This is a genomic window from Nitrospira marina, assembly GCF_059568365.1.
Window position 1 is genome coordinate 2,998,916 of record NZ_JCANTH010000001.1, and the last position, 230,686, is coordinate 3,229,601.

The 230,686-nt window shown below is 50.8% G+C and carries 220 protein-coding genes, 1 tRNA gene and 4 pseudogenes (1 of these 225 only partly in view); 92 read left to right on the top strand and 133 right to left on the bottom strand.

The window, feature by feature from the left end; translation table 11 throughout:
- On the top strand, positions 1–26 hold the end of the coding sequence (locus LX98_RS12630) for a hypothetical protein (protein ID WP_496429240.1). Its footprint begins 304 nt before the window's first position; the window shows 26 of its 330 coding nt (coding positions 305–330); its start codon lies beyond the left edge, outside the window; its stop codon occupies positions 24–26.
- 61 nt (positions 27–87) lie between these two features.
- Here the strand turns inward: LX98_RS12630 and LX98_RS12635 are convergent, their stop codons facing one another.
- Positions 88–480 (bottom strand): hypothetical protein, encoded by a 393-nt coding sequence (locus tag LX98_RS12635; protein ID WP_496429241.1) that lies wholly within the window; start codon positions 478–480, stop codon positions 88–90.
- 303 nt (positions 481–783) lie between these two features.
- Here LX98_RS12635 and LX98_RS12640 point away from each other — a divergent pair, with 303 nt between their 5' ends.
- The 9 genes from LX98_RS12640 to LX98_RS12680 all read left to right on the top strand — a co-directional run bounded on the left by LX98_RS12640 (position 784) and on the right by LX98_RS12680 (position 7,021).
- Positions 784–1,137: a YajD family HNH nuclease gene (locus LX98_RS12640; protein WP_496429242.1), complete on the top strand. Its 354-nt coding sequence runs from the start codon at positions 784–786 to the stop codon at positions 1,135–1,137.
- A gap of 81 nt (positions 1,138–1,218) precedes the next feature.
- On the top strand, positions 1,219–1,635 hold the full coding sequence (locus LX98_RS12645; protein ID WP_342349618.1) for a hypothetical protein: 417 nt from the start codon (positions 1,219–1,221) through the stop codon (positions 1,633–1,635).
- 275 nt (positions 1,636–1,910) lie between these two features.
- Complete coding sequence (locus LX98_RS12650) at positions 1,911–2,192, top strand: peptidylprolyl isomerase (RefSeq protein WP_312745986.1); 282 nt, start codon at positions 1,911–1,913, stop codon at positions 2,190–2,192.
- A gap of 250 nt (positions 2,193–2,442) precedes the next feature.
- On the top strand, positions 2,443–4,077 hold the full coding sequence (gene aepX / locus LX98_RS12655) for a phosphoenolpyruvate mutase (protein WP_496429243.1): 1,635 nt from the start codon (positions 2,443–2,445) through the stop codon (positions 4,075–4,077).
- A 213-nt stretch (positions 4,078–4,290) separates the two neighbouring features.
- Positions 4,291–4,494, top strand: coding sequence for a hypothetical protein (locus LX98_RS12660; RefSeq protein WP_312640062.1), 204 nt, complete (start codon positions 4,291–4,293; stop codon positions 4,492–4,494).
- 6 nt (positions 4,495–4,500) lie between these two features.
- Complete coding sequence (locus LX98_RS12665; RefSeq protein ID WP_496429244.1) at positions 4,501–4,788, top strand: type II toxin-antitoxin system mRNA interferase toxin, RelE/StbE family; 288 nt, start codon at positions 4,501–4,503, stop codon at positions 4,786–4,788.
- Complete coding sequence (locus tag LX98_RS12670) at positions 4,785–5,114, top strand: hypothetical protein (RefSeq protein WP_496429245.1); 330 nt, start codon at positions 4,785–4,787, stop codon at positions 5,112–5,114. Before LX98_RS12665 ends, LX98_RS12670 begins: the two co-directional genes overlap by 4 nt.
- A gap of 172 nt (positions 5,115–5,286) precedes the next feature.
- Positions 5,287–6,129 carry a peptidase MA family metallohydrolase gene (locus tag LX98_RS12675; protein WP_496429246.1) on the top strand — a complete coding sequence of 281 codons (843 nt, stop codon included), beginning with the start codon at positions 5,287–5,289 and terminating at the stop codon, positions 6,127–6,129.
- 139 nt (positions 6,130–6,268) lie between these two features.
- Positions 6,269–7,021 (top strand): SDR family oxidoreductase, encoded by a 753-nt coding sequence (locus tag LX98_RS12680; protein WP_496429247.1) that lies wholly within the window; start codon positions 6,269–6,271, stop codon positions 7,019–7,021.
- 93 nt (positions 7,022–7,114) lie between these two features.
- On the opposite strand, the gene LX98_RS12685 is transcribed toward LX98_RS12680, so the two are convergent.
- The 11 genes from LX98_RS12685 to LX98_RS12735 form a co-directional block, all read right to left on the bottom strand.
- Positions 7,115–8,266, bottom strand: coding sequence for a JmjC domain-containing protein (locus LX98_RS12685; protein WP_496429248.1), 1,152 nt, complete (start codon positions 8,264–8,266; stop codon positions 7,115–7,117).
- On the bottom strand, positions 8,263–8,724 hold the full coding sequence (locus LX98_RS12690) for a GNAT family N-acetyltransferase (protein WP_496430605.1): 462 nt from the start codon (positions 8,722–8,724) through the stop codon (positions 8,263–8,265). The genes LX98_RS12685 and LX98_RS12690 overlap by 4 nt, the downstream gene beginning before the upstream one ends.
- 475 nt (positions 8,725–9,199) lie before the next feature.
- A complete protein-coding gene (locus tag LX98_RS12695; RefSeq protein WP_496429249.1) occupies positions 9,200–9,577 on the bottom strand; it encodes a PIN domain-containing protein in 378 nt (125 codons plus the stop codon).
- Entirely contained in the window at positions 9,574–9,813 is a 240-nt protein-coding gene (locus tag LX98_RS12700) for a type II toxin-antitoxin system prevent-host-death family antitoxin (protein WP_496429250.1), read from the bottom strand. Before LX98_RS12700 ends, LX98_RS12695 begins: the two co-directional genes overlap by 4 nt.
- A gap of 81 nt (positions 9,814–9,894) precedes the next feature.
- Positions 9,895–11,139, bottom strand: coding sequence for a DUF1015 family protein (locus LX98_RS12705; protein WP_496429251.1), 1,245 nt, complete (start codon positions 11,137–11,139; stop codon positions 9,895–9,897).
- Positions 11,140–11,315: 176 nt separating this feature from the next.
- Positions 11,316–12,068 (bottom strand): cytochrome c biogenesis protein CcdA, encoded by a 753-nt coding sequence (locus LX98_RS12710; RefSeq protein WP_496429252.1) that lies wholly within the window; start codon positions 12,066–12,068, stop codon positions 11,316–11,318.
- A gap of 46 nt (positions 12,069–12,114) precedes the next feature.
- Positions 12,115–12,708: a redoxin domain-containing protein gene (locus tag LX98_RS12715; RefSeq protein ID WP_496429253.1), complete on the bottom strand. Its 594-nt coding sequence runs from the start codon at positions 12,706–12,708 to the stop codon at positions 12,115–12,117.
- Between the two features lie 9 nt (positions 12,709–12,717).
- Complete coding sequence (locus LX98_RS12720) at positions 12,718–13,194, bottom strand: DsrE family protein (protein ID WP_496429254.1); 477 nt, start codon at positions 13,192–13,194, stop codon at positions 12,718–12,720.
- 411 nt (positions 13,195–13,605) lie between these two features.
- Positions 13,606–14,265, bottom strand: coding sequence for a response regulator (locus LX98_RS12725; RefSeq protein ID WP_496429255.1), 660 nt, complete (start codon positions 14,263–14,265; stop codon positions 13,606–13,608).
- The gene (locus LX98_RS12730; protein WP_496429256.1) at positions 14,252–15,694 is read right to left on the bottom strand and encodes an ATP-binding protein; all 1,443 of its coding nucleotides are present in this window, start codon (positions 15,692–15,694) and stop codon (positions 14,252–14,254) included. Before LX98_RS12730 ends, LX98_RS12725 begins: the two co-directional genes overlap by 14 nt.
- Before the next feature lie 349 nt (positions 15,695–16,043).
- Positions 16,044–17,870, bottom strand: a complete 1,827-nt coding sequence (locus LX98_RS12735; protein ID WP_496429257.1) for a sigma 54-interacting transcriptional regulator — start codon at positions 17,868–17,870, stop codon at positions 16,044–16,046.
- 299 nt (positions 17,871–18,169) lie between these two features.
- Between LX98_RS12735 and LX98_RS12740 the strand changes: the two genes are divergently transcribed.
- Positions 18,170–19,147 carry a multicopper oxidase domain-containing protein gene (locus LX98_RS12740; protein WP_496429258.1) on the top strand — a complete coding sequence of 326 codons (978 nt, stop codon included), beginning with the start codon at positions 18,170–18,172 and terminating at the stop codon, positions 19,145–19,147.
- Positions 19,148–19,372: 225 nt separating this feature from the next.
- Here the strand turns inward: LX98_RS12740 and LX98_RS12745 are convergent, their stop codons facing one another.
- Entirely contained in the window at positions 19,373–19,732 is a 360-nt protein-coding gene (locus tag LX98_RS12745; RefSeq protein ID WP_312640047.1) for a hypothetical protein, read from the bottom strand.
- 225 nt (positions 19,733–19,957) lie between these two features.
- On the opposite strand from LX98_RS12745, the gene LX98_RS12750 reads away from it, so the two are divergent.
- Positions 19,958–20,395, top strand: a complete 438-nt coding sequence (locus tag LX98_RS12750; RefSeq protein ID WP_496429259.1) for a DUF454 family protein — start codon at positions 19,958–19,960, stop codon at positions 20,393–20,395.
- On the opposite strand, the gene elbB is transcribed toward LX98_RS12750, so the two are convergent.
- A complete protein-coding gene (gene elbB, locus LX98_RS12755) occupies positions 20,327–20,983 on the bottom strand; it encodes an isoprenoid biosynthesis glyoxalase ElbB (protein ID WP_496429260.1) in 657 nt (218 codons plus the stop codon). The genes LX98_RS12750 and elbB overlap by 69 nt on opposite strands.
- Before the next feature lie 497 nt (positions 20,984–21,480).
- Here elbB and LX98_RS12760 point away from each other — a divergent pair, with 497 nt between their 5' ends.
- From LX98_RS12760 to LX98_RS12770, 3 genes are all read left to right on the top strand, one after another.
- Positions 21,481–21,807: a DUF898 family protein gene (locus LX98_RS12760; RefSeq protein WP_496429261.1), complete on the top strand. Its 327-nt coding sequence runs from the start codon at positions 21,481–21,483 to the stop codon at positions 21,805–21,807.
- Between the two features lie 16 nt (positions 21,808–21,823).
- The gene (locus LX98_RS12765) at positions 21,824–23,077 is read left to right on the top strand and encodes a nucleotide disphospho-sugar-binding domain-containing protein (protein WP_496429262.1); all 1,254 of its coding nucleotides are present in this window, start codon (positions 21,824–21,826) and stop codon (positions 23,075–23,077) included.
- Positions 23,078–23,209: 132 nt separating this feature from the next.
- The gene (locus tag LX98_RS12770) at positions 23,210–23,743 is read left to right on the top strand and encodes a peptidylprolyl isomerase (RefSeq protein ID WP_496429263.1); all 534 of its coding nucleotides are present in this window, start codon (positions 23,210–23,212) and stop codon (positions 23,741–23,743) included.
- A gap of 224 nt (positions 23,744–23,967) precedes the next feature.
- Here LX98_RS12770 and amrB read toward each other — a convergent pair whose 3' ends face one another.
- The gene (gene amrB, locus LX98_RS12775; protein ID WP_496429264.1) at positions 23,968–25,236 is read right to left on the bottom strand and encodes an AmmeMemoRadiSam system protein B; all 1,269 of its coding nucleotides are present in this window, start codon (positions 25,234–25,236) and stop codon (positions 23,968–23,970) included.
- A gap of 349 nt (positions 25,237–25,585) precedes the next feature.
- Here amrB and LX98_RS12780 point away from each other — a divergent pair, with 349 nt between their 5' ends.
- Entirely contained in the window at positions 25,586–25,786 is a 201-nt protein-coding gene (locus tag LX98_RS12780; RefSeq protein WP_496429265.1) for a hypothetical protein, read from the top strand.
- Positions 25,787–26,302: 516 nt separating this feature from the next.
- Here the strand turns inward: LX98_RS12780 and LX98_RS12785 are convergent.
- The 11 genes from LX98_RS12785 to LX98_RS12835 all read right to left on the bottom strand — a co-directional run bounded on the left by LX98_RS12785 (position 26,303) and on the right by LX98_RS12835 (position 39,581).
- Positions 26,303–27,961: a thiamine pyrophosphate-binding protein gene (locus tag LX98_RS12785; protein ID WP_496429266.1), complete on the bottom strand. Its 1,659-nt coding sequence runs from the start codon at positions 27,959–27,961 to the stop codon at positions 26,303–26,305.
- Between the two features lie 287 nt (positions 27,962–28,248).
- Positions 28,249–29,307 carry a hypothetical protein gene (locus tag LX98_RS12790; protein WP_496429267.1) on the bottom strand — a complete coding sequence of 353 codons (1,059 nt, stop codon included), beginning with the start codon at positions 29,305–29,307 and terminating at the stop codon, positions 28,249–28,251.
- 421 nt (positions 29,308–29,728) lie between these two features.
- On the bottom strand, positions 29,729–30,715 hold the full coding sequence (locus LX98_RS12795; RefSeq protein ID WP_496429268.1) for a dipeptide ABC transporter ATP-binding protein: 987 nt from the start codon (positions 30,713–30,715) through the stop codon (positions 29,729–29,731).
- Between the two features lie 72 nt (positions 30,716–30,787).
- The gene (locus LX98_RS12800; protein ID WP_496429269.1) at positions 30,788–31,774 is read right to left on the bottom strand and encodes an oligopeptide/dipeptide ABC transporter ATP-binding protein; all 987 of its coding nucleotides are present in this window, start codon (positions 31,772–31,774) and stop codon (positions 30,788–30,790) included.
- The gene (locus LX98_RS12805; RefSeq protein WP_496429270.1) at positions 31,775–32,767 is read right to left on the bottom strand and encodes an ABC transporter permease subunit; all 993 of its coding nucleotides are present in this window, start codon (positions 32,765–32,767) and stop codon (positions 31,775–31,777) included.
- 28 nt (positions 32,768–32,795) lie between these two features.
- Entirely contained in the window at positions 32,796–33,758 is a 963-nt protein-coding gene (locus tag LX98_RS12810) for an ABC transporter permease subunit (RefSeq protein ID WP_496429271.1), read from the bottom strand.
- 42 nt (positions 33,759–33,800) lie between these two features.
- Entirely contained in the window at positions 33,801–35,933 is a 2,133-nt protein-coding gene (locus LX98_RS12815) for an ABC transporter substrate-binding protein (RefSeq protein ID WP_496429272.1), read from the bottom strand.
- Positions 35,934–36,293: 360 nt separating this feature from the next.
- Positions 36,294–36,602: a Rieske 2Fe-2S domain-containing protein gene (locus LX98_RS12820; protein WP_496429273.1), complete on the bottom strand. Its 309-nt coding sequence runs from the start codon at positions 36,600–36,602 to the stop codon at positions 36,294–36,296.
- 30 nt (positions 36,603–36,632) lie between these two features.
- Positions 36,633–37,529, bottom strand: a complete 897-nt coding sequence (locus LX98_RS12825; RefSeq protein WP_496429274.1) for a P-loop NTPase — start codon at positions 37,527–37,529, stop codon at positions 36,633–36,635.
- Positions 37,530–37,733: 204 nt separating this feature from the next.
- Positions 37,734–37,937, bottom strand: coding sequence for a hypothetical protein (locus LX98_RS12830; RefSeq protein WP_312640032.1), 204 nt, complete (start codon positions 37,935–37,937; stop codon positions 37,734–37,736).
- 264 nt (positions 37,938–38,201) lie between these two features.
- Complete coding sequence (locus tag LX98_RS12835; protein ID WP_496429275.1) at positions 38,202–39,581, bottom strand: sigma 54-interacting transcriptional regulator; 1,380 nt, start codon at positions 39,579–39,581, stop codon at positions 38,202–38,204.
- 340 nt (positions 39,582–39,921) lie between these two features.
- Here LX98_RS12835 and lgt point away from each other — a divergent pair, with 340 nt between their 5' ends.
- Positions 39,922–40,737: a prolipoprotein diacylglyceryl transferase gene (gene lgt / locus LX98_RS12840; protein ID WP_496430606.1), complete on the top strand. Its 816-nt coding sequence runs from the start codon at positions 39,922–39,924 to the stop codon at positions 40,735–40,737.
- 55 nt (positions 40,738–40,792) lie between these two features.
- Here the strand turns inward: lgt and LX98_RS12845 are convergent, their stop codons facing one another.
- The 9 genes from LX98_RS12845 to rplI form a co-directional block, all read right to left on the bottom strand.
- Positions 40,793–41,242, bottom strand: a complete 450-nt coding sequence (locus tag LX98_RS12845) for a tetratricopeptide repeat protein (protein WP_496429276.1) — start codon at positions 41,240–41,242, stop codon at positions 40,793–40,795.
- 35 nt (positions 41,243–41,277) lie between these two features.
- Complete coding sequence (locus tag LX98_RS12850; protein WP_496429277.1) at positions 41,278–44,703, bottom strand: UvrD-helicase domain-containing protein; 3,426 nt, start codon at positions 44,701–44,703, stop codon at positions 41,278–41,280.
- Positions 44,696–47,947: a PD-(D/E)XK nuclease family protein gene (locus LX98_RS12855; protein ID WP_496429278.1), complete on the bottom strand. Its 3,252-nt coding sequence runs from the start codon at positions 47,945–47,947 to the stop codon at positions 44,696–44,698. The genes LX98_RS12850 and LX98_RS12855 overlap by 8 nt, the downstream gene beginning before the upstream one ends.
- A 313-nt stretch (positions 47,948–48,260) precedes the next feature.
- Positions 48,261–48,545, bottom strand: a complete 285-nt coding sequence (locus LX98_RS12860; protein WP_312640026.1) for a glutaredoxin family protein — start codon at positions 48,543–48,545, stop codon at positions 48,261–48,263.
- Between the two features lie 148 nt (positions 48,546–48,693).
- Positions 48,694–49,371, bottom strand: a complete 678-nt coding sequence (locus tag LX98_RS12865; protein WP_312640025.1) for a response regulator transcription factor — start codon at positions 49,369–49,371, stop codon at positions 48,694–48,696.
- Positions 49,355–50,491 (bottom strand): histidine kinase, encoded by a 1,137-nt coding sequence (locus tag LX98_RS12870; RefSeq protein ID WP_496429279.1) that lies wholly within the window; start codon positions 50,489–50,491, stop codon positions 49,355–49,357. The genes LX98_RS12865 and LX98_RS12870 overlap by 17 nt, the downstream gene beginning before the upstream one ends.
- A gap of 126 nt (positions 50,492–50,617) precedes the next feature.
- Entirely contained in the window at positions 50,618–51,082 is a 465-nt protein-coding gene (nrdR, locus tag LX98_RS12875) for a transcriptional regulator NrdR (protein WP_312745877.1), read from the bottom strand.
- 45 nt (positions 51,083–51,127) lie between these two features.
- The gene (glyA, locus tag LX98_RS12880; RefSeq protein WP_496429280.1) at positions 51,128–52,390 is read right to left on the bottom strand and encodes a serine hydroxymethyltransferase; all 1,263 of its coding nucleotides are present in this window, start codon (positions 52,388–52,390) and stop codon (positions 51,128–51,130) included.
- A 3-nt stretch (positions 52,391–52,393) separates the two neighbouring features.
- Complete coding sequence (rplI, locus tag LX98_RS12885) at positions 52,394–52,903, bottom strand: 50S ribosomal protein L9 (RefSeq protein WP_496429281.1); 510 nt, start codon at positions 52,901–52,903, stop codon at positions 52,394–52,396.
- 342 nt (positions 52,904–53,245) lie between these two features.
- Here rplI and LX98_RS12890 point away from each other — a divergent pair, with 342 nt between their 5' ends.
- From LX98_RS12890 to LX98_RS12900, 3 genes are all read left to right on the top strand, one after another.
- Entirely contained in the window at positions 53,246–53,755 is a 510-nt protein-coding gene (locus tag LX98_RS12890; RefSeq protein WP_496429282.1) for a hypothetical protein, read from the top strand.
- Complete coding sequence (locus LX98_RS12895) at positions 53,701–55,272, top strand: coiled-coil domain-containing protein (RefSeq protein ID WP_496429283.1); 1,572 nt, start codon at positions 53,701–53,703, stop codon at positions 55,270–55,272. The genes LX98_RS12890 and LX98_RS12895 overlap by 55 nt, the downstream gene beginning before the upstream one ends.
- Before the next feature lie 145 nt (positions 55,273–55,417).
- Positions 55,418–55,504, top strand: a tRNA-Leu gene (locus LX98_RS12900).
- 46 nt (positions 55,505–55,550) lie between these two features.
- On the opposite strand, the gene LX98_RS12905 is transcribed toward LX98_RS12900, so the two are convergent.
- Together LX98_RS12905 and LX98_RS12910 are read right to left on the bottom strand one after the other, a co-directional pair.
- Positions 55,551–56,621: a phage integrase gene (locus LX98_RS12905; RefSeq protein WP_496429284.1), complete on the bottom strand. Its 1,071-nt coding sequence runs from the start codon at positions 56,619–56,621 to the stop codon at positions 55,551–55,553.
- A 3-nt stretch (positions 56,622–56,624) separates the two neighbouring features.
- Entirely contained in the window at positions 56,625–56,777 is a 153-nt protein-coding gene (locus LX98_RS12910; protein ID WP_496429285.1) for a YlcI/YnfO family protein, read from the bottom strand.
- Positions 56,778–56,874: 97 nt separating this feature from the next.
- On the opposite strand from LX98_RS12910, the gene LX98_RS12915 reads away from it, so the two are divergent.
- Positions 56,875–57,063, top strand: coding sequence for a hypothetical protein (locus LX98_RS12915; RefSeq protein WP_496429286.1), 189 nt, complete (start codon positions 56,875–56,877; stop codon positions 57,061–57,063).
- A 460-nt stretch (positions 57,064–57,523) separates the two neighbouring features.
- On the opposite strand, the gene LX98_RS12920 is transcribed toward LX98_RS12915, so the two are convergent.
- The 7 genes from LX98_RS12920 to LX98_RS12950 form a co-directional block, all read right to left on the bottom strand.
- The gene (locus LX98_RS12920) at positions 57,524–59,944 is read right to left on the bottom strand and encodes a DUF3987 domain-containing protein (RefSeq protein WP_496429287.1); all 2,421 of its coding nucleotides are present in this window, start codon (positions 59,942–59,944) and stop codon (positions 57,524–57,526) included.
- Between the two features lie 238 nt (positions 59,945–60,182).
- Complete coding sequence (locus LX98_RS12925; RefSeq protein WP_496429288.1) at positions 60,183–60,401, bottom strand: excisionase family DNA-binding protein; 219 nt, start codon at positions 60,399–60,401, stop codon at positions 60,183–60,185.
- A gap of 162 nt (positions 60,402–60,563) precedes the next feature.
- A complete protein-coding gene (locus LX98_RS12930) occupies positions 60,564–61,481 on the bottom strand; it encodes a hypothetical protein (RefSeq protein WP_496429289.1) in 918 nt (305 codons plus the stop codon).
- 287 nt (positions 61,482–61,768) lie between these two features.
- Complete coding sequence (locus LX98_RS12935; protein ID WP_496429290.1) at positions 61,769–62,086, bottom strand: helix-turn-helix domain-containing protein; 318 nt, start codon at positions 62,084–62,086, stop codon at positions 61,769–61,771.
- A 764-nt stretch (positions 62,087–62,850) separates the two neighbouring features.
- A complete protein-coding gene (locus LX98_RS12940; RefSeq protein WP_496429291.1) occupies positions 62,851–63,648 on the bottom strand; it encodes a thermonuclease family protein in 798 nt (265 codons plus the stop codon).
- A complete protein-coding gene (locus tag LX98_RS12945) occupies positions 63,645–64,562 on the bottom strand; it encodes a tetratricopeptide repeat protein (RefSeq protein WP_496429292.1) in 918 nt (305 codons plus the stop codon). Before LX98_RS12945 ends, LX98_RS12940 begins: the two co-directional genes overlap by 4 nt.
- A gap of 262 nt (positions 64,563–64,824) precedes the next feature.
- Positions 64,825–65,592 (bottom strand): tetratricopeptide repeat protein, encoded by a 768-nt coding sequence (locus LX98_RS12950; protein ID WP_496429293.1) that lies wholly within the window; start codon positions 65,590–65,592, stop codon positions 64,825–64,827.
- An 850-nt stretch (positions 65,593–66,442) separates the two neighbouring features.
- Between LX98_RS12950 and LX98_RS12955 the strand changes: the two genes are divergently transcribed.
- Positions 66,443–66,727, top strand: coding sequence for a hypothetical protein (locus tag LX98_RS12955; protein ID WP_496429294.1), 285 nt, complete (start codon positions 66,443–66,445; stop codon positions 66,725–66,727).
- 302 nt (positions 66,728–67,029) lie between these two features.
- Positions 67,030–67,209 carry a hypothetical protein gene (locus LX98_RS12960; protein WP_496429295.1) on the top strand — a complete coding sequence of 60 codons (180 nt, stop codon included), beginning with the start codon at positions 67,030–67,032 and terminating at the stop codon, positions 67,207–67,209.
- 196 nt (positions 67,210–67,405) lie between these two features.
- On the opposite strand, the gene LX98_RS12965 is transcribed toward LX98_RS12960, so the two are convergent.
- From LX98_RS12965 to LX98_RS12985, 5 genes are all read right to left on the bottom strand, one after another.
- Positions 67,406–69,328 carry a sodium:solute symporter family transporter gene (locus LX98_RS12965; RefSeq protein ID WP_496429296.1) on the bottom strand — a complete coding sequence of 641 codons (1,923 nt, stop codon included), beginning with the start codon at positions 69,326–69,328 and terminating at the stop codon, positions 67,406–67,408.
- Between the two features lie 53 nt (positions 69,329–69,381).
- A complete protein-coding gene (locus LX98_RS12970; RefSeq protein ID WP_496429297.1) occupies positions 69,382–69,792 on the bottom strand; it encodes a hypothetical protein in 411 nt (136 codons plus the stop codon).
- Entirely contained in the window at positions 69,789–70,283 is a 495-nt protein-coding gene (locus LX98_RS12975; RefSeq protein ID WP_496429298.1) for a gamma-glutamylcyclotransferase, read from the bottom strand. Before LX98_RS12975 ends, LX98_RS12970 begins: the two co-directional genes overlap by 4 nt.
- 104 nt (positions 70,284–70,387) lie before the next feature.
- Positions 70,388–71,692, bottom strand: a complete 1,305-nt coding sequence (locus tag LX98_RS12980) for an Npt1/Npt2 family nucleotide transporter (RefSeq protein ID WP_496429299.1) — start codon at positions 71,690–71,692, stop codon at positions 70,388–70,390.
- 303 nt (positions 71,693–71,995) lie between these two features.
- The gene (locus LX98_RS12985) at positions 71,996–72,601 is read right to left on the bottom strand and encodes a hypothetical protein (protein WP_496429300.1); all 606 of its coding nucleotides are present in this window, start codon (positions 72,599–72,601) and stop codon (positions 71,996–71,998) included.
- A 600-nt stretch (positions 72,602–73,201) separates the two neighbouring features.
- On the opposite strand from LX98_RS12985, the gene LX98_RS12990 reads away from it, so the two are divergent.
- The 3 genes from LX98_RS12990 to LX98_RS13000 all read left to right on the top strand — a co-directional run bounded on the left by LX98_RS12990 (position 73,202) and on the right by LX98_RS13000 (position 75,293).
- Complete coding sequence (locus LX98_RS12990) at positions 73,202–73,798, top strand: hypothetical protein (protein WP_496429301.1); 597 nt, start codon at positions 73,202–73,204, stop codon at positions 73,796–73,798.
- Positions 73,785–74,744, top strand: coding sequence for an HTTM domain-containing protein (locus LX98_RS12995; protein WP_496429302.1), 960 nt, complete (start codon positions 73,785–73,787; stop codon positions 74,742–74,744). The genes LX98_RS12990 and LX98_RS12995 overlap by 14 nt, the downstream gene beginning before the upstream one ends.
- Positions 74,745–74,858: 114 nt before the next feature.
- On the top strand, positions 74,859–75,293 hold the full coding sequence (locus LX98_RS13000) for a DCC1-like thiol-disulfide oxidoreductase family protein (protein WP_496429303.1): 435 nt from the start codon (positions 74,859–74,861) through the stop codon (positions 75,291–75,293).
- Between the two features lie 57 nt (positions 75,294–75,350).
- Here LX98_RS13000 and LX98_RS13005 read toward each other — a convergent pair whose 3' ends face one another.
- Positions 75,351–76,184: a metallophosphoesterase gene (locus tag LX98_RS13005; RefSeq protein WP_496429304.1), complete on the bottom strand. Its 834-nt coding sequence runs from the start codon at positions 76,182–76,184 to the stop codon at positions 75,351–75,353.
- A 223-nt stretch (positions 76,185–76,407) separates the two neighbouring features.
- Here LX98_RS13005 and msrA point away from each other — a divergent pair, with 223 nt between their 5' ends.
- On the top strand, positions 76,408–76,974 hold the full coding sequence (gene msrA, locus LX98_RS13010; RefSeq protein ID WP_496429305.1) for a peptide-methionine (S)-S-oxide reductase MsrA: 567 nt from the start codon (positions 76,408–76,410) through the stop codon (positions 76,972–76,974).
- 35 nt (positions 76,975–77,009) lie between these two features.
- Here msrA and LX98_RS13015 read toward each other — a convergent pair whose 3' ends face one another.
- The gene (locus LX98_RS13015) at positions 77,010–77,444 is read right to left on the bottom strand and encodes a hypothetical protein (RefSeq protein ID WP_496429306.1); all 435 of its coding nucleotides are present in this window, start codon (positions 77,442–77,444) and stop codon (positions 77,010–77,012) included.
- 172 nt (positions 77,445–77,616) lie between these two features.
- On the opposite strand from LX98_RS13015, the gene LX98_RS13020 reads away from it, so the two are divergent.
- The gene (locus LX98_RS13020; RefSeq protein WP_496429307.1) at positions 77,617–77,934 is read left to right on the top strand and encodes a hypothetical protein; all 318 of its coding nucleotides are present in this window, start codon (positions 77,617–77,619) and stop codon (positions 77,932–77,934) included.
- Between the two features lie 22 nt (positions 77,935–77,956).
- Here the strand turns inward: LX98_RS13020 and LX98_RS13025 are convergent, their stop codons facing one another.
- The 3 genes from LX98_RS13025 to LX98_RS13035 all read right to left on the bottom strand — a co-directional run bounded on the left by LX98_RS13025 (position 77,957) and on the right by LX98_RS13035 (position 80,167).
- Positions 77,957–78,490: a CDP-archaeol synthase gene (locus LX98_RS13025; protein ID WP_496429308.1), complete on the bottom strand. Its 534-nt coding sequence runs from the start codon at positions 78,488–78,490 to the stop codon at positions 77,957–77,959.
- Positions 78,491–78,546: 56 nt separating this feature from the next.
- Entirely contained in the window at positions 78,547–79,368 is an 822-nt protein-coding gene (gene ttcA, locus LX98_RS13030; protein WP_496429309.1) for a tRNA 2-thiocytidine(32) synthetase TtcA, read from the bottom strand.
- Positions 79,369–79,609: 241 nt separating this feature from the next.
- Positions 79,610–80,167 (bottom strand): hypothetical protein, encoded by a 558-nt coding sequence (locus tag LX98_RS13035; RefSeq protein WP_496429310.1) that lies wholly within the window; start codon positions 80,165–80,167, stop codon positions 79,610–79,612.
- 348 nt (positions 80,168–80,515) lie between these two features.
- Here LX98_RS13035 and LX98_RS13040 point away from each other — a divergent pair, with 348 nt between their 5' ends.
- Complete coding sequence (locus LX98_RS13040; RefSeq protein WP_496429311.1) at positions 80,516–80,746, top strand: YgaP-like transmembrane domain; 231 nt, start codon at positions 80,516–80,518, stop codon at positions 80,744–80,746.
- 108 nt (positions 80,747–80,854) lie between these two features.
- On the opposite strand, the gene LX98_RS13045 is transcribed toward LX98_RS13040, so the two are convergent.
- The 4 genes from LX98_RS13045 to LX98_RS13060 all read right to left on the bottom strand — a co-directional run bounded on the left by LX98_RS13045 (position 80,855) and on the right by LX98_RS13060 (position 87,533).
- On the bottom strand, positions 80,855–82,672 hold the full coding sequence (locus tag LX98_RS13045) for an OPT/YSL family transporter (RefSeq protein WP_496429312.1): 1,818 nt from the start codon (positions 82,670–82,672) through the stop codon (positions 80,855–80,857).
- 81 nt (positions 82,673–82,753) lie between these two features.
- Positions 82,754–83,962 (bottom strand): osmoprotectant NAGGN system M42 family peptidase, encoded by a 1,209-nt coding sequence (locus LX98_RS13050; RefSeq protein ID WP_496429313.1) that lies wholly within the window; start codon positions 83,960–83,962, stop codon positions 82,754–82,756.
- A 24-nt stretch (positions 83,963–83,986) separates the two neighbouring features.
- The gene (ngg, locus tag LX98_RS13055; RefSeq protein ID WP_496429314.1) at positions 83,987–85,771 is read right to left on the bottom strand and encodes an N-acetylglutaminylglutamine synthetase; all 1,785 of its coding nucleotides are present in this window, start codon (positions 85,769–85,771) and stop codon (positions 83,987–83,989) included.
- Complete coding sequence (locus LX98_RS13060) at positions 85,761–87,533, bottom strand: N-acetylglutaminylglutamine amidotransferase (protein ID WP_496429315.1); 1,773 nt, start codon at positions 87,531–87,533, stop codon at positions 85,761–85,763. The genes ngg and LX98_RS13060 overlap by 11 nt, the downstream gene beginning before the upstream one ends.
- Positions 87,534–88,180: 647 nt before the next feature.
- Between LX98_RS13060 and LX98_RS13065 the strand changes: the two genes are divergently transcribed.
- The 10 genes from LX98_RS13065 (at position 88,181) to LX98_RS13110 (ending at position 95,465) form a co-directional block, all read left to right on the top strand.
- The gene (locus LX98_RS13065; RefSeq protein ID WP_496429316.1) at positions 88,181–88,585 is read left to right on the top strand and encodes a Rid family hydrolase; all 405 of its coding nucleotides are present in this window, start codon (positions 88,181–88,183) and stop codon (positions 88,583–88,585) included.
- Between the two features lie 421 nt (positions 88,586–89,006).
- Positions 89,007–89,456 carry an OsmC family protein gene (locus LX98_RS13070; RefSeq protein ID WP_496429317.1) on the top strand — a complete coding sequence of 150 codons (450 nt, stop codon included), beginning with the start codon at positions 89,007–89,009 and terminating at the stop codon, positions 89,454–89,456.
- Positions 89,457–89,566: 110 nt separating this feature from the next.
- Positions 89,567–90,826: a sigma-70 family RNA polymerase sigma factor gene (locus LX98_RS13075; RefSeq protein ID WP_496429318.1), complete on the top strand. Its 1,260-nt coding sequence runs from the start codon at positions 89,567–89,569 to the stop codon at positions 90,824–90,826.
- 250 nt (positions 90,827–91,076) lie between these two features.
- The gene (locus tag LX98_RS13080; protein ID WP_496430607.1) at positions 91,077–91,439 is read left to right on the top strand and encodes a YciI family protein; all 363 of its coding nucleotides are present in this window, start codon (positions 91,077–91,079) and stop codon (positions 91,437–91,439) included.
- 77 nt (positions 91,440–91,516) lie between these two features.
- Positions 91,517–91,888 (top strand): YciI family protein, encoded by a 372-nt coding sequence (locus LX98_RS13085; RefSeq protein ID WP_496429319.1) that lies wholly within the window; start codon positions 91,517–91,519, stop codon positions 91,886–91,888.
- Positions 91,889–92,087: 199 nt separating this feature from the next.
- The gene (locus LX98_RS13090; RefSeq protein ID WP_496429320.1) at positions 92,088–92,513 is read left to right on the top strand and encodes a YciI family protein; all 426 of its coding nucleotides are present in this window, start codon (positions 92,088–92,090) and stop codon (positions 92,511–92,513) included.
- Between the two features lie 79 nt (positions 92,514–92,592).
- A complete protein-coding gene (locus LX98_RS13095) occupies positions 92,593–93,192 on the top strand; it encodes a DUF1579 family protein (RefSeq protein WP_496429321.1) in 600 nt (199 codons plus the stop codon).
- A gap of 124 nt (positions 93,193–93,316) precedes the next feature.
- The gene (locus LX98_RS13100) at positions 93,317–93,673 is read left to right on the top strand and encodes a YciI family protein (RefSeq protein ID WP_312639989.1); all 357 of its coding nucleotides are present in this window, start codon (positions 93,317–93,319) and stop codon (positions 93,671–93,673) included.
- A 305-nt stretch (positions 93,674–93,978) separates the two neighbouring features.
- Positions 93,979–95,166: a WD40/YVTN/BNR-like repeat-containing protein gene (locus LX98_RS13105; RefSeq protein ID WP_496429322.1), complete on the top strand. Its 1,188-nt coding sequence runs from the start codon at positions 93,979–93,981 to the stop codon at positions 95,164–95,166.
- A complete protein-coding gene (locus tag LX98_RS13110) occupies positions 95,163–95,465 on the top strand; it encodes a MoaD/ThiS family protein (RefSeq protein ID WP_496429323.1) in 303 nt (100 codons plus the stop codon). The genes LX98_RS13105 and LX98_RS13110 overlap by 4 nt, the downstream gene beginning before the upstream one ends.
- A 65-nt stretch (positions 95,466–95,530) precedes the next feature.
- Here LX98_RS13110 and LX98_RS13115 read toward each other — a convergent pair whose 3' ends face one another.
- Together LX98_RS13115 and ada are read right to left on the bottom strand one after the other, a co-directional pair.
- On the bottom strand, positions 95,531–96,280 hold the full coding sequence (locus LX98_RS13115; protein WP_496429324.1) for a 2OG-Fe(II) oxygenase: 750 nt from the start codon (positions 96,278–96,280) through the stop codon (positions 95,531–95,533).
- A complete protein-coding gene (gene ada, locus LX98_RS13120; protein ID WP_496430608.1) occupies positions 96,277–97,356 on the bottom strand; it encodes a bifunctional DNA-binding transcriptional regulator/O6-methylguanine-DNA methyltransferase Ada in 1,080 nt (359 codons plus the stop codon). The genes LX98_RS13115 and ada overlap by 4 nt, the downstream gene beginning before the upstream one ends.
- 274 nt (positions 97,357–97,630) lie before the next feature.
- Between ada and LX98_RS13125 the strand changes: the two genes are divergently transcribed.
- Positions 97,631–98,074, top strand: coding sequence for a hemerythrin domain-containing protein (locus tag LX98_RS13125; protein WP_496429325.1), 444 nt, complete (start codon positions 97,631–97,633; stop codon positions 98,072–98,074).
- A gap of 101 nt (positions 98,075–98,175) precedes the next feature.
- Here LX98_RS13125 and LX98_RS13130 read toward each other — a convergent pair whose 3' ends face one another.
- Positions 98,176–99,201, bottom strand: a complete 1,026-nt coding sequence (locus LX98_RS13130; RefSeq protein WP_496429326.1) for an SDR family oxidoreductase — start codon at positions 99,199–99,201, stop codon at positions 98,176–98,178.
- Between the two features lie 104 nt (positions 99,202–99,305).
- Positions 99,306–100,682: a BON domain-containing protein gene (locus LX98_RS13135; protein ID WP_496429327.1), complete on the bottom strand. Its 1,377-nt coding sequence runs from the start codon at positions 100,680–100,682 to the stop codon at positions 99,306–99,308.
- A 679-nt stretch (positions 100,683–101,361) separates the two neighbouring features.
- Between LX98_RS13135 and LX98_RS13140 the strand changes: the two genes are divergently transcribed.
- Positions 101,362–102,483, top strand: a complete 1,122-nt coding sequence (locus tag LX98_RS13140; protein WP_496429328.1) for an AI-2E family transporter — start codon at positions 101,362–101,364, stop codon at positions 102,481–102,483.
- A gap of 12 nt (positions 102,484–102,495) precedes the next feature.
- Complete coding sequence (locus tag LX98_RS13145; RefSeq protein ID WP_496429329.1) at positions 102,496–102,750, top strand: GlsB/YeaQ/YmgE family stress response membrane protein; 255 nt, start codon at positions 102,496–102,498, stop codon at positions 102,748–102,750.
- Between the two features lie 151 nt (positions 102,751–102,901).
- On the opposite strand, the gene LX98_RS13150 is transcribed toward LX98_RS13145, so the two are convergent.
- The 5 genes from LX98_RS13150 to LX98_RS13170 all read right to left on the bottom strand — a co-directional run bounded on the left by LX98_RS13150 (position 102,902) and on the right by LX98_RS13170 (position 107,880).
- Entirely contained in the window at positions 102,902–103,558 is a 657-nt protein-coding gene (locus LX98_RS13150) for an HAD-IA family hydrolase (protein WP_496429330.1), read from the bottom strand.
- A 97-nt stretch (positions 103,559–103,655) separates the two neighbouring features.
- Positions 103,656–104,771 carry a DNA topoisomerase IB-related protein gene (locus LX98_RS13155; RefSeq protein ID WP_496429331.1) on the bottom strand — a complete coding sequence of 372 codons (1,116 nt, stop codon included), beginning with the start codon at positions 104,769–104,771 and terminating at the stop codon, positions 103,656–103,658.
- Between the two features lie 504 nt (positions 104,772–105,275).
- A complete protein-coding gene (locus LX98_RS13160; protein WP_496429332.1) occupies positions 105,276–105,785 on the bottom strand; it encodes a secondary thiamine-phosphate synthase enzyme YjbQ in 510 nt (169 codons plus the stop codon).
- A gap of 177 nt (positions 105,786–105,962) precedes the next feature.
- Positions 105,963–106,973 (bottom strand): mechanosensitive ion channel domain-containing protein, encoded by a 1,011-nt coding sequence (locus LX98_RS13165; RefSeq protein ID WP_496429333.1) that lies wholly within the window; start codon positions 106,971–106,973, stop codon positions 105,963–105,965.
- Positions 106,974–107,475: 502 nt separating this feature from the next.
- On the bottom strand, positions 107,476–107,880 hold the full coding sequence (locus LX98_RS13170) for a DUF3597 family protein (protein ID WP_496429334.1): 405 nt from the start codon (positions 107,878–107,880) through the stop codon (positions 107,476–107,478).
- 479 nt (positions 107,881–108,359) lie between these two features.
- On the opposite strand from LX98_RS13170, the gene LX98_RS13175 reads away from it, so the two are divergent.
- Together LX98_RS13175 and LX98_RS13180 are read left to right on the top strand one after the other, a co-directional pair.
- Positions 108,360–109,361, top strand: coding sequence for a hypothetical protein (locus LX98_RS13175; protein WP_496429335.1), 1,002 nt, complete (start codon positions 108,360–108,362; stop codon positions 109,359–109,361).
- Positions 109,361–111,394 (top strand): CocE/NonD family hydrolase, encoded by a 2,034-nt coding sequence (locus LX98_RS13180; RefSeq protein WP_496429336.1) that lies wholly within the window; start codon positions 109,361–109,363, stop codon positions 111,392–111,394. The genes LX98_RS13175 and LX98_RS13180 overlap by 1 nt, the downstream gene beginning before the upstream one ends.
- Here the strand turns inward: LX98_RS13180 and LX98_RS13185 are convergent.
- From LX98_RS13185 to LX98_RS13220, 8 genes are all read right to left on the bottom strand, one after another.
- Positions 111,391–112,419, bottom strand: coding sequence for a D-alanine--D-alanine ligase family protein (locus LX98_RS13185; protein ID WP_496429337.1), 1,029 nt, complete (start codon positions 112,417–112,419; stop codon positions 111,391–111,393). The genes LX98_RS13180 and LX98_RS13185 overlap by 4 nt on opposite strands.
- Before the next feature lie 95 nt (positions 112,420–112,514).
- Positions 112,515–113,945 carry a histone H3 family protein gene (locus LX98_RS13190; RefSeq protein WP_496429338.1) on the bottom strand — a complete coding sequence of 477 codons (1,431 nt, stop codon included), beginning with the start codon at positions 113,943–113,945 and terminating at the stop codon, positions 112,515–112,517.
- Between the two features lie 150 nt (positions 113,946–114,095).
- Positions 114,096–115,094, bottom strand: a complete 999-nt coding sequence (locus LX98_RS13195) for a zinc-binding dehydrogenase (protein WP_496429339.1) — start codon at positions 115,092–115,094, stop codon at positions 114,096–114,098.
- A gap of 312 nt (positions 115,095–115,406) precedes the next feature.
- Positions 115,407–115,751, bottom strand: a complete 345-nt coding sequence (locus LX98_RS13200; protein WP_496429340.1) for a HepT-like ribonuclease domain-containing protein — start codon at positions 115,749–115,751, stop codon at positions 115,407–115,409.
- The gene (locus LX98_RS13205) at positions 115,738–116,043 is read right to left on the bottom strand and encodes a nucleotidyltransferase domain-containing protein (protein ID WP_496429341.1); all 306 of its coding nucleotides are present in this window, start codon (positions 116,041–116,043) and stop codon (positions 115,738–115,740) included. Before LX98_RS13205 ends, LX98_RS13200 begins: the two co-directional genes overlap by 14 nt.
- Positions 116,044–116,441: 398 nt before the next feature.
- The gene (locus LX98_RS13210; RefSeq protein ID WP_496429342.1) at positions 116,442–116,885 is read right to left on the bottom strand and encodes a cupin domain-containing protein; all 444 of its coding nucleotides are present in this window, start codon (positions 116,883–116,885) and stop codon (positions 116,442–116,444) included.
- Positions 116,886–117,275: 390 nt separating this feature from the next.
- Complete coding sequence (locus LX98_RS13215; RefSeq protein ID WP_496429343.1) at positions 117,276–118,739, bottom strand: ATP-binding protein; 1,464 nt, start codon at positions 118,737–118,739, stop codon at positions 117,276–117,278.
- Complete coding sequence (locus LX98_RS13220) at positions 118,736–119,455, bottom strand: response regulator (protein WP_496429344.1); 720 nt, start codon at positions 119,453–119,455, stop codon at positions 118,736–118,738. The genes LX98_RS13215 and LX98_RS13220 overlap by 4 nt, the downstream gene beginning before the upstream one ends.
- Before the next feature lie 313 nt (positions 119,456–119,768).
- On the opposite strand from LX98_RS13220, the gene LX98_RS13225 reads away from it, so the two are divergent.
- The 4 genes from LX98_RS13225 to LX98_RS13240 all read left to right on the top strand — a co-directional run bounded on the left by LX98_RS13225 (position 119,769) and on the right by LX98_RS13240 (position 127,565).
- On the top strand, positions 119,769–121,199 hold the full coding sequence (locus LX98_RS13225; protein WP_496429345.1) for an efflux transporter outer membrane subunit: 1,431 nt from the start codon (positions 119,769–119,771) through the stop codon (positions 121,197–121,199).
- 27 nt (positions 121,200–121,226) lie between these two features.
- Positions 121,227–122,450 (top strand): efflux RND transporter periplasmic adaptor subunit, encoded by a 1,224-nt coding sequence (locus LX98_RS13230; RefSeq protein WP_496429346.1) that lies wholly within the window; start codon positions 121,227–121,229, stop codon positions 122,448–122,450.
- Positions 122,440–125,601 (top strand): efflux RND transporter permease subunit, encoded by a 3,162-nt coding sequence (locus tag LX98_RS13235; RefSeq protein ID WP_496429347.1) that lies wholly within the window; start codon positions 122,440–122,442, stop codon positions 125,599–125,601. The genes LX98_RS13230 and LX98_RS13235 overlap by 11 nt, the downstream gene beginning before the upstream one ends.
- A gap of 698 nt (positions 125,602–126,299) precedes the next feature.
- Complete coding sequence (locus LX98_RS13240) at positions 126,300–127,565, top strand: DEAD/DEAH box helicase (protein WP_496429348.1); 1,266 nt, start codon at positions 126,300–126,302, stop codon at positions 127,563–127,565.
- Between the two features lie 99 nt (positions 127,566–127,664).
- On the opposite strand, the pseudogene LX98_RS13245 reads toward LX98_RS13240, so the two are convergent.
- Positions 127,665–127,760: pseudogene (locus LX98_RS13245) on the bottom strand (phosphotyrosine protein phosphatase); the annotation flags it as partial.
- 742 nt (positions 127,761–128,502) lie between these two features.
- Between LX98_RS13245 and LX98_RS13250 the strand changes: the two are divergent.
- From LX98_RS13250 to LX98_RS13260, 3 genes and pseudogenes are all read left to right on the top strand, one after another.
- Positions 128,503–130,233: a hemopexin repeat-containing protein gene (locus LX98_RS13250; protein WP_496429349.1), complete on the top strand. Its 1,731-nt coding sequence runs from the start codon at positions 128,503–128,505 to the stop codon at positions 130,231–130,233.
- A gap of 416 nt (positions 130,234–130,649) precedes the next feature.
- Positions 130,650–130,901 carry a type II toxin-antitoxin system prevent-host-death family antitoxin gene (locus LX98_RS13255; RefSeq protein ID WP_496429350.1) on the top strand — a complete coding sequence of 84 codons (252 nt, stop codon included), beginning with the start codon at positions 130,650–130,652 and terminating at the stop codon, positions 130,899–130,901.
- Positions 130,898–131,152 (top strand): annotated as a pseudogene (locus LX98_RS13260) (Txe/YoeB family addiction module toxin). The gene LX98_RS13255 and the pseudogene LX98_RS13260 overlap by 4 nt, the downstream one beginning before the upstream one ends.
- 336 nt (positions 131,153–131,488) lie before the next feature.
- On the opposite strand, the gene mtgA reads toward LX98_RS13260, so the two are convergent.
- The gene (gene mtgA, locus LX98_RS13265) at positions 131,489–132,271 is read right to left on the bottom strand and encodes a monofunctional biosynthetic peptidoglycan transglycosylase (protein WP_496429351.1); all 783 of its coding nucleotides are present in this window, start codon (positions 132,269–132,271) and stop codon (positions 131,489–131,491) included.
- Positions 132,272–132,695: 424 nt separating this feature from the next.
- Between mtgA and LX98_RS13270 the strand changes: the two genes are divergently transcribed.
- The gene (locus tag LX98_RS13270; protein ID WP_496429352.1) at positions 132,696–133,700 is read left to right on the top strand and encodes a zinc-binding alcohol dehydrogenase family protein; all 1,005 of its coding nucleotides are present in this window, start codon (positions 132,696–132,698) and stop codon (positions 133,698–133,700) included.
- 133 nt (positions 133,701–133,833) lie between these two features.
- Here the strand turns inward: LX98_RS13270 and LX98_RS13275 are convergent, their stop codons facing one another.
- Together LX98_RS13275 and ggt are read right to left on the bottom strand one after the other, a co-directional pair.
- Positions 133,834–134,280 (bottom strand): CBS domain-containing protein, encoded by a 447-nt coding sequence (locus tag LX98_RS13275; protein ID WP_496429353.1) that lies wholly within the window; start codon positions 134,278–134,280, stop codon positions 133,834–133,836.
- A 67-nt stretch (positions 134,281–134,347) separates the two neighbouring features.
- Positions 134,348–136,105 (bottom strand): gamma-glutamyltransferase, encoded by a 1,758-nt coding sequence (gene ggt / locus LX98_RS13280; protein WP_496429354.1) that lies wholly within the window; start codon positions 136,103–136,105, stop codon positions 134,348–134,350.
- Positions 136,106–136,434: 329 nt separating this feature from the next.
- Here ggt and LX98_RS13285 point away from each other — a divergent pair, with 329 nt between their 5' ends.
- Positions 136,435–136,674, top strand: a complete 240-nt coding sequence (locus tag LX98_RS13285; RefSeq protein ID WP_496429355.1) for a hypothetical protein — start codon at positions 136,435–136,437, stop codon at positions 136,672–136,674.
- An 81-nt stretch (positions 136,675–136,755) separates the two neighbouring features.
- Positions 136,756–137,436, top strand: coding sequence for a DNA polymerase beta superfamily protein (locus LX98_RS13290; RefSeq protein ID WP_496429356.1), 681 nt, complete (start codon positions 136,756–136,758; stop codon positions 137,434–137,436).
- 159 nt (positions 137,437–137,595) lie between these two features.
- On the opposite strand, the gene LX98_RS13295 is transcribed toward LX98_RS13290, so the two are convergent.
- On the bottom strand, positions 137,596–137,913 hold the full coding sequence (locus LX98_RS13295; RefSeq protein ID WP_496429357.1) for a hypothetical protein: 318 nt from the start codon (positions 137,911–137,913) through the stop codon (positions 137,596–137,598).
- Between the two features lie 97 nt (positions 137,914–138,010).
- Positions 138,011–138,178: a hypothetical protein gene (locus LX98_RS13300; RefSeq protein WP_442431762.1), complete on the bottom strand. Its 168-nt coding sequence runs from the start codon at positions 138,176–138,178 to the stop codon at positions 138,011–138,013.
- 339 nt (positions 138,179–138,517) lie between these two features.
- Here LX98_RS13300 and LX98_RS13305 point away from each other — a divergent pair, with 339 nt between their 5' ends.
- From LX98_RS13305 to LX98_RS13340, 8 genes are all read left to right on the top strand, one after another.
- Positions 138,518–139,054 (top strand): Hsp20 family protein, encoded by a 537-nt coding sequence (locus LX98_RS13305; protein ID WP_496429358.1) that lies wholly within the window; start codon positions 138,518–138,520, stop codon positions 139,052–139,054.
- Between the two features lie 888 nt (positions 139,055–139,942).
- Complete coding sequence (locus LX98_RS13310; protein ID WP_496429359.1) at positions 139,943–140,902, top strand: DnaJ C-terminal domain-containing protein; 960 nt, start codon at positions 139,943–139,945, stop codon at positions 140,900–140,902.
- The gene (locus LX98_RS13315; RefSeq protein WP_496429360.1) at positions 140,895–141,221 is read left to right on the top strand and encodes a chaperone modulator CbpM; all 327 of its coding nucleotides are present in this window, start codon (positions 140,895–140,897) and stop codon (positions 141,219–141,221) included. The genes LX98_RS13310 and LX98_RS13315 overlap by 8 nt, the downstream gene beginning before the upstream one ends.
- 513 nt (positions 141,222–141,734) lie before the next feature.
- Positions 141,735–141,863 (top strand): hypothetical protein, encoded by a 129-nt coding sequence (locus tag LX98_RS13320; RefSeq protein ID WP_496429361.1) that lies wholly within the window; start codon positions 141,735–141,737, stop codon positions 141,861–141,863.
- A 467-nt stretch (positions 141,864–142,330) separates the two neighbouring features.
- Positions 142,331–142,933, top strand: a complete 603-nt coding sequence (locus LX98_RS13325) for a BCAM0308 family protein (RefSeq protein ID WP_496429362.1) — start codon at positions 142,331–142,333, stop codon at positions 142,931–142,933.
- Between the two features lie 71 nt (positions 142,934–143,004).
- The gene (locus LX98_RS13330; RefSeq protein ID WP_496429363.1) at positions 143,005–143,370 is read left to right on the top strand and encodes a c-type cytochrome; all 366 of its coding nucleotides are present in this window, start codon (positions 143,005–143,007) and stop codon (positions 143,368–143,370) included.
- 132 nt (positions 143,371–143,502) lie between these two features.
- Positions 143,503–143,943: a hypothetical protein gene (locus tag LX98_RS13335; protein ID WP_496429364.1), complete on the top strand. Its 441-nt coding sequence runs from the start codon at positions 143,503–143,505 to the stop codon at positions 143,941–143,943.
- A 154-nt stretch (positions 143,944–144,097) separates the two neighbouring features.
- On the top strand, positions 144,098–144,448 hold the full coding sequence (locus LX98_RS13340; RefSeq protein WP_496429365.1) for a c-type cytochrome: 351 nt from the start codon (positions 144,098–144,100) through the stop codon (positions 144,446–144,448).
- A 221-nt stretch (positions 144,449–144,669) separates the two neighbouring features.
- Here LX98_RS13340 and LX98_RS13345 read toward each other — a convergent pair whose 3' ends face one another.
- The 3 genes from LX98_RS13345 to LX98_RS13355 form a co-directional block, all read right to left on the bottom strand.
- Complete coding sequence (locus tag LX98_RS13345) at positions 144,670–145,887, bottom strand: lipase/acyltransferase domain-containing protein (RefSeq protein ID WP_496429366.1); 1,218 nt, start codon at positions 145,885–145,887, stop codon at positions 144,670–144,672.
- A gap of 219 nt (positions 145,888–146,106) precedes the next feature.
- Positions 146,107–148,983, bottom strand: a complete 2,877-nt coding sequence (locus LX98_RS13350) for a PAS domain S-box protein (protein ID WP_496429367.1) — start codon at positions 148,981–148,983, stop codon at positions 146,107–146,109.
- A 506-nt stretch (positions 148,984–149,489) separates the two neighbouring features.
- On the bottom strand, positions 149,490–149,657 hold the full coding sequence (locus LX98_RS13355; RefSeq protein ID WP_312639925.1) for a hypothetical protein: 168 nt from the start codon (positions 149,655–149,657) through the stop codon (positions 149,490–149,492).
- 941 nt (positions 149,658–150,598) lie between these two features.
- Here LX98_RS13355 and LX98_RS13360 point away from each other — a divergent pair.
- The 3 genes from LX98_RS13360 to ylqF are packed head-to-tail and all read left to right on the top strand — an operon-like array spanning position 150,599 to position 153,320.
- Positions 150,599–150,823, top strand: a complete 225-nt coding sequence (locus LX98_RS13360) for a hypothetical protein (protein WP_496429368.1) — start codon at positions 150,599–150,601, stop codon at positions 150,821–150,823.
- Positions 150,824–150,825: 2 nt separating this feature from the next.
- On the top strand, positions 150,826–152,433 hold the full coding sequence (locus LX98_RS13365) for a DEAD/DEAH box helicase family protein (RefSeq protein ID WP_496429369.1): 1,608 nt from the start codon (positions 150,826–150,828) through the stop codon (positions 152,431–152,433).
- A 29-nt stretch (positions 152,434–152,462) separates the two neighbouring features.
- The gene (ylqF, locus tag LX98_RS13370; RefSeq protein WP_496429370.1) at positions 152,463–153,320 is read left to right on the top strand and encodes a ribosome biogenesis GTPase YlqF; all 858 of its coding nucleotides are present in this window, start codon (positions 152,463–152,465) and stop codon (positions 153,318–153,320) included.
- Positions 153,321–154,261: 941 nt separating this feature from the next.
- On the opposite strand, the gene LX98_RS13375 is transcribed toward ylqF, so the two are convergent.
- The 19 genes from LX98_RS13375 to LX98_RS13465 all read right to left on the bottom strand — a co-directional run bounded on the left by LX98_RS13375 (position 154,262) and on the right by LX98_RS13465 (position 170,994).
- On the bottom strand, positions 154,262–154,621 hold the full coding sequence (locus LX98_RS13375; RefSeq protein ID WP_312639922.1) for a hypothetical protein: 360 nt from the start codon (positions 154,619–154,621) through the stop codon (positions 154,262–154,264).
- A gap of 219 nt (positions 154,622–154,840) precedes the next feature.
- Complete coding sequence (locus LX98_RS13380) at positions 154,841–155,164, bottom strand: GYD domain-containing protein (protein WP_312639921.1); 324 nt, start codon at positions 155,162–155,164, stop codon at positions 154,841–154,843.
- 199 nt (positions 155,165–155,363) lie between these two features.
- A complete protein-coding gene (locus tag LX98_RS13385; RefSeq protein ID WP_496429371.1) occupies positions 155,364–155,735 on the bottom strand; it encodes a DUF427 domain-containing protein in 372 nt (123 codons plus the stop codon).
- Positions 155,736–155,838: 103 nt separating this feature from the next.
- Positions 155,839–156,597: an alpha/beta fold hydrolase gene (locus LX98_RS13390; protein ID WP_496429372.1), complete on the bottom strand. Its 759-nt coding sequence runs from the start codon at positions 156,595–156,597 to the stop codon at positions 155,839–155,841.
- Between the two features lie 84 nt (positions 156,598–156,681).
- On the bottom strand, positions 156,682–157,671 hold the full coding sequence (locus LX98_RS13395; RefSeq protein WP_496429373.1) for a glycerophosphodiester phosphodiesterase family protein: 990 nt from the start codon (positions 157,669–157,671) through the stop codon (positions 156,682–156,684).
- 49 nt (positions 157,672–157,720) lie between these two features.
- A complete protein-coding gene (locus LX98_RS13400; protein ID WP_496429374.1) occupies positions 157,721–158,266 on the bottom strand; it encodes a YIP1 family protein in 546 nt (181 codons plus the stop codon).
- 242 nt (positions 158,267–158,508) lie between these two features.
- Positions 158,509–158,997 (bottom strand): LEA type 2 family protein, encoded by a 489-nt coding sequence (locus tag LX98_RS13405; RefSeq protein WP_496429375.1) that lies wholly within the window; start codon positions 158,995–158,997, stop codon positions 158,509–158,511.
- 274 nt (positions 158,998–159,271) lie between these two features.
- On the bottom strand, positions 159,272–160,978 hold the full coding sequence (locus LX98_RS13410) for a hypothetical protein (RefSeq protein WP_496429376.1): 1,707 nt from the start codon (positions 160,976–160,978) through the stop codon (positions 159,272–159,274).
- 290 nt (positions 160,979–161,268) lie between these two features.
- The gene (locus LX98_RS13415; protein WP_496429377.1) at positions 161,269–162,294 is read right to left on the bottom strand and encodes a virginiamycin B lyase family protein; all 1,026 of its coding nucleotides are present in this window, start codon (positions 162,292–162,294) and stop codon (positions 161,269–161,271) included.
- A 124-nt stretch (positions 162,295–162,418) separates the two neighbouring features.
- The gene (gene arsB / locus LX98_RS13420) at positions 162,419–163,489 is read right to left on the bottom strand and encodes an ACR3 family arsenite efflux transporter (RefSeq protein WP_496429378.1); all 1,071 of its coding nucleotides are present in this window, start codon (positions 163,487–163,489) and stop codon (positions 162,419–162,421) included.
- Positions 163,486–163,908, bottom strand: coding sequence for an arsenate reductase/protein-tyrosine-phosphatase family protein (locus tag LX98_RS13425; RefSeq protein ID WP_496429379.1), 423 nt, complete (start codon positions 163,906–163,908; stop codon positions 163,486–163,488). Before LX98_RS13425 ends, arsB begins: the two co-directional genes overlap by 4 nt.
- Entirely contained in the window at positions 163,908–164,381 is a 474-nt protein-coding gene (locus LX98_RS13430) for an ArsI/CadI family heavy metal resistance metalloenzyme (RefSeq protein ID WP_496429380.1), read from the bottom strand. The genes LX98_RS13425 and LX98_RS13430 overlap by 1 nt, the downstream gene beginning before the upstream one ends.
- A 23-nt stretch (positions 164,382–164,404) precedes the next feature.
- On the bottom strand, positions 164,405–164,755 hold the full coding sequence (locus LX98_RS13435) for a metalloregulator ArsR/SmtB family transcription factor (RefSeq protein ID WP_496429381.1): 351 nt from the start codon (positions 164,753–164,755) through the stop codon (positions 164,405–164,407).
- 71 nt (positions 164,756–164,826) lie between these two features.
- A complete protein-coding gene (locus LX98_RS13440; protein WP_496429382.1) occupies positions 164,827–165,228 on the bottom strand; it encodes a c-type cytochrome in 402 nt (133 codons plus the stop codon).
- Between the two features lie 39 nt (positions 165,229–165,267).
- Complete coding sequence (locus LX98_RS13445; protein WP_496429383.1) at positions 165,268–165,906, bottom strand: ABC-type transport auxiliary lipoprotein family protein; 639 nt, start codon at positions 165,904–165,906, stop codon at positions 165,268–165,270.
- A gap of 4 nt (positions 165,907–165,910) precedes the next feature.
- Positions 165,911–166,876, bottom strand: coding sequence for an MlaD family protein (locus LX98_RS13450; RefSeq protein ID WP_496429384.1), 966 nt, complete (start codon positions 166,874–166,876; stop codon positions 165,911–165,913).
- Positions 166,873–167,667 carry an ATP-binding cassette domain-containing protein gene (locus tag LX98_RS13455; protein WP_496429385.1) on the bottom strand — a complete coding sequence of 265 codons (795 nt, stop codon included), beginning with the start codon at positions 167,665–167,667 and terminating at the stop codon, positions 166,873–166,875. The genes LX98_RS13450 and LX98_RS13455 overlap by 4 nt, the downstream gene beginning before the upstream one ends.
- A 2-nt stretch (positions 167,668–167,669) precedes the next feature.
- On the bottom strand, positions 167,670–168,755 hold the full coding sequence (locus LX98_RS13460; protein ID WP_496429386.1) for an MlaE family lipid ABC transporter permease subunit: 1,086 nt from the start codon (positions 168,753–168,755) through the stop codon (positions 167,670–167,672).
- Between the two features lie 514 nt (positions 168,756–169,269).
- Positions 169,270–170,994, bottom strand: a complete 1,725-nt coding sequence (locus LX98_RS13465; RefSeq protein WP_496429387.1) for a PAS domain S-box protein — start codon at positions 170,992–170,994, stop codon at positions 169,270–169,272.
- Between the two features lie 837 nt (positions 170,995–171,831).
- Here LX98_RS13465 and LX98_RS13470 point away from each other — a divergent pair.
- The 5 genes and pseudogenes from LX98_RS13470 (at position 171,832) to LX98_RS13490 (ending at position 173,383) form a co-directional block, all read left to right on the top strand.
- A complete protein-coding gene (locus LX98_RS13470; protein ID WP_496429388.1) occupies positions 171,832–172,065 on the top strand; it encodes a hypothetical protein in 234 nt (77 codons plus the stop codon).
- Positions 172,062–172,307: a type II toxin-antitoxin system VapC family toxin gene (locus tag LX98_RS13475; protein ID WP_496429389.1), complete on the top strand. Its 246-nt coding sequence runs from the start codon at positions 172,062–172,064 to the stop codon at positions 172,305–172,307. The genes LX98_RS13470 and LX98_RS13475 overlap by 4 nt, the downstream gene beginning before the upstream one ends.
- Before the next feature lie 30 nt (positions 172,308–172,337).
- The gene (locus LX98_RS13480) at positions 172,338–172,493 is read left to right on the top strand and encodes a hypothetical protein (protein ID WP_496429390.1); all 156 of its coding nucleotides are present in this window, start codon (positions 172,338–172,340) and stop codon (positions 172,491–172,493) included.
- A 248-nt stretch (positions 172,494–172,741) separates the two neighbouring features.
- Positions 172,742–172,887 (top strand): annotated as a pseudogene (locus tag LX98_RS13485) (tyrosine-type recombinase/integrase); the annotation flags it as partial.
- Between the two features lie 181 nt (positions 172,888–173,068).
- Positions 173,069–173,383: a hypothetical protein gene (locus LX98_RS13490; protein ID WP_496429391.1), complete on the top strand. Its 315-nt coding sequence runs from the start codon at positions 173,069–173,071 to the stop codon at positions 173,381–173,383.
- Here LX98_RS13490 and LX98_RS13495 read toward each other — a convergent pair.
- Positions 173,380–173,556 carry a hypothetical protein gene (locus LX98_RS13495; RefSeq protein ID WP_496429392.1) on the bottom strand — a complete coding sequence of 59 codons (177 nt, stop codon included), beginning with the start codon at positions 173,554–173,556 and terminating at the stop codon, positions 173,380–173,382. The two genes, LX98_RS13490 and LX98_RS13495, sit on opposite strands and share 4 nt — an antisense overlap.
- A gap of 11 nt (positions 173,557–173,567) precedes the next feature.
- Here LX98_RS13495 and LX98_RS13500 point away from each other — a divergent pair, with 11 nt between their 5' ends.
- The gene (locus LX98_RS13500) at positions 173,568–175,421 is read left to right on the top strand and encodes an alpha-amylase family glycosyl hydrolase (RefSeq protein WP_496429393.1); all 1,854 of its coding nucleotides are present in this window, start codon (positions 173,568–173,570) and stop codon (positions 175,419–175,421) included.
- A 28-nt stretch (positions 175,422–175,449) separates the two neighbouring features.
- Here LX98_RS13500 and LX98_RS13505 read toward each other — a convergent pair whose 3' ends face one another.
- From LX98_RS13505 to LX98_RS13520, 4 genes are all read right to left on the bottom strand, one after another.
- Positions 175,450–176,121 carry a protein-L-isoaspartate(D-aspartate) O-methyltransferase gene (locus LX98_RS13505; RefSeq protein ID WP_496429394.1) on the bottom strand — a complete coding sequence of 224 codons (672 nt, stop codon included), beginning with the start codon at positions 176,119–176,121 and terminating at the stop codon, positions 175,450–175,452.
- A gap of 104 nt (positions 176,122–176,225) precedes the next feature.
- Entirely contained in the window at positions 176,226–177,605 is a 1,380-nt protein-coding gene (locus tag LX98_RS13510; RefSeq protein WP_496429395.1) for an amino acid permease, read from the bottom strand.
- 78 nt (positions 177,606–177,683) lie between these two features.
- A complete protein-coding gene (locus tag LX98_RS13515) occupies positions 177,684–178,898 on the bottom strand; it encodes a methionine adenosyltransferase (RefSeq protein WP_496429396.1) in 1,215 nt (404 codons plus the stop codon).
- Between the two features lie 12 nt (positions 178,899–178,910).
- Positions 178,911–179,480, bottom strand: coding sequence for an ABC transporter substrate-binding protein (locus LX98_RS13520; protein ID WP_496429397.1), 570 nt, complete (start codon positions 179,478–179,480; stop codon positions 178,911–178,913).
- Between the two features lie 798 nt (positions 179,481–180,278).
- Between LX98_RS13520 and LX98_RS13525 the strand changes: the two genes are divergently transcribed.
- Both LX98_RS13525 and LX98_RS13530 read left to right on the top strand, forming a co-directional pair.
- A complete protein-coding gene (locus tag LX98_RS13525; protein ID WP_496429398.1) occupies positions 180,279–180,704 on the top strand; it encodes a CBS domain-containing protein in 426 nt (141 codons plus the stop codon).
- 110 nt (positions 180,705–180,814) lie between these two features.
- On the top strand, positions 180,815–181,195 hold the full coding sequence (locus LX98_RS13530) for a c-type cytochrome (protein ID WP_496429399.1): 381 nt from the start codon (positions 180,815–180,817) through the stop codon (positions 181,193–181,195).
- Positions 181,196–181,794: 599 nt separating this feature from the next.
- Here LX98_RS13530 and LX98_RS13535 read toward each other — a convergent pair.
- The 10 genes and pseudogenes from LX98_RS13535 to LX98_RS13580 form a co-directional block, all read right to left on the bottom strand.
- Positions 181,795–183,333: an alpha-amylase family glycosyl hydrolase gene (locus LX98_RS13535; RefSeq protein WP_496429400.1), complete on the bottom strand. Its 1,539-nt coding sequence runs from the start codon at positions 183,331–183,333 to the stop codon at positions 181,795–181,797.
- 229 nt (positions 183,334–183,562) lie between these two features.
- Positions 183,563–183,985: a nucleoside diphosphate kinase regulator gene (gene rnk, locus LX98_RS13540; RefSeq protein ID WP_496429401.1), complete on the bottom strand. Its 423-nt coding sequence runs from the start codon at positions 183,983–183,985 to the stop codon at positions 183,563–183,565.
- A 152-nt stretch (positions 183,986–184,137) separates the two neighbouring features.
- Entirely contained in the window at positions 184,138–186,519 is a 2,382-nt protein-coding gene (locus LX98_RS13545) for a phosphoketolase (protein WP_496429402.1), read from the bottom strand.
- Between the two features lie 145 nt (positions 186,520–186,664).
- On the bottom strand, positions 186,665–189,391 hold the full coding sequence (locus LX98_RS13550; RefSeq protein ID WP_496429403.1) for an HAD-IC family P-type ATPase: 2,727 nt from the start codon (positions 189,389–189,391) through the stop codon (positions 186,665–186,667).
- Between the two features lie 138 nt (positions 189,392–189,529).
- Positions 189,530–190,480: a universal stress protein gene (locus LX98_RS13555; RefSeq protein ID WP_496429404.1), complete on the bottom strand. Its 951-nt coding sequence runs from the start codon at positions 190,478–190,480 to the stop codon at positions 189,530–189,532.
- Between the two features lie 37 nt (positions 190,481–190,517).
- Entirely contained in the window at positions 190,518–190,805 is a 288-nt protein-coding gene (locus tag LX98_RS13560; protein WP_496430609.1) for a 4-alpha-glucanotransferase, read from the bottom strand.
- 64 nt (positions 190,806–190,869) lie between these two features.
- Positions 190,870–191,013 (bottom strand): annotated as a pseudogene (locus LX98_RS13565) (4-alpha-glucanotransferase); the annotation flags it as partial.
- 168 nt (positions 191,014–191,181) lie between these two features.
- The gene (locus LX98_RS13570; protein ID WP_496429405.1) at positions 191,182–191,745 is read right to left on the bottom strand and encodes a response regulator; all 564 of its coding nucleotides are present in this window, start codon (positions 191,743–191,745) and stop codon (positions 191,182–191,184) included.
- A 336-nt stretch (positions 191,746–192,081) separates the two neighbouring features.
- Positions 192,082–193,632 (bottom strand): SulP family inorganic anion transporter, encoded by a 1,551-nt coding sequence (locus tag LX98_RS13575; RefSeq protein WP_496429406.1) that lies wholly within the window; start codon positions 193,630–193,632, stop codon positions 192,082–192,084.
- 490 nt (positions 193,633–194,122) lie between these two features.
- Complete coding sequence (locus LX98_RS13580) at positions 194,123–194,596, bottom strand: hypothetical protein (RefSeq protein ID WP_496429407.1); 474 nt, start codon at positions 194,594–194,596, stop codon at positions 194,123–194,125.
- Between the two features lie 1,469 nt (positions 194,597–196,065).
- Here LX98_RS13580 and purE point away from each other — a divergent pair.
- The gene (gene purE, locus LX98_RS13585) at positions 196,066–196,566 is read left to right on the top strand and encodes a 5-(carboxyamino)imidazole ribonucleotide mutase (RefSeq protein WP_496429408.1); all 501 of its coding nucleotides are present in this window, start codon (positions 196,066–196,068) and stop codon (positions 196,564–196,566) included.
- Positions 196,563–197,783 carry a 5-(carboxyamino)imidazole ribonucleotide synthase gene (locus LX98_RS13590; RefSeq protein ID WP_496429409.1) on the top strand — a complete coding sequence of 407 codons (1,221 nt, stop codon included), beginning with the start codon at positions 196,563–196,565 and terminating at the stop codon, positions 197,781–197,783. The genes purE and LX98_RS13590 overlap by 4 nt, the downstream gene beginning before the upstream one ends.
- 398 nt (positions 197,784–198,181) lie before the next feature.
- On the opposite strand, the gene LX98_RS13595 is transcribed toward LX98_RS13590, so the two are convergent.
- The gene (locus LX98_RS13595) at positions 198,182–199,108 is read right to left on the bottom strand and encodes a universal stress protein (protein ID WP_496429410.1); all 927 of its coding nucleotides are present in this window, start codon (positions 199,106–199,108) and stop codon (positions 198,182–198,184) included.
- A gap of 370 nt (positions 199,109–199,478) precedes the next feature.
- On the opposite strand from LX98_RS13595, the gene LX98_RS13600 reads away from it, so the two are divergent.
- Positions 199,479–200,114, top strand: a complete 636-nt coding sequence (locus LX98_RS13600) for a YchE family NAAT transporter (protein WP_496429411.1) — start codon at positions 199,479–199,481, stop codon at positions 200,112–200,114.
- Positions 200,115–200,740: 626 nt separating this feature from the next.
- Here LX98_RS13600 and LX98_RS13605 read toward each other — a convergent pair.
- From LX98_RS13605 to LX98_RS13655, 11 genes are all read right to left on the bottom strand, one after another.
- Positions 200,741–201,103, bottom strand: a complete 363-nt coding sequence (locus tag LX98_RS13605; protein ID WP_496429412.1) for a hypothetical protein — start codon at positions 201,101–201,103, stop codon at positions 200,741–200,743.
- A 478-nt stretch (positions 201,104–201,581) separates the two neighbouring features.
- Positions 201,582–202,562, bottom strand: coding sequence for a sugar phosphate nucleotidyltransferase (locus LX98_RS13610; RefSeq protein WP_496429413.1), 981 nt, complete (start codon positions 202,560–202,562; stop codon positions 201,582–201,584).
- A gap of 227 nt (positions 202,563–202,789) precedes the next feature.
- Positions 202,790–203,146, bottom strand: coding sequence for an STAS/SEC14 domain-containing protein (locus tag LX98_RS13615; RefSeq protein ID WP_496429414.1), 357 nt, complete (start codon positions 203,144–203,146; stop codon positions 202,790–202,792).
- A 595-nt stretch (positions 203,147–203,741) separates the two neighbouring features.
- Positions 203,742–203,987, bottom strand: a complete 246-nt coding sequence (locus tag LX98_RS13620; protein WP_496429415.1) for a DUF2934 domain-containing protein — start codon at positions 203,985–203,987, stop codon at positions 203,742–203,744.
- A 76-nt stretch (positions 203,988–204,063) separates the two neighbouring features.
- Positions 204,064–205,041: a sugar phosphate nucleotidyltransferase gene (locus LX98_RS13625; RefSeq protein ID WP_496429416.1), complete on the bottom strand. Its 978-nt coding sequence runs from the start codon at positions 205,039–205,041 to the stop codon at positions 204,064–204,066.
- Between the two features lie 301 nt (positions 205,042–205,342).
- Positions 205,343–205,588 (bottom strand): hypothetical protein, encoded by a 246-nt coding sequence (locus tag LX98_RS13630; protein WP_496429417.1) that lies wholly within the window; start codon positions 205,586–205,588, stop codon positions 205,343–205,345.
- Between the two features lie 285 nt (positions 205,589–205,873).
- Positions 205,874–206,044 carry a hypothetical protein gene (locus LX98_RS13635; protein ID WP_496429418.1) on the bottom strand — a complete coding sequence of 57 codons (171 nt, stop codon included), beginning with the start codon at positions 206,042–206,044 and terminating at the stop codon, positions 205,874–205,876.
- Positions 206,045–206,092: 48 nt separating this feature from the next.
- Positions 206,093–207,136, bottom strand: coding sequence for a response regulator (locus LX98_RS13640; protein ID WP_496429419.1), 1,044 nt, complete (start codon positions 207,134–207,136; stop codon positions 206,093–206,095).
- 177 nt (positions 207,137–207,313) lie between these two features.
- Entirely contained in the window at positions 207,314–207,934 is a 621-nt protein-coding gene (locus LX98_RS13645; protein WP_496429420.1) for a response regulator, read from the bottom strand.
- 202 nt (positions 207,935–208,136) lie between these two features.
- Positions 208,137–208,784, bottom strand: a complete 648-nt coding sequence (locus tag LX98_RS13650; RefSeq protein ID WP_496429421.1) for a response regulator — start codon at positions 208,782–208,784, stop codon at positions 208,137–208,139.
- A gap of 305 nt (positions 208,785–209,089) precedes the next feature.
- Complete coding sequence (locus tag LX98_RS13655; RefSeq protein ID WP_496429422.1) at positions 209,090–211,891, bottom strand: PAS domain S-box protein; 2,802 nt, start codon at positions 211,889–211,891, stop codon at positions 209,090–209,092.
- An 888-nt stretch (positions 211,892–212,779) separates the two neighbouring features.
- Between LX98_RS13655 and LX98_RS13660 the strand changes: the two genes are divergently transcribed.
- The 8 genes from LX98_RS13660 (at position 212,780) to LX98_RS13695 (ending at position 218,890) form a co-directional block, all read left to right on the top strand.
- Positions 212,780–213,028: a hypothetical protein gene (locus LX98_RS13660; protein ID WP_496429423.1), complete on the top strand. Its 249-nt coding sequence runs from the start codon at positions 212,780–212,782 to the stop codon at positions 213,026–213,028.
- 708 nt (positions 213,029–213,736) lie between these two features.
- On the top strand, positions 213,737–214,174 hold the full coding sequence (locus LX98_RS13665) for a c-type cytochrome (RefSeq protein WP_496429424.1): 438 nt from the start codon (positions 213,737–213,739) through the stop codon (positions 214,172–214,174).
- Between the two features lie 73 nt (positions 214,175–214,247).
- The gene (locus LX98_RS13670; protein WP_496429425.1) at positions 214,248–214,649 is read left to right on the top strand and encodes a c-type cytochrome; all 402 of its coding nucleotides are present in this window, start codon (positions 214,248–214,250) and stop codon (positions 214,647–214,649) included.
- Between the two features lie 64 nt (positions 214,650–214,713).
- Entirely contained in the window at positions 214,714–214,917 is a 204-nt protein-coding gene (locus LX98_RS13675; protein WP_312646959.1) for a dodecin family protein, read from the top strand.
- A 186-nt stretch (positions 214,918–215,103) separates the two neighbouring features.
- A complete protein-coding gene (locus LX98_RS13680; protein ID WP_496429426.1) occupies positions 215,104–215,538 on the top strand; it encodes an archease in 435 nt (144 codons plus the stop codon).
- An 85-nt stretch (positions 215,539–215,623) separates the two neighbouring features.
- Positions 215,624–217,054: an RtcB family protein gene (locus LX98_RS13685; RefSeq protein WP_496429427.1), complete on the top strand. Its 1,431-nt coding sequence runs from the start codon at positions 215,624–215,626 to the stop codon at positions 217,052–217,054.
- Between the two features lie 911 nt (positions 217,055–217,965).
- Complete coding sequence (locus tag LX98_RS13690; RefSeq protein ID WP_496429428.1) at positions 217,966–218,124, top strand: hypothetical protein; 159 nt, start codon at positions 217,966–217,968, stop codon at positions 218,122–218,124.
- 292 nt (positions 218,125–218,416) lie between these two features.
- Complete coding sequence (locus LX98_RS13695) at positions 218,417–218,890, top strand: hypothetical protein (RefSeq protein ID WP_496429429.1); 474 nt, start codon at positions 218,417–218,419, stop codon at positions 218,888–218,890.
- Positions 218,891–219,323: 433 nt separating this feature from the next.
- On the opposite strand, the gene LX98_RS13700 is transcribed toward LX98_RS13695, so the two are convergent.
- Entirely contained in the window at positions 219,324–219,755 is a 432-nt protein-coding gene (locus LX98_RS13700; protein ID WP_496429430.1) for a winged helix-turn-helix transcriptional regulator, read from the bottom strand.
- A gap of 104 nt (positions 219,756–219,859) precedes the next feature.
- Between LX98_RS13700 and LX98_RS13705 the strand changes: the two genes are divergently transcribed.
- The 3 genes from LX98_RS13705 to LX98_RS13715 all read left to right on the top strand — a co-directional run bounded on the left by LX98_RS13705 (position 219,860) and on the right by LX98_RS13715 (position 222,467).
- Positions 219,860–220,087 carry an LIM domain-containing protein gene (locus LX98_RS13705; protein WP_496429431.1) on the top strand — a complete coding sequence of 76 codons (228 nt, stop codon included), beginning with the start codon at positions 219,860–219,862 and terminating at the stop codon, positions 220,085–220,087.
- 191 nt (positions 220,088–220,278) lie between these two features.
- Entirely contained in the window at positions 220,279–221,931 is a 1,653-nt protein-coding gene (locus LX98_RS13710) for a sigma-70 family RNA polymerase sigma factor (RefSeq protein ID WP_496429432.1), read from the top strand.
- Between the two features lie 362 nt (positions 221,932–222,293).
- The gene (locus LX98_RS13715; protein WP_496429433.1) at positions 222,294–222,467 is read left to right on the top strand and encodes a hypothetical protein; all 174 of its coding nucleotides are present in this window, start codon (positions 222,294–222,296) and stop codon (positions 222,465–222,467) included.
- 573 nt (positions 222,468–223,040) lie between these two features.
- On the opposite strand, the gene LX98_RS13720 is transcribed toward LX98_RS13715, so the two are convergent.
- Entirely contained in the window at positions 223,041–223,451 is a 411-nt protein-coding gene (locus LX98_RS13720; RefSeq protein ID WP_496429434.1) for a beta/gamma crystallin domain-containing protein, read from the bottom strand.
- Positions 223,452–223,674: 223 nt separating this feature from the next.
- Between LX98_RS13720 and LX98_RS13725 the strand changes: the two genes are divergently transcribed.
- Entirely contained in the window at positions 223,675–225,063 is a 1,389-nt protein-coding gene (locus LX98_RS13725; RefSeq protein ID WP_496429435.1) for an NfeD family protein, read from the top strand.
- A 164-nt stretch (positions 225,064–225,227) separates the two neighbouring features.
- Here LX98_RS13725 and LX98_RS13730 read toward each other — a convergent pair whose 3' ends face one another.
- Entirely contained in the window at positions 225,228–226,688 is a 1,461-nt protein-coding gene (locus tag LX98_RS13730) for a hypothetical protein (protein WP_496429436.1), read from the bottom strand.
- A gap of 333 nt (positions 226,689–227,021) precedes the next feature.
- Here LX98_RS13730 and floA point away from each other — a divergent pair, with 333 nt between their 5' ends.
- The 4 genes from floA to LX98_RS13750 all read left to right on the top strand — a co-directional run bounded on the left by floA (position 227,022) and on the right by LX98_RS13750 (position 229,897).
- Positions 227,022–227,999, top strand: a complete 978-nt coding sequence (gene floA, locus LX98_RS13735; protein ID WP_496429437.1) for a flotillin-like protein FloA — start codon at positions 227,022–227,024, stop codon at positions 227,997–227,999.
- Between the two features lie 7 nt (positions 228,000–228,006).
- Positions 228,007–228,360 (top strand): hypothetical protein, encoded by a 354-nt coding sequence (locus LX98_RS13740; protein WP_496429438.1) that lies wholly within the window; start codon positions 228,007–228,009, stop codon positions 228,358–228,360.
- A 383-nt stretch (positions 228,361–228,743) separates the two neighbouring features.
- Complete coding sequence (locus tag LX98_RS13745; protein ID WP_496429439.1) at positions 228,744–229,496, top strand: DUF72 domain-containing protein; 753 nt, start codon at positions 228,744–228,746, stop codon at positions 229,494–229,496.
- 239 nt (positions 229,497–229,735) lie between these two features.
- Positions 229,736–229,897 (top strand): CBS domain-containing protein, encoded by a 162-nt coding sequence (locus LX98_RS13750; protein WP_496429440.1) that lies wholly within the window; start codon positions 229,736–229,738, stop codon positions 229,895–229,897.
- Positions 229,898–230,686: the final 789 nt, after the last annotated feature.

Sequence of the window (230,686 nt, forward strand, 5' to 3'; positions counted from 1 at the left end):
CCGTCCTTATCCTTCATTCGACCTAAGAAAATGCCCATTTAATGTATTAAAGGAGTGGTGACGCTACTCACCTGACTGATATTCCCGTTATCCCGTCTTCCCCGCCCCCTGCCATAGCATATCGTAGCCAAGTTCTTTTGTCTCAGAACACATCGTAGCCAAAACGGCGAAAGTTTTATTGAAAAGTTCATCGGCATGAGATTTTTCATGATCCTCAAATGAACTCCAATATGTCACAATCGCGTAATGGTCATCTGCGGTTTTTGATTCACTGAGGGACCCTTGGTCAGAAACAAAACCTGAAAATTTGAACACCTGCCCGGCGATGAAGCCCCCTTTGTCACCGCCATATGTTTCCTTGACGACCATGCACATCTCTCCAACGGCCACCTCCACCTGCTCGAAGGTAATGCCGGGCTTCAATTTGACCGTGTTAAACAACATTTTCGCCCCAAATGGAAGAGTAATAGGACCAAACATGGCACCCTCCTGGTATCGGCACCCCTACAACGCGGGTGCCTATTAAAAGAATGATCGGAGCAACCCTATCGGCAGAACTCAACCTCATAGTAGCACCAACCCACAGGGCTCGCAGGCCTCATCCCACACATGTCGCAATTCTCATTCAACGATTGACAACACATCGGCCATGCTCAACGCAGTGCCCTTACAAACCGGATTGACAAAGACCAGGAAAACTTTGAGAATCCTGACATTGAATGCACGCGGCTATTCATCGCTGGCGACAGACCACCCATGCCATCACGTGAAAGGACTCACATCATGGGGAATGCTTACCGGGGTCGGCACAAACTGCGACGACTCCAAAAACCCGCAGTGGACAAACCCATTGACGAACTACTCAAAGGATTGAGACCCAAGCCTTCAGCCTCGAGCAACAGCTCCTATCGGGAACAGTCACTCAAGATTCACGGGCTCATTTGTGCCAAATGCGCCAGAGAATTCGACCTCAAGAACAGACATCTCCTCACGGTGCACCATAAGGACGGCAATCACCACAACAATCCACCGGACGGATCGAACTGGGAGAACCTCTGCGTATACTGCCACGATGATGAACACAGCCGGGGAATCCTTGGTGATTATTTGCGAAAGGCAAAAGAGGACAAGCCTTAGGGAATAAGTCTACACTCCCTGAGTGAACGCAGCACACTTGTTATTGGCTTGAACGAATTGACGGAGAGGGTTGGTCATCCTATGCTGAGGAAAGAATCACTAAAGGGGATACATGGCATCTATGTGGTCGTAGAGGACTTGGGACCAGAACTGAGAGGCGTATTAAACCGAAGTGAGGTGCGCAAACGAGTGGAGGCACAATTGCAAACGGCGGGGATTCGCCTGGTCAAAGAACTCGAAGCTGCCAAATTGCCCGGAGAGCCTTATTTATATGTCAATATGGCGGCTCTTCCCTTGGGCCCAAAGCGTTACGCCTGTCGGATCGACCTTGAAGTCCACCAACTGGTCGCCCTTGTTCATAACTCCTCCACAGGACACGCCATCACTTGGGAACAAGGCGTCGTGACGGCGGGTGGGGTCAAAACCATTTTCAACAATTTTGACGAATTGGTTTTGGATTTTATTTGTGATTACCTGGCGATGAATCCCGACAACTAATTTATCAACTCCATTACCGCCTCTCGTTCTTGCGAATCTCGCGCTCTTCTACCGGGACTCGTTCCCCCTTTCACCGGCATCCCGTCTCACACGATGACCGGGCCTCTTCCATCAAACCCGTTCCTGATTCCCAGGACATTCGCCCGTCCACCATACATTATCAACAAGAGGATTTCACGGGTTGCGCCGGCTGATTCTCCTGAAATTTGACCTTGACTGGTCAATCATGAGAAAAGGACCATTGTCCAATTTTCTAGCTTAGAAGGAGAATGCTCATGGCGAAAGCGCGCGCCCGTCACATTTTGGTTTCAACAGAAGAAGCATGCAAAAACTTAAAAACACAAATTGAGGGTGGTGGAGATTTTGCTGCCGCTGCGAAGGAACATTCCACCTGTCCATCAGGCAAACAAGGTGGCGATCTGGGCGAGTTCGGCCCGGGTCAAATGGTCAAAGAATTTGATGAGGTTGTGTTTAGCGGAGAACTCGGCAAGGTCCACGGCCCGGTCAAAACCCAGTTTGGGTACCATCTTCTTGAGATCACCAGCCGCACTCCATAAATTGTTCACTGTTCATATGGACAAGGGCATGGTTTCGTGGCTATGCCCTTTTCCTGACCCCTTCATTTCCAAAATCTGTCACAAGCCTTGGCGTCAATCATTCTTCCCACTCGTTCATCCGACAGATTCAGGGACCAAACGTCTTCCCGGCTTCCCAATCAGACACGGAAAGGTTTGGCAGCAGTAATCCCCTTGATGTAGACTTCAGTACTTCATTGAACGATCTGAAACACTGTCACATTTACTGATTATGCCAAGCGAACCCCAGCCGCCAAAATCAACGCAATTCAAAAAGCTCCTCTTGTCCCCCCAGCTTGAATTTATCTGCGAGGCTCACAATGGGCTTAGCGCCAAGATCGTGGAAGAAGCAGGATTCCATGGCATCTGGGCCAGCGGGCTCTCGATCTCGGCTCAATTCGGCGTGCGGGATAACAACGAGGCCAGTTGGACACAGGTCCTGGACAATCTGGAATTTATGTCTGACGCGGCCCGCATTCCGATTCTCCTCGATGGAGATACAGGATACGGCAACTTCAATAATATGCAGCGTCTCATTCGCAAACTAGAACAACGTCATATCGCGGCCGTGTGCATTGAAGACAAGTTGTTTCCGAAGACGAATAGCTTTCTTAAGGGTGACACACAGCCCATGGCCGACATGGAAGAATTTTGCGGAAAAATTAAAGCCGGTAAAGATGCGCAATCCGATCCGGATTTCTGCATCATCGCCCGGGTGGAAGCGTTCATCTGCGGATGGGGACTGACGGAAGCCTTGAGACGGGCAGAGGCGTATCGCCAGGCCGGGGCGGATGGCATTCTGATTCACAGTGCGCTGGCGGTGCCGGATGAGATTCTGGCGTTCAAGCGGGAATGGAGCAATCGCTCACCGGTGGTGATTGTGCCCACAAAATATTACTCCACTCCCACCGATGTGTTCCGGCAGCATGGCTTTTCCATGGTGATTTGGGCGAATCACATGCTCCGCGCCGCAGTCGCCACCATGCAAACGACCGCCCGCGTTCTGAAGGAACAGGAAAATCTTTTATTCATTGAGGATAACATTGTGCCCGTCTCTGAGGTTTTTCGTCTGCAAGGTGCAGATGAACTCATGGAAGCCGAGCAACGCTACCTTCCTAAAAGTGCCGACCGCGCATCGGCTATTGTCCTCGCCGCTTCCCGTGGGGATGAGTTAGGGGACCTCACCGAAGACAAACCAAAAACCATGGTGAATATTCGTGGCGTCCCGCTCCTTGCTCATATCGTTGACGCCTACAACAGTGTGGGCATCAAGGACATTCTTGTGGTCCGGGGGTATAAGAAAGAAGCCGTCAATCTTCCCAATTTGACCTATGTTGATAACGATGCCTTCGCGGAAACGGGAGAATTGGATTCCTTATTGAAAGCGCTTCAATCAAAAGAAGCCCGATTCCACGACACCATCGTGTCCTATGGCGATGTCTTGTTTAACACGTACATCCCTCAGGCATTGCTGCAAACCAAAGATGACTTTGTCATTTTTGTGGATAGCCACTGGCAGGAAAAAACGAGTTACACGAGGCTTGGTGGATTTGCTGAATGTACCGCTCCAAATTCCCGAAAGGCCTTTAACGTCCAGATTCATCTCAAGCAATTAGGCAGGGCAGTGCCTTCGGACATGATTCATGGCGTATGGATGGGATTTTTTAAAGTCTCGGCTCAAGGTGTCACACAATTGCATGAGGTCCTTACCGAACTTCTTGCCGACCCGAATCACAGGAAAGCAGGAATGGCCATTCTATTTCAGGAGTTATTACGAAGAAACTATTCAATCAGGGTGCTTTACACAGTCGGACATTGGCTGGACATTAACAGCCTCGATGATGTCGTCGAAGCTGGAAGTTTCTAAACTTCGTTCTCTGAATTTTTCTTGAATGGACGAGAAATCCCGGGCTTCAGTCCGGAAGTTGAAAAGTTGCCTGATGCGTCTCGAAGAGCACGACCTTTGTTGTGGAGGCAAAAGGACCAACATCCCATTATATCCCGTTCAGCCTCATCAAATGAGGTAGAAGAACTATCAATCATTACAGGATCAGGTACTTATCCGAATGGAGGCTTCACAATGAAAATCTCCGATCTCTCTCAGAAAGAATTTAAAGAACTGGTTAATAGCATGGTGGATGACCGGTTGTGTGAACTGCTGGGCGATCCCGATCTTGGCCTGGCTCTGGATGACAAGGTGCGGGCGCAATTAAAACAAGTATTGAATTCCCCGGAGCGGGTAACGGGAGAAACCGTCGCTGAACGACTGGGTCTCAAGTGGTGAGATGACATGGCCTGGTATCGCGTCACCTATCAACCTTCAATCCTGGACGACCTTCAATCAACCGACCAGGGTATGGCCCAGCGCCTATTGAATAAGACCAAGTGGTTGGCCTCGAATGTCGCCAACCTTCGGCATGAACCCCTGCACGAGGATCTTCCCGGTCTCGTCCAATACGCCGTGGGAGACTGGCGCATTCTCTACTCCATCGACCCGGACGAACGTGTCGTCCACATCCATCGAATTGCGACCAGGCGAGAACTATACGCCAATCGCACCGCATATCAGGATTCATGAGTCGGTCCGAACAGATCGAACAGGAACTCATCAAGGCCGCCAGGGGACTCCAGGATGGGAACGATGGGTTGGCCAGAGTGTGCGCACGACGAGCCGTCGCACTGGCCGCCCAGCAGTGGGCCGAGCAACAGAATCTGGCAACCTGGAAGGGAGATGCCATGCATCACCTTCGGCAGATTCAAGCAGAAACCACGTTTCCACCACCGGTGAGAGCGGCCGCGCAACGACTGCTGACCAAAGTGACGGAACAGACACAATTGCCCATGACCACGGATCCCGTCACCGACGCCCGCATTATCCTTGATCACCTGCATGCAGAGATCTGAAGCCAGGCATTTGGAAATCCATCCAGGCCTTCAAGCCTTCCTCAGAGAACCTTCACTCCTTGGCTAGCCAATGCGTTTTTGCAGAATCCAACAAAGATTTCGCAAATCCAAGTGTCATTTTACAAAGCTTGCAAAGATTGGACTCCAACTCCTGCTACTGACAATCATTGTGATGATGGCTCACCCCGGACTAGTGATGGGAGCCGCCTCCCCCCAATTCATCATTGAAGCCCCGGAATCCTTGGAACCCTTAGCTGCCCACTTGAAGGACAGCAACCCACAAGCCCTTCAGCGAATGATGGACTTTATGGGACTTGAACATCCCGGACTTCCCATTCGAGTCATCCTGGCGCCAAAGGAATCGCCCCTTGCACAGGAAGCGCCGGAATGGATATCTGGTTACGCAGTCAGTCAGACTTCCACAATTGTGCTCCTCACTGACCGGAGTTTGACCTATCCGAATGATTCACTCAATGAAGTCTTCCTGCACGAAATCAGCCATATCCTGGCCCATCGGGCGGCAGGAGAACAGCCTTTGCCCCGATGGTTTGATGAGGGATTAGCGATGATGGCCGCCCGAAGGTGGGATTTGGAAGACCGAGCCCGATTAGTCTGGGCAATGGTCTCAGACACGCAAGTCTCCCTGAATGAACTCAATACTCTCTTCAGCAAGGACGAGACCTCTGTCCGACGGGCTTATGTGCTGGCTTACGCCTTTACGCGAGACCTCCTGGAACACACAGGACAGGATACCCCCAAACGTATTCTGGCAAGAATCCAACAAGGCATGTCCTTTCCTGAAGCCTTTGCACAAACCACCTCCATGACACTCACAGAAGCAGAAGAGCAGTTCTGGGGTCGGCAAACCCTTTGGAATCGCTGGATCCCTGTGGCCACCAGCTCAGGAATGGTTTGGCTCGCGATCACTCTCCTGGCCTTTTGGGCATTTACCAGACAGCGGAAGCGAGCCGCAGCCATCAAGAGAGAATGGGAAGAAGATGACAATGATCTCTGATGGGTTGTCTCATGACAAACACCTCAGAACCATTCAGCAATGTGTTGTTGGAAGAGAGATGAAAATTTCATTCTAAAATGTTTTACTGGAGTGACATGCGATTGCAATGTTCTCTATCTACCTTGAAAGGAAAATTTCTATGTCTCAAAGACTCAAAGACAAAATTGCCGTCATTACGGGTGGCAATAGCGGGATTGGTTTGGCCGCAGCTAAATTATTTCAGGCTGAAGGGGCCAGGGTGATCATTACGGGAAGAAGGAAGGAGGCGGTGGAAGCGGCAGTAAAAGAAATCGGAGGAGCAAGTGCCGGTTTCGTATCAGATACCGGGAATCTCAATGACATCGCGGATTTGTATCAACAAATACACAAGACTGCGGGAAGGATCGATATTCTCTTCCTCAATGCAGGCATTGCGATCTTTGGCCCATTTGACACCGTAGACGAAGCCACATTCGATAAGATGGTCAATGTCAATTTTAAAGGCCTGTTTTTCAATATTCAAAAAGCCTCGCCGCTTCTGAATGAAGGAGCGTCGATCATTATCAATTCGTCCATCGCGGACCAGAAAGGATTTCCCAATTCCAGTGTCTATGGCGCAACCAAAGCGGCCGTTCGGAATCTGGCCAGAACCCTGTCGACTGAATTTCTTGAGAGAAAAATCCGGGTGAACGCTCTGGCCCCTGGACCAATTGATACACCTATTTTTGAGAAAGTGGGTGTTCCTGCAGAAGAAGTTCCAGGCATGAAAGCAAGCTTTGGTGACCAAAATCCCATGAAACGAATGGGAAGCTCACATGAAGTTGCCACAGCCGCGCTATTTCTCGCATCAGATGATTCATCTTACATTACAGGGATTGACCTCACCGTCGATGGAGGCGCCACACAACTCTAATTTTTCACAGATGATGGCAGCCAACCAGGGGGCCGATCAGTTGCTTTGGCCTGAAAGGGATCCTCTCCTTCCAGGAAAGGCGGAAAAATATTTTTAGGCCGAAAGATAGAGACTGCCGTGTCTCAGTAAATCGAGGAGTAAAGAATCATGACCTTCCGACGAGACGTAGTGCTCCGAACTGATTTGGCGTTCGGCGCACAACGTTTTCACCAGATCGGTCATGAGCGCAGTGCAGGTGTACTGACGTCCATCAACAAATAGCCAGAGATTCTGTCCATGTTCATGAAACGCAAAACGTGAGCCTTCATTTCTGACAAGTTTTCCTCCCTCCGAAAGATGGGTACGAACATCTTCCAGACGGTGTTTCTCCGGCGTCGTCTCCTCATCCTGATATTTCGGAGAAGTCATATAACAACCAAACCATTGAGCCAGTTTCGCATCATCCTCGACATACCGGGTAAAGATCTTCTGAACTTTTCTAACCGCCTCGGATGTAATCTGGCCGGGATTGGCTTGCGGAACCAGATCCGAATCCGCATAGCGAACCTCTTCGCTCAGCGCTTCTCCAACAGACTCGGAATAGTCGAGCAAGATATCCCGATGAGACGGAGCGCGAAATCCCACCGAACAGGTCATGCAATCCTCACCCACGGCTATCCCGTTATGTCCGACACGCGGGGGGATATAAAGCAGATCGCCCGACTCCAATATCCACCGTTGCTCCGGATTCCATTTGGACAAAATCTTGACCGGAACATCGGAGCGACGAGGAGACGTTTCATCATAGATCCCCCCGACTTCCCATTGGCGGCAGCCACTAACCTGCACCAGAAACACATCATAGTTATCATAATGCGGTCCGACACCACCCTTGTCGCCGGAATAGCTGATCATCAAATCATCAACCCGCCAACTGGGGATAAAATAAAATTGCGCAAGAAAGTCAGCGGCGGCCGGCACCCAATGATCGACAGCCTGAACCAACAAAGTCCAATGGGCGGATGGCAGGGCGGAAAAGGTCGCATCAGTAAACGGACCATGAGAAAGCTCCCATTGGTCGCTTACGGGATCTTGTATGATCAGCCTCGATTCGACTTGTTCTTCGCACGCGAGACCGGCCAATTCATCAGCCGCAATCGGCGGCTTGATCCCGTGCAAGGCCTGCCGAATCAACAACGGCTTCTTCTGCCAATATTCTTTGAGAAAGGTCTCAAGTGAAAAATCCCCCAGAGGATTAGTTTTCATACTGACGCATCTTTCACCATGTCAACATGAGGAATGCCATCTTCGAGATAACCATCCGACACTTGGATAAACCCATACTGCGCATAAAATCGGTGAAGGTGGCTTTGTGCAGATATTTTCATAGGGATCTCTGGCCAACAACCGGATATTTCCTGCAAGGCTGTCTGTAACAGTTGATGCCCAATCCCCTGCTTACGGAAATCAGCCTTCACCACAAACCGCCCCAGATTCACCTCAGGATGACAGAGTCCAGGGGGGAGAATCCGTGCATAAGCAATCAGTTCTCCACCCTCATTGCGGCAAGAAAGATGTTTCGTCTCCGGATGTCGATCATACTCATCCATTTCCCGATAGGCACATTGTTGCTCCACCACAAACACATCAACCCGCAACTGCAAAATTTCAAACAATTGCTCAACAGTCAATTGCTGAAAGGTTTTCACTTTCCACTGAACAATGTTCTTATTGTTTGCCAAAATTTCAGGGTCTCTAATCAGTATCAAACGAATCTGTTTTCTAATGAATGAGCCATGTAGAGAATGTATTGAAGGTCTTTCGTCTTCCGCTATAACTTGCTCAAATTGTCTTTTTTTTATATTTATTTTTAATACTACCCTTCACAAGGAGGTACCTATGAAGAAGCTTTCTAAGCTTCTGATGTGGACTTCTCTTCATGGCGCACCGGCTAGAACCGGAGGTTGCTAACCCAAAGGGGAGTCATAGGGCGTTAAAGAGCTAAACGGACTCTCTGCTTATACGAGTAGACCCTTCCATCCTTTTTTCTAGAATTGGGTGGACTCGAATTTGAGATATGCTTGGAGGTGCGGGTTAGGTTTGCTCTTCCCCCAGCTCTCCGAGAGATCTGGCTATGAGTGAATGCTTGTGGCACCTCCAATGCCCGTTTTTCCCCATTAAGCCCTGCACCAGAATGCCTCACGTCAAGAGGATGGAGACTCCATACTGCTCCATTCGAGTATCATGTGTGATAATCGTTAATTGTTCCGTTTGAGCTTGGGCAATGAGCATGCGATCAAACGGGTCATCATGATGACGGGGTAGATTTCCGGCAACAAGTCCATGCCGGATTGAAATTTGAAGGTGTTGAAAACTATTCGACTCCAGGACTTCTTCCAGTTCATCCGGGGCCTGGAGCTTACCCAGTGCCCGCTTGATGGAAATTTCCCATGCGGTGACGGCACTCACAAATATCGTGTTTTCTCCATTTTTTATCGCAACAGCAGCTTTGGTTGCGAGTGATTTATGATCACTCAGCCACCAGAGCAAGACATGGGTATCTAATAAGAATTTCACCCAGCCTCACCTCTGAATGCCCGGGAGAGATCTTCGGGAAGTTCATCAAAATCCTTGGAGATTTTGACTTTGCCCTTCCAGGACCCTGGCTTTCTCGACTGTTGTTTAACTTGATAGGGAATGAGCTTAGCCATTGGTCTTCCCGCTCGAGCAATAATAATTTCCTCCCCGGATGCCGCTAAATCGAGCAGTTGCGAAAGGTGAGTCTTGGCTTCATAGACATTAACCGTTTTCATGAGATTCCTCCACGCCTTGGTCTAGCTTGACCAACTCATCATACACCGGCCGACTTCACCCTACAAGAGTGCCATTTTTCTTTAGTCGCGTAACATGTGGATGAAGAGGCCATCGCGGAGCTTGGGTTCAAACCATGTGCTTTTGGGGGGCATGACGCGATCCGCATCCGCCACCGCCATCAATTCCTCAACCGTCGTCGGATACAACCAGAAGGCGACAGCCCAGTCCCCACTGTCCACCAACGCTGCAAGTTGTTGGGTGCCGCGAATACCGCCTACGAAATCTATGCGTGGATCTGACCGTTGGTCTTTGATGCCTAACAACGGATCCAAGACCCGTTCTGTCAGTTCTGAAACGGCTAGCGCACGCACCGGATCCTGCTGACTGTTCAACGACGGATCCTTTTTGGGTTTCGCGCGATGCCATTGCCGTCCCAGATACATATCGAAACCGGCAGCAGGTGGATCCCCTGGTCGGGCGGTCACCTGCAATTCAAAGTGCGGAGCTAATTTCTCGAGTAACTCTTTTGGGGTGAGTCCATTCAAATCCCGAACAACCCGATTGTAGGGAAGGATTTGTAATTGATCATGTGGAAAGATAACTGCCAAAAAGCCTTCTTCGTGTTTTCCAGCGGGCAATGCGCTAGGGTTGCCGCGAGAAGCACGAACCCGACTTGCCGCAGCCGATCGATGATGCCCATCGGCGATATATAATGCTGGAAGATCTTGAAAGTTCTTCATAACTTCTTGAATGGCGGATGGATCTCGCACACTCCAGACCGTATGTTCAATTTTGTCCTCAGCGACAAAATATACATCCGGCTTCGTACTTGTCACCTGTTTCAACCACTGATCAATTTTGGCTGTCTGGCGAAAGAAAAGCAGAACCGGACCCGATTGGGATTCATGGGTTTCAATAATCCGCACCCGATCGGCTTCCTTGACCGGCCTCGTATATTCGTGCTTCTTGATGATGCCCCGGTCATATTCGTCGACGGATGCCAATGCCACAATGCCGGTTTGCTCATGCTGGCCCCACTTTTGCCGGTAGACCCCGAAGAGTGGTTGTGATTCTTGAGCCAAGACGCCATCGTTGATGAGCTTCCGGAGATTGTCAGCCCCTCTTTGATAGACCTCAGCCGAATACGGGTCGACGCCCTCACCAAACTCAAGTTCTGCCCGACCAATGCGAAGGAAGCAATAGGGATTTCCATCCGCTAAATCACGCGCCTCTTGCAAGGAGACCACATCATAGGGAGGGGCCGCCACTTGACTGGCTATTTCAGATTTGGGCCTCACGGCTCGAAACGGCGCAATTATCGCCATACGATTCTTCTCCTTTTTAAATGGATGCTCGAAAGTTGAACCACTGCTAATGTCCGCGGAGCCGGACCTCGCGTTCATCTGTCGCAAGGGTAAACGATATTATTGTGGCCAGGCAACGTATTTACGTAAATTGGCAGGAAAGGAATTGAAAACGAGAGACGGCAGCCAAGGAGAATCTATTGGCCGATGTACCATCCAATACGCGAGCGTTCCAAATAGCTCGTCAGGAGAAAGAATGAATTGGTATAGAGGAGACCGCCGACTGCCACCAGTAACAATCCACTCAGGATGGAGAGCGGTCTAATATAGTTCCGGATCTGTCGGAAATGGGTTAAGAACCGATCGAGCCATACAGCAGTGACAAGCAGGGGAAGTCCAAGCCCAATTGAGTAGAACACGAGGAGGGCCAGTCCATCAGCAGCGGTATCCCTGGTGCCGGCATACAAAAAGATAGCCGCGAGTATCGGACCCACGCAGGGGGTCCAGCCTGCGGCAAAGGTGGCCCCGATGAGAAACGAGCCCAGATAGCCTACCGGGCGATTCTGGAAATGGAGCCGGCGTTCTTGAGACAAGAAACTAAAATTGGACAGCCCCAACACATACAGACCAAACAGGACAATCAGCCCTCCTCCGATCTTTCGCAGATGGTCCTGATAATTCATCAGCCATTGGCCGAACAAACCGGCTGAGAAGCCAAACGCGATGAAGACGACGGAAAAGCCCCCGATCAACCATAACGAATTGAACATAATCGTTTTGCGAATCCTGTGGGGTGCCGATGAATCGCGAAGTTGGTCAATGGAAAGTCCCGTGATATAGGAGAGGTAGGACGGCACCAGAGGAAGCACACAAGGGGAAACCACTGACAAGAGCCCGGCTCCAAACGCCCCCGACAAGGTCACCTGAGAAATGTATATGCCGGACTCCATCGTACGTGTTCTATACCTGGCGAATCGATTCGTCCCGGCTTAACATTTATGGATTCAAACTCTCAAGAAACTTCTGGTACTGAGGATTCTGGTTGATCCCTGCACCACGGTGGGCAAGGATCATTTCCCCTTCTGCGTTCATCACCACGAATGTCGGGGTGACATTAACACCGAAACCCTGCGCCACCTCATTTTCCTGATCATAGGCGGTGGGAAAGATAAAGGTGTCCGTATTGGCTGAGACATACTCCTCCACATGGGCCAGACTGTCCGAGAAGGCCACCGTCAAAACCTGGAGTTGGTCCGGTTTGTTTCCCTGATAAAATTTCGCGAGAATCGGCAATTCCATTTGGCAATACCGACACCATGGCGCCCAAAAAACAATGAGGGTGGGCCGACCCTTTAAAGAAGCTTTGCTGTAGGTGTGCCCGTCTAATGCCTGGAGCTGAAATTCCGGAGCCGGCACGGATGAAGCGGCGGTAGCTGCCAGGGCTCCAAAAAGCAGACTCAAACCAACCATCACAAACCCGGCCACCCCGCCTCTGATTGTCCCGAACCACCGTCCCCGGTGGGAGCCTGGAAGGCTCCCACTGGAGGCGGCATTTTCTTCTCTCATCAAGATATAGAATCTCATCCGCATATTTTCTCCTTACGGTTTGATATACACATATCCTGCGCGTTGAAGATCGGCAATCCGCTTGACGGCTACCGGATGCTCGGTGGGTATGAACCCCGCTACTAATTTCTCCAGCGGTGTCCCATACAGTTTCATTGAGACCTGACACATTTCAGCCTTGATCCCTTTGTCAATCACCGCCTTCAATTTATCTTTCAACTCCTGATCGACCGTATCGCTTTCAAATAACTTCAAGGCCGGACCATGCACAACCAGCACCAGGTCAATCTTATCCGGTCCGCCTTCGGCTTCGATGTGTTTGTTAATTAAGGCCATCGTGTATTTGGCAAGAGCCGGGTCGTTACTATTTAGGTGATACACCACTTTCACTGTGTCCTGGCCCGATGTCTTATCTGCCTGAACCAAACCGGGACTCAGAATAAGTCCGTACACACAAGCAAACACCAGTGCCGAGAGCGTCAGGAATGGTTTAGAAATGCAATTGAGCATCACAGCCTCCTTGGATTGAACAGTGGATGAGAACAGGCTCCGTTTGGGAGTCTTCATCGTCTGAGGCTATTGTGTATGAATTGAGAGGAAAGCGGTAGGTGCGGACACCAGAAGTCGGGCAACTATTATTCCCGTATGCGAATAGGGGTAAATGCCCCCTAATGAGAGTATTGAAAAATCATGCCCTGAGTCCCACCGAAGGGACCCCTCTATGGGACTGTTGAATATTGTAAAAATTTTGCCGTTTCATCAACTTAGGAGTCACCGAGGATCACCAAAACAAATAGTGGAGTGTTCAAAAAGGCGCGTCCAGCAAGGCCCCAGCCGCTTGGACGAGCGGAGCGTACCGAGGAGTACGTGAGCACGGTCAAGGGGCGAGAACGCCGCTGGCGGCATTTTTCAACACTCCCTCTATGGGGTGAATCTGCGGACGAACTCTGCCGCAGCTTGAGAGCGGCGGGTCACCTGAAGTTTCTGGAAAATATTTTCAAGGTAATGGCCGACAGTTTTATCGCTCAGGTTGAGTGCTACGGCAATTTCCTTATTGGTTTTTCCTTCGGCCACCAGTGTTAACACCTTCATTTCCTGAGGAGCCAAGGATTCTTTCTTGCCGTCAGGGGAAGGGATGGAGAAATGCTGCAACTTGGTGAGCACCCGTTCTGTGGTGGCAGGATCGAGGATGGATTGCCCCTCAGCTACTGTTTGTACCGCTCGGACTAATTCTTCTCCGCTGATTTCTTTCAACAGAAAGCCTTTCGCCCCTGCCATGATGGTAGCCATCACCGCTTGGTCGTCGGCAAAGGGCGTCAAGAACAACACCCGGGTTTCAGGAGAGGCATTCCGAATCTCACGACAGGCGTCGATACCGCTCCCGTCCGGCAGACGGACATCCATGAGTACCACATCGGGATGAAGCCGGTCGGCTTCTGAGACCGCCGCAGCTTTGGTCCCTGCTTCACCAACGACCTGAATGCTCTCTGTTTCGGTAAAGAGGGTTTTCAGGCCTAGGCGAAGCACCTCATGATCATCGACCAGTAAGAGACGGATGGTGTTTGTCTTACGCCTGGGCATGGCTTCCTTTCTTGGCAATCTCAAAAATAACTCGAGTCCCACGGTGAGGTTTCGACCACACCTGAAAATGCGCTCCCAGGCGCTTCGCGCGTGCGGCCATATTTTTTAATCCGTGAACCCCCTCATACGTATTCTCAGGGTCAAAGCCCAGACCATTGTCCGTCACTTCAAGACACACGGTCCCTTCCCGCGCCTGAAGGGACACCGTGCCTGACGTGGCGTGTGAATGCCGCACGCTGTTGCTAATGGATTCTTTCACCACAAACAGCAGGTGGGTGGCTTCCTCCGGCGTGAGCAAATCGGCCGCCTCCTGATCAATCTGCAGATGGAAGGCCAGGTTCTGGGCTTTTTGCACCGTATGCACAAGCGTGCGCATCTCTTCTACCCATTGCTGTCCATTCAGGCATTCTGGTTCAAGACCATTAATATGTCGGCGCAGGTCTTGAATTACAAACTTGAGTTCCATCAAGACATCACTGATCCCGGTGAGGGCTTCTTTGGGATGCTGTGGAATGAGCCGTTGACACCGTTCCAAATTCAGCCTCAGCGCAAATGTCGATTGAATGACGCCGTCATGTAGATCCTGGGCCATACGTTCCCGGTCTTCCAAGACTGCCCGGAGCTGTTGTTCACTGCGACGACTGGCCTGTTCAGCATGTTTGGTCTGGATCAATGATGTCCGTAAATCAGAGATCGTGGCCAGATACCCTCTCCCGACATACCCCAGGACTAAAAAATACGCCATCAACCGCAGGAAATGCCAAAACCACCATCGACTGTCCCAGATCACGGAATAGGTAAACATCAATTCCGCAAACCCGAACATAAGGGCCAATGAGGCAAACAGGATATCTTCCGATCGACCCGAGGTTCGATAATCCAAAAAGAACCGAAGCGATCCGGCAAAAAACAACATACTCGCAAAACTTTTGGGAGCAACGGCGGTTGGCGTGAATGCCCCTTCACGAACCATTGCCGGTAAATATTGCGGAAATCCAATCGTCCATAAGCCAAGGGCAAGGGCTCCACCGGTCATCACCCACGGCATCCATTTAATCGTAGTATGATGTTTTCCCGTTGCAGAGAGCCACATCAGCCCGAATCCCAAACCTCCCAACAAGCTCGCAAGGCTCCGCAATAATACGAATCCATTCCCTGGTACTGATATCGCATGAAAGATTTCAAGAATACCCATCCCGAGAAAGCCACCGGCGAGGGGAAAGAATTTCTGCTTGGTATGGTCAGTGGTTCTTTGAAGTAGGACAATTCCCATGGAAATGGCGGCCAATCCACCGACAGTTTCCAATGTGGAATGGAGGGGCTCATGGGCCCAACGCCACCCAGGCAACACCTCCGGAAGGACGACGCCCATTATCAACGCGGCCATACCGTATCCACCAATGACCAGATAAATCGAGTATGGTTTCATATGTCCGGTTTCCGGATGTATCTTCCCAGCCACCGTTAAGCTTTGTCTAGCCGAGACAACACAGGCCAATCATCGTCTGTTGGATGTGCGGTCAGAGATCAGACACGCGACTCCACTTCTCAAATGTGAAGATTGACCATCGACGTGAGGTAGAGGAATTTTACGATCTTGATGCGTAGGGACTCGAAGACTGGTGTCTATTCCTGAGATTACCAGCGCCTTGGGGAGAACATGCCGTTCTGAACGAATTCCTTATACTCTCTGTGGGTCCAGTGAAGACTACTCAGAGATGTGAGGGGTAAGGCGGGGCCATCTGCAGCAACGACGTTCCGACATTCACCTTGCGTGTTCACCTTCCCTTCACAATTCCCATTTTTTTGATGCGGGCAACCAACGTCGTGGGTTTAATACCAAGTCGTTCTGCCGCGCCGCCTTTTCCATAAATTCTCCATCCTGCCTGTTCAAGTGCCGCCACGATATTTTCCCGTTCCCGAAGACGCATTTCCCGTTCCGTCATCACACTCCGTGCCATGAGGGAAGCATGTGACTCCTGAGGCTGCAAAGAAGCTCGTCCTCCTCCCGGCTGAGGGATATCGAATGCTAATCCCTGTCGTTCGGAAAGAATCAGACCCCGCTCAATGACGTTTTGCAACTCCCGAACATTTCCCGGCCAGTTATAACGCTGCAATTGACCCAGCAGGGCTTTCGTCAGTTTCGGTTGCGCACAGTGAAGCTTCTTTGATGTAACCCCGAGAAGATACTCGGCTAAGAGCGGAATATCTTCTTTCCGTTCACGAAGCGGGGCCATTTCAAGCGGGAAAACATTGAGGCGATAATACAGATCCTGCCGGAAGCGACCGTTTTCCACTTCCTGTTTTAAGTCCTTGTTGGTCGCGGCGATCACTCTGACGTCCACATGACGAGTGCGTTCCTCGCCCACGCGTTCAAATTGCTGCTCCTGCAGGACTCGTAGGAATTTGCTTTGGAGGTCCAGGGGAATTTCGCCGACCTCATCCAGAAACAAGGTTCCCCCATCCGCCGCGCCAAATCGCCCGGCCCGATCTTTGACCGCGCCGGTAAAGGCCCCTTTCACGTGACCAAAAAACTCACTTTCAAACAGGTCCCGAGGAATGGAGGCACAATTCACGCGGATTAACGGCCGGTCTTTCCGTTGACTGCGTTTATGAATTTCCCTGGCAACCAATTCTTTCCCGGTTCCGGATTCACCGAGAATCAGCACAGTGGCCTCCGTGGGTGCCACGAGAGCGATTTGACGGATCACGTTGTGTAGGGCTGGACTCTGGCCTACGAGATCCCCGAAGGCTCCGGCTTCGAGGACTTCTTCCTGTAGGTACCGGTTTTCCGCTTGCAAGCGGTTTTGTCGTTCCAGGAGGGCTTCGGCCTGTTTACGCCCGCTAATATCGACCAGAAATCCTTGATACCACTGCACCGCTCCTTCCGCGTTGCGAATCACACGGGCATTTTCTGAAATCCAAATTGGTGTTCCGTCCGCCCGATAGACCTGCGACTCAAAATCCGTGATGACATCCTGGTGCTCCAGCAACCGGCAAAACTCCTCCCGCTTCGTTGGCTCGACATAGAGTTGGGAACCGATATCCTGGACGGTTTCCATCAGGGCTTGAGGGGAGTCGTACCCCAACAAATGACTTAGAGCCGTGTTGGCATTGAGGAAGGCACCGGCAGGTGTCGCCTGGTAGATCCCTTCCACAGCCTGATTAAAGATGGCGCGATACTTTTCTTCCGATCGCTGAAGGGCTTCTTCGGCTTCTTTTCGTTGAGAAATATCTCGAATGATTCCGCTGAAAAAGAGGCGCTCTTCTTCTTTCCAGGCCGAAAGCGTGAGTTCGAGGGGGAATTCTTCTCCGTTTCTTCGCAAACCACTCAGTTCCACGGTCTCTCCGAGAATTCGCGTTTCTCCCCTGGTGCTGTATCGTTCAAGCCCGGCTTGATGCGCCTGTCGGTAGCGATCAGGCATAAGCATGATGAGCGGCTGGCCGACGGTCTCCTCGCTTTCATAGCCGAAGATGTCTTTGGCCCCCTTATTCCAAAACAGGATGGTCCCTGATTGATCTGCGATAATGATGGCATCGTGCGATGACTGGGCTACGGCCCGAAATCGCATCTCCGCCAGATAACTGCCATTGGTATTGCTCATCAGGTCTATTGTCCCTCTAGGAGTGTTGAAAAGGGAAAAACAGGCAGAATTTGGTGTTCCTCTCACATTAAACAATATATTGCTGCCATACAGCAAAATATTGGTGTTAAACAAAATATTGTTGCAAACTCATTGAAATACATGCAATTAATTACTTAAAAATCAATATCTTATACTTTACTGACGTTTGGCACAGTATCTGCTTGAAACATCAAGAAGGACATGTTGCATCTGTTGGCAAATATAGCCAGCCATCTCTCGCATTAATTACATTTATGTTTGTTGGAAAGGATGGAAGAATGAAGAATCGACATTCAGGCCGGATAGGGTTGGGAATTGCGCTAGTAGCAATGACCGGAAGTCTTTTCACATTTGCCTCACAAGTCGAGGCTAAAAAGGTGAAGGTGGAACTCACCGCCGTAGAAACGGAAGTCATCATTGACGGTAAAGGCACCACTTATAAAGCATGGACCTTTAACGGTCAGATTCCGGGTCCCGTCGTCCGCGTGACCGAGGGTGACCAGGTGCATTTCATCCTCAAAAACCACGAGAACAATAGTCGCCCACATTCCATGGACTTTCATGCAGCGGAAACGGATTTCCTCGCGAATTATCGTGACGTAAACCCCGGAGAGTCTCTGGAATATGTCTGGGAAGCGAAACGGCCAGGAGTCTTTGCCTATCACTGCGGCGCATTTCCGATGATTCAACATATTGCCCGCGGCATGTTCGGGGCCGTCATTGTGGATCCCAAAGATGCGAGTGCGATGCCAAAGGCTGACCGGGAATATGTGCTGGTGCAATCGGAGTTATTCACAAAAGATCCTGATGACGTCGCGGCGATGATGGACGCGAAAAATGACCATGTCGTCTTCAACGGCGGGGTATTTAAGTATGATCCCGTTCATGCAGCAAAGGGAGGAGAGTTCCTCACCGCCAAGCCGGGTGACCGGGTACGATTTTACTTCGTCAACATCGGGCCGAATAATTTTTCCTCACTTCATCCGATTGCAGAAATTTGGGACGATGTCTGGCCCAGCGGAAACCCCGCCAACCGCATGCAAGGGATCCAAACCCAGGTGATCGGCGCGGCGGATGGAGCGATTCTGGATGTCGTCGTGGAACAAAAAGGGGTCTATCCGATCGTAACCCACTCTCTGAAAGATGCGCTCACGGGAGCCATTGCTCTTCTTGAAGTAAGCGATGAAGCCAAGGATCTGGCTCTGATGCCTTCGGTGGGTCCCCGAGCCACGGAAAAAATTGCCCAAAATAAGTAAAAGGCATCTTTCTTGACCCGCCTATCGCTTCGTGGGAGGCATGCTTATCGCCTCCCACGAAGAACCGTGTTCTCCCCCACCCTCCATTCACGATCCTCGAGTATTTCCGCCAGAATGCCCGTGACCTTTTAAGCGATCCTCAAGAACGCTACTCCAAAATGACCCGTACGTTTTCTTTCCAGCTGCCTTTTGGCCTCTAGACCCGGAGAGAACTTCTTGCATTTTTCAGTTCTCCATCATCTCGAGCCTGGTATCGAACTCATGCCCGCATTGGACACATCGGATACAATCGGATTCCACCAACGGTTCGTCATCCCGGATACCCATTCCCCCACAATCAGGGCATCGGGCTAAATGGACCTTTTGATCGTCGACGGTTTCGAATTGCGTTCCGTGGAGACAATACACCGGTTGCCCATCAAGAGCCCATGGCTTCCCCGCCTTATCAATAACCGGCAGGACCAGATAATGTTGCGCCACATAGGCCTCCTGCTCGGTTCGTGTCGGAAGACCGTCTTGAACAAGTTTGCCGGTCTTGACCTCGTAAAGTGCACCGTCTTTGGGAATGACTTTTGTAGGTCCCATCTTCACCTCCTTTACATGTGAACACACCGTTTTGAAATCAGGTTGCCACTTGCGACGACAACTCGTGTTGTAGTCATACAAGCGCAGCAAAGTCATCGTTGACAGACCATCACGTTCATCCCAAATGCATCTGTCAATTTTTCGCGTAATGAGGCCGATAACATTCACAATGAATCACAAGAAATTTTCGCCAGTCATGACTCATTCCCATTAGGGTTCATAAGCATGCCAGCCTGGCCCGTACGACTTATTCTGCTGGTTATAGGGTGGGCCAGTCTTGCTCTCGGGATTTTGGGGTTATTTTTTCCACTCCTGCCCACCATGCCATTTGTCCTGCTTGCCGCCTCGTGCTTCTCCAAAAGTTCTCCTCGCATCAATTCATGGCTGCTCAGTCAACCCCTGTTGGGCCCGATGATACAAAATTGGCACCATGAAGGCAGTATCAATCAGAACACGAAAGTCACGGCAACGGTTTTCATGCTTGGACTTTTCGGATGCTCCCTCCTGATTTTTCCTTTTTCGGCTTTCTTGACAATTTTTCTGGTCTGCATTGGGAGCGGAGTTTTACTGTTTATCTGGACTCGACCCCTGCCGTCAGGCCATCTTAATCAATTCCGCAATCGCCCCACTGACACCGGCAAAAATCTGGTGGGGCCTGGCTGATCCATACATATAGGCAGGCGTGGTGATGACTTTATTACTGTGATCCACGACATATTGTTCCACCGCGCAATTCTGATGTTTGGCACCGGTTTTTTCTAACTCAGACGCGGTTCCGGCGTCTTCTCCAATGGTCACATTGACGCCTTTTGTTCCCAAAGCCAATGCCATGATAGCCGGCGCGATACAAATGGCCGCGATAGGTTTATGGCTCTCACTAAATTCTTTCACGATTCTGGCCACCTGTGGATCAATGTTCCCACCGCTTCCCTTTTCTCCAAAATCACAGAGATGCAACGCGGCTCCAAAACCTCCAGGAAAGGCCAAAGCATCGAAATCCTTCGCCTTGAGTTGTTCTAATGGCTGAATCTCGCCGCGAGCAATACGAGCGGCCTCCTGCAAGACATTTCGTTTCTGTCCGGTGGGTTTTTGAGTGAGGTGATTCGTTTCCGCAACCTCTTTATTCGGGGCAAACACCTCATATGTTGCTCCGTTTTGGCCGATGGCAATGAGCGTGCTAATGGCTTCGGTAATTTCAGCTCCATCTAAAAACCCACAACCTGAAAGAATCACAGCTACTTTTTTCATCATTTCCTCCTTTTCCCTGAAGACCAAAGAAAGGACAGCCCTCCCAAACCCGTCTGTCCCGGTATTTCGTCATAAGTGTTACGCTAGTATGACTCCGGGATGAAGGTCAATCTCTAGATTTTCTGAAATGCTCTTCCGGTTCCGTGGCCTCCCCTTTTTGGGATGCTCTCACAGCAAATACCGCTTCCTCTCAGCTCTCAGCCCGCCCGCAGAAAAATCTTAAGTGGGAGTGTTGAAAAATGCCGCCACCGGCGTTCTCGCCCCTTGGCCGTGCTCACGTACTCCTCCGTACGCTCCGCTCGTCCAAGCGGCTGCGGCCTTGCTGGACGCGCCTTTTTGAACACTCCACTATTTTTCTCTGGTGAGCCTCGTTGACTCCTAAGCTGATGAAGCGGCGAACTTTTTACAATATTCAACAGTCCCTATGTATATATTTATTCACCAACAAACCTTCCCATGGTAGGCTGTGGGGAATTCTCCACATTTTTATGAGGGAGCCTATGAATCATCAGCATTTTGATTTTCGCGGCACGGGATTCAGTTGTTTATGGTTATTTATCTGGACGTGGGTGTTGACCGTGATCACCTTTGGCTTATTTTTTCCGTGGGCCTATTCCGCTCAGCAGCGCTGGATTTCAGAACACACCTTCATCGGGAATCGCCAACTCGTCTTTCACGGAACGGGATTAGGCTTTTTTGGGACCTGGCTCCTGATCATGGTGCTCACGATTATCACCTTCGGACTCTATATGCCTTGGGGCTTTTGCCGGTTGAAACGGTGGCAGACGAATAACCTCGCATTTGCAGGCGAGAAATTCCAAGGGTAACTCCAGGTCAACCTCAATGACGATTCTTATTCTGGCTGTGGGGAGTTACGGGGATGTCCTGCCCCTGGTGGGGATGGCCAGAGAACTCCAGCAACGCGGGCATAGAGTCACAATCTTCACCAGTGCCCATTTCCAAGAACTGGTTCACAAAGCGGGAGTCGCGTTTATCGCGTTGGGAACGGCCGATGACTATGAGGCGATAGCCAACAATCCTGATTTGTGGCATCCCCACAAAGGCTGGCGGCTCCTCATGAAACAGATCGTCTCGAGCGCCTTGGAAGAAACCTATTCGCTCCTCAAGTCAAAAATCATTCAGGGAAACACCCTGCTGATTAGTTCCACTCTGGGGTTTGCCGCTCGCCTTCTTCAAGAAACCCACCACATTCCTCACGCCACCGTCCATTTTTCACCAGGTGTCTTCCACTCGGCCCACCAAGCTCCCAAAATCCCCGGCCTGACTCTTCCGGATTGGTTGCCCGTTGCATTCAAAGACGGCATGTGGAAATTTCTCGATCACACGTTCATCGATCCTATCGTGAAACCCCAACTCAATGATTTTCGCCGTCAGCTCGGCCTGCCACCAGTTTCTCGGATCTTCCACAACTGGCTGCATTCACCCGATCTGGTCCTGGGTCTGTTTCCTGAGTGGTTTGCTTCCCCTCAACCTGACTGGCCTCCGAAAACCCATGTCACCGGCTTTCCCCTCTATGATGAAGCTCCGGACAGTGTCCTTCCCGCAACCGTACAGGATTTTTTGGATGCACACCCGGAGCCCCTCATCTATACCGTTGGCTCGGCCAATAAACATGGCCGATCTTTTTTCAAGGAGGCGGCCGAAGCCAGCCAGGAACTGGGACGGCCGGCGATTTTTCTGACCCGATACCCCGAACAACTTCCTCCGTATCTCCCGAAGGGGATCACGCACTTTTCCTATGTGCCCCTCAGCCAACTCCTCCTGCATGGGGCGGCCCTCATCCACCATGGAGGCATCGGCACCTGTTCCCAGGCCTTACGAGCAGGCACCCCACAAGTGATTCAACCCCTGGCGTTTGACCAATTTGATAATGCCGCTCGGGTTGAAAAATTAGGGGTGGGCAGGATCATTCGTAAACGAAGGTTCAAAGCTTCCACCATTGCCACGGGGATCCGGACCCTGCTCAGTTCTTCTGATGTGAAAAGGCAGTGCCAGAGCTTACAGCACTCTTTTCCGGGAGAAGACCACCTTGGAAAAAGTTGCGATCTGCTCGAAACGACATTCCAAATGATGTGACGTTTTCAGAGCCATACCATGCCTGAGGTGCTGACATTGTCTCTTGTCAACACATATTTCTGTGTGTCCCCTCAACGCAAATGTCCGTGATGCTTGATGAACTTTGCGATCCCTTGGTAGAGTGCCAGAACTGTGACGACACCATCTCCCTTACAATTCAAAAAGAAAAATCCCAAGGCCATTATCTCCACAAAATTCGGGGATATAGAAATCCGCTTTTTTACGGACGACGCGCCCCGACATGTGGAAAGTTTCCTCAATCTCGTCAGGCTGAAATTCTACGATGACACGACATTTCACCGGGTCGTGCCGAAATTTCTGATCCAGGGTGGAGACCCATTGAGCAAACATCCTGACCGGGAACTCCATGGCACCGGGGGACCGGGGTTTAGCCTCCCGTCCGAACCGAGTGATCGACCTCACCGTCGCGGGACGGTTGCCATGGCCAAAGTTCCACGAAATCCCGATGCCACCAGGGATATCTCCGATAGCGGATCGCAGTTCTATATCATCGTTGAAGACACCAGCAGTCTTGATCGCATGTACACGGTATTTGGCAGGGTGGTGAAAGGTATGGAGGTGGTGGATCAGATTGCCGCCTTGCCATGCGACAGCCGGGACAATCCGTTGGAACCGGTAACAATGAAGATCAGAGCAGAAGAATAGCCCTTAAGCGGAGTGTTGAATAATACTAATCTCCGAGGGCAAAACATGCACAGTCATACGGCCCCTTGGAAGATTCGGGTCTGTTCCAAAAAGCATGCCCTGAGTCTTCCCGAAGGGTCCGTCCAGCAAAGGCCACAGCCATTTTTTCGCGCGGAGCGTATGTGCAATACGTGAGCACGGAAAAATGGGGAGAACGCCGCTGGCGGCTTTTTTCAACAGACCCGTTAGACAAACACGATACTGGCGTAAGTCACCGTCGAATTGAACTGATCGGTAATACCCCGATCATAGCGTAGCACCTGCCCTTTAAAATCCTCCTCATCACGCTTGAGCAGTTTCATCAGGGAAAAAATGACCCCAAATCCTAAAATGCGCCGCTGATTTCCCTCTTTCAAGATAAATTCTGCAAACCCTTCCGGGTCCGCTTCTTCCACCTTCTTCAACATTTCCAGATCAATCTGCATACATCGGTGAAATGAAAAATCAGTGGGAGGCGTTTTGTCTCCATAGCGAATCCCGATATGCGCCAAATTGGCGCTGCCAATGACACATACCTGTTGCCCGCTGGCCTGGATCGCACGTTTAGTAATCGTGAGAAATTGATCAATGCGGTGAAAAAGCTGTTGATACTCGCCACCTGTCAATGTCTCCGGAGGAAAATCAACGAGAATAGGTACAATGGAAACCTCCCGCCCTTCACCCAGCGCATGCTTAAGAAATGGCAGTTGCAACTCCAGGCTATGCTCTCGAAGATGGGCAATATCCTCCACAAAAAAAGTTTCACCGGTTTCTTTGCGGATTAAGTCGATAATCGCACGATTGACCGGCACGGTCCCAAACGGCGTTTCAAAATCCTTATCCGTAAAGGCAATTCCCCCTTCGAGACCGGCGTGGCAGGTGCCGATCAACACCAACACATCCGGGACCTGGCCTTCCCGTAATTCCTGATAGCCCCACGCGTAAATGGGCCCTGCACCTTTTAATTCAAAATTCGGGGCGACAAGACCTTTAATCGTCTGACCGGCACATTCCGCTTTCCCTTTTTCCGGACCTTCTTTGGAGGAATAAAACCCATCGATCTGCGCTCGCAATTTAGCCGGATCGGATTCATATTGCTGCCCGTCGAACGCCATCGGTCTCGATTCAAGCTTTCTATAGGCCTCAAAGGCTTCCGCTTGCACCTGCTTCAGTCGCTCCCCTTCCAAAAACAATTTCTCGTCCAGATCGCTCACCAATTTTGTGAGGCGATCCGGCATCATAAATTCACCATACTTCTTGAGATACTCGGCCCCAACCTGTTCCAGGGAATGTTCTCCATCAAAAAACTGAAACAGATAGAAAAAATTCAGCGGCAATACCAGCTTTTCAGAAGACAGACCGGAAGGGTCCCACAACACAATGTATTGCTCTTCCCCCTGCTTCAGCGGGGAATATTGCAAATTCCGGAGAATCGGGTAGTTTCTGGAATCTTTTTCGACGGTCTCGGTACTCATAAGAAGGGTCCTATCCTGGCTGAAAGGAAAAATTTGTCTCAAACGAGCCCATTATACGGGCGCATGAATCAAGCCCGCAACCAATCAGGACAAGGGTTTTTGATGAATATCGTGAAAGCGAAAAATGAAAGGGGTTTACAAAGAATTGTGAGACGAGAGTCCCCGTGAGCTACGTGCAAAGGTAGCTAAGGGATAACCAGCGATTCCATAGGTTTCATTTGGTGGAAATATTAAAATAGCAAGGCCTAGCAAACCCGAATGGCCCGTAGAAGCTACCATTATGCGATGATCGATAGCTGACAGCAGCCATGTCTCTTGATATACTTTTTCTATATTGCGGGGTATTTAAATGAGTAAGGTTGAATCGATTGAACAACAGATAAGGACTCTCTCGCCGGAGGAACTGGCCAAATTTCGTGCATGGTATGCCTCATTTGATGCCCAGGCCTGGGATGATCAGTTTACCGCTGATGTCGAGGCGGGAAAACTTGATTCCATCGCTGAGCGAAATATTCTCGCCCACAAAGCTGGACAATCAACCAAGTTTTGAATCACTACGCCTCTCCTGAATTTTGGTCTTGCTATCGGTCTCTTCCTTCTCCCATTCAGGTACTTGCTGATAAGGCTTTTGAGCAGCTAAAGACTAACCCGCGTCATCCCTCTCTGCAATTCAAAAAAGTCACTCGTTGTTAGTCAGCTCGAGTAGGTATACACTATCGCGTGCTTGGCGTTGACGTTTCGGATGGGGTCCTGTGGTTTTGGATTGGAATTCACGCCGACTATGACAAACTTCTTCGTTAGCCCTTCAATATTTCAACTTTGAACAAATATATCTCCCTTCTCCTCGGACATGGCACGGGTAAGAGGGCATTAACAGTCCAACGTTAAACGACACGTCAGTGAATCTCGCAGGGGAACGGTTTGGTGCTATGATCTTTAGAAGATCCAAAAGAGGCACCCCGCTTGAATCTTGAAAGCAGCTCCGTTCACGAGGAAAACTAAGCCAAATTCTTTAAAAAATTTTCCTAGTGTGGCGCTCATAGCAGATCAAAGTTAAAAAGGAATCTCAGGTCTTTTGTCCTGCCATCCGTTTGGCCAGTCTTTGGGCGACTCGCTTCATGGCAGTGGAACGGTCACGAGGATCAAGCAGCACATTCAGTACATGGACTTGCTTCGGATCACCAACGGCAAGGTTCAAAGCTTGGACTAAGTCTCCAAACGTGCCCACTCGATGGCCCACACCTCCACCCAACACATCACAAATCTTCTCGTACTGCCATTCATGGATGTCATTGAACGGACCTTCGAGAATTTCCCTTTCCGTCCCATAGCCGCGGTTATTCAGCACCACCACAATGGGGGCCTGCCCATAGCGAATACAGGTGGACAATTCAGTACCGGTCATTTGGAATGCGCCATCACCTACTAATACAAGGGGCCTCAGTCCGGGATCAGCAAACCCCGCACCGAGAGCGGCCGGGACACTAAATCCCATGGAGGTGTAATAGGCCGGAGACAGGAAATCCGCACTTTTTCGTACACGCAGATCCGCCGCGGCAAACAGCGACTCCCCCACATCGGCAATCACCACCGTCTTCTCGTTGAGCAAACCATCCAAATATCCGAACACATTGCGAAGGGTCACTGCCGCTTCCGGACCAGGTGGGTCAAAACGAACACTATCACGTGGCGGGAGCGCTCGTGCAGGGAACGACGGCAAGGGGGACGCCACCAGGGCTTGAATAAAATCTTCAAAACGGACGTCTTCATATTTATGATGCTTGATCGCAATGGAGTCCGCCGTCGCATGAACGGTCCGGCCTGCCGCCAGGAGCGTGGCATGCGCTTTGACATCCTCAACATCGGTGAGCAATGTTCCTAATGTCAGTAGACAGTCGGCATTTTCCACGAATTCCAGAATTTCTTCCCGCCCCACCAGGCCGCCGTACACCCCGATATTCAATGGATGGTCTTCGCGAAGGACGGACTTCCCAAGCAAGGTCGTGGCGATGGGCACATTCATATGCTCGACCAGTTCGGTCAATTGGTCCTGAAGACCGAATCGATGAATTTCGGCGCCGGCCAGAATAACCGGACGTTCGGCACCGGACAGAATGCTGCGAACTTCTGCAACGGCTTCTTTGAGTGCCGCCGGATCACTCTGGCAGGCCGTGACTGTCGGTGGTTTGGTTGAGGCCGCCTGCACGGGAGTCATCACGAGGTCTCGTGGAATCTCCAAATAGATGGGCCGCTTGAATTGCATTAAGGCCTTCAAGGCGCGGTCAATCTCCCGTTCGGCAGTATGAGGGTCGTCCAACACGACGGAAGCCACCGTAATTTTTTCAAAGACATCACGCTGGGTCGAGAAATCGCGGACCATGTGGTGAAGGAAGGGATTATTGACTCGTTCATTCAGGCCGGGTGAGCCGGAGATCAACACCACCGGCGACCGCTCGGCATAGGCACAGGCAACGGCATTGACCATATTCAACCCACCCACGCAATAGGTCACACATGCGCCGCCGATTCCATGTATGCGCGCATAGGCATCCGCCGCAAAGCCCGCACAATCTTCCCGGGTCGTTCCGATGTGCCGGATAGGCGATTCTTCGATGAGCTTAAAGAGCGTCAAAACATAATCGCCGGGAATGCCGAAAATATGGTGCAGCCCCAGCTTGTACAGACGGTCCAGCAGAAGAGTGCCAATGGTGTAGGAATCAGTCATTATGTAACCATCCTCATAATCATTATATCGGAATGTGCCCTAACAAAAAGAGGCGCGGACAATACGTACTTGTTCAGACCCAAACAAAAATGAAACTCTAAGAATATTTTGTGAAAACTGAGATTTCACCATTCAGAGACTGGACAAATACGGGATGTCTCGATGAGGCCCTACTCAGATTGTCATCCTGAGCCGGCGGCGAAGGATCTGTGCCCAAGTGTAGAAGCCAGTGCTCGACAGGTAGTCTATTCAGCCGACCATGCTTCTTCCGCATTTCTCTTGTTGGCCTAATTACCAAAGTTTGCGGATCCCATAGGAGGGCGCATGTCTTTTCTGATAATTTGGTCAAATGAGAAAAGGCTCGTTATATTTTCCTTGCAATTCAAAAATGATTCATTGAGGAAAAACAACATCCTATAATTACTTATAGGCACCCCTTTATCGTTCCTCCTTAATGCAATTGAACCAACGAGTCTTTCATTAAATGGGTGCTCTTCAAACAGGCCATCCGACTTTCTCTCCCAACTATGATGGCCTGCCCGAAGCCTCTCAAATTCTGTACCGAATAAGGCCTCGCAAATGTCAATATCTTTTTGAGATTCAGAGTCCATTGCAACGATATTGATGGTTTTTTCATTGGCACTCCAATCAAACGCTCCAGTTGCATTCCGAACGCTTTGCTTGATTTGTTCTTTGGCAAGCCCAGTTTGGTCAACCATATCAATGTCACCGGAAACACCCAAAGACAAATGAGATAAAGATTTTCTGTTGGGAAGCCAAAATTCCAATTTTGCTTTTGGCGATGCTTCATTTCCGAAGATAAACTCTTCGCCTTCAGGAGCCGTATTCGCTACATTCGAAATATAAGCAATAAGAGCTGGAATGTCACTTCGGGAAAAATCTTCCGCAAGGTTGCAGCCAAACAATTTACTAATTTTGATTGCCGATATCTGCCTCTCAATTTCTTCAATAATTTTTGCCTGCCTGTTCTCTCTTTCTAATCTCGATAAGTTTTTTATTTGAATCCAATATGTAATGGCATTTTTAGTTATTTTAAAATCTGGTGGTCGTTGCAACCCCTCTGTTGGTTCATAGGAGATAGATACGCTGGGATCGAACACCGAAACCATTGAAACGGCAAAATTGTGCTCAACAAGTGTGTCCCAAACGCTTGTGCGACACTCAATAAGTCTTCGATTCAATTCGGTGAGCCCTCGCTGTTCCAACAGAATTATGTTTCTTGATAAATCTCTTATGTCTTCATCAGTGGCTTCATATCGTGTTCCTTCGAATATTTTTCGGGAGACGATCAATGAATTTGATTCTGAAATTGGTGAGTCTGTCATTTCTTAGATGGGTCGGCCAAATATTGATTACACAGATAGGAATAACATGAAAAACGTCCTGGAATTTTCTGTTTGATTGTCGTCTTGATTCACAAACTAGTCAACGCTATCCAGCGCATAGCGACGGTGTGGGATACGGAATGGCATAGTTCCATCATAAGTGCGAAAGGGTGAATCACTAGGTCAGCGAATAGGGTGAACGTCGCACACCTTTCCCTCCAAGATTCAGAAAAAAAAGTGTGGGCCCACGCTTGGCCCTGGCTCTGCACCTGGGCACAGATCCTTCGCCGTGGGCTCAGGATGACCCGGTGAGTAAAGCCTAACAGAATGTTCACGGGTTCGTTCAATAGCTGAACAGACAAATTGAATTTTTTACAAAACGCGTGCTCATTAGACCCGCAACGCTTGTGTCCGAAGTTGCTTAAGGATACAGGTGACACCAGACCTGATGGCCTTTTTCGGGAGGACCGATTTGAGTCAATTTTGGTTCCACTGTTTTGCAGACATCCATGACTTCGGGACAGCGGGGATGGAACCGGCATCCGGCTGGAGGATTTAAGGGCGAGGGGACATCGCCGGGAAGGATAATGCGTTTGGGTGGTGCTGTTGGATCGGGAACCGGATTGGCCGAGAGCAGGGCCTGTGTGTAGGGATGCTTGGGGGAGGCAAAGAGATCTTCAGCCGGAGCGACTTCTGCGAACTTGCCCACATACATGACCGCAATCCGGTCGGCAAGATATTGGACCACATTGAGATCATGGGTTATGAACAAATACGAAAGATGGAATTCCTGCTGGAGATCGCGAAGCAAGTTCAGAATTTGCGCTTGAATGGACACATCCAATGCCGATACTGCTTCATCACAGACAATGAATTTTGGATTGAGTGCGAGAGCACGGGCAATGCCAACCCGCTGACGTTGGCCGCCTGAGAATTCATGGGGATACCGTGACTGATGCTCGGGCCGCAACCCCACACGAACAAACAACTGATTCACTTGATCCTGCAGGTCCTGCCCTTTGGCGATCTCATGGATCTTGAGCGGCTCCGACACAATGGCCCCGATGGTCATGCGTGGATTGAGTGAGCTATACGGGTCCTGAAAAATGATTTGCATCCGGCGACGTGTCTGCCGTAACTCCTTCGAAGAGAGTGCCAACACATCCCTTCCCTCGAAGGTTACTGTTCCCGCAGTCGGCTCCATGAGCCGGAGAATACTTCGTCCCACCGTGGTTTTGCCGCAACCCGACTCCCCGACCAGGCCCAACGTTTCCCCCTGTTTCAGGTGGAAAGTGACATCGTCGACCGCCTGGACCCATGCGGATACACGGGAAAAAAGCCCGCTCCGAACGGGGAAATATTTCTTTAATCCTGTGACTTGGAGTAGGGATGTCGTGGATTCGGTCATCAGTAACAACGAAATCTTAAAGTGGGATAAAAAATTCTTTTGCAACAGAATTGGACATGAAGGTCTGTCCCATCATGGCTCCTTTTTGTCATACAGCCAGCACACGGTCTCATGGGACTCTCCTACTTGCACCGTGGGTGGGGGCTGAAGAGGACAATGATCCATCACGTCCGGACAGCGTGAAGAAAAATGACACCCTACCGGATACTGTAAAGGGGACGGCACCGTTCCGGGAATCGCTTCCAGCCTGGTCTGACGTTCACCCGGTCGAGGCAGCGATTTCAAGAGCGCGCTCGTGTAGGGATGACTGGGATTCCGGAATAATTCTTTCACGGTTGCCCGTTCGGCAATCTTACTCGCATACATGACGATGACATCCCGGGCAAATTGCGCGACCACCCCCAAATTATGCGTAATCAGAAGAATCGCCATACCCATATCCTTTTGGAGAGCCGAGAGCAGATCCAGAATTTGCGCTTGTATGGTCACGTCCAGAGCCGTGGTCGGTTCGTCGGCGATCAGCAGATCAGGTTGACAGGCCAGGGCCATGGCAATCATCACGCGTTGCTTCATTCCGCCCGACATTTCATGAGGGTATTGATCCAGGCGGCGCTCCGGAGCTGAAATGCGGACCTTTTCCAACAAGCTGATGACTTCTTTCCGAATGTCGCGATCCGAGAGGGTTGTATGAATTTTCAGGACCTCACCGATCTGATCGCCGATCGACATCACGGGATTTAGCGAAGTCATGGGTTCCTGAAAGACCATCCCGATGGACTTTCCTCGAATCCGGCGCATGTCCTTTTCCGAAAGGTCCAGCAAATTTTGACCTTTGAACTGAATCGTGCCGCCAATCACACGCCCCGGAGAAGCGATCAGGCGCATGATCGATAAGGCCGCCACGGATTTTCCGCAACCGGACTCCCCAACTAAGGCCAGCGTCTGTCCGCCCTGAATGGAAAAGCTCACATCATCGACCGCTTTGATTTCTCCTTTATCGGTGAAGAAAGAGGTCCTGAGGTTGGACACCTGTAAGAGTGGGTGTACGCGAGATTCCATCTACCGGCTTCGCAATTTCGGATTTAAGGCCTCACGCAGGCCTTCTCCAACAAGGTTAAAGGCCAGCACGACGATAAAAATCGCCATACCCGGAATAAAGAATAGCCACGGCGCATCAAACACAAATCCCTTACCATCCGACAAAATATTCCCCCATGTGGCATAGGGCGGAGGCACTCCAAATCCCAAAAAGCTTAAACCTGATTCCGTTAAAATCGCGGAGGCCACCCCAATCGTAGCGGACACAAATACCGGTGCCAGAGCATTGGGCACCATATGACGAAAAATAATTCGGCCCTCGGGTATCCCTAACGCTTTAGCTGCGGTCACATAGTCCTGTTCACGGATGGACAAAAACTCCGCCCGCACAAATCGGGCCGTCCCCATCCAGCTAAATAATCCAATAATGATCATGATGGTGTAGATGCTCGGCGGGAGCAGAGCCACGGCAGTAAGGATGAGAAAAAATGTCGGGAAGCACATCATCGCATCGGTAAATCGCATAATCAGGGTATCGACCGTGATAAACCACAACTTCACGTGTCCGTAAAAACCGGACAGCCCGCCTAACAAGATGCCAATTCCCAAGGAAATTCCGACTGCCACAAACCCAATGGATAAAGACACAAACGAACCCTGGAACATTCGGGCAAACACATCACGTCCCAATTCGTCCGTGCCCATGAGATAGACACCCCCAAACGGCCTGTCCTCCGGAATGCTATCAGAAGAAGGCACAGACAGGGGGGGAAGGAATTTATCTGTCAGCCTTACGGCTTCGGGATCGAACACGACCCACCATTCTGTCAGCACTTTCCCGGATAACGCCATCAGCAAGAGCAGCACGAGAACCCAAAAACCGAAGAGGGCCTGGTAGTCTTTGGTAAATATCCGTAGAAATTCTTCCCACGGCGTTTCTTGCGGAGCCAGACCTTCCGCATCGAGGGTGGCCAGACCGGCTTTTTGTGGAGTGTCGGCCTTCGAGTGATTCATGAATAAATCGTTCCTCCGGTTCTCGTAATCAATCCAAGCGGATCCTTGGATCCACCACCGCATAGAGAATATCCGAAATTAATGTGCCCAATAAGGTCAGAACTGCGGCGATAAAGTTGAGCGTCATGATGATGGGAAAGTCCCGTGAAAGAATGGCTTCATAGGCTAACCGTCCCAACCCCGGCCAGGCAAAAATCTGCTCGAAGATCACGGCCCCGCCAATCAACCCCGGGAGCAGAAGACCGAACATGGTCACAAACGGTAACAGAGCATTCCCCAACGCATGGCCATAAATCACGGTATCTTCCTGAAGACCTTTGGCCCTGGCGGTCCGGACATAATCCTGACCCAACACCTCTAACATCTGAGAGCGGACATAGCGAGACAACACCGCAATTCCCCCGATCGCGGTCATGACGGATGGAATCACCAAATGCCAGATACGATCCATTAATTGATAGACGGGCTGCGCATGCTCCATCCCGAAGGTTTTGATACTGATCACCGGAACCCCCAACCATCCAACTACCCACAAAATGGCTAAAAACGACAGGAAAAACCCCGGAACCGAAATGAGCGCATACGACGAAAACACGGTCAGCCGATCATACAACCCGCCTCGAAAGACCGCCCCATAAATCCCCGCTGGAAAGGCCCATGTCCACACCAAAATGGTGGCCAGAATAAACAAAGGCAAGGAATTCAGGAATCGATCCCAAATTTTAGGGAGGACCGGCTGACTATCTTTGAACGACTTAAGTTCCCCCGAAGCCAGGTCCCTTATCCAATACGCATATTGCACATAGAGCGGGTCATCCAAATGAAAGGCCGCGCGAATCTTGGCGATATCTTCCGGTTTCATCCTTGGATTCATGGGATCTACCTCACTGGGTTCCCCAGGGGCCAGATGAATAAAGGAATGGGCCAGAAAAGACACAATGACCAGCAGAACCAAACGCTGAGCAATATTACGAATAATAAAGTTCCACATAATTGATCTGCTAAAAGGTGAAGACCCCTGTTACGGCATCATCTAAAACTCCGGCGTCAACTCCAATTTTCGCCATTTACGGAAATAAAACGTGATGTCCCCGCTTTTGGTTGGATAAATCTTTTTGAACTGTTCTTTCCCATCAGGCCCTTTTTCCACCAACACAATTTTCTTATCCAAAACTCTGGTGCTTAAGGGTGCGTAGAGGAAGGTATAGGGTTGATCCTCATGAATCAGCCGATGTAGCTCGTGCGTCAATTCCTCCTGTCGATCTCTATTGTATTCCTGGCGGATCCTGACAATGAGCGCGTCAGCGCGTGGGTTCTTATACCCCACAAAATTTAATTGTTGCGGACCCGACTGACTGGAATGCCAAATCTGATAGAGATCGGGATCAATGCCCATGCTCCAGCCCAACACGACCGCATCAAAGTCTCCTGTATTGACAAAATCGTTCAGAAACACGGCCCATTCGAAGACCTGTGTGTTCACTTTGACACCGATCTTTTTCCAGGCATTCTGTGCGATGGTCATCAAATTTTTTCTGATGGGATTTCCGTTGTTGGTGATGAGATTAAATTCAAAAATTTTTCCGTCTTTTTCGAGCCAGCCGTCCCTGTTCATTTTCCATCCGGCACTTTCCAGGATGGCGAGGGCACCTTGAGGGTCGTAGGGTAAGGGTTGAATGGACTGATCATACCATTCTGTGTTTTTGGGATAGGGGCCGGTGGTCCGTTGGCCCTCTCCATACACGAGATACTTAATAATTTCCTCGACATTAATCGCCATTCCCAGCGCCGTTCTAATCTTCGGCTCGGTAAAGAGCGGTTTTCGATTATTGTATCCAATATAGGTGTATGCGAACGTCGGACTGCTAAACCACTGGTAGGTCGGATCACTTTTATACCGGTCAACCTGATGAGGTTGCGCGCCATAAAAATCTATCGCGCCGGTCCGAAATTCTACTTCTTGCGTGAACAGTTCGGGAATGATGCGCATATAATATTCATGATATTCAGCCGGCCCTTCCCAATAGTCCTCATACCGTTGAAGATGGATAAATTCATCACCCTGCCATTCCACAAACTGAAAGCTCCCACTGCCGATAGGATGTCGATTGAATTGACTCTCTCGCATCCCGAATGTTTTTTGAGCCTCCTCCGACAATCCTCGCTCCTGCATCTCCCGGGTTAGGGCCTCGGCATTCAAAAGATGCTCGGGGAGGATCCCCATCGTCCACGCATTGATGGCCGGGGAATAGAGGCGTTTATAGACAATTTGTATGGTCGACGGATCCAGAATTTCCACGGTTTTAATCGGCTCGAAGTCCGGAGTCCGTGGAGACAAATTTTTGGGATTCATGATGGCTTCATAGGTAAACTTTACATCTCCCGCATCGAACGCATGCCCATCATGGAATTTTACCCCCTGACGAAGATGGAACAGAATGGTGGGATTGTGTTCGCCCACGGGCAGAATATCAGGGAATTTGGCACGCAGGGGTTCTTCCAATTCCTTAGGAACCGGCTCTTGTGGATGAATCAGTTTGTCATAAGGGAAGTGCTCAAAGTACCGCTCACCGAGAACCGGCTTTAAGCGGTCGAATAAATCCTGGTCCACCTCCGAGAGCGTAAACGCTACTCGTTCCGGTACGTCAATGGTCACGGAGAGGTCTTTGAGTTGGGGGTTGCCTTCCGCATTGGGCAGCAGGAGGGAGATGGACTCTGACCGTTTGCCCGAGGATAGTAATTCAATGGATTGCACCCTCTCCTGCAATCCCTCAATGGTTCCAGCCTTCCAAGCCTCATGAATCTTCTGAAAGAGCCTACTCCCTGTCACTTCCGTTCCATCCGGAAAACGGTGATGCGGGTTAACCAGGAGATAGGCTTGCTCCGTAATCTGCCAATCGGTGGCCATTCGGCTCCGAAGCTTCAGGTCTTCGTCTAAATCCAGCAGCCCCTCGAACACGTGGCTCACAATATTGGAGCTCGCCGAATCCGCGTTCAAGATAGGATTGAGAATTTTGGCATCCCCGATTGACGCCTCAATGTAGGTCACTAGTCGATCGGGATTGCCGGCCGCCTGGTTTTCGTAGGTCGGAACCCAAAAATAGGATTGAACCAGAAAAATGACCAGGATCAGCGGGATGAACAGCAAAAGACGTTTGACAAACATAGAAGTCTAAATCAACACAACACAGTTTAATGAATCAATGTTATCAAGAACCCAAAGGGGATGCTATGCCTGATTGATTGTAATCCAAAATCATGGCACCGGAGGTGAAATACGCTCTCTGAAATTTAATATGGGGAAGGGGAAGAAACACGAGACGGCGGCCATGACCAGACATGCGGGTTAACTGTCTGATTGGATCTGACTGGGCCAGGAAGGCATGGAAAAAGATCGTATTGACTCATGCCACACATGACGGAAAAGCGGACGTATTGGCCTTGTTACAACCCACAAGTCTACCGCCATTTATGATGTGTAGCCGCTCATGGCCACCGTGTCACGACAAGACGGCCTTTTCTATGCCTAGGACAAATCGACTTTCACTTCTCCATCTTCAACGACGGTCGGGTAGGATCTCACATGACTGGAGGGATTAGTCAGACAATGTCCGGTTTTCACATTGTACTCCCACCCATGCCAGGGGCAGGCCACCGTTTCTCCTTCGACATCGCCCTCACCTAAAGGACCGCCTCTATGGAGACAGGTGTTATCGATGACATGGAAGGCTCCATCCACTTTAAAGACGGCCAGACATTTCTCACCGGCTTCCACCACCATCCCTTTTCCCTCTTCCACTTCATCCATTTTCGCGATTCGCACTAACTCCGCCATAGGTTCTCCTCAACATTAATATGCTTTCATTTATGATTTCTTCAAGGGATCGGTAATTTTTTTGAGTAAACTGGAAATGGAGGGCGCAGCGTCCCCGTTACCTTTTTCCGCTCGGTCGATATTGGCCGTCAGGGTTTTGGCAATCTGAAGAAAGGCCTGGGCTTGGGGCGACGAGGGATCATTGCTGACAATTGGAGTACCTTTATCTCCCCCCTCCCGGATAGCCGGATCAATCGGAATTCGTCCCAGAAATGGGATCTCAAATTTCTGAGCGGCACGTTCCCCACCGCCTGTGGAAAAAATTTCTGTCCGTTCGTGACAATGCCCACAGACAAAATAACTCATATTTTCAATCACCCCGAGCAACGGGACATTCACTTTTTTGAACATCGTCATGCCTTTTCTCACATCCTGCAGAGCCACTTCCTGCGGAGTGGTCACGGTAATCGCTCCGGTCAACGGCACTAATTGCGACAACGTCAAAGGCACATCTCCCGTCCCGGGCGGTAAATCGATCAGTAAATAATCGAGTTCCCCCCAGACCACATCACGAAAAAATTGCTGGATCGCCGAATGGACCATGGGTCCCCGCCATACCACCGGCGTGTCTTCCGGCACAAAAAACCCCATGGAAATGACTTTCACTCCCTGTCCCTCGGCAGGCAGAATTTTGTCCCCATCCTTTCCCGGCTCTTTTGACACCCCGATCATCAGAGGAATATTTGGTCCATACACATCCGCATCCATTAATCCTACCGCATAGCCTTGCTGTTTAAGCGCGACGGCCAAATTCACGGTGACCGTGGATTTGCCGACTCCGCCTTTGCCACTGCTCACCGCGATGATGTGTTTCACGCCCGGCAATGGGTTGCCTTCAGGTTGATTGGGTGGGGTCGCGAGACCGGCCGGGTTTTGTTCAGCAGCCATTCGATAATCTCCTTATGTCACAGACACTCATAATAAATTTCACACATGCAACGCGGTATACCATTACCTCTTCTCACCATACCATTAGACCATGAATCAAAGAGAACCCGAAACCCTCATGGACTCAAGAGAATTTCGGGTCTCTCACCACACATGCACAATTGACTATAGGGGTACGAAAAGAAGAACGACGGGCAGCAACACCTAACCTAGTTGGGTGGCAAACTTTTTACGCGATCGACCGATGAGGGGTTCATGATGGTGCCGACGATTTTCAGAAATCACCGGATCCAAAATTTCCCCACAGGTAATACAGCGCCAACCCGAAAAATATATGGCCCCGGATTCATCAGCCACATCACCAAACTTATCTTGAATCATTATTCCCTGACAACGCGGACAATCCATATCAAGCACTCCTTCTCACAGGAAAAAAATAATAAAATCAATGCATATCTGATTGTTTATGAAAAGCAATCCATATGCCGTAATAAATCTCGCACAAGCACCTGATAATTAAAGAATTTATATAAGGAACCCCTCCGCAAACGTTTCAAAATGAAACCAATTTAATTAGATATAATGTATTAAAAATTCATAAGATACTGAAAATATATCATTTTAATACAAATAGCACAATTAGGTAACAATGTAGACCAAAATGAAACGTTTTTAAGTTGTTTGAGTTATTCCAAATTGTTTGACCTTCCGCCATAAGGTCGATCGACCAATCCCTAACTGTTGAGAAGCTTCCTTCAGCCGCCAACCAGACTTTTCCAACGCCCGGCAAATGGCTTGTCGCTCCAAGGCCTCCAGTGATTCAGAGTCGGTCCATTCCCGATGCTCCCAACAATACCGATGGAGGTCGGCTGGAAGATGCTCAAATTGAATCGTATCCTCTTCACAGCACACAAAGGCATGCTCAATCATATTCTGAAGTTCCCTGATATTGCCGGGAAACGGGTACCGACTGAGTGCCGCTAAACATTGCGGAGACAAGCTGACAATATGCTTGCCCATTTCGCGATTAAATTTTTCGAGAAAGTGATTCACGAGTAGGGGAATATCTCCCGTTCGCTCCCGTAGGGGGGGCAGCACAACCGGAATTACTCGTATACGAAAATACAAATCTTCTCGAAACCGTCCTTGTTGAACGGCTTCTTCCAAATTCCGATTCGTGGCCGCGACCACCCTCACATCCACCGAAACCGTATCATTGGACCCAACCCGCTCAAACTGCCCCCGCTCAAGAACTCCCAATAATTTCACTTGGGTGGCGACACTCATCTCCCCGATTTCATCAAGAAAGATCGTCCCACCATTTGCAATTTCAAATCGGCCCGGTTTATCAAAATACGCGTTGGTAAATGCCCCTTTGACATGACCGAATATTTCACTCTCCAGAATTCCCTCAGATAGACTTGAGCAATTCACCACGACAAAAGGGGCATCCTTTCTCGGGCTGTGGGCATGTAACGCACAGGCAATTAATTCCTTGCCCGTTCCACTTTCTCCGGTGATGAGCACGGAGGATTTCGAAGCGGCAATTATCGGCAATTTCGCCATAATGTCCTGCATTCGAGGACATCGACCCACCATATTATCCAGCTTGGTCTGCTCTCCCAGCCGATGCTTGAGCTCCGACACCTCTTCCACCCTGGCACTCAACTCGCGAACCAGCGAGATATCACGGATAACTTCGATTAACCCGATCAGCTTTCCTTCCTTATCCAATAAAAAGTCAGTATTGATGCTCACCGGAATATGTACGCCATCACGTCGACGAACCATCGCTTCAAAATTCGACACCCGCTCTCCCTGAAGCGCCCGCTCCAGGACACATTCCTTAGTCGAGCAGATGTTGCTTTGGATCAGTACATCACAGGCTAAAAGTGTCCCCGCCGCATCGACGTTGTACCCGAGCATCTTCTGCATCGCCCGATTCAAAAAGGTCACACGTTTCTGCAGGTCGATCGTAATCACTCCGTCACTAATGCAATCCAGAATGATTTCTGCACCATTCGAACGAGACGATGATCCCATTTCAGCCATGATGTCTATGCCTCTCGTCAAGATACCGACTTCCGATTACCACCAACACGCCTTTTCTTTCATCCGCATTTATGGTAGGAAGATGAGGTGATGTCTTCCGAACAACGTGACCGGATCCGTTCCTGTTAGTGTAAGGCAACCCTATTCTGCTCCACAAACCCTTGCCGATAGACATTTTGCCACTTTCCAAGAAGAACGAGGTTCTCCCAACCGGCTTGCCCATGATGAAGCATGCGGTCCGCCATTTTCCCATTCGGGTTCCAAATGAGGGTTCCCCTTTAGATGGAGCACAAACGTCTTCCGGGCACCTCCATCGTGAGGTAAGGCACGTTACCGGATGATGGCCCTCGACCCTGTCTCCATTTTGGCGGACCTTGCGCGGCTCCCGTATCCGGACATCGATCCGGTCTTTTTTCGAATCGGGCCCCTGGCACTCCGATGGTATGGTCTCATGTACCTCCTGGGATTGGCAGGAGCCTATTGGCTGATCAAGTCCAGAGCCGCCACAAAGAATATTTCTCTCCCACCACAACAATTATCCGATCTTATAGTCTTTGCTGCTTTTGGCGTCTTTATCGGAGGGCGCTTGGGATATGTGTTGTTTTATAATCTTCCCTTTTATCTGGACCATCCCCTCAAGATTTTTGCGGTATGGGAAGGGGGAATGTCATTTCACGGCGGGCTGATCGGAACATGTATCGCAATCTGGATCTTTTGCAAAACCCGCGGGTTTCCTGTCTGGCCCATTGCCGACTTAGCCGCAGGAGCGGCTCCAATCGGGTTGGGCTTTGGACGGATGGGGAATTTTATCAACGGAGAATTATTCGGGCGGCCGACCGACGTCGAATGGTGCATGGTGTTCCCCCATGGCGGCCCGGAGTGCCGACACCCCTCGCAACTCTATGAGGCAGGATTGGAAGGCGTTGCACTCTTTGTTCTTTTATGGATCATCAACCGCCGGTCAACCCCACCGGGAACCATGTTTTGGACCTTCATCTGCGGATATGGAGTCGCTCGATTTTTTGTAGAATTTTTCCGTGAACCGGATAGTCATTTAGGGTTTATCTTCCAGTGGATCACGATGGGTCAGTTACTCTGTATCCCGATGGTTGCAGTCGGCGTCTTCATGATTGTTCGGGGCTACAAACAGGCATAACCCTCCCCCATTTCACGCATTCTTATCCGATTCCGAGAAATCCCCAACAAGCAGCTTAAAAACCCCTACCCCCGCCGCCTGGAGTCGCTCCCCCACCGAATCCTGGCATGACCGGTGCCGAGGTAGCTTGCGCAGGGGCATCGGGAACATTGCCATAGCGTCGAAGCGGTGGGGAATTCCAAATCACCTTATTACCGGGAGCTAGGTTGGCAGCCTCAATGAAATGTTTCTTTGCGCCGCCTTGATCGCCCATTTTGTCCATGCACAACGCGAGATTATAGTGGGCTTCCGCCAGATCGGCTTGTTGTTGGACCGCAACCTGGAATTGTTGCCGTGCCGCTTCCCACCGACCTTCGTCAAATAAGCGCTTGCCTTCGGTCATAACCTGCAACACTTGGGTATCCACATTTGGAGGAGGGGCCAAGGCTGTCAACGGCGCTGGTTTGTCCGATGCGCACCCTCCTGCCGCCATCATAATGAAATAGACCCCAACGCATACCTTCATCCTCCAATTCCTCATCGCTCCCTCCTTCTTGTTATCTATTGTTCGTGTTGAAACATATTTCCCTCGGTTCCTACAGTCACCGTGACCACTTCACCGAGACGAATAAAAAAGAGTTTACACCCTTTGACCGCAGGACCCAAGCATTGGCGTGCGGCCCGCGCATAGGCCTGCGCTTGTTCCCGGTAAGTCTCCGCGCGCGGCCCCACCGTGCGAGAGGATACGTGATCCGTTTTATAATCGCCGACCCACACGTCGCCATCGATTTCATAGACCACATCCATCACCCCCTCCATCACGCAGGTCCGTGGCAAGGAAGGCTCATGTTGCCCGACAGGCCATGGCACTGCAAATGGAACCTCCCGACCAAGAATAGTTGCCCTCTGCAATTCCCGATACCCCGGTGAACCGAGAAAGTGATCAAAGAGCGTTTCAAGTTCTCTGGCCACCTCACTCTGGTCCAACCCTGACTGCCCTGGTAACTGGCGTTCGCAAAAATCGACGAGCGCACTCTGAACCATTTTATGCTCACTCTGAAAATTCCACCGTTGAAGCATCCGATGCATCAAAATTCCAAGACGCTGACTGGTCCCAGGAGAACCTTGCCCCCTCTTTCCACGCTCCTGGGCTGATTTCGCCTGATGCAGGATGGAGGGATTGACGTAGGCCTCAGCCTGATTGGTCTGTTGCCATCTCATTTCACGTGTGTCCCACTGTGGCGTCGAGACCACCACCTCACCGCTCCCTTCAGGATCAGCATGGGGCTGTAGGGGCTTCCAGGATTTCAATACCGCGGGCGTCACGACGGTGTGAGGAATGGAGACGCCCCCTACCCGCACAATATCCAGCTCCGGATCCCCTAATACTCCTTCAACAATCCCCTGAATAAGACTCAAAAGGCTTTCCCCACCCACTTTCGGAAGTATGCCCCCTGATAAGATTAAGCGCTCTCTGGCCCTGGTCATTCCCACATAAAGCAGACGTCGCTGTTCGGCGGCTTCTCGAATCCGTTGTTTTTCCCACAGAGGCACCTGGCCTGCATTCCACACAGGAGGCAAGGTACAACCGTACAAGCCGCTAATCCAGTCAAAGGTAATTTGTGCCCCGCGATCCAGTCCTGTAGCCTTCTGATGCAACCCGGGTAACATCACCACGGGGAACTCGAGTCCTTTGGCCTTATGAATCGTTAGGACACGCACCGCGTCTAACGTCTCTTCGGCCAATGGAGCCTCAGGCTCTGCAGGATGGGTCATGAGGGAATTAACCAATCGCTCCACCCATGCAGAAAACGATAGAGAAGGAATGGCCGCCTGTTCACTCATCAGATCCCGAAGCTTCCAGACATTCACCACCGCCTGCTCACCATGGCTCGAGGCGGCGGCCAATTCCACGAGAGGAAGTTGTTGAAACAGGTGATCAAGCAATTCCGGAAGAGGGAGTCGATTTGCCTGGGTATGAAGCCAGGCCAGCCGCTGGAAAAGGCCCTGAATGACTGCCTGCTGTGAATTCGCCCATGCATCAAGTCTTTGAGCCTGCCGGATATCCAACGGGCCAAGTTTCATCACATCCATAATCTCCCGATCCGTCAGCCCGCCTAACGAAGAACGGAGAATGCCCACAAGGGCCAGAGCATCGGTGGGATCATCCAGGACGCGAAGCACATTCACCATATCAATCACTTCCTGACGCCGGTAAAAATGTCGCTCACCATCAGCCATGCAAGGAATGTTGTGGCGCTGCAACGCTTCAAGATACACCTGCGCATTGGTAAACTTTCTTAACAACACCGCGACATGCCCGGGACGTAAGGAGGTTCTCACGCCCTTCTCCATGACCCACTGGCTTCCCGGCAGCAATTGTTCTTCAATCCACCCCGCTAACCATTCGGCTTCCACCCGTGTGGCCCGCTCAGCATCCCATTCGTCCTCCCCTTGAGGGTTGGCCATCACACAGATCTCCATTCCTGTCGAGCCGGAGCCCGGCTCTCGCATCCGTCCAACCGCCAGGGGGACATTGGGGGGTTGGACATTGGCTTGTGGAATGAATAACCGGTCAAACACCGCATTGACGGCTTCAAGAATGGCCCCATCACTACGAAAATTGGTCAGAAGAGTACACACGATCCCTCCATCATGCGTCACTTTGTTCACGACCTGATCAAACGCCTCGATATCAGCTCGCCGAAAGGCATAGATCGATTGTTTGGGATCACCCACAATAAACAGCTTCCCCGGCATAAGCTGGATATCCCGCCAAAACCTCCCGCACTCATTTGGGCACTCACCCAGATAAAGTAAAATTTCATATTGAACCGGATCAGTATCCTGAAACTCATCAACCATTATGGCCGCAAAGGTCTTCTTCAATTGCTCTCTGACCATGGGATGATCCCGTAGGAGATCTCTGACCCGGATCAAGAGCCCATCAAATCGAATCCATCCCTTCCCCGAAAAACTTTGGCGAATTCGTTCGGCAAAGGGCCCAAGCACATGAAGGACCTTTCCCAACAGGGCTCCATTGACCTGCAACAGCTGGTGCGCAGCTTGAATCGCCCGCCTGGCATCTTGAAAATCCGACGCATCCCACTCTCCCGGGGCCTTGCCAATGGTGGAATCAACCAGGGCTTTCTCCTCACCGGACAAATGGAAGTCCATTGGTGGCTCCCCATAGCCCACTCGAACAAACACCCGTTCAGCAAGAGATAAGAGCTTCTCAATTTTTCGAGGTTTGGCGCGATCGTATTTCGTCAGCAATGATCGGACCTGATGCTGTTTACTCTGTAGCCACTTCCGAAGGGCCGGCGAGAAGCCTTCGGCACACACTTGCTGATCCAATTCAGGAATAGAAATCTGATCCTGACAGAGCGAAAAGGCAAAGGATCGAATTTCATGCAAACCCATGTGATTGAGCAAGTCCTGCCACTGAGCATGCGCCGAACCTTGCCCACCTAATTCCTGTTCCAACCAGGCATCCCACGCATTTTGAAATGTCTCAAGAAATTGAATCCCTTCATCTTCATGGAAATGAGGATCGACCCTGGCTTCTAAGGGATACAGACGAAGAACATGAGCGGCAAAACTATGGAGCGTGGCAATTTGCGATTTCTCCAGATCACGCAAGGCGACCTGAATTTTCCCTTTCACATGCGCCGTGGACACATGATAGCGTTGCTTGAACTCCTCCAGGTCTGTGCCATCGGAAGCCTCACAATCAGCTAGCAGCGCATACAACCGGTCGCGGAGTCGCGCTTTCATTTCATTAGCAGCTTTATTCGTGAAGGTCAGAGCCAGCATGTCGGTCAAACGTAACGGGTGTGGCTCCCTCAGAAGCGCATGAACCAATCGATTCACCAACAGCGTTGTTTTACCCGTCCCGGCCCCGGCCAGCACCACGACATTACGATCAAACGTGGTTTCCGCCATCTGTCGGGCATCGGCATCGGGAAGACGTTCGAGATTACTCATGGGTGGCCCGTTGCTTTCGCCCTTGCCGAAATTCCTTCGCCAACGGAATTCCATACGCCCTCACCCACGATGGATGATGCTGAAACCGACAGGCCACCGACCACGAGCAGTCACGACAATAGGAACCAGGTAGAACAAAGAACTGCCCGGTGCGTATGCCTTCGATCCAACGACGAATGGTCCGCAATAATTGGTCACCTGTTTGCGTGGCCCAGATCGAACTGTGAAACGATGAGAAGGTGAGAGGTGCAGGATGCAATGGACCGATAAACCGGAATTCCACGGAATGCATCGCAGGATGTGGCGACATCATTTCTTTAGAATGCTCCCCCGAATGGCCGGCCAGGCTCAAGGAAGACATCAGTGAATATAAAGGAGGTTGTAACCGTCGACCACGAAGGGCTTCATTGACGAGGTCGGGGTGGTCTGTTCGAGTCGCCAATCCACCCGAAAATTTATAATCCACAATACGAGTCCTTGGGCCATCGGACTGCCGGTCCACACGATCCACTCGTCCATGAATTTTCAGCAAGGTCGAGCCTCCCGGCACCCCGTCGACAATCTCTCCCTCGGCCCCTATCTCACAATCCACCGGCACCATGGCCTGATCGACGTACTCCTGTTGATCATGCTCGATCATGGCAAATACCACAGCACCTAATTGCGTTTTCATTCTTTCCCACAGCACCACATACCCTTTTCCGTAGTGTGTCGCATATTTATCGCATACCTGATTAATAGTCGAGGCGATCAAGGAAGAGAGATGAACGGACTCTATTGAAGAGACCGGCCATTTATGATCGATGAGATAGCGATAGACGTGTCGAAGAATGGCATGCCCCAACTCTCCCCAAACCCGACTTGGCATTTCCCGCGAAATAGCCTCTCGAACATTCCGTGTATGCAGAGCATGTTCCATCCAATACCGGAAAGGACATTGGGCATAATGTTCCAACGCCGTCGGTGACAACCCCCGGGACAATAGCTCCTGCCAATGAGCCCCTTCGACGGCCATGATCCCATCATACGATCCCGCGCCTGTGGACGTTCTTTCAAGAGCAGCCACCGCTTTGAGTCCATGGCGAAGCAATTTCCACCAGAACGTTGGCTCCAAAGAATCTGTTTGGATCGCCCGCCCCTGAAGCAGATACCGCAGGCGCGCTTCCTGCCCGGTCTCTTCACCAGGAGAAAAGTATGGAATTCTCACCCGCTCAGCCACACGCAACGGCACACTGATCTCCGACTCAGAACAGCCCGGGACATCTTTCACGCATTCCGTTAGGAGAGGAGACGGCAACAGCGGACGCCCCTTGTGGTCGGCACGTTGATAGACGAGATACACCCGGTCACGGGCTGAGTGCCGAAGCAACGCAAACAACAAAGACTCTTCATCAAATCCATGCAATTTTTCATCAATTTTATATCCAAGGCTTTCCGCCAACACCCTTCGATCCCCGTCACGCAAAAATGCATCCTCCCGAACCACACGTGGAAAGACCTGATCATTCATTCCGAGAATAAACACAGTTCTAAAGGCATGGCCTCGCGCCGCCATCGCATCGAATACCTGCACGCCTAAGGGGCTTTGTCCCGGAACAGGCATTCTTGTCCCTTCCAATGCTCCTCGAAACACCTCCACCCATGCCCCCCAGGTCACTTGAGTACCGACCCGATCCAGTTGCTTTAACTGCGTCATGACCTGTTCGAATGCTTGCACGAGACTTGCCTGATGAGCCTGATCTCGCTCTTCCTTTCGAGATGATGTCTTTTCTTGAAGCAAGGAAAGATGCGTATTCACGAGCGCTTCAAAGTGGAGGGTCAGTTCACCGATCGGGCCTGATTCCGGAAGAGCCTGGCAATCGGCGATCAGGCGGCCCACGACGTCCGCGCACTGTTGTATAGCCACAGACGCCTCTTCCAGAGGCAATCCGACCTTCCGCTGCCAGTCACCAATTGCTTCCGGGTCATTCGCGACAGCTGCAAGACGTTCCCAATCGTCCCGACCTTGCATAAGACGCCAATGACGAATGGCCTGGCTCCAGATTGGCTTTTGTTCATGGGTGGAACATCCGTTGACCGACGGGCTTCGATAATAGGGAGAGGTCACGACATTCAGCAGGGCCTGCCAGGGGTACCGCTCTTCCCTCAAGCCGGCAAGCTGCCACCAAATCTTAGCGACCGGTTCTTCCAACAGAGGCAAAGTCGCTGTGGTGAAAAAGGGAATTCGATGCTCCTCAAACACCCTCCGCAGAAATAGCCCATATGGATCGAGAGTTCTGGCCACCACCCCAATCTCCTGAAACGTGTGCCCTGTCGTTTCCACCGCATGCAGAATGGCTTTGCAGGTAAAAACCAGCTCCCCTTGGCCCCCAATCACATTTACCACCTGAACGGACGGGGATGGTACCGTCCGATTCGCTGATCCCAACGGTTCGTGTATAACCTGAAGAGGTTGGTACACCACCCCGGCTTTTAATAAATGTCGATCGAGAAATCGTTGGGCAAATTGATAGGCAGGTTGATCGGTAAGGGGAAAGAACACCTTCACGGAATTCGTACGAGCCACTTCTTCTAACAGCGAAAGCTGAACTTGCGTGATGTCGTAAAAACCGTAATAGATGACCGTCGAGAGTCTGGCAACAAACGGTGACGCCGCTACCCAGGGAATCACCGAATTGGCCAAATCTTCCGGCAATCCCACCCCTAATTGTCGGCTCACATTCACGATGGCCTCCTGAAGTTTCAGTAAGCCCGCGAGCCGAGTGACCGCAATCTCATCGAACAACCCCTCTTCCACCGCACGGAGGGCCAGGCGTGGCTCAACTTGCGCTTCAAGCAAATCCCGAATGCTCCGCCACACGGCCTGCCTGAGACCTGATGAACATTGAAGATCGGCAAAGGATCCGACAGTTTGCCCACTCTTTTCCAAAAGTACGGCTAGAAGATATTCATAGAAAAAGTCGCCGACAAGTTCGAACGAAGACACCTCAGCTTCCAGCGAACCCAATGCCGCTTGCTCGGCATGAAGATGGAGAGCGAACTGATGGAACGTCAGAACATGGAGATCGAAGAGCGCACAGGAATGTTCGGCGCACAATAACCACTGAAGCCTTCTTCGCAACGAAGCCGAAGGCACAAGAATGGCCAACGGCGCGCGGGAATCGGCCGATTTGATCTGCTGGACCGTTTCGACAAGAGCTGTTTCGAGGTGAGGAGAGAATGGGCCGCTGACAAGCGTGAACATCCGGACTTTTACGTTCGATCGGAGGTAGGCGACAAGACCGATCCTGCCGATTTCTAGCCGGTTTCTGGTCCTATGAGCTCGCCATTACAATCAGGGCAACTCCAATCCCCGTCAATCAGGGACATGGGATCACCACAGAAGGAACATTCCGGTGGAGGTCCGGAAGGAACCCTGGGAAGGACGGGCAACTCAATATCTAATTCTATTTCGTCTTCATCTTCATTGTGCATGTGAAAACCTCGTCTATCCTTCGCGGTCGTTATCTCCTCAGAGCTTGTATATGAGGAGCTATCGTAGAGATGAAATCCTGAGATTATTCCTCAGTTTCCTCTTTTTTAGGTTTTGGCTTCGCCTTCGCTTGCAGCGCCTTCTCCGCACTCTCCCGCGGTGGAACCCCGATAAAGGTCAACCGTCCATTGATCAGGGTTGCGGGCACGGCACGAATAGCATGTCGCTCCGCAAGTTCCTGACCGGCCTCCGATGTAATATCAATTTCCCGGTAACTGAAACTATATTTAACCCGCATGCCTTTCCAGAGCGTTTTCGCATTTGGGCAGGCCGAACAGGATTTGGACACCAACAAGGTCACATTCGCCATTGCAATCACTCCTCCTTGATAAACTTCCTTAATATCATGTTAGCACTGACGAAAATAGGCGGGCAAGGCAAAACGAAGAAACCGCGGTTCACGCGCCACAAAAAGGACAACGTATAAAGAAGACAACAGGATGGACGTGCGGCGCGGTTTACATCTTGCGAGGTTCGAGTTCGATGATGCCTTTGCGAATGGCCAGGATAGCCGCTTGGGTCCGATCAAACACATGCAATTTATGAAAGATATTGCGGACGTGATTTTTGACCGTCTTTTCACTGAGATCCAGGACGTTCGCAATTTCCTTATTGGTTTTTCCATCCGCTACTAATTGCAACACGGTGATTTCACGGTCGGTGAGATCGTGTTCCAGAATTCCCCGTTTTTTGCCTTTACCTTCAGACAACAAGGAAAACTCGACCAGAATCTTACTGGCCACCGATGGATGTATAAGAGACTCGCCCCGGGCAATAGTCCGAATAGCAGCCACAATTTGGGCCGAATCACTATCTTTGAGTAAATACCCGGTGGCTCCGGCTCGCACCAGATCAAAAATGTATTGCTGTTCTTCATACATCGTAAGGGCCACCACCCCGATGTGAGGAAATTCCCGTTTAATAATTCGCGTGGCTTCCACCCCCGTCATTCCGGGCATACTGACATCCATGAGAATTACATCCGGCATAAGCAGTCGGGTTTGCTCGACAGCCTCTCCTCCATCTTTCGCTTCCCCCACGACCTGGATATCGTCCTTCGTTTCCAGAATCGCACATAACCCTTCACGCACCACCCGATGATCATCAACAATGAGGACTTTAGTCGTTTTGGGCATAAGGCACCTTTTCCTTTAATACCAGAGGAATGAAAATTTCAACCTTCGTGCCGGTGCCGGGTTTCGACACCCACTGCACGTTTCCGCCTAACATTCTGGCCCGTTCCGTCATACTTCTTACTCCGAAATGATCCCATTTTTCAGGATTCTGCCCCTCTGCCTTGACGTCAAAGCCCTGGCCATTATCAGAAACGGTGGCTTTCAAGGCATCTTTCTTGAGCGCTACCTTTACAATCACCTTGGTAGCTCCGGCATGTTTGGCCACATTGCTTAATGCTTCCTGGACCATGCGAAAAACAAAGACTTTCGCCTTCGGATCAAGTTGGGATTCATCCCCGCTCCCTTCAAACTCAGTCCGTATCCGGTGCTCCCTTTCATAGGCTTTTAGATAATTTGCCAAGGCGGGAATAAAGGCTAAATGATCATATTGCCCCGGGCGAAGGTTATAGACCACCTCCCTGGCCTCCTGAATGGCATGCTTCAATTGCACGGTCGTCTGATTGAGCATCGTCAAACACTTGGGGGGATCCTCTGCCACCAATTCACGGACACGCTCCATTTTCAGGCTCACTCCCACCAGGGTTTGCACCAGACCATCATGGATCTCACAGGCAATGCGCGTCCGCTCCTCATCCACCGCCCCTTCGGCTTCCTCTTTGACATACAAACGAAACAGCGATTGATACCGGGTGAGGGTATTTTCGATTTCGGCAGAGGCCCGGATTCGGGCTTCAATCAATTGCCACATAAACTTGGCGCTCGCTCCCCCCACCAACGCCAAGTGTGGGGCATGCGACTCAAGCAGGGTCTTCTCCACATCGGGATCGCCCGTTACGTCAATTACCAGATCCACATCTTTGATCTTGAGCAAATCTTGATAACGGCGAAGGACAGGAACCCCGATTTTTTTAGCGAGACGAACGCCCATAGTGTGCGGACGGATTTCACTCAACCCTACCACGGTAACCAATGGATCCTCCGCAAAAATTTCCATAAGTGCGGTACCACCATGCCCCCCACCAATAATCGCCACCCGGCTGGAGGTCACTTTTGCCTTTGGTCGCCGGGGGCTACGTTTGGGAATGCGTGGGGAACGGGGGGAGGATTTGGGGGATGGCATAGATACCCACTTTCATGATCGGAATAGGTTGAAGATCCTTTCGAAGAGAAGATCCTTACCTTTGTCACGTTATGACGCGGATAAAAAAGGGGAACTCGCTATCCGCGACAGACAAATGAGCATGACTCAGGACATCCTGGTGTCTTGGGTTAAGGCCCGTATGGTATCCATAAATTGATCGATGTCCTTAAATTCACGATACACCGAGGCAAATCGAACATATGCGACGGGATCCAATTCTTTTAAGGCCCGCATGACCTCTTCTCCGACGGTTCGGCTTGGAACCTCTGTTTCTCCAAGGTCCTGAATACGTTTTTCAATCCGATCAACCGCCGCACCTAGAGCTCCAATACTGACCGGCCGTTTTTCGCAGGCCTTTTTGAGTCCTGCTAAAATTTTGGCCCGATCAAACGGCTCTCGCCGATTGTCTTTTTTGACCACCATCGGCAGATTTTCTTCGATCCGTTCGTAGGTGGTGAACCGCCGCTTACAGCCTAGACATTCGCGACGGCGCCTGATCACTTCTCCTTCACGTGCGGTCCGCGAATCAATGACCTTATCTTCTAATTGGTCACAAAAAGGACATTTCACGAAAGAGCGGCCCTTACCTTATGGATGGGAGGCGGTGGAGGAAGGTTAGTATGGATGAAAGATCGGAAATCGTGAGCACAGGTCTTTGACATCCCGCAAAATCCGTTTATGAAGGGATGCTTCCTGAGAATGTTGGATGACCTCATCCATCCAGGAAAGAATCTGCTCCATCTCGGGTTTCTGCATGCCACGAGTTGAAACCGTCGGCGTGCCAATACGAATGCCGCTTGCAACAGCCGGGGGTTTTTCATCAAACGGTACCGCATTTTTATTGACCACAATGCCGGAGGCATTTAGGGCGGCTTCGGCTTCTTTTCCTGTCACGCCTTTGGATGTCAGATTCAAAAGAAACAAATGATTTTCGGTCCCACCAGACACCACACGATATCCCCGCTTCAAAAAGCCCTCAGCCAACTCCTTGGCGTTCGCCAGCACTTGTTGTTGATAGGTTTTAAATCCAGGTGACAGGGCTTCTTTAAAAGCCACCGCTTTGGCTGCAATGACATGCATGAGCGGTCCACCCTGCGTTCCAGGGAACACCATTTTGTCGACGGCTTTGGCATGTTCTTCTTTGCACATAATCATGCCGGAGCGTGGGCCTCGCAACGTTTTATGGGTCGTGGTGGTGACAAAGTCGGCATAGGGAACCGGGCTTGGATGCAATCCGACTGCAATCAGACCGGCAATGTGGGCAATATCAACAAGAAGGTACGCCCCAACCGATTTCGCTATGGCCTGAAAACGAGGGAAATCAATAATTTTGGAATACGCGCTGGCACCGACAACCATCATACGAGGGCGGACTTCCTGAGCCTGCCGCTCTACCACATCATAATTGATCTCTTCGGTGTCCCGATCTACTCCATAGGAAAACGCCTGAAACAGTTTTCCTGAAAAACTTACACGGCTGCCGTGAGTAAGATGCCCACCATGAGCCAGATCCATCCCTAAGATAGTATCTCCTGTTTTTAGGACTGAAAGATATGCCGCCATATTGGCTTGGGAACCCGAGTGGGGCTGAACATTCACATGCTCACACCCGAAAATTTCTTTGGCTCTCGCAATGGCTAAATCCTCGACCGTATCCACATGTTGGCATCCGCCGTAATACCGCCGGCCGGAATACCCCTCCGCATATTTGTTGGTCATCAGACAGCCTTGGGCACCCAGGACTGCGGGACTGGCGTAATTTTCTGACGCGATAAGAACTAAGTTTTCCCGCTGCCTTTTTTCTTCAGCCCGGATAGCCGCATACACCTCATAATCAGTGTCACGGATCGCTTTGAGTGTTCCGACGGAATGTCTCATCGCTTACTCGTCGACCGCTTCATGGGCCTGATCTTTATCTGATCCCTCTTCAGGAGTAGCCTCTTCTGCAGCTTTCTTCACAAGGGTCACATTAATCTTGGGAACCACATCCCGATGAAGCTTGATGGCAACCGAAAAGGTCCCCAACTCCTTGAGAGGCTGTGGCAAGTGAATTTTCCTTCGGTCCACCTCCACGCCTTGAGCAGCCAATCGTTCGGCCACATCTTTGGATGTCACAGACCCGAACAGCTTGTCGTCCTTTCCGGTCTGGACTTCAAACGTCAGGGAGATTTTTGACAGATTCTTTCCCGACTCCCCTAAAGACTCCAATTCTTTTTTGGCCTTTTGGTCGATCTGCCGCTTAATATGCTGCAACAGTTTGACCTGTCGCTCTTCAGCTACCACCGCTTTTTTCCTCGGGAGCAAATAATTCCGTGCATACCCTTTCGCCACCGTCAACACATCTCCCAAATACCCTAAACCTTCTACATTTTCCTGTAAAATAACCTTCATAAAACACGTCTCCTTAGCCTAGCGAATAAGGGAAACATCTTAAGACTGGGTATAGAAAAAGTCAATGTAATTGCCGAATATATCATAGAATATGCTTCTCCTTCATAATCGGTGGTCAACCAACAGACCTGCTTACGGTAACCAGACAATTCCATAGAGAATTTTGCAACAACCCTTTCGAAAATATGCTATGCTCCTCCATACTTACTACACATTAACACTTAAGCATTACCTTGATTGCTAAGGCTCAAAACTAGAGAACATCGCCCCATCACAGCCAAGGTACACGATCAGATTGCTTTTTCATTTGCCATACTCTCTGGGTGTCGGAATAGTGAGATTATGAACCACCTCAACCCCCGTCAGCTTCAAACCAACACACTTTTCAATCTTCTCCTTTTCACCCTATTTGCCCTTGGTCTTTTAGTCCTTCCTCAATTAACCATTGCCGAGGAAGTAATGAAGGAAGAAGGAGGACTCGCACTCCAACCTTTCTCGGACCTCAACCTTCGCTTTTCCAATCGCCCGCTCATCCCACCTGATTCACTCATTGTCCATACCATTCCACTCACCGGACTCTCTGTCGCCCGCCCCTTTGTCGCTCCGAACCCACAAGCGGTAATTTTTGAGGATGATCACCGCCAACGGGTCGCCGTCCTCTCGACCGACAACTCCGGGGCGCTCATACTCTATTTACTTGAGCCTCTCCCTCTTGATCCCAAGCTACCCGCCCTGTTTGAATGTGCACACAATCGAGGGTGTGAGGCTGATCGAACTCCACTCACCGGAGGGTTGGGATGTCTCGCTCTCTGTATCAAGGAACTATTGGAACTGTCAGCACTGAATCAATAATTTTCATGAAACTCTACGATCTCCTCAATTTAGCCACCATCCAACTTAACAGCGAACGGGAAGTCGCCATGAGCCGTGGATTAGACGCACCTCTGGAGATTGCCCAAGCCCGACACCTCCGCACGGTCGGCTCCCTTCACCTCTATAGTTGTGATGTTCCCCCGGGAAGTACCTTCCTACCCGATATCCCGGTGACATTGTTGCCGGGCAACGATATGGAACCGACCGAAGGCTATCTTCTGGGGTGGCAGAATGGATCGCTCATACTCCAAACATTTGATCACGTCGGCCAAACCCTCAATCGGTGCACCCTCATTCCCGACACATCGGGTTTCCTCGAAACCGGGGCCACACGGTTGGCCGACATGGCCAGCAAACCTGATTCCTTTACACTTGGACCTGCCGAACGATTAGTGCCCTGGCTGGACCCTGAACCGCTCTCCAATCAAACGGCAGCAAGAGACAGCATCCCGACCACAGTGCTGACGACTATCTGGGGAGACACGCGGCAAACACGGTGGACAAAGCTGACCACATTAATCGTCGATCAGGTTCGGAAAAATAAACGAATTCTCCTGGTGGCTCCGGATCATCACACAGTTGATGAATTAACTGGTGCGGTCGCACACGCCTTAAAAATGGCGGCCTTGCCCTACCGAAGTTTGCTTTGCCGGTATGAACTACCTTTAGTAAAAGATGCGGGAGGGATGCTTCTCCAGGACTTTGGCTTTGAAGCACAAATGTCTCATTTTTTTGCCAAGGCCAACGCCAAAAAAGTCTCATTACGAAAGAAATATGACCGGTTCAGGGAACTGACTCCAATACTGGCCTACAAACGCGACAAGCAAAAAGATCTGAACGAAGTAAAATTGTTGGAATGGCGATTACTCACACAGCTCAGTGACTGGCAAGGGAAAGTCAAAAATATCGATAAAACTCTCCGGGACTATGAGGCCCTTCCCATTTGGACACGGATGAGTATGCAGGTGGCGGGCAAGAACATCGAGACCCTGGCCGAATACCGGGAAATTTACCAAGGCAAAATCCTTGGACTCATGAAAGAAGTCGAAGTAGCACAAACCCGAATTAAAGAATTGATCCCCGAAGCGACCGTTCCTAAAAACCTGCGGCCGGAATACGATGAATTAAAAGAAGAAATCAAACGATTGGGCGGCACAAAAAAAATTCGGGAAATGCTGTCCGCTGGAGAAGGCACCAACCGCCAAGCCTTCGCACAAAACAAACGAATCATGACCTGCACCCCGGGCCGCATCCTTACCGACCCGCTCTTCCGAAAAGTCCCGTTTGATTTACTGGTTATTGATGATGCCCCACGCATTCCTGCATCTCTTTTGCTTGCTGCCACTGGTACCATTCGTGAGCGAATCATTCTCAGTGGTGACACCTCCGACCTGCTACCTGGAGAACCGGGGACGACATCTTCTCCTGGCCGCTGGCCACAAGCCTTTCTGGAAACTCTTCTGTGTCCTTCTCCTCAGCCTACCAGCGTGGGATAACTTTACGAAAAGTTCCCACATTCTTGTAACGCCGATATCTCATCCAGGAAGAATGGCTCGGCTAGGATTCCCATAAGAGAACCTCAACAACGGAATTACGACAACTTGACCACATTTCTATAAAAGATGATAATCGCATTCACGTGCCGAAGTGGCGGAACTGGCAGACGCACTAGATTCAGGGTCTAGCGCCCTCCGGGGTGTGCGGGTTCAAATCCCGCCTTCGGCACCATCCCCGTTTCTCTTAATACATCAGCCACTTACGCCTCTCCTCCTAATCAAACAGCTTGCTCGACCTGACCGCCCCTTTCACCCGTTTTCGCCTCGATTGTCAAGTTTTTGTCAAGTGACCTGACCGCTTCGGCTTTATGAGCGGGGGAAAGATGAGCATACCGCATGGTCATGGATAAGGACTTATGCCCCAACAATTCACTTACGGTAGCAATCGGTGCCCCCCTCATCACTAACCATGACGCAAAGGTATGCCGGAGATCATGGAAGTGAAAATCGATCATTTTAGCTTGCTTGCAGGCCCATTCAAACCGTTTCCTGGTATCCGGGAACTTTTGGCCTTCCTCATCGTGAAAGACCCAAGATACATCAATTCTCGTCCGTAAACCGGCCAACACTGATCGAACCGTCTCATTGATGGGAAGGTCTCGGGCTTCCCCGTTTTTGGTGTGAGTCAGGCGAATAACGCCTTGCCTCAGGTCAACTTGATCCCAGGTTAAAGAGAGAACTTCTCCCCGCCTCATGCCTGTATGGAGGGTGGTTATCACCAAAGCCTTAAAACTACCGTGGCAATGCTGAATGATTTTTTGGGCTTCGTCCTCATCCTCTAAATACCGCAAACGACCAGGCGGTTCTTTTTCCTTTTGAACGTCTTTCAGATCCTGTCGAATGTCTTTCCGAACCATCTTCCAGGCCACCGCCTTGGTAAGGGCATGCTTGATTGTCGCCAGTTCCTTATTAATCGTTGCTGGGCCTACCCCTTCACCACGACGAATTTGTCGGTAATCCTCCAACACTTTAACCGTAAGGGCATGAATGGGAGGATTCCCTAAGATCCGCTTAAAGTGCGCTACATGATACTTCTTGGTCGCTACCCCTCGTTGGTGGGCCATATGCTTCAGGTAGTCATCTAAGAGATCTTCTAAGGAAACCGACTTGAAGGCGCGAGTGGGCGAAACACCATCCAAGGCTTCCTTCCGTCGCTCAGTCAACCGCTTTTCAGCCTCGCCTTTGTTCGCAGTCTTACAAGATTCAAACCGTTGCTGACCGAGCGTATCCCGGTAGGTCATCCACCATACCGGCCCGCGTTTGTAAAGCCCTTTTGTTGATCGTGCCATTTCTCACGCTCCTTTCTTTTGTTGTGATTGATTAAATTCTCGCTCTAACAATGCCCGAATAAACCCGCTGGTGGTGTAGCCCTGAGTCTTCAAGGCATCCAGTTGTTGTTTCATCACCACCGGAATGTGGATCAACACTTTGGTCATGCTGGCCATTAGCTCGCCTCCTTTCAAGAAAAGATAATATATGATATCTTATATATCTTTATATCCTTTGCTGTCAATGGTATCTTGTTGGTATATTCCCCGCTCCATGACCCAAGACACCAAAGACTTTTTGATTCGGGGAATGCCGCTCGACCTGGCGGAGAAGTTAAAAACCGCCGCCGCACTCCACCGCATGTCCATGAAGGACTACCTCATTCAAATGTTTGAGGAACATTTAGCAGGGTTGGAGTCGAAGGGAGTGAGCTTATCGCTGGAAAAGCGGAAGAAGAAGTAAGAGCCTCCCGGTGGAGGTCAGTTACGCCGTGAGGAAACTGAAGGGACACTCTTTTTTTGGGGATTCGTTTTCCTTTAGAAATTCGATCAATCATTTTCACCTGTCTTAATATAGATCATCGCCACCCACCGCCAGGGTTCTTGCTCGGTCTCAGGAATTACCAAGGCCATCTGCCATCGTTCGTCTATTAGTTCAATTTTCCCCCTGTGCCATTCCCATTCATAATTTGTGGGAGACACAATCCTTGGGATTCGGAATTGAATACTTAGCCCAGGCTTAATTGAACACAGAGGGGAGGATTCTTCAGACCTTTTGGATTCATCTACAATATCTACAAAATTATCCTCATGAGGGTGTTCGGATGCTGGTTTAGGAGGTTTTGTAGATTTTGTAGAGGTTTTCTGAAGGCGTAAAAATGAAGGCTTAGGCTTCTTTTCAGCCTTCATCAGCGTGCGCCAGCTCATACCGATGGCTCCTGGAAAAGATGAGGGTTCACCTCAAAGACCACTGAGGAGCGCCCAGGTCCATTTTTTGCCACAGTGGGTTGCCGAATGAAGTTCCGCTCTACAAGAACGTCCAAGCCTGGCTTCAGGTCTTCTCTTCGTGGAAAGGTTCCCTGCAGGGCATTGTGACAGTCCCGCTGGGTAAATGTTTTCAATTCCTTCCGTTGAATCCAGGCCAAAATATTTTTGGCCTTCTCAATGTCGGGATTAGCGGCCATGACCGCAAATGTTTGAATCGCGTGTTCGGCGAAAATCGCCATGAGGGTCAGGGAGGATTCCATCGTGCCAAGGTCGATAGCTTGACTCCATGGCTGGTTTTTGAAATGTGCGGCACAATGAAGCAAGCCTGCTACCCGTGCTGCGGCTCCGGGAAGTTTCCCTGCCCAATCTTGAATGTGTGCAAATCTTTCTCCTTCTCTCAAATCCTTTTCCACTACTCGGGCAAACGCTTTCCATTCCTGGTAAGCATCCGGTGTAAATCGCAACGGGAACCGTTCCGGTTGGTTCGCCTCCGATTGCGGAGCCTTCATGGCCAGCAGATCATGGAGGGCCTGTCCATAAGCTTCCTTCACGCCTAAGGGAATTGGACAAGATTTTAGGGAACGATACCCCAACCGTGATGGGGGCAACGTATAAAGAAACCGTGCCAGCAACCCACGGCCCCGAAAGCCTTGCTTTTGTACCAACCCACGTAGCACGTCAGGTTGTGGGCTGAGTCCCATGGTTAAGAGCGGACGGGGCATATCAATAGGGTCTCGACTAGCTCGGTGAATGCGCACAGGTGAGCCAGAGTGGGATTGGAGAAGCAAATCCAGATTGGGAATTCCCTTGTTGTAGCGACCAGCAAAGGTCTCGAAGATCCCCCCCTCATCGGAAATCAACGCCAGCACACCTCCTTGTTCAGCCATCACTTGGCCTAATTTTTCAGGAGTGACATCTTGTGCCCATAGCTGAGGAATCGCTGGGACAATGGGGAGTGAGGCTTCAAGTTCGGCAATCTCTTTAATTACATCTACAGAATCTACAGAATTACCCTTCGCAGCTTGAGAGCGTAGATGTTGAATTCGTTGCTCTAGTGTTTTTCGTTGCGACTCAATTTGCATTCGCTCTGGGATCAGGGTCTTGGCTTGCTCCCGCTCATAGCTTAGCAAGGGAGCGGTCATCGCACCCAACACTGCCGTCTTACGATTCCCTGACTCCATCGCCGCAATGGTCCACAGATTCACAGGCTCTATATGGTCTTGGCCTGGCTCGACCTCGAAGGTTCGCTGGCAGGCTGTCGCTAATGCGGCCAGACCTAAGGTGCCCGCTAATTCCTTGGGAGTCTCTGTGGCCTGGGTAACAGCGTTGACCATTTTTTCCATCCAGAGTGGGAACAAATCGGACGGAAGTTCAGGGAGACTTTGGTCTTCAAGGAGAATCGGCTTAGGCCACTCCTCTAGGGTGCAACTGGGAATCGGTTGAAGTTGTTTCCGAACCCTTTCAAGACCCTCCAGTATCATCAGATCGTTAAAATCTGTGGATGGTTTGCCATTGGCGGAAGTATTCTGAAAGGTCGGATAGACCACTTCTCCATCCACTGCTGCTGCCGCGTCTTTAGCTTTCATCAGGCCTGGATTACCTTCTGTGGCAATATCATTGTCGGCCGCAAAGATAATCTTGGCGACTGGATGTTCCCGCCTGATTCGTTCGGCCACCGGCTTCAGATTCCCTGCATCGAATGCCACCACCGTATAGGTACCGGTCACATCATGGACCGTGGCTCCTGTAGCAAAACCTTCCACCAGATAAATACGATCCCCTGGTTCGCCAAAGCCAAAATAGTTCCCTGTCTTGGCTCCGTGGGCAAGAAATCGCTTAGTCCCATCCTCTCCAATGAATTGCAAGGTGGCGATGGCTCCCGATTCATCGTAGGCGGGGATTGTCAGCCTCTCGTTGGAGACTCTGGCGTCATGGGGATGAATCTGTTTCTGTTTAAGATAGGGATGGTCCGATGATGCTGGTAACGATGCATTCCATATATCTTTGGCCCGTATAGCCGCTTCCTGCTGAAGTGTTTTGCGTTCTCGATCCTCCTCTTGTTGAGCCTTGGTAATCCGTTCCCGATACTGTTGTTGTTCAAGGGGAGAAAGTTCCCGCCAGTGCTTGGAAGACTGTTTAATTGTTTGCCCGGTCTTCCAGGAACCAAAGACAATAGTGGGGTTATCGCCATCGTATAAGACGTACCAACCGTTACGCGTTCGGGGTTTATCCCCTGGTACGTCATACCGATGAATCTGTCCATCAGGAATGAGGGGAGTGGGGCAGCTCAACCCATGTTCAGCCATAACTTGTTCAATGTTCAATTGGCCCTTGCTGTCGTCCTTATTAGGAATCATGGCTACCCTCCAAATTCAAGAGACACCAATCAATCATAAGTGAATCGGACGTCGACCATGGCCAATGACGAGCATCGAGTTTTCTTTCCACACATCCTTTAATCTCTTCAAAATATTCTGTTTCTGTGTTATGGTTCATGGCGTTTCTACCTTTTCAAATGTTGTCACTCTGAGCCCCTTGGTCTCCCGCCTTGGGGCTTTATCATTTCCGCAATCACAACTTTCCCCATTTCACGGTTCAGTGCTTTGCCCGCATAGCCTCCATGACTTCCTCAATATTGACCAAAATTTTCCTTCCAAATTTGAAGTGGGGCAATTCGCCGCTTTTCAGTTTCTTGTAAAACGCTTCCCGGCTTACTGGAAGAATTCCTAAAGCCTCCTTTACCGAGACATAACTCTGATTAGAGGGTGTTTCTTCAATCGCGGTGGTAATACGTTCTTGTAGTTTTTGGTTCATAGTGCCTCCATGTTTAGGGTGGTTTCTTTATAATTCCAAATGAACCACAACCCATGGAGTTGTCACAAAAGGAGGGAGGCTGAAATGGCAGGAAATGAGACACTAACGAGGCGCAAAGAAGGAAAAATCTACTTTAGTGTCTCACAAAAAAAGAGAGTGGCTTCAGTAAAGTTCGTGGAAATCTGGGAGATTGGAATCGGAGGGGTCTAAAAGCGGCGGAAAAGAAAATATAAATTCAGGTGGTGTGGGTGAAATACGGTAAGGGGGAAGGGGTGGGCTACTATCTGGAAATGAATTTTGGTCAGCATTTCCATCGGGGTATTGTTCAAGAATAGTGATTTTACCTTTGAGGGATGAACGGCGCATTTCATCAAATTCAATAAAATTAGCTTCATTTCGGTGCCGGTCTTGCCGGACAGTTGTGAGAAGGGTTTTGTTATCTTGGTTTTTTAAAGAGGTCTTGATATTGAAGACATGCAGGAGGTTAGCGCATAGACGATTTATGACGGCTCCTTGTTTCCTTTTGGGTAATGGGAGGAATTCTTCGATAAGCACTCGAATATCCTGAATGAGCCGCCTTCGTGCATGAAGGAAAGCCTGTTCAATTGCCTTCCCTTCCGTCCATTTTTTCTTTACTTTTCGGGCTGTATCCCGCAAGACCTTTACCAGCCGACCATCACCCTCAAAAATTATGCCTTGCCACTTCTCGATCTGTTGGGCTAGTTGAGAGAACTCTCTGGCAAATTCTCCAGGCTCCTTATGAAGCCAGGCCCATTCTGACTCGGCATATCTACGAAGGGCCTCCACGAGCAAATACGCAAAGATGATCCCTTTGGCTGGGGGAAGTAAATCTTTGTCAGCTTTTTGTAGAATTCGGGGGTGTAATCCAAAGGTATTATCCTGAATAATCAAAATAGTTCTTTCAAGCATATGCACATAATAAAAATCAGCAAGATTAATTTGAGGGTTGGCTTTTCTGGCTTCCTGCAGGTCCGTTTGAAACCATGAACGCAGTGGCTCTTGGAGGCGCCCCCTAGCCTTTCGTTTAACCGGAAGAGTGGAGGGTTTCTTGAAAGGCATTGTAGATAGACGCCTGACTTATGCTAGGGGGGGTTGGGCTAACCCTTAAAACCAGAGCAACTCAAAAAGGGGTTCTAGACCGGTATCTGCCTATATCATTTTTAATTGCCCTGATCGTACCAGTCACACGCTCCAAGTGTACAAGGGTTCTTTCTGGGGGAATCGCTGTTCTCGCAGTGAATCCAAAAATGTTCTAAAACGGTAGGGTGTTAAGAATAAAAATATTTGAGAAGAATGCAGACCTCTGGCGATTATACGTATTTTACCTAAGCACCCATTAACTGTCACTAATTGAGTTCTGAATTGTTGACTCCTATCGGCAGGTCTGTTGATCCGCACTGCGGACAGGGACCCGGTGTGGTGGGCTTTTGAATGGAACCTTGGAATCTACAATTTCCGCACTGATAATCGCCTGGAGCCAACATGGGTGTGGACGTATTGCTCTGGTGGGCATGGGTGCGAAACCACGCCACAGCTTTCTCTTGGTCATAGCGCCGCAATCGTCCCCCACCTATGCTGGGCATTCCACTTTTAAGAAGACGGTGTTCGGTTGATCGAGAAATTTTGAGCGTGTGCCGAAGTTCTGACGGTTTGAGAAAATTCATAGGGACAAGCCTCCTGGTAAAAGGTGCGGATATACCCTTATCCTACAATAATAAAGGCGGAATTGACTCCTAAGCTGGAAAGAGTATATTAGCACCACTTTTACCACATGATAAAAACATGAACAAAATCTGGAAAAGTAGCCTGACGTTACTGATGATGATCTATTTCGGATTGATGCTCTCAGACCCATCTCCCGCCGCTTGCATCTGCCAGTGTGTCAATGGCCAAGTAGTCCCGCTTTGTGCCAGCACTTTAGACCTTCGCCCTATATGCTCGCCTCGTATCTGCCCGCTTGTTCCCCCTTCGATTACTCCAATACAGCCGCCAACCATTCCGCCCATCGGCACCAAGACGTGCAAGCTAGAACAGGTCTACAACGAACACACTCGTCAATACGAATGGAAGCAAATTTGTCACTAGGCTGTTATCATCCAACCCTTCATTCAGGGGGAACAAAATCGCGTTGTGGGTTCGTCTGCTTACTCAGGCGTTATACATGCCGGTAAGGTTATGGCCAACAAAAATGATGGCATATTTAAGTAGACCTCTTGTGTCACGGTAGGAGAAGGCAGTCCCCAGAGATTTTGGGATTGGCCGAGCAGAAGTTTAGTTGCCTGTCCCAAGCAGCCCAATAAGCAAGAGCACCCGTGCTTGATCATTGTATGTAGAGCTTGCCTCCACCAGGGTAAGGTTAGTCTGCTCACACTAAAGCCCATGAAGGAGCCAGGCTTTGTGAAAAGACGTCAAAAGTATGTTCGTGTAACTAACGTGGACAATTCCCTGCCAACACATACCCTGCATTTTCTGCTGCCTGTGCTGAAGGAAAGGGAACCCGATTTTTCGGGGATATAAGATGATAACTCGGACAATCAGGCCGATGATATTTATGACTGCGCCGGTTGCCCAGAATAGGCAAAGAATGTGAGGGGGCTGAAGGAGTGATAAGGCCAAGCGGAGCTTCTATGAGTTGGTTAGATTGAAGAGTAGCTAATTCGTTGCGATGCCGAAAGATCCAAGGGGGGATGGGATCTTTGTCTCCCCATAGTCCCACCTTTGCAATCTTGGCTTTGACCTCTAGTATTCCAAGCTGTTCATCATCCGAGTACTTGTAGAACCACCAAGCATACCCAGCCTTCACTAACTCCTGACTGAGATTTCGGCCATCCTCTAAAATCACATCCCCAATGGTGCGTCCATATTTGTCTTGGCCGTGGGTGTTGATCGTGACCATCTGCCCAGCAACAAGGTCCTTGGTGAATTCATTTGCCTTGCTCCCAAAGGCTTGGGCCTTTTCTGGGCAGTCGATGCCATTCAGCCGAATCTTGATTTCTTCCTTTGCGTCGTTCAGAACGGTGATGGTGTCGCCGTCGGTAACATGGATGACTTTGGCTTGGAAGTCGGCGGCATGGGTCCAACCCGCACACCCGCCTAACCACAGAAGGAACCCAAGAATAACACGAAGGCGGACCATCGTAGAAGAAGAGGTGGGCTGATGAGTCTTGTCGAGAAGAACGTTGAAGGGTGCCAACCGCCATAAGGTGAAAGAGGCTAAACTATTCATTTTTGGTGTTGGGCTAGCCATTCACGTGCGAGGCTTTGCGCTTCCGCAATCTGTGCGGGGGTCATGTATCCAGCTACATTTTCTCTTTCGATGGCAGCGGCCTCCTGGTTTTTAGCTGCTGCTAAATTGAGCCACATATGCGCTTGGACATAGTCCTTCGTTACGCCCCAGCCCATGGCGTACATAATTCCTAAAAGATGCTGTGAATTTGCAAGCCCTTTCTCTGCTGCCAACCGAAGCCAGTGAGCTGCTTCAACATAGTCCTGCGGGACCCCCAAGCCATTTTGGTAAATAACGCCCAACTCGTGCTGTGCAATAATATTGTCTTGCTCGGCCGCCAAGCGATACCAACGGATGGCTTCGATGTAGTTTTGTGTTACCCCTGCACCGCGAGAGTAAAGTGTGCCCATCATAGCTTGTCCCCACGCATCCCCCTGCTCTGCAGCTCTTAAAGACCATTCTCGGGCCTGTTCATAGCCTTGTGGTGCGCCAAGCCCGTAAAAGTAAATATCTCCTAGATTGGCCTGAGCGGATGCATGACCCTGGTCGGCGGCTTTTCGAAACCAGACTGCCGCTTGCGTATAATCTTGCGGCACACCATTTCCCAAATAGTACAGAACCCCAAGCCTAAACTGGGCGGATGCATGACCCTGGTCGGCGGCTTTTCGAAACCAGACTGCCGCTTGCTTATAATCTTGCGGCACACCATCTCCCAAAGAGTACAGAAACCCAAGGCTAAACTGGGCTGGTGCGTAGCCCTGCTCTGCAAGAGGGAGCCATTCACTAAGAGCCGCTTCATAGTCTTCACGGTCATAGGCATTAATTCCTGCTTGAAAATCGGCATAACCTGTGGTCGTCAAGAGCCACAAGGATATCATGAAGATGAGTGGAAGGATTGTGCGATATAAGGGCATAGGAGTTTCCTAAGTTGGAAAAGAGGTTGCAGGTCATACCACCAATTTTAATGGGAACCATACAAGAATTGATGAATAAAGGAAATTGCGAAAAGGGAGCGTTGGCTGAAACGAAAAAGGCCGGGATTGCTCCCAGCCATCTCCGCAGGTAAGAAACGCGCAACAACGGGAGGTTCCCGTTACCTCATAGCCAATCAACTCTAGCTTCTGATGCCTTTTCATCAAAAAGGAAAGGCTGGGCGGCATACACAGGCGTGGAGAATTACGGGATGCTGTCTGGTTTCGTTGATTGGAAGATTGAACGGGTAGCTGGATTAATGGAGGGAGGGGACCGATTAATCTCGTCGTCTGAAGTTCTCAATTCCTCATTACCCCCCTTATTTGGCTTCCATTCACGGGCTAGCCGCTGGGCTTCGGCAATCTGCTGGGGAGTCATTTTTCCGGCTATCTTGTTTCTTGCGGTTGCAGCCATTTCCCGGCCTTGGGCTGCGGCTAAGTTATACCACATGTGGGCTTGGACGAAGTCTTGGGGCACGCCTTGGCCATTCTCGTACAGGACGCCCAGGTTATACTGAGCCTTTGCGTCCCCCTGTCCTGCAAGAAGGAGCGATTCTTTAAGGGCCGCTGCGTAGTCAGAACGATCAGAAGCATCCACGCTGTCTTTCAGATTGCCCAACTGATCCTGGGCTAGTGCGTGCCCCTGCGCGGCAGCCTTCTGATACCAGTCTTGTGCTTGCTCATAATCCTGTGCCACACCCTGACCATTGGCGTACATTCCTCCCAGGTTATACTGGGCTTTGGCGTTGCCCTGGATGGCAGCCAATCGAAACCAGTATGCCGCTTGCCCATAATCCTGTGCCACACCCTGGCCATAGTAATATTTATAGCCCAGATCCAACTGGGCCAGGACGTCGCCCAGTTGGGCCGCCTGCAAAGTGTCTACAGCTCGTTGCTGCTGTTGCCTCCTTTGTAACTCGATCTGCATGAGTTCAGCTTGGGCTTGCTGCGCCCGCATCTGTGGCACACTCATCCCTTGCGCCCCAGCCCCAAAGCCTTCAAGAAGAGCCCTGCCACTTTCGCCGCAGCCGCTTAGGGTAAGGAAAAAGAACAATAGGATGGTGAAGTACATATCAATCAAACAAAGTTTGAGTTAGGGGTTTTTTAGAGGTTAGTGCTTCCTAGACCTGGATGGGAACCTAGGGAATCACTGTTACATAACCATTCAATAAAATCTATAACATGTTGGCCAGTGTGCCGAATACTTCCAGAAGGGGTGATGGAGTCGGAGGAACACAGAAATATTTTGTCCCGTCGTGAGGGTGTGCATAGGCATCTCATCACAAGGGCCTTTTTGGAGCTCTGTTGTGAGAGGGGTGGTTCCATCGCCCAAGTAGGCCGGGTAGGGGCTAAGCCCATTGGGGGTGGGGGGCTTAATCCTGTAGAGAGCCTTTTTGTTTTAAAACGATTGATATGAGACAGGTACACGTTTACTGATAAACTAATTCTTCCCAGCAAAAACCAAAGGAAAGTAAGGGACCAAGAAATTGTCAAGTAATTGTCAAGTGGCTGCCGTAACTTGACATGGTCTGCCGTGTTACCCTGTTTCATATGAACTGCCAAAATCCTCTTGAATACAGGCGACAAGCTATGCCAAGCTACGGAGAGCAACAAGGGGGAATTGCCTCTCACTCCATTCAGGGTCTAGCGCCCTCCGGGGTGTGCGGGTTCAAATCCCGCCTTCGGCACCATCTCTTATATTTTTCGTTTTTTTCGGGTCTCCTAAGAGTAATCCTTCATCAATACGTTGCTTGAAAGGTGTAAACTCAGGGAGTATGAGAATTGCGGGAGAAAAGAATTCCTTTATACATAGGAGGAACAGTATGAAATCAGGAATACTTTTAACATTCTTCGGAATAATTCTTTTTCCTGTATTTGCTCTGGCCCAGGATGGTGAAAAGATGGAGTTGAAGTGCCAAAAATTAGCGCATGAATTTGCAGAAAATCCAGAATCTCTCAATGAAATGCAACTCAGGCAGCTACAATTCTGCGTGACTCAAACCATCGACCAGCGCTATAAAACCGATCCTCCGGATCTACTCAGGGGGACAATCATTGAACCTCCCGTTCCTACAGAAAACCTAGACATGAAAACTCCCACTCCATAAAAACATCCAGATGAACAATAATTAATAAGTCACTCCCTCCCTTTTAATGAGAGCATCAGAAATTCCTCACGTTACAAAAGACAAAAGTTAGATTTCGCTCCTAACCACGACATTCCTCCCTTTCCTGCTGTCCGTTGGATGAAATCATGTAACGTCGCTGGACATCCTTTCCAGATAGGCGCCGTTATTCAACCGGTTAGACATAAGCCATCTAGAAAATTTGACACGACTTTTGAGGAATGGCGCGCATCCCTCCGCCTTAGTAATCTGGCAGATAAACAATATTAAGCCGGGAGGCAGTGATGTGGATAGATGAAATGAATACGATTCAAACCTGGGTAAATGGGGAAGAAATTATCCTCAAAAAAATTGGAAGAGAATATTCGTACCGTCCAGCCAATGAAACCGGAGATTGGTTGAAGGGACTTCCAGATGGGATGGTGTGGGCGGATGCTCAAACCCTCTTTGAAGACTCCCTATAACTATTCTTTTCTCTTCGCTTCGTCCGGCCAGAAATCCCATTTTTCTCTGGTATAATCGACCCCTTCTGCTATCTCAACCGGCATAGCTGATCCTTAAGAACACGAGTTGTCCTCCATCTGCATCACCGGAATACGGGCTACGCTCTTTATTTCATGGCGTTCGAAGCCACAACTATGGATTGCTCCTCTGTATTCTCTATTGGGTCTGCGTCACAGAATCAGATTGACGAAAACCAACGGTGATCCAAATGGGAATTAAGAGGATTCCCACCAGCAAGAGCCCGGCAATCCACGCCTCACGCCAGGGCATCCATCCGGGGGCAGGACTTCCCACCAGCCAGGTTCCGATACCGGTGAGCAAACAGAAAATGGACAATGCCGTAAGCCCCATGGCCATAATCGCCCGCCAAAATCGCCGCACTCCATTTCGCTGCTCAGATTGAATCCGCAGTTCGATGGGTCCCCAAAATCCCGGAGGACGTGCACGCCGGTAAAAGGTCTCCAAACGATTGAGATCTTCCGGTCCGGTGAACCAGGACACGGCGACACCAATCGCACCGGCTCCCAGGCCCATGATCAACAACCGCATTTCCTCTTGCTGTCCTGGAAGTGCCCACAGCAACAGGGGGGCCATCAGCACAGAAGCCGCAATACAGGCTAATTCGCCCCATGCCGTAATTCGCCACCAGATCCACCGGAGCACCAACACCACGCCCATTCCCGCTCCCAGCAACAAACTGATCTGCCAGGCGGTTTGAATCGATGACAACCACGGAAGAATGCAAAGGGCAATCAAGAGAATCAGCAGGTTACTCGCACGTGCAACCCAAACCAGTGCACGTTGTGATGGTTCGCGCTTGAGCCAACCCTCACAAATAAACCGGCGATAAATATCATTAGTCCAATAAGACGCCCCCCAATTTAAATGTGTATCGACCGTGGAGGCCAAGGCCGCCAACATTCCGACGACCATCAACCCTTTAATTCCTGGCGGTAACAGTTCATGAATGCCTTGCACAAAGGTAAATTCGCGATCCGCAATGAACTGAGGACCTATCATTTCCGGTGGGGGTGGAAATACCACAAGTAATCCCAGGGCCAAGGGCAACCAGATCAAACTCCGAAGCACAACTTGGGCCACGGTAAACACCACCGCAGCGACTCGCGCATCGTGATCGCTACGGCATGCCATGGACCGTTGAGCCAAATATCCTGTCCCATCCGCATTCATTTGTAAGAGCCATTGAAATCCATAGACCAACAACACCATCATGGTCGCATCCCTGGCACCGAAGGGAGTAAAAGCCAGAATCTCATTCCCGGTCAGTGGATACCCAACCCCCACCGAAAATTGTTTCTGAATGTGTTGAGTCAAGGACGCCAGGCCCCCCACGTGATCCACCACCACCCAGGCAAATGCCCCGCTGGCAACGATCCCGATTCCAAATTGCACCAGATCCGTGGCAACGACGCTTCGTAGTCCGCCGGTGGTGGAATACAACACCGTCACAGACACAATGGCCCCTATCGACAAAAGGTTATTGGCCGAACGCACCCACACATTGTCCGCCTCCAATCCGCCAACGGTAAAAGGGACCCCTCCCCATTTCACCATGTGAACAAACACATCAAAAAAGCCGGCAGGAAGCCATTGATCCCAAAGAAGAAATGGTTCAGCGAGGCGAGTGGCCGCCAACAGCACCATCGCGAGCACCGTGCAATTGACGATGGTGCCGAAATAAATAGCTTTGATGCCCCGGAGCGCCGACGCCGCACCGTGGCCATATCGCACCTCCGTCAGTTCGGCATCGGTGAGCACCCCTACCCGCCGCCAGCTCGGAGCCAGGAGAAACCCCATCAAGAGAAAAGCCAAGGCAAAAATCCACAAGCGCCACAACGCGAAAATGCCAGCAGTAGCCACCAACCCAGTAACAAGCAGTGGAGTGTCAGCCGCAAACTGCGTGGCCGCCATGCTTAATCCGGCCTTCCATCCCGAAAGACTGCGTCCTGCAAGAAAATACTCTTCCAGGTTTTGGGATGCGACCGCTCGCTCTCGAAACCCCGCTTGCAGGGCATAGAGTATAAAAACGGCAAGAATCGCCCAATCCCATCCAGTCATAAGTTTTGGCTCATCATAATTCGGTTACTGTCAGATAAAATGCATTCAGTCTATTAAACCATGTTCCCGAATTTCCAACCCACCACGGGCAACAGTAATCCACATACCACAAGAACAAACCCAAGCCCCGTCACGCCCAATCCGACCAGCGTGGCCCGATCCCCTAACATGACCGGCGACTCTGCCCCAAATCCCATTCCCGGTGGAGGCCACTGTTGAGTGAGACGAATTCGTGCCCCAAGGTACATGACATAGGCGCCCATTCCCACTGCAGGCATTCCTGCCAATATGGTCACGACCAATAGCAACATCCTGATTTGGTGACCCGTGGATTCCGTCAGTGGAATACCAGGCTGGGTAACCTGTGAGAGATATTCCATTGTGAAATAGACCAAGGCCCCGCCAAAAACAAGCAGCGTCACTAGCAGCACCAGCAGGAACGGTCGATTGGAAGACTTCATCATGCCTGAGAGTTCTGCGAAGAATCCGTTAACTTCCACAACGTTTGCTTGTAGCTTTCCGGTAAGCCCTGGGAAGTGATCGCTTCATAAAATACGCGACACCGACTCACATATCCATCCAAATGCACATGGCTGAACAAATCCATTTGCCACCGATCTGAAGAAAGCAGATGTTGCTGTGCGACGGGTAAGACATAAGCATGGGCCGTCATTGTTGAGCCATCAGGCCGGAAGACCTCAAGCAATTCCCTGCGATAGACTGGGTCTTCAAACCGGTCCAGGAGCTCCCAAGTTTGACGACTCATTGAGGTATACACACGACCCTGCGTCAAAGCGCCTTCCCGTGCCACCATTCCCGGATAAATGCGGTCCCTAAACCGAAACTGCGTGAACCCCCGCGCTTCCGCTTCCACCCATGGCAACGCCAGGCCGGTCACCGCTTCCATCACTTCGGGAAATTGCAACGTCCCATAAGTAAACAAGGCATCACTCATTTCATGGCTCCAATGGAATGATCTCTGATGTTCAAGCTGAGGAAAGGCTTTCTCTTGCAGGGAACACATTAAGCTCCATGATGATCTTCACTCGGAAACAAACCTCATCGTCGCCGGATCGTTTCGTGTCGTCGCCCAAGCCACAGACCCGTGGCAAGCCATAGACCCGCAATGGGCAGTGCCGCAAATGCCATGTGAGACAAGGTCATTCCCCAGGTATGAAAGACGGAGACAATCCCGGTCCCCGTCATATCGGCACCTCGATGAACGACCGTATCAATCACATTTTTCGCCTGATATTTTTCTTCACGGGAAACGACAGTAAACAGGGTTTCTCGCGTCGGCTTGGTAATGGAAAATTCTCCCGCACGCCGTAGGACACCAACTCCGATCAAGACCGGCAGGACGGTCAGCAAACCAAACACCCCAAATCCAATCAATGAAACCAGGGGCATGACAGCCAACATGATCACGACGCCAAAACGGGTCAACAGCCAGCCTGTCGCGAAAAACTGGAGCGTGAACGCGAACACATTGATCCCAAGATCCACCGATGCGAACAATTGCATGCGATCTTCCGAACTCGGCATGACTTGCGGAATTAATATGGTTTGCTGCGAATACAGGAATGTTGACAGAATTGAATAACACACGAGATAGAGGGCAATACCTTTCAAATAGGGCGAGCGAACAATGCACACCACTCCAGCCCATAAGCTGGGAGGAGTGGCTTCAGGATTCCTGAGGGAAGAAAGGTGTCGGTTTCCCCGATCAATCCCGTGATGGCCGTGGTACCATTTCAACAACGCCATAATGCATCCCACCGCGATCACTAAGAAGGTCGCTGACACTAAGAGTAACCCGGAAACCCCGACCCCTTTTACCGCCATTGCGGTGATAAACGGCCCTGTCATGGCGCCAAGGCTGCCTCCTGCGGAAATACAACCAAAGAGTCGCCGAGCTGCATCAGTGCGAAACACATCGGCCATAAAACTCCAAAACACCGACACGACGAATAAATTAAACACACTCAACCACACAAAAAAGATGGGGCCAAAGGCTTGCAACCCGACTCCACTTTGCAAAGCCGCAAAAAATGCCAAAAGATTCAGGATGAAAAACACATAGACCGTTGGCAATAATCGACGAATCGGAAAATGCCCCGCGACCCAGCCAAACACCGGGATCACGGCTAGCATCGTGATGAACACAACTGAGAACAACCACGGAAGTTTATGAGCCCCCGAGAGCACTCCCATTTCATCGCGTACCGGTCGCAAGATGTAGTAGGCCGCCAGCACGCAAAAAAAATAGACAAACGACCAGATGAGCGCAGGGAGTTCATCCCGGTCAACCGGCACCACCCGGCTGATCGACCAATGAAAAAACTGTTTAGAAGATCTCGCCATTCTGTAGGAATTCGTCTTGGACACTATAACTGAGGCACATTGATGGGTACATTATGACGAATGCCGTCCTTAGAGTCTTCAGGCATCGCACCTCATATCGCGCAACCATGCGTTTGGATACCCATCAATAGATTCGAAGGAAAAGGGAAATGGGACTTAAAATGGAGAGGAACCGCAGTGATCGCCATTAATGGGAAAAGCTCCAAAAGGATCTTTCACAATACTCTTCAGGATTTTCTGAAACCACCACACAATGATCGGGAGGTGGAAGACCCAGGGCTTGAAAGAAACTGAAGATTACAGTTAGTGGGAAGGGGAGAAGGAAAGGAGGTGGGTGATTTTTGGATGATCTAGGATGGCTTGCACATGGGCCAAAAGCTCCTCCTGGTCTTGGGATTGATCAACTCGCTGCTGAATGACGCTTGCCACCGTATTCAACGCGGCGTGAAGCGTTTGGCAGGATGCGGCAGATGGAGAAGAGCCGATGTGGCCCAACGAGCCGAAGGAAGGCTGAGAATTGGTACCCGAATTATCCGGCCATTCCTTCTGTGCGCCAAGAAGAGACTGACGAGGCCATTTTTGTAGCTCAGCCAACATGTGCTCAAGATCACTCAGAATAAGGTCAAGATGCTCTGCCTGACATTCTTCAGACAACGCACGAACATAGATATCTTCTCGACCCCTGGAATCTACATGAATGCGGTAGCGACCCCTGCTAAAAGCCCCAACAGACTCATCTATGAAATGAAACTGCCGGCAAAGGGAATCCCGTAAGGCATTTGAATGTGATGAGTCCAACCCAACCGAGCCGTTGCGGGTCAAGCCCTGATCCGGCCCGGATATCTCCCTATACTGGAGAACTCCCTGTCGAAATTCTTCGAGACGATCAATGAACACACCTACCGTCATTCAGTACCACTCCTTAGCTAATTGTGAAATTTGACCTCACATGTGGACTCTTTGAGGACACAGCCCCACTTCAATCCACACATTGGATCCATGGCCAACCTAAGATACGGCACCACTTAAACTAGAGAAAACACTGCGACAGGAACAACCAGAGCAGATCACAGAGGACGCACCATCTTCCTGCGATATAAAGTCTTTAACATAGAAATCGCCAACAGCACAAGTCAACCAGGATATGGTCCCAAATCTTTATATTTCGAATCCCAAACTTAAACACCACACTAAAAATGAGCTTCTCGACCCCAGCGCTATAGAAACCGGATAGGAAGACTCGCGAAAATTCCTACTGCTCAACCGTTCTATCCCAGAACATATGAGGATTAGTCCGCACATTTTTCTTTCTATTCTCATAGAAAATCGACGACAATCCCTTTCCCTCTCCAATCGCGAATCACACGAACACTATTTCTTCGTACCTTCTCACTATTGAGTTCTCTCACCTTTCTTAAGATAATGGCCTTTCGCGTCACTTGGATCTTCACCTCAAGGGTAAGACAACCACATGAATACCCCGCTCAATAACTCGCAAGGAAGGTTTTCGTGAGCAAGCGGACCATTACTCTGATTCTTGTCGTCTACTTGTTCATCATTTGGGCGGCAGTCATATTTCGAATCGATTACTTTCCATTAACCTGGGTCCCCATGTATAGCGTGTATGAGCCCCGAGAAACCATTTCAGTCAAAGTATGGGACAAAGACAAATATCGAAAAGGCCTCAAAGTTACTCACCGGGACGGATCAACCGGTTACGTTTCCTATAAGGATCTCAATATTCCCAAACCGAATTTTCGACGTTTATATTATTCGAGAATGTTTGGCACCGCCCCCCCCAAACATAAACAGGGAAATATTGAATTGGGGACGCTCAATCAATGGGTCCGCGGATTAGAAGAAGATGAGCCTCGGTTTGAAGTTGATTGGGAATGGCGAATGTTTTGGACTCTCAACAAAACATTAGGACATGAACCTTCCGACACTCAATTTATCGTTCGTATAGAGGCCGACCATCAGAAACGTGTGTATCGGAAGAAAGATTTACTGCGGAAAGACCTTAGCACTGTTCAAATTGACACGCGAGAGTCCTTGATCGAATGGCATGACGAATGGCTGCCAAGGTGGGAACATGGCATTCTGTAACCTCATCAGCCGTGGCTGGAATCAATTTTTCTTTAGAGGATTTTCAGGAGAAAGCCTTGGTCTGTTGCGGATGTATATTGGATGCGGACTTCTGTTTTTTCACACCTATCAATTCGCCACAGTCCTGACTCTCAACCCGATCGGCTCCAGAAATTATTTCCTGGACCCCATTTGGTATTTTCATCTGCTTGGGATTCAGTACCATATCCCTGCCCTGTCGTTTATCGTCTATGCACTCCTGATGACCGCCACGGTCGGTATGATCATGGGGAGATGGACCCGGACATCAATTCTTATCGTTATCCTCTGTATTTTTTATTTAAAGGGGGTGAGAGACAGCTTTAGCGGCGACGTCCACCATCGCTATATCATCCCCATGCAAATGCTTTTCCTATTTCTGCTCTCCAGGTGCGGAGAAGTCCATTCTCGTGACTCACGCCATGACACATACCCTCCCCTCCAGGAATGGGAGGCCAGTTGGCCCATTAAAATGATGCAACTCTATGTGGCTCTGTTTTATTTTTGGAGTGTTATTGCCAAAGTGCGGGTCAGCGGATGGGAATGGTTTTCCGGCGAAGGCCGAATCCAGGAGGTGCTGATCAAACGCTCTGTCCGATGGGGCATGACAGGCGAAGGGGAACTGGTCAAAAATAGCTTAAGCTTCGAGCTGGCCCAACGCCCAGACCTTATTCAGATTTTCTCCCATCTGGTGCTCGCGTTCGAACTCGGGTTCCCATTGATCCTCTTTATTAAATCGATCAAGCTGCGGGTTTTCTTTCTGTCCGGCGTCATTATTTTCCACATTTCCTCCTTTATCCTCATGGATGTCAATTTTTTGTTAATCCCGTTTGTCTACCTTATTTTTTTCGATCTTATTCCCATCCATCAATGGCTCCAAGTCCACGCATGGCGATTCTTCAAACGTCGGCCCTCCATGGCTGGTTAGGCACTACCGCCTTAGAAAACCTGTAGGGCTCTCATGTATTATACTGGAAGGAAAGTTTTTCATTGCCGACTGACCGACACACAGTAAAGCGCGATCAGAGAAAAGAGCACGTACGTGAAACAGGGATCTTCCTTACCATCCCATGACTGGGGCAAGCACGAAAAGGTGATTGTCTTTGATGGGGTGTGTAATTTTTGCAATGCGTTTGTCAATTTTGTCCTCGAGCGGGATTCCCGAGGATTATTTAAATTCGGAACGCTTCAATCCCAACCGGCACAGGACATTCTCACCCACCTTCATCTTTCGACCCAGGATTATGAAACCTTTTTACTGCTGGAACACGGGAAGGTCTTTACAAAATCCACTGCAGCTCTCAAAATTTTTCGCAGCCTTCCTGGAGCTTGGCCCTGGCTGTATGCCTTCATCATCATTCCCCGGCCACTTCGCGATATGGTGTACAGTTTCATCGCCCGGCATCGCTATCAATGGATGGGAAAATCCGACTCGTGCCGCGTACCTACTCCACAGGAACGGACCAGATTTATTTAGCGGGACCTGATGGCCTTCCGGAGGCATCAGTTTCTACCCACTGCGCCTCCATGACCCTCACCGCCTTCTCCCGACATTAGATGGGGGAAACAGTTTCTCAAGGTCGAAACTCTCTTGAATACACGGAGCACCATATTCGGCAGAACCCGTAAGAACCCGCAGATTTGGTCGCAGGTGAACGGTCCCCGCATGGTGGGTATGGCCACACAAGACGGTGATTTGACAATCCGGTCGTTCCCGTGATGCGTAAAGTAATACCTCGCCAACGGCCTGACAGGAAAAATAAGGAAGCCAATCATCGTTCCCCATTTTCCCCTGATACCAGCAGGCTTCTTTAAATGGCGGGACATGCGTCAGGCAAATGACCCGCTGATATGATGACAAGGCCTCATCCAATCGATCCCGCAAATAGCAAGCCGCCTCATCGCCCAACTCACGGAGTTTGCGTAACACCGCCTCCCGATCTAAATCCTGAAAATCCGCGATCAACTCCTGATCACTGAGTCTAACCGGGGACAGATGATAGTCCCCATAGCGCCCGTCTCCCCATCCGTCATGCCCGACCAACGCCGTCATCGGAGTCAATTCGACCAACCCCGATGTCGAAAGATAGGTGAGTCCCGGCTGAATCTGACACCAGCATTTCAAATCATTTCGAATTTGGGAAATCGAACCATGGTAAAAATCATGATTCCCCAAAACGAAATACAACGGCACGTGAATGGCCCGCCGCATTTCATCGAGATGGGATTTCAACGATGGAGCCTCAGCAATATCTCCGGTCACAAACACGACGTCCGGCTGTTGAGCACAAATGGACGAAAAAAATACGTCCCGTCCCTCGACATCCAGAAAATTCAAGTGGATGTCCGTGGCCCATACAATCCGCATGTACCCCGCTCCTCTCATCCCAACTCAACCGCCTGATAGAAAATCATCCAAGCCTATAAAGAGGCCTAGCAAAAAGTAAAGCGAAGGATTTCAGCAAGAAAGTTACGCTGGCTTATCACCAGTCCAACCAGCAGTGGCCCAAAAAAGCAGGGCGTGGTATAAACTCTGAATCCTTACAGTTGACCTCACAGCTTTAGTCATTTTCATGAGCAAGGAGTAACGCATGTCTGACTTGGCCATAACCTCATCAACAGGAAAAGAACTCGCCACATTGGGTGGTGGCTGCTTCTGGTGCCTCGAAGCGGTATTCGATCAGGTGAAGGGTGTCGAGTCCGTAGAATCCGGCTATATGGGCGGTAGTCGCCCCAATCCAACTTATGAAGCCGTCTGCGGCGGAAACACGGGACATGCCGAGGTGATACAAATTACCTTTAATCCCGGCATCATCACCTACCGGGAACTCCTGGAAATCTTTTTTGGCATCCATGACCCCACCACCCTGAACCGACAGGGGAATGATGCGGGCACCCAATATCGCTCCGCCATTTTCACCCATTCCTCAGCACAAGAGGCGACCGCACACGAAGTCATTCGCACGCTGACGGAGGCCAGGTTGTTCGACGATCCCATTGTAACCCAGGTGGAACCCGCGTCACCCTTTTACATGGCCGAAGCCTACCACCAGGAGTATTTTGTGCAGAACCCGTCACAACCTTACTGCGCCTACCTCATTAATCCCAAAGTGGCGAAGTTCCGGCAACGCTTTTCAGACAAGCTCAAATCCTCCTGAGCACCTGGAGAGAAACGGCGTTGGGCTCGTCCTGCTCAGCGACCAGAGGTGAACGGCAAAAGTGTGTCCCGCAGACCACCCCACAGGTCCGGTTGTAAGGTCACCTGATGGGGATACACCATAACCGGTTTCCCCGATACGCAAAAGGGTGGACCAGTCTTTTCAAGCCCAACCGGTTCCGCAATCATACCCCCCTCTGAGGGAGGGCCCATTTGCTGCACCACTAATTGTACCCGTGGCTCAAGAACACACATCGCGGAATACGTTCCAATCTCCTCATTATCAGAAACCATTATCCGTACACGATGTCGATCCGTGGCAAACACCACGTCACCAACTTTAGCAGGCCCATCAGGGCCCATAGAATATAGAAATACCGGCACGATGAGAACGGCGAAAACCGCGAATCCTATCGACATGAGGGGTGTTCGGGAATTGCCTGAAGATGCTTCTTCAGATGAGGGGTCCACATTCATCTCCACGCCAGGATCTCAGTACGGTGGCCTCGCTGTCCCTGATACATCCAGCCCTCATTTACATGGACCATGACATGAACCACATACCGGAGCCATCCTCTCTTCCACTAAGATTGCCAAACACATCCATGTCGGAGTGGAATGAGCACGTCAAGAAAGCGCTCCTATGACCTTTGAGGAATTACGAACCCGTTGGCCCTGGCGGCCCATTCGAAATTGTCCGGGGCGGCTTGTTCTTCCCAGGTTGGAGCCTCCCGTTTCCTTCGAAATGCTACTCGGCATGGCATGTTCCCCTCAAGCCTTTTCCAGCCATCGGGCCAAAGATCGCGTACTCGTCTGGCCGCTACAAGATGGTGGCCTCATTACCTACGAACAGCCGGATGGGCGCTTAATCCATACCCTCAACACGCCTGCCGGGTTTAGCCGGAAACTTGACCAATTGGGGATTACCCTCCCCAAGACCAAAAATCTTTCCAAGGAATAAGCTCTGCAACGGGAACACCGAATTAATGGGGATTTTTACGAATCCGGAATCTGTATAAAATCGGAGAAATAAACAGTTCGAACACCATAAACGCAACCGCAGTGGCCATTATGCCAATTGCCGATAACGACAGGGGTCCCCATAGCCCCAACAGGGGAAAAAGGCTCTCCGGAATTTGGTCCAAGCCCAGGGCCATCCCGCCTGAGGCATAACCCAACCGTCGCTTGATAAAACTAGAGAGGCAGTCGCCGGTCATCGCTAACCCTCCAGTCAACAGCCCTATGTCCCAGGGTATTCCTAGGACATCCGCCGCCAGAACCGTGCCCACCAATGAGAAAGCCACACCTCGATAGGTTTTCGATGGTCCCAACAACGGCTGCCCATCGATGAAGGTCGCTCCCCCATCAAGAGGAGCACTCCAACGCCCTTTCATAAGCAGTCGCCCGAAAATCGGGGCGGCATTGGCCGCCATAATTAACAAAAAAGCCTGGAGATAGACCATTATGATGCCCGGCAAAAACCGCACATACAGGAGAGGCGAGGGAAGACACACCATGGAATGGAATCTGGCAGGTCGGTCATCATTCGCACGGGAACCACCGTCAGGCCCATCTACGATTCGGGCTCGCGGAAAGTCTCAAAATTAAATAATCGCCGATCAAGAAGGTGACTGGGTATGACCTTGGACAAGGCCGCAAACACACTGTCACCCGAACCGGGATACCGGGTATCCCATTCCTGAAGCAGGGCCTTCACTTCTTTGCGTTTCAAATTTTCCTGTGAACCGCATAGATCGCAGGGAATGATGGGAAAGTTTCTCATTTCCGCATAGCGGGCCAGCTCGGATTCCTTCACATATGCCAATGGGCGGATCACCACATGTTGTCCGTCATCAGATCTCAGTTTCGGCGGCATGCTTTTGAGAGTTCCGTTGAATAACATGTTCAACAACAAGGTCTCCATCATATCGTTGCGATGATGGCCAAGAGCAATCTTGGTCGCGCCCAACCGTTCCGCCAATCCGTATAGGATGCCACGACGCAACCGTGAACAGAGGGAGCAGGTCGTCTCGCCTTCGGGAATCAGCCGTTTCACCACCGAATACGTATCGCGTTCTTCAATATGAAACGGCACACCAAGCCTCGTCAGGTAGTCCGGCAGCACATGTTCAGGAAATCCAGGTTGTTTCTGATCCAAATTCACCGCAATCAATTCATAGGACACCGGAGCACGAGACTGCATGGACATCAACACGTCCAACATCGCATAACTATCCTTCCCCCCGGAAAGGCACACCATGACCTTATCGCCTCCTTCAATCATGTTGAAATCGGCAACGGCCTGCCCTACCATCCGGCACAAACGGGTATGAAGCTTCTCGCTAGATCCGGTCAGATGGGACAAGGGTTGAATGGGTTGAATATCCTGCAACATAGCTTCGTTTCTACTCCTCATTTCTGAAAAAGCTTTATTCGTTATCATTCACAGGGACGTGCAACACCCCTGCAATAGGCACGGTGACGCATTCTACCCTCCGTTACCGTAAAAGAGATAGACAGTCAGAGGCGGGACCAACCCAACGGAATGGCGGGAAAGAACAGATGAAGACCTTGTCAGGCACCAGATGGGGGTCAAGACAAGGAAGTGGGACCGGCTGAAAAGGCACCAGGCATCATCAGATCTTTCGTTTTGTTTTTCCCATCTTGGACGGGTGGCCTGTTCCCCAAGCGGCAGTATCGACCAACGATAAGACTTGAGTAGCTAAGCTGGCTTCACGACCATAAAAGCCCTTGGTATGAAAAGAGTCTTTCAGACCTAAACAATCGTAATCCAAATGATGACACAGTTCATGCAGCAACGTGCGCAGAAACGTGCGAAAAGCGACGACTTGATGCCGCTTGGCCGTGCGCATCCACACTTGAATACGTGGGATCCGCCGTCCTTCCATGGGATAATACAAGCCATACAGTTCCATCCGGGGATTGGAAGGTCGGATATCCAACAATTCAAATCGAATGGGCCGAATATGGAGTTGGCTCGTTAACCTATTCAGAAGACGTTGAGTCCATTTTTGCGTGCGCAAATGACTCTCGGCCTGTAAAGCTTCAAATATTTTTCGTACGACCGGTCGAACGACAGAGACATTGGGCAATTGAAAATCCGACACCTTGTCGCTTGCCCGATAGATCCGCTTCGCCTTGGCGTTAAGCTGGTGGTAATAGCCGAAAGGCATGTCTTGGTCTCCATTCTGCTTAGTGAAGGTCTAAAAGCACCCCAAAGAGTAGCACCCCTTGAACCTGCCGGAAAAGACGGGAGATCTACTGAGGTAAATGATGAAATTCTTGTTTATTTACAATGCATTGCCTAGCAATTAATCAACTTTAAACTCAAGAGAAAAAATAGATTAAAATACGTATTTTTCAAAAAAGCACACGGAGTTAGACTCCTCCCTTGCGCTCTTTCAAGAAACATAACGACAAAAAAAGGGACGAATTGATAACCACCCAGAAAAAATCCTCTCCGATAAAAAGGAAACCCGGAAAACCATGAACGAAGTTTTCAACAAACAGGAGGAGTGAAGATGAAGCGAAAACGCCAACTCCATGACGGAATCGCCGGCGCGCTCATTACGGCAGGCGTCGCACTCGGGTACTACGTGAATCCTTTTTGGTTGTTACTTCCGGGAATCCTTGGAGTCACACTGCTGCAAAGCGGGTTCACCGGATTCTGCCCGGTCTATTGTATTCTCGACAGAACCTGTCCTGAGGATATAGAAGAAGGCAAGATCCCCGCGAGCGATGGTCAGACATGAACAGCCATGGATTTTGGAGAAAAGTAAAAAACCGGCAGGAAAGTTCCAAGAACACCGCAAGGACACAGAGACTTTCAAAAACCTCCACCTGCCTTAATTTGGATCTGGTCAAAATAGTATTTTAACAAGAACACTCGCGACACCTGCGAGGCTTTCACCAGCCACGAGCCCGGCGGCCAGCGCCATCACAAATCGTTCCGCCCAAGTCTTCGCATACCTCATTAAAAAGGCTCCAAGAAGGGCACCCAGAAAGAGAGACAGAGAGTTCCAGGCAGGAATGACAAATGCCAGTCCCATCGTCGAGGCGCTGGGGATCCATCGGCTAACGGATAGTGGGACAGATTGATCGAGAACCACCATCCCCACGCTTACTACACCCGCAATGCTCATGGCCAACAGACTTCCCGGAGGAATAGCTTCTGTACCGAGTTGAAAGACTTCCGCCACAGCCTTCCAGGTTGCCACGGCAGGAGCCGGCCATTCGATGGTTAACAACATGGATTGAGGATCAGGGATGAGCACCAGATACACCGCACTACCCACAAGAGAGCCGGTTAACACTCCGAAAATTTGAGCCAGAGCTTGAAAGCGCGGCGAGGCGCCCAGGAGCAGACCGGTCTTCAGGTCGTGGAGGAGGTCTGCACATTGGCCGGCCGCTCCACCTGTGACGTTGGCCGCCATCAAATTGGTCGTGACATTACCCGGAATGAGGAAACCAAACGTGAGTTGTGTGACTTTCCCCATGGCACCGATTGGCGTAATCCCGGTTTCCCCAGAGACTCGTCCCGCCACGATGGCCAACACAAAGGAGAGAAGGACCGCGAGAATCGCAACACCCATTGAAATGTTGAATAACGTTATCTGGGTCATCACCGCAAAGAACAAAGAAATACACAGTCCAATCACAAACCATTGACGTGGAATGACATAGGGATCATTCGGGGTTAACAGGGATGCCCGGGTTTTTCGAGCAAGTATAATGCCGGTCACCATTGTCCCCCAGGAGCAGACAAACGACGTAAGCGAGGCCATGACCATCAGGGTCACCCCCGGCCAGAGCAACCATTCCACCAGGGGTCCGAACCAATAGCCGTCCGGCGTCAGATGTTCCGCAGGAATCCAGCCTTGAGTGAGGACCCAAGGACCAATAATGCCCCAGGCAAGGATCGCTCCAATGAGCAGGGAGAGTCCGGCGCGAAGCCCGATAATGGCCCCAAAACCCACCATCAGAAGAGAGGGATCGAGAACAAACCCAAGATTGGAAAGGGACACAGTGGATAACCCGGCCTTATTGAGCGCTCCCTTAAGGGGAATGGCCAGGCCCGTTGCCATTTTGGGGATGGTCAGAATAGCTTCGTTGAAAATTTTTATAATCCCGGCAATCCCACCAGCCGTGAGGAGAACTTTCACGCGAGCCAGGGCTTCCCCCCCTTTCCCATAGATTTCCCTCACGGTTTCCGCCGTGGCAACACCGGCGGGAAACGGCAATCGGTCACGAATAAGCATCTGTTGCCGGAGACCGACCGCGACCACGATACCCATCAGGCTGACGGAAAAGACCCATACAGAGAGCAGAGACCAAGGCAATTGCTCGCCCGTCAATATGGCCAAAGCGGGAATCGGAGCCACCAGCCCTGAGGAGATAATGGATGCAGCCGAGGAGGCCGTGGTTTGATTGATATTATTTTCGAGAAGACCCCAGCGCTCGGTTTGGGCGGTAGTTTCGAATATTTTCCAAAACGCATAACTGAGCAAGGCTGCGGTAATGGACATATTAAATGTCCAACCAATCTTCAGTCCGCTATAAATATTGCAGGGAGTGAGGAGAGCTCCTAACACTATCCCCGTGGCAATGGCACGAAGCGTCAACTGTGGATGGGTCGTATTGGTTGGGGGAAAGGTAGATGTGGGGGGATGAGAAGACATCAAGCCAGACAGGGAAATGAGGAGAACATCCGCAAAGCGAGTGCATCGAACATCCTGTCGTCTGTCCTTCGCGGAGAAGCGCTATGGGTCATCTTGGGGTTCACCATGACGTCGGACCATGTCCTCAAGGGTGTGAGGGAAAGACGTTTCTTCAATCGGTTGAGTAGGAAAATCATTATCGGACCCTAACGTATCGCGATCTCTCCAAAACACCGGTTCCTTTTGCATATACACGACCAATAACTTCGCAATGGCCTCGAGTCCACTCAGATGAGTTCGCTCATAGCCATGGGAAGAATCAACCCCAAATGTGAGAAGAGCGGTCCGAATGTCATTCCCGGCCTCTACGGCCGACGCACTATCACTTTTGTAGTCGCAAAAAATGTCACGCTGAAACGGAATGTCATGTTCCACACATAAGGCGATGAGCCGCCTGACAAGATGATAATCAAAAGGCCCGGCTGAATCGGCCATGGCAATCGTCGCACCACATTCGCTCGAGGCTTGAAAGGGCGCGGGAGTGCCGTTATCAATTGTGATCATTTCTGCAACATCCCCATGTAGGATCGCCGAGGCCCCTGACCCAACCTCTTCGGATATCGTAAACAGTAGATGGCAATCCACAGGAAGCGTGGCGCCTGACTCAAGAATGGATTTGGCAGCAGCCAGGATGGTGGCCACTCCCGCTTTATCGTCCAAATGCCGCGAGTTAATAAATCCATTGGGGCCAATTTCAGGCGAGGGGTCAACGGCAATGAAATCCCCAATATGAATCCCCAGACGCTGGAGATCCTGATCGGTCGATAAGGGTTGGTTACGTCCATTGACGTCCGCCACAGTTTCATCGAGTCGAATTTCCAGATTCTTCCACGACACCGGTTGCGTATCAATTTCGTCACCATAAGTGTGCCCGGAGGCTTTCAGGGGCAGGATGGTGCCACGATGCATACTGGTATCGGAAAAGACGGTCACCCGGGCACCTTCGGCAAAACGGCTGGACCAGGTTCCGATTGGCACAATGGCCAGCCGGCCGTTGTTTTTGAGCCATTTGACCAAAGCCCCCAGTGTATCCAGATGAGCTACAATGGCTCGATCAGGCGTACTGACTTTTCCTGCCATGGTGGCTCGAATGGCTCCGCGCCGTGTGAGTTCGAAGGGAATCCCTAATTGTTTCAGTTCACCCGACACCGCATGGACTATTTGATCGGTATAGCCTGTCGGACTCGGAATCGCCAATAGTTTTTGGAGAATATGAAGGAGGTACTGCGTGTCAATTTTTGAATCGATCATACGATCCCCTATCACCCCAAAAAACTACTTCAATTTTGTGGGTGTCTTGGTTTGAGGAAACAACAGGTCAATAAATCGTTTCGCCGTCGGTTGCGGTTCATGATTGGCCAGACCGGGTCGCTCATTGGCTTCAATAATGACATAGTGAGGTTTGGAAACCGTCGTGACGATAAAATCGAATCCCACCACCGGAATAGCCAGCGCCTTGGCACCAATCACCGCCGCAGTGGCTAAATCAGGATGAAGTTTTCCCGTCACGTCATGGATCGTACCTCCGGTATGCAGATTGGCCGTCTTACGCACTGTAATAGTTTTGCCTTTTGGCAAAACCTCCTTGAGGGTATAGCCGCCTTCCTTAATGCACCGCTTGGTTTCACTGTCCAGAGGAATGCGACTCTCGCCGCCGGTCAATCGTGCCCGTCGCTGACTCTGCCGATCAATTAGTTCGGCTATCGTATGATGCCCCGTCCCCGTGATCCGAGGTGGTCGTCGAACGGCAGCGGCAACCACTTCATAATTGATCAACACAATGCGTAAGTCCTCGCCCTTCACATATTGTTCCAGAATGACGTGATCACCACTTTTGCCGGCAAGGGCGATTGCGGACTCCATTTCCTTGACCTTTCGCACATCCACACTTACGCCAGCTCCTTGTTCCCCCGTCGCCGGTTTGACCACAATGGATCCATACTGTCCAAGAAATTGACCATTGGGCTTCCGCCCATTGGCCACCACCTGAGCGGGAACGGATAAACCGGCTTCTTGTAACACGCGCCGGGTCAGCGCCTTATCCGCACAACGGCTCATCGCAATCGCTGTGGTCAATTCGGACAACGATTCCCGACAGGTAATGGACCGGCCCCCAAACGTCAAGCGGAAGTAGCCCTTCTCGGCATCCAACACATCGACGTCGATGCCTCGACGTCTGGCCTCATTAACAATAATGGTGGCATAGGGGTTGAGTCGTTGATCCGGTGAGGGGCCTGCAAACAGCTTTTCATTAATGGTATTTCGCGTTTTCACCGCAAACACAGGAATTCGTCCAAATCCCAGTTTCCGATACAGCGCGATGGCTTCACAGTTGTCATGCAGCACCGAGAGATCCACATAGTTACACCCCCGGGCCTTCATCCGTTCGGCCGCATGACGAATCAACGCCTCCCCCACTCCGGGATGGTGCGCTTGAGGATCGACGGCCAGACTCCAGATGCTACTGCCTTTTTCGGGGTCGTCAAAAATCAGGCGATGATTCACAGCTAGGATGACGCCAATCACTTCATTCGTGGCCTGGTCTTTCGCGAGAAAATAGCAGAGCTTTTGGGAGCGGCGCTGCCTCATAAGGAGATCCGTGTCGGCCGTAACCATGCCCCGTGCCGCATAGATCCGATTCAACGCCGTGACATCGGCCTCCGACTGGATGGGAGTGATCACCATGCCTGATTGCTGATTGGCAACGGATTGATAATCACCCAACCACAATCGAAACGTATGCGATGGATCCAGAAACAGCTTGTGCGGGCGCAGGGCTAGGACCACATGAGGATCCCGTAAATAAAAGGCAATATCCCGGTGCCCGGGACGTTCCTGCATCAGCGTGGAAGCCACCTCTTCGGGGCCTGCAAAGGTGTGGGCAAAAATGAGCCGCCCCCAGCCGCAATCCAGGACCACTTTGGGCTTTACTCGCCGGCCCTGGTAGGTCGCCGGCCCGACTTCCCAGTTTTTAACCGTCGGCCCGATCGGTCGTTGGCGGGGGCTCGTCATGTGGAGAGCTTGCGGAGCCTTCAAAACATCGCGATCCTTAGATGCCATGGGACTGAAGCCACAGTTCCAGTAATCCAAGCTGCCAGAGCTTTGACCCACGTAAAGGCGTGAGATGATCATCCGGATTCTTCAACAATTCATCAATATAGTCCCGCTGAAAGATCTCGCGGTTCTGACTGGTTTGTGACAAAAGCGCCTCTTTCACCATGCCCAAATAAGGGCCCCGCAGATATTTTAGGGCGGGGACGGGAAAGTACCCTTTGGGCCGATCAATGACCTCTGAAGGGATCACCCGGCGGGCAACTTCCTTGAGAATACCTTTTCCCCCTTGCGCAATTTTCATTTCGGCCGGCACTCGTGCGGCTAATTCGACGACTTCATGATCTAAAAACGGCACTCGCGCTTCCAAGCTCCACGCCATCGTCATGTTGTCGACACGCTTAACCGGATCGTCGACTAACATAATGGTCGTATCAAGCCGTAAGGCCTTGTCAATCGGTCGAGAGGCCCCCGGTTGGGAAAAATGCGTCTCCACAAAACGCTGACTATGATCGTCTCCGTGAAACCGCGGATGAATGACTCGAAGAAATTCTTTCTGGTCGCGATCAAAAAACACCTGGCGATATTCATCAACCGGATGTTGACTGTTCAACAGTGGGGGATACCAGTGATATCCTGCGAAAATTTCATCGGCTCCCTGCCCACTTTGGACCACCGTGACATGCTTGGACACTTCTTTGGAGAGCAAATAAAACCCGATGGCATCGTGACTGACCATTGGCTCGGACATGGCATGAATGCAACCCGGCAGGTTAGGCAGAACGTGCGTCGTATCAACGGGAAGCTTGTGGTGACGGGTGGAAAATTTGTTGGCAATGATATCGGAGTAGGAAAATTCATCCCCCTTTTCCTCTGCCACCGTTTCAAACCCAATGGAAAAGGTATTCAGGCCCGTGGCACCTTCGGCAGCTAACAGGCCCACGATGAGGCTCGAGTCCAGCCCACCGGACAAGAGGACCCCGACGGGCACATCCGCAATCAGCCGTCGGCGGACAGCCAAACGCAGGACCTCATGCAGCCGGTCTTGCCAGTCTTCTTCCTTCCACCTCCTCTCATCTTCACGCGGTTCGAAAGAAAGTTGCCAATAGTGATGATGTCGCCGTGCTCCTGTTGGCTCGATGACCATCATGGTGCCGGGCGCTAATTTCCGGATGCCTTTAAGCAAGGTATGAGGGGCAGGAACCACAGCGTGAAACATGAAATAGTGATGAAGCGCCACGGGATCCATCTCCGTGGAGATGTTTCCCCCCGCCAAGAGAGCCGGCAAGGTCGATGCGAATCGAAACTGCTGAGATGTCTCAGTAAAATAGAGCGGTTTAATTCCCAACCGATCACGCGCCAGCACAACCCGCTCTGAATCTCTTTCCCAAATGGCGAACGCAAACATACCATTTAAGCGGTGAATAAAGCCTTCTCCCCACGCATGGTAGGCCTTGAGAATGACTTCAGTATCTCCCTGGGAAAAGAAGGTATAGCCTTTCCCTTCCAGCTCATCCCGCAATTCCTTGTAGTTGTATATCGCCCCATTAAACACAATGCCAAGCCCCAAGGTGGAATCCACCATGGGTTGCTGAGACGCCTGGGTCAAGTCAATGACTTTGAGGCGTCGATGCCCGAATCCCAATCGCCCTTGAACGTACAACCCCACGCCATCAGGGCCACGACTGCCCATGGTCGCATTCATGGCCATCAAGTCTTTGGGGTCTACAGGACACCCTGAGAAATTTATCTGTCCAAGAATTCCGCACATTTGCTCATCAACCTTTTAATCATCTTGAAATGCATTTATCGCACATGTAATTGTTGACGATCACATATACATACAAGCATCTCTGGCTCATCCCCTTTGAAAAGGAAATTTTCACCAGAAATAATTTTTTTAAGAATTGGCCCATTGTGAACGGGAATAATGTCCAGAGGATGGGAAAACTTACCCTAATAATTAATCTCAGCTTTGTCAAACAAATCCAATAGAAATGCACTTATCAGAAGACTGAAAATACCCTATGCGAAAGAGGTCTTCTGCGTGATATTTTCATCATTAAAGAAACATATTTGCGAGGCTCCCGATAGAACTCTATTGAACAGAGATTTTTGTCGCACATACCTCGCAGGCTGTCGAAAAAAACCCCAAATATTCTTCTAAGAACTCATCGGGTTCAAAAATTTTTCGATGTTCAACGTAGTCAAGCAGGATTTTCAAAGAGGCCCGTAATTCGGGTCGGTGTAGAAATTCTGAGTTGGCCTTCAGCAGTGAGACGATTCGAGGCACCGATACCAAGCCACATGAATACCTCCGATTAGATATACTGAACCATCTTCGTGTGTCATGAATAGGCAATCGAAGCGCCAAGGCGTACTTGAGGTCTTTTTCGACAGGAATAAGGAGGTGGTACGATGAACATCACACAAATCCGGATCGATCCGGATCCCTACGAGCCCTACCGTCTTTCCCAGGGATATCGGGTCGGTGATCTGCTCTTTATCTCAGGTCAGACTGCCATCGATACGAACGGTCGAATCGTCGGCGCAGGCAACTTTGATGTCCAGGCCAACCAAACTTTTGATAATCTCGAGCGGGTACTGCATGCGGGAGGATCAAGCCTACGAAACGTCATCAAAGTGACGATCTTCCTGACCGACATGACCCATTTCGATAAAATCGTTGAACTTCGCGGTCAACGGTTTACGGCTCCATATCCGGCAGACACCATCGTGGAAGTCCGCTCACTATATTCTCCCGACGCGATGATTGAGATTGAAGCCATTGCGGTTGCCGACTCTGCGGCTGAGCGGAAGTAAGAGTCATTCGGGTAAAATAAACTATAAATGAAATCTTGCGATTAGAACCGGCGGCCCGCTTGGTAAAATCCGACCAACTTCCCATGGAACCTCCAGACCGCGGTACAATGAAAATATTGTCTGGCGGACCTTTCTTCAGTCGAACGGCCTCATATTTGGATGCACAAATTACACATCAACGATAGTTGATCTATGAATGAGGAGAAATACCCGAGTTTGGATAACAGCGGCAAATACTGCGAAATGAAGGTGTAGGTTGATGCGACGTTATTATGCTGTTTTTTGAAGATCCCAGCGGCAATCGCCTTGAAATCTGTTACCGCGAATGCGCATAAGTACCCGGATTCGTTTTCGATCGTCCACGCACAGGGAAGTCGCCTCATTAAAAAAAGATTGTCACGTTTTCGAAAGGGGTTGATCAATGTCTGAGCATAAGATCACGCTTGAATGGAAGAGGGAATCAGAGAACTTTTCGTACGAATCGTATAATCGAGACCATGAGTTGGTTTTTGAAGGTGGGGTTCGCGTTCCCGCCTCCGCCGCACCGGCCTATCGGGGGAATCCCGCTCATGTGAATCCTGAGGAAGCCTTCGTGGCGGCCTTGTCGAGCTGTCATATGCTGACTTTCCTGGCGATGGCAGCCAAGAAACGATTCGTTGTGGATCGCTATAGTGATCATGCTGTTGGATTGTTAGAAAAAAATCAGAACAACAAGCTGGCGATTACACGTGTCATCTTACACCCTCGAGTGATATTCGGTGGGCCGACTCTTCCGACTCAGGAACAGATACACGCTCTCCATGAGCACGCTCACAGCGAATGTTTTATTGCCAATTCGGTGACAACAGAGGTCACGGTTGAAGCCGAATAACGGTCAATATCTTCTCTCATCACCCCTCAGCAGAGGCGCTCGCTTCCCTGAACAGGCGTTTGATACCTCGATGGTCTCTCCGTGCCTCTCAACGTGAAGCCCTCTCGATCATGAGTGAAAGACCGGCCAAACAGGTGCGGGAGGTGGTGGAAGAAGTGTACCGCACTGAATCGCGCCGGATTCTCGCCACCTTGATCCGGCTGCTCGGCGACTTTGATGCGGCCGAAGAAGCGTTGCACGAGGCGTTTACGGTCGCAGTCGAACAATGGACCAGGGATGGGATCCCGGCCAATCCTCGAGCCTGGCTCGTATCGACCGGCCGTTTCAAAGCGATCGATGGGATGCGGCGACGGACCAGGTTTGACGCCTCGCTCGCAGAACTCGCCACGCAGCTGGAAGCCGGCATTCATGAGGCTCATGAAAATCCCGATGAAAGCATCGACGACGACCGGCTACGTCTGATCTTTATCTGCTGCCACCCGGCTCTTTCATCTGAAGCCCAAGTAGCGATGACTCTCCGGGAGGTGTGTGGCCTGACGACGGAAGAAATCGCAAAAGCCTTTCTCACATCCCCGCCCACAGTGGCTCAGCGGATCGTTCGCGCCAAGACAAAGATTCGGAAAGCACGCATACCCTATGAGGTGCCTTCTGAGACCACCTTGCCCGACCGTCTGGATGCGGTGCTGCGGGTGATTTACCTCGTGTTTAACGAAGGATACTCTGCCTCTTCGGGGGAATCACTCACGCGCCATGACCTCTCGGCTGAAGCAATGCGACTGGGACGATTACTATTGGAATTACTGCCGGACGCGGAAGCGATGGGGCTCTTGGCATTAATGCTCCTTCATGACTCCCGCCGCGCCGCACGCATCTCCCGAACGGGAGATCTGATTCTGCTTGAGGACCAGGATCGTTCGTTGTGGAACCGCGATCAAATCGCAGAGGGGATTGCCCTGGTAGGAAAGGCGTTTGCTTCACGTCAAATCGGCCCTTATACCATCCAGGCCGCGATTTCCGGATTACATTCCCAGGCAACACATCCCACAGCCACGGACTGGCCTCAAATCGTTTCACTCTACGATCTGTTGATGCAGGCGTCTCCTTCCCCTGTGGTGGAACTGAATCGCGCCGTCGCAGTGGCCATGCGTGACAGTCCCCTGGCGGGTCTTGCCCTCATCGACGCAATTTTCGCACGAGGGGATCTCACGAATTATTACCTGGCACATTCGGCGAAGGCGGAGCTCTGCCGACGATTGGGCCGAATTGCGGAAGCCAAGGCCGCATACAAACAGGCTCTCGGCCTCACTCAGCAGAAGCCCGAGCAGCGATTTCTTGAACAACGGCTGGCCGGGTTACAGGATCGCAATTAATCCCCCTCCCTTATCTGTACCAATAGGTACAACCTGGATTTTTCCGATTTTTAGTGGCCAGATCAATGGTCACCCACAATATCTTGATGGGAACGTTGGGAAGATCTCAATACCTAGAGTGCCAATGGCGCCGCCAAAATTCATGATGACCGTTGTCGAATTTGATCCTCGCGAACGACTAACGAGTAACAAGACCAATTCACAACCTATTCGGAGGTCGGCAGCCATGGTATTTCTTCTCATTTGTTGCATGGAAGAAAAAAAGTGGGACACCCTATCAAAGAGCGAGAGAAATAATCTTATGAAGGCAACCATGGTTTATTGCGAGGAACTACGCCAGAACGGCCAACTCCTCTTACTCAACCCCCTTGAACCGGTCGAGATGGCCATGACCGTACGGGTCCGCAACGGCGGAGTGTCTCTCACCGATGGCCCATTCGCCGAAACAAAGGAACAGATCGGCGGATTCTTTCTGATCGAGGCCAGAGACATCAACCAGGCTGTTCAGATCGCGTCCAAGTTTCCATCAGTGCACCTCGGGAGTATGGAGGTTCGGTCGGTGAGGGACCTGCCCCGGCAAGATATAGAGGCGGAATTTTGTCAGGATGAGTAGATTTTTATGAGGAAGAATTCGATCGGGGAAAATCCATACGGTCATTTCTAGCATAATTACCTGATAGAGGCATTCACATGAAATACCTGTTGCTGGTGCACCATGACGAGGACGCATTCAGCACAATGAGTGAGACCACCCGCAAGGAGATGCTTGAGGAATCCGTGCAACTCACCCATCAGCTCCACTCTAAGGGGCAGTATCTGAGTGCGTCGCCGCTTCATCCGGCATCGACGGCTGTCCTCGTTCGTGTGCGCGAAGGCAAGCCATTGGTGACTGACGGTCCTTTTGTGGAAACACGCGAGCAACTGGCGGGGTACTTTTTGATCAATGCCAAGAGTTTTGACGAGGCGATCGGTATCGCATTGCGAGTTCCAGGAGCACGCATTGGCACTGTCGAGGTGCGACCGTTGATCGAGATCTCCGGTCTGCCGACTGAGGAATGTTGATGATCAGAAAAGAACCTGCTTCAATCCTCTCCAAGCTGCCTTGTGGCTCTATGATTAGAAACACATGGTGCCAGAACTGCGACTACAGGGTGTTTTCACATGTCGATTTCACCAGCCCCCGTTCGACAAATAACGAAAATCGGGATAAGGCTAATTTTTTTAATGGAGCTCAAAGGACTAAAGCCAAGGAGATTGGGTGATGCGATTCATGATTATTGTCAAAGCTACCAAAGACTCGGAAGCCGGTGTGATGCCGAGCGAGCACCTTCTTACTGAGATGGGAAAATTCAACGAAGAACTGATAAAAGCCGGCGTCATGCTGGCAGGAGATGGGCTCCACCCGAGTTCAAAAGGTGCGCGGGTGCAGTTTTCAGGAAACAAGCGAACGGTTACCGACGGACCCTTTGCCGAGACCAAGGAACTGATCGCCGGGTATTGGGTTTGGCAGGTGAATTCGAAAGAAGAGGCGATCGACTGGGTCAAGCGTTGTCCGAATCCTGCAGGTGATGACAAAGAAGGCGAGATTGAGATTCGCCAACTCTTCGAGGCGGAGGACTTCGGGCCAGAGTTCACGCCTGAGCTGAGGGAGCAGGAGGAGCACCTGCGCAAAAAATTGTCTTCATGAAAGTACCCTGTGAACAGTCACTCACAGCATGACATACTGATCTCAACCGTGTTCATTATCTAATCACAAGGAGGCATCTATGCGTTTTCCAATCATCACATTCACCTGTCTCTGTATGGTCCTGACGGCCAATCCAGTAATCGCCACAGACACAGACAAAGAAAAGCAGATGGACCCACAAGCCATGATGGAGATGTACAAGAAGCTGGCCGCTCCCGGCGAACCCCACAAGTTGTTTGCCAGCCTAGCCGGGAGCTGGACGACCATATCCAAAGAATGGATGGAACCAGGCAAACCTCCCACAGAATCGACCGGCACCGCAGAAATGAAAATTTTGCTGGACGGACGCTATCTCTACCAAGCCTACACTGGCCAAATGATGGGACAACCATTCTCCGGGATTGGAATCGACGCCTACGACAACATCACCAAGAAATATGTCACGGCCTGGATGGATACAATGGGGACGGGGATTTTCATCATGGAAGGGACGGCGAGCGACGATGGCAAGACCATTACGCTGAATGGATCGCATCCTGAGCCGGGCGGAGGGCAGATGACGCATCGAGCGGTCTGGAAGATCGTCGACAACAATACCCAGACGTTTGATATGTATGGGACTCATCACGGCGGCAAGGAAATGAGGATCATGGAGATCACCTATACCAGAAAGCAGTAGCGGAACACATTGCGGGACGAAAAAACCTTCCGTTGCTATCTGTCGCATCGGTCGCCCTTTTGTCCAGCAATGTTTAGGGCTCATTGGGGCATTGGCGTTCGTTCGTACTAGTGGAGGATTTCATATGAAATACATGCTGTTGATTTACGGAACTGATCAGGCATGGGACGAGGCCGGACGTGAAAAGTGTTACAAAGAATCCACGGAGCTTGCACACCGGCTTAAAGCTGAAGGGAATTATCTGGCGGCCGCTCCTCTGCATCCTGTCACTATGGCGACCAGCATCCGTATACGAGACGGCAAACGGCTCATCACCGATGGTCCGTTTGCTGAAACACGAGAACAACTGGGCGGCTATTTTCTTATCGAAGCCAAGGACCTGGATGAGGCAATGGACATCGCCGCACAAATCCCGGCGGCCCGGGTGGGCACGGTCGAAATCCGACCGGTTTTAGAGATCGGAGGTTTGCCAACGGAATAGGGGCATTCCGCTAAGAGTACAATGGCACCCGGCAGGTCGCGAAGTTGACAAACAGATCATATTAACGCTCAGCGAAGGCGCAAAACATGATGCAAAAAATCATGAAAAAACAAATAGAGTCATGAGTGCCCTCCTTCAAATGAAGAAACTTGACATCAAACGCCTACAGGAGGCTTACAAACAATAGTAGGTCACAACGCCTCGATCACAACGGCCAACACGATTGATAGAGGGACGGAATAGGCTCTCACTAGTTGTGAAAACTTTATACGATGATCGGCCTAATTTTCAGAAAGGAGTGAGGTATGAGTGGGGTACGAGTGCTTGTTGGAACACGCAAAGGTGCGTTCGTGCTGACATCGGACGGCAAACGCAAGAAGTGGGACGTTAACGGTCCATTTTTTGGTGGATGGGAGTTGTTTCACGTGAAGGGATCTCCAGCCGATCCGAATCGGTTGTATGCCTCGCAGTCAAGCAGCTGGTTTGGGCAGATCATCCAACGATCCGATGATGGCGGCAAAACCTGGTTTCAACCGGGAACACCACCCGGCGAGCCGACCACGGCCCCGGACGGCACGCCCAAGGGGGAGAGCAACAAGTTCGTGTATGACAGTTCATCGGAAACGGGACAACCTCTCACCACCCATCAGTGGTACGATGGCACGCAGCACCCTTGGGAGTTCAAGCGTGTCTGGCATCTGGAGCCATCGCTGACCGACCCGGACACGATTTACGCGGGGGTTGAAGATGCAGCCATTTTCCATTCCACCGATGGCGGACAGACATGGCAGGAGCTTCCCGGCCTGCGCAGCGCTAAGGGGCACCTTTGGCAACCGGGCGCCGGGGGAATGTGCCTGCATACCATCCTTCTGGATCCCGGCAATCCGGAAAGGATATTCGTCGCCATTTCGGCAGCCGGCACGTTTCGAACCGAGGACGGAGGCAAGACATGGCAGCCGGTCAACCGCGGACTGAAATCGCCATATGAACTTCCCGACCCCACTGCAGAAGTCGGCCACTGTGTGCACTGCATCGCCAAACACCCGTCGCGCCCGAATGTGCTCTTCATGCAGAAGCACTGGGATGTGATGCGGAGCGATGACGCAGGCGAGTCGTGGCATGAAATCAGTGGAGACTTGCCCTCCGATTTCGGATTCCCCATTGCCGTGCATGCCCATGAGCCCGAAACCATCTATGTGGTACCGATCAAGAGCGACTCTGAACATTATCCGCCGGAGGGGAAACTGCGCGTCTACCGCAGTCGAACGGGCGGGAACGAATGGGAAGCGCTGACAAAAGGATTGCCGCAACAGGACTGCTACGTCAATATCTTGCGAGACGCCATGGCTGTCGACTCGCTCGAACCCTGTGGGATCTATGTTGGCACCACCGGAGGACAGGTATATGCCTCGGCCGATTCGGGAGACAGCTGGATGCCCATCGTCCGCGATCTTCCACCCGTCTTATCAGTCGAAGTCCAGGCGTTACCGTGAGCACGATTCGAGTTATCCTTCCAGCCCATTTGCGGACACTTGCACGTATCGACGGTGAGGTGAACCTGGAGATGGAGGGTCAGGTCACGCAACACTCCGTCCTCAACACGCTCGAAATCCGTTACCCGATGTTGCGGGGGACAATTCGTGACCAGGCGACACAACAGCGCCGACCGTTTATCAGGTTCTTTGCCTGCGGGCAGGATCTGTCCCATGAACCACCGGACGCCCCGTTACCCGACGCGATCACAACCGGTGAAGAACCGTTTCTAATTGTCGGAGCCATGGCCGGCGGCTAAGAACCGCAAGGGTATTCCTTGTCCCGGCCACAGAATTCCGTTTCGGAGATGATTCTTCATCCGGTTTACTTGGCGTCGTGAAATATGATCCCGACCGTATAGCGCTGCCCTGAGCGAACGCGGCTGACCCCATGCCGGAGGTTCACACGATACCAGCCCCTTCCCCCTCGCACAGGACGATGATGAACCGCGAAAATGACGCCATCGCCTTGTCGGATCGGTACCACAATGGGCCGGGATTGCATACGTGGCCGCTGCTCGGTCATGACAAATTCACCACCCGCGAAGTCTTTCTGAGGGTCAGATAAAAGAATGGCAAGCTGGAGCGGAAACACGTGTTCGCCGTAGAGGTCCTGATGCAGGCAGTTGTAATCGTCAGCTTCATATTTGAGCATCAATGGGGTGGGCTTATCCTGCCCGGCTTGATGACAGCGGGCCAGAAAATCTTCATGCCTCTTTGGAAAGCGAACCTCAATGCCCATGGCCGCATTCCACCGGTTCGCAACCGGCACAAGATGGGGATATATCGCATTCCGAAGTTGTTCGATGAGATCAGGAAGTGGATATCGGAAGTACTGATATTCTCCACGGCCAAAGTTATGGCGACTCATCACGATGCGGCTGCGAAATTTCTCAGGGCGGGCATACAACATGGCCAAGGTCTCACATTCTTTCGAAGTGAGGAGCCCCTCGGTCACGGCACTTCCTTGAGCGTCAAGATCGCCTGAGATCCGTCCCCAACCAATCGCGTTGACCCGTTCCAGCATAGTCCCAGGCAAAGCGACGGGAGATGTTGACTGCCCGCTCCCATTCATGTGTGGGCCTCACGTTCAAGCAACGCTCGTTTCCGTTCGATGCCCCAACGATAGCCTGACAGGTCGCCATTCGTGCGCACTACACGGTGACAAGGAATCGCCACAGCTATGGCATTGGTGCCGCAGACCCTGGCGACCGCTCGAATCGCTTTCGGGGCACCGATGCTCGCGGCGATGTCAGCATAGCTTACCCTCGAGCCGGCCGGAATGTTTTGCAATGCTTTCCAGACCCGTTGTTGAAACGCCGTCCCTTGTACGTCCAAGGGAAGGTCCAACCCCCGCTCCGGCGCTTCGACAAAACCGATCACTGTGGCGACCAGGTGTTCGAAGTCACCATCACCCCCGATGAGATGAGCCTGAGAGAACTGCTTCTGCAATTCGCGCATCAGGTGCTCAGGGTCATCCCCCAGAAGAATCGCACACACTCCGCGCTCACTTCTGGCAACGAGGATTGACCCGAGAGAACATTCCCCCACGGCGAATCGGATGTCTATCCCGGAACCACCGGCACGATATGAGGAAGGTGTCATACCCAGAACAGCATCGGATGTCTCATAAAACCTTCCGTTGGAATTGAACCCGGCTTCGTAAATTGCCTCCGTCACGGTGCCTGTATGATTGAGGTGCGACCTCACCCGTTTTGCCAGATGCGCCGCCGTGTATCCTTTCGGTGTCAATCCCGTTACCGCCTTGAACACCCGATGAAAGTGATACCGGCTCAGTCCCGCATGATTTGATAACTCCTTGAGGCCGGGCACATGATCCGAATTCTCGATGAGCCGGCAAGCTGCTGCGACTTTTTCCGCATATCGTTCCTCTAATCCGGGCTGGTCAGGCGTGCAACGCTTGCAGGGACGAAATCCAGCCTTCTCGGCAACTTCCCGTGAAGCATGGAACCGGACGTTTTCAGGCCGCGGCAACCGGGATGGGCAGGACGGGCGGCAGTACACTCCGGTGGTGTTGACGGAATAATAAAATGTACCGTCGGCTGTTGGGTCACGGGAAACCACAATTGTCCACCGTGGATCATGGCGCGTTGCAACGGAACATTTTTCCTGGTTCGGTGTGTTTCTCATGACCACTAGCTGTGACAGACTGCTAAAACTGCAAGCATACTTTACCAAGAAATCTCCCCACCTGACTCCTCTTTTCCGGATGCCAATCTTTTTATACAACAGTCGGGGACACAGTGCACTCCGTTTCTTGCTTTCCAATTCTTTCCCTGCCGGTTCCAGGGTTCTTACCAGTTCACGTGTGTGAAGGAACAAGATTATTCTTCGATCAAGAAATTGAGGTTTCATTATTTTTCAGTGAATAATCATCGGTCATTGACCGGGAAGGAATCAGCGGATGGACATTTTTCAAATTTTAAAAAAGGATCACCAAAAAGCAAAGGACCTATTTAAAAAATTAGAAACCACCGGTCCACGTGCGACGAAAAGCCGTGAAAAATTATTTTCTCAGTTAAAAGAGGACCTTGAAGCCCATTCCCATGGGGAGGAGGCCGTCTTCTATCCTGCCCTCAGAGAAAATGCAGAGATGGTAGACCTGATAAATGAAGCTACGGAAGAGCATGCCGAAGTCGAAAACCTTCTGGAAGACCTTGAGGCGATGGGGGCAGAATCCGAGGAATGGGGCTCAAAACTTGCTGAGCTCAAAAAAAGTGTTCTACACCATGTGAAGGAGGAAGAAGGCGAAATCTTCAAAAAGGCCAAAGAGATCCTGGATAAGGAAGAAATACAGAAGATGGCAAAAGAGTTTCAGGAGGCAAAAAAGCAGGCTACGGCTGGCTAACCTTTGTCATGGTCAAATGCCCAGGGGGACCTTCAGATCGGGAGGCTGTTCTTGCATCAGGCAGATCAGCCTCCCGATCGGAGAATGAACTTTATTGAGGTTCAATCATTTATTCTCGATCGATTCACCTGTGATTGCTTTCGGGCCCACCCCAGGGTTAAAAGACATCCGACGCCCGCCACCGCCAACCACCCCCGGTTCATGGAAGCCCACAATTGAAAACTGGATGATTGGGCCTGATCGTCAAAATCGCCATGCGCCCCTCTGTCCTGCGGGACAGGCGCAAATAAATTATCGGCGCGATCAGGCTTGATGGGAACATTCGTCTGTTGGCCCGTATAGGCTACTTCGGCCAGATAATGGTCCAATAACCCCGGAATGAATTTTTCCCCAAAGATGGTTTTAACTGTCGGCATTCCAACCCATAACTCACGACGATCGTGATCAGCCGCCCAGACGATCGCCCGCGCCATTATCTCCGGCTGATAGATGGGAGGGACCGGCTGAGGCTCATAGGGAAGGCGGCTTTTAATCCATCCAAATTGAGTCGTATTGACTCCCGGCAAATGCACCATGGAAAGGCGGACCTGACTTCCATCGTGAATCAGCTCCGATCGGAGCGACTCCGTGAATCCTTTGATAGCATGTTTGGCACCACAGTAAGCCGATTGAAGTGGAATCGCACGATACGTCAACGCGCTGCCGACTTGGATAATGACGCCCCGATCCCGGGGAAGCATCCGACGAAGCGCTGAAAGGGTTCCATAGACATATCCGAGATAGGTCACGTTGGTCACACGCTGGAATTCTGCAGCCGTCATGTCTTTTACCGGCGACAGCACGGAAACCATGGCATTATTTATCCAAATGTCGATCGGGCCAAACGCCTTCTCTACTGTGACTGCGGCTGATTCCACCTGCTCGGGATCGGCCACGTCAGTGGGAACCACGATAGCTTGCCCTCCTAGCTTTTCCACCTCCCGACGAGCTCCTTCCAATCCCTCCTGCCCACGGGCCAGCAAACCAATAGATGCCCCCCGCCGAGCATATGCCCGTACGGTGGCTCGACCGATACCTGCAGAAGCCCCTGTGATGACTACCACCTCTGATTGCCGATTTTGTTTCATATCATTTCCTCTTGTGTTTCACGCGCTATGGAATGGAGGAACGGGGGCGGTGTAGAAATTTCTCCAGCCAGGGTGACGATTGGAATGTCCTTCGGAACACCAATCTATGATTTCAATAAATCCCTTTCCTTATTATCTCCTCGATCTTTCGAAATTTGGTCAACAATATGATTATCTTTGGTGACATCGGCCTGAGAATCTGATTGCGCAGCGGGTGATGGAGCATCTTTTGTATGGTCGGTCCGGTCAAAAACGGCCTGATCATCAAGAGGGGAATACCCCTGCATCTTCAGACGATAGATGGGTTCGGGCATTTCATAATTGGCCAGATCAAAGGCCTCTTTCACCGCCCGAATCGCTTCACTTTTTACCTTTCCGAAGTCGTATTGATCCTGGGTCGTCCATGCAAACATTTTCAGGATCACATTCGAATCGCCTAATTTCTCGACCGCGCATCGGACCGGAGGATCAGCAATCACCCCGCGGGTTTCCGTTAAAGTTTTGATAGCCAATTGCAACGCCGACTCGATATCGACAGCGGTGTCGATACCCACCTCAAAGGAAAAACGCCGTTTCGGGTTCCGGGAATAGTTGAGAATTATGCCTTTGTACACCGTAGCATTGGGTATGCGGACATGGTTCCCGTCTAGCGTCATAAGAATGGTCTCCCGCGATGTCAGTTTCATGACCAAGCCTTCATAATTTTCCAGAACAATTTGGTCCAGTGGCCGAAAGGGTTGTCTGATACTCAGCAGAATGCTGGCAATGTAGTTTTCCACGGTGTCTCGGAGGGCAAAACCTACGGCAAGTCCCATGACTCCGGCTACCCCAACGATAGTTCCCAAAAGAGCTGTGGCGTCCAGGATTTCGAGCATGACGACAAAGCCCATAAATATGATGGTCCCTTTGACGATTTGCTTGGCTAATGATTGTAAAAACGCATGTGGAGTAATTTTTTCATACAGGTTATCCCATTTGGTCATAAAGGATGCGAGGAACCAGAATAGAAGAAATACCGTGAAGCCGATGATGAGGAGTGGCAGATAGGAGATAAAATTATTGAGTTGGTCAACCATTTTTTCCTGCACAACGGTCAACCGTTCACGGACTTCTCGTTTCTGTGTGATTTCATCTGTCACGCTGACCACTCCGTCCACGCGTTCGGCAAGTTCAAGAGCCTGTTGGTGGGCTTCTTTGGTGGAAGTATGCCCCGTAAGACGTACCACCCCTGCCTTCACCGCGATGTCGACATTGGCAAGCTCCGGCAAATTCTGGAATACCTCCCTAAGCCGTTGTGTGATAAGCCTGTCTTCAACCTTGTCCGCTCCAACCGCAATTTCCTCTGGTTTATCGGTGGGTCGTGAATCCGTGGGGGCCTCTGGAATATCCACAGGTTCCTGGGACCAAACTGGTTCAACCCGCGCACTCCAAACGACAATGAAGAGGACCACGAAGATTACTGAATAGAATCTGAAGTACATAACACTACATCCTGTCCTTATTCCCATCGCTAACTGCTTCGAGGGACCGACTAACAGATTGCGGACCTTTCCGGAAAAGGACAATATCCGTCTCAGGCGAGACCCGAGTTAAGCCGGCGACGAGAAAAAGCGGTGCTCCTCTTGGAATAAAAATTTGACATTGCGGCAGATGAGGACACAACCAGAACCTTATCATGAGTTACATGACGCGACTGGAGAAAGGACATAATTCAAAATAATTTTAGAAAAATCGACAATTGGCGAAAGGATAAATAAATCAAGGCTTGTGGAGGTCATTTTTCATAGTTCACGAATCGCTATAAATATTTCAACAGACAAATTCAGGTCGTACTATCTGAAAACATCCGTCAACATCGCTTTCTGAATACAATGGGATTCTAGGAGTAGGGATGTGGATACTTGAGAGATTCCGCTTAATGATTTGTCTATAATAAATGAACGGGCCGGTTCATATCATAATGAGAAGTGAAATATACCTGACTACATTTCAACCTCAGAAGTTTTCTAAAATGCAAATACTAGGCAAACGGTAAGTGTTACACTGCAGAGGTATGACATGCAGGTACTCCTAATTATGATCCTAGTTTCCTTCTCCTCCTCGACCAAGCGGACGGCTTCAAGTGTATCGATACCCTCACCCTTTGCGGCGTCAACATAAATGTCTCCACAAGTTCTTTCAGCGGCCTTCCTTCTGTTGTGTTCCCTCCTGCTGTACGTGTTGGCCCTAATTTTTGCCCCCTTCATGACGCCCATTTTGTGGGCCATGATCCTGGTTCGTCTCTTCTATCCTCTCTATCAGTGGCTAACCCGTAAGCTGGGAGACAGGACAACAGCTTCGGCGGGTCTCAGCACACTGAGTGTCATGTTACTTGCCGTCCTGCCTGTGGCGTATTTGGTATTCCTCGTGGTGACAGAGACCATTAACGCCTATCAGCTCGCCATGACATGGGTGCAGGAGGGTGGACTGCAAAGACTGCCCGAACTTGTCGCAAGACTGCCTCTGATCGGAAATGTGTCTCAAGAATTGTTGGGCCGGCTTGTTCTGGCCTATGGGGACGTTCAGGGGCACCTGGTTGAAGGAGGGAAAGCCGTCAGCGGGGTCTTGCTGTCCAGTGTCGGTGGGCTGGCAACAAACACCCTTGATCTCCTTATGGATTTTTTTGTGATTCTGTTTACTTTGTTCTTCCTGTTTCGCGATGGGCATCATCTCTATCGTGCATTTTACGAAGCGCTCCCGATCGAAGAAAGCTATAAAGCCGTCATCATGGAACGCCTTGACAATGTGATGGTCGCAGTCGTTCAAGGGACCCTTCTCACGGCCCTGGCACAGGGTTTCACGGCAGGGCTTGCCTATTGGTCCTTGGGCGTCCCGTTTTCCATATTTCTGGGAGCCCTAAGCGCCATTCTTTCACTGGTACCTTTTGGCGGCACGGCATTAGTCTGGGCCCCGGTCGCCGCATATCTGTTATGGACCGGTCCCATTTGGAAAGGCATAGTTATGATCGCAATCGGGGTCGGATTAGTCGGTCTCATGGATAATTTACTGAAACCTTTTCTCGTCGGATCCAAAGCGGACCTACCCGTTCTGTTTCTCTTCTTCGCCTCACTAGGGGGCCTCGCGTATTTCGGCTTCATCGGATTGTTTCTGGGTCCCATTCTGCTTGGGATCGCGCTGGCCGTTTTCCAAATTTACCGTGAAAATTATCAGGAACAGGTCGGTCTATTGGTTAAAGCAGAGACGGGACACCCAAAAGAACCGGTGAACCCAATCATTAAATAGGAGGGTTGAAGTATGAGTGTCATCGGTTGGATCGTCTTTGGGTTAATTGTGGGAGTAGTTGGAAAACTTTTAATGCCCGGGAAAGATCCTGGAGGGTTTCTTGCCACTGTCGCTATCGGGATCATTGGGGCGCTCTTCGGTGGGATGCTCGGGCGAATGATCGGCATGTATGGACAAGACGACCCCGTCGGGTTTGTGATGGCCGTGATCGGGGCCATCCTGTTTCTCTGGCTTTATCGGGTGATTACCAGACGCGGGGACACGTGACGTCAGCATTTTTCCCCGGATCGTTGGGAACAGGTTTTTCCCTCGCTGACTCGTCATGTTTTCAGCTACCACGTGAGCAGAATGACCAAAGATGGGATTTCGTCCGGAATCCGGGTGCAGTTAAACACCTATCGCAGAAGGGCCCTCCTTCCTATCTCGCTTCAAAATTAGCGGGAAACCCGGATGCCAGAAGCTCTGCGCAATCCTGGTATACAGCCACCGCCCCAGCCGCATGGAGTTCCTCTCGACTAAAGGCTCCTCCGGTTCTAACCGCAATCGTCTGAAGTCCGCAGCCTTGAGCGGATTGAATATCCCAAATCGTGTCACCGACCACAATGCTCTCCTCCGGTGAACATCCAGCCCGCTCCAGAGTTAGTTGAAAAATATCCGGTGCGGGCTTTGCACTCTCTACATCCGCCGACGACACCAGCCCGGCCAGCTTATCCTTCGCCTCAAGTGCTTGAACATGATGTTCCAATTCTTCGGACTTTGCACTCGTCGCCAGCCAGATGGCGATATCTTGCGATGAGAGAGTTGCAAGGATTTCTTTGGCTCCAGGCAGAGGATAGGTATGATCTTTCAACTCGTCAAAAAATTGGCTGTGTAATTCATTGGCCCGTTCGTGTAAGGCCTCATCCGTAAGAAGCGCACCCAGCATCAGGTCCGATCCCTTACCAATCTGCCGATGGATTGCGGCACGTGGTACTGGATGCTTGACGACCGAAAAGGCACGGGCCCAGGCCTCCACATGTAAATAATTCGTATCCATAAGCGTGCCATCAACATCAAAAATTACCGCTCGTATCATTTAATCATTCTCCTCATCATTTAGAAAATTTGTTCCATCGGGCCCTAGGATTTCCCGTTCGGAATTGGACACATAAGGACAACCAGTCGGCGATGCGTTACATCTTTCCGTTCCTGGATGTATTCTTGTTTGGCCGTTTCTCAGACTTTAATTGCTGCTGAAGCAACGTCAACACAGCCGCTTCCTCCGCTGGTAAACCACGAAGCGATTGAGAAAGTTCCCGATTCACCCGTTTGCGAAGTGTTTGGAGGAGAGTACCTTCCATATACGAGTTCAGCACATGAGGATGGACATAACATTTCTGACAGACCGCTTTCGTATTACCCAGTCGTTTGGCCACAGACTCGATGGCCCGTACCACATTTCGCTTTGCCTGAGCTTGAGAGTCAAACGATTGAAACTCCTGAAGCGCTCTGGCCGCCAGGACTGTCCCCGCCCACGTGCGAAAATCCTTGGCCGTAAAATCCTGTCCGGTAATCTCCCTGAGATACCCGTTCACATCGGTGGATTCGATGGATTGTTTGGCACCATTCTCATCGAGATATTGAAAGAGTTCATAGCCGGGAAGCTCTTGCGATTGTCTGACAATTTTCGCTAACCGCGGATCGGTAAGATCGACGGCATGATCGATACCACTTTTCCCTTTGAATTGAAATGTGAGGGTGGAGCCCTTCACCTTGACATGCCGGTCCCTCATGGTCGTTAACCCGAAGGACTCATTGTCACGCGCATAGGCTTCATTCCCGACCCGAATCAAAGAAGTTTCAAGAAGCCGCACGATCGTCGCCAGAACTTTGGTTCGCGGTAAACCTCTTTGAGAAAGGTCCCGCTTGACGATCCTCCGAATTCGGGGCAATGCTTGAGCAAAAGCCGTCAAATGTTCATATTTAGCCTCATCCCGAATTCTCCGCCACTGCGGGTGATATCGATATTGTTTACGGCCTCTCGAATCCCGTCCCGTCGCCTGAAGGTGTCCGTCCGGGTTCAAGCAAATCCACACATCCTGCCAGGCAGGCGGAATGGCCAAAGCCTTAATGCGCCCTAGAACCTGAGGATTACGGACTTGTTTGCCGTTATGTGCGGCATAACGAAATCCTTTTCCTGCTCGCTTCCGCACTATACCGGGGGACTCATCCGTGACATAGCGGAGTCCGGCAGCTTTCGCCGAAATAATCGGATTTTCTAAGGGTGCAGGTGATGCCTTAACGGTCAAAAGATTTTTAGCCTTCTATGCTCAATTAATCCTGACGTGGCAATACATAAGCTACACGTCCCGACACGTTGACCAACTTTCACATTATAAAGTGACGTTCTCAATAGATTGAAATGGATACTTTTCTATTTTCATCAGAGAATTCGTCTGTTCCGGTGCCATTTCAGGTTTCATATTCAACCGTTTCCAGAACTCATCGGAGCATTGTTTGGAAGTATTATCAATGCGGCCATCACCTAATATGCCGCGTTCAAGGAACGCTCAAGATATCGCTTTTGCCATGCAAGGAGATATCACTGCGCTGGAATTGACCACGGACCTGCATGATCTGCTTCATGATGCATTGCGAATTGGAATTCAGACAGTGGAGGACTTGAAAAACTTCCTGGACAGGTCCTGGAGGTCAGAAATTCGGCAACAAACGATTGTGCCCTGGGACACCATGCTCGCGCATGAAGGCAATTTCACTTTCCTCTCAACCTGGAATCCTCAATGTCATTGGCTTCACGATGTAGGAGCTAAACTCACCACAATCTGGCGTTCCCGGGGACCATCGAGCTCAACGAGTAAGACTGATTGCCAGGTACCCAAACGCAGTTCACCGTCCATCACGGGCAAGGTCAACGACGCTCCAATTAAAGATCCCGCCATATGAGACCAGGCATGGGAAGGATCATGGGCATGACGAAAGTTGATTTGTGGAATGATTTTTTCGGCCACTTCGAGAAGATCTTCCTCCGTGCCTTCTCCTATTTCCCCGGTCGTGAGCGCGGCCGTGGTATGCGGCAAAAAGACGTGACACAAGCCATTCTGAAAATCCGCATTTTGGATGATCCTATTCAATTTCGGGGTGAGATTCACAATATCTTTAAGGTTCTTTGTTTTCACCTGTATCGTATCCATAATTTCCTTTTCGCTGGAGCCAAGGACCTTGCCGGGTTCACGGCACATTCTTGAAATAATTTCAGAATTATTTAGTTTCCTCTCGATACCCACAGCTTCAAGAGGAGGCATCTTTATTCGTCTCTCTTTTCCTCGTTCCGCCTGACTAACATGATTGTCGATCTTTGCCCTCAGAAGGCTTGCTTAGTTGGACTTCCAACTTGGAAACGGACCGAATTCCCTTCGCCCTATCATGGCCAAAGGTGGGGACTATCTCGTGACCTGGGTGGAAATGTTTGCGCCTTATTGTCATGATTTCATGGTGAGGGCCTCTCGCCGCGTGGCCTCTGCTTTCCAACGTGGCTCGGTCGATCCGTCCTTGGGCGCAGGCCATCCTTCCCGCTGCGCGGCGCGATCACCGTCCCTACTCTCCGTCTGATCATGAAATAGCTGGACCTGCGTTTCGTACGGCATATCGATGCCGGCCTTGTCTAACGCATTTTTGATGGCCGTCAGGACCTCAGCCTGAACTTGTATGACGTCGGCTCGACGACTCTCAGTCCACCATCGCGCCCGGATGGTGACCCAGCTGGTGTCCAGAGCCCATACAAATGCTTCCGGGGGAGGGTCATGCTGGACGTTCGTGACGCCTGCCACAGCTTCCCGTATCACGTCGATAGCGTCCTCAATACTATCGCCATAGCCGATGCCCACATCATATTGACTGCGCCGCTTCTCATGCGCCGTCTTGACCAGGACGGCATTGGTATAAATATCGCTGTTTGGTATGACAATCCGCAGCCCGTCATAGGTTTTGATGATCGTTGCCCTGGTTTCAATTCGTTCCACGGTGCCCTCGCGCCCCTTTACTTCGATCTGATCGTTGATCTCGAAGGGTTGACGTAACAGAATGAGCATCCCCGCTAGCCAGTTCTGCAGAATATCCTTAAAAGCAAAACCGATCGCCACAGAGCTTATACCTAACCCAGCAATAAGATCGCCGGGATTCAAGGTCGGTAGGACGATGGTCGCTGCCATGAGGAAACCCAGAATCACGACCGCCCACTGCACGAAACTGCCGAGGACCTCGCCAAGATTGTCACGTGAATGACGAGCCATTTGCTTTCGAACGAGGTATCCGGCAAAAGTTCCCAGGCCGTAAGACAGGAGGAGCACGACCAGCCCGACGGCGATATTGGGCAACATGCGGAACGCGCCATCGACCCAGCTATCAATGCGATCCACCATTACGCCGGGGTCCAGATCGATCGTTTGTGGGGCATCTCTCACGGATTTCGTCATGTCGGTATTCTCAGCCATAAGTTCCTCCCGGAGAAATAGTGGACTATCGCCGTTGAGCATCCGACCGTTTATCGGTCACCAGATACGGCTAGCACGACTGATACGTTACCCTCTCACAGCGGTGACTTTCGATTCCCGCGCCGTCGAACATCCCCACAATCCCTCATGAAAGGGGAGCGTGGGGCGTTGGCACTGCATCACTTTTCATGTCCGGCAAGAGCGTAAACCAGAGAAGGCTGGTGAATAGCATCCATCTCAGGCGGTGCAGCTTCTAGTCAATCGACGAAAACCGTCACATCCCAGGTATGAAACCCAATCAAAAACGTCGGGAAGTGTTATTGATCGGCAGTACTCAAAGATAAAGTCGGGGATCCACGGCATGCTATGATTTATCCGGCCATCAGATCAGACTTCCTAGTGCCCCCTGCCGGGGCAAAATCCTTTGCACTGAATGTTTACCGTCTTCGCTTTCAGCAGATGCATACGTGGGCAGGTCTCATGCCTCTAGTTCCTCACGCCACTAGTCTAAAAGTTCCTTTGGAATATTGCCCCCATTCTCGGCAAGTTTTTGAAGCACCGTCTTGTGGAGCCACATATTCATCTGCGCGGAATCCTTCATCTTATCCGCGGGACATCCAAGTTCGGTTGCCAGTTCCTTACGAGCCGCCAGGCTGCTATCCAGATCCAGAAGCTTCAGCAGATCCACAATCGACGTTTTCCAATTAAGCTTTTGGGGGTTCGAGGCTGCAAGGCCTTCAAGTTTTCCTTTGACATCCACCACCGTGGTTCCAGTGGAAGGAGCAGGAGAAGCCGGGGCGGCCTGCGGAGCCGGGGTTTTCGGGGCAGATGATTGTGGCGCAGGAGCAGCCTGTGCTTCGGAACCGCTGAAACCGAGCTTATCAAGAATTTTGCTAAAAAAACTCATGGGAGATCCTCTTGATTAAAGGTGATTAGTAATGATTGGCAAAAGAATGGCTGTATTCCGGCCTATACAGATTTATCAATTAATTCATCGAAGCACCTGAGCGTCCATAAGACTTTGAACATGGCTCCTGTCATCATGAAACATTATCATTCTGAAGGGAATGGATACTTTTCTCTTTTCGACCGGGGATTCGTCTGGTCCCAGAAAACTCCGGGGAATCCCTTATGAACAAAATAAGTCGTTGGCTTTTGTCCATTTGTGGCTGACCTGGCAGGAGAAGTCACCGCCGACCTGTACGCGATCGTTTAAAAGATTAGTTGCGGGGGATGGTTGAAAATTTAGAAAAGAGAATCGCCCAGGAACAAGACAATTTGATGAACCAGCCTCCGACGGAAGCAAACAATCGTATTGCATGACTTCATCTCAATTAGTATGGTAGGGGTTCCATGACAGATGAATGATGAAAGGATGAGGTGAGCATGCCGATTTGTGAAGCTGATCCCTGGAGAATGCAGTATTTCGAGGGCATTCCATGCCCGCCGGAAGTCAACATCCCTACCGAAGACGGCGATGCCTGGGCATGGTACCCACAGTACAAGTGGATCTATAACAAACTGATGATTGCCGAGAGCCAAAACCTGCCGTGTGCTCCGCATGGGCTGGATCCATCCTTCTTTCCCGTGTTTTCCAAACCGATTTACAACATGCGCGGCATGGGTGCCGGGAGCCGCGTGTTGCGTTCGTTAAAAGAATACAAACATTTGGAACGACCGGGACACATGTGGATGCCGTTACTCCAAGGCGATCATGTGTCCAGCGACGTCGCCGTGGTCAAGGGGGAACCCCACTGGTGGCGACATGCCACGGGCAAACCGTTGGAAGGAGGAATGTTCGATTATTGGACGGTGTTGGCAACGCCAATTCCAACCATCGAAGCCTACTGTGGCGACTGGCTGCGCCGGCATCTTGCCGGATACACCGGCATGATTAACTTCGAGACGATCGGCGGCAAAATCATCGAGGTACATTTACGATTCGCAGACCAATGGCCGGATTTGTACGGCGCCGGTTGGGTTGGGTCCCTCGTTCGGCTGTATGCGGAAGAACAATGGCAATTTGATGATTCCCATCGACAGGAAGGGTACAGTGTCGTCTTGTTTGGCGCCCATGGCGTTCATTATCAGCATCCACCCAAAGACGTGATCGCCCAGTTGCGCCAAACACCACACGTCTCCAGCATTCAGATCACGTTCCATGAAGAGAAACCTCCGAAGGACCACTCCATGCCACCAGGCGGATTTCGTCTGGCTATCGTCAACTGCTGGGATCTTGAAACGGGATTCGAAGTCAGAAAAAAGCTGGCGCTGAGTTTTTGGTCCACCCATCAGTTTCAACCCAATCGCCCCCCCGCTCCAAAAACTCTCCGCGACTCGAATGCGGAACGGCATGAACAGACTGTCGAAAAATTTAGAGAATTTTGATGCTCATCGATTACACCATCCTCGATCGCATTACCGAAATCGAAAACACCTGGATTACGATGTCGGACGGATGCCGCATCGCCGCGCGTATCTGGTTGCCGAAGTCAGCCGATACGGAGCCGGTTCCGGCCATTTTGGAATACCTCCCCTATCGCAAACGGGACTTTATGCGATCACGGGACGAGCCCATCCATCGCTATTTTGCGGCGCATGGCTATGCCAGCATCCGCGTGGATATCCGGGGATCAGGGGATTCAGAAGGGATCCTGCATGATGAATACTCCCATCAGGAGCATGACGACGCCCTGGAAGTCATCACCTGGATTGCGAAACAACCCTGGTGTTCGGGCGCGATCGGGATGATGGGGATTTCGTGGGGCGGGTTTAATGCGCTCCAGGTCGCCGCCCGGAATCCGTCGAATTTGAAAGCCATCATGACCTTGTGTTCAACGGATGACCGGTACGCCGATGACGCGCATTATATGGGCGGCTGCCTCCTGAACGAAAATATGCAATGGGGTTCCATGCTAACCCTCTACTCGGCGTTGCCACCCGATCCGGAAATTGTCGGCGACCAATGGTGGGATATGTGGCAGCAACGGTTAAACAATCTCGAACCGTTTCCCGTGGTCTGGATGCGGCACCAATCGCGGGACAATTATTGGAAACACGGGTCGGTGTGCGAAAACTACGACGCCATTCGCTGTCCGGTCTATGCCATTGGTGGCTGGGCCGATGGCTATACCAACGCCATTCCCCGATTGATGACCCATCTCTCCTGTCCGAAAAAATCGCTCATCGGTCCCTGGGCCCATGTCTTTCCGCAGGACGGCGTCCCCGGCCCCGCCATCGGCTTTCTGCAGGAAGCCGTCCGGTGGTGGAACCACTGGCTGAAGGGGGAGAAGACAGGAATCATGGATGAACCGGCATTTCGGGTATGGATGCAAGAGAGTCAGATGCCACAACCCCAATATGCCGTATGGCCCGGCAGATGGGTAGCGGAAGAAACCTGGCCGAGTCCTCGCATCGGCGAGCAACGGTGGTTTTTGGAACCGGGACATCTCTCCCCTACTCCTGAGAAACCCACGGAGTTGTCGTTTTGCTCACCCCAGACAACCGGGGTCCGGTCCGGAGAATGGTGCGGATTCGGGGCGGATGGGGAAATGCCGCGCGATCAACGACCCGACGATGGCGGTTCGCTTGTCTTCGATAGCGATCCGCTCACCGAACGACTTGAGGTCTTGGGCGCACCGGTCGTGGAACTTGATCTGTGCGTCAATCAACCGGTGGCGATGATCGCTGTCCGTCTGGGAGAAGTTGCCCCCGACGGATCCGTTCTGCGTGTCACATATGGACTATTGAATCTCACGCATCGTGAGAGTCATGAAACACCTCAACCGCTCGAACCGGGCAAATGGTATCAGGTACGGGTGCAACTCAACGACTTTGCCCATGCGTTCCCTCCCGGCTCCCGTATCAGGCTCTCACTGTCCACCAGTTACTGGCCGATTGCCTGGCCGCCACCCGTTCCCGTGACGTTGACTGTCCGCACAGGGATGAGCAACGTGACCCTTCCCGTGCGCCCTCCCCGCCAGGAAGACGAAGCGCTACGGCCGTTCGGGCCACCCGAAGCCGCACCCGGCACCCCGCATAAAAAACTCCGGCAACTCAGCATGCGGCGAACCATTGAAATCGATCTGGCCAGCAACGAAATGGTCTACACGTTACGGAGTGACGGGGGAGAATTTGACGGGGCCTCACATGCCAGAATTGAAGAGATCGATCTCGATGTGGGATACACCCTCTTTAAACGGTATCGGATTCTTGAAAAGGATGCGCTGTCGGCTCAAACGGAACTCACACAGACCGCCCACTTGAAACGGCGGGACTGGTCGATTTGGCTGGAGTGTCGGACACGGCTCACCGCCACAACCGAAACCTTTCAGTTTGCGGGAGAATTGGAAGCCTATCACGGCGATCAACTGATCAAACGACATGACTGGGCACTGGCGATTCCACGGTCGCTTCTCTAACTGGCTGCGACAGACATCCGGTTGATGGCCGCCTGAAGAATCTTGTGTAACATCTCTCCATATTTGATTCCCGCAAATCCCGCCATAAAGGCCAGTTTCCCGTCATTAGCCCACGCGGGATTCGGATTCACCTCCATCAGCTTTGGCTTACCATCCGATCCGACACGAAAATCAAACCGTGCATAGTCGCGCAACTGAAATCTCCTGAACAAGATCCGCACCCAGTCTTTTATCTGTTTCTCAAGACCCGGATCGAGGACAGCCTGTTTAAATTTGATATCTGTCCAGTAGGGCGAGTCCGGGTAGGCCTTCGATTCAAAGGACAAGATCGGCTCGAGGCCAACGGGCAGCCGAGAAAAATCGACTTCAAGAGTGGGCAGGATACAAAAATCGGTTTCAGGATTGCCGATCACGCCGATGCCGTATTCCGGGCCGGGAAGATATTCCTGCATCAGCGCATCACGACCGGGAAGTGTGGAACGCAACCAGTGCAGATATTCGCGCGCTTCTTCCGGGGACCGGACCACGGCATCCTTGGTAATACCCACACTCCCATCAGCCGCATTGGGCTTAATCAACGCAGGATAAAAATCGGGCAGGGCCTCAAGCGACGCTCCACCCTCGATAAAATACTCACGCGGGACCGGGACGCCATGCGACTGGGCCACCAGCCGGACAATCGCCTTGTCAAAACAGATAACCATGGCCGACGGCGGCGCGCCGGTATACGGAATCCCCAACATCTCCAGATACGCGGGAATGTTGAGTTCCTGAGCGGGCACATTGCGAAACCCCGTATCGCAAAAATTGACGACTAAATCCGGACGATCCTGCTGAAGCTGCCCAAACAGACGGGCATGGTCGTCATAAAACAGAAACGTATGATCTGAAAGCTCCTGAAAGGCAGCCTTCATCGCATTGTGCGTCGCCGTGTCCTCTTCATTATATTGCGCATCACGTTTCGTCGGATCTGCCAATCGGGGATCTCCGGTGATCACACCGATACGGTGGACGGGCTTCGCCATGCGTTGGAAACTCCTATAGGGTGATGGTGATTAGAAGCTGGAGAAAGCCCAGAGTTTTGCATTCAAGCACCCACACTCTGTCTTTTGGTCTCGTACTATTTTGTCAGCACTCTTACGGCAGAATTGTTCCAATTTACTAAGTCAGTAATGGTGTAGCGGCCAGATAAGGGAAGGTCGCTAAATTTGTTAACCTCATAAATACGTCGGCGAAAGAAAGCACCCAGTCCCATAAAAGGCACGGGGAACATCTTAAGCTTTCGTATACATGCATTTGGAGATGTGTCACTGAACCAGGTTCCAGTTGTTGGGAAAAAGGCGTCGTACGCTTGAAGCGCGCGAGGAATCTCTTCAACTGGGATGCCTATACGCTCTGCCATGTGAGCGTATTCATCTTCCTCTTTATCAAGCAGGATGAACCCCCCATATGCCCACATAAACCACTGCCAGAAGATTGGATACCGGTGAAAATATGGCTCATCCTTTATTTTTTTAATGCCCTCGCGAAAAGTCACCGGTAAGGACTCGAATGAGGACAACTCAATTTCGCGGTCGAATATTTTTAACTTACGGGAATCCTTGGCAATGTCATGCCGGCCACTCTTGGTATACAAAATAAAGTCAGTGGCATACTTCATCAACGCGAGTCTGGCTCGGTGTTCAATGTAGGCTGATATTTGCAAATCATTGTATTCGCAGTCATAAAAAGTTCTATTAAAAACTGCATTTTCAACCCCAGCATATTCTCCCTCAAACGAGGAGCCTGCCATTTCGGCAGAAACTCGAGAAGAGATATTGGGATATTCCTTATAAACAGAGCACAGATGATCCATTCGTTCGCTAATGGTCTGGCGGAAAAAAGCCCCACTGTTTATCGCATGCAGGTAATCAGCAAGTGCAACATAACGCTGTTCATTCGTTGCTGTTTTCTTCTTATGTATTAGGTCGGTTTCAAAGATTCTGTCGAGCCAATAAGAGAACCGCCAGACAGTAACGTCCAACTGCTGGGGGCTCCCAATGCCTGTCACCGCCGCAAGAGGTTTCGCTGCCTCCCTCAAATCAGGAATAAAAATAAGACGTATTGAAAGTCCCTTGGCCTTTTCTATGTAGAAATCTAGTTTGTTTTTGTCTTTTGTCACCACAAAAACGGCATCTTTAAGTTGGAGATAGTGAAGCCAACCGCTTAACTTGAATAGATCAGAAAAGCCCCATACGCCAGATTTGACTTCCGCCAAAAGATATGTGGGCATTGAAGCATTATAGGCAGTAGTGAGGAGATCTAACTCCAGAACTTCCTCAGTCTCTCGCTGAATAATTTTTCTCTCAACATATTGGCCTGCGGTCTGAAAGAACGCGGCGACGAAATCCTCGAGCCATTTTCCTTCAGGGATGTCAGGCAGGGAAACCTTGGTAGACATATTTATCTTGTGAATTTCAAGTAAATAAATTTTTTTAGGTGTGGTTACGATTGTAATGAGTCGTAAAGGCCCCTGTGGGGTTTTTTGCTCCCACGATTCTTGGTTATTCAACGAATTATGTCAAGTTGTAGGTGGAGGAAAATAGAAAAGGATTGTCAAGAGAGGGTGAATTAAAAGTCTATGTAAAAATGATCCGTTGCGATCAGACAATCTCCTCTTTTATCTTTTTTACAACTGACGACAGGGTGACCCAGCCTGTTCTTAATCAGCTACTTGCACCAGCACCTTTCCCATCGGCCCCTGGGCCAATCGGTCAAATCCCATCTTCACTTCCTCGAAGGGGACAATGGAATCCACCTGTGGTCGCTGCCCCATGACATCCAGCCGACCGACGATGTGTTTCCACCCCACATGCGCTTCCTGAGCGGTATAGTCTCCAACCGAGGCTCCGCCCATTCGGATGCGACGGAAAAACAGGGTCGAGGTGTTGAACTCCGGCACCGTTCCTCCGCTCCGGCCGACGACGCTGATCCGCCCGCCATATCCAAGCAGAGCCACAACCTGTGGAAGCAGCGCGCCTCCCACACTATCTACAACGAGATCGACTTTTCGCGGGCCCAGTGCCGCCATCACCGCCTCCGAAAGTTTGCTGTCCATCGGATCGAACACGAAGTCAGCTCCTAGCTGCTTTAACTTGGCCCTCTTCTCTGCGCTGCGCGAGAGGGCCACTACCGTAAGATCCATCGATTTCCCTAGCAGCACCGATGCCACACCGACACCACCGGAGGCGCCAGTCACGAGGAGAACAGATCCCGCAGATGGCGGTGCCGGAGGATCCGCCCATTGAGTCAACGCTTGCCAAGCGGTCAAAAAGACCAACGGAGCCCCGGCCATTTCTTTACACGACCAGCCGGCAGGGATAGGAGTCACACTTTCCCTCGGAACCACCACCTTCTCAGCAAGTGTTCCCCATGTCTCGACACCCACCTCGCAACGCAAAATCCCAACGGTCTCGCCTACGCGTACGCTTTCGACACCGGACCCCACCGCTATCACATCACCCACCCCATCACGTCCAAGAATGTGAGGCAGCGATGGATTGGCCGGGTACATCCTGCGCGCAAGGAAGGCATCAGCCGGGTTCAGCGCTGCAAATCTTACCCTTAGCAGCACTTGTGCCGGACCCGGCTGTGGCTCCGGCACTTCACCAAGCCGTAATTTTTCGACACCCTCATAGTCATCCATTAACCACGCACGCATATATTCATCTCCTCTTGTCACACACTTGGCCCTTGAAATGACTATTTCCATTTCGAGGATCAAGCCTTGCAATCGCGCAATCCGCTTTCGGCGTTATTCCACTATCCACAGCATGCCCATCCTCTGTTGGACTGCGATTCTTGGCTTCAGGCAGTAAGGGAGGCCTCAGCTAATGAGGGCTAAGACCCCGGCTTGTGCGAATAGCGTTGGGGGGCAGCCTCAACATACCAAACATCCCCGTGCTCATACCCCCCTTGGATGGGCTCTTTTATGGCAATTGGTTTGCGAAGCGGTCCTGTATGGTCTGGGCCATCAGGTCATATCTCCAGGAGTGACACGCTCCAGTTCATTGATTAGCTGGGGAAGGTCTTCTTGAGCTGTTTTCCAAAGAATATCCAGGTCGATGTCAAAATAGGCGTGAACCAGACGGTGGCGCATACCGATCATGTCATCCCATGGAATACTGCAAGTTTGCTGGCGAGTGGCTGGCGTCACTTGGTAGGCCGCTTCACCAATGATCTCGATACCTTTGACTAAGGCCAACACCAGCTGACGATCACGGTTTAGATCAGAGCGCGTCCGACCCTGCACAAAACCAACCGCTTCCCGTGCAGCATCCAGCATATGACGGAACCGAATGCCGTCATCCTCGCGCATACTGTACCTCTGCCTCTTCCAAAATTCGCTGACGGAAATATCGGCTAAGGTCCTGGGGAGTTCGCAGATCGACTTTTCTACCGCCCAACAGGGAAGAAAGCTCCCGTTCCATCCGCGCGATCCCGAAGAGACCGGGCGCCTGGTCAGGTTCAAACTCGACCAGCACATCGATGTCGCTGTCGGGACGAAAATCGGCACGAAGCGCCGAACCGAAAACTGCCAACTGCTTGATTCCATGCTCACGGCAGAAGGCAGCTACGGCCTCCTTGGGGAACGAAATTTTCGGGTTCATGCTTCGACCTCCCTCTGTAAAACATATTTGATATGAAGGTCACATCCAACCTGAAACGTTATGAGCTGGTAGGCATGTATGGGTGTGCTTTTCAATACGGCTCCTTCGAGATTCGAATATATATAGGCTCTGAACAGAATAGGGAAATTCTTGGTCAATTGAGAGGATAAGTCAAGTTGCGCGTCTACAAAAATAAAACAGTGGAAATTGATCCCCCTTGGTTAATTCGGCGACATGCAACGAGAATCACCACGGCCTTGGATGAGACTCTTTATTTCCTACCTTTTGGCAAGCAATCGTTCGCCTGAAAGCCTCAAACAGAGCCTTTCCCGTCAACCGATTTTTTTGAGTGAAGCCGCTGATCCGGGACAGCTTGTAAGGTGGCCGGCCGAGTGGGCTCAAGTCGCGACGGTGACGCCGTTTTCCTTGAGAACCTCCAGCACCTTGGGAATGTCTGGAGGGCCCGGGGGTATTTCATTGTTGAAGGCGGTGAACATTCGGGTGGCCATGCTGCCCTGGCCGGTGAGTTCGAACATCTCTCCGCCGCCTGGGCCGTAGCGAAAGCCGTGCACGGTACCGGCGGGTACATGCACCAGTGTGCCCGGCAGGCACATGACCGATTTGTCGTCATAACTGAATTCGATCTGTCCTTTAAGGACATAGAAGGACTCGTCCCAGGCGTGACTATGCAGAGGCGGACCCATTCCTTCATCGCCTTGCTGCAGAGTGATCTCATAGCCTTGTGTCGCGTCACTTGACGCAAGCACGGTCACCTTCGTGCCAATCACATTCAAAGCGGGTGGGTAGTTATCGGGTGAGACAATAAAGGGTTGGGGCTTCATGGCGTTATGACCTCCAGTGGATCAATTAAATGGTTAAAAATTGCAGTAGAAAAATCAGCGGGGAATTCTTCGTCAACCGACAAAATAAGTCAAGATCCGGCGCTAAAAACAAGAAAGCGGGAATTATTAGGGACTTGGATTCTTGATGGTTTCAAGAGCCAATAAGTGAATATTCTTAATTTCACGGTTAGGCCTGGCAGGCTGCTGAAACACCCAAAATTCTTCTGAGAGCTTATCGGGATCCAAAATTTTACTTTTCTGATGAGCGAAGGAGGATGTTCAAAAAGGCAGTCCTGCACTGAGTCTGCTCGAAGGAAAGGCCGCAGCGGCTTGGATGTCATGAGCCCGGCAAAGGCAGAAACGCCGCTGGCGGATTTTTTCAACACCCTTCTAGGTTTGGTCGGCAGCTTGGTGAAGGGGCGATGCCGGCAAATGGATCGTCACCGTTAAGCCTCCGCCCGGAAGATTGGCCAAACTAATGTCCCCGCCATGATTGCGAACGATGGACCGGGCGATGGCCATGCCGAGGCCGATGCCTCCTGTTTGTTTATTGCGGGATTCCTCCAATCGCACAAACGGCTGAAAGACCCGTTCAAAATCCTGCTCCGGAATTCCCGGACCACTATCTTGAATCACAATCTGAAATTCAGTGTCATGCTGTCGAAGTTTGACCTCGACCTGTCCTCCATAGCTCACCGCATTTTCAATGAGATTACGAAGGGCCCGTTTAAGACTGATGGGGCGACAGGTGCATGGCGTTTTCTGCGCGCTCGCGAATTTCACATCCATGCCCATATCAGCCAGGTCCTGACAAAGACTATCAATTAGGGCACTGAGATCCACCGAACGCGATACCTCCGTCGAGGCCTCGTCCCGGGCGAAGGCCAGCGTGGCTTCGGTCATCCGTTGCATGTCATCCAATGTATCCAAGATCTTGCCTCTTGCTTCCTGATCCTTCATCAATTCCACTTGCAGTCGAAGAGAGGTAATGGGAGAGCGTAAATCGTGACTGATGGCGGCCAGCATTCTCGTTCGATCCTGGACAAACCGTTGCAGTCGTTCGTACATGCGGTTAAATGCCCGGATGGTCTGCTGAATATCGACGGGACCTTCTTCCGGGATGGGGGTGATGGATTCCCCGCGACCAACCCGCTCCGCAACTTCCGTGAGTTGTTGAAGCGGACGCGTGAGACGTTGCACCATGAACACCACAATCAGGCAGATACTGCCACCGGCAAGCCCCATCGAAATGAGAGTCGGCAGCGCCCAGCGTCCCAGGGATGGGGTGATCCCCATGCCGGCATTCAGCCATCGGCCATCCTGGAGACGCGCGGAAATCAGCAGCCCTGGCGCATCATATTCAGAGAGCGGAAGAGGAAAGGACGGGCCGGATGCCTTACTGCGTACAATGGAAGGTTGAACGCCTTCCGGCGCTTCTCCTATGGTCTTTTTCCATGACCCGTCCTGTGGGGGAAGCATGAACCGCAGTTCAGACACATCATTCTTGCTGAGCAAATCCGTAAGACGGCTGATCCACTCATGGTCGCCTTGTTGCATGGCTTGAGGAATCTGACTGGTATCCGACAACCAGTAGTACAATTTTCGTGAACTGGCGGCCTGGACCATGCGATCATGCAAACCGGATGGACTGTGTTCAATGAGATCGATGAGAGAAGCGGTTCGTTCGAGAATTTGAGTCCGCTCGACAGATCGAATAGCCGCACGACGTTCATCGGTAAAGATAAGGAAGTTGGCCACTTGCGCAATGACGAGGGCTGCGAGGAGAAGGGCAATCATCTGGCTGGTCAGCCGTTTCGGCAACACCCGTCTGAAAATGTGCAGACCCGATTTCATTGTAATGTGACCTCTGCGGTAAATGTGTATCCCCCTCCCCACACGGTTTTAATCAGGGAAGGAAGCTTGGGATCGATTTCAATTTTTTTTCGCAACCGGCTAACCTGATTGTCGATACTGCGATCAAACACATCGCCCGCGCGATGGCGGGTGAGGTCGAGTAATTGATCACGAGTCAACACCATGCGTGGATGATTCAGGAAGACCGTCAACAGCACGAATTCCCCGGTGCTGAGCGGAATGGCCACGCCATCCTCTCCGACGAGTTCCCGTTGCGAAACCTGTAAGACCCATCGGTCGAATTGAATGGTTTTTTCCGCAATGCGCCGTTCTTTCCATGGAAGACTATTCGCCCGCCGGAGCACGGATTTGATTCGTGCCAACAATTCCCTGGGATTAAACGGTTTGACGACATAATCATCCGCGCCCATTTCCAACCCGATCACGCGGTCGGTTTCTTCCGCCATGGCCGTGAGTAAAATAATGGGAATGTCCTTTGTTTCACGTAAATGACGGCAAAGAGAGAGACCGTCTTCTCCCGGCATCATGATATCCAGCACAACGAGGTCGATGGCGCTGGTCTCGAGAATTTTCCGGGCCTCCGCCGCGCTTCCAGCCTTACTCAGACGAAAGCCCTTTTGCGTGAGATAGTTTGAAAGCGGATTGCGGATATCCGGCTGATCGTCAACAACAAGGAGATGCGGTAACGAATCCATATGGCTCCTCAAGCTCACCCTTCTTCATTATTATGACGCCGGAACCGGGAGTGAGGGGAAAAAAATTGTATCAAAGTTTGTCAAAACAGAATTCTGTCAGGTTTTCTTACAAAAAAGAAGGATGTGGAAAAAATTCAGGCAAATATCCCGGGTATACTAACCGAGAAGTATGGAGGTGAAACGGCTGGATGGATCGTGTTCGTCCCCAAGATCCAATAAAAAGACGTTCTTCATCTTCGGTCCCATGAAGTTCAGACAAGTATCATCCATAAAGGAATCAGAAATTATTTTCCCTCGTCATTCGCAACTTCGTATGAATACCCTCCAGTATTGTCGCGCCCTCCTCACAGGAATTTCCCTGATGCTGTTAACGGGGTGTCTGTTCGACCCACAACCCATTGAATTGAAGATTCAGCCGCCCGATTCCTTTTCCCTTTCCGGCCAGCATGCGTTGCCGGACAAATGGTGGGAAGCCTTTGAAGACGAGGCCCTTGACCGGTTGATTGAACGCGCGCTTGAAGATAACCCGACTCTGCTGGCCACCTGGGACCGCCTGCGACAGGCGGAGGCCATTGCGGTGCGTGATGGAGCCCCCCGCTTTCCATTCTTAAATGGAAACAGTACTGCCAGCCGGAGTCGTACGGATTTAGGCACGCAAACCGATCGTTTTGCTGTAGGAGTATCGGTGGCCTATGAGCTGGACCTGTGGGGACGGGTACGGGCTTTTGGAAGTGCGGCGAACTTCGATGCGCAGGCCAGTCAGGCCGATTTAACGGTCGCCGCGATTACCTTATCGAGTCAGATGGCGAAAACCTGGTATAACCTGCTCGAACAACGAGGCCAACTGGCTTTGTTGGAGAAACAGATATCGACCAACGAGAAAGTTCTTCAATTAGTCACCTTGCGGTTCCGACAGGGGGTGGCCGCGGCGGCCGATGTCCTGCGACAGAAACAATTAGTGGAACAAACGCGTGGAAAAACCAAAGACGTCCACGCGCAAATCGGAACGCTGAGCCATCAACTTGCCATTCTTCTTGGGAAACCTCCCAAGTCTCTGGAGATCCCCGACAATCAGGCGTTGATACGCCTTCCCCCATTGCCGAATACTGGCTTGCCCGGAGAACTCATTCAACGTCGTCCTGATGTGCAGGCCACGTTTTACCAAGTACAGGCAGCCGATGCGCGTGTCGCGGCCGCCATTGCCGAACGTTTCCCGCGCATTGATCTTGCCGGATCGATAACCACAAATCTCACCCCAACCCTGACCAGCGGTTCCTTTGCCGCGGCTCCGGGAGGACTGTTTGCCAATTGGTTAGCCACCGTATCGGCACAAATCATCGCACCGATCTTTAATGCAGGAGCGAGGGCGGCGCAAGTCGATCTGAACAAAGCTGCTCGGTCTGAAGTCCTTCACAACTACGAATTCACGGTCCTTCAAGCCTTCCAGGAGGTCGAAAATGCCCTGATTCGTGAAACACAACAACGGGCCAAAACCTCCAGCCTGGAAGATCAGTTCCACATCGCCACCCAGGTCATCGAACGCTTGCGAGCCCGGTATCTGAATGGTGCAACCGCCTATCTGGACGTGCTCAATGCACTGAACAGTCAACAGGAACTTGAACGCGAGATCCTGACCGCCCGGCGGACACTCATAGATTTTCGGGTTGATCTGGCCAAGGCTCTGGCGGGTGGGTGGCCCATGAATAAACCTGAAATCCGGCAATTAACCATTTCCACCGGATAGGGATTCATCCCGGAAATCGCCCAAGCCATGTTACCCCCATCCCATTCCAACATACGACTGATCCTGGTGAAGGCGGTCCTGCCTGTTCTGATCCTGGCGCTGGCTGGAGGCATTGCGTTTTCGATCGTCCAGACCGCCCCACAACCTGAACGTCATCCCAAACCCAGGCAGCCCCGACTGGTGGAAACCGTTGAAATCAATGTGACCAAACAGATGCTGACCATCGAGGCTTGGGGACAAGTCCAGCCTGTTCATCAAATCACACTCCGGTCACAGGTGAACGGGAAGATCATCTCCGTCAACCCTGAACTCGTTCCCGGCGGTCGGTTCAACGCACAGGAAACCATTCTTCGTTTGGAACCGGCGGATTATGCGCTGGCTGTCCGTCAACGACAATCCGATTTGGCGAAGGCCCGCGTAGCTCTCCTCCTCGAAGAGGGCAACCAGGTTGTCGCCAAACAAGAGTTCGATTTATTGGGTGCAACGATCAACGACCAGGAAAAGGCCCTGGTCCTTCGCCTACCGCAACTGCGCGCGATGAAAGCCGACGTGGATGCCGCCGCGGCTGCCCTGCAATCCGCAAAGCTCGCGCTGGCACGCACCGTCATCAAAGCCCCGTTTGAGGCCACCGTCGTTCGCCATCACGTCGATCTCGGGACCTATGTGACCGCCACCACCGATCTCGTGACAATTGCGGGAACGAAAGAATACTGGGTCGAGTTAGCCGTTCCCATGGCTCAATTACGTTGGATCACGATTCCTCGCACACCTGATGAACCAGGGTCCGCTGTCAAACTCTTTCAGGAAAATGTGTGGGGAAAAGAAAAATTTCGGACGGGCCGTGTGGTCCGGTTGCTGACCGACCTTGAACCCAACGGGCGAATGGCCAGACTCCTGGTGGCCATTCAAGACCCTTTAAATCTTCAAGCACAGCATGCGGCCCTGCCTCGCGTGCTGCTCGGTTCGTATCTTCGCGCTGAGATTCAGGGGGAGGAACTCAGCCGGCTGGCCAAGGTGAATCGTCGCTGGATCCATGATCAGGACACCGTGTGGCTCATGAATACAGACAATACACTGGAAATTCGTCAGGTGACGATCGCCTATCGTGGCCAACATGCGGTCTATATTTCTGAAGGCCTGGAAACGGGAGACCGCTTAGTGGTCACCGACATTTCCGCCCCCACGAATGGAATGCCCATTCGCCTGAATACCAGCCGTTCGGACACACCGGTGACTCCCCATGGAACCTAACCCTTCCTCGTCTCCACCTCAGCGGGAATCCGGCTCTCTGGCCTGGATGGTGCACAACCGGGTCACGCCCAATTTGCTCATGTTGACGCTACTGCTAGGTGGACTGTTTATGGCCTCCCACATTAAGCAGGAGGTTTTTCCCGAATTTGAAGAAGACACCGTCACCATCACCGTTCCGTTTCCGGGCGCAAGTCCCGAAGAAGTCGAACACGGGGTGATCCTGGCAATCGAGGAAGGGGTGCGTGGGCTGGAGGGCGTAAACGAGATCCGGGCCACGGCCGCGGAAAATCAGGGAACGGTCGTCGTCGAACTCCTGGCCAAGTCCAACAATCAAAAAGTCTATCAGGACATTCAACAGGCGATCAGCCGCATCGTCACCTTTCCGGAGGATACGGAAAAGCCGCGGGTCACCTTGGATACCCGTCGTCGCGACGTCCTGACGCTTCAGTTGTATGGTGACGTCTCGGAATGGACGCTTCGTGAAGTCGCCGAGCAGGTTCGGGACCGCCTCTTACAAGAACCCGGCATTACGCAAGTCGACCTTGAAGGCGCGCGGGCATATGAAATTCATGTGGAGGTGTCTCAAGAAGACCTCCGGGCCTATGGACTGACATTGGAGGACATTGCACAAACCATAGCCGCGACCGCACTCGATCGATCGGGTGGGAGCGTGGAAACCTCCAGTGGCGAAATCTTGTTGCGGGTACAGGAACGACGTGATTGGGCATCAGACTTTGCCGACATTCCCATCATTGCCAACCAAACGGGAACGCTCTTGCGTCTCGGAGATATCGCCCACGTGTCGGAAGGATTCCAGGAAAGCGAAACGTATGCCACATTTAACGGGGTACGTGCCATTGGCATCGAAATCTTTCGAGTGGGAGATCAAACTCCGATCGGTGTGTCGGAAAGCGCACGCGCCGCGATGGACCGTATTATTCCTGATCTGCCGGCCTCCATCCATTACACCATTCTCAAAGACCGGTCGGAAATCTATTATCAACGGCTCACGCTTCTGCTGAAAAATGGATTTCTTGGATTGTTGCTGGTCCTGGCTATCCTCACCCTGTTTCTGGAATACAAACTGGCGTTCTGGGTGACGGTGGGGATCCCGACCTCATTTCTGGGGGCCATGCTCTTTCTGCCGGCCATGGACGTGTCCATCAATATGGTGTCCCTCTTTGCATTCATAATTGCGCTCGGGATAGTCGTGGATGATGCCATTATTGCCGGGGAAAACATTTATGAATACCGGCAACGCGGCAAATCCTTCAGCGAGGCAGCCATCCTGGGGGCACGGGATATTGCCATTCCCATCAGCTTTAGCATTTTGACGAATATCGTGGCCTTCCTGCCGCTGATGTTTATGCCCGGATCTTTCGGAAAAATCTGGGCCGTGATTCCCGTGGTGGTCTCGACCGCATTCATTATTTCCTGGGTCGAAGCCTTATTCGTCCTTCCAGCCCATCTGGCACATTCGGGCGCCAATCCGACCGGCACCATCGGCAGAACCCTGCATCACACCCAACAACGGTTCAGTGCATGGTTTTCCCGATTCGTCGAACGGACCTATGGTCCTTTTCTCCGCCGGGCCATTACTCACCGCTACCTGACGATTGCCATCGGGTTCGGGATTTTTGCCATTGTGCTGGCCTACCCATTCAGCGGACGCATGGGCTTTATTCTCATGCCCACCGTTGAGGCTGATTTTGCCAAGGCCTCAGCCGCGCTTCCTTTCGGAAGTCCTCCAGAGGAAATGATCCGGGTCCGGGACGGGTTGATCCATTCCGTGGAAAAGGTGATCGACCAGTATCCGGGACAACATATTACCAACGGCACCTTTGCGCTGGTGCTGGAAAACACCATCGACGTTCGGGCCTATTTGCCGGATGCGAACCATCGTCCGCTCAGTACCAGCGAATTGACCACCCTCTGGCGGGAACACACTCCGGATTTCCCGGGAGTGGAATACCTGCGGTTTGAGGCGGATAGCGGGGGACCGGGGCGCGGGGCCGGGATCAGTGTTGAACTCAGCCATCGGAATATTGCCATGCTCGATAAGGCAAGCACCGATTTGGCCGACCGTCTGGCTGAATTCGGCAGTGTCAAAGACGTGGACGACGGGTATTCTCCGGGGAAACCCCAACTGGACTTCCGCATCAAAGAGGAGGCCCGCAGCCTCGGCCTCACCGCCGGAGATATCGCCAGACAAGCCCGCAACGCGTTTTACGGATCGGAAGCCCTTCGCCAGCAACGAGGGCGGAACGAGATCAAAGTACTGGTGCGATTCCCGGAGTCGGAGCGCTCGAGCGAATACCACGTGGAGAATCTGGTAATTCGAACGCCTGCCGGTCCACACGTGCCGTTGTATCAGGTTGCGACGGTCGAAAAAGGCCGGGCGTTTCGGGAAATCACCCGGCGGGACGGACACCGCACCGTGACCCTCACCGCGAATGTCCAACCTGCAAAGGAAACCAACCTTGTCCTGAATAAACTGAAAAGCGACGTGCTTCCGGCCCTGCTTCGTGATTATCCCGGCCTCAGTTACAGCTTCGAAGGACGCCAAGCCGATATGCGAGATGCGCTTCAGAGTTTTTTATATAGTTCGACACTGGCATTGATCCTGATTTATGTCTTGCTGGCCGTGCCGTTTCGTAGTTACCTTCAACCGGCCGTTGTGATGACATCCATTCCGTTCGGGTTGGTTGGTGCGGTGATCGGGCATATGATTATGGGCTACAACATCAGCATCATCAGTATGATGGGGATCATTGCGCTTGGCGGAGTGGTGGTCAATGATTCCTTAATCATGATCGACTATGCCAATACCAGGCGGCGGGAAGGACATCATGCCTTTGATGCCATCTGCCAGGCCGGCATCCGCCGGTTCCGGCCCATTCTATTAACCACCCTCACCACCTTCGGCGGATTGGGTCCCATGATATTCGAAACGTCCCGTCAGGCCCGGTTCATGATTCCCATGGCCATTTCACTGGGATTTGGAATTCTCTTTGCCACCGCCATCATGCTCGTGCTTATTCCCTGTCTCTATCTGGTCGTGGAGGATGTGTTGGGCATGTTCACCGTTACGGTCAACTCGCCTTCCCCGGTACAAGCTCCAAATGAACCGGAAGGCATCATTGCGGAGTGAGGGAGGGTCTTTTTAGGGAACCAAAGAGCATATCCTCCCTCAGCATATTTCTGAAGGGAAAAGTATTGAAATGCTTTCATGACTCAACTACCAGGTCAAATTTTCAGTGACTATCATCTACAATGACAAGTATGTCATCCTCTCTCTCTTGCACTCGTCTGTACCCCCTGCAGGACAATCCATTGCCGTAGGCCCAAACCTACCACCGATTTCAATCTCAGAATTAATGCCGGGTGTCGGTCGGCAGCCCATGCGCAGAAGGAAAGTGTAGGAAAAATTCTGTGAGGCCTTGCCTGTATTGGCGAAATCTCCTTTGGGTTTCACTCAGCTATTCCAAGTCGGAACCATCCAATGGCGCATGGCAAGCTGACCCCAAGCACATTTCTTCTCCCTAGGTTCTTTGCCTGTCTGTTCATTTCCGAGTAGACTGGGGCACAGTCCGAAATCAGAATATTCCTGTTGAATATTTCTGAAAAACCGCACGTATTCACTCAACAGGGATTCGATATCAATGGTCGACGGGAATGATCAAAACAGTCTTCCAGCAAGGCCGCAGCTATTTTGGCGCGCGGAGCGTACTTTTATTACGTGAGCAGGGCAAAATGGCGAGAACGCCGCTGGCGGCTTTTTTCAGCATTCCCAAAATGATCCACCCCTGTTGTGCGTGATTTGATGAAAAGAAAAGGTCTTGAAACACCATGAAGTTTGCAAAATATCCCATTTCAGATGCTTTGAAAAACAACCTGTCCCGACTCGGGTTTGTAAAAACCACGGACATCCAATTTAAAGCCATGCCCTCGATCATGGCGGGGGAAGATGTTCTGGCCATCGCCCAAACAGGGACGGGGAAAACGGCAGCATTTGCCATCCCGATCATCAATCATCTTGACCAGTGGAAAAGGAGTCAACGCTTAAATGGTATCCAATGCATTGTCATGGTGCCGACGCACGAACTGGCGATGCAGATTGGAGAGGTCTTTGCCCAACTTTCCAAACAGACCAAGGTCAAAGCGTTTGCCATGTATGGCGGCGTTGAGCAGGACCCGCAGATACAAACACTTCAGAATGGCATCGATGTGCTCATAACGACACCCGGCCGATTGTTTGATTTGATCAGTCAGGGGTATGTTCTGCTCAACCACGTCCAAACCCTTGTGTTAGATGAAGCTGATCACATGCTCGATCTCGGATTTATTGGAGATATCCATGCGATCAAAAAAAAGCTGCCACAGAAACATCAAACGCTCTTTTTCTCGGCAACCATCAATGCCGAGATCAAAAAACTGGCCTATTCTCAGGTGAGGCATTCGGCTATCCGGATTCAAATCTCGCCGGACAATCGTGTCTCCAAAAATGTCTCTCACTACGTGATGTTCGTTGAAATGGACGATAAACGGTTTTTCCTGGAGCGATTCCTGACCGATAATCCTGAGAGCCGGGTGATCGTGTTTGTCCGGACGCGAGTGCGCGCTGAACGGGTTGCCAAGGCGATGGGTCGTGTCGGAATAGCCACACTGACAATTCATGGGGAAAAGGATCAGCGTGACCGGGCTGGGGTAATGAACGCTTTTAAAACAGGTGCCTGTCAGGTTTTAATCGCCACAGATGTCAGCGCACGCGGCATCGACATTCCCGATGTGCATTATGTGTTGAACTATGACCTCCCGGATAAGGCAGAAAACTATGTGCATCGTGTGGGAAGAACTGGGCGGGGTATCAAAAAGGGCATTGCGATTTCGTTCTGCAGCAGCGAAGAAAAGGGACGACTCGAGGAGATTCAAGTGTTTTTAGATCAAGAGATTGATGTCGTCAAAATCTCGAAAAAGGATTATGCCTTTACGGTGACACATCCCAGCGGGGAACCTACCTTGGAAGAGTTGCTTAAAGAAATAGAGGAGGAAGAGGAGGAGAAAAGGAAAAAAAGGAAAAAAATTAAACCGCAAAAGAAGAAAAAAAAGAATTAATGGCTCGTGAAAGAATACGAATCAATCGAAATTTTGGCGAACTGAGGACTCGTTTCCCGCTCAGGTTGACTTGATTCCAAGTTTTGGCGTGAGCGCTCATGATCTAGCTTCACCCCCTTCATATTCGGAACAAACGGCTTCTGCCGTTGGGCTTCTGAGCCTATTTCCACTACACCCAAACGATAGTTTTTTAATTTGTATCTGCCTGAGCCGGGTTTCGGCCCGGCAGCCGAGATCCTTTTGTTTCGGCAAAAGGACCCAAAACCATTGACGCCCAGTTCGTCCTCTTTAGATTAAGCGGACGCAGGAAACCGGAGGGCGGACCAACTCGCCAGGCTCAAACAAGTCCGCCAATGCTTGAAGAGCGTCCGCCAATGAGGCCGAACAGCAGGCGTCGGGTCATAGGAAAAGGAACGAAGAAATCTAATTTAGCCAAGGTTCCACTGAGAGGCGACACTCTCAACAATAGATTTGGCCCACATTCTCCAACCTCTGCAGTCAGGAACAACTCTCGCAACCGTTACCGTATTAAACCATTCACGAACCAGAAATCGACAAAAATAAATCTAGTTAAATTTTCATCCTCTTAACTCCTCAGTACGAAACTCTCACCAACAGACTTAACCCCAGAACTTGGAGGTAGTGATTTTGAAGTTCTGTGACAGTCGCCCATCAGAAAAGTAGGTATCTGATTCGATACGACGTGTATCGTCATTGATACGCGCAACGCATCTGCAGTTGAGAGCAGCAGCATCAGCAAGGATGCGAAGTCTCCTGCCAGTAGGAGCTATCAATCCGATAGCGGAAGGGTCTCTCTCGCACACCCGTATTGAGGGGAATAGGTTTTGCTTATCCGAGCAAAATAGAGAATGTTTGGGAATGAGGAAATGAACGGAATGTTCGCAATGGATAGGTAAGGTAAGAAAGGGATCACGCTATGAGAATGTCTCGTTTTATTTTCATGTCAATACTCTGCGGAATGTTCATCGCGGTGAGTTTCTGTGGGACAGTAGACGTTTGGGCTCAGTTGACGGGTTCAGAAAAACTGGTGCCGGTAGTATGGAACAACGGCAAGGTCTATTTCTTCCAGGGAAATGAGTATGCCCGATACGACATCACCCAAGATAGGGCGGACAGTGACGATGGCAGTGGCAATCCGTACCCTCGACCTATCCAGAATATCTGGCCTGGACTTTTTCAAGAGAACATAGATGCCGCAGTCTTCTGGCCAGCGCCGCCTCCGGGAGGTGCAGAACACAAGACGGTGGCTTACTTCTTCAAAGGCAATCAGTTCATGAGGTATGACGTGGATGCTGATCGGGCTGATGCGGCGGATGGCGCCGGCCGGGCCTACCCCCAGCCGATCTCGTTGAAGTGGCCTGGGATCTGGACAGATCGGGTGGATGCCGTTGTGGTTTGGCCTGTGCCGAGAAGCGGCAGGACCGTCGCGTACTTTTTCCGGGATGATCAGTACATCCGCTTTGATGTGAAGAGGCATCGTGCTGACCCGGGCTACCCGAAGCCCATTGCGGGCAATTGGCCAAATTTCAAGTTTCCAGGTGGAATCGACGGTGCGGTGGCCTGGCCAACGACAATCGAGGGGAAGTCGGTTGTCTATTTCTTTAAAGGCAATCAGTATATGCGGTATGACGTTATGGCTGATCGTGCCGACGATCAAACCGGTGGAGGGCTCAGCTATCCTGCCCCTGTTGCCGGGAATTGGCCAGGCCTCCTAACCACACCGGGAGGAACGGATGCCCTTGCAGCCTTTGCCCAGGAATGCGATCAAGCCATCGGCGTGTCTGTTCCCGACTTCGATGTCGATAGTCCCTTGGGGACAACGGTTCCAACCGATCATCTCACTCCGGCTAACGCGACCTATCCAGACGGCACCTGTGATCGTCCGAACGTGCTCAACGGAAAATGTGATCGTGGGAGCCGCTTCCGGGTGCTAGTCAATACGCCGGACGCCTATGTGGTGGCGCATGCCCGGAAGATGGGCCTACCCCAAGGGCAGTATGGCGACGTGGCAATCATCCAGCACAATAAAGTCAATGGCAAAACGTGTTTCTATCAGGGAGCACTGGAAGACTTTCACTTGAGTCATGATGGTAAGGTCAAGGCGCCTTCCAAGGGAGTGGGCAATCCAGCTTTCTGGATGACACCGTCACAAATTGTCAACAGCAAATTCCCCTGTGTCAGTTGCCATGACAATGGGCCAATCATCCGATCCCCGTATCTCGCCCAGATATCCGGCCCCAACCAGTTACCCGGTGCGGGTGATATCACCTTCAACAGCGACCCCGAGCCCTATTCCTTTGTCGGCGCTGATTTCGCCTCGTGGAAAGCCTACAAGGTCGAAGTCAACGACAATCTATGCAACAACTGTCATCGCATGGGGGTCAACAACGTGAGTAACACCGGCATCGTGGGGAACAATGGCACGGGGCTCGATTTAGGTATCAAGGCCACAGACCATTCACAAGAGAGTAAGCACCCCCACTCAGCCACATCACCGATATGGATGACGCCCGGGCAGGTCACCTTTGACCAAGGGACTGCTGATGCTGCACTGGCAATCAAGCAATGCGCCGAGCAGTTCCGTCCAGGAATGCCCTTTCTACCCGATTCACCAAGCTGTAAAATTACGCAGTTTACTACACCATAGAGGTCATATCGTTGACGATCGAAAGGAGGGCAGGAGAAAGTCGGGGAAGATCTGAATAATTCTTTCCTGGTCTTTCCTGCGTGGGAAAGGACAGCACCCGATCTACTCTTTGGACGGGCTTTTAACCCGCTAGACATAATGCGGTTACTGCATTCGATCCGCTCCTTTTTCTTTTCTACATATGAAGTTTTTTCGGTAGGTGGTGCCGAAGAGTGCTGGAAAAAACCGTCGCTAAGCGGATGCCCTTCTCCATGGAAAGTTGAGCCGGTAACGGGAAGAAAAAACGATATCTGTATGAGCACGCCTGGATTCTAGTCAGAGCCTGGAGTCTTCCCCATAGACCACCCGAAAAACCACTCTAGAGAAACTTTTCTTCTGCCTGGACAGTAATCTGTACATATAGGAGGAACATAACTATGGATGCCGTGACGTATACTACTATTCATGCAAACCTGGCCAGTGCCATGGACCGCGTGTGCAACGACCACGAACCCCTGATCATCACCCGCAACGGAGAGCAGTCTGTCGTGATGCTCTCGCTAGAAGATTATAAGGCGTTAGAGGAAACCGCCTATCTCTTGCGAACGCCTGCCAACGCCAAACCCCTCATTTCGGCCGCCGCCCAATTGACCACCGGCAAAGGTATTGAGCGGAAGTTGGCCACGTGAAGCTGATTTTTGCAGACGAAGAATGGGAAGACTATCTCTATTGGCAGCAGCAGCAGGACAAACGCATGCTCGAACGAATCAAAGAATTGATATGGGAGATACAACGCGAACCATTCACAGGAATAGTTAACCCGAACCATTACAGCATGCACTTTGGATTCTAGTCCCGCCACATAACTGATGAGCATCGCATAATCTATCGCATAGAGGGGGATGCCCTTCTCATTGCTCAGCTACGGTTTCATTACTGAGGCCAGCTCAGCCAACAACAGAAACACCAGGCCGGTTAGCTGTATCTCCCATACATAACCAAACGAAGTAGAATTGCTCATATACCTAAGATTTCCTCGACGCCTGCCGCCCGGCCCCATGGGCGGACGCTCTTATCACATGGCGGGCCTTGTCTGAGCCCTTCGCCAGACTCAGGACAGGCTCCGCGAGTTGGTCCGCCCTCCGTAATGTGCGTCCGTCCCATCCGATGAGGCCGGGCGGGGCGTCAATTTGTTTGTTGCATCTCGTAGAGTGCAACCGCTGTTTGGTCCTTTTGCCGAAACAAAAGGACCTCGGCTACCGGACGAACCCCGGCTTTACCGGGTGGACATTCGACGGAGGATGAGTTCTTTTTTCTTTTCCACGTATGCTGTGGTCTCCGTGGGCTGATGCCGAAGCGGGCTGGGAATGACCGCTGCCAGGCGGGCGCCCTCATCCATAGAAAGCCGGGAGGCCGGCTTGTGGAAATAGCGTTGGGCGGCGGCCTCAATGCCGAACACGCCTGGCCCCCATTCAATGATATTGAGATAGAGTTCCAGGATACGTTTTTTACTCAAGGTCGACTCCAACATCCAGGTGATGAGGAGTTCTTTGCCTTTGCGAATCGGATCCCGGGAGGTCGAGAGATATAAGTTCTTCGCCAATTGCTGGGTAATGGTCGAGCCCCCCCGAACAATCCGTCCTTTCTCCAAATTGGTTTCAATAGATTCCAGAACCTCATGCCAATCCACGCCGGTATGAGAATAAAATGTTCCATCCTCGGATACCAGAATGGCCAGGCGAACGTGACGCGGAATGCTTGGGAGCGGCGTCCATCGGTAGTCGATTTTCAGCGTGGTGCCTTGAGCGTGTGCTTCGTCGATGCGTTGCCGCATAAGCGCGGATTCTGTGGGATTCTCCGTAGGCAACCGGGCGATCGAGAGAAACGGAAACGTGAGAATCTCAAATAACACATAAAGACCGAGAAGTATAAAAATTGTTTTGAATGGAATGATGCGAATCCACCTGAATCGCCGAACACGAGGCTTTCTATGCGAACCGATATTCCAGAGAGGTTTGGGAGGACGGGTTTTCGTGGCTTTCGGCCTTGATCGCTTCATGCTGGTGTTCTTGGCTGCCCTTCACCTGTCCCGACGGATAGGCTATGATGAGGCCCTGGTGGACAGGGCCGACACGATGATACCCGAAGTAAGTATCAATTTAGCGAGACCGTTGTCCAATGATTTTTCGAAACAATGCGATCCCCTCTAAAACAAACACGAGTAAGGTAACACTCACACCGGATTGCGTTTTATGATATCGCGGCTCCACCTGGGCACAGATTCTTCGCCACTGGCTCAGAATGATACCTTTGCCGTCAGCACCTGGTCGTTGGCCGGGATCTATCCTAAATAGGATCAAGATGAATTCCCGATCACGAATGTCCGGAAGAACTATGATAGATGACAATGCTGGATGGATCGGCCTCACCTGATTGCTTGATACCTGAATGGGACAATCTACATTTTCACCCCATAGGAGTGAATGATGAATGCCATGATCCTCGAACAGGATGCCGATATCGCGACGGGTCCTTTACGGGCTCGCGATATTCCCAAACCTGAACCGGGTCATGGCCAAGTTCGCATCAGGGTTCATGTCTGCGGAGTGTGCCGCACTGATCTGCACGTCGTCGAAGGCGAACTGCCCCCGTCTACGCGTCCCATCGTCCCTGGACATGAGACCGTCGGCATCGTGGATCGAGTGGGACAAGGAGTCAAACAGATCAAAGAAGGTGATCGAGTAGGAATCGCCTGGCTCCAGGGAACCTGCGGAGCCTGTGAATTCTGCAAGGCAGGGCGGGAGAATCTGTGCGCACAGGCCACCTTCACCGGTTATCACGTCAACGGTGGGTATGCCGAATACGCACTGGTCTCTGAACAATTCGCCTACCCTATTCCACCCGTGTTTACTGACGAAGAGGCTGCCCCGCTGTTATGTGCCGGCATCATCGGCTTTCGTGCCTTACGCCGCAGTCAGGTGAAACCCGGACAGCGCCTGGGCTTGTATGGATTCGGTGGTTCCGCCCATATTACGATTCAAATTGCCCGGCATTGGGGTTGTGAAGTCTACGTGTGTTCCTTACGGGAAGAACATCGCACCCTGGCCCGTGAACTGGGAGCGGTGTGGGTCGGGTCGGCCTCAGAGATGCCACCAAATTCTCTTCACTCAGCGATCATGTTTGCCCCGGCGGGTGAACTGGTGCCTCCGGCACTTCGGGCATTGGAAAAAGGGGGCACACTCGCCCTGGCCGGCATCTACATGACACCTATTCCATCCTTGGACTATACACTCGATCTGTTTCAGGAGCGGACACTCCAAAGCGTCACCGCCAACACCCGCCAGGATGGATTGGACCTGATGGAGGCCGCGGCTGCCATTCCCATTCACACCCACACGGTCCCCTTTCAATTAGAGGAAGCCAATCTGGCACTCCAACAATTAAAGGCAGGAACCATCCAGGGCGCGGGAGTCTTACATGTGCTGTAAAGGCCTAGGAGTCTGTCGGACTTAGGGGATCGAGAGCGAAACAGCGGCTGAGCGAGGCCAGATTTTGACGATTTCGCAGGCCCATAGTGGGGACTATGGGCCGCAGCCGATTCTTCCTAAGTCCGACAGGCTCCTAACACCCTCGCTCGAAAAACAGGCCACGATTGATATCGCCGATGCTGACCATTCCCATCAGTTTGCCGTTTTCCGCGACGGGGATTCTCCTGAAATTCTTCACACCCATGTAGGAAGCGGCCTCTAATATCGGCGTGGAGGGCGAGACGGTCATTGGATTCCGGCTCATCACCTCTTCAACCTTTTTTTTTAGCGCTTCCGGATATCCTTCCTCCATCTCGGTGAAATCCCGGCTGTGAACATTGTCATGGATATAGTCACCAAAATTCGGGAAAAGCGGTAATATAACGTCTCGAAGAGCCACCAACCCGATCAGATTTTCTTTTGGATCAATGACCGGGATCGCCCCGCAATGCCGGCTCAACATTTTGATCACCACCGTTCGAACCGAGTCCGTGGGAAACGCCGTCAACACTCCTGTGGACATCACTTCACGTACAAGCATACCCACCTCCTGCGTTGAGGGTGATTGAGATGAATTACTGTACTCCCCTCAAATTGGCATTGTCAGCTTAATACCCGGCGGCCAGGGAGTCGGGTGTGCGAGGATCAGATGCCCCATAGAACCCCTGCGGTCCCTTAAGGATGCTTTGAGCCCCACCCATAGTTTCCCCGACCGTGATGGTGTGACCCCATTGTTCAAGAAGGGTCAAGGTGTCCGGACTCAATCCGCGTTCCACTCGCACTTGGTCGGGCATCCATTGATGATGGACACGGGGCGCTGCTGTGGCGGAGGCCAGGTTCATGTCATGATCAATGACATTTAAAATAAGTTGAAGCGTCGTGGTAATGATATGACTTCCTCCGGGGCTTCCCGTGGCCAGGAAGGGTTTTTCATTGCGTAAAACCAAGGTCGGAGTCATTGAGGAGAGAGGGCGTTTTCCGGGTTCAATCGCATTGGCCGCCGATCCCATCAGACCATAGGCATTGGGCGTTCCAGGCTTCGCCACAAAATCATCCATTTCGTTGTTCAACAGAATACCGGTTCCCTCAGCCACAATGCCGCTGCCAAAGCTGAAATTGATGGTATAGGTGTTCGACACGACATTGCCGTCTTTATCCATGACCGAAAAGTGTGTGGTATCCCGCCCCTCGTAAGGCAAAGGGTTGGAGGGCCGGATACTTGATGAAGGACGAGCTTTCTGAGGATCAATGGAGGCATGTAAATGTTTCGCATATGCCTTGGAGATCAGACCTTGCACGGGCACCTCGACAAATTCAGGATCGCCCAGCCAACGGCTCCGGTCTGCATAAGCAAGCTTCATACTCTCAACCAGCCAGTGAACCGTGCTGGCGCTATTGTGGCCGAAAATCTTTAGTGGTTCGTGTTCCAGGATGTTCAGCAATTGAATTAAATGAACGCCCCCGGAACTGGGCGGAGGCATCGACACAATGTCATACCCGCGATACGTTCCCCTCAGCGGCTGACGCCAGACCGCACGATAGCGACCCAAATCTTCTTTGGTCATCAATCCTCCGTGGGCACGAATCTCGGCGCTCACACGGTCCGCGATTGGACCGTCATAAAAAGCACCGGCCCCCTGCTCGGAAATTTGTTGAAGCGACCACGCCAGATCGTTTTGGATCAACCGATCCCCGGACCGGTACATCGTCCCATCCGGCCGAGAAAAAATGCGGCGAGTGGAGGGCCACCCGGAAAGCTGTGTCGCATGCTCTTGCATCGCTGCGGCCAAATCAGAGGAGACAACGATTCCTTCCCTGGCAAGTTGGATTGCCGGAGCCAACACGGCCTGAAGAGATAGGGTGCCATAGGTTTCAAGCGCTTCCACCAAACCTGCGACCGTGCCGGGAACGCCGACAGATTGATGGCTGTAGCGAAGGCGTGACGGGTCTACCATGCCCTCCTCATCAAGAAACATCTGTGGCGATGAAGCAGCAGGAGCGACTTCGCGGTAGTCGAGGGCCATCGCGACAGGCTTCTCTGCTGCGTAAATCAGCATAAACCCGCCGCCGCCGAGATTCCCGGCCTGAGGAAGCGTGACAGCCAGCGCAAATCCCACTGCGACCGCAGCGTCAATCGCATTCCCTCCGGCTTTTAATATGTCTACACCCACACGGGTTGCCATGGCCTCTTGACTGACGACCATTCCATGTTCGGCATAGACGGGATGAAAGATTTCCCGGTGGGAAAAGATGGGCGTGTCTTGTGCCAACCCGTCATTCAAGACACTCCCCACCAACACACAAGAACACACTATCCATGCCAGGGATGCTCTGCTGGCCAGTGCCCAATGAGGTGTAGGGTTCATGTGGGAAACCTTGGACTTCATCATGCTGGAAAGCCTTTTGATACCTTCACAGACCCCACAAAAAACCATGTGGAATGGTGGGGTGGCTCCATCTTTCTTTGAACCGTTAGGTCGGTGGAGGAACCGGATCTCAGAATACCTTGAAAAGTTCTGAAAACAAAACCGGGCCTTTCATCCCACCGGGTACCATTCCATCGCCGCCCAGGCATGTTCTTTTGAGCCCGTTTCTTGCTTCTCACATCATATTAAGTGAGTATTGGATGAACATCAAAGAGATGAAGATTCCTCATTCTGTTTCTTTGAACTTCCTGTTTTAATAAGACATGCCCGTGATGACTATTGAGGAATCTTTTCTCGGCTTTCTCGTAGCTCTTGCCGCAGGGGCATTGATTGGCTTGGAACGTCAGCAGGACCTGAGCGTAGAGCGCAAAACCGGCATCGGCGGCGTACGGACCTTTCTCGTAGCCCCTGCCGGAGCCCTGTCGGCGTACATCTCCCAAACCCTTGGCGTATGCCCTATTATTACCACTCTCCCGATTCATTGCGTGCTCCTGGCTGTAGCATACTAAAATGAATGGGGTCGAAAGGAGCCACCGTGACCGTCTTTAGGTTCACACACCCTTAACGATATAGTTTCAAAACGAATGATCATGAATCCTCACACCGACGATCGTAAACACACTCTGCTCAAAGTTCTCGTGGGCTCCCATGCCCATGGCTTGGCATCCGACAAGAGCGACCGTGATTACCGGCGGGTCTATGTCATTCCAACGGAGGAGATGTTTCAGGTGGGATTTAAATTGCCCGGCGCGCAGTTGGCCAAAGGTGATGGGGATGAAACGGCTTGGGAGATCGGCCAATTTCTTCTGCTGGGGACACAAGGCCATCCCCTGATTCTTGAAACGCTGGTGGCCCCCGTCATCACAGCTGATGCATGGGGAGAACAACTGCGCATGCTGCTGCCGGCACTTTGGTCGCCCCAAAAAGCCTTTGAGGCCTTTACCAACTATGCCAACAATCAACGCACCAAATTGCTGGAGAAGAAAGATGGACGTCCGGCAAAATATGCAGCTGCCTATATTCGGGTTCTCTACAACCTGTGTGAATTGCTCAAGTCAGGAAGTTTTCACATCCGCATTACGGACACATCGGCAGGAGAACGGCTGGCTCGCATCAAAAATGGACAATACCGATTAGGAGACGTGATGGATTGGGGGGAAGAACTCACCGCACAGGCAGAGCAATTCATTGCTGTCTGCGGGAATGAACGCGATTTACCACGCATTAATGAATTCCTGGTGGCCATTCGCCGGGCATTTCTGACGCCTTAGCCGGCGGGCGAAACGGATGCCCTAGCCAACGGAAATCTTTCAGCTTCTCGTGACTTTCGACCATCCCTCATAAAAAGAGGGGATCAAATGATCCCCTCTTTCAATGCCCCTGTTCCTGACTCCAGATTGATGGTGACATGGAACTCGTCATACGGCCATTCACTTTGTGCTCTTATCATTGTGAGCAGATTCCGTAGGGACAGTCTTCTGCACGTCATACACGATATTTGGTCGAGTCTCATTCATGGGGTTGATGGCATGAGCATCATGAAACGCTGCGGCTTGTTTCAATGACTCTTCAGGTGATGGTGGACTCTGTCCCGGGTCATTTGCCGTCTGCATGCCTAAAACGGGATCTTTGAAATCACCCATGGGATAGCCCGGATGCTTCGGGAGTAGACCGGGATTTCCAAATGCCAGTGACCCAATCAAGACCAGATTTATCACTACTGTTGCAACAACGATGAATCTTTTCATAATTGACATCCTCCTTTCTCTCTTGGCCGAAGCAGGAACAGAAGCAAGGAAAAAATCAATTAAGGCCCGCCACTAGGCGGGCCTGAAGATCTCTGCGTTAGGCCGCAACCCGCTCATCACTGGGGAGAATGGTACGGGATTTCCGGTAAGACCCTTTCAGCTCTGATGAGCTTGGACCATCTCCAACTAACAAAGCCGTGAGAGCTACGATCACACCCGCCATAAGTCCCACACTGGCAAGCACGCCTTCAATAATACCACCCATAACATTCACCTCCTCTCATCCTAGCTTTTCAATCATTTCTGATTTTAATCCCTAAAATAATTTCAGGTCCAAAAAAGTCAAGAGGTATGAAGACCGCCTCGTCTTCCTCCCCAACCGGCCAGGTGTTCCTGCCGCCCTTCCCTCACCTCCGCTCAGATGGCTTGACTTTGTCGAAACATGAATTAGCTCTGTTTTATATAAAAGAATTTCGTCAGCGGAGTTGGTGTAACGGAGGAAATAGGTCATGGCGGGTATATTGCACAAGGTTGACCTCCTCCGGTATGCCAGGCATGAAAAACCTTCTCATTCAAATTATTCGACGAAAGGAGGACATCCACCATGGAACTCAAAAATCTTCTTACCCCCTGGAATTGGTTCAAAAAAGAGGAAGAACAATCTCAATCAGCACGCAGTCAGAACGTATCCAGGTCGACCGACCATCCTCTGGCCCGGTTCCATCGTGACCTCGACCAACTGTTTGACAACGTCTTCCAAGGATTCCCTTTATCGCCGGGACGAAGGGAAAACGGAAGTTCGTGGGGAGGTTTCATTCTGCCCCACGTTGATATCAGTGAAGACAAGAAGCAGTACACCATTACCGTGGAGGTGCCGGGCGTTGCTGAGAAAGATATTCAAATGACGCTCGCGGACGGCACCTTAATGATTCAGGGCGAAAAACGATCCGAGCAAGAAGACAAGAATAAACACTATCATCGGGTCGAACGTTCGTACGGGTCATTTCAACGTATGCTGTCTCTACCAACGGATGCGAATGAAAATAGCGTCGAAGCAAAATTTAGGAATGGCGTCTTGACCATTACTATCGCGAAAGATCCAGGCGCAAAACCGGCTGTGCGTAAAATTGCCATAACGTAAGGCACTTCTGCTTTCGTTCACGTTGTTTCCCGGCGGTTGGCAAAACAACGCCAACTGCCGGAAATTCCAACATGCTTTCTCCCGGGCCACCCTCTTCAAGAATGGATTGGCATTTTTTGCTGATCCTCTCGCCAGATGTTAGGCCCCACTGGAAATCCTTCAGTCTCACCGACATTTATTCTCTCCATTTTCCTTAATTAAAAAGGGGTTTTTCTTATAATGCGGTAGGATGTAAACGCCCATGATTAGAAAACATGGATTGAAAATTTCGATTCTAATTATAAGTCTTTTCAATTTGCCTCTATGCATTTAGGGCTTATCTTGTCTTAGAGAAGGATTAATAAAAGCCCAAGTCGAAACGATGATACAAAACAACACGCTGTGGGGAAATGAAATTGAGCATCGAAATCCTCAACTCAAAGGAAGGAGGTCATACAATGAAGAACATCATGATGTTATTCGCAGCATTGGTCTTCATGGTTGGAGCGGTGGACTAACAGGGAAACTCGGATCCAAGGATAGAGTTTTGCTGTTCCTCCAACGCGGACGGAGCACGATCTTTTTCTCGGTTACCCCTTAATTTTATGGGGGCAGGTTTCGACATCATCCTGGAAAAATGGGGGCACTTCTTTAGTGCCCCCAAAACCGAAAAACTGAGCTATCACAAATTTAGTCATGAAATTTATTGAGCGTGCGTATCCTGCGTCTTTCGATACGAACTATCATCTGAGTCCCCCGGCCCATAGCTACCCCGCTACAAAATTTTCTCAAAGAGGCGTTTACAGCCTCATCCCGGGCTCTTGTATTCTTTTAGGGAAACACGCTAGTTTTACATCAGTTGTTTTCCATAAGCCGAGCCCTTTTTTAAATTAGTCAAGGATTCTATCTATGGCATCCGCACAACGCGATCTTTACGACATACTGGGGGTCAAAAAAACCGTTGACGCCAAAGAGCTCAAAAAAGCCTATCGTCGACTGGCACGCCAATATCATCCGGATTTACATCCCGGCGAAAAAAAGACGGAAATGGAAAAGAAATTCAAAGAGCTGAATGAAGCCTATGAAGTCCTGGGGGATGAGGAAAACAGAAAAAAGTACGATCAATACGGCATGAACTGGAAGGAAGCCGAGGCCTATGAACGGGCCCGCCAACAGGGCGGCGGAGCATATCCAGGTGGAGGTCCTGGTGGATTTACCCAGGGGGGCGGTGATTTCAGTGATATTTTTGAGAGCATGTTCCGGCAGGGGGCTCAACGGGAAGGGGCCGGCTTTCGTGGGTTCGCGATGGCGGGGGCCGACCTGGAAGCCAATCTGCCGATTTCACTCCGGGAAGCCTTCACCGGCACGCGCCGCGCCTTAAATCTTTCTGATGCCGGGGGAACGCCCCGCTCTATCGAAGTTCGCATTCCGGCCGGAGTTCGAGATGGCGAACGTCTTCGGGTGAAAGGAAAAGGCGCGCCTGGTCGCGGAGGAGGACCACCAGGGGATTTATTCTTTCATGTACAAATTGCCCCTCATCCCGTGTTTCAACGCAAAGATGCAGATATTGTGGTCACGCTCCCGCTTTGGCCGTGGGAGGCCGTATTGGGCACCGACATTCCGGTGCCCACGTTATCAGGAACAGTCCGTCTGAAAGTTCCCGCCGGCAGCCAATCCCAACAACGAATGCGATTAAAGGGCAAGGGACTGCCCAAACGAACAGGAGGCCATGGAGATCAATTTGTGGTTCTGGACATCGTCACCCCCGAGACTCCTTCTTCCGAGGAACAACAACTCTATGAGCAATTAGCCAAGTTCGATCACCCTGATCCCCGTTCAACCCTTCTTCGGGAGGCCGCCAATGACTGACGACTCAGAACCATCCTTAGAACAGGTTACCGCGGAAATCATCACCTTCGGAAGAATTCGCCGTGAAGAAGTCTGTACCCGATTAGGGATCGGTGAAGACATGCTGGAGGTCTGTTTGCAATGGGAAATTATTCAACCACCGGAACCGGACCCGGAGGGGATGGTGTTGTTCCCCGAAGACGCCATTGACCGGTTAAGCCGCGGGCTCCGATTACATCGAGACTTAGGGATTAACTGGCCGGGAGTCAGCGTGGCTTTGGAATTGTTGGACCGCATCGAAGAATTGGAACAGCAGATCCACAATCTTTCCAACCAGTAAGCTCAAGCCGTCCCTCTGTTCTCAAGAACAACTTTTGAGAACGCCGCAACAGACCCTCCCTTCATAACCGCCGACCAGAGAACGTTCCGGTCTTTCTCCCCGCCCCCTTGTCGATGTCGAATAGGAACACAGAGCGATTACCCCGCCAACGGGTGTGGCCAATCAACTAAGAAACCAAGCCGAGAAGCGAATCCGGCTCTTCACTTTTCTCTTTGTCAGTTTCTATCTGGAATGTCCCAAACCTCTATCCGGTTTGCCTCCCCCACAATCCCGAAACTTCTCCGGACTCCTTACCCAGCACACGCGAGGCCTTAATTCCCCATCTTTTGAGGCATATTCATGTCAGTCTCACCCAGGCTATAAATTGTAGCCACCACAGCGCTCCATTGAATCGGAAATCATTTGAATTTCATCTGGTCTATTGGCACTCAAGAAAATAAATGGAAAAGCCCAATGAGATCATCCAACTAACAACCCGTACGGTACGGCCATCATCAAAATAAGGAGCACTTCATGAGGTTTCTCTTCATCATTTTCATCGGCATCCTGTTGTCAGTGCTGGTGGCAACGGCCGTCGGCTCCCTATCGGGCGAACTGATTAATCGACTTTTTTCAACCGTGAATGAGACATTGATCCAATAATATTGTGTCTTTCTCCCCAAGCAGGACAGCTCATATATCAGCGCCGGTCCCACGAAGCCCAGACAAAAGCTCTCACCCCGCATCTTGACACCACCCGTGACATTCTAAAAGTCTGCGATCTAAACCGACGGTGGGCCATATCCCGCCCTTGTCAAACTGCCCGATGGGACATATCCATCCGGAGTTCAACAAACATGGGTTGAAAAATCATCAACTCCAATATTTAATCGGGGCAAAGTGGGACGGATGAACGCTTTTGCTATGGGGCAGGATGGGACATTTTCAACCTGCCTTCTCATTCAATAAATAGTCAACGACAGTAATTTTTTTCTTGTGGGTAACATTTTCGTCTTTCTTGTACAGAAAGATTCGATCACGACCGGCGGCATGAATCTTGGATTCATTAATTTCATAAGGTTTGGGGTCACACCGGGAATGAATTCTCTACAAAAAGCGAGGCACTGATAATGGCAATATCAAAACGGCAAGGTTATTCCACATCGTACAAGAAGAAAAAACTGACAGGGGATGATCCCTATTCAATGAAAGCGGCCCCCAAGGGATTCCTTCAATGTCCGGAATGCCAGGCCGTGTATCACCGAAAACGTTGGAGCCTTCCAGGAACGTCCTCGCCTCGTTCCTCCAAATCACCCGCAGGTACCCCCAAAAAACCAACCAGGCAAGTCCTGGTTCCACAAAGTTTTGTCTGGCCTGCCTGGCGGAAATTACGAGACGGCTACGCGGAAGGCTACCTCGCCATTCACTGGCCAAACTGGGGCACACACAAAGGAGGGGTCTTAGGTCTCATTCATAACGAGGAAAGTCAGGCGATTGGCAACAATCCTCTGGAACGGATCATGGCCATTCGCACACGTCCTGACGGACCGGATATCGAAACAACCACCGAACACTTTGCCCAACGCCTGGGCAAACATCTCGATCGGGCTTTCAAAGGAAAAATCACCTACCACTGGTCACATAAAGACAAATTGGCGAGAGTCGAATGGCAAGGCCCCAAACGCTCGATACGTCCCCGCCAAAAATCCAAAACATCGCAAACTAAAAAATAAGACGAACCGCTTTCGTATCCCGGGCCTCACCCAAATTATTCCTTATGGACACTCACAAGGAGAGACATCTCATGAAATCTCGCAACATGGTTTGGAGTCTGATACTGCTGATCGGGTGGGCCTTACCCACTGGAGCCCAGGAACCGCACGTCGATCCCTTACAAGGCGAAATTGTGTATCAGGCCCACTGCATGAGGTGCCACGGTATCCAGGGTAAAGGGGATGGTCCGGACGCTGCCGCGCTCGTCGTCCCGCCCGCCAATTTTCAACGCATGGAATCCCGGGCCAAATCGGAGACGGACCTTCGTTCAGCAATCATCTGGGGACTGGCCTTCAGTCCTATGCACGGGTGGTGGGACAAGCTCAGTGTCGAAGAAATTCGCGCAGTCACCGCCTACATCAGACGACTAGCGCCTTTTGAACCTTCAGTGCCTTAAAATTTGGTGAAAAAAGGACCGTTATGAATCTTTAAGAGAGGGCTAGCTTTAGGGGTTTCACTCAGGGTTAAATACAACATCCTTGAAGTAGGTATGGCTTGTTTCTCATTTTTATACCAGAGAGGAATTCTTATGAGACTTTCAATTCTACTCCTTATCATGATGGGACCCCTTGCCGGATTCGACAACCTATGGATGACCGAAGCAAAAGCCCAATCCGGCCTTCCCTCCCAAATGGCTACCACCGAACCACCTTCAGTCTCGAGCGAGGAAACAATCAAGGCGGATCCGGTTTGCGACCCAAGTCGCCGGCCAAAAATTACAAAAATTGAACCCGATGAATTTCAGGCAGGTGCTAAAGTGGTTATCATTGGAGAAGATTTTGGGCAAAAAAAAGAATGCCTGCACTCGGTCACCTTCGGGTACGAAAATGCGAAGGATTTCACCCTCAAGGGAAATGAGAGAATAGAAGCAACGGCGCCCGACAACCTTTCCACAGGAATAATTTTTGTGAATGTGGAGACCGGTGGCGGTTCGGTACGGTCTGCGGTGCTCATCCAGAAAAAGGAATAGGCCCTAAACGCGGCGGATCAGTATTGACCAAGAGCAAAAAGGTTCCCAGTGGAACAGGAGGTGCCAAATGGCAAGGAAGCCACTGGGGTGACGATGGATAGGCCCCAAGGGTTTTTAAGAGGGCTCGGAACCCTTTATCTTGATTTTTATCCACATGAAACCTTTACACTCATCTGTGGGAGCGATCCTCATCTCGACGATCATGAGCCTGATACCCTTTCTCCAGGCTCTAGCCATGGAAGAGCAGGCCCAACCCGGCAAAGCGCTCTTTCAACAATATTGTCAAGATTGCCATGGTCCTCAGAGGGACGGGAGAGGCGTCCTACGTCCTTTCCTGGAGCAGGATCCTGCCAATTTGACCTCGCAAATGACACAGGCCAAATCCGACCAGGAACTCTTTTCCATGATCAAAAAAGGGGGAGGCGAAATGCATGGCTGGGCGGACACCTTCACCGATGAACAGGTCCTGGACCTGGTGCATTACATCCGTGCACTCTCACCGTAAACGTTTTGCCGCACAGCATCGCTATAACGCATGAAGCGGGTGATGGAGTTTTCTGCAACTCTCCTACCCCACACCCCATTCAAGATACAAGGCCACGAAGAATTCATATGCCAAAAATATATGTTCGAGAAATCTCAGTTGACCTTAACGTTTTCCACGCACACTCAAAACACAATAGTGAGCCCTGCATCCATTATTCAGGGGGAGGTTTGCCTTTACCGTCAATCGAGAAATTTTATGATATCGTCTTGGATTTCCCGGGTCGTGACCAATTGGGTATGTCCAACCTCATAGTCCCGTATGGTGAGGTGAAAGCTCTGACGAAAGGCTTCCGGAAGCCAAGCGGATGACACCGTCACTGTTCCATCTCCATCCGCATAGACAGTGGGATGATTCCCTGCAGGACCTGCGGCTACCGGATCGGGATCCTCAAACAACAAGGAACCAGAGCCTTTTCCAGGAGTTCCCGTCCACACCCCTTTGGCCAAGGTTGATGTGCCTTTCGCATACAGGTACAGAAGGGAGGATTGATGGGGGCTTGGCGTAGAGAGAGGTGCATGAAGCAGTTCCAAAAACTGTTCCGATCGACGAAGCCAAAAAGACAGGTAGGCGGCCCGCCCATCAACGACTTCTTTGGACAAAGTTTGTTTATTTTTGAGCAGTCCCCATCCGGACTGTCGCCATTGTCCGGCATTTCTGATCACACCGTGTAAGGGCTTCAGTTCCGGTGTGATCAGTTCATCAGAACCGGCAATCGGTAAGAGATAGTAACTGGCCGGGAAAGATGCGTATGCCTCATAGCTTAGAAGCGACTTATTCCAACCGATGGTCGCACCTACATTCATATTCCGAAACGAGTTCATAGCCCCCAGAAAGGGCACCCCGGCCATCACCACGCGGCTGAACTCTCCCGCTCCCTCCCAGGTCTCCACGGCAGTGTCAATATTCTGTGTGCCATACCGTAAATAGTAGCTGACAATCAGGCCACCCATACTATGGGCCACAACAGAAATATCCTTCTTGCCTCGGTCCCGAAGTTTTCGGATAAGGCCATCAAAGCTTCTGACGGCATCCATGAGCTCTCCCCGCCAATCATACGTAAAGGGAATCACCTCCCCGCCCCTAAGCTTGGAAACCCGTAGTCGGTCCAGAAAGGAGCCATACACGTCAATGGAATAGATAAGCGGGACGACGCGAAACGTCTCAAAGATTCCCTCAGGTTGCAAATCAATCGTTTCTTGAAAGCCCAGGCCGGGCACAGGAATGGTCAACGACTGATCTCCAAACAGCATCTGGCTGAGCGTAATAAACACCAGACTGCCATCCGACTCTCGAACCAACTGCGTCCCATAAAAACCGGGTACGAAAATGACTGCTGAATCGCCATTCTCGGGATAATGCGTGGGAACTGAGTTCAGGCTACAGCCTGACAACATCATGATCACCATTAATAACGGCAGACATTTTATGAAGAATTTGAAATTTCGCCTAGGTATAGGTGGAACCAGCGCTTTTTTCATGGCGAAACGAACCTGAATAGAAGAGGATTACCGGGTGTGGAATATAAGCAGTAGGCCGGTGTGAACGATCTTCAGAACCATCATGATGTAAGGTTGCCCTTGATGGTCTTTGCACCAGGTTTCAGCTAATCCAAAGCGTCATGACGGCTTTGGGAACAGAGCACAGATGGCTTGATAGAGTTCTGTGACGGTGCCATTTTTCTGTAGATAATCGACCGCGCCGGCATCGAGCATCGCCGCCCGAATCTCTTTCTCATTGTACATGGACAAACCAATGACCTTAACAGCCGGCCATTCGCGGCAAATCTGTCTTGTGGCGTCAATGCCGTTGAGTTTGGGCATATTGTTATCCATCACTACGACATCCGGCATGAGCTGAGGGACCACCATCACCGCTTCCTCTCCATCATTGGCCTCTCCCACAATCTCGACATCCTGATATCGCTCCAGTAATTTCTGCATACCTTTTCGAAACATCACATGGTCATCGACTAACATCACCCGGATCCGTGGTTTTCCTGAAGTATGTCCGATGCTAGCGACCTCTTCGAATTGTGGATTGACGGTCGTGTGCTCCAATCCGCGTGACTGCGCAGAATTTTTTTCGCGTCGCGATTCCGTGTCATCCTCTACTGGAATCGACCCGTCAATCGGCAACACCAACCGCACAGAAGTGCCTTTTCCCGGAGCCGAAGTGAATTCCACTCTTCCTCCCATCGCCTCCATCCGCTCCTGTACCGCAAACAAACCCAGATGCCCGGGTTCCATGGCTTGTTGCATCGCACCGGCATGCAGTCCCTTTCCGTGATCCACCACAGCAATACACACCTTCCCGACCTGCCCCGAAGACATCCGAACTGTCGCCTCATACACGCCGGCATGCTTGAGTACGTTAAATAATAATTCGCGTACCGACTGAAACAACAGGATCACCCGGTCCTCGGACAGATGGATAGGCTGATAGTCACTGGTGTTGACCTCCACCCGTAGACCATGTTTTTCCATTCTTTCAGCCAGCCACTTTAATGATACCGCCAAACCGGTTTCATGCAAGGCGGGAGGACTCAGTTCCGCGATAGTCGTTCGCGAATAGGTCAACGCCTGCTGTAGCACGTACTCCACTTCCCCGGTCAGCACCTCCGCCTCAGGCGAGAGCGGCACTCCCTCCTTCAATTCATGTAATTTCATCCTCCCCACCACCAGCAATTGCACGAGATAATCGTGCAAATCTCTCGCCAGCTTTCGACGTTGGTGCTCTTCCGCCAAACTGAGTTGGGCAGCCAATGAACGCAGGCGATTCTTGGAAGACAGCAACTCTCCGGTTCGAGTTTGCACACGGACTTCCAATTCATCCTTCCAACGTCGCAAATTCTCCTCAGCCTGCTTGCGTTGGGAAATATCCTGAAAAACGATGACGACACCTGCAATCTGGTCATTCTGGTCACGCAGGGGTGAGGAGGAATAGGATACCGGAAAGAAACTCCCGTCTTTTCTGATAAAGGTATCTTCGAAGTCTCTCAAGACCTTGCCGTTGGCTAAAACTTGAAAGCCCGCGCATTCTTCAATCGGAAATGGTGAACCGTCCGGATACTGGTAATGTACCATCCGGTGCATCGAGCGACCCAGCAATTCTCCGGATGTCCATCCCAATAATCGCTCCGCCTCCGGATTCACATAGCTGACGAGACCCTGGGAGTCGAGGGTGTACAGACCCTCCCCCATATTCATCATGATTGTCTGATTCAGCGCTAAAAGACGGCGCGCCTCACTCTCGCTTTCCAGGAGCAACTGCTCAGCCTGCTTCCGCGCGGTAATGTCAATAGCCATTCCGCCGATCAGGACCGGTCGCCCATCGGCGCCCAGTATCGGAAATTTGCTCACAATCGAATGATGGAGCACCCCATCCTGATGCCGGAGCGTCTCAACCATTTGCACACCCGTTTCGCTGATCAAGGCCTGCCGGTCGTTTTCTTTAAATTGGTCAGCGACGTCCTGAGGAAATATTTCCTCATCGGTTCTTCCATAGAGCCGCTCCCGCGGAGTCTGAAACACCAGTTCCGCAGTCTCATTGGCATATACATAATGTCCCTGCAAATCCTTGATCCAGGCCAGGCCGGGCAAATGTTGCATGAATTTGCTGAATCGATGTTCGCTCTCCTGCAAGGCTTTTTCGGCTTGCGAACGGTCTTCCACGTCAAGACATTTACCGATCCATTCCCGCACCGTACCGTCCGCATTCCGAATCGGCACACCCCGTGCTTCGACATGACGATAGGCATTGCTTGAGGCATGCCACAACCGCCCGGAAAATTCAAATAACGTTTCGGACATGCAGGCCGCATTCCAGACGCGTTGAATGGTCTCCCGGTCATCGGGATGAATAGCCTCATTCCACCCGAATTCCCGCAATTGTTCCCAGGACTGGCCGGTATAGGCAGCCCACCCCGGTTGAGGGGTCACGAACCGGCCCCTGGCATCGGTGGTCCAGACTAAAGATGTGATCGCGGCCGTCAACGAGCGGTAACGCTCCTCGCTTTCGCGCAGAGCCTCTTCCGCACGTTTGCGTTTCGTAATGTCCGTCAGGGTTACCACGATGCGATCAAACGATTGATCGGGAGGAGGGAAGGTGATGGTGAACAAGACATGGAGACGGTCACCCCGCAGCGTTTTCAGGACCGTTTCCGATTCAAAAAGCTGTTGATGTTCAGCAATGCTAACCATTTCCTCTAGAAACATTTCATGGGTCTCAGGCAGAAAAATTTGGTGAAGCGATTGCAAAAGCTCCACACGGCTTGTCGCTGCAAACATCCTGACCATGGCAGAGTTCACATCGAGAATGCTGACCAGTCCGATTGCCCGTTCCACCACATCCGGATGCTCAATAAAATAGCGACGAAAATCTCTTACCCCCTCTCTAGCAAGGTCATCGATCAACGCTTTGACGCGAGTGAAGTCTTCCTCCCAGATGGAAATTCCCACTCTCTCAACGATATTCCGGAAATGTTCTTCACTCATGGACAAACCCGGCCCTTACGGTCGGGAGCTTGTACGGGCTCATCTCGACAGACTTTCCACAGACGATAAGTCCGGCAAAAGATGACAAGAAACATTCGAACGTTTGAGGAAAATTGGAAGTGAAGGACTCCCAGGAGTGGGATGAAAGGAAATCCGGCAGAGTACAATCCATGGCGATGCTTCCTACAGGAACCTGGCCGTACTCGGGAAACGTCCTTTCAAGATATTGTCACAGGCACATAGATCAAGGCGATCTCAAAAAAACCATGCCCGTGAGCCTTTTCAATGTGGTAGGCGCCCACATTGTAAATGTTCCCACTATTAAACACAATCTGTGTTGATCCGAGAAACCCAATTACCACAGTCACGATAAGAGACCAGGGGGCGGAGAATTCATTTCGGAAACCCGCATACAAAGATGACCGTTAGCAGATTCGACCCGATACCTCCTGCATCAACACATCATAGCTCAACACCTCTCTCCATGCGAAAAATTGATCGACCGTCTAGGTTTCCTCATCACCCTCAAGACAATTGGTACATTCATCCAATTTTGGGTCGCCATGACGGCTACAAAAATGACGGGCGCATTGCCGGCAGGTCATAAAACTCATTCGAATTAAATCCGCATTCTCACACACATAACAATTCTTTTCTCGTTTCGCTTTTGGCATCAATGGTCTCCTTAATTGGCAATTTCCTCAACGAATCTTAAGACATCGCGCGCACAAGCCACATCCCGAAGACACAGATACGGCGCCAAGGATTTCGGTGCGTCATGGCCAAGAGTGGCCTTAGACCATCTTCATGAAATTGACATGGATGTCAGGGAGGGCGTGCATCTCGCAATGACGAGGGGAGCGGACGCTGATCCGTAACAGGGAGGGGGAGCCTACCGCATGTTTGAACCTCCTGGCAATGTTTCACAAAGCTTTGACACTTCTACTCCTTCTGCGGGATGGAGGGCGGAAAAAATTCCCAGGGGTCTTGGCCTCCTGTAGAAGATGGGTTTACAATCTAGCCCCCACGTCGAAAGACATCTTAGACCTTCTGCGGAATGTATTTGGGATTGCGATCCTACGGATCGCGTAATTTTTAAGGCAGCGCGTCATTATTCGATTGCAAATTGACGACATTTTGGGTATGTCTATCCACCCTGAAATGTTCCCTGTTTGGAAAAGTTCTTACTTGTTTAAGAATATTCACGAAAGGCTAAGGCAGAAATTGGTACAGATCAGGTAATTCCCCAACGGTGGCCTTATGAGTATGGCCACATGCCGGCAAAGAGCGTGACACTGACCCCGGTTTCCGGGTCCATGCCATGAACAGTTGGATCCCTAAGAGAGGGAAAACCGCTTCGCTCTCCATGTGCATTTCACAATCATCAATTGCAATTTTCTCAATGTTTCAAAGAGGAATGGGGACCAAGAAACCTTCCGGTACATCTCTGTCACTTTGGTACCGGTCGTCTGTTTCTTAAGAGAAGTGATTTCGGACTTCAGTCGTCGGAAATGCCCGGCATCAGATCAGAGAAGATCTCAGGGAAGGACTCGAACAGCATGAGGCACAACCCTGTCACAACACATGTCTTTTTTTTGAAGAAAGGAAGTTTTTTATGGCCTGTAAGCGATGCGGTGGACTGATTGTGAAAGAGTCCGTCTATGATAGAGAGGGCAGCAGTCAGTTAGTCCTCATGGACCGTTGCCTCCAATGCGGAAACATTGAGGATCCCGTTAGCGCGCGTAATCGCTCGAAATCGCCAGTTCCTCCATCCCAAAAAGGCAAAGCCTGTCGAATCCCTGAGCACCCCAGGACTCCATTGGAGATGGCCGAGGGATAAGTATGGAGCTACGTCGGCACCAGAAGGAATTAGCGGACATCTGCGACCAAATTCTAGGCGGGCGAGGACTGACAGACATTGTCTGTGCTGTGACACCCGGTGGAGGCAAAAGCCTACTGCCTCAAATACTGGCGTCCCGCTTGATTCCAGCCATTGCCGACGCCCTATGCTGGATTGTCCCGCGCAGGGTCTTACAAGACCAGGGTGCGCGAGGTTTCCAGGATCCCAGCCACCGGGCTCTCTTAGGCCATCGGCTGGAGGCCATGATGACCACCAACCAGGAACATCCGACAAGAGGATGTGCGGCCTATGTCACGACCTATCAGGCCCTGGCTGCCGATACCCGCAAGATCAACGCCAAAGAATTCCGCCGCAAACGGTATATCCTCGTTCTGGATGAACCGCATCATCTCGAAGAGGGCGGTCTATGGCATGAGGCCATTCAGCCCCTCTATGACCGGGCGGTTCTGCGAGTGTTGATGAGCGGGACCTTCGAACGTGGTGAAGGCACACCGATAGCCTTTCTGCCGTATTCGAACACCGACCGAGGAAACCGGCTTGACTGGGACAGCACGGAATCCCGAGCCGCCATCCACTACTCCTTAGCCGATGCTCTGCGGGAACATGCCTGCATTGATTTGACCGTCCATTACGCGAACTGTCAGGCAACCTGGTTGGACGCTCAGGGAACCGAGCACCATGTCGAAAGCCTGGCGCATGCCGGAAAGCAGACGGCAGCGGCACTCCTGACGGCCCTGAAGACGGAAGCAGCCCTGGAACTCTTGAGCACGGGTGTGAAAGACTGGCAGGTACATCGCACCACCCATTCCCGCTCAAAGCTGCTGGTGGTGGCCGCGAACATTGAGCAGGCGCAAAAGTATACGGCCTGGCTCCAGGAACGAGGTGTGCCGGCCAGAATTGCCACAAGTGAGGATTCCACGGCAGCCTATCAGGCCATCAAAGCGTTTAAACGACAGGGTAGCGGAGCCGTGGATTGCCTGATTACGGTGGCCATGGCCTATGAAGGCTTGGATGTGCCGGCCATTACCCATCTTATCTGCTTGACCCATATCCGAACTAAGCCATGGATCGAACAGGTCGTTCATCGAGCCACACGCATGGATCCGCTAGCGGGACCTTATGCCGAGCAACGGGCCTACATTTACGCTCCGGACGACCGGCCATTCCGGGAATGTCTGGGATACATTCTGGACCAACGCACAACCGCAATCGCCGACAGTCCTTCATTGACACAGGTCCTCGTAGAAGGGACATACCCCGATGCACAGGGCCTTCTACCGACGGAACGAGCGGAATCAAGTATCCAACCTTTACGGTCCGGCGTCCTCGAAATGCGCAATCAGGGATTGTGGGCGAACCTGGCGACACAGGGGCAAACAGAAATGCACCAGGAGACCCCGAAAGAACGATTAGATCGATTGCGAAAAAAAATCGAACAGCATGTCCGTGCGCACGAGCAATCGCGGAAACTGTCTCATGGTACGGTCAATCGGGCGGTCTATACGAAGTTTCGGAAATCCCGTGCCGCCATGACCGAATCTGAACTCCATAAAGTCATGCAATGGGTCCATAAGATTTATCCGCTCTGAGGTCATTTTCACCAGGAAGCCTTTTTCACATGTCCATACAATGGTTTCCCGGCCACATGAATGTCGCGCGCAAGGAAGCGGCCAAAGCGATGGAAGCCATCGATGTCCTGATTGAAATACTGGATGCGCGCATGCCCGACGCCAGCAGCAACCCGTTGATCACGGAACTGCGGCTGGACCGCCAGCGCCCCTGCTTGAAGGTGCTCAACAAAGCCGATCTTGCCGACCCCGCCGTCACTCAAGCCTGGTTGAACGAATTCAACCGGGAACCTGACGTCAACGCCGTCGCCCTCTCCTGTCACCAGGCCGGCCAGGCCGCCAAAGTGCCCGGCCTCTGTCAGCTCCTGGCCCCGCATCGTCACAGCGCCAGCAAGCCGCTCCGCATGCTGATCATGGGCATCCCTAACGTCGGCAAATCCACGCTCATGAATAGTCTGCTCAAACGCCGCCTCGCAAAAGTCGGCAACGAACCTGCCGTAACGAAAGTCCAGCAACGCCACACCCTAAACGACCACATGACGCTCATCGACTCACCCGGCCTCTTGTGGCCAAAAATCGAACATCCTGTCGTGGGACTCCTGCTCGCGACCATTCACGCGGTCACCGCCAAGGTGATGGTCGAGGAAGAAATCGCCGAGTTTCTTGTCACCATCCTTCTTGCGCGCTACCCTTCCTCGCTGACGAAACGCTACGGCTTCCTCACAGAGGGTCTGGATAGCACGGGCGTGCTCGAAGCCATCGCCACAAAACGCGGTTGTCTGCGGAAAGGAAAGGGCGGAGAATTGGATCGGGAAAAAGCGGCGAAAATTCTCTTGACGGAATTCCGCAATGGCACGCTGGGCCGGATTAGCCTGGAGACGCCGGAAACTCGAGACGCTCGCCTCTAAGGTCAGATTGCATTTTCGGCTTTTCTGCAGACGAAGAATATTCCTCAGTCGTGCGGGGCCTCAACCTGGACACAGATCCTTCGCCATGGGCTCAGGATGACAAATTAATCAAAGATTATTTTACTGAGAATTTGGCCTCTCATGAACTCAATCCTGGAAGACTGACCTTTTCAGCACACCTCTAGGGAGTGTTGAATAATAATTCCCAAGGGCATATTGACCCACAGGCACGTTGCATATTAGAAGCCTCGGGGCGGTTCAAAAAAGCATGCTCTGAGCCTTTCGAAGGGTTCGTCCAGTCCTGCCCTGAGTCACGTCGAAGGGAAGGCCGGAAATTGCCTGCCGTGTCCCGAAGGGCACAACTTTTGTTTTGCGCGCAGAGCGTACTTCCAGTACATGAGCACGGGAAAATGCCGAGAACGCCACTGGCGGCTTTTTTCAACAGCCCCCTCTAGGTTTCTTCGTTGCCTTCGAGGCATTTGATACATTCATCCATTTGCGGGTCACCATGAAGACGACAAAAATGCCGGGAGCATTGTATACACACCAAATAACTTAAACTTTCCGACCCTGCTTCCTTACACAAATAGCAGGGCTTTTCCCGTTTCGCATTGGGCATATCTTTTCTCCGGCAATGGGATGGAGCGGAAATATCTCTCGACATCCGGGATATCCGCTAATTTACCGAGAGGACTGGCATTCCACCAAAGATCAGTGTGAGACATATCCAAAAGAACATGGGGAGGGCATGGCTGAATGCACGTTCGGAGGGAATTAGCACTATGACAGAATTGGACAGACCGGAGTCTCATCAAGCCAAAGGCAGATTGGCTGAGACTACGTGGTCTCCTGTGACCTTCATGGAAATGGCTATTCAACATGATCGTCCCAGGCGAAATTAGAGAAAAAATTTATATAGGATTCTAGACGAATCCCTCACTCTAACTTTCCATCATCTCCAAACGGGTATCAAACTCATGGCCGCAGGACACGCACCGGATACAATCGGATTCAACTACCGGTTCATCATCCCGGATCCCCATACCGCCACAGTCCGGACATCGTGCCAGATGCAACACTTCGTCCTTGAGGTTTTCATAGCGGGTGCCACGTAGGCAAAAAATCGGTTGGCCATCGAGCAACCATGGTTGACAGTCTTTATTGACCACAGGGAGCACGAGATAATGATGAGCAGCATAATCCTGGATCGACTCAGGGGTAGGAAACCCATCCTTAATCAAATTCCCGGTTTTCGCATCATAGATCCCACAGTCTTTTACGACAGCTTTCGTTGGCCCCATAAGATACCTCCCGACAGGATGAATCTGTTCGTCAACGGTGATCACCGACAATTATGCTCTAAAGGCGTGATGAAAGATTATGAGGGGAAATGGCCTAGCTGCACAACCACGAGCATGCCATGAAACGGATATCCAATGGAAGGCAATCTAGGCCTCACCCTAAGAGACCAGAAACATCACGCATTGCCCGGTTCGATGCCAAATGAGTTGAAAAGCAGGTCACCCTCGCTTCTTCTTTTTGGGTTTGCCCCACGTTTCACTCAGGACCGATTTCCACTCATCGCGGGATACGGCCGGCATTGTCTTAATGCGAATATGTCCCATTGAGGCATTGAGCACACCGGCCTTCATGGCGGCGCGATTATTGGGAAACTCTAAAATGGCCACCACATCATATTCCCCCAGGCAATAAAAGGCGTGCAGCATTTTCCCTCCCAGGGATTCGACATTTTTCTTTACCATGTCCGACCGCTGCACACCCTTAGCCTTCATGGTCATCAGCCCGTCATGGGTAAAATTCACTAAACTCACATAGATCGGCATGATACACCTCCCCGGGATAAAGTGAATAATGATGAAAATGTTTGTCCTAGAGACGAGATACAACTATCCTAATTGAAAGAGGCAATAAAAAATAGCCTTGCTCTGATTACCTGGCAATGACCACGCGCAACTTTTGGGCACATGATGTCATCGTGTGGGGAAAACCGCATTGAATCCAAAAGGGTTCAATCCTTAAACATCATGAGGCGGAAGGAAGCTCCTCAATGGCATCCATCTTCTCGGGATAAAAAGCCACGTAATCTTTAATATCGGCCACAGAAGCTAAGGGAGTCTCATACGTCCAGACCGCATTCTCGGCTGTTTTGTCCTCCACGTTCACACTATAATAGGACGCGTCCCCCTTAAAAGGGCAGTGCGTGGAATGGGTCGTGGGGCGAAGGCAGGACATCGTCACATCTTCACGCGGGAGATAGTGAGCCGGTGGCACAGGTCCCTCCCGCAATGTCAGGGCTCGCCTGGTATCCGCAATGACCGTCCCGTTAAAGGTCACTTTGACCCGATTCGGATTGGGCGTAATGGTAATGGCATGAGGATGGCTCGGTGCAGTCATGGTGATTATTCCTTTCCTGGGTTTAAAAATTCCGGCTGAAGCAATAGCGGTGAAAGGAGGTGGCCGACAATCTCTGATGTTAAAACAAGCATGGTCCGATTTCCTACTGAAGCTGTTGAGCAACCTCCAGGAATGTCTGAAGATTAGCGGGGCTGCTAAACCGATGATCCCCGGTTTTCAGAAGCAGCTCGATAGGATATTGAGGATCTTGTGTGAGCAGGTGTTCGGTAAATTGCCAGCTGCCTTGTGGAAGGATTACTACGTCCTGAAGTCCATGCACAATGCGCGTGGACACCCTTTTGGGTGAATCTAATCGCCTGGCCCATAACGCTTCGCTTTCTTCCACCCATTTCCACGAGAGCGGAAAGTCTTTATGCAAGGCATCATCGTCCCAGGGCATCCATCCGGTCTCCTGCCACCGTTGGCGTCGTTCAGGAGCAATATCCTGCGCGCGTTTTCCCATCATATTAAACGCCGGGGCCAGGAGCACCAATTGTTGCACGTGAGGAAAATCCTGTCCAAGGAGCCATGCCAGCCAGCCACCTAACGATGATCCGATAATGGTCACAGGCGGACCTTCGGCCAGCATCGTTGTCACGCATCGCGCGTCCGCAAGCCAGTCGAACAAGGTATAGTCGGCGAACGCGCCCTCTGATTCGCCATTACCACGAAAATCAAAACAGCAAAATCCCCAGCCTCGCTCGTTACACAAATCGGCCAGAGCCTTGCTTTTATTGCCCCACCGCTTGGAAAGAAAACCGGTCACAAAAAGTAATTGTCGTTCCTGGCCGGGAATGCGGTCACCGACTATGCGTTTAGAGTCCGCTCCGGGTATTTCAAATCTGGTCGATTGATTCATCATGTTCCATGTGCTTTCCGGTGAATGAGAATTTTAAATGTTTTTGAAGGACGTGAATGGGATGATCCACAGTAGGAGGGGGAACAATCATCGTTCGGGTGCGCAGCGAGGAGGCTCGGTGCAGGTGAAGAGAGCAGTGCCATTCCAGTGCGGAACCACCGGAGTGATTCCCAGAGCGCACACCCCTTCCATGGCCTGCCCGACATGATCGACCAATACAAAGTCCACCCCACGATCGAACAGATCCCCCAGGTCTTGCCTGAGCTCGCCCTCGTCTTCATCCCCGAGCCACGAATAGTTCACACGGATTCCTGCCTGATTCAGTTGATCCATGGTCTCGACGCTTGGCCGGCCACGCAAAAAGGACAGCTGGATGAACTCATCACAGGAATTAATAGTGGTGTCAACATACTGGGAGCGAAAGATCTCCCGGCTCATGTTGGCGACCCAGCTCTCTTCTTCGGCCTTCCCTGCCACGCGGCGCACGGCCAGAGCGGTATCGTCCCGCGCGCCGAAGATAATCTGATTGAAGCGTTGGGCTTTGGCGACCGTCTCGGCAACGAGCCTCCCGACCAAAGGATTGTTCTGCTTGATATCCACATTGATCCAGATATTGTGCGGCATAATGGCAAGAGCCTCTTCAAATGTCGGAATACGCTGTCCGGCCCCCTCGCCTGCACACGGCCCGAGCTGCAGGCTCTGGACTTGGGCGAGAGTCGACTCGGAAATGCGTAGCGTTCGCCCCTGCTCGTCTGTTACCCGATCATCATGTGAAACAACAAGTACGGCATCCGCAGTCGATCGCACATCCAGTTCAATCTGATGAACGCCAAGGCAGATGGCCCGCTGAAACGCACCGTTCGTGTTCACCGGACATCCCAACTGCCCCCCGCGGTGAGCGGAGATTCCCCGCTCAGGAAGATCGGCCGTCTGCAGGTGAGAGCCCTCACAGGAACCCGGAGCCATTCCGGACGGCGACGAAGCACATCCCAGCCAAAATGTCATGCCGGCGAGTGCGGCTCCGTAAAATCGCCACGTGGCTTGCGGGGATTTCCTACGGGACCAGGCGCATGGCATCACACACCTCGGGAGGGCCGATCATTTTCAAAAAATCTGTTGGGAAAAGTCACGGTTGCTCCAGCATGAGTTCAGGCACCCCGCCCATCGTAGTCACAAGCAGCGCGAGCAGGATAGCCTGAATAATCCAGCCGATAAGACACACCCCAATGGCGCGGTAGGTGCTCTCATAATCCAAGGCTTGGCGCACGGCAATGATCATGGCCACGAGCATCCATACACCGGCAAGAAGATTCACAAACCCGCTTAGGCCCGGGATAATACCGAAAACCCGGATCAGACCAGGGGCACTCGAAAAGCCGATCGTCCGTAAGAGTTCACCATGGTCAGCGTGGGTTTGTGGTTCAGGAAGAAGTTTCGTGCCAATGAGGTAAGTCATGAACGCCCACACATACCATCCAAGCAGGGACCCGACCGTGCCAATGACCAATCCCATCAGACCGGCCTCTTGCATAAACCCGATTCCACCGGCCAGGCTGGATAACACCACAACTGCCATTGCCTGACCCATCGAACGCCTATCCGCTTCCACCTCCTCATAAAGGTGAACATCAAGTTTAGCTGCGCGTATCATCCGATCAACAAACAGACTCATATGGATTATTTCCTTTCCCTGACTTGGGATAAATGTCATTCCAATCAAAAGAGATTGTGCCCGAGGAGGAAGACCACAAGCAATTGTGGGCAAAAATGTGTTTTTCTCTTGACTCAGAGGGGTCAGGAAAATTCAAGCCTCACATCAATAACTGATGTTGAACTTTTTTAAATTGGGGGGAATGGGCTGGCTTGTAAAAACTCTGGAGGAGAAATACCTCTAAGAAGGGAGCGGGTGCTCCTTCAGGAACCTGGAGATGAGCCGGAAATTTCGTTGGTGTCCAGCAACACTCCCTTATTTTCAAAGGGTAAACGGGCACCTTGGCTATAGAGGACGCCGTCGACCTGATAGGAGACTTCCTGCCGTTGTGAGAGTTGAAGGAGTTGGCGTATGACATCGAGTGTGGAGGTCGTGGTCTCCACGGAAATGACGGCATCCCCCAGTCTCGGAATAGTCGAGGCCTTATTCGTCAAGCCTCGGGCAAGTCGTTGATCATTAAGATGCAGGGTGAAATCAAGGCCGGTGACCTCTAGGTCAAAATCATTGGGATTCCGAACGCGCAAATCGACTTGCAACCGTTGTTCAAACATCGTCGCGTCTAACGGAGTGATATTGACCAGCAGAACTTCCGGCGACTCAGGCTGGACAGATGATGCCGGGAGAGAAGTGCACCCGATAAGAAAAAAGATTCCACACAGGAAAGAGAATACGAGAGAAAGTTGTTTCATCATTATAACGAATCATACATCAATCCAGAGGGCAAAGCGATGACAATCCCAATCATTCCTGGCTATCACTCTTAAGGACCCATCGACCATCTTCCACAGACAGTGCCCGAGGGGGCCAGCAGGCTAGTGTCCCAGGGCACATTCTCAGAACAGTCGCCATTTTCATGTTCTCAATTCTTTAATAACTAGATACATTTCCGTCAGAAGCTAGCGGGAATGAGTCAGAGAGAGACGATGGATTCCCGATTGCGAATGCCGGAGAAGACCCATCCGAGAGTTATTGCTGGACCGCTTGCTGAATGAACTGTTTCGCTTCATTCACCTCGGGGAGATCCGAATCGGCCTGATTCCATATGTCTAGAAAATTGCTATAGGCTTGCCGAGTCGCCTGGATATGGCCCAATTGAGCTGCCGCCCGTGCCAGGCCTAGAAGTGAACGTGCCCGATTGGGATGCCTTAACAGCGATTGTTCAAATTGTTGTTGCGCCTCTTTCGGCCGGTCGATGCCCAACAGTAACTCGCCATACAGTTCATGGGAGGGCTTAATGAGATCAGGTGGGCCGGAAGGAGGCGGGAGGGATTCTTCCAGGTCGGTGGCCCGATCAAGCATACGAATAGCATCTGAGTGGTCGCCGTTGATGAGATGTTTCAACCCTGCGATTTGCAAATTCCAGATTTGTGAGGTGATTGGATCAGACGATTCCGTGGAAGGTTCCGGGACCGGAGGACTTAACCCGGGATGTACCTGGTATGCAATTGGTTGATTCCGCAGTGTGGCCATGCTCTGCGCGAATTCTCGGATATAGACGGACATGGATGGAGACTCATCGCCAAAGCGATGGTCATTCACATTCCAAGCTTGATCCGCTAGCTCCCATCGTTCGGTTTCTATAATAAAGGCGGCCACCATCTGATCGTAATTCCGGCTGACCTTGCGGTCATAGCCAAGGACCTGTGTCTGTTCGCCGGAGGATGATTGCGCCATATCCTGTTGCTTCTCCAATATCAGGGCTGCGGCGGCGTTGTAGCGGCCTTGTTGGAGGTAGGCATACTGCAACCAGTACAGGCTGTGATAATCCTGAAGCGATAGGGGCAACTGTTGGTCCTTGACCCAGGCCTGCGAACTTTTCCAACCGGCTTTGTTGGAGGCCGCTGCCTGGTCCCACATACCCAGTTGAACAAATATATGGGCGGGCATATGTTGCGCATGATGCGCTTCGGGAGCGATCTTGGCATAGCGACGGGCTTGAGGGAGGGCCAGGATGGCGTGGATCGGATCGTCAAAGGCATGAATGGTGTAATGCGCGGCGCACGGATGATTGGGATTTACTCCATACACCCCTAAGGCCAAGGCACCAGCCTGGACGCGATATTTTTCCTGAAGGTCCGGCTTCTCATCATAGTGGGTAGCCAACCCGAGCAGGGACAGGGCATATAAGCAGGTGGCTTCCAGATCTTCGGGATACTCACTGGCAAGGCTCTCCATTCGAGCCGCATAGGCCTGATCGCGGACAAGCTTCTCTCCCTCACCAAATAACGTGTTCACGGCCTGGAGATACTGACGTTCTCTGACGGTCGCCGACGCCGTATCGGAAACTTTCCCCAGCGCAGCTCGTGCCGCCTCAACATTTTCTTCCTGCCAGACGGGATGATTGTTCGCCATCGCCTCCCCCCAATATCCCATCACAAAATTTGGATCAATCGTGGTCGCTCGACGAAAAGCCTCCATGGCCTCTTCATACCAGAACGAATGCAGGGCCGCGACGCCCCTTAGGAAATGGGGATGGGCTTCCCTGGACCCTGATGCGGGAAATTCGATACTTCCCAATTGACCTAATGCCGCACTCCCCTCCGATGAAGACGACGCGTCGTCCATCTCGCCAAGGCTTAACTGTGGAAGTGCCATGACGAAGATGGCGATGAGAAAGTACCGGAGACAGGATCGTCCCGGCGCATATTTCGACGAATACAGCTTGATGGACATGCCAACTCCTTGGTTAATGACGGCAGCTCGTCATTGCTCTACAAATAATGCTGTTTCACCTTATCATTTTTGCATGGAAAGTCTTGGGCAATGCTTGAGGCTCACCTATCACATACAGTTTGCTAAATGGGGAACCTCCCATAATAGGCATCCATGCAGGGAAACCATAGATTTGGCTCAAGCTTCGCGATTCCATCCTGGCACAGATCCTTCGCCGGGAGGCTCAGGATGACAACCGTATGATGGCATCATTTAGGTGCTCTCATGTTGGCCAAATGCCGGGGACTTTTCTAGGGAACCTTGGCGCGACCGATGGTGTTGGCATCCGTGCCAAACCAAATAGTTTTGGTTGGTTGGTGATAGACCATATGTCGAACGCTTCCGCCGCCGCTGAAGATATCGGTCAGACTCATGAACGTGTGGGTTCGTGTATCGAATCCGACGAGGCGATTAGGATACGCACCGGTTTCCACAAACCACACCCGGTCCTGGTCATCGACAGTCATCCCGTATGGTTTGGCATCGGCTTCTCCCGGCGCCAGCCATTCCTGAATGTCGCCTGTTTTGGCGTTGTAGGATCCAAGATACCCTTCGGCATAATCCACATACCAAATGACACCGTCCGAGGTCACCGCCAGTCGTCGCGGTCGTGTTTCGGTCCGTGAGAGCGCAAATTCTCGAACGGTCTTTGTCGCTCGATCTACCGTCCCCAACTTGTTGGTACCGAATTCAGTAAACCATGGGGTGTGTGTGTGATCCAGGACCATGCCATAGGGGCGAGCTTGTGCGGTTGGGAGCGGCATGAGTTGAATCTTCCCGGTGGCCATATCGAGATGCCCCACGAAATTCCCTTGTTGGACCGTAAACCAGATGTCCCGATCATGGCCAAACACCAGAGTATGCGGATCGTGGGCTTTTGGATCGGGCATGGGATATTTAATGATCTTACCGGTGGATGGATCAAGTTTGCCGATGTGGGCGGCGCGATTTCCGGCATACCAGACCTGACCTTCCTTATCCACAATCAGATTGTGCGGACCGGTCCCGGGATCCAGTTTGAATTGGTGAAACTGCCCGAGCTCAGGGTCGAGCACGGCAATATAATCACCTCCATGCCCTACGAACCACACGCGTTGCTGTTGATCCACATACGGATCACGCGGTCTCGTCTGGTCCCAAGGCACCTGCCATTCTTTAATCTCCACCGGCTTGAGGGAAGCGGCTTCGGCTTTCGTGGGATGATTGGTGCATCCGGAAAGTACCAGTGGGATGATCAGCCCGATGATGATGGTGCTTGGTTGGTGTAGACGATACACAATGATTCCCCTCTTTGAATTATCCTCGATGACGCATTCCGGAATCTCATGTGCATATGTTGGCATGTCTGGAAATATTAGGCAATCAACGATCGCCCGGGGCAGAGGGGATGAACTTGATAGGTCAGGTAAGGAGAACGGATGGCTGGCCTCTGACAAACCATTTCTGTTTTAACCAGAGCGCGACATGGACGAGAGCTAAAAGTACCGGTACTTCGACTAATGGCCCGATGACGGTGGCAAACGCGACGGACGATCCCAGGCCGAATGCGGCGATGGCCACGGCGATGGCCAGTTCAAAGTTATTGCTGGCTGCCGTGAAGGAGGTTGCCGTGGTTTTGCCATAATCGGCCCCGATGAGTTTGCCCATGCTAAAGCTGACGAGAAACATGATGACGAAGTAGAGAATGAGTGGCAGGGCAATACGAACCACGTCTCCAGGCAGACTGAGCACCATGCCGCCTTTGAGAGTAAACATGGCAAAGATAGTGAACAGGAGTGCCATCAGCGTGAGAGGAGCAATTGTCGGGAGAAATCCCTGTTCATACCACTCTCGGCCTTTTTGCCTGATCCCGATCCAGCGGGAGAGGAACCCGAACACAAAGGGAATACCCAGATAGGTGAAGACACTTTCGGCAATCGTCTGAAAGCTGACGTCGACGACTTCCACAGCCAGACCTAAAATTTCCGGCAGAATGTCTAAATAGAACCAGGCCAATCCACTGAAGAAGATCAATTGAAAGAGGCTGTTGAAGGCCACCAAGGCTGCCGCATATTGATTGTCGCCTTCGGCGAGTTGATTCCAAACCAGTACCATGGCAATGCAGCGGGCCAGGCCAATGAGGATGAGCCCGGTCAGATATTCCGGCGAATCGTGGAGAAAGATGACGGCAAGGCCAAACATGAGCAAGGGGCCGATGACCCAGTTTTGAACGAGTGACAGGAGGAGAATTTTCCAATCACGAAAGATCAAGGGCAGCTCTTCATACTTCACACGAGCCAGCGGGGGATACATCATGAGCATGAGGCCAATGGCGATGGGGATATTGGTTGTTCCCAGAGAGAGGCTGTTCACGAATGCCGGTGCCCCGGTGAAGACCGAGCCAAGCGTGACGCCCCCCGCCATGGCCAGAAGAATCCACGCCGTGAGATAGCGGTCGAGAAATGATAAGCGACGTGGGGCGCACGCGGTCATGACATGACGTCTTCGATTCTGGTCTTGAGCAAGTAAAAGGTCTGGTCAAAAGCCGCGTTGATCTCGTCTTCTGTGCCTATCACTCTACCCGGATCGGGAATACTCCAATGCAGCTTTCGGGGTTGGCCGGGAAAAATGGGGCAGGCTTCTCCGGCGGCCTGATCGCAAACGGTGATGATCAGATTGAATGGCCGTGAGGTCATATCATTCCACGATTTGCTGTACGGTCGGCCAGCATCAATCCCATGCCGTTTCAATGTCGAGACTGAACCGGGATGCACGTATCCAGCCGGATGACTTCCTGCACTCCAAGCCTGATATCGTCCTTGACCCAATTCGTTAATAAGGGCTTCAGCCATGATGGAGCGGCACGAATTGCCTGTGCAGATGACCAGGACTTTTGTGGGCTCAGTGGACATTAGCTGCAACAGACACTAGATTCCTGTGCGGGTGTTTTAGGCTCTGGTTTCGCCAAGAGTCCGGGTTCGCAACAGGCGGTAGCCGTTTGCGCCGAATGGGTAGAAAATATTTCTGCGTCTTCCATCGTGCGGTAGGCTTCCCACGGCACTCCCGCAGGATCCAATACCCAGGATTTATCCGATTTGGCATAACAACAGAGGGTTTCACCTTCCTCGGCTATTGGAAGATTTCCAGCTCGCAGCCGTTGCCGTAACTCGTCCAACTCTTGTTCCTCTTCAACCTGAATGCCCAGGTGGTCCACGCCTTTGGTGGAAGTCCGCGTGGAGATAGCCAGGTTTACGCAGGGGTCTTCAATCATCCATTTGGCATAGTCCGATTGGCGTTTGACCGGTAGGGCCCCAAACAATTTGCTGTAAAACCGAATGGCTTCTTCTAACTGTTCCACTCCGATATGAATATGAAGACGTTTCATGGATGTGCCTCCTTGTGGGTGGGTTAGCAACAATTCGAAAGTTCAATAACGCTGCACTTCTTTTTTTTATTGTCCCGGATACTGGCCATATCCTCGCGGCAGCAGTCCTTGACCATGTAGCGAATCAGGTCGGTGAAAAATTCAAAGTTGGCGGTATAGATGATTGACCGGCCTTTTCGCCGGGAGAGGACCAGGCCCGCGTTGCTCATGTGCGAGAGGTGAAAGGATAAGGTGTTATGGGGAATGGCCAGGGCATCGCTTAACATCCCGGCGGGTGCCCCTTCCGGGCCATATTCCACCAACAGACGAAAGACCCGCAACCGCGTATCTTGTGAGAGGGCCGCAAAAGCCAGCACTGCATCATTAATTTCCATATGTCTAGAATAATGGACATATTAGAAAAAAGCAAGTGGGGACAGATATGTGGCCATCCCATTGAGATTTATTACTTTTTCCCGGAGTCGTTCAAGGGACTATTTTTTCCGCTGAAGGATCTGATGTAAGCCAGGACCTCCCCCATCTCATTCTCTGACAGGGCGTATTTCCATTTTCCCATGGCCGTGTTGGGATGTCCGTTGCGAATCGTGTTCAATAATTCCTTATCCGTCTTCTCCTGAGTTGCCTGGGCCTTCAAATCTGCAGGTGGCGGATCAAACAGCGCATACCCATCTCCCTTTCCGACTTTTCCATGGCAGGCGCTACATAATCGTTGATAGAGGCCTTTGCCTTTTTCATTCGTTCCTTCCTGCCCGTTCGCTCCCACACCCATCATCAACCAGCACACAAGCCCTATCAGGGCGATGCCCCCCGGATGCCGCCCCATGAAAAAAGTATTCTTTGTCCCCATTCTCAGCCTCCCTCTGTTCCATCCCGGAAGATTGATGACTTAACAGTGCGACGGTTGATCTGTTTTTAGACAACCCTGCAACCAGTGTTTCAGCTCAACCAACAACCTCCCAATGGCTTTCTGGGCAGCCTGCACACCACCATAGGCATCTTCGCTGGGTGCATCTTCACGGAATTCAAAACTCCGTGCTCCAAGGACACGAGGATGAAAAACCGTCACCAGTTGTGCCCGCAGTGCCAATCGAATTCGACTCGGCTGTTGTGTGAATTCCTGAACCAACGCCACCTGGGAGAGGTCCAAGCGATAGTCCCCTCGAAGCACGGAAGGCAATTGAATCACCGCACCCCATTCCCCACTGCCTTCGAGTCCATTCATGATTAACGGGGCCAGCATTCGGGCGGGGGAATCCACCCATTGGCTGGTGGCAAAATAGCGAATTTCATAGGGAACCGGTTCATAGGCCATTCTTTGCGATTCATAGCCCGGAGCCGGTTGAGGGAGCGAAACAAGAAGACTTGGCAAATTCGATGGACGGGATCTATCCGTTTCCCGAGCTTCCCCACCTTCCCCTATTTCCAGGACATACGACCGCACCGGCTCATCCGTCCCTCGAGAAAGTGCACAAGCGGAAAGTGCCGTCGAAAGGCATATTGCCGCCAGTAGGAACACGGCTTTCATGTCTTTACTCACCGGGACCTCTGGGTTGAGAGGGCCGACCATAAATCAGCGAATCGGGCGCTCTTTCAATTTGATGAGCCACTCGTTGCAACGTGTTTGTCAGCTGCCGGAGTTCGATGACTAATTGCCCGGTTTCACCCAAGGTTTGGCGCGTGAATTGCTGAATCTCCGGCTGGCTTTCCTCAACGAGGGATTCCAATGTCTTTCCGGTTCGGGCCAATTCTTCCGCCACCGTCTTGACCGCTGCGACACTCTGGTGAATTCGCGCGACCAGTCTTGGCATGTCCTGGTTCACCGTGGAGGTCAGGATGGCAAGATTTTCGGCAGCTTCAGCCGCCCGGTCAATTCCCTGAACGATGGTTTCCTGCTGCCTACTCAATGTGTGAGACACCCTGGCAAGGTCATTCAGAATGCCTTCCATCTTTACCCGGTTTTCCTCATTCATGAAAGCCGCAGCGTTTTCACTCAACCCATGCAAGCTACTCAAAAGCTTGGAAAGCCCCTGCTCTGAGAGGAGACGCGAAATGGCCATATCCAAACGAAAGAAGAGCGAGGGTTTCGTCTGAATGACGGGATATTCTTGACCCGGCTCGGGTTCCAATCTCGGAGCCTCGCGGCTTCCTCCTTCCAAATTCATCGTCGCCAATCCTGTTAATCCTTGCGTCTCCAACGTCGCAACCGTATCGGTCTTGATAGGTGTGCCCCGAAGAATATCAAGCGTCAAACGCACTTCCTCGGCATTATCCGGATTCAACGCAATCTCCTTCACACGCCCCACATTCACCCCCCGATATTTTACCGTCGAGTCGACGCTTAACCCGGATACGGATTGCCGCATGTACGCATGGTACTGGTCGTACGCACTGCGGTAATCTGATTTTCCCAACCACAACACCATTCCCACCGCAATCGCACCCAGCACAAGGACGAACACTCCGACAATGACATAATTCCCTCGCGGCTCCATCATGAAACCTTATATTGACTCTGGGCCGCCCTCCCCCGGGGACCATGGAAATATTCATGAATGATCGGGTCGCTTGATTCCGCCAGTTCGTGCATCGTTCCTGCACCCAGGATGGTACCGTTCCCGAGCACGGCGACACGATCTGCGATGCGCCAGAGAGAATCAAGGTCATGCGTGACCATAACCACCGTTAATCCTAGTACCGCTTTCAATTGCAGGACCAAGGCATCAAATCCCGCCGCAATGATGGGATCCAGACCTGCAGTGGGTTCATCTAAAAAAAGGAGCTCCGGATCCATGACAATCGCCCGTGCCAACGCCGCTCGTCGCCGCATACCCCCACTCAATTCACTGGGAAATTTATCGGCACTGTCCATGGGCAATTCGACCGTGGCAATTTTCACGGCCACAATGTCGCGAATCAATTCCGCTGAAACATCGGTGTGCTCTCTTAGCGGCACGGCCACATTTTCGGCCAACGTCAGCGAACTGAATAAACCGCCCTGCTGAAACATGACCCCCAAACGCCGGTACACATTGTGAGCGCCCCGCTCTCCTAACCCTGACACGTTTTGTCCGAACAAGCGAATCGTTCCCTCAGCCGGTGTATGTAATCCAATGATTTCCCGGAGGAGTGTGGATTTCCCTGAACCATTGCCACCGGCGATAGCAAATATTTCCCCCGGCATAATCGTTAAATTGACGTCCTCATGGACAACGGCGTCACCAAATCGGGTACACACGTGGCTCACTTCAATGACAGGATTTGAAGTATGAATAGTGCCTGAAGCCATCGTTAAATATTCCACCAACTAAAGACAATGCTGCATACCGCATCAAACACGATAACCAGAAAAATACTTTGGACCACGCCAATCGTGGTTCTCTTTCCCACATCATCGACATTACCCCGGATCTGAAACCCCTGATAACAGCCGACCATGGCGATGATAACGGCAAAAAACGGGGCTTTCCCCATCCCGATGAAAAAGTGCCGGAGCGCCACGGACTCTTCAAATCGACCCACAAACTCCACCCCGCTGACATTCAGCTGGCTGGAAGCAACCAATGCCCCTCCAATGACTCCCAGAATATCCGCATACACCGTCAAAAGGGGAACCGCGATGACGAGCGCAAAGACCCGCGGAAGTACCAGCAATTGCATGGGCGAAAGTCCCAGGGTCCTGACGGCATCCAACTCTTCCGTCACCTTCATCGTTCCAATCTGAGCGGCATAGGCTGAGCCCGAACGCCCGGCAATCAGAATGGCCACGATCAATGGAGAAATTTCACGAAATAATGAGATGCCGACGAGATCCACCACAAAAATATTGGCTCCAAACTGACGCAATTGTTCGGCACCCTGATACGCAATCACCACACCCATGAGAAAGGCCAGTAACCCGGTAATCGGCAACGCATGATATCCATCCCGGTCCAGGCTGTGAAACAACGCCCTCCACCGGATTAATGAAGGTCGTCGGAATGAACGGAACATATGAACCGTCGCCTCTCCGACAAACGCGAGAGCTTTCACCATATGGCCGGTATGCCGGGACACCCACCATTGGAAATTTTTCTGTTTATGCCCTTTTCCAGGCAATGCGGGATGGACGCGATCCCAATGGCTTGCGACTAATTGCATCAGTTCCTCAAACTCCGGACGGAGGCCTTCAAGCGAGACTTGATGTCCTTTGGAACGAAGCTCCATAATCGTCCGATACAGGACAATCGCACCACCCGTATCCATGGCCCGAATATTCACCACATCCCAAACCAGATCTCTCACCAGCGGCCACTGGATTTCCGTCAGTAACGTATTCAGCATTGTGAGATGGGAAATGATCCATGATCCTTCACATCGAATGATGGAATCATCCATGATGAGGACATGAGGCTCTCTATCTTGAGGTGTTCCAGTCATAGGTAACCGTAAAAATTACGTGAGAAGATTATCAAAAGGTTTTGAGAACCAAAGCCGGGCCTGGCGTTCTTTCTTTAGGACAAACCAGCTGCAATGGGAATGCCTGGCAACAGGGCCAACGTCATACACTTTCCTCCTGCATGTTAATTTCTTGAAAAACCATGTTAGAACCCCGGACTTGGGATTTTTTTTAAAATTACCGCCTCTTAGATACCCTACCCAAAAATCATATTTCTTCCACATTGGGGGCGATGGCGCGAAATGCTACATCGGAGATGTTATCAATTTTTCAAAATTCTCTGAAAAACCCTAAGGTCTGAGTGTTTTACCCTTTAAGCACAACCCTTGCTGTCGTTTTTCTCCCAGGAGTGACGATGAACATTTTTTGCCAAAAGATTTCAGACATAATAAGGATAGGCTTGAATGGAGCGAGAGATTTGTTGGGAAGAAAGTCAAAATTTCTCAATTGAAGTTAACTTGTTGGGGAGAGGGGAATCCAGGCAGTAACGGTGGTGCCTTTGCCCTGGGAGGCTTTGACCTCAAAGGTGCCTTGCACCACACGAATCCGTTCTTTCATTCCGATCAGCCCTAACCCGCGAGTGCCTCGCAAGCCAGACTCAGGGATGAATCCTTTACCGTTATCCGAAATGACGAGTTGGAGGCCACCCTCTACCCCTCTCACCTCCACAGACACTTGAGACGCCTGGGCATGCTTCGCCACATTTCGTAAACATTCCTGCGTCACCCGATACACACATGACGCAATATCCTGAGGCAGGAACTGAGGGACATCCCGGGGTTGAAATATGACCGCAATTTTCTCCCATTGAGAAAATTCTTTAATTGAGGACTGGAGTGCCACGACTAACCCCAGGTCATCCAGAATCGAAGGATGAAGCTGATAGGCCAGATGCAGGACGCTATCGGAAAGCTCAGACACTTGATCATTCAGGTGTTGAAGAGTCTTTTGCATCGGATCCGACTCCGGCAGAGACCTCTGAATAGAATCAATCTCGAGCGAGACCATGGCTAAGCGTTGATTCATATCATCGTGCAATTCACGGGAGAGACGGCGTCGCTCATCTTCCTGAGCAGAAATGAGTTGTGCACCAAGAGCCCGAAGCTCTTCCTGGCTCTGCTCAAGTTCCCGCTCTCTATGCTGGAGGGCCCGTCCTGCCTCCTTGCGTGCCGTGATATCCCGGACAATACCCGTAAAAAATATTTCTCCGTGCTTGTGCCAATACCCTAAAGACAGTTCAAGAGGGAATTCGCTGCCGTCCCGTCGAAGTCCCATCAGCTCAAACATTTCTCCCTCAACGGTCTTTCTCCCCGCTCGCGATGCCCGCAAGATTCCCTGTTGATGAGCCAGACGAAACCGTTCGGGAATAATGCACTCTAACGTCTGCCCTTTCATCTCCTCCATCGAAAAGCCAAACAAGGCTTCCGCCCCTGTATTCCACAACATGACCTTTCCCTGACTATTCAATGAAATGATCCCCTCATCGGTTGATTGCACAATTGAATGTAACTGTTCCCGGCTTTCCCGAAGAGCCACCTCTGCCTGTTTACGCTGACGGATTTCGCTTTGTAACGCTTGGTTGGACTTGCCCAATTCAAGATTTAAGGTCATTGAAGCCAACGCGACGGTATGGTTGCGTCGCAAGGTAACAAACATCATTGTCACGAACAGCAGACACATGCCTCCCATGGCCATATGCCGTGCATCCTCAAGGAGAAAGAATCGAACGAGGAGCGGGGTAATAGTCGGGAGAGCATAGGCCAGAAAAGCGCCTTGCAAGGGTGCATAAACTGCGGTCGCGCCGGCAATCATGCCTCCTAACACAAAGGCCAAAAAAATCTGATGCGGAATAGAGCTTTCGGGAAAAAGTACGACACCGGTTGTCCCCCAAAGAATGCCGGAGGCAAGGGTCCCGCCTAAAAATCTACGCCCCCAGCGATGGGAATCCTGCGGATGTCGAGATGCGTGGCTAAATTGATACCAGAGCAGGGCCCATGCCCCGTTGAGCAGGATCATGCCGGCGAACCAGGTAAGTAACAGGCCATGTGAGATTACGTTCCATTGAATAACAGTCAGAATTGATCCATTAACCAGCGAGGCAATAATCCCAACCGGGGCAAGGGCATAGAGTTGCTCTATCTGCTGCCCATACAAGAGATCGTGTTCGTGTTTAGCCAACACGGAACCTCCACAAACTCTCCAGGGAACGTTTTGAGGCCCTTTACAGTTTCCAACGTCATACGGACATTCGCAAGACCAATTCTGTGTATCTTCTAGAACTACGTTACTTTAAAACTCTTATTCATTAATCACAAGGATTCTTCAATTCTTTTCCTCCGACAGATTGGGGTTAGAATGATAGCTCCGGAGCGAACAGCAAAAGTAAACTCAACCCCAGCATCACCTGTGGGCGGCTTGGCCACTATGAAGCAAAGCTCCTGTTATAAGTACGTACTTTTCTGTTTCCAGACTTCGGCGGCATCACCCAAGCGGTTTATCCAAAATATCCCGGAGAACGTCATCGAAATTAAAAGAGACCTTGCGGCAATGAGAGTGCTCGACGAAATCTAGGCCCCACCCACCCCTCCTGAGCGCCGCCTGGCATACCAGCGGTAACAGCGGGCGGCGCCCGGTGCAAACCTGAGCCGCCACGGCTGAAGTGGAATGTTAGATCCCCACAAGGGCACCTCAGATGGTCCAACCGCAGTCAAGTCTGGACATCTAAGCCGCTGCCGTCCCGTGTGAGGATCAACCGGTCCGGTAAGGCAGCCGATTGGTGGAAAAGCCGGAATTCATTAATCAGAATCGACAGGTTTGCATCAGGCCTAACTCCCTTTATCAACAGAGATGTGATAGAGGCTCCCTCTCCCGGTCGTTGATGCTCACGCGTTCTGCCAATTTTGGTTTTCCTAAAATTCCAAGAAATTTGTTGGATGGAGGAGGTAAGAGCCTGGTTTGACAAGTGAAAACGTCGAGTCACAATATTGTTGAAAATTTCAACAATGGAGAGATTTGATGGCCACTATGAATTTCAGCGTTCCGGAAGATGTCAAAAAACAATTTGATAAGGTCTTTGCCGGGAAGAACAAAAGCGCGGTGCTGACCCAACTGATGCAGCAGGCGATCGAAGAACAGCAGCGAATTGGGCGCCGCAAACGAGCCATTAATCAATTACTCGCATTGCGTGAACACGCGCCTCGGGTGACGGACAAGGATATTCGCCTTGCACGGACCCAGGGACGACCATGACCACATGGGTGGTCGACACCAGCGTGGCCGTGAAATGGGCTCTTCCTGGCCAAGAGGGTGAAACCCATCAAGAACAAGGCCTCGCGCTGTTGACGGACATTCAGGAGGGCAAGGGTCAAGTCCTTCAACCTCCACATTGGTTGGCAGAAGTGGGAGCCGTGTTGACTCGATTGGCGCCCAAGCAATCAATCAACATGTTTCAGACTTTTCTGGCGATGGAGTTGCCTATTACCACGGAGTGAAACGTATATGAGCAGGCCTGTCGTCTGGCTGTGGAACTCAATCATCATCTGTTTGATACCCTCTATCATGCGGTAGCCTTGCATGTTCCTGATACCCTTTTCATCACCGCAGACACCCAGTATTATCGAAAAGCAGCCAAGCTGGGACACATCATCGAGTTAAAAAACTTTTCCCAAACAGGGTGATCGGAAAGGCCAATGCTGGATGGAGAAGTGTGGGTAACAGCTTGGGGTCACGTAAGGCCATACAGGCGCGCACGTGCCAAAATTTCCTAAATGCGCGCCTGGAAGGATCCCGATCAGCCCACCCGATCAATCCTTGACAAAGTTTGTGCATTGCTCAAGAATCCTCTTCATTATGGCCAACCTCTTTGTGTGGACGGGAGTCCCACGGCAACTAAACGAAAAATTTCCACAGAAGTACGATACCAGTTTTTTTCACGACCTTACTCGAAAGCGGTTTTGACCTTCGAACAGTCCAAGAGTTGTTGGGACATCGCGAGGTCAAAACCACATGATCGATACCCATATGCTCAACCATCAGCCAACTGGTGTTCGCAGTCCACTTGATGGGTTATAAACCCATCAAGGAAGGGGGTCTTGCAATTCAATAGCACCGATATTGCGTTGTTGGCCATGGCTATAGGGTCCCTTATTGGAATCTTGGTTTTTAAGGGAGAAGAATTTGTTTCATCGATCTTGTATGCGACCTGTTTGGCAACATTTGTAAGCTCGATTTTTTATTTCTATAAAGATAGGCAATGGCCAATCACGTTGGTGATCGAGTGGCAACTAGCGTTGATGATCAAGATTATATATTTGACGAGACCGCGAGGGAATTTGATTTTCTTAACAGAGAGATAGAGTTTGCTCGATCATCGGTGAATATAGATGATGAGAAAGTAGAAGATTTCCTTGTAAATTTGAGTCCAGTGATTCACGCCATCAAGGCTGCGGAAGCCAACACAGATTACAAGCATTTCTGCAGAACTCTTTGGAGTATCTTCACGAGATGGAACTGCAATGATGGTCAGTTAAGTGAAAACATCTTTGAATCAATGATCAAGAGAATTTAGCAATACATAACCAGCCCATCAAGCCGATGCTCTCTTCGCTGTGCTTCGATCGCGCGGCTAATGGGTAGCGTTGTGAGATGACCAAAATTCGGCAGACCGGCCATCTGACAGACCGCACCCGAATGCCACCCATATTTCAGCCATACGTTGAGATACCCACCGTACACAATCAATGGAGTCCGTCATGACAGAAAAGAATCTTCAAGAGGTGGATCTGCCTGCTCTCAGTGACCGGAAGTTTTTTCCTTCTCCCGCCGCATGGGAGGATCAGGTCTTATACTTTTTAATGCTCGACCGTTTTTCGGACGGACAGGAAAAAGGCTACAAAAGCAATGACGGGACCATCGTCCGGCGTGGCTCGACTCCCCTCTTTCAGTCAACCGATGCAGGCAATGCGGATGCATCGCATTGGAAGGCAGCGGGACAGAAGTTTTGCGGAGGGAATTTATCCGGATTGACGAGCAAGCTGGGATACCTTGAACGTCTCGGTGTGACCGCCATTTGGATCAGTCCCATTTTCAAACAGGTGAAATTTAAAGACACATATCATGGATATGGCATTCAAAACTTTTTAGATGTGGATCCTCGTTTCGGTCAACGAGAAGATCTGAGAACACTTGTCCGGACCGCTCACGCTCACGGGATCTACGTTATTCTGGATATTATCCTCAACCACACGGGAGATGTGTTTCGTTACAATCCCAACCGCTATCGGACCGAACATAACGGGCAAATCTTCCACGACCCCCGCTGGGATGGCCAACCCTATGACGTACAAGGGTTCCATGATCAATTTGGAGAACCGACTCTCCCCTTCCAACAACTCGACATCGCAAGCCATCCTGCCGCCTGGCCACATGGGGCCATCTGGCCACAGGAATTCCAAGACCCTCAGGCCTTTACCCGAAAAGGCCATATCACCAATTGGGATTTTTCACCTGAATTTCTTGAGGGGGATTTCCTTGACCTGAAAAATATCCAACTCGGTTCTGGCGACGTTGATCAATATCAACCGTCCGATGCCCTCAAGGCCCTGGCCGAGGTGTACAAATTCTGGATTGCCTTTGCGGACGTCGATGGGTATCGGGTTGATACTGTAAAACATATGGACCCGGGAGCCACCCGGTACTTCGCATCGGTGATCCATGAATTCACCCAATCCATCGGCAAAGAAAACTTTTACCTCATTGGAGAAATTACCGGTGGCAGAACCCGCGCGTTTCAAACGTTGGAAACCACGGGTCTGGATGCCGCACTTGGCGTCGACGACATTCCGGACAAAATGGAATACCTGGTGAAGGGCTATCGCAACCCGGAGGAGTATTTCCAGCTATTCCGGAACTCCATCCTGGTTCAGAAAGAATCCCACGTCTGGTTTCGCAACCGGGTGGTTACCCTGTTTGATGATCATGATCAAGTACGAAAGGGAGAAAACAAAGCCAGATTTTGTGCTGATCCTGACGGGCAGGACGGACTCTTGAATGTCCTTGCGCTGAACGCCCTCACGATGGGCATTCCCTGCATGTACTATGGCAGCGAACAGTATTTTGACGGGCACGGGCAGAGTGATCAATACATTCGCGAATGTATGTTCGGAGGAGAATTTGGCGCCTTTCAAAGCCATCAACGGCATTTCTTCAATGAAGAGAGTCCGGCATACCGGCAACTCTCGATCCTATTAGGCATTCGCCGTAACAAGCTTGCGTTACGACGGGGTCGACAATACCTGAGAGAAATTTCCGGAAATGGGATCGACTTCGGGCTGCCGCGCATGCTGGGTGGGCAGATTCGATCAGTGATTCCCTGGTCCCGAATTTTCAATGACCGGGAAATTCTCCTGGCGATGAATACCGACAACGCGGCACCCCGAAGCGCCTGGGTGACGGTTGATGACGGACTGCATCAGGCCGGCCACACACTCACGTGTCTCTATTCAACAAATGCGGGGCAGATCGGTCAGGAGACGACCGTTGAGTCGAGAAATGGCAAAGCAGTTGTGCTCACCCTTCCGGCGGGCGGATTCGTCATCTATGAGTGAAGAATGTGGTCAACGGGGGAGAAGTTCGTCAAGGCTCGGTTACGGGAGGATTCGTTAAGGCTTCGCCCGTCATGGGCACAAACACCACGGGTAACAACTCGGTTTCCTGGTATCCCTCCTCAGTACGACGAATGAACAGAAGACGTTGAGGGTAGTCTCCGACGGGAAGAATGAGACGCCCGCCGATTGCCAGTTGTTCTAAGAGTGGTTCGGGAATATGATTCGGCGCCGCCGTCAAAATGATCGCATCAAACGGGCCTTCGCCCGGCCAACCTTTATAGCCATCACCAGACCGCACAATCACATTGTCGTAGCCAAGTTCTGCCAGAGTTTTTTTCGCACTGACGGCAAGTGGTTCGACAATTTCTATGGTAAATACTTTTGAAACTAATTCAGCTAGTATGGCGGCCTGATACCCGGAACCCGTGCCTATCTCCAGGACCTTCTCATCCGGCTTCAACTTCAAGGCTTGCGTCATATACGCAACAATGAAAGGCTGAGAAATCGTCTGCCCATAACCGATGGAAAGTGGAAAATCTCCATAAGCATCTTTCGCATGTGACTCAGGCATAAACCGGTGCCGTGGAACCCGGCGCATGGCCGCGACAACAGCTGGATCGGTGACACCCCCCGCCACGATTTGGGTATCCACCATCGAATCCCGTTCAACCTGTCGTGAGTGATTGCTCTCCTGGGTCATAGCCTGCTTCCCATTTTCACATCCCGCCCCAATAGACCATACTCCACCAAGTATCACAAAGAAGGCAAGTGTATGTATTTTTCTCCTCTGTGTGATTGCTATGTTCATCTGGCCCCAGATACTCCATTATGCTTTCTCATCAGGAAGTAAAGGGGAATACCAGCACTCAGGGTCAGACAGGCCCAAAGGGTTTCAACCGGTTTTTCCACACTGAGAAAAAGCATGATCACTCCCGCAATCAGAATATACCCCACGGGCAAGACAGGATAGAAGGGAACCCGGTAGGGACGAACTAATTGCGGACGCCGTTGACGAAGAATGATAACGGCCCCGACTGTCAGCGCTGTGAAGGCGGTGATCACCATTCCGCTGTAAACCACCAACTGCTCAAAGGTTCCTGAAAGCACTAATACGGTCACCCACAGACTTTGGAGAACAATGGAACGAACCGGGGTGCCATGATGGTGTTCCGTATCCGAAAAGAAGGCCGGCAGAAACCCGTCTCTGGCCATGGCATAGTAGACCCGAGGCCCGGTCCATATCATAGCGCTCACCGCGCCGGCGATGGAAATGCACAACATGATAGTGACAAATTGAGCGGCCGCCTGACCAAACATTCCCACCGCGACTTTTTCCGCCACCGGCATGAGCGGAGGTGCGGCCAAAGCTTGAATCGGTAAGGCGTAGAAATATACCACGTTCAGCACCACATAGACCGTGCCAACCAGCAGAGTCCCGCCTATCATCGTCCGGGGAATAGAACGGGTCGGATTGAGTATTTCTCCGGCAATGTACCCTGCGGCATTCCATCCCGAATAGGCATAGGTCACAAAAATAAAGGACACCACCAGTGTTCCCAGTCCGACATCCGGCTTTCCCGGGGGCATGACCAAATGTTCCCAATCACCATGGCCTACCGTGAAGGCCCCAACTATGAGAAGCAGAATTGCTCCAACTTTTAAGACGGTGAACAGCTGTTGAAGGAGCCCGCCAGGGCCAACGCCAGCCACATGAACCGCAGTCAGACTCCAAATCAAGGCCAAGGCAAATCCCCTGATCAGGAGAGTGGAATACGGTTCATTTGGGATGAGTTGGACCACATAGGAGGCAAATCCCATGGCGCCTGCGGCAATGGCGGCTCCAAAGCCCACGGTAAATGAAGCCCACCCACTCAGGAATGCGAAAAAGGGATGGTAGGCTTCCCGAAGATACACATAGTCTCCCCCGACAAAAGGGAATGCTGCGCCTAGCTCGCTGTAACACATCGCCCCCATGAGAGCCAGTAACGCGCCCGCTCCCCATACCAGAAGAATCAGCCATGGGTCCCCGATGTCCCGGGCCATAAAACCTGTCGTGGTGAAAATCCCGGTGCCCACCACACTACTGACCAGCACGCACGTGGCGGTAAACCCGCTAATCCGACGGGAACCTTCTTCCAAGGTTCCGTTATGAAGTGGACATTCAACCAATGTGTTGTCAATCAATCATGCATCCTGCCGAATCTACCTGATGAGCATGTGATCTCGTCGCGTATACCAATTCGATTATTTTCATGATGGCCCTCAGCATATCCGGAATTGCCCTGTGGCCAAGGCCTCACAAAAATGTTCCATGTCGGCCAGCTCATGTTTGATCAGTTCCTGGACCTCTCCCGAGATCCGCTTTAGTGAATATCCTCTGTTCACCCCGACCTGAGCCGAGACAACCAGTGGTTCGTTCACCGGTGCACCGATTCGACTGACCATCCATACCGTGGCATCGCGAACTCCGGGTATCTGTGCATACGCCTTCAGAGCTAGTTCACGAGCCCACACATTATAAATTTTCCCGACATGGCTCACAGGGTTTTTCCCGGCCGCTGCTTCCCCACTCATCGGTCGATTCAGCGCGATGACCCCGGATATCCGGTTCCCCCGCCCCACCTGTCCGGAATCTCCCTGCTCGGCAGAGGTTCCCAACAGTGTTAGATACATGCCCTTTAGTCCTTGGCCCTGGCGATCAAGCGCATTCACGACCACGTCAACTCGCTTACAGGAATGAGGTTGCTCATGAATAAAGCGCTCCACATTCTGAAGGACCTTCGCCTTTCGAGCAAAATAAGCTTTTTCTGTGGTGATCCGCCTGGCAAGAAACGGCATGGCCACCGTCAGTGACAGCATCCTATCCATGCGAACGGCCATGACTTTGACATCATCACCGGTTTCCGGAAATACCCCTTTAAATCGTGGCCCGTTTACATACTGTTCAAGGTCCACCACCAATTGCTCGGTGGGGGTGAGCGGGGCATACCCAACTCCGGCTGAGGTATCGTTCGCAGGCAGTACCCCCGCTCCATGTTCAAAAATCGCACCGAGTTCAGTGGAAGTCGGTTGCAATTCAATTTGATACTTCATATGGGTATAGGGATTCACATGGGGCAAATGGTTCTTGATCCACGCGCGCGCCGTCTCAACGGCGATGTCGAACACAGGGATCGTTTTCCCCGGAACACCGAAGGAAGCCCGGTCCCCAAGGATCAGGCGCATCGGGTGGGTGACCCGACCACCTCCCAGGTGCAGTTTTACCTGACCGGCCACCAGCAGGCATTTATCGATATTATGGTGCAAAATACGACCAAAGGTTTCTTGATACGCCTTGGACAGTTGAATGGACACAGCTTCAGCAATGGCATCACAAATCGTATCGGGATGTCCCTTGCCTTTCCGTTCGACAATTTCAAGTGGTTGCGCGTCGACCGGTACGGCTGGTGCCTGATGAATCAGAATACGGGTCTTCATCCTAGGAATCCCTCAGGGAGCGGTAATGTCACTGGACTTGTCTCGCAAGGTCTTCACCAATTCTTCGTAGGAGGAATCCCGAATAATGCGGTCGAATTGAACCCGGTAATTTTTCACAAGACTCACCCCATCGACCACCACATCGTACACCCGCCAGTTGCCGTCTTTCAGAAGGAGCCGGTAATCGAGAGAGATTTCAGTTTTGTTTGACGCAATGGTGGTCTGCACTTCTGCAAAGGAGTCTTTGAGCCGTTCCTTGAGATACTGGACCGTTTCTCCGGAATAGTTCTCAATTTTTCCTGCATAGGTTTTCGAAAGAAGCGTTTGAAACAATGTGGCAAATTCTTGATGTTCGGTCTCACTTCGATTTCTCCAGTGGGCCGCCAGTGATCGTTTGGCCATCTCCTCAAAATCAAAATATTGCCCAATGGTTTCCTCCAACAATTTCCGACGATGGTCCTCTTGATCCGGCATCTTGAGGCCTTCGTCACTCACCAGTCGGATGATCTCATCGATGGTGCCTCTGACCACCACGGTAGGCGCTTCCACACCCAGGGTAACACTCGCCACAGTGAGAGCCATCAACACACATAGGACTCCAAGAGAAATCCATTTCACCATGGAACATGGGGCGGTCACGCGGAACCTGATTTACTTTCCAAACTCATACACCCTTCCTCCTGGTAATTGTTGGGTGAAACACCCATTTCATTGACTGATCAAAAAAGAGGAAATCACTGGTCTACTTTCTTCATCCCTTCATTCGCGGTCACACATCTCCATGAACAACCATCCCAAACAGTGTGAATAATGTCCAGAGAACGGAAATGCAACTTATATACCTTTATACCTTTCTTCACGACTGACGGGGAAAAGGAAAAAAATCTGTCATGACCGCCTGTGATCATCCGGCATTCCTCAGGTCTTCATTGGGGATAATTCACCGCTGACAACCGGCGGGATGACAACAGAGAGAGGTTGTCCATAAAGGCACGAGGCTTGCTTCAACTCATGTAGGAGCAAAGGTTCGAGTTTCATGGTGCTTACGGAAACAATCACATGCACACGTTTCACCCATTCCAAGATAGAGGCCAACACATGAAACAAGATAACGTAGAACGGCTAAAGGTAAAAATTTGTGGAAAAACAATCGTGTCTGTTGAGCCATCCAGATGGTCCGGGGAAGTCAAATCTCTCATGAAGAATCAAGAGTTTTTATCAATCACCTTAAGTGACGGAACAGTTCTGGAGGTTGGAAAGTTGTATATTCGAGATGGAAGTCATACCTGATTTCGTCTCAAACCGTTTAAATTTTCATTCACTCCATCTCTGTAAAAAGACTTTTTTTGGGGTTATGAGTGAAAGAGAGAGGAGGATCACATGGGTCTTCATGCGGTCGCCACTGTCGGCCTCAGAACAATCCAACAAATCGCTACACTCCATGATTTCCGTTTTCATCACGATCAGGATGGATTGGCCATAACACAAGAACTTCTCACATCTTCCTTACCAGGCGCGCCGGTTGTCGATCCTAACGGGCACTGTGTGGGGTTCATCAGCCAATTTGATGTGCTAGCCGTGCTGGAAGCGGGGCGGGATGTCAGCCAATTAACCGCAAAGGAGATTATGGTGCCGGACCCTATCGCTATTCCTATTTCCACCACATTAGCGGAGGCTGTCAAAATCATGAAAGGCCATCATTTTCTGGTACTTCCAGTAGAAGAAAATGGTGTAGTGATAGGATGTCTGACCCGGCAGGATCTTTTACGGGCATGGGTAGGTTTGGGATTAGAGCAAAAAGACTAAGTGAAAAGTGAGCATACGAAAAGTGTTGCCATTTGGGTCCATAAAAAAAAGAAAGGGTGTTGCAAGATGCGACAGGATCGCATTTCCATGAAACTTACTAAATTCACCCGATGAAAAAAAAACAAGGCCTTCTCAGTCTGGTCATACCCGTTATCAGTTGTGTCTGCATCTTGCTATGGCCTGGAGAAGTCCGGGCTCAGCAGACCACTATGATCTCTGCGGGAGAAACAATTTACCGTCTGCATTGCCTCCGGTGTCATGGGAAGGCGGGCGACGGAAGGGGCCCGGATTCATCCACATTAATCGTGCCCCCAACAGATTTCCATTCTCCGGAATCCACAGGCAAAAGCGAGTTGGACCTTCGTGCGAGCGTTATTTGGGGCTTGGTCTTTAGCCCCATGCATGGTTGGTGGGATCGATTGAGTTCAGAGGAGATTCGGAAGGTAATCGACTATATCCGGCAATTAGCCCCCTATCAACCAAGGATCTAAAATTGCATTACCGGAGAACCAAGGTTCGGAAACAGCCTTCACACACATTCGCTAGGAAAATTAACGCAACATGGACGAATGAAAAATTTCTTTTTCACAGTTGGCTCCAACAATAGTATTTTCCCAACCATTTTTGGATGTGCTGCTCACCGCTTAAATGAAATGGCTCACATTGTCGCAGAGTGGGAAGACCGCCGTTCTCTGGAAATCGTCCACGGTTCTACGCCTCCGTGACCCAGGACGGGAAAATAAGCCCGAATGAACAGACTCATCCAAACACCCGCAATGTACCTCTCCCGATTGTGCGGAGAACCCAGGAAGGAGGATGGCACGCCTCTGTACGATTACACATGTTTCAAATGTGGAAAGGAATGCCTTCAGTCGTTAACGCTCAAGGAACATGAAAGCAAGGCCGCAAGCTGTTCTTCATGCGGGAGCCAATAATTAGAGCGACTGATCACCAGCTTCATTGCGAGAACCAGTTCGAAAAGATGACGCCTTCAGAGAAAGCTGGGTACCGGAGAAAATTCCTTGGCCCGAAAACTTGGGGGGGGGGTAACGAAATGACTTGATTCACATTCAATCGCTCGGGGGTATTGTTATTTTTTCATGTCCAAATTTCCCCCTCCTTTTTCTCCCATAGAAAAGATATGGCACCCGAAAGGATCGAGACGGACATACAATCCGTTTTGGATAAGATCCTTTCGCCTACCCTCAAAGGATAGATCGCTGAACTGGTCATACAAGGTGTAGATGGGAGAGGTGTGCGATTCCATTTTAAGCGCTCCGTTCAGGCGGATATACGCTTGGGCAACCATGGGACTCAGGTTCACCGCAATGAGCCTCCATTCCCGGTCGGTTGTCCATTCATACGCCACGACATTACTGAAAGAATCGTCGCCGGCCGAGCGCACAGTGAGCATGGCCCATTTCCCGGCGTGAAACACGTCTTTATTGGTGATCGCCAGAATTCGGTCATAAAACGCGACGGTCGCTTCATCAGGGGGTTCGTCCTGGGCTCGACAGAGTTGAACCGGAATTCGGATACGTTTTCCAGTGAGTTGGCCTTGATGATACAAACGCATGCCCGGCAATGTGGCCATCAAGACCCCGACCGCAGGGAGACGGACGTTACCAAATGCCACAGCACTTCTCGGCTCATCGTGATTTTCCAAAAACCGCACAAGTTTGCTTTGAAAGCTCGTATCAGCCTGAAGATGCATGGCGACCTCGTGTGGGGTCGAATGGCGAAGCCGATCATACAGTCTTTTGTCGTAGGTAAACTGAAAACCAAGTTGTTGAAGCTCCCATTCACGATCCCAATATACTTCTGCAATCCACATACAATCAGGCAGGAGGGAGATGGCTTCTGTCCAGAACTCCCCGGAAGGACAGACATCGCCCTTCACAAACTTTTCCCATGTCTGTGCAAACACCTCATTGAGCACCAACATCGCCATATCACAACGAACGCCATCACAATAATTTGCAATATGTTGCAATTCGCGAATCAGCGCCCTACGCATGTCAGGATTGAAGTAGTCTAACTGCGCGGTGTCCGTCCATGCGGGGCAATGGGGATCCTTGCCATGTGCCAGATATCGAATGCCTTGTGATGTTTCTGTGGGGAAAAACCTCGAAGGAAAGTTTGTCACATCCCTGGATGTCCCTTGAACATAGTACTCCGGATGTCTGGTGGTCCACTCATGATCCAAGGCGGTGTGATTGGGGACAAAATCCAGAATCAATTTGATTCCGCGGTCATGAAGTTTTCCCAATACGTCCTTCAATTGCTCCCAGGACCCCAATTCAGGATCAGGCTGATACGCCCGAATGGCATAGGGAGAACCCACGACCTCGTATTCCTGCCAATCGGGAAGCGTTTTGGCGTATTCCTTCTGTAAATCAGCATGTTGTCTTGCAATCCGCCGGCCAAGAGGACTGCGCTCCCATAAGCCCATGAGCCACAGATAATCAAATCCCTTTGCCTGAAGCTCATCCCATTCATGATCAGGCACGTCACCAAGACGAATTGTTCGGTTCATTTTCTGAGAGAGGTCATGCAACCACACCCAGGTATTGATTTCAAAAAGATGCGGGTGTGGGCGAGATGAAAAAACCGAAGATTGCGGTTTCATAAGTTTCCATCCCTCCGTCTCATTCAAGTTGACTGAGGGATTCTACACGATCAGGGATTTGATGAAAGCGCCAGTGCTCCCTGCCATAAAGATATGGGAGGAAAGGCACGAGATCCAACAGACAAACCGGACCATCCCTGGAATAAAAAATCCATTGTGAACCGTTTTTAGGTCTTTATCTTAACAGGTTTCCATGTGGTTCATGTGAATTAATAGACCACGGAGAAATTTACAGATGGAAATCTCCAGCAGCCTCAGGCTGATAGAGAATCTCTTCAATTTTAAGCTTTCTCGTCCCTATAGGGACCTGCCATTCAATACTGTCTCCGACCCTATACCCGAGAATGGCCGTTCCAACCGGGGCAAGAATAGAAATCTTTCCTGTCGCAGTATCCGCATCACGCGGAAAGACCAACGTGTACTCCAGCTCTTCCCCTTTGCTCATGTCTGATAGCCGGACGCTTGAGTTCATCGTGACGACATCAGCCGGAATATCCTTTGGGAGAACGATATGCGCCCGCTCCAATTCTTCCATTAAGCTTTCCAGATGAATGCTGGTACTTTTGCTACCTTTGAATGTTTGCCAGACTCCTAATAGTTCAGTGAGTCGATTCAGGTCGAATTCAGTAATATAAATGTCTCGGCGCTCCATCGCATGACTCCTTAAAAGATCAAGCAGGGTAAACGAAAAATCTAGGGCATTCACATGAGAGAAGATACCACCATAATCTGGGCGGTCGAATTATGGTAACGGAGCAGGCCCTACATCGACACACCCGTCGTCATCTCAATGGGGCGTGAAAACTAATACGGCCATTTCCAATCTTTAATTTCCGGCATATCGTCGCCGTACTTGGCGATGTACGTTTTATGATCGATCTTTTTATCGCGAATCGCCTGTTTGGCATAGGCCGCAAGATATCCCAGTTTCGGCACACGATCGATTACATCCGCCACCAGATGATACCGGTCAAGGTCGTTAAGAACAACCATATCAAACGGTGTGGTCGTCGTGCCTTCTTCTTTATAGCCTCGAACGTGAAGATTTTTATGATTCGTCCTCCGGTACGTCAAACGATGGATCAACCAGGGATATCCATGAAAAGCAAAGATGACGGGTTTATCCGTCGTAAAGAGCGTGTCGAACTCCTTGTCGGACAACCCGTGCGGATGCTCGCTCTGCGGTTGAAGCTTCATGAGGTTCACAATATTCACCACCCGAACCTTCAGATCGGGAACCTGCTTGCGAAGTAGGTCTACGGCAGCCAATGTTTCCAAAGTTGGAACATCACCGGCACAGGCCATGACCACATCGGGTTCTCCCCCTTTATCGTTACTGGCCCATTCCCAAATCCCGATACCGGCGGTACAATGCTTGATGGCTGCATCCATGTTAAGAAATTGCAGACCCGGTTGTTTTCCAGCCACAATAACATTGACACGATTTCGACTCCTGAGACATTTATCCGTCACGAATAGCAAGCTATTGGCATCAGGGGGGAGATAAATACGAATGACCTCGGCTTTTTTATTTGCGACGTGGTCGATAAATCCAGGATCCTGATGAGAAAACCCATTGTGATCCTGACGCCACACATGGGACGTCAGGAGATAGTTGAGGGAGGCGATGGGTCTTCGCCACGGGATCTCACTCCCCGTGACTTTCAGCCACTTGGCATGTTGATTGAACATCGAATCGATGATGTGAATAAACGCCTCGTAACACGAGAAAAACCCGTGTCGTCCCGTCAGTAAATATCCTTCCAACCAACCCTGGCAGGTATGTTCACTGAGTATTTCGAACACCCTCCCATCCAGGGTTAAGTGATCGTCTCCCGGAATGGTGTCGGCCACCCAGCGCCGCCCTGTTACCTCAAACAGCGCACTTAGCCGGTTTGAAGCGGTTTCATCAGGACCAAAGACCAAAAAATTCCGATTGTTCATGTTGTTTTTCATCACATCCCGGAGAAACGCGCCCAACACCCGCGTGGCTTCAGCCACGACCTTTCCGGGTTTAGGGACATCTACCGCGTAATTCTGAAAATCAGGGATCTTGAGATTTTTGAGTAGCAAGCCACCGTTACTATGAGGATTTGCCCCCATTCGCCGTTCGCCCTGCGGAGCCAGTTCCGCCAGTTCTGGAATGAGTCTACCGGTCCCGTCAAATAATTCCTCAGGTTTGTAGCTCTTCATCCACTTTTCAAGCAGTTGAATATGATCCTTCTTGGTTGCCATCTCAGAAAACGGAACCTGATGCGAACGCCAGAAATCCTCAGTCTTCTTCCCATCGACTTCTTTGGGACCCGTCCACCCCTTGGGGCTACGCAAGACAATCATCGGCCAACACGGCCGTGCAGTTTCCCCCTTTTCCCTGGCCCGATGCTGAATGGCATGAATCTCTTTCATCACCTCATCCAGCGTGTCCGCCATGACCTGATGCATGGCCTCCGGGTCATGCCCTTCCACGAAAAACGGCTTATAGCCGTAGCCGACCAATAAGCTGTTCAATTCGTCATGGCTGATTCGAGCCAACACCGTGGGGTTGGCGATTTTGTACCCATTGAGATGCAAAATGGGCAACACGGCGCCATCCAACTTCGGATTCAAAAATTTATTGGAATGCCAGGCCGTCGCCAGGGGACCGGTTTCGGCTTCGCCATCACCCACCACACAGGCCACAATCAGATCCGGATTATCAAATGCCGCGCCAAATGCATGCGACAGCGAATAGCCGAGCTCACCACCCTCATTGATGGATCCCGGGGTTTCGGGAGCCACGTGACTGGGAATCCCGCCGGGAAAAGAAAACTGTTTAAAGAGTTTTTTCATGCCTTCGGCATCCTGGGAGATGTTGGGATACACCTCGGTATAGGTCCCCTCTAAATACGTGTTGGCCACCAACCCCGGACCGCCATGTCCGGGACCGGCAATATAGATCATGTTGAGATCATGCTTCTTAATAACCCGATTCAGGTGGACATACAGAAAGTTTAATCCCGGAGTCGTCCCCCAATGCCCCAGGAGCCGCAATTTAATGTGGTCGAGCGTCAACGGCTTTTTGAGTAGAGGGTTATCATGAAGATAGATCTGCCCGACGGACAAATAATTCGCCGCACGCCAATAGGCATCCATGCGCTGAAGCTCGTCCCTGGTCACTGCTGATTTTTTTGACACACCGGTTTTCATTTTCTTTCCCTCCATTTCACCCTTTTATCAAAATCTGTCTTTTCCCTTTGTACGAATCACAGTTTATTGTGATGTCTCCTCTCCGGGTATTCCCAAATCTTTTCCGATGCCTACGCGAAAGCCATTCTGACTCACGACCCATTCGTCAAATGTTCAGGTCGGGAGTTCTGAGTTTCAGAATAATCCGAAACACATATTTTTCCAATTCGACCAGCAAATAAATCACCGCACCTATTCCAATAATTCGAAGCCAGGCAAGTCCATCAATGCCGGTAGTATGAAATAGCGTCTGCATCACTTCGGTATAGGTAAAGAGGCCTTGAATGCCTACCACCATTCCTATGGTCAGGGGCACATAGGGATTTCCAAACAATCCGTTGCGGGACAGAACCGAACCATAAAAAGACCGGGCATTTAATAAATAAAAGGCTTCAAAGACCACCAGCATGTTGACGGCTATCGTCCTCGCGGTCTCAATAGATGCCCCCTGGTCAGTCTCCCACAGGAACAGTCCAAACGTGCCGGCCACCGCTAAGGTGGATACAAAGCCGATTCGCCACAGCAGAAACCGTGACAAAATGGCATCCCCGGGGCTTCGAGGGGGGCGTCGCATGACATCCGATTCAGGAGGTTCGACGGTTAAAGACAAGGCCAATGTCACGGCGGTGATCATGTTGACCCACAGGATTTGTACCGGCGTAATCGGCAGCATGGTTCCTAGCAGAATGGCGGCCACAATCACTCCGGCTTCGGCGACATTGGTGGGGAGAATAAACAGAATGGACTTTTGAATATTGTCATAGACCCGACGGCCTTCCTCGACGGCATGGGCAATAGAGGCAAAATTATCATCGGCCAGCACCATCTCCGCCGCTTCCTTCGCCACTTCCGTTCCCTTCACTCCCATGGCCACTCCGACATCCGCCCGCTTGAGTGCCGGGGCGTCATTCACCCCATCGCCGGTCATAGCCACCACTTCCCCAGCGGCCTGGAGGGCTTGCACCAGCCGTAACTTATGTTCCGGGCTCGTCCGGGCAAAGATATCGATTTCCCGCACGACACTCTCCAATTGCTCATCGCTCAAGGTTTCCAATACCTGTCCCGAAATGGCCTGTTTTCCATCTCCGATATGCATCTGTAAGCCGATCGTTCTCGCCGTCACGAGATGGTCCCCGGTAATCATTTTGACGCGAATCCCGGCTTGTTGACATTGCCGGACCGCTTCAATGGCTTCAGCCCTGGGTGGGTCAACAATGCCGAAAAGCCCCAACATGGTCAGGCCCTGCTCCACATCTTGAAATCGTAACTCTCGATGTTCGTGATTGGTGGAAGCAAAGGCCACCGCCAGCACTCGCTGTCCACGACTCGCCATCTGCTCGATCCGATCATGCCACGACCGGCTATTCAATGGATGATCCTCCCCCAGACTCCGCTGAAACGCGCACATCTCTAATACCCGTTCAGGGGCACCCTTGATATACATAAATCCATGCCCGGCATGGTCATGATGTAACGTCGCCATAAACCGATGTTGAGATTCAAAGGGAATCACATCCGTCCGTGGCCACATCTCATATTCGAATCGAAAGTCCAATCCGGCTTTTCTCCCGAGGGTAACCAAGGCCCCCTCTGTCGGATCTCCGTTGATCTGCCAGACCCCCTCCACCTGGGTCAAATCCGTGTCGTTACACAACATTCCGGCTCGAGCAAGTTCCATCACCTCCGCGAGATCACCCAGCACAACCGGGTTGCCAAGCAGAGAAAATCCGCCATGAGGATCATACCCAACACCACTGACCTCCACGGTATATGCCGCAGTCGCCAGCGTTTGAACCGTCATTTCGTTTCGTGTCAGCGTGCCGGTTTTATCTGAACAAATGACGGTCACGGATCCTAAGGTCTCCACAGCCGGCAGCCGGCGAATAATCGCTTGGCGTCGTGCCATCGCTTGAACCCCGATGGCGAGCGTGATGGTCATAATGGCCGGAAGGCCTTCGGGAATGGCGGCAACGGCTAACCCCACGCTGGCCAGAAACATGTCACTGAACCCATACTCCCGGAAAAACACTCCGAAGAGGAACACACCAACCGCTCCGATGACGATGGCCAGGCTTAACCGGCTCCCGAATTCTCCAATCTTTCGGAGAAGTGGCGTGGTTAATGTCTGCACCTTGGCCAGCATGGCGCTGATCCGTCCAATTTCGGTGGCATCGCCGGTCCCGACCACCACCCCGGTTCCCGTTCCATAGGTCACCAGAGTTCCCGAATAGGCCATGCCCTTTCGATCACCAATGGATGCGGTTTCCGGGACAGGTTTCATGTGTTTCTCAACCGGGACGGACTCACCGGTCAAGGCGGCTTCTTCAATACGCAAATCCTTCACCTTCAGAAGACGCAAATCGGCCGGGACTTTATCCCCGGATTGGAGAAACACAATATCCCCAGGCACAAGGCTTTCCGCTGGAATGGGGCAACGGGTTCCATCACGAAGCCCGCAGGCTTGCACGGACAACATCCGGCGAATGGCATCCATCGCCCTTTCGGCTTTGCCTTCCTGAAGGAATCCAATGACGGCATTAATGACCACCACGCCGAGAATCACACCGGTATCCACCCAATGACCCAGCATGGCGGTCACGACACCCGCTCCCAGGAGAATATAAATTAAAATATTATGGAACTGGAAAAGAAACCGCTGCCAGGAGGATTGCTTTTTAGGCGGACGTAAACGATTGGGGCCATAGAGAACCAGACGTTGGGCAGCGACATCCTGCGTTAAGCCCCCAACCTGACTGGCTACTGCCTTAAGGACAGATTCACCATCCGAGGCATGCCAACATACGTCTGACCTTTTTCGATCGGAAACCGGCATCGTGCTCATTTCAATTGAAGGAAGGACAACACATGAGAAGCGGGTTCAAGATTCCCTGCCTCCCTGTGGGAACACCATGGTACGTGCGGCTATTAAATGGTGATGGTCTAGAATGTTGCCGGAAAATCGGATCACGCCTCAAACTTCTTTCTCAGATCTGCCAGGGCGGGTGAGCAAGACGGAACATGGAGCATAGCGAGCAATTTTTCTGACGACCCCTCCCAATGGGACCGGTTTGCCCCCTATGAATCCTTTTGATCCTACCATGATCAATTTTGTCTTCGAACGTTCTGCAATTTTGACAATTTCTTCAGCAGGATCTCCTTTGGTCAACGCTGTATCGACTTCCATGCCGAGCCCTTTGACTCTTTGGCCTATCTCTTCCAGATGGCTGGCACCTTCTTTTTGAGCATTCTCCAATACTTGTTCTGCTAATCGTTTAAATGCCGCTTTTCCTTTTCCCCAATACCAACCCTCCAGGTAAGCCGGTCTTCTCACCACATGCGTCACCGTCACCTTTGGAGGGGTCTTGCAGGTCAACAGCCTGAGCATATCCACAGTACTCAAAGCCACCGCAGACCCATCGGTGGCTAAAAGAATTTTGGCGGCGGATTTTCCCATCGTCACCTTACTGAGTTTGTCACGAACCAATAACACTGAACACAGGGCTTCCCTCATCACCCAATCACTGGTACTCCCTAGAAGAAACCGTTTCACATTGGAAAGGCCACGTGTCCCTAAGACGACCAGGTCAATTTGATAGTCCTCCACCGCCTGTAAAATTTCCGCTCCCGGAAGCCCTTCCATCACCAGGGACTTAATGGTCAGAGCCCGTTCATCAAGAATTTTCTTCTTCATGTGCTCAAGAAGACCCTTCGCTTCGGTGAAGAGTTTTCCTCTCGCCTCGGAAATGACCCGATCCCAACTGGAAGGTCCATCCGACGGTATCAGAGGAGACGCATGTTTCATCTCGATCACATGGATGAGATACATTTCTGATGCCTTTGGCCAATCTACCGATTTCACAAATCGAATGGCCTCCTGCGCATGTTCGGAAGGATCAACCGCCACTAAAATCTTCATCATCATCTTCCTTTCTCGCAAAAACTTTTATTTCTCAGGATTTCTAAGCCATAGATATTGGAAGCCGATCAAATAAACCTGTCAGATCACGGAGTCGGTTCCCACCATTCTCCGTCATCTCACCAGGATGAACCCGCCGTTCCCATTTCCCTTTGAGTGTGCCGGGGGGATTCATCCGGCATTCACTCCCCAATCCCAAAACCTCCTGAAGCGGAACCATGGCCTGTTGAGCAACAGAGCTCATGGCCAGTCGAATCATCAGAAGGTAATCCACACGGTCGGCTGGAAAGGGCGGAGGCAGCCCCGCATCGGATTCCAATACAATTTCCATCCTCCACAATTTTTTCCGGGCTAATGAGTAGGGAGTTTCCCGCAAATGCGGAAAAGCACATGTAGGGGGAATTGCCATACCCGGTCGGTTTCAGTGGAAACATCTGCCCCCAACGCTGTCCTGGGGCCTTCAGAAAATCGACAAACTGATAGGCCGTGGGTCCTAAATCCCCAATGCCCCATCTCTCCAGGAGGGACGTGGGATGCAATAAAATTCAACTTCCTTTTGTCAGACTCACCATAACCCCGAGCTGAATGCGCTGAACAACTATTCAATTGACGGGTTAAGGCCAAAATGATGTTTTCCTGATTCTTGATAATACCTGCAAAATATTCTTGAATATTTGTTCATTCACCTTGAATTAACTTTGGGTCTTTCAGGTTGATTTTTTGGGGGTTTTCTTTGGCTTCTGAGGTCCGCCTTTAGCTTTAGCTCTCTGTTTGCTTTCCCCTAATGACGACGGCAAGGTCTTCTTGAAAATTTGCCGCTCGGCTTCAAACCAATCTTCCAGGTCCTTCCCTTTCGTCCGCCCCCGTGCCTCATACAATTGAAATGCGCGTTTGGCAATGATTGAGTGTAATGCCATTTTTATCGCTGACTCCACCTGATCAAGGTTCAGCGCTCCGCCATCGCCTTGAAATCCTCCAATCACCTGGTCCACGCCAAGCTGGGACGCCTGTGACATTAAAGAACGCACCGAAGTTCCAGCCAGCGCCACAACTCCTCCGTGATATTTTTGGGCACGCAGCTCCTTTAGCACGTCTATCCCGTTCGGTTCCGCCACATACATATCCAACACGACCACTAAGGGGGATTTTTCCTTTACCAGGGGAATGACATCCTGTCTATGAGGAGGAACACAGACTTCATACCCCTTCTCAGAGAGAAAAGCGGAAATTTTTCCTCGAAATTCCTCGTGAAATGTCACAATCATAATCATTTAAATATAACCTCCCTCTCAAAATTCCAGGGAACTACTCTGCCACTCTTCCGTAATAGAAAATACAAATTCTATACCATTTCCATTTCGTAAATACATCAGTCAACATTCCCTGCAACTCAAACAGCACCGTGGTTGCCTGTACAAAATCAAAGAAAGAAACATTCCATATAGAGGCAAATTGCCCCATATCCGAATAGTGCGGAACCTCTTTTAGCGGAATTACTCCACACAATTTTCATTCCTGGAAATTCTTGGCAGGCTCGTACTCTCCGGCTCTATTAACCACCAAGACTCCAACCAAACAAAATGGAATTTTTTGGCTGGCAAGGGAACCTATGTATCGATCGTCTGCTTCTCAAGCATCTTTGACTCCAACTTTTCCCAATCAACGGACACTGTTCCAGCTTGGGTTTCATGAAAATTCTTCCAGGAACTCAGCAAATTCAGGCAGGCATGATCAATACACCGTAGATCATCAAAATCGAGATGAACGTCTTTCTTTAACGGAACGTCGTCCAAGGCATTGGCAAATTTGGGGAGATTCACGAACGTGGCCGTTCCTGAGAATTTAATGGAAATCGGTTGGTGATTGGTCCCCCGGTCAACCGAAACCGTCAGGGTATTGGTTGAATGAATTAACTTTGCAAGTGCCACACCAAGCCCTGCAAGCACTCCAATTAAGAGGTTGGTGGTCACAATAGTCACCACAGTCACCACATACACGACGACTTCTCCCCGGCCAAATTTGGAAAGTGTCCGAATAGCCTGGACATTGATAAGGGTATAGCCGGTGTACACGAGGAGAGCGGCCAAACTTGCGATGGGAACCAACTCGAGTATTTCAGGAAACAGTCCAACAAACATAAGTAACCAGGCACCGTGGAGCACGGCTGAGGCACGCGTTCGGCCACCACTCTGAAGATTGGCTTTACTTCGAACAATCACTCCCGTCATGGGTAGAGCCCCAAGGAATCCACATAAAAGATTGCCAATGCCCTGGGCAGACATTTCACGGTTGTATCGGGTTCGCGGTCCCGAATGCATCTGGTCGACCGCGGTAGCGCATAAGAGGGTTTCCGCACTGGCAATAAAGGCAATGGCGATGGCCATGGACAAGATGGAAGGATCGAGAAGGGAGGCAAGATCCTCGATCTTTAGAAAATGGATCGAGCTCCCGAGGCTGTCCCGGAATTCAATATATTCAATGGAGAGATTTTGCATGTACGCTTCTCCACTCGCGACTAATACACCCACCAGCGGAGCAGGAATAAATTGAAACTTTTTGGGCACCAGGAATTGCCAAAGTATAATGACGGCGATCGTGAGGATTCCAATGCGGGCCGACACCCAATGACTCGAGTCAACTCCCTCCTGAGGGATTAACCCTTTCCTCATGGCTTCGGGAATGGTCAAAATATTCTCAAGCCCGCTTCCTTTTGGCGTGTCCCCAATCATCACGTGAAATTGGCTTGCCAGGATGAGCACGCCGATTCCCGCTAACATTCCCTGAATCACCGCAGGGGAGACGGCTCGGAACCATTGACCTAACTGGAGAAAACCCGCCAGGATTTGGACTCCTCCGGCCACCAGAACCACTATCCCCAGTTTGCCTAGGCCAAAACGCTGAATCACATCGAAGACTATCACGGTCAAACCGGCAGCCGGGCCGCTGACCTGAAGCGGACAACCGGCAAAGAGTCCGACAACCAGGCCTCCGACAATACCGGTGATAATCCCCTTCACCGGAGGGGCACCCGATGCAATGGCAATCCCCATACACAATGGCAATGCCACCAGAAACACCACAACGGACGCGAGAAAATCGCGTTGCACGTCTTTCCACGTCACCGTGAAAAGCTCTTTCCACTGCAGTTTCTTAATCACAATTCATCCCACATGTCTAATTCGAGGAAGCGTTCCCTCATCTAGGCATCCTTGACACCTTTGACCTCTTAGGGAAAAACAAACTTTTCTTGATGCGGATCGCACAGACACGCCTCTTCTGTTGCGATCGAATAGATCCATCCATGGAGGTTGGGCTCCCCCATGAGCAACCGCTTAGCGACGGCAGGAGGTCTTCAAATGCTTAAGCTGAACCAATACATTTTCTTTGCCATCGCGACAAATTTCCTCGATTGGACGTGTTTTTAGAACGATCATCTAGAGATAGAGCAAAAAATTTCCCGCCGCTCCCATTTCCGCGGCTATGGTCATCTTGAACAAATAATGGTGGTATCCAAAGTATGTTTCTGGCACGACCAGGGGCCGCCGACTGGTCAGTGCCAATACAACTTTCTGCGAACGCAGGGAGGAGTAGGACAAAAAACGAACTCAGAGGATCCTGATATAAAGGATACTTGAAAAACACCTCACCTCATGTGCCATGCTTCTGAGAGGCATTCCCTTCCTTATCTAAATCTTCGGTGGGGACCTCACCGTTTTTTTCCAATGCCAGAAGACGTTGTCCTTCCGAACGATGCATGGCGGCCATTTCTCGCAGCTCTTTGGCCGACTTCCATCTCGACGAGGCGATCAGCATCCACCCCGTCCTGGTAAAGCCCTTGGGATCCATATGAGGCTTTTTGGCAAGGCTTATGGCTCGCTGTTCCAATTTCACCGCCTCACTTTGAAGGTCATCGGCCTGTTGATCATAGAGCTGCGCCATCTCTAATAAATCGGCACCTGTCCAGGGTTTCTCTTCTGCTATTTCAGAAGCTTGCTCTGCAGACGCCATCGCATAACTCACCGGGCCCAACATACTAGTGAGACTTGGTCCTCCCTTCTGGCTGAGGCTCATTATGCCCATCCCACCCAACACTCCTATCAACACATATGCCAATGCACGCATAAATATCCCTCCTTGCGTCCCGAGAAGTAGTCAATAAAGCAATTCTCTCCCTTCAATGTCCTCCCTTTCCCACGAAACCCGCATCGTTACCCTCTCAATGACCCTACTACTAACCCTATAAAAAGATACCTTCCAGTACAGCTGTGAAAAACCCTTGATACCTGTCCATATGTTCCTCGCGGATGTCCTGCTCCCTCCCACACAAGAGGATCCCTTTCTCTAGTCGATCTCTATGATCGGAGTAGGATTATGGCGGTGACCAGGCAATCTGGCCGTTCTAATGAAAGAGGGTCAGGACAGGACTTCCATCCCTTTGCCGTGTTTGGGTCTTTGATGGAGTCCCTTATTTGAGCAAACCCCAAAACCCTTCTCAAAATTTTTGGTTCTGCCAATGCAACCAAAGTGAAGATCTTTCAGTTTTTCTATTAGTTTCGCTCACTTGATTGGTGTTTCCTTACGTGCTTTTCAGGTTCGGTACCATTATGAAAATTTCTTTTATATTGAGCTTTTGACGTCAGGCATCACCTTCCGATCCCAAAACCGATGCCCCATTTGGCTACAAAAAAATTTGTACGGACGTGGCAAATATCTACAGGGCTTTTGGTGGAATATGAAATATGGAAAGCTTGAAAAGGAAGCCTTAAGAGTGGATTCTGAAAAACATTATTCCACGTGATTCTCATGAATTGTTGTATCTGGTCAGGTTTTGGCTATCGGCATGAATGTATCGAAGATTTCCTCGTTGAAAGTGGTACAAACTCTCAAGCGGGGTTTGCGATTCTGAAACGCCGTCACGTGGTGGGGCGCGAGATCTCCAAATCAAAACCCGGTTTAGTCTGTTAAAACTTCGTTCCGATCACCACGTCATCACCGGAATGAATAATCTGATGACGATACCGGTTCAAGGCGGGTAGTCAGGCGGGATTTGAGAAAGTGAATCCATCTGCAGGCTTGATTCAGGGAATCATAATGTGCGATGGCTTCAAGGGTGAAAAAAGACGCTCAGTTAGTTGGTATTGACGTCTCTAAAGAAAAAGGGGTAGTCCCCATTTCATGGAAATTGTCCCGTTCAAATCCAAATTCATTTCCAATCGGGGGACAAAAGTGTGGATAGGATATGTGAGCCAGGACCTTCTGATGATGAAATGGTAGCGATGCCGGATTATGGGAACATAAGGATATCCCAGTTTCACCACGCACCTGGAACCGCTCAGCCGGAAGTAGTGGTGGCCGGCGGTGCAGAAATTATGGAATTATGATGGTGAAGCGGGGTACAGTAGGGCGTACTGGCTAGAATGCTGGAGACAAATATGGGCAGAGCCGGAGCCGGGGGAAAAAGGCTCAGGCTCATAACAGGAGATTACACCATTTACCCTGGACTGCCGGCTCATGATCTGTTCACGGAACCAAGTGCTTGCAGGGTGGAAGCTTGTAAAGGGGGGAATATTTTTGGGGAGGCAACCTAATCGATGAATACTGAATCTGGTGATTCCAATCCACTCGTGGCGATTATCATGGGGAGCAGCAGTGATTGGGAGACCATGCGGCACGCAAGTCTGATCCTCACGGAATTGGCCGTTCCCCATGAATGCCGGATTGTGTCAGCCCACCGCACACCGGATTTTCTCTTTGAGTATGTCGGATCGGCCCAAAGCCGTGGCATCCGCGTGCTCATTGCCGGGGCGGGAGGAGCCGCACACTTGCCGGGAATGGCTGCAGCAAAAACGATAATTCCGGTTCTCGGAGTGCCCGTGCGGTCTCGAGCCCTGCAAGGCTTTGATTCGCTCTTATCAATTGTCCAAATGCCAAAGGGCATTCCGGTTGCGACCCATGCGATCGGCGAGGATGGAGCGGTCAATGCCGCATTGCAGGCAGCAGCCATTCTTGCCGTATCTGATCACGGCATCGGCCAACGACTCAAGGCCTATTATGACCAACGACACACCCCTGCACTGGAGAAACTCATATGAATATCATCCTTCCTGGTGGGACGATCGGGATATTGGGCGGAGGCCAACTTGGTCGCATGCTGGCCATGGAAGGCCGCCGGATGGGGTATCGGATTGGCGTGTTAGATCACGTTGAGAATTGTCCCGCCGCCCAGGTTGCGGATTTTTTTGTGCAATCAGAACTGACGAACACGCAACGCGTGATGGAATTTGTCTCTCAGGTTGATGTGGTGACCATTGAGACCGAACTGGTGCCTTGGATGCTTCTTGCCGACATTGAAACGGATCAAGCGACCCGTCCGTCCTCTTCCGTGCTTGCTCTCATCCAGGATCGACTGGTTCAACGAGAATTTCTTCAAGACCACAGTTTTCCACAAACTGCCTTTGCCTCGGTCAAAGATCACGCCACTTTGACCGCTGCGGCTCAACAGGTGACATTCCCGGCTATTCTAAAGAAGCGCCGTGCAGGATATGACGGTAAAGGCCAAATCCGGGTCACCGGCGTGGACCATCTGAATGAGGCCTGGCGAGAATTGAAGGAAGTCCCGTCTGTCTTGGAAGCCGTCGCGCCCTTCAAGATGGAACTATCGGTCGTGCTGGCCCGCAGTCTTCAGGGAGATATTCAACTCTATCCCCTGGCTGAGAATGCACATCGGCAGAACATCCTCCATACCACACGCGTTCCGGCCCGGGTGGCGGACACGATCCGGTTACGGGCGAAGGAGCTTGCCGTTTCCCTCTCAGAAGCGCTTGACTACTGCGGAGTCATGGCGGTGGAGCTGTTTCTTCTTGAAGACGACACCTTATTGATCAATGAGATCGCTCCCCGGCCTCATAACAGTGGACATTTCACGTTTGGGGCCTGCGTGACGTCCCAATTCGAACAACATCTCCGCGCCATTTGCGGGTTACCATTGGGGGATACCTCCCTCATGCATCCCGTCGTAATGGTGAACCTCCTCGGAGATTTATGGCGAAACGGACCGCCCAAGTGGGATCGACTTCTGGCTCATCCACAGGTCCGGCTTCACCTTTATGGAAAAACACATGCCGCCCCGGGACGTAAAATGGGACATTTTCTTCTGATAGCCGACAATCCAGACCAATCCTACCAACTAGCCGAAGGTCTCCTTCAGAGCATGATGGATGCAGGTTCTCAAGAGAAAGATGTTCTGATCAAGAATCCAGCCAAAGAGCCTTTCCAAAAGCAATCCAGGACATTAGAAACTCCGGCATGACTGCCGCCGTTTTTCACTCAGGGTTTCTATGGCGGGCTTCGCCTGATAACCAGCAGAAGGCAGAAAAACCATACCGCTGAATTTTCCGTGATGAGGATTCTGCATCACCACTTCCCACTCGATGAGGGGGGTTCGAAGCACCAATCACCGTAATAGCGCGTGGCTTAAACAGGTACTTGAAAATTTCGAATGCTCATAACACAACCCTTTATTCACAGATGAATGATGGCAAAGACTTCTGCAAAACCACATGCCACTGTGGGTACGGTATCGAGTGAAATAGAAGCAGCGAGTCACCTCTTCTGTCCACTTCCGTTGGCACAAAGCGAGGGCCACGAGGACCAGGCACACGACGTTCCAGCTTTCTTCTCCCAGATTTCCGAGCACCACTCTTGTTATTAATGACGAATGACCGCCACCGAACAGCCGGCACCGTAAACAACCTTGTTCGATACACTGCCCAGAAACGCCCGCTTGACTCCAGTCGAGCCACGGGACCCCAATACAACAAGGTCAGCTTGAACATATCGAACAGCTTTAAGAATTTCATCTCCTGGATTGCCAAACACCAATCGCTCCTGAATTTGAAGATCAGGACCACTCAAGACCTTTCGAGCCTGGTCAAGGAGTTTCGCTCCTTCCCGCCCTCGGATGGCAAGAAGTTCTTCAGCCAATTTGGCAAATTCATCCTCCTTCTTGCTATCGGCAATCAACGTTTGTTCGGTTTCGAACACATGTTTTTTGACGACATGGAGAATGGTGATTTGTGATGAAGGAGGCAAAGCCAGGTTTTTAATAAAGTCGACGGCCGCTTGTGAATCGGCAGATCCATCAGTAGCCAGGAGAAGCTTCATGCCTCGACCAGGCTTTTTCACCCGAGCCATGGGCCGAGCGATCAACACCGAGCAGGGCGCTTCCTGTAACACCCATTGACTCACACTCCCGAGTAAAAACCCCTTCGCTTTGGAATAGCCACGTGATCCGAGAACCACCAGATCCGCGTCTTTCGCATGAATGGTTTTTAAAATTTCTTCTCCAGGAAAGCCTTTTTTTACAAGAAAACACACACGCACACCCTGACGATTCAACCTTTTCTCGACCTTCCCCAGAAACTCACGCGCCTGTTCAAGCGCCTGTTTTTGAATCTTTTGTACCTGCTGGGAGATTTTCAAAATCCGTTCCTTCGCCAGGCCAGTAATTTTTTGAGGGACGGGGTTCACATGGAGAAGAAACAGATCGGATCCTAAGGGCAGTGTCAACTTGCTGAGAATCTGAATGGCCCCTTCAGAAATACGAGTTTGCTCTACCGCCAACAACACTTTCATTATTGCGCTCCTTTCAACCCGTAACAAAAAACCGACTTATCAATTCCAGTTTACCTTATGTCTCTCTTTCATGTATTTTCTTTTCTCAATTCCATGTCCCCGGGTGGATGAATGAGAAACAGCCGAACCAACGCCAGATGATCCCATGGCAACAAGGCCAGTGAAACGTTCGGCCCAAGCATTACGATCCGGCGGTATGAAATGAAGTGAAATTTTTCTTCGTATTTTATGATGAGAGGTGTCACATGACTATACAGATTTTCCATGTCATACCCATCAATACTCATGACTTTTGTGGCCGGTGAGAATTTAGGAAGTGCCACATCCCTGATACGCAGGTGTATGAGAGACACAACCCAATGGATACCCGATGCTTGAATATACTGAATACCTAAAAATTTTTGTGGCGCTATTAGCCGTCATCAACCCATTGGGGGCTCTCTCCATTTTCATCGCGTTAACCCCTGATGCAGACAGGAGATCCAGGCAGAAGATTGCCAAGATCGCATCATTCTCCGCGACTCTGATTCTGTTAGTCGCCTTAATCGCCGGGGAATGGATGCTCGTATTTTTCGGGATCAGTGTGAGTTCTTTTAGAGTGGGCGGCGGGATCCTCATCCTCCTGATGGCTATTTCCATGCTTCAGGCAGAATTGAGTCCCACAGTACAAACCAAAGAGGAAGCGGAAGAATCCAACAGAAAACATGATATAGCCGTCGTTCCCTTAGCAACACCATTACTGGCCGGGCCCGGTGGAATGAGCACAGTTGTGGTTGAAGCACATAAAGGCACCAACCTGGGACATGAATTGTTACTTGGTTTGACCATCATAATTGTTGGCATATGCCTATGGATGGCTTTACACCTGGCTCCGCTGATCTCACAACGTTTCGGCGTGACCGGCATTAATATTTTTACCCGTATTATGGGCCTTATCCTGTCCGCTATTGCCGTGGAGATTATTGCCAACGGGATAAAAGGGTTGTTCCCGGCTTTGGCGGGATGAGACAAAAAAAGTCCGGTGGATCGGCTTGCATTTGCATGAGGCCAAGGCCGACTCGTTTTTCCGCAGCTCAATCCCGCTCGACACAACAAAAAATTACGTGTGGATTCATCTTAATCCACCGCCTCCTTTAAAGGCCTTTTGCCTTAACGAACCCTTTTGTGAATTACCGGAAATTACCCATGATTCGGTAGGTATTGTCCCATATGATCTACCTGTGGGATAAGAACGCTTTTGTGGAAAAGTACGGAAGGTCGAATCTGAAACCATGCTGACTGGAGAAAGGAGCGAAACCATGATGTTGTAATAAAATCCAGAGAGCGGTATATAGACCTTTCGCGCCCTACCCTACCACTCCCCTGAAGAACTGATGTCTTCACTCACTGATGGCCTGGGCAAACACCCTAACGTGGATATCTCAAAAATCCCCAATATGATCAAGGCCCATCTTGAACCACACACCATTTATCCCAAAACATTTCAATTCTGTTTCACGGGGTAGACTCTCAATCAGTCCAATAAAATCCCAAACGGAATGACACATGGAAAAGGAAACTGGTGAACGGGACTGGATCCATGCCTACTCGCTGAACGCTGGGCTCGGGTTGTTCTGCACATAGAGCTTTGGCTCATGGATTTTTTTCATCCATGGCAGCCCTTGAGAGGAAGGAACAAGCTTGAGTCTTGCTACTTACCGTCCATGCCGCTCCATGCCGCATTTTTTCCCATTGATAAAGCGTAACCTTTTCCGGTTGGTCTTTGGGAATGAATCCTTTTGGACTTTCGCTCCAGATTCCTTTCGTGTTTTTTAAGCTGCTCGTTTTCTCGATCCCGTTTGTGCCGTTGAGTGGTGTCCTTTTCTCGTTGTTGAAGATCATCCGGAGCCTGAAGTTGGTTATGTCTTTGATCTTAAGACCAACCAAAACCTGCAATGCCCATCGATTGGTACGACTAACAAGATGAAGATGAAACCACAGAACATGTTCGTGCATATCATACAAACACCTTCTCTTGAGAAAAAGTATAGGCGACATGATTGTGAGCCGGCGGCTATCTATTGACACGAACAGCGAAAATCATCCCAGGAAACCGGGCCGTGATTCAGACCAAACGGGGAGGATGTGCGAACGGAGATTCCTGCTACTCAGCTGATGAACAGATTTTCTGGGCGATGATGATCTAAATTTGCCCAATATCTCCTGCTCAACAACGACCCAATCATCGGGATCCTGCCCAGGGTGTCCGTCCCGACAATGAGTCTATTCATACGCCCGCCGGGTGATACCTCCTTGCACATACCCAACGATAGATTGAGAGTTTATGGAATCGGTGCCACCAGGAATCATGCTCTTCTGAACTACTCAAGGGACCTCTCTTATGTGGCGCCTATTTTCTGACTATGCCCTTGAATCTACCGGCTGAGGGGACTATTGAGGTGTTTTGGATGGTTAATTAATAGCTTATTCGCCATCACGTCACCTCCATGTGAGGAAGGGCATCGGTGGGAGCCAAGGACCTTTGTAAAATTTCTGAAGGAAATGCAGGTTTTTTCCCAAGAGTGTTGAGTGTATGGGCAATGCGTTCGGGTTGTCCCCAATCACTCCATAGCACTTCCTCGAATTCCATCACTCCCAGATGCTCAGGAACCCTTTGAAGCAATGCACGAGAAAAGTCCAGGACAGGCATGTCTCGATAAATTTCGTGAAGCGTCTCATGTTCGTGCCCAGTTCCAATCGTCGCTCCCAACTGTTCAAACCGCTCCATCATAACCGGTAGGTTTTGCCAACCAAGCTTCCAGAGCGTGGTCACTTTTGCCACAATCACCAAGGTGTTCCAAAGAGCGCCGCTTGCCATGACCTGTTGCCCTTCAAGGAGGTCTGGTTTTTCAAGAAAGGAACCAACGAGGCGAATACATGACCCACTGCTCCACCCCAGGACTTCGCCCAGGTTGATCCACCCATAGTCCAATTCGGGATGTGAAGGAGACACGCCAAACAGGATCAAACGATCCTGGAGAAAGTGACTGACGCGAATCCCTCGCCTGATTGTTTCGAGAAAACGAGCTTCAGGAAAGACAAAATGATCGGATGGGAAAATGACGACTGTAGCATCAGCATCCCAGGCTCGCACAAAGGTCAGTGGAAGGAACACTCCTGCGGCTGTTCCACAATTCTGGGGCTGAACAATCACGTGCCCAGAGGTATCGCCCTCCACGGCTTTATTCAAGAATTCCCGATGGTTCCGACCAATCACCGTGACCTTCTGTTCCGGTCTGACCAATCGGTCTGCCCGATCCAGCGTATGTTGAAGCATGGATCGATTTCCGACAAAGGTACAATACTGCTTGGGTTTATGCCCCCCCAACCACTGTTCGATAAACGGGCGGGTCCTTTCCCCCTCACCACCAGCTAAAATAATCGACCACAACGGATTGGCCCCGGCTCTCAGCATGTTCTTCATCTCCCTCCCTGGATCATGAATGCCTAAGCACGATGAGGGCCCTCCCCCATTATAAGAAGGTCCTTATAAAACATTACCCACCAGGAAGGAACTAGGAATTTCCCTAGTCAACCAGGGAAAAGTTCCTAGCTGTTCAGCCCCGATCGCCACAAACTTCTTCAGGGGCAGGTTCTCTGCGGTATCCAAATAAAGCCCGTAGGCCATGGTTGTTGAGCATCTCATCCCTTTACCCAATGCCAGGCCTCGTCGGTCTGGTCTGATGTGAAATATTTTAATTGAGCACTGGGCCAGGGTACAGAAACCTTTGGTTTGCCCTCCAACCATTGTCGGTTTCCCACCACCGCAATTCGTTGATAATCTTGAGCGTTCCGAAGATGATCGGTCATCTCCTCCCATAAGGCTTGCCCATTTTCGCCTTCAAGGGTTGCCATATCGCATAAGAAATTAATCGGCCCAACCTCCTGCATCAGATGTTCCAGGTAGGCATTTAAAAGATCATACTCTTCGATGGATAATTTTCCCTCAACCCGAATTCCCACACTTCCGTCTTCACTTTCATCTAATATCCGATACATACCCTTATCTTTCACCCCCGAGACACGAATTCGTGACCGGCCCTCACGCTGTCATATCAATAGAGGAACTCCGGTTAATGGCTTAATCTCATTTTCTTCTAGGCTCCGCTCGCATCTCCTTTGCCCTAGAAGCGTTTCACCTGCCCCTGAAGGTATAGACTCCCTCTACTTTCCTTTAGCGAGTGTTATGCCAGGAGAGAGCATCGGACCATTTTTCTCTGTTCGCAATGGGTTCTGAGGAAACGGACCAGGCCGGGAAGGGTATCTGGGCCAAAAAAGCTACAGGGATTAATGGGGGACTGTTGAAGATTGCAACAACAAGAGCGAAAAGCGGGAATCAGACCCGTTGGTCATTCCCAAGATTTATGATGAGGAACCCTGACAAAATTGAATCATTCCAAGATGAATACCCTTCAGGATTGGCGGGGGATATCCGAGTAGAGTCGGCACAATTGATACCCTGAATCGACAACTAAATCCCATCGAAGTCATTTCTAACCGTAAGCCCTGGAAATCCCTCCGGCCTTCATTTAGAACGGATCTCCGCCGTCCTTCGCGGGATGAGGCAGCAAGTATGACTGTTCCAGCCTTCGCTCTATGATTCAATATATTCCCATGATACTTCATCCATGACCTCTTGCTCCGCGAGGAACCAATCATTGGGGTCCCGACCGTGATAGCCTCCCCGCCGCTTGTAGAGCTCATAGGCCCTTTCAGCAATTCGCTGCTGAATAGCCTCATTCGCGGGTGGGGTCTCGCCATCGTGTTCCTCCTCCGGCCGAAGAGGCTTGCGGTTCTTGCTTCTGAAAGATGTCCTGACACGTGGCTGCTTATCCGACACTCTCCTGCCTTGACGAGTTTCGCCAGGCTGTTCTTCCGGTTGCTTGCGGTCACTTGTGGCTAAAACGCGTTACGCCTCATCGGGTCATCTCGAGTGAAGAGAGTGCATGAGGAAAGGTACAGGGCCCGGTGGAAAGCTCAGAGGGGAACGCAGGCTCCTTACCAATAGCATTCAGCGTGTCACGAATGCGGTCTGAGCCTTCCCAATCACTCCAAAGCACGTCTTCTAGCTCAATCATCCCGAGGCGTTCCGGAACGCGCTGGAGTAATTCGGAAGACACATCTAATATGGGCATTTTCTGATATAACTGACGAAGCATGCGACCCTCATGAGTGCTCCCGATAGCTTTTCCTAATCGCTCAAACCGTTCCATGATGACAGGAACGTATTGCCAGCCAAGCCTCCAGATGGTGGAAACTTTTCCTACGATTACCGATGTGTTCCAGAGTGCTCCTTTGGCCATGGCATTGAGGGCCTGAATGTGGTCGAGTTGCTCAACAAAGGAATCGACTTGCCGAACACAGGATCCTCCACTCCAACCCAACACCCCACCCATATTCATCCAGCCATAGTCCAATTCGAGATGGGTGGGACGTACCCCCAATAACAGAAGGCGATCCTGCAAAGTACGACTCCCGCGTATGGCACGCCGAACCATTTCCAGAAACCGATTTTCCGGAAACACAAAATGGTCAGAAGGAAAGATGACCACCGTGGCACTTGGATCCCATGCCCGGACATAGGTGAGAGGGAGAAACATCCCGGATGCGGTGCCGCAATAGTTCGGTTCAAGAATCACTTGTCCTGCCCGCTGACCTGTTAAGGCCTCACCTGCGAACCCTTGATGAGTTTGGGCCACCACCGTGATTTTTTGATGAGGAGCCCCAAGGTGATCCGCCCGGTCTAAGGTGTGTTGCAGCATCGACCGGTTTCCCACGAATGTACAGTACTGTTTGGGTTTGGGATAGCCTAACCATCGTTCAATAAACGGACGCGTTTGTTCCCCCTCCCCACCGGCGAGAATAATGGACCATAAGGAATGGGATTGAGACATAAGACGGAGCTCCTTCCTTTGCACAAAAAATTGTATGAAGGCTATGAATATACCTATGCGGTCCCTTATGAAGAAGATAAGAGGAATACTGGGAATGTTTACAGAAAACCAAGAAAATTCTCCTAGGGTTCTGGTGGATGTCCGAATCAAAATTCCGAGTCTATCCCTGCTTTTTAGTCATCTCCGCCGTTACCAGCGGAGACCCAGCTTCAAGAAAGGTGAGAAAAAATTTCTTGATTAGTCAGAATCCCGGCGTGGGGGTGAGGACCCGATTAAAACGGTCGATCCAAACAAAAAGGCTTTAGGCGGTCAGTTGCGGCCCTTCAGAATCCTCGGACAAAATCTCCCTTGCGGCTTTCAACCAACTGGCTAAACTCGGGCCACGAGGCTCACCTCCCTGCCGGGAGATCTCATGGGCACGATTGTCAATCTTGATCTCTAGCGAATCTGTAGAACCATCATGCCTCAAGTCCGGGTTATCATCGACAGAAACTGGCAGACTTTGCATTTCTCCCTGTTGGTTGGACACGAATGAAATATCTTTCATTGGATCAACCTCCGCCTTGTATTGCCTTGATATCATTATTAGCTCGATATCATCTCAAGACAGATAAGCAGAACTCTGACGTGCTCTTTCTTTCGGCGATCAAACCGGGTTGAAGACTCATGGGTAAAGACATATTCAATCGTTCAAAACCCCGTGTGGTCTGTCGGGACCAACACAACGCACTCTTATCCTTAGGCACTTGGAACGTCGAGAAGCATGAGAAGCGTCACAGGCCTTCACCTTCAGTCTACAGGACCCAGGGGATAACATTCATTTTCATCGGGTTCAGGCTTCCACCGGATTATGGATGACCTCGCCACATTCCCGACAAGCCAGTTGCCCCGTTTTCTCGCCTTTTATATTAACCTGTTCGTCTACCAGGCGTTGATGGGCACAGACTTTTTTCCTCCCGCTTTTAAGGGTTCCCTCCACACAACCGGCCTCATATTCATTCATGCGTCCCCCTATGAAATCCATCAGCTCTAACCGGAATTCCGTATTTCATCAAGCCACATGGAAACGAGAAGCTGCCTCTGCCTTGACCTCATCGTTTTGAAAGATCTGGCAGCAGGCTTGTTGAACAGAAGCAAGATGAAACGGTTTCAGGAAAAATCCTTGAGCACCTTCCTGCAACATCCGCCGGAGCAATGGTTTCTCCGAGGGGCCCGACATCATGAGCACCGGCATCTGATGTCCCAACCAGCGTAGTTCATCCAGCATGGTCCGCCCATCCATAATGGGCATGTGCATATCCAGTAAAATTCCATCCACGCGACGGCCGTCCAACAGATCAAGGCCCTCCCGCCCATTTCTCGCAACGAGCACCTCATATCCCCATTCCTGAAGAGCTTGATCTAACATCCCGGCGATAGAAGGATCATCATCGACCACTAACAAACAGGGACGGACTTCCTGGGACTGGACCTCGGTCTCGGCACGCGACACACCCGGCGATGTGGTTTTGAGCGCTTGAAGAATTCCCAGACAGGAAGGGCAATAGGTTTGTGCAGGCTCGATATCAGAGAATGTGAGTCGATGCCTTGACAGATAGGCATCCAAGACTTGCCAGTTTTCTGTTCCGACCAGCCCCTCAGAGGGGTCATGAACCCGTTCACACCAGGCACAGGAAAACACGAATTGGGAGGAAGGCGGAGATAACGGGAGGCTATGCCGTAAGACATCTCCCCGGGAAATGACTCCGACCAGCTGCCGATCACGAACCACTGGCATTCTCAAAACTTGGCTGTGAACCATCCCCTTCATCACGACATCGAGCGGATCCTGTTCCAACACATATACCGGCTTAGTCATGGTGTCTTCCACCCTGAGTTCATCCAGGGCATTCACGCGTGAACAGGCTTGTAACAGACGGAGTTCAGTCACGACCCCCAGAATTTCTCTGGAGGAATCGACCACCGGCCAGCCGCTGTATTGACCGGAGAGGAATTGCAAAGCCAGACCATTCTCAAAGCGACCGGGTCGAAGAGGAACGGCTGCGGTGTTCATCAGATTTTCCGCCGACGGAGAAGATGAAAAAAGGTGGTTCATCCGAGGGCCTCTCTTTCACATCGGTTTCAACCATGAAACCATCAGAGTAAAGGGGGTTTTTGCCGCTAAGGTGAGGGTGTAAAATACCGATCGACGTAACAAAAAAGAACTAGGGAAACCCCTAGTCGTTTCCGGAAATAATCCTAGGATGAAGCGGGGAGAAATGATCGGAATCGTCTACTTCTCAATCAGGCCGGAAGCCACCGCAAACTGAGTCAACTCTGGAATCGTATGCGTTCCTAAAGTTTCCATGACCTTGGCTTTATGAAATTCCACCGTTTTGGTGGAGATATTGAGAAGAGTGGCTATGGCTTTGGTGGAACGGCCTTCGGCGATCAACTGCAAGACTTCCCGCTGACGAGGAGTGAGTAGCTTAAACAACGATTTTTCTCCTCCCAGAAAATCATTAAGCGAGACTTCCCCCCGCAGGGCAAGAGGCGTGACATACCGGCGGCCCGCCAACACCGTCTTTACCGCCAATTGAAGTTCTGAACCGGCAGACCGTTTCATGAGATATCCAGAAGCTCCGGCCTCAAATGCCGCGGTAATATAGGCGGGATCCGCATGCATCGTCAGAAAAATGATTTTACAATGGGGAACAAGTTTTTGGAGATGGCGTGCCGACTCCAGCCCGTTTAAACTCGGCATCGAAATATCCATGATCACCACATCCGGGTTCAGATGTGAAGCGACTTCAAGCAGCGATCGTCCATCTTCCACTTTCCCCACGACCACGCCAAAATCCTCCACAAGCTTTGCCACCCCTTCCAAGACCATGGGATGATCATCTGCCAACATAATACGGGGAAGGTCCCTGGAGGATTTCCCTGCACATGAGCTTTGATAGGGGTGTGAGACCGACACCGGCAACCTGGCCCTTCAAAAAATTGATACCCGTCTGAATGGGGTAGGTAATATAAACAAGCGTGGACAAATCACCATTAGGAAAATCCCTAGTTTTCGAGAGAAATATCCCTGGTTTAAAGAATTCCCATTTTTTCTATTCCGGAGACACGAGACCATGGGTTATGGCATATCTCGTTAATTCCGCCGTGCTTTGACAATGCAACTCCCGGATAATTTTGGCTCGATGAAATTCAATGGTTTTAGGAGATACATGTAACATCGTCGCCATCTCTTTGGTGCTGTGGCCTTCGGCGATGAGTTGCAGTACTTCCCGCTGCCGAGGCGTGAGAGAGTTTGCCTCAACTTGAGGGACCGGCATTTCCTGAGTGAACGTACCCAGAAAATCTTTGGCAATGGCCGGAGTCACATAAAACTGCCCCTTCATGACTGCATGGATCGCCAGCATCAATTCGGAAGCCGCAGACCGTTTCAAGAGAAACCCGGAGGCCCCGATTTGAAAGGCTTCTTTCGCATACAGGGGATCCGCATGCATAGTCAGAAAAATCAGCTTAGTCCATGGAAGTAATTTCCTCAGTTGACGGCCCGCATCCAGTCCATTCAACTTGGGCATGGAAATGTCCAAGACAACCACATCCGGTTCCAACTTTTGAGCGACCTGAAGAAGGGTTCGCCCATCCTCTACTTTCCCGACAAGATCACAACCCTCCGTGACCAGTTTGGCCAGCCCTTCCAGAACCAATGCATGGTCATCGGCTAATAGTATACGGGGTCGAGTCACCATGGAACTTGTCCTAAGCTATTGTGCGTGGCCATGACCTTGACCGTGCAGACATTTCTTCCCTTTTCTCATGCACTCCAGCCTTATAACCTGACCCTCATTCCCGACAACCTGAATCGAGAAATTCGGTTGCCTATGCTCATCTGATTATTCTTCCCCACATTCGTAATCGGGAATACTATTTGTAATGCTTCGGGTCGATCCCGGCTGACAACCCACGGAAATGACGGGCCTGTAAGACAAACTTGAATGACCGAGATACCCAGGAAAACAGGCAAGTGGAGTTACAAGCCAAATTTTGCCACACATCAATCATTTTTTCCGCTATCAGGAATGGAGACCTTCACCGTTGTACCATGCCCGGGCTGACTGTCCACCCACAGGGTCCCACCTACCAGACGAACCCGCTCCCTCATGCTGACAAACCCCAGGCCCCGGGAAAGGAGTCCGTCCATCTCAAATCCCTTTCCATTGTCGTGGATTGAGAGAATAATGTCCTGTCCTTCATCCCCTAAAACAAGATGGACTGCCGAAGCCTGAGCATGTCTTACGACATTTCGCAGGCTCTCTTGTGCCACACGGTATAGACATGTACCCACCGCTTGGGAAATTCTTCGTGCTCCATCAGCCAATTCACACGTGACCGAGATCCCTTCCCACTTCTCAAAGTCTTCGCACAACGAGCGAAGAGCCGAGCCCAAGCCAAGGTCATCCAGGATCGACGGATGATACTGGTAGGCCAAACGGCGGATATCATCGGACAGATCCCCGACATTGGCATAGAGCTCGTGCAGCTTTTGCGTGACAGGGTGCATATCCGGAAGATCATTTTGTGCGGATTGCAATTTTAAACTCATCAGCGCAAGCCGTTGATTGACATCATCGTGCAGATCACGGGATATACGCCGGCGCTCCTCTTCCTGTGCAGTCAGGAGTTGGGCAGCCAGTGAGCGAAGCTCCTGCTGTTGTATTTCCAGCCGCTGAGAGGCTTCCTGAAGAATGGTTTCTGCTTGTTTTCTTTGGGTAATATCCGTGGCAATTCCACAGAGCGCATAGGGTTTTCCTTTGGGAGTCGTCAACAAAAACTTGAACACATGTTCGGTGTGTATTCCATCCGAACGTTCCGAGATTTCATCGGATTCATGGGCCTGCCGGGTTTGAAGAATGGTTTGTTCAATTTCCCAAAACCGCGAAGCCCGTTCGGTGGAAAAAATTTGCATATCAGTTTTGCCCAATATCTGCTTCTCGGATAGACCCGCATTCCTTTCGAACTGCCGATTGACCTTCAGGTACCGCCCCTCAAGGTCTTTGAGCCATATGGAAACCGGACTATGATCAAGAATTGCCTGAAGCTGCTCTTTGCTCTGTTGAAGCAGCTGCTCAGTGTGCCTGCGCCGGGTGATATCGGTGCCGGTCGCAATAAAATACTCCACTTCGCCGTTTTTGGTGTAGCTGGCGGTCGTGTTCCACTGGATCCAACAAAGCTGACGTGCCTTATCTAGAATGGCCGATTCAAAGGTGCAAGGGAACCGGCCTGTTTTGTAAGACTCCAGCACTTCTGTGACTCCTTCTTTGTCATCTTCAGAAGGAGTCAGGAGATTCCAGAATGGCTGTCCCTTCAAGTCTTGAAACGCGTGCCTGACCGTCTGCTCACAGGCCCGATTCATGCGAAGAATTCTCCATTGGGGGTCCAGGATGATCACCAGGGCTCCTGTCGTATTTAACACATTGGCAATGAACCGCTGTTCGTTTTTTAACGCTCTCTGCGCGTTCCGTTGTCCCGTAAGATTAATCCCTGTCACGATCACAAAGTCCACCATACCCTGGTCGTCTCTGAGCACCGCATAAGACCACGCAATCCAGCGCCGAATATTATCCTTCGTGACCCAATAATTTTCCTGAAAAGTCGGGGCCTGGCCTTGGAGAATGGCCTGAAAATATTCCTTCACTTGCTCCACTCCCACCATGGGCAGTTGGAGTATATCCCAAATGAGTCTATGGCGAACGTCTTCAAATGAATACCCCGTCAGCCTTTCAAAGGCGCGATTAAACCGGATGATCTGCCCGTGGCGATTCATGACAACCATCAAAGCACCGGCAGTATCCAAAATGGCCGTAATAAATTGCTGGTCTTTTTTTAGCATCTCCTGAGCGTGTCGACGCTCGGTGACGTCTCGTAGCACGACGGTGAAGAGCTTCTTGCCTTGTTCTTTAACCTGCACTTGTGAAATGGTCGCTTCGATAGGAAATTCCTCTCCGCTGGTCCGGAGTCCGAAAATCTCCCTTGCCGCGCCCATCTGACGGAAGGGCTTCGGGTTCCGGCCAAATTGTTGAAAATGTTCCTGATGGGCTGCACGAAACCGCTTCGGAATAAACCGGTCTATCGGTTGCCCAAGGGCGCTTGAGGCAGGACAACCAAACATGTCTTCCGCCGCTTTATTAAACAGGACAATTCGTTGACTTTCATCGATGGTCACGATGGCATCCATGACTCCGTCCATCACGACCGCCATCAAGGCCCTTTGCTCATCCTGCGCGCTTTCGACTTGCTCCTGTATCGTGACATCCTCGACCGCGATTCGAAACACTCTTGTCATACTTGAAGGTTCCTTGGTCTCCAGACAGCCTTCTAATCGGACCCGATGGGAATTGTTGGCATGCTGCAGAGTTAGAAGATCGGAACGGTGCGTGCCCGGGGTCTGCCTCAGTAAATCCAAATACCGTTTAAACGCCCGTTGATCATCCAGGATGACATATTGTTCAAAATTTGTATTGAGGATATCCAGGCGTGACACACCTACCAAATGGCAAAGAGTCAAATTGGCCTCTAGAATGCGGCTATGGCCATCATCAAAGGTCACGTATCCCACCGGTGAAAAATCATACACGGCGGCATACCGATTGCCTGTGACCTCAAGCTCTCGTTGGGTCTGACGCAACTCTTCGTTTTGCATCTCCAGTTCGATTTGATGGACCTGGAGTTCATGCACCAGGTGCTGCACCTCCTCCAGCGTCATCTTTTTTACCTGCTCGCGTGTGGTCAACAGCCCTGTCTCAGGATTTTGACGTAAAGGATGACTCCCGGCAGCTCGTTTGTTTTTTGGATTCATGCCTTTTCTTCTCACTTTGCGCGAAGGCGGAAAACAAGGTTTGCTTTGTCTGCCTCACCTCATGCCCGAGGTTTTTTTATCGAACATCCATCCACACTCAATTTCGTCATGCCTATACCACCAGGTAGCCAGTTATGACACAGTCTCTTTTCAAAGATTTTGCCGATTGGGACGATGATTGCATTCATGGCCAAATCCATTGGTCATGTTCCGGCCCCTTTCAATGGCCAAAGGAATCATGGGTGAGGTTTACCATCCATTAATTTAGGCTTATTTCAGATGTTGGTAAACCCTTTTCTACCTCAATCCAACGGTGGAAAAAGCTAGCTGAAGTCCGGGAAATTTAAAAGAAACCGTGATGATCTTGAATGGGGATGGAATCTGAGGACGCGATCGTGAGGATTTGGATTGCTTCGTGACAAGACTCCGAGGGGAGGCTATTGGGGAAAAAGCAATTTTCCTCTTTGGTTTTTCAGGAGGTCTTTGGGATTGCAATTGCTTTGTTCCAGTGGCCAGGGAAGCTTTCCCCCTAGAAATAAATTCTGAAACACCTCGCGAAGTGTCCAATCATAGGCATTTTGATTCAAAAGGTACAGCCATTATTGTTTTTGCCCTTCAATGACACAACCTGCGACGCCTGAGATCGGCCATTCATCTTCCTCGGTTTGGGATTTGGGTTCCCGCTCACCACATTACGGGTATAAAAGAGACATGACATGACATAACCGTCATGAAGACTGAGGAATGGTTCTTTTACCAGGGCTATTTTTCCTAATTCCCGGGCCCTAGTTCAAGCCATTTTGTGTTTGAGTTAACCTGTTCTCTTTGATTCCCTCACGCCTGTGAGCATTCCCAGATTAGCCATTCTATTTTTTTCAGGGAGACCTCATGAACATTGCAGTGCTCAACGGGAGAGGTGTCATGCATAACACCACGAGCCGAATTACCCTCTCGAAAGGTCGCCTCAGTATTTTTGATGAGGGTGTGGGGGACAATGCCTTCATCATCCATACCAAGCCGGCCCTTTATTGTGACCTGGCGGGCGAGCATGAATTGGTTGCGGGCTGTCCGGGCCGCCCCCGAGATGCCTGCGGCATTTTCGAACCCGTCACTCGTCCTAATCGGCATGATCGCTAACGAACATCCGGTATTGACAGGAAATCCCCTCCATCCGTCCTCTTTGATAGCCTGTCACGGACATATATTTGTCGTGTGTCGAAAGGATGCCGGTGAGGAAGACTGGGACCAACGGTTCGAAAGGGCTGGGGAAAGATGCTACAGTATGTTGGCGGTTCCACTGACTTTGCTTTTTTCCCCGAATCCTTCTCCTCCGTACCATGCCAGGTTAACTGTTTTTCCGGTTCAATGTTTCTTGCCTGGTTATTTATGGTTTCGCCCCATTCTCAATGGAATTGGGCACCCTTTCCCTGCTTTATTCTCTCAACATTCTTTCCATCCTGAATCCATATTCCGGATTTGGCATAGGGTTTGATAGATCCTCTTGGTTATCGGATCCATGTCCTCCCTCGCCACAATCTGAGACGGCAGGGTTCGAGAGGGGGATCAACGTATTCATTGATTTAGGAACATAGTTTGAGAAAAAATTGATACCGGGAGGCGACATTATGGAATGTTTCCGCTGCCATAGGTTCATGGTCATTGATACCTGTCTGAATATGCGAAATATCCATAAAACTGTTTGGATTTATGAATGGCGATGTTTGAACTGCGGGAAAATCTTTGATTCACAAACCCTATCCAATCGCAAAATTTGTCAATTCAAATCTTCCCCCAAACATGCTCAAGAGGCTGCCTAAACGGTTTCAATCACCCAAAGGATGCACTATGAAATATTTGCTTAGCCTTCTCCTGCGGAACGGGAGCCTCGCCTTGCTGATCCTAGGTATGGGAATGAGTTCGGGATGGGCTCAGGAGCAGGAGGTTATAGCCGGAGGGAGGCAACTCTTTCAAAAATTCTGCGTAACCTGTCATGGAACCCAGGCCAAGGGGGACGGCCCTCTTTCTAAGTCTATGAAACCCAAGCCAGCAAATCTGACCAGGTTATCAGCGGACCATGGTGGGACATTCCCCTTTTGGCACGGGTACCGTACGATCGATGGCCGCGATCACATTGCAAGTCATGGCACCCGTGATATGCCGGTGTTTGGAATATGGTTCCGGATACCGGATGATGAAGTCTCGATTGAAACGGAGTGGGCGGACCAAGTACGAGGGCGGATCTGGCAACTGCTGTCGTACCTGGAATCTATACAGGAGCCATAAATATGAGGTGAAAGTTATGACACTTCGATGGCACATATCCACATCTCTACAGTTAAGCAAGCAGGAGGACACCATGCATCAACCACACAAATACCTTGGGTTTCTCAGTTTCATCCTCCTCATGGCCTGGCCCATTCTGGCGTTCAGTCAAGAAGTTCCAGGCAACCCTCAGAATGGAAAAATCCTGTTTGAAAAGCACTGCGCAAATTGTCACGGAGAAAAAGGGGCCGGCGATGGGCCGGACACCCAATTCCTGTTGGTACAGCCCGCGAATTTTCACTCATTGGAATCCCGATCAAAAACCGATTGGGAATTAATGAATGTGATTACCTATGGAGCCGTCTTTTCTCCCATGCATGGATGGTCAGGGCGTTTGACGGAACATGAGCGCTGGGATGTCTTACGATATATCAGATTCCTTGCTCCTTTTAATCCCATCGCCAAACTTCGTCCTTCAATAAAAAAACACGGATAACAGCTCAACAATTGTCTCCAGGTCAGTGGGATATCATTCATTTTCTTATTAAGGAGGGTCAGCCATGTCAGACATGTTAAAAGTGATCGAAGTGTTAGCAGAATCAGAAAAGAGTTGGGAGGATGCGGCTTCGTACGCCGTGACCAAAGCCGCCAAAAGCGTGCATGGCATTAAATCGATTTATATCAAGGATATGGAAGCCAAAGTGGAAAATAACAAGATCACCAAGTATCGCATTAACGCCAACATATCGTTCCTTCTGGATTAGACAGAAAGTAAAGGCGGATGGCTTCCCGTTCCTTGTCATTCTCACCTATTCGGCAAGCCTGCCCTGAGCGCAGTTGAAGGGGCTCAGGGCAAGGTTCACCGAAGGAGGTGGCTGAGCTATGGTAGCGTTAACCTGGGCACAGGTCCTTTGCTTGAAACTCAGGCTGACAATCGGATAATGATACACATGGACGGCGCTGAGCCTTCAGGAGGGTGGGAGCATTTTCCCCATGAGGCGGATATGGGGATTCGTGGTTTTGGAATCACCAAGCCTCAAGCCTTTGAACAGGCAGCGTTAGCCCTGACGGCTGTCGTTACGGATCCCCAACAGGTAAATCTCCAGGTGGAGCGCCATTTCACCTGCAACGCGCCGGATGATGACCTATTACTTGTTGATTGGCTAAATGCCCTCATCTATGAAATGGCATGCAGTCACATGGTATTCGGCCGGTTTGACATCACGATTACGGATCATCACCTCAAAGCCATTGCGCGAGGGGAACCGGTCGTTCGTATCAAACATGAACCAGCCGTAGAAGTAAAAGGGGCGACCTATACCGAGTTATCTGTCCGGAAGATTGAGGGAAATGGCTGGGTTGCCCAATGTGTCGTCGATGTCTAATCCCGTGGTTTGAACATAACATGTTTGCTGAGCCGACTCTGTCAACATACACATTGCTGCACCATGTTTTCTTCCGACCAACGATATGGACCTGAATCTCCTCACCCCTGTCTCTGCGTATGAGTGGCACATTCCTCAGAAGGGAAGAATGCGCGTGCCGGGAATTATTTACGCGGATGAGTCACTCATTCGTGACATGGATTTGAAGGTGTATGAACAGGTCGTTAATGTGGCCACACTCCCGGGAATTGTCCAAGCCTCGTTTGCCATGCCCGATGCTCACTGGGGCTATGGGTTTCCCATAGGCGGAGTCGCTGCCTTCGACCCTCAACAGGGCGGGGTGGTGTCTGCCGGCGGTGTTGGGTTTGATATTTCCTGCGGCGTACGGACCCTCTATACGGGTTTACGTGCGGAGGAGATCACTCCCGTGAAAGAAAAATTGGCTGACCTCTTATTTGCACAGGTGCCCGCTGGCGTGGGGAGTACCGGTCGATTGCATCTGAAACCCAGGGAAATGGATGACATGCTCGCCGGCGGTGCCCAATGGGCGGTTCAACGAGGCTATGGGACAGCGAAAGATTTATCGCGCATTGAAGAACAGGGCTGCATGTCCGGGGCAAAACCCGCGTCCGTCTCTGATCAAGCCAAGAAGCGCCAGCAGGACGAAATGGGCACGTTAGGATCAGGAAATCATTATTTGGAAATTCAGGAGGTCGTGGAAACCTACCACGATCCCTTGGCGGAACAACTCGGTATCCTTGCCGGGGATATCCTGGTCAGCATTCATTGCGGCTCTCGAGGGCTTGGACATCAAATCGGCACCGAATATCTTAAGAAAATGGTGGTTGCGGCAAGCCAGTATGGCATTACGTTGCCGGACCGCGAATTGGCCTGCGCCCCGATCGACTCCCCCTTGGGGCAGGAGTATTTAGGGGCCATGCGGGCGGCGATCAATTGTGCCTTAGCCAATCGTGAAATTGTCACCCATTTAGTGCGTCAAGCCTTTTCAGAGATCTTTCCTCAGACGTCCCTACCGCTGCTCTACGATGTGTCACACAACACCTGCAAAATGGAGGAACATCAGATCGGCGGCAGGACTCGGCACATATTTGTCCATCGGAAAGGTGCCACTCGTGCGTTTGGTCCGAGACATGCGGCCATCCCTGCTGACCTCCAAGCCTTCGGTCAACCGGTCCTTATCGGTGGAACCATGGGAACAGCCTCCTATCTTCTGGTCGGAACGAAAGAGGGCATGGGTCTGGCCTATGGGTCCGCCTGCCACGGAGCAGGACGCCGTATGAGTCGGCATCAAGCCACCCGCCAATGGAAAGGTCAGAGGGTGATTCAAGAGTTAGCGGCTCAGGGAATCCTGATCAGAAGTCCATCCGCGCGGGGGGTCGCCGAAGAAGCGCCGGGAGCCTATAAAGACGTCACCGCCGTGGTCGATGCGGCTGAACAGGCGCACTTGGCCCGTAAGGTAGCGAAAATGCGCCCGTTAATCTGTATTAAGGGATAAGGGCTCGACCATATCAAACGACTAAACCCAGGACGCCGCAATCGCATCGTTCATCAACACAAGCATCAAGACAAGGGGAAATTGTTATTGATCACGCTCAACGGGAACAGAGTCTTCTCAAAGTCTTGTAAGCCTTCACGAAAGGGTTGACCTCCTTAAAGGAGGCGATTGCCCTCGTCCATTCCGCGAACGATCAACTGCCGCCAGGCGAAGCACGAAAATCCATAAAAAAAGAATGAAGAAGCAAAACGGATGATCCAGGTTGGTCATGCGGCCATGGGGCAATCCCTTGGGTGGGTTTCAACTCTGTCACTGCACAAGGCCCCCTCAGGTGATGGCCAGCAACCACTATTCAAATGAAACGATGGTTGAATAATTCACCTGTCCCAATTGCGAGAAAAGACTTCCGCTTTTCGGTCGGCAGGCACCGGGTACAGCCATGACCGCCTTCGACCTGTCAAATCCGTTCTAAGGAGGGAGCCGAGGGGTTCGGTCTGTCAATTTCCTGAGCCGTATTGGTATGACCAGGTCCAACGATAGAAAAAGCCACCATCACCACAAAAGCCAGCGTTCCCCAAAATCTGTTTTGAACCATCCTGCCCATTTTGATCAACCATCCTCCCCTCGATGGATCAACGGATTCATCTGATCGATCCGCCAAATTTTTAAACCAACCTACCCGTTCTTAGGCCACTGGTCCAAAGACTCTATGGTCGAATCTCCCGGTTCCGCAGGAGGAAAACCAGTTGACAGTTAAAGGACTTTCAGGGGATTTCATAGGTTACTTTATAGTGCCCACTTTACTTTAGTAACTAGTTACTTATCTTAACCATAAGCAAGGCCAAGGCAATAATGGTTATAATTTTAATGAAGGTGACAAAATGGGAGAATGTGAACGCTGCAGAGGATTCATGGTGAGAGACAGTATCTTTAACGTGGACGGACAATTTTTAGAAATTGAAATGGGGAGATGTCTCAATTGCGGTCATGTCATCGATCTCACTCTTCTGAAAACCCGTCAAGGGGAAAAGAGTAACGTGACAGCTAAACAAGAAGAAGTGCTTGTCTAAACACCTCTTTTTAATCCATTCGAGTTGGTCTCATGAAAAAAAGGAAAAGGGAATTGCCAATGGCAGAGATTTTTGGAGAACTTGGCTTTCAGTACTTACTAATGGGCATGATCCTGGCTGGTTTCTATTTCCGAGAGTCCTTGGCCGGCAGGATGATCCCTTTATTCAGGCGCAGATTCCGGTGAATTGTGTGTCTAAACACAGCGCCCTGCATAAATTCGACCAAGTAGGAAAATTCAATTACTTGGGTAAATCAATTGATGCAGGAGTCTGTACGGCTAAGAGGGAGGCAATGATGAACGTGATTCGTCCGATTATCCTACACAGGTTCCACCAGGTTGCCGGCGTAATTGCGAGCATGATCTTGGCTTGCGCGTTGGGAACGCCCTCTTTGCTTCTTGCCGAACCGGCTGTTCAGTCTATGACCGAGGAACAGGCCATAAAGCTGGGAGAAGATTTCGGCATCATCGTCGGAGAAGTGGACGAAGAAATACGGGATTTTCTGGGTTTAGAGCGCGCAAAAGGCGTGGTCGTCTTTGAGGTAATCGGGGGAAAACCTGCGGCCCTTGCTGGCATAAAACCCCGGGCCCTTATCAAGGAAATCAATTCTGTCGAGGTAACCACCCTGGAGGATTTCGGCCTGGCTCTCCAGGACGCCTTGCTCACAGAGAATTTTTCCGTGGCAACGTATGAGCCGTCTGACGGCGACAACCAGGGCATCAGCGGCGGAATTAACTTTCACTTTGTTCGAGTTCAAAAAAGCTAAACCAGCTACCGTTCCTTCTTGAAATTGGGAGCGGAATTGACGCTTCAAAGCCCGAAGGTTGACGGGATTCCAAGAGGAGAGAAACACGTTCCTTTTCAGATTCATCAATTTCTCTACATCTCGATTTAAGCGGAGGTATTCATTTTTCGGGCCGAAAATCATTCAGCTCGCGGAAAATTTTAGAAAAAGCCGTTCGGGCTACAACCGACATAGATGCCCTCCCCACTCGTCTTAGATCCCTTTCTCACGACATGCAGAGCCTGCCGACGATAAACACTGATTCTCAGGAGTGTTTTGTTGAGGAAGATTACCCAGCGGGTGACTTCAGAACCGATTAAAAGCAGGGATGCCTTACATCCCAATGCGTAGTCCACATGTCCGGTACATGTCCAAGTCCAAACAATCTTTGGCGGTAGCAATGATTACCTAATTTTTACGTGTACTTCTTCCCTTTTTTTAGAGGGAGAATACCTGGATCTTTAGATACCGCCTTTCTTCTTTTGGTTTCTTTCACTTGAATGTTGGTGTTCGCCGTTTTTGTCTCCTGATCCTGCCATCGGTCAGCCAATGTATTGATTTGATCCAGAATGGTTGTGAGTTCACGACCTTCCGTCGTGAGTCCGTAGGTCACCTGGGGAGGAATGGTCGGGGCTTGTTGACGAAAGATAATTTCAGCTTTCTCCAACGATCGCAATCGCTCCGTCAACATCTTTGATGAAATACCCGGCATTTGGCGCTTGAGCTGGCCAAAACGAGTGTCTCCATTGTTATGCAGGCGGCAGAGGATGTAAATCGTCCACGGTCCGGCTAGCACACGAAGAAGGGAATCCAACGGGCATCCGAAGGAACTGGGAGGCAATTTCATTGGTTACTTTATGGTACCTACTTTACTTTTGTAACTAGTTACTTATCATAACTAGCATGGGGTTAAGGTGCAAGTGGAAGCTTCCAAAAGGAGGAAATAATTTTATGATAACTGAACAGATGAATGCAGAGATGATGAAATGCCAACGGTGTAATGGCTTATTAGTGCGAGATAGCATTTATAACCTCGACGGACAGTTTTACCATCTAGAAGTATTGAGGTGCCTCAACTGCGGAGAAACGGTAGATATGACCATTCTCAAAGCCCGCGGAATGAAACATGACCAGAGTGGGAAAAAGGAACTTCAATTTACCTCAGAGCACGTCAATTGAAAAAAATGTTCGACGGGATCTGATTGTGGAGCACAACCCTGAATACACACTGAAAAAGAAACCGGAATAAAGGGGATTTCGGATATGGGCGTGAGGAATGAGTGGAATGACCAGTGCGAAGGATTTGCACCATGCGCCAAGAACGATTCGGTTGCAAGTGATTATTGTGCGCAAGAGAAAGCGAGGCCACCATGGCATCAAGTGAATTGTTACATCATCCATTGCAACGCACGGGAAAGAAAAGACGGGTCTTGAAAAATTACTCCCTCCAACAGAATGGCCTGATGTATTCTTCCGGTGCTTCTGTGGAATTATCAGCCTCACTTCAGTCTACTCGCTCCTCTTTTGGAGAAAGGGGCCGAAAGACCGGCAATAAAATGCCAGACTCCTATCCTGACGAATTCATGGAACCTACCCATCAACATCATGAGGACCCCGTCACCGCCAATATGACGATCCCCCTCTTTTTGAAAGACATTGGTCGAGTTCCGCTGTTGACACGAGATGCCGAGTTCCAGCTTGCTCAACAGATCAAAGAGGGTACCAATAGCCTGGTCGGAACTCTTTTCAGTTTACCCGTCATCCTTGTTCGTCTTCTTGCGCTTCGAGATCAATTGCACACAGGAGACCTCCGTGTCAGTAATTTGGTTATCATGAGCTCCGCAGCTGGGTCAGAAGACGAAACTCCTGCATCCGAAAACCGGCACGAGGCCGGACAAAATTTCGACAAGACTCTCAAGCATCTGGATGCAATCGCTCGTTTAGCCAAACCATTTCTGTCCCATTTTGCAAAACGTCTGGCCGTGCCTGGTTCCGCACCAGATAATTTCCGTATTTCTTCCTCATTCAAAAAACCCATTCAACAATTGATCAAAAGAATAGATGCCTTGAACTTGCGCCCTGACGTACAGGAAACCCTGATTCAGGAAATTCACCAGATTAAAGAAGAAATTCTCACCCACCAACAGGTCTTGGAAACCAGCCGCCCCAAAAAACCCGGGGATGACTCCAGAAAAGCTCTGGCACGTATTCGGGGACTCGAAGAGTCCCTTATTTTTATGCCGCACCTGGAATTTCTTCAATCCTGTGAAATTCTTGAACAGACCGTCGCCCAGGTTCATCAGGCAAAAGCCAAAATGGTTGAAGCCAATCTGCGATTAGTTGTAAGTGTGGCCAAGCATTACACGAACCGCGGATTACATTTTTTGGATTTAATCCAAGAGGGCAACATTGGGTTGATGAGAGCGGTCGATAAGTTTGATTATACACGTGGCTATAAGTTTAGCACCTATGCCACATGGTGGATTCGACAGGGCATCACCAGAGCCATTGCCGAAAAAGGGAATACTATTCGAAGGCCAGTACACATCTATGAGATTACCCAAAAAATCAAGAAAACCTCACAGCATCTTGCTCAACGGTTGAGACGAACGCCCACTCTTCAAGAACTGGCGGAAAACATCGGTCTACCCGTTGCAAAAGTGCAAGGAATCTTGGAGGGCTCCTATGACCCCGTTTCCCTGGACTCCCCGTTGGATGACCAGGGTGAGGGCACATTCGGAGATATTCTTGAAGATCACGAAGCGCCTTCACCGTTAAGGATTTCGGAGGAATTCAGCTCGAAGGCCGCCATCTCCCGCCTCCTGAAAGCGTTGAACCCACGTGAAGAACGCATTCTTCGCATGCGGTTTGGCATCGGGTACGACGAAGAATCCACTTTGGAAGAAATCGGACAAACCTTAGGGGTCACTCGAGAACGGATCCGACAGATCGAAACCATCGCCTTAAGAAAATTGCGGGAACCGGTTGTTCGGCAACAATTGGAGAGCTTACGAAACAATTGAGCGTATTGTTTTCGTTTCACAGCCGGATCAATTCCCTTTATCGGCATTAGGGAAAAAACATACAAACGAGCAATCTGATTCCCGCTTGCGTTGCAAGCTTTCTTGTCCAAAGCCCGCATCGGAAATATATCCTCGCACACCCTGTCTATGACCTCCGCAGTTTTTAAGCAAGAGTTTTCTGTGATGATAGAAGGGGGGCTGCCTATACCCTGCTTCTCCTATATTCTGCTTCATTGTGGCACTTCATGTGTTCCTAGCTTGCGGCGTCTCATTTACCACCACGATCAAGCAGAATCACTGTTGCGTGAAGCCCAACACTCGGACACCAATTGAACCGTCAATGTTGTTCAGAGGAATTGTGCATGTACATCCTCGCCCTTGATAGAAAAAAACAACCCTATGCATTTCGATCTACCAATGCCGGGCATACGCTCTTTACTGAAATTGCCACACAGGATCGAGCCGAACGCATCGCAAAGGGATTATTAGAAGAGTATTTTTTCTGGTTGGGGAATCCGGACAATCCCGGCCAGTGAAATTCGATACAACCCCATGGCCTACCAGAATGGATCGATCTGGCCACACGACAATGCTTTCATTGCCTTAGGGATGAGTCCCTATGGGTGGACATAGGGTGTGGAACGGCTCATAGAAGGACTTTTTGATTTGAGTATTCAGGTGGACCTTCATCGACTCCCTGAGTTGATTTGGGGGTTTCCGGGAAACCTGGAGGAAGTCCAATTTCCTACCCGGTCCCCGGCGGTCCCTCTCTTCCGAGTTCTTACCGGTCATCCAGATTAAAAATCTCGCATAGGAGATGTTTCGGCAGATCTGGAATTTACACGAACAGAATCAGGTGCCATGATCAATGTGACTTGGAAAGATGATCTACCGATGCATTGTGGCAGTCTGGTTATGCGATACGGATTAGTAATCCGTAGCAGCAATTGCGTTTATATAGGAACCCCTCCAGGGGGCGGATCGCCACGATTTTTCTCACCCGAGACTTATGGTCTGTACACTGATATAAAATGCAATAGAACACTTGAAGTCACCCCCCCTTACCATCTAACTCTCTTAAGGACGGGGAGACGTAATACAACCCTCACTTATTCTTTTCCACATTTGACTCTTAATGATTCGATATTGTCAGACATATCTAATTCCGCTAAATCACTGTTTCGTTGATTTGCGACAAACACTACTTCGGTTCCGGAAAAATCCGGATCCTTATAGGCGTAGACCATAGCATTCGGTCCTACTATCAGACTCTCGATTTCATTATTCCAATCCCGACCAGCCACATCCTCTAACGTGGCTGACTGAAAAGGTCCCGCTACACGGACATGGGGATCGTCAACATCAAAATCAGTATCCTCGAATAACTCTACCCAACAATTCTTATCGACAACTTGCATTTCCATATCACTCGCCCCTGCGACCATGTTTTCTTGGCCGTAGGCCACCCCCGCGATGAGGGTCAGAGCCAGCGCCCCGTTAAGCATGTATGTAAGTTTCATTTAACACCTCCGTATAAGTTATAAAGTCCATTTAAAAATGAATTGTGATCACTCATATTATCCTTCGCCAATATTTTCCACATTGGATTTTAATGATTCGATAAGGTCAGAGATGTCTAATGAGCCGAAATCAGCATATTCCCGCAACTCAAGAACTCCCACAGGGCTGCCATCGCTTGAGTCCCGTCAAACAAGGTAGGATAGGATAAGAGGACTGTGTACTATGCTGACACCAATACGATTCCACCATGTGCTTTCCGCGCTGGCAGTTTATCTGTCTGTCTTCATGGTTTTCGGTGTAAGCCAGGCCGTCTCGCATAAGCCTATCGTATATGTGGCTCCCATTGAGGGTGTCATCGATCTAGGCCTTGCGCCATTTGTGCAACGGGTATTAGACGAAGCCACCGCCGTCGGTGCCAAGGCCGTCATATTAGAAATTAATACCTTTGGCGGTCGGGTCGATGCCGCAGTGCTGATTCGGGATGCCCTCCTGGAATCAAAAACGCCTACCATCGCGTTCATTAATAAACGAGCCATCTCCGCCGGCGCTCTCATTAGCTTGGCCTCCGAAAAAATTGCGATGGCAGACGGCGGCACTATCGGTGCAGCAACGCCGGTGCAGATCGGGCTTCCGGGTTCACCGGCCCAACCGGTTGAAGAAAAAACCGTCTCGTATATGCGCAAAGAGTTCCGGGCAACCGCAGAGCAACGGAATCGTCCACCGCTCATCGCCGAAGCAATGGTTGATGCGGATGTGGAAGTTCCAGACCTGATTAAAAAAGGTAAATTGTTGACCCTCACCACCAAAGAAGCGTTACAGGCCAGCATCGCAGACTTTCAAGCCAATTCGCTGGAGGCTGTGCTAGAATCTGTGAACCTCGCTGATGCTGACATTCGCTACGCGTCAGAAACTTGGGCTGAGTCCCTGGTGCGGTTCCTCACACATCCTGTGGTCAGCTCCCTATTGATGACCGTTGGGATTTTGGGAATTATGCTGGAAATGCGGATGCCCGGCTTCGGGGTACCCGGCGCTCTCGGGCTCATCAGCCTCGCCCTCTTTTTTTGGGGACATGGGCTTGTCCAATTGGCAGGATTGGAAGAATTTCTACTTGTCGGGCTTGGTCTGATTTTGATTGGGCTGGAAATTTTCGTCATCCCCGGCTTTGGGATTGCCGGAATCTTAGGAATCATGGCACTCATGGGAGGACTTGGACTCAGCCTTATCGGGACCGGGGCAACATGGGACTTCATGCTGTCCGCATTGGGGCAAGTTGCCTTTTCAATTCTGGTGGCCATTCTCGCCACCCTCATTCTTCTTCGCTATTTCCCACGACTTCCATTTGGCAGGCGACTGATACTGGAGACCAATCTTCAGGCTCAAGAGGGATACGAATCAAGTCCGCCAGAAGACCATCGCTGGCTGGGAAAACAGGGAATAGCCGTTTCAGATCTTCACCCTTCCGGCATTGCCCGTTTTGATAGAGAACGAGTGGATGTGGTATCCGACGGAAACTTTATTGATGCCGGTCAACCTCTTGAAGTCGTCCGCATCGATGGCAATCGGGTGGTGGTTCGACTCGCCCCGCCCCAATCAGAAAAGGACACGGTCTGATCGAACGAGAAGCCTTGGCATTCATGACATTTTCATGAACTTAGTGCTGTGATCCTCCACACTCGTGACTTCTTCTTTCGTATCGCCCCGTGACCGTTTCAAGTTTATTTAAGCCTTCTTGTTCCATCTATCTTTCTATTTCCAAGAAAAAACCGTCATTGTTCCTATTTTTCAGCTTCCTGCTGAAATATTTCTCGGAATATGATCTCTGCAGCTACGGCATGGCCCTTTTTGTTCCAATGATCATCGTCTCGTAAATATAAGAGTTCCTTGTCTCCATAGGTCGAAAGAAATGGGAGCAAATTGAGCGTTCTAAATCCCTTCTGCTCGGACAGCGTGGAAATGTAATCGATAAAATGAGGATTGTCGGATATTGGCGGGAAGTTTTCATAAAAACGTCCGTGAAGCCTTACAGCCGTCGGAGCAATGACCACAATGACTTTGAAAGAAAATTCTTTTCCCAACTGTGCCATTTCTTCAAAAACTTTATCCAAACCTGGTCTGTTGTTGTGATTTAAAACATAAGAGGATGGTTTCCCTGCCCTATCGATATATTCTGGAATAAACAAACGCGGTCCGAGGGTAGGAGAATGATAAAGTGGATACCACGATTGTATTCCGTCAATAACATTCGGATTAGACCCATTTTTTTGCAAACTTGGAAACCGAAAAACAACGTCTTTATTTCGTATTTTCGTGATCATCGCTTGCTCTTTAATGAGAAAAGGAATTTGATACAAACTTTGAAGGACGGTTCCCTCCATCAATTGCTTCATATTATTGGGACTAGTGGGCTTAGTCCAACCTTTATCTCTTGTGCTATCTTCAAGATCGTTTCCCTCGTAGATCATCCAGAGCAGCGTGCGTATTTGCATTGATTTTCCCGAAGTTCTTATCATGTATTTTAGTAGTTCGAGTTCTTGTTTTGGGGAGGAATCAAGTATTCCCAGATTGTAAATCGGCCGATGTATGGCATCTTCGAGAATTCCAACCCAGGAGCGTGCGGAATCAATGGCCCATCCGAAGGTAAAAGAATCTCCAAGCGTAAAAATGTCAGCTTGGTCCAATGATATAGTATTGCGAAATCCGTGCTGGTCGATAATACAAGAAAATTGTTGGAGTTCGAATACAGATTTGGCAAGAGTCGGCGATTGCATCAATTCGGGACTATACATAAGCCCATAATGTTCCCCACTGACCGAAATATTGGCTTTATGCAATCGGAAATTGCGTTCCGTGGGATAGTAGAGAGGAGGATACAACTCCGGCCAGGTCATCGCCGAATCAAATCGTCTCGTTTCCTCCAGACGAGGTTTTCCGATGGACTGGGACTTGAGGTGGATAGCATAGATAATGTCCAAAATGAAGAGGCTACCCAATGATACACACACTACTAACGAAAGGTTTACAAGCTGCTTTGCAGAGACTAGCCCGCGAACCATGATTGTTCGAATTACAATGAAAAACACGCCAACAGCAAATGGAAGGGAGAGGCCTATCAGGCCCAGCCCTATGCCCTTCCCGCCTATAGACTGGCCTAAGAACATGATCAGCGCTAAATATAACCACAACAACCCAAGACTGGCAGTCGCGAATACCATGGCGTAGCATTCTCTTTTGTTCATAGATTCCCTTTCAGGGATAAGGCTTTTTGATAATGGTCAAAAGGAATGAGGGTCCTAATGAAGATCTCCCCATAATCAATCCACCTGACGTCTGTTGTTTTTCATTTAATTGGAACCGCATACGAATCTAGAGGGATCCAAGGAAGAAGGCCAAAAAACTGCACCAAAACCTTGACCATTGTTGTTATACTTAACATTGGTTCTCTGTCAAGGCTGTTTGAAGTCTCATCCATGAAGTCCTGGAAAATTCACCAATCGGAAAATCATTTCTGTGCACGGCTCCCATGTTTTCTTCTTTGACGAATTTTCACAATCAGAAAAGGACCTCGCATAATGGAGATTGAAACACAGGCATTCGGTTCTCTTGGACTCCTGGTCATGGTCCTGGCGCTCTTGTTTGGCCTTCTCTATGTCATTCCGATCCCTTTGTGGATCGCCGCATGGGCTTCAAACGCCTATGTTGGACTCTTTACACTAATTGGCATGCGGTTGCGGCGGGTTCCCCCGGTGACCGTGATCAACGCCAGAATCAGCGCGGTGAAGGCCGGGCTCGAAATTCCCGTGAACGATTTGGAAGCCCACTTTCTGGCAGGGGGGAATGTGGTCAAGGTCGTCAATGCCATGATCTCGGCAGACAAAGCCAATATTCCTATGACGTTTAAACGCGCCGCCGCCATTGACCTGGCCGGCCGGGACGTCTTGGAGGCCGTCAAAATGTCGGTCATTCCGAAAGTCATCGAGACCCCCCGTATCACCGCAGTCGCCAAAGATGGCATCCAGCTTATTGCTGTTTCACGGGTGACCGTTCGAGCCAATATTGACCGGCTGGTCGGCGGAGCGGGTGAAGAGACCGTCATTGCCCGGGTGGGAGAAGGCATGGTCAGCACGATCGGATCTTCCGGCTCTCACAAGGATGTTCTGGAGAACCCGGATTACATTTCAAAAAATATTTTAGGGAAGGGGCTCGATGCCGGCACCGCATTCGAAATTTTGTCCATTGATATTGCGGATGTAGACGTCGGTGAAAATATTGGCGCGAAACTGCAAATCGACCAGGCCAATGCAGACAAACAAATTGCCCAGGCCAAAGCGGAAGAACGGCGGGCGATGGCGGTCGCCTTGGAACAGGAAATGCGGGCCCGTGTCGTCGAGGCCGAGGCAGAAGTCCCCAGGGCCATGGCCGAAGCCTTTCGTCAGGGAAATTTAGGAATCATGGATTATTATCGGATGAAAAATGTGCAAGCCGATACGGCCATGCGGGACGCCATTGCCGGAACGGAGGAAGAATCCTCGGGACCAACGAAAAAATGAGGGGATAATGAGCATGGAATCATTGGTGTTTTTCGCTGTCCTGCTTTTTTTGTCCGGGCTCGCCCTGGCCATTCGATGGCTGAATGAGCGAATACGGCGAGACATCGCCTTCAAGAATCTTAAGGATCTTTTTCCTCCATCCAATGATGCTCATGACCAGGGTGGCCGTGAGGCGGCTGACACCACGAAAACGTCCCTGACAAAACCCAAAAAACCCGTGCAGCAATTCAGACCAACGACCCCTTCGAAACCCCGGACCGCCAGCCAGCTTCGTTTACGCAATAAAGCGGATCTTCGACAGGGCATAATCATCATGACGGTTCTTGGCCCCTGCAGGGCCCTGGAACACCCCGATAATTAGATCGTGGGAGTATTAAAAAAACTGCCATCAGGGTTTCCTGCCTTCGCCGAAGCAGCTACGAAGGCTGAAAGCGGCTTCGGGTCTACGCGCTGAAGCACGCTTCGACGTGCAAGCGTGCAGGTTAGGTCGCCCCTTGACCGTGCTCACGTACTCCTCCGTATGCTCCGCTTGCCCAAGCGGCTACGGCCTTCCCTTCGGCATGACTCAGGGCAGGACTGGACGACCCTTTTTGAACGCTCCGTCATTTTTCCAGCATGTCTTTCTTGCATACCCTCAAGCTCATTACCCATAATCCGCATCCGCGATCTGGTGAACGGGATAAGAACTCTTATCAACCTCAACAGATGCCTATGACATGTCCTTCCAGCATGACATGAATACCCATGAATAAGATCGGCAGAATCCATATTGGGACTTCCGGATGGCATTATCCTCATTGGGTGGGACCATTTTATCCATCAGGGATGGCCAGTGAAGAGTTTCTCCCGTTTTATGCCCGCCAGTTCAGCACTGTTGAAATCAACAACACGTTTTATCATCTTCCTGCCCTTCCCACCCTGAGAGAGTGGGAGAAAGAAATACCCGACAACTTCCTGTTCACCTGTAAGGGGAGCCGGTTCATCACGCACATGAAAAAGCTGAAAGATCCGGAACGCAGTATTGCACGATTCTTTGAGACCATCACCGTGCTGGGCCACAAACCGGGACCGATTCTGTTTCAGTTGCCGCCACGTTGGAGGATGAACCTGCTCAGGCTGGAAGAATTCTTGATGGCCCTACCAAAAACATTCCGGTATGCTTTCGAATTTCGTGACGAAAGCTGGTTTGCCCAACCCGTCTACGACCTGCTCACCAAATATCATGCTGCCTTTTGCCTGTATCATCTGGCCGGGCGCTGGGCACCGGAAATCGTCACCACGGATTTTGTGTATATCAGGCTTCATGGCCCCGGCGAAGCCTATCAAGGAAAATATCGTTCCCAAACCCTTCGGCTTTGGGCCAACAAATGTCACACGTGGGCACAATCAGGCAAGAACGTCTACTGCTATTTCGACAATGACCAGGACGGGTATGCCCCGATCAATGCACTTACCCTTCAAACAATGGTACAAAAATTAAAAAATGAGCCACGGTAAGGAAACAGAATCGGGCAGGGTTCAACGAGCCTCACCGAACGGCGCCACACGAAATTTGACGCGCACCAAACGACCGATCTGAATTTCATGCGCGTTGATGTGGGGACACGAGTTACGCTATGGATTTTTGATGGAGTGGCTCATATGGACAAGGAGCCTCCCGATGCCACAGATGAACGGCTGCTCGTCAGCCAGGTTTTAAAAAGACTACCGGTCCAATGCTTTATGACCACACAATCATGCCAGCACTCTCAATGATGAACCGGACCGGAAACAGCAGGCTCATCGTCATGGACAAGAATCGTCTCGTCGGAATTGTTATCTTGAAAGACATTTTGAAATTTCTTTGGTTGAAGCCTGATCCGGAAGGAACCTCATACCCTGAAACGCTCCCCCCTTAGCAAACCGGAGACATCTGCCAGATGATTGCTCTCCTGACCTTCTGCGCTTTCCTCTCCCAACCAACCTGAGAGTTTTCCTTCACTATTGTCATCACCACGACCCATGGTGATCCCGATACCCCGGTGAATATCAGGCCGGTATTTCAGCCTCGGGTCAGATTTTATGGAGCATGACTCCGAGACTGTCGCTGCCGGCACGCCGTAAGCCCACAAGGGCGGGACATTCTCATTCAAATTGTGGTAAAAATTTCACTTGCCTATCATAAGATCAGTTGATAGGTGGTTGAGCACATTAGGCTAAGGCAATGGAGGGCCTTTGAGGAATTTGAAAGCCTCAAAGGCCATTTTTTATTCAACTTCATCAAAGGAGGGACTCCACGGTTTTATCCAAACCTTATCCACGTTTGAGCCGGAGGTTGTATTCGCAACACATCCACTAACTGGAACGAGGGCTCAAAACAAAGAAGAACAATTCTCAATCACAGGCAGGAAGCGAAAAAGGTTAAGGAATGGTCTCGGCATAGCTCTTACAATTACACAGACGGAGGACCCAAATGAGGCACATTTCACCAAATAAGATCATTTTTGGAATAGCGCTGTTACTTGGAGGTCTGACGATAGTTTTTCTAACCGGGGGAGTATCTAAGGCCCAGAAGATCCCCTTTTTCGATCGGAATGTTGTTCTTTTGGATTGCGTCGAGAGTGCAACAAATACTTTTGTGGTTGATAATATGTCATCGACCGTCGATGTGGAAATCAATATAGGGTTGGATTGTGCAGCAGCTGTGC

Bases quoted from the DNA above. Each gene is read 5' to 3' on its own strand.
- LX98_RS12635 (WP_496429241.1), bottom strand. From the start codon at position 480: ATGTTTGGTCCTATTACTCTTCCATTTGGGGCGAAAATGTTGTTTAAC.
- LX98_RS12640 (WP_496429242.1), top strand. From the start codon at position 784: ATGGGGAATGCTTACCGGGGTCGGCACAAACTGCGACGACTCCAAAAA.
- LX98_RS12645 (WP_342349618.1), top strand. From the start codon at position 1,219: ATGCTGAGGAAAGAATCACTAAAGGGGATACATGGCATCTATGTGGTC.
- LX98_RS12650 (WP_312745986.1), top strand. From the start codon at position 1,911: ATGGCGAAAGCGCGCGCCCGTCACATTTTGGTTTCAACAGAAGAAGCA.
- aepX (WP_496429243.1), top strand. From the start codon at position 2,443: ATGCCAAGCGAACCCCAGCCGCCAAAATCAACGCAATTCAAAAAGCTC.
- LX98_RS12660 (WP_312640062.1), top strand. From the start codon at position 4,291: ATGAAAATCTCCGATCTCTCTCAGAAAGAATTTAAAGAACTGGTTAAT.
- LX98_RS12665 (WP_496429244.1), top strand. From the start codon at position 4,501: ATGGCCTGGTATCGCGTCACCTATCAACCTTCAATCCTGGACGACCTT.
- LX98_RS12670 (WP_496429245.1), top strand. From the start codon at position 4,785: ATGAGTCGGTCCGAACAGATCGAACAGGAACTCATCAAGGCCGCCAGG.
- LX98_RS12675 (WP_496429246.1), top strand. From the start codon at position 5,287: ATGATGGCTCACCCCGGACTAGTGATGGGAGCCGCCTCCCCCCAATTC.
- LX98_RS12680 (WP_496429247.1), top strand. From the start codon at position 6,269: ATGTCTCAAAGACTCAAAGACAAAATTGCCGTCATTACGGGTGGCAAT.
- LX98_RS12685 (WP_496429248.1), bottom strand. From the start codon at position 8,266: ATGAAAACTAATCCTCTGGGGGATTTTTCACTTGAGACCTTTCTCAAA.
- LX98_RS12700 (WP_496429250.1), bottom strand. From the start codon at position 9,813: ATGAAAACGGTTAATGTCTATGAAGCCAAGACTCACCTTTCGCAACTG.
- LX98_RS12705 (WP_496429251.1), bottom strand. From the start codon at position 11,139: ATGGCGATAATTGCGCCGTTTCGAGCCGTGAGGCCCAAATCTGAAATA.
- LX98_RS12710 (WP_496429252.1), bottom strand. From the start codon at position 12,068: ATGGAGTCCGGCATATACATTTCTCAGGTGACCTTGTCGGGGGCGTTT.
- LX98_RS12715 (WP_496429253.1), bottom strand. From the start codon at position 12,708: ATGCGGATGAGATTCTATATCTTGATGAGAGAAGAAAATGCCGCCTCC.
- LX98_RS12720 (WP_496429254.1), bottom strand. From the start codon at position 13,194: ATGCTCAATTGCATTTCTAAACCATTCCTGACGCTCTCGGCACTGGTG.
- LX98_RS12725 (WP_496429255.1), bottom strand. From the start codon at position 14,265: ATGCCCAGGCGTAAGACAAACACCATCCGTCTCTTACTGGTCGATGAT.
- LX98_RS12730 (WP_496429256.1), bottom strand. From the start codon at position 15,694: ATGAAACCATACTCGATTTATCTGGTCATTGGTGGATACGGTATGGCC.
- LX98_RS12735 (WP_496429257.1), bottom strand. From the start codon at position 17,870: ATGAGCAATACCAATGGCAGTTATCTGGCGGAGATGCGATTTCGGGCC.
- LX98_RS12740 (WP_496429258.1), top strand. From the start codon at position 18,170: ATGAAGAATCGACATTCAGGCCGGATAGGGTTGGGAATTGCGCTAGTA.
- LX98_RS12745 (WP_312640047.1), bottom strand. From the start codon at position 19,732: ATGGGACCTACAAAAGTCATTCCCAAAGACGGTGCACTTTACGAGGTC.
- LX98_RS12750 (WP_496429259.1), top strand. From the start codon at position 19,958: ATGCCAGCCTGGCCCGTACGACTTATTCTGCTGGTTATAGGGTGGGCC.
- elbB (WP_496429260.1), bottom strand. From the start codon at position 20,983: ATGATGAAAAAAGTAGCTGTGATTCTTTCAGGTTGTGGGTTTTTAGAT.
- LX98_RS12760 (WP_496429261.1), top strand. From the start codon at position 21,481: ATGAATCATCAGCATTTTGATTTTCGCGGCACGGGATTCAGTTGTTTA.
- LX98_RS12765 (WP_496429262.1), top strand. From the start codon at position 21,824: ATGACGATTCTTATTCTGGCTGTGGGGAGTTACGGGGATGTCCTGCCC.
- amrB (WP_496429264.1), bottom strand. From the start codon at position 25,236: ATGAGTACCGAGACCGTCGAAAAAGATTCCAGAAACTACCCGATTCTC.
- LX98_RS12780 (WP_496429265.1), top strand. From the start codon at position 25,586: ATGAGTAAGGTTGAATCGATTGAACAACAGATAAGGACTCTCTCGCCG.
- LX98_RS12785 (WP_496429266.1), bottom strand. From the start codon at position 27,961: ATGACTGATTCCTACACCATTGGCACTCTTCTGCTGGACCGTCTGTAC.
- LX98_RS12790 (WP_496429267.1), bottom strand. From the start codon at position 29,307: ATGACAGACTCACCAATTTCAGAATCAAATTCATTGATCGTCTCCCGA.
- LX98_RS12795 (WP_496429268.1), bottom strand. From the start codon at position 30,715: ATGACCGAATCCACGACATCCCTACTCCAAGTCACAGGATTAAAGAAA.
- LX98_RS12800 (WP_496429269.1), bottom strand. From the start codon at position 31,774: ATGGAATCTCGCGTACACCCACTCTTACAGGTGTCCAACCTCAGGACC.
- LX98_RS12805 (WP_496429270.1), bottom strand. From the start codon at position 32,767: ATGAATCACTCGAAGGCCGACACTCCACAAAAAGCCGGTCTGGCCACC.
- LX98_RS12810 (WP_496429271.1), bottom strand. From the start codon at position 33,758: ATGTGGAACTTTATTATTCGTAATATTGCTCAGCGTTTGGTTCTGCTG.
- LX98_RS12815 (WP_496429272.1), bottom strand. From the start codon at position 35,933: ATGTTTGTCAAACGTCTTTTGCTGTTCATCCCGCTGATCCTGGTCATT.
- LX98_RS12820 (WP_496429273.1), bottom strand. From the start codon at position 36,602: ATGGCGGAGTTAGTGCGAATCGCGAAAATGGATGAAGTGGAAGAGGGA.
- LX98_RS12825 (WP_496429274.1), bottom strand. From the start codon at position 37,529: ATGGCTGCTGAACAAAACCCGGCCGGTCTCGCGACCCCACCCAATCAA.
- LX98_RS12830 (WP_312640032.1), bottom strand. From the start codon at position 37,937: ATGGATTGTCCGCGTTGTCAGGGAATAATGATTCAAGATAAGTTTGGT.
- LX98_RS12835 (WP_496429275.1), bottom strand. From the start codon at position 39,581: ATGGCTGAAATGGGATCATCGTCTCGTTCGAATGGTGCAGAAATCATT.
- lgt (WP_496430606.1), top strand. From the start codon at position 39,922: ATGGCCCTCGACCCTGTCTCCATTTTGGCGGACCTTGCGCGGCTCCCG.
- LX98_RS12845 (WP_496429276.1), bottom strand. From the start codon at position 41,242: ATGAAGGTATGCGTTGGGGTCTATTTCATTATGATGGCGGCAGGAGGG.
- LX98_RS12850 (WP_496429277.1), bottom strand. From the start codon at position 44,703: ATGAGTAATCTCGAACGTCTTCCCGATGCCGATGCCCGACAGATGGCG.
- LX98_RS12855 (WP_496429278.1), bottom strand. From the start codon at position 47,947: ATGTTCACGCTTGTCAGCGGCCCATTCTCTCCTCACCTCGAAACAGCT.
- LX98_RS12860 (WP_312640026.1), bottom strand. From the start codon at position 48,545: ATGGCGAATGTGACCTTGTTGGTGTCCAAATCCTGTTCGGCCTGCCCA.
- LX98_RS12865 (WP_312640025.1), bottom strand. From the start codon at position 49,371: ATGCCCAAAACGACTAAAGTCCTCATTGTTGATGATCATCGGGTGGTG.
- LX98_RS12870 (WP_496429279.1), bottom strand. From the start codon at position 50,491: ATGCCATCCCCCAAATCCTCCCCCCGTTCCCCACGCATTCCCAAACGT.
- glyA (WP_496429280.1), bottom strand. From the start codon at position 52,390: ATGAGACATTCCGTCGGAACACTCAAAGCGATCCGTGACACTGATTAT.
- rplI (WP_496429281.1), bottom strand. From the start codon at position 52,903: ATGAAGGTTATTTTACAGGAAAATGTAGAAGGTTTAGGGTATTTGGGA.
- LX98_RS12890 (WP_496429282.1), top strand. From the start codon at position 53,246: ATGAACCACCTCAACCCCCGTCAGCTTCAAACCAACACACTTTTCAAT.
- LX98_RS12895 (WP_496429283.1), top strand. From the start codon at position 53,701: ATGTCTCGCTCTCTGTATCAAGGAACTATTGGAACTGTCAGCACTGAA.
- LX98_RS12905 (WP_496429284.1), bottom strand. From the start codon at position 56,621: ATGGCACGATCAACAAAAGGGCTTTACAAACGCGGGCCGGTATGGTGG.
- LX98_RS12910 (WP_496429285.1), bottom strand. From the start codon at position 56,777: ATGGCCAGCATGACCAAAGTGTTGATCCACATTCCGGTGGTGATGAAA.
- LX98_RS12915 (WP_496429286.1), top strand. From the start codon at position 56,875: ATGACCCAAGACACCAAAGACTTTTTGATTCGGGGAATGCCGCTCGAC.
- LX98_RS12920 (WP_496429287.1), bottom strand. From the start codon at position 59,944: ATGATTCCTAATAAGGACGACAGCAAGGGCCAATTGAACATTGAACAA.
- LX98_RS12925 (WP_496429288.1), bottom strand. From the start codon at position 60,401: ATGAACCAAAAACTACAAGAACGTATTACCACCGCGATTGAAGAAACA.
- LX98_RS12930 (WP_496429289.1), bottom strand. From the start codon at position 61,481: ATGCCTTTCAAGAAACCCTCCACTCTTCCGGTTAAACGAAAGGCTAGG.
- LX98_RS12935 (WP_496429290.1), bottom strand. From the start codon at position 62,086: ATGAATTTTCTCAAACCGTCAGAACTTCGGCACACGCTCAAAATTTCT.
- LX98_RS12940 (WP_496429291.1), bottom strand. From the start codon at position 63,648: ATGAATAGTTTAGCCTCTTTCACCTTATGGCGGTTGGCACCCTTCAAC.
- LX98_RS12945 (WP_496429292.1), bottom strand. From the start codon at position 64,562: ATGCCCTTATATCGCACAATCCTTCCACTCATCTTCATGATATCCTTG.
- LX98_RS12950 (WP_496429293.1), bottom strand. From the start codon at position 65,592: ATGAGTGTGCCACAGATGCGGGCGCAGCAAGCCCAAGCTGAACTCATG.
- LX98_RS12955 (WP_496429294.1), top strand. From the start codon at position 66,443: ATGAAATCAGGAATACTTTTAACATTCTTCGGAATAATTCTTTTTCCT.
- LX98_RS12960 (WP_496429295.1), top strand. From the start codon at position 67,030: ATGTGGATAGATGAAATGAATACGATTCAAACCTGGGTAAATGGGGAA.
- LX98_RS12965 (WP_496429296.1), bottom strand. From the start codon at position 69,328: ATGACTGGATGGGATTGGGCGATTCTTGCCGTTTTTATACTCTATGCC.
- LX98_RS12970 (WP_496429297.1), bottom strand. From the start codon at position 69,792: ATGATGAAGTCTTCCAATCGACCGTTCCTGCTGGTGCTGCTAGTGACG.
- LX98_RS12975 (WP_496429298.1), bottom strand. From the start codon at position 70,283: ATGAGTGATGCCTTGTTTACTTATGGGACGTTGCAATTTCCCGAAGTG.
- LX98_RS12980 (WP_496429299.1), bottom strand. From the start codon at position 71,692: ATGGCGAGATCTTCTAAACAGTTTTTTCATTGGTCGATCAGCCGGGTG.
- LX98_RS12985 (WP_496429300.1), bottom strand. From the start codon at position 72,601: ATGACGGTAGGTGTGTTCATTGATCGTCTCGAAGAATTTCGACAGGGA.
- LX98_RS12995 (WP_496429302.1), top strand. From the start codon at position 73,785: ATGGCATTCTGTAACCTCATCAGCCGTGGCTGGAATCAATTTTTCTTT.
- LX98_RS13005 (WP_496429304.1), bottom strand. From the start codon at position 76,184: ATGCGGATTGTATGGGCCACGGACATCCACTTGAATTTTCTGGATGTC.
- msrA (WP_496429305.1), top strand. From the start codon at position 76,408: ATGTCTGACTTGGCCATAACCTCATCAACAGGAAAAGAACTCGCCACA.
- LX98_RS13020 (WP_496429307.1), top strand. From the start codon at position 77,617: ATGACCTTTGAGGAATTACGAACCCGTTGGCCCTGGCGGCCCATTCGA.
- LX98_RS13025 (WP_496429308.1), bottom strand. From the start codon at position 78,490: ATGGTGTGTCTTCCCTCGCCTCTCCTGTATGTGCGGTTTTTGCCGGGC.
- ttcA (WP_496429309.1), bottom strand. From the start codon at position 79,368: ATGTTGCAGGATATTCAACCCATTCAACCCTTGTCCCATCTGACCGGA.
- LX98_RS13035 (WP_496429310.1), bottom strand. From the start codon at position 80,167: ATGCCTTTCGGCTATTACCACCAGCTTAACGCCAAGGCGAAGCGGATC.
- LX98_RS13040 (WP_496429311.1), top strand. From the start codon at position 80,516: ATGAAGCGAAAACGCCAACTCCATGACGGAATCGCCGGCGCGCTCATT.
- LX98_RS13045 (WP_496429312.1), bottom strand. From the start codon at position 82,672: ATGTCTTCTCATCCCCCCACATCTACCTTTCCCCCAACCAATACGACC.
- LX98_RS13050 (WP_496429313.1), bottom strand. From the start codon at position 83,962: ATGATCGATTCAAAAATTGACACGCAGTACCTCCTTCATATTCTCCAA.
- ngg (WP_496429314.1), bottom strand. From the start codon at position 85,771: ATGGCATCTAAGGATCGCGATGTTTTGAAGGCTCCGCAAGCTCTCCAC.
- LX98_RS13060 (WP_496429315.1), bottom strand. From the start codon at position 87,533: ATGTGCGGAATTCTTGGACAGATAAATTTCTCAGGGTGTCCTGTAGAC.
- LX98_RS13065 (WP_496429316.1), top strand. From the start codon at position 88,181: ATGAACATCACACAAATCCGGATCGATCCGGATCCCTACGAGCCCTAC.
- LX98_RS13070 (WP_496429317.1), top strand. From the start codon at position 89,007: ATGTCTGAGCATAAGATCACGCTTGAATGGAAGAGGGAATCAGAGAAC.
- LX98_RS13075 (WP_496429318.1), top strand. From the start codon at position 89,567: ATGAGTGAAAGACCGGCCAAACAGGTGCGGGAGGTGGTGGAAGAAGTG.
- LX98_RS13080 (WP_496430607.1), top strand. From the start codon at position 91,077: ATGGAAGAAAAAAAGTGGGACACCCTATCAAAGAGCGAGAGAAATAAT.
- LX98_RS13085 (WP_496429319.1), top strand. From the start codon at position 91,517: ATGAAATACCTGTTGCTGGTGCACCATGACGAGGACGCATTCAGCACA.
- LX98_RS13090 (WP_496429320.1), top strand. From the start codon at position 92,088: ATGCGATTCATGATTATTGTCAAAGCTACCAAAGACTCGGAAGCCGGT.
- LX98_RS13095 (WP_496429321.1), top strand. From the start codon at position 92,593: ATGCGTTTTCCAATCATCACATTCACCTGTCTCTGTATGGTCCTGACG.
- LX98_RS13100 (WP_312639989.1), top strand. From the start codon at position 93,317: ATGAAATACATGCTGTTGATTTACGGAACTGATCAGGCATGGGACGAG.
- LX98_RS13105 (WP_496429322.1), top strand. From the start codon at position 93,979: ATGAGTGGGGTACGAGTGCTTGTTGGAACACGCAAAGGTGCGTTCGTG.
- LX98_RS13115 (WP_496429324.1), bottom strand. From the start codon at position 96,280: ATGAATGGGAGCGGGCAGTCAACATCTCCCGTCGCTTTGCCTGGGACT.
- ada (WP_496430608.1), bottom strand. From the start codon at position 97,356: ATGAGAAACACACCGAACCAGGAAAAATGTTCCGTTGCAACGCGCCAT.
- LX98_RS13125 (WP_496429325.1), top strand. From the start codon at position 97,631: ATGGACATTTTTCAAATTTTAAAAAAGGATCACCAAAAAGCAAAGGAC.
- LX98_RS13130 (WP_496429326.1), bottom strand. From the start codon at position 99,201: ATGAAACAAAATCGGCAATCAGAGGTGGTAGTCATCACAGGGGCTTCT.
- LX98_RS13135 (WP_496429327.1), bottom strand. From the start codon at position 100,682: ATGTACTTCAGATTCTATTCAGTAATCTTCGTGGTCCTCTTCATTGTC.
- LX98_RS13140 (WP_496429328.1), top strand. From the start codon at position 101,362: ATGTCTCCACAAGTTCTTTCAGCGGCCTTCCTTCTGTTGTGTTCCCTC.
- LX98_RS13145 (WP_496429329.1), top strand. From the start codon at position 102,496: ATGAGTGTCATCGGTTGGATCGTCTTTGGGTTAATTGTGGGAGTAGTT.
- LX98_RS13150 (WP_496429330.1), bottom strand. From the start codon at position 103,558: ATGATACGAGCGGTAATTTTTGATGTTGATGGCACGCTTATGGATACG.
- LX98_RS13160 (WP_496429332.1), bottom strand. From the start codon at position 105,785: ATGCCTCCTCTTGAAGCTGTGGGTATCGAGAGGAAACTAAATAATTCT.
- LX98_RS13165 (WP_496429333.1), bottom strand. From the start codon at position 106,973: ATGGCTGAGAATACCGACATGACGAAATCCGTGAGAGATGCCCCACAA.
- LX98_RS13170 (WP_496429334.1), bottom strand. From the start codon at position 107,880: ATGAGTTTTTTTAGCAAAATTCTTGATAAGCTCGGTTTCAGCGGTTCC.
- LX98_RS13175 (WP_496429335.1), top strand. From the start codon at position 108,360: ATGCCGATTTGTGAAGCTGATCCCTGGAGAATGCAGTATTTCGAGGGC.
- LX98_RS13180 (WP_496429336.1), top strand. From the start codon at position 109,361: ATGCTCATCGATTACACCATCCTCGATCGCATTACCGAAATCGAAAAC.
- LX98_RS13185 (WP_496429337.1), bottom strand. From the start codon at position 112,419: ATGGCGAAGCCCGTCCACCGTATCGGTGTGATCACCGGAGATCCCCGA.
- LX98_RS13195 (WP_496429339.1), bottom strand. From the start codon at position 115,094: ATGCGTGCGTGGTTAATGGATGACTATGAGGGTGTCGAAAAATTACGG.
- LX98_RS13200 (WP_496429340.1), bottom strand. From the start codon at position 115,751: ATGCGCGAGGATGACGGCATTCGGTTCCGTCATATGCTGGATGCTGCA.
- LX98_RS13205 (WP_496429341.1), bottom strand. From the start codon at position 116,043: ATGAACCCGAAAATTTCGTTCCCCAAGGAGGCCGTAGCTGCCTTCTGC.
- LX98_RS13210 (WP_496429342.1), bottom strand. From the start codon at position 116,885: ATGAAGCCCCAACCCTTTATTGTCTCACCCGATAACTACCCACCCGCT.
- LX98_RS13215 (WP_496429343.1), bottom strand. From the start codon at position 118,739: ATGAAATCGGGTCTGCACATTTTCAGACGGGTGTTGCCGAAACGGCTG.
- LX98_RS13220 (WP_496429344.1), bottom strand. From the start codon at position 119,455: ATGGATTCGTTACCGCATCTCCTTGTTGTTGACGATCAGCCGGATATC.
- LX98_RS13225 (WP_496429345.1), top strand. From the start codon at position 119,769: ATGAATACCCTCCAGTATTGTCGCGCCCTCCTCACAGGAATTTCCCTG.
- LX98_RS13230 (WP_496429346.1), top strand. From the start codon at position 121,227: ATGTTACCCCCATCCCATTCCAACATACGACTGATCCTGGTGAAGGCG.
- LX98_RS13235 (WP_496429347.1), top strand. From the start codon at position 122,440: ATGGAACCTAACCCTTCCTCGTCTCCACCTCAGCGGGAATCCGGCTCT.
- LX98_RS13240 (WP_496429348.1), top strand. From the start codon at position 126,300: ATGAAGTTTGCAAAATATCCCATTTCAGATGCTTTGAAAAACAACCTG.
- LX98_RS13250 (WP_496429349.1), top strand. From the start codon at position 128,503: ATGAGAATGTCTCGTTTTATTTTCATGTCAATACTCTGCGGAATGTTC.
- LX98_RS13255 (WP_496429350.1), top strand. From the start codon at position 130,650: ATGGATGCCGTGACGTATACTACTATTCATGCAAACCTGGCCAGTGCC.
- mtgA (WP_496429351.1), bottom strand. From the start codon at position 132,271: ATGAAGCGATCAAGGCCGAAAGCCACGAAAACCCGTCCTCCCAAACCT.
- LX98_RS13270 (WP_496429352.1), top strand. From the start codon at position 132,696: ATGATGAATGCCATGATCCTCGAACAGGATGCCGATATCGCGACGGGT.
- LX98_RS13275 (WP_496429353.1), bottom strand. From the start codon at position 134,280: ATGCTTGTACGTGAAGTGATGTCCACAGGAGTGTTGACGGCGTTTCCC.
- ggt (WP_496429354.1), bottom strand. From the start codon at position 136,105: ATGAACCCTACACCTCATTGGGCACTGGCCAGCAGAGCATCCCTGGCA.
- LX98_RS13290 (WP_496429356.1), top strand. From the start codon at position 136,756: ATGAATCCTCACACCGACGATCGTAAACACACTCTGCTCAAAGTTCTC.
- LX98_RS13295 (WP_496429357.1), bottom strand. From the start codon at position 137,913: ATGAAAAGATTCATCGTTGTTGCAACAGTAGTGATAAATCTGGTCTTG.
- LX98_RS13300 (WP_442431762.1), bottom strand. From the start codon at position 138,178: ATGGGTGGTATTATTGAAGGCGTGCTTGCCAGTGTGGGACTTATGGCG.
- LX98_RS13305 (WP_496429358.1), top strand. From the start codon at position 138,518: ATGGAACTCAAAAATCTTCTTACCCCCTGGAATTGGTTCAAAAAAGAG.
- LX98_RS13310 (WP_496429359.1), top strand. From the start codon at position 139,943: ATGGCATCCGCACAACGCGATCTTTACGACATACTGGGGGTCAAAAAA.
- LX98_RS13315 (WP_496429360.1), top strand. From the start codon at position 140,895: ATGACTGACGACTCAGAACCATCCTTAGAACAGGTTACCGCGGAAATC.
- LX98_RS13320 (WP_496429361.1), top strand. From the start codon at position 141,735: ATGAGGTTTCTCTTCATCATTTTCATCGGCATCCTGTTGTCAGTGCTG.
- LX98_RS13325 (WP_496429362.1), top strand. From the start codon at position 142,331: ATGGCAATATCAAAACGGCAAGGTTATTCCACATCGTACAAGAAGAAA.
- LX98_RS13330 (WP_496429363.1), top strand. From the start codon at position 143,005: ATGAAATCTCGCAACATGGTTTGGAGTCTGATACTGCTGATCGGGTGG.
- LX98_RS13335 (WP_496429364.1), top strand. From the start codon at position 143,503: ATGAGACTTTCAATTCTACTCCTTATCATGATGGGACCCCTTGCCGGA.
- LX98_RS13340 (WP_496429365.1), top strand. From the start codon at position 144,098: ATGAAACCTTTACACTCATCTGTGGGAGCGATCCTCATCTCGACGATC.
- LX98_RS13345 (WP_496429366.1), bottom strand. From the start codon at position 145,887: ATGATGTTGTCAGGCTGTAGCCTGAACTCAGTTCCCACGCATTATCCC.
- LX98_RS13350 (WP_496429367.1), bottom strand. From the start codon at position 148,983: ATGAGTGAAGAACATTTCCGGAATATCGTTGAGAGAGTGGGAATTTCC.
- LX98_RS13355 (WP_312639925.1), bottom strand. From the start codon at position 149,657: ATGCCAAAAGCGAAACGAGAAAAGAATTGTTATGTGTGTGAGAATGCG.
- LX98_RS13360 (WP_496429368.1), top strand. From the start codon at position 150,599: ATGGCCTGTAAGCGATGCGGTGGACTGATTGTGAAAGAGTCCGTCTAT.
- LX98_RS13365 (WP_496429369.1), top strand. From the start codon at position 150,826: ATGGAGCTACGTCGGCACCAGAAGGAATTAGCGGACATCTGCGACCAA.
- ylqF (WP_496429370.1), top strand. From the start codon at position 152,463: ATGTCCATACAATGGTTTCCCGGCCACATGAATGTCGCGCGCAAGGAA.
- LX98_RS13375 (WP_312639922.1), bottom strand. From the start codon at position 154,621: ATGGGGCCAACGAAAGCTGTCGTAAAAGACTGTGGGATCTATGATGCG.
- LX98_RS13380 (WP_312639921.1), bottom strand. From the start codon at position 155,164: ATGCCGATCTATGTGAGTTTAGTGAATTTTACCCATGACGGGCTGATG.
- LX98_RS13385 (WP_496429371.1), bottom strand. From the start codon at position 155,735: ATGACTGCACCGAGCCATCCTCATGCCATTACCATTACGCCCAATCCG.
- LX98_RS13390 (WP_496429372.1), bottom strand. From the start codon at position 156,597: ATGATGAATCAATCGACCAGATTTGAAATACCCGGAGCGGACTCTAAA.
- LX98_RS13395 (WP_496429373.1), bottom strand. From the start codon at position 157,671: ATGCCATGCGCCTGGTCCCGTAGGAAATCCCCGCAAGCCACGTGGCGA.
- LX98_RS13400 (WP_496429374.1), bottom strand. From the start codon at position 158,266: ATGAGTCTGTTTGTTGATCGGATGATACGCGCAGCTAAACTTGATGTT.
- LX98_RS13405 (WP_496429375.1), bottom strand. From the start codon at position 158,997: ATGATGAAACAACTTTCTCTCGTATTCTCTTTCCTGTGTGGAATCTTT.
- LX98_RS13410 (WP_496429376.1), bottom strand. From the start codon at position 160,978: ATGTCCATCAAGCTGTATTCGTCGAAATATGCGCCGGGACGATCCTGT.
- arsB (WP_496429378.1), bottom strand. From the start codon at position 163,489: ATGACCGCGTGCGCCCCACGTCGCTTATCATTTCTCGACCGCTATCTC.
- LX98_RS13425 (WP_496429379.1), bottom strand. From the start codon at position 163,908: ATGTCCACTGAGCCCACAAAAGTCCTGGTCATCTGCACAGGCAATTCG.
- LX98_RS13430 (WP_496429380.1), bottom strand. From the start codon at position 164,381: ATGAAACGTCTTCATATTCATATCGGAGTGGAACAGTTAGAAGAAGCC.
- LX98_RS13435 (WP_496429381.1), bottom strand. From the start codon at position 164,755: ATGGAAATTAATGATGCAGTGCTGGCTTTTGCGGCCCTCTCACAAGAT.
- LX98_RS13440 (WP_496429382.1), bottom strand. From the start codon at position 165,228: ATGGGGACAAAGAATACTTTTTTCATGGGGCGGCATCCGGGGGGCATC.
- LX98_RS13445 (WP_496429383.1), bottom strand. From the start codon at position 165,906: ATGAAAGCCGTGTTCCTACTGGCGGCAATATGCCTTTCGACGGCACTT.
- LX98_RS13450 (WP_496429384.1), bottom strand. From the start codon at position 166,876: ATGATGGAGCCGCGAGGGAATTATGTCATTGTCGGAGTGTTCGTCCTT.
- LX98_RS13455 (WP_496429385.1), bottom strand. From the start codon at position 167,667: ATGGCTTCAGGCACTATTCATACTTCAAATCCTGTCATTGAAGTGAGC.
- LX98_RS13460 (WP_496429386.1), bottom strand. From the start codon at position 168,755: ATGGATGATTCCATCATTCGATGTGAAGGATCATGGATCATTTCCCAT.
- LX98_RS13470 (WP_496429388.1), top strand. From the start codon at position 171,832: ATGGCCACTATGAATTTCAGCGTTCCGGAAGATGTCAAAAAACAATTT.
- LX98_RS13475 (WP_496429389.1), top strand. From the start codon at position 172,062: ATGACCACATGGGTGGTCGACACCAGCGTGGCCGTGAAATGGGCTCTT.
- LX98_RS13490 (WP_496429391.1), top strand. From the start codon at position 173,069: ATGGCCAATCACGTTGGTGATCGAGTGGCAACTAGCGTTGATGATCAA.
- LX98_RS13500 (WP_496429393.1), top strand. From the start codon at position 173,568: ATGACAGAAAAGAATCTTCAAGAGGTGGATCTGCCTGCTCTCAGTGAC.
- LX98_RS13505 (WP_496429394.1), bottom strand. From the start codon at position 176,121: ATGACCCAGGAGAGCAATCACTCACGACAGGTTGAACGGGATTCGATG.
- LX98_RS13515 (WP_496429396.1), bottom strand. From the start codon at position 178,898: ATGAAGACCCGTATTCTGATTCATCAGGCACCAGCCGTACCGGTCGAC.
- LX98_RS13520 (WP_496429397.1), bottom strand. From the start codon at position 179,480: ATGGCTCTCACTGTGGCGAGTGTTACCCTGGGTGTGGAAGCGCCTACC.
- LX98_RS13525 (WP_496429398.1), top strand. From the start codon at position 180,279: ATGGGTCTTCATGCGGTCGCCACTGTCGGCCTCAGAACAATCCAACAA.
- LX98_RS13530 (WP_496429399.1), top strand. From the start codon at position 180,815: ATGAAAAAAAAACAAGGCCTTCTCAGTCTGGTCATACCCGTTATCAGT.
- LX98_RS13535 (WP_496429400.1), bottom strand. From the start codon at position 183,333: ATGAAACCGCAATCTTCGGTTTTTTCATCTCGCCCACACCCGCATCTT.
- rnk (WP_496429401.1), bottom strand. From the start codon at position 183,985: ATGGAGCGCCGAGACATTTATATTACTGAATTCGACCTGAATCGACTC.
- LX98_RS13545 (WP_496429402.1), bottom strand. From the start codon at position 186,519: ATGAAAACCGGTGTGTCAAAAAAATCAGCAGTGACCAGGGACGAGCTT.
- LX98_RS13550 (WP_496429403.1), bottom strand. From the start codon at position 189,391: ATGCCGGTTTCCGATCGAAAAAGGTCAGACGTATGTTGGCATGCCTCG.
- LX98_RS13555 (WP_496429404.1), bottom strand. From the start codon at position 190,480: ATGATGATGAAGATTTTAGTGGCGGTTGATCCTTCCGAACATGCGCAG.
- LX98_RS13560 (WP_496430609.1), bottom strand. From the start codon at position 190,805: ATGGAAATTGTATTGGAATCCGATGCGGGGCTGCCTCCGCCCTTTCCA.
- LX98_RS13570 (WP_496429405.1), bottom strand. From the start codon at position 191,745: ATGATTATGATTGTGACATTTCACGAGGAATTTCGAGGAAAAATTTCC.
- LX98_RS13580 (WP_496429407.1), bottom strand. From the start codon at position 194,596: ATGCGTGCATTGGCATATGTGTTGATAGGAGTGTTGGGTGGGATGGGC.
- purE (WP_496429408.1), top strand. From the start codon at position 196,066: ATGAATACTGAATCTGGTGATTCCAATCCACTCGTGGCGATTATCATG.
- LX98_RS13590 (WP_496429409.1), top strand. From the start codon at position 196,563: ATGAATATCATCCTTCCTGGTGGGACGATCGGGATATTGGGCGGAGGC.
- LX98_RS13595 (WP_496429410.1), bottom strand. From the start codon at position 199,108: ATGAAAGTGTTGTTGGCGGTAGAGCAAACTCGTATTTCTGAAGGGGCC.
- LX98_RS13600 (WP_496429411.1), top strand. From the start codon at position 199,479: ATGCTTGAATATACTGAATACCTAAAAATTTTTGTGGCGCTATTAGCC.
- LX98_RS13605 (WP_496429412.1), bottom strand. From the start codon at position 201,103: ATGCACGAACATGTTCTGTGGTTTCATCTTCATCTTGTTAGTCGTACC.
- LX98_RS13610 (WP_496429413.1), bottom strand. From the start codon at position 202,562: ATGCTGAGAGCCGGGGCCAATCCGTTGTGGTCGATTATTTTAGCTGGT.
- LX98_RS13615 (WP_496429414.1), bottom strand. From the start codon at position 203,146: ATGTATCGGATATTAGATGAAAGTGAAGACGGAAGTGTGGGAATTCGG.
- LX98_RS13625 (WP_496429416.1), bottom strand. From the start codon at position 205,041: ATGTCTCAATCCCATTCCTTATGGTCCATTATTCTCGCCGGTGGGGAG.
- LX98_RS13630 (WP_496429417.1), bottom strand. From the start codon at position 205,588: ATGAAAGATATTTCATTCGTGTCCAACCAACAGGGAGAAATGCAAAGT.
- LX98_RS13635 (WP_496429418.1), bottom strand. From the start codon at position 206,044: ATGAATGAATATGAGGCCGGTTGTGTGGAGGGAACCCTTAAAAGCGGG.
- LX98_RS13640 (WP_496429419.1), bottom strand. From the start codon at position 207,136: ATGAACCACCTTTTTTCATCTTCTCCGTCGGCGGAAAATCTGATGAAC.
- LX98_RS13645 (WP_496429420.1), bottom strand. From the start codon at position 207,934: ATGTTGGCAGATGATCATCCCATGGTCTTGGAAGGGGTGGCAAAGCTT.
- LX98_RS13650 (WP_496429421.1), bottom strand. From the start codon at position 208,784: ATGGTGACTCGACCCCGTATACTATTAGCCGATGACCATGCATTGGTT.
- LX98_RS13655 (WP_496429422.1), bottom strand. From the start codon at position 211,891: ATGAATCCAAAAAACAAACGAGCTGCCGGGAGTCATCCTTTACGTCAA.
- LX98_RS13660 (WP_496429423.1), top strand. From the start codon at position 212,780: ATGAACATTGCAGTGCTCAACGGGAGAGGTGTCATGCATAACACCACG.
- LX98_RS13665 (WP_496429424.1), top strand. From the start codon at position 213,737: ATGAAATATTTGCTTAGCCTTCTCCTGCGGAACGGGAGCCTCGCCTTG.
- LX98_RS13670 (WP_496429425.1), top strand. From the start codon at position 214,248: ATGCATCAACCACACAAATACCTTGGGTTTCTCAGTTTCATCCTCCTC.
- LX98_RS13675 (WP_312646959.1), top strand. From the start codon at position 214,714: ATGTCAGACATGTTAAAAGTGATCGAAGTGTTAGCAGAATCAGAAAAG.
- LX98_RS13680 (WP_496429426.1), top strand. From the start codon at position 215,104: ATGGACGGCGCTGAGCCTTCAGGAGGGTGGGAGCATTTTCCCCATGAG.
- LX98_RS13685 (WP_496429427.1), top strand. From the start codon at position 215,624: ATGGACCTGAATCTCCTCACCCCTGTCTCTGCGTATGAGTGGCACATT.
- LX98_RS13690 (WP_496429428.1), top strand. From the start codon at position 217,966: ATGGTGAGAGACAGTATCTTTAACGTGGACGGACAATTTTTAGAAATT.
- LX98_RS13695 (WP_496429429.1), top strand. From the start codon at position 218,417: ATGATGAACGTGATTCGTCCGATTATCCTACACAGGTTCCACCAGGTT.
- LX98_RS13700 (WP_496429430.1), bottom strand. From the start codon at position 219,755: ATGAAATTGCCTCCCAGTTCCTTCGGATGCCCGTTGGATTCCCTTCTT.
- LX98_RS13705 (WP_496429431.1), top strand. From the start codon at position 219,860: ATGATAACTGAACAGATGAATGCAGAGATGATGAAATGCCAACGGTGT.
- LX98_RS13710 (WP_496429432.1), top strand. From the start codon at position 220,279: ATGGCATCAAGTGAATTGTTACATCATCCATTGCAACGCACGGGAAAG.
- LX98_RS13715 (WP_496429433.1), top strand. From the start codon at position 222,294: ATGTACATCCTCGCCCTTGATAGAAAAAAACAACCCTATGCATTTCGA.
- LX98_RS13720 (WP_496429434.1), bottom strand. From the start codon at position 223,451: ATGAAACTTACATACATGCTTAACGGGGCGCTGGCTCTGACCCTCATC.
- LX98_RS13725 (WP_496429435.1), top strand. From the start codon at position 223,675: ATGCTGACACCAATACGATTCCACCATGTGCTTTCCGCGCTGGCAGTT.
- LX98_RS13730 (WP_496429436.1), bottom strand. From the start codon at position 226,688: ATGAACAAAAGAGAATGCTACGCCATGGTATTCGCGACTGCCAGTCTT.
- floA (WP_496429437.1), top strand. From the start codon at position 227,022: ATGGAGATTGAAACACAGGCATTCGGTTCTCTTGGACTCCTGGTCATG.
- LX98_RS13740 (WP_496429438.1), top strand. From the start codon at position 228,007: ATGAGCATGGAATCATTGGTGTTTTTCGCTGTCCTGCTTTTTTTGTCC.
- LX98_RS13745 (WP_496429439.1), top strand. From the start codon at position 228,744: ATGAATAAGATCGGCAGAATCCATATTGGGACTTCCGGATGGCATTAT.
- LX98_RS13750 (WP_496429440.1), top strand. From the start codon at position 229,736: ATGCCAGCACTCTCAATGATGAACCGGACCGGAAACAGCAGGCTCATC.